At 38.0% G+C, this 217347-nt stretch carries 171 protein-coding genes and 1 tRNA gene; 72 read left to right on the top strand and 100 right to left on the bottom strand.

Annotated features, from left to right (window positions below; translation table 11 throughout):
• Positions 1-69: 69 nt before the first annotated feature.
• The gene (locus tag FNN09_RS11545; protein ID WP_143302511.1) at positions 70-1404 is read right to left on the bottom strand and encodes a sensor histidine kinase KdpD; all 1335 of its coding nucleotides are present in this window, start codon (positions 1402-1404) and stop codon (positions 70-72) included.
• A gap of 189 nt (positions 1405-1593) precedes the next feature.
• Here FNN09_RS11545 and FNN09_RS11540 point away from each other — a divergent pair, with 189 nt between their 5' ends.
• A complete protein-coding gene (locus tag FNN09_RS11540; protein ID WP_143302510.1) occupies positions 1594-2928 on the top strand; it encodes a DEAD/DEAH box helicase in 1335 nt (444 codons plus the stop codon).
• Between the two features lie 209 nt (positions 2929-3137).
• Positions 3138-4121 carry a diacylglycerol kinase family protein gene (locus FNN09_RS11535; RefSeq protein ID WP_143302509.1) on the top strand — a complete coding sequence of 328 codons (984 nt, stop codon included), beginning with the start codon at positions 3138-3140 and terminating at the stop codon, positions 4119-4121.
• 348 nt (positions 4122-4469) lie between these two features.
• Here the strand turns inward: FNN09_RS11535 and yidC are convergent, their stop codons facing one another.
• Together yidC and FNN09_RS11525 are read right to left on the bottom strand one after the other, a co-directional pair.
• A complete protein-coding gene (yidC, locus tag FNN09_RS11530) occupies positions 4470-6314 on the bottom strand; it encodes a membrane protein insertase YidC (RefSeq protein WP_143302508.1) in 1845 nt (614 codons plus the stop codon).
• A 21-nt stretch (positions 6315-6335) separates the two neighbouring features.
• Positions 6336-7937, bottom strand: coding sequence for a CTP synthase (locus tag FNN09_RS11525; protein ID WP_143302507.1), 1602 nt, complete (start codon positions 7935-7937; stop codon positions 6336-6338).
• Between the two features lie 302 nt (positions 7938-8239).
• Here FNN09_RS11525 and FNN09_RS11520 point away from each other — a divergent pair, with 302 nt between their 5' ends.
• Positions 8240-10807, top strand: coding sequence for a phosphoenolpyruvate carboxylase (locus tag FNN09_RS11520; RefSeq protein WP_143302506.1), 2568 nt, complete (start codon positions 8240-8242; stop codon positions 10805-10807).
• Positions 10808-10933: 126 nt separating this feature from the next.
• Here the strand turns inward: FNN09_RS11520 and FNN09_RS11515 are convergent, their stop codons facing one another.
• Positions 10934-12571 (bottom strand): ABC-F family ATP-binding cassette domain-containing protein, encoded by a 1638-nt coding sequence (locus FNN09_RS11515; RefSeq protein ID WP_143302505.1) that lies wholly within the window; start codon positions 12569-12571, stop codon positions 10934-10936.
• A 139-nt stretch (positions 12572-12710) separates the two neighbouring features.
• On the opposite strand from FNN09_RS11515, the gene ligA reads away from it, so the two are divergent.
• From ligA to FNN09_RS11490, 5 genes are all read left to right on the top strand, one after another.
• Positions 12711-14714: an NAD-dependent DNA ligase LigA gene (gene ligA / locus FNN09_RS11510; protein ID WP_143302504.1), complete on the top strand. Its 2004-nt coding sequence runs from the start codon at positions 12711-12713 to the stop codon at positions 14712-14714.
• Between the two features lie 30 nt (positions 14715-14744).
• On the top strand, positions 14745-15293 hold the full coding sequence (locus tag FNN09_RS11505; protein WP_143302503.1) for a hypothetical protein: 549 nt from the start codon (positions 14745-14747) through the stop codon (positions 15291-15293).
• A 9-nt stretch (positions 15294-15302) separates the two neighbouring features.
• On the top strand, positions 15303-16187 hold the full coding sequence (gene dapA / locus FNN09_RS11500; protein ID WP_221932484.1) for a 4-hydroxy-tetrahydrodipicolinate synthase: 885 nt from the start codon (positions 15303-15305) through the stop codon (positions 16185-16187).
• A gap of 78 nt (positions 16188-16265) precedes the next feature.
• Positions 16266-16859, top strand: coding sequence for a penicillin-binding protein activator LpoB (locus tag FNN09_RS11495; RefSeq protein ID WP_143302502.1), 594 nt, complete (start codon positions 16266-16268; stop codon positions 16857-16859).
• Between the two features lie 75 nt (positions 16860-16934).
• Positions 16935-18314 (top strand): COG3014 family protein, encoded by a 1380-nt coding sequence (locus FNN09_RS11490; RefSeq protein WP_143302501.1) that lies wholly within the window; start codon positions 16935-16937, stop codon positions 18312-18314.
• Between the two features lie 107 nt (positions 18315-18421).
• Here the strand turns inward: FNN09_RS11490 and FNN09_RS11485 are convergent, their stop codons facing one another.
• The 3 genes from FNN09_RS11485 to moeB all read right to left on the bottom strand — a co-directional run bounded on the left by FNN09_RS11485 (position 18422) and on the right by moeB (position 21361).
• Positions 18422-18955: a hypothetical protein gene (locus FNN09_RS11485; RefSeq protein ID WP_143302500.1), complete on the bottom strand. Its 534-nt coding sequence runs from the start codon at positions 18953-18955 to the stop codon at positions 18422-18424.
• Between the two features lie 56 nt (positions 18956-19011).
• Positions 19012-19941 (bottom strand): NAD(P)-dependent oxidoreductase, encoded by a 930-nt coding sequence (locus tag FNN09_RS11480; protein ID WP_143302499.1) that lies wholly within the window; start codon positions 19939-19941, stop codon positions 19012-19014.
• A 310-nt stretch (positions 19942-20251) separates the two neighbouring features.
• Positions 20252-21361 carry a molybdopterin-synthase adenylyltransferase MoeB gene (gene moeB, locus FNN09_RS11475; RefSeq protein ID WP_143302498.1) on the bottom strand — a complete coding sequence of 370 codons (1110 nt, stop codon included), beginning with the start codon at positions 21359-21361 and terminating at the stop codon, positions 20252-20254.
• A gap of 280 nt (positions 21362-21641) precedes the next feature.
• On the opposite strand from moeB, the gene FNN09_RS11470 reads away from it, so the two are divergent.
• From FNN09_RS11470 to FNN09_RS11445, 6 genes are all read left to right on the top strand, one after another.
• Positions 21642-24053 carry a TonB-dependent receptor domain-containing protein gene (locus tag FNN09_RS11470; protein WP_143302497.1) on the top strand — a complete coding sequence of 804 codons (2412 nt, stop codon included), beginning with the start codon at positions 21642-21644 and terminating at the stop codon, positions 24051-24053.
• A gap of 944 nt (positions 24054-24997) precedes the next feature.
• A complete protein-coding gene (locus FNN09_RS11465; protein WP_143302496.1) occupies positions 24998-25801 on the top strand; it encodes an AraC family transcriptional regulator in 804 nt (267 codons plus the stop codon).
• Between the two features lie 101 nt (positions 25802-25902).
• A complete protein-coding gene (locus FNN09_RS11460) occupies positions 25903-28506 on the top strand; it encodes an outer membrane beta-barrel family protein (RefSeq protein WP_143302495.1) in 2604 nt (867 codons plus the stop codon).
• Between the two features lie 1537 nt (positions 28507-30043).
• The gene (locus FNN09_RS11455) at positions 30044-30493 is read left to right on the top strand and encodes a helix-turn-helix transcriptional regulator (protein ID WP_143302494.1); all 450 of its coding nucleotides are present in this window, start codon (positions 30044-30046) and stop codon (positions 30491-30493) included.
• 452 nt (positions 30494-30945) lie between these two features.
• On the top strand, positions 30946-31716 hold the full coding sequence (locus tag FNN09_RS11450) for a dihydroorotate dehydrogenase electron transfer subunit (protein WP_143302493.1): 771 nt from the start codon (positions 30946-30948) through the stop codon (positions 31714-31716).
• The gene (locus FNN09_RS11445; protein WP_143302492.1) at positions 31710-32621 is read left to right on the top strand and encodes a dihydroorotate dehydrogenase; all 912 of its coding nucleotides are present in this window, start codon (positions 31710-31712) and stop codon (positions 32619-32621) included. The genes FNN09_RS11450 and FNN09_RS11445 overlap by 7 nt, the downstream gene beginning before the upstream one ends.
• A 370-nt stretch (positions 32622-32991) precedes the next feature.
• Here FNN09_RS11445 and FNN09_RS11440 read toward each other — a convergent pair.
• A tRNA-Lys gene (locus FNN09_RS11440) sits at positions 32992-33064 on the bottom strand.
• A 106-nt stretch (positions 33065-33170) separates the two neighbouring features.
• Positions 33171-34328: a hypothetical protein gene (locus FNN09_RS11435; protein WP_143302491.1), complete on the bottom strand. Its 1158-nt coding sequence runs from the start codon at positions 34326-34328 to the stop codon at positions 33171-33173.
• Positions 34329-34534: 206 nt separating this feature from the next.
• On the opposite strand from FNN09_RS11435, the gene FNN09_RS11430 reads away from it, so the two are divergent.
• A complete protein-coding gene (locus FNN09_RS11430) occupies positions 34535-34825 on the top strand; it encodes a hypothetical protein (protein WP_143302490.1) in 291 nt (96 codons plus the stop codon).
• A gap of 52 nt (positions 34826-34877) precedes the next feature.
• Here the strand turns inward: FNN09_RS11430 and FNN09_RS11425 are convergent, their stop codons facing one another.
• A complete protein-coding gene (locus FNN09_RS11425) occupies positions 34878-35990 on the bottom strand; it encodes a substrate-binding domain-containing protein (protein ID WP_255434092.1) in 1113 nt (370 codons plus the stop codon).
• A 113-nt stretch (positions 35991-36103) separates the two neighbouring features.
• Here FNN09_RS11425 and mtnA point away from each other — a divergent pair, with 113 nt between their 5' ends.
• The 7 genes from mtnA (at position 36104) to FNN09_RS11390 (ending at position 45630) form a co-directional block, all read left to right on the top strand.
• Complete coding sequence (mtnA, locus tag FNN09_RS11420) at positions 36104-37141, top strand: S-methyl-5-thioribose-1-phosphate isomerase (protein WP_143302489.1); 1038 nt, start codon at positions 36104-36106, stop codon at positions 37139-37141.
• A gap of 295 nt (positions 37142-37436) precedes the next feature.
• Entirely contained in the window at positions 37437-39857 is a 2421-nt protein-coding gene (thrA, locus tag FNN09_RS11415; RefSeq protein WP_143302488.1) for a bifunctional aspartate kinase/homoserine dehydrogenase I, read from the top strand.
• 12 nt (positions 39858-39869) lie between these two features.
• The gene (locus FNN09_RS11410) at positions 39870-41099 is read left to right on the top strand and encodes a cofactor-independent phosphoglycerate mutase (protein WP_143302487.1); all 1230 of its coding nucleotides are present in this window, start codon (positions 39870-39872) and stop codon (positions 41097-41099) included.
• On the top strand, positions 41086-42393 hold the full coding sequence (gene thrC / locus FNN09_RS11405) for a threonine synthase (protein ID WP_143302486.1): 1308 nt from the start codon (positions 41086-41088) through the stop codon (positions 42391-42393). The genes FNN09_RS11410 and thrC overlap by 14 nt, the downstream gene beginning before the upstream one ends.
• 108 nt (positions 42394-42501) lie before the next feature.
• Complete coding sequence (locus tag FNN09_RS11400) at positions 42502-43140, top strand: tol-pal system YbgF family protein (protein WP_143302485.1); 639 nt, start codon at positions 42502-42504, stop codon at positions 43138-43140.
• A gap of 240 nt (positions 43141-43380) precedes the next feature.
• Complete coding sequence (locus FNN09_RS11395) at positions 43381-44262, top strand: lipopolysaccharide assembly protein LapB (RefSeq protein ID WP_185968969.1); 882 nt, start codon at positions 43381-43383, stop codon at positions 44260-44262.
• Positions 44263-45156: 894 nt separating this feature from the next.
• Positions 45157-45630, top strand: coding sequence for a DUF4199 domain-containing protein (locus FNN09_RS11390; protein WP_143302483.1), 474 nt, complete (start codon positions 45157-45159; stop codon positions 45628-45630).
• A 75-nt stretch (positions 45631-45705) separates the two neighbouring features.
• Here FNN09_RS11390 and FNN09_RS11385 read toward each other — a convergent pair whose 3' ends face one another.
• Entirely contained in the window at positions 45706-46659 is a 954-nt protein-coding gene (locus FNN09_RS11385) for a metallophosphoesterase (protein WP_143302482.1), read from the bottom strand.
• Between the two features lie 2144 nt (positions 46660-48803).
• Here FNN09_RS11385 and FNN09_RS11380 point away from each other — a divergent pair.
• Positions 48804-49796, top strand: coding sequence for a Gfo/Idh/MocA family protein (locus tag FNN09_RS11380; protein WP_143302481.1), 993 nt, complete (start codon positions 48804-48806; stop codon positions 49794-49796).
• A gap of 87 nt (positions 49797-49883) precedes the next feature.
• Positions 49884-50519 carry a flavodoxin family protein gene (locus tag FNN09_RS11375; protein ID WP_143302480.1) on the top strand — a complete coding sequence of 212 codons (636 nt, stop codon included), beginning with the start codon at positions 49884-49886 and terminating at the stop codon, positions 50517-50519.
• A gap of 2340 nt (positions 50520-52859) precedes the next feature.
• On the opposite strand, the gene FNN09_RS11370 is transcribed toward FNN09_RS11375, so the two are convergent.
• The 10 genes from FNN09_RS11370 to FNN09_RS11325 all read right to left on the bottom strand — a co-directional run bounded on the left by FNN09_RS11370 (position 52860) and on the right by FNN09_RS11325 (position 65203).
• Positions 52860-53939 (bottom strand): BamA/TamA family outer membrane protein, encoded by a 1080-nt coding sequence (locus tag FNN09_RS11370; protein WP_143302479.1) that lies wholly within the window; start codon positions 53937-53939, stop codon positions 52860-52862.
• A gap of 488 nt (positions 53940-54427) precedes the next feature.
• Positions 54428-55630, bottom strand: a complete 1203-nt coding sequence (gene wecC / locus FNN09_RS11365; RefSeq protein WP_143302478.1) for a UDP-N-acetyl-D-mannosamine dehydrogenase — start codon at positions 55628-55630, stop codon at positions 54428-54430.
• Positions 55631-55722: 92 nt separating this feature from the next.
• Positions 55723-56118: an endonuclease domain-containing protein gene (locus FNN09_RS11360; RefSeq protein ID WP_143302477.1), complete on the bottom strand. Its 396-nt coding sequence runs from the start codon at positions 56116-56118 to the stop codon at positions 55723-55725.
• 229 nt (positions 56119-56347) lie between these two features.
• A complete protein-coding gene (gene wecB, locus FNN09_RS11355; protein WP_143302476.1) occupies positions 56348-57496 on the bottom strand; it encodes a non-hydrolyzing UDP-N-acetylglucosamine 2-epimerase in 1149 nt (382 codons plus the stop codon).
• A gap of 2452 nt (positions 57497-59948) precedes the next feature.
• Positions 59949-61130, bottom strand: coding sequence for a hypothetical protein (locus FNN09_RS11350; RefSeq protein WP_143302475.1), 1182 nt, complete (start codon positions 61128-61130; stop codon positions 59949-59951).
• A gap of 433 nt (positions 61131-61563) precedes the next feature.
• Positions 61564-62010 carry a DUF5675 family protein gene (locus FNN09_RS11345; protein ID WP_143302474.1) on the bottom strand — a complete coding sequence of 149 codons (447 nt, stop codon included), beginning with the start codon at positions 62008-62010 and terminating at the stop codon, positions 61564-61566.
• A 118-nt stretch (positions 62011-62128) separates the two neighbouring features.
• On the bottom strand, positions 62129-62764 hold the full coding sequence (locus tag FNN09_RS11340) for a DUF6266 family protein (protein ID WP_143302473.1): 636 nt from the start codon (positions 62762-62764) through the stop codon (positions 62129-62131).
• 181 nt (positions 62765-62945) lie between these two features.
• A complete protein-coding gene (locus FNN09_RS11335) occupies positions 62946-63269 on the bottom strand; it encodes a hypothetical protein (protein ID WP_143302472.1) in 324 nt (107 codons plus the stop codon).
• 1366 nt (positions 63270-64635) lie between these two features.
• A complete protein-coding gene (locus FNN09_RS11330) occupies positions 64636-64983 on the bottom strand; it encodes a type II toxin-antitoxin system PemK/MazF family toxin (protein WP_143302471.1) in 348 nt (115 codons plus the stop codon).
• Positions 64973-65203, bottom strand: coding sequence for a hypothetical protein (locus FNN09_RS11325; RefSeq protein WP_143302470.1), 231 nt, complete (start codon positions 65201-65203; stop codon positions 64973-64975). The genes FNN09_RS11330 and FNN09_RS11325 overlap by 11 nt, the downstream gene beginning before the upstream one ends.
• A 1120-nt stretch (positions 65204-66323) precedes the next feature.
• Between FNN09_RS11325 and FNN09_RS11320 the strand changes: the two genes are divergently transcribed.
• Positions 66324-67562 carry a glycosyltransferase family 4 protein gene (locus tag FNN09_RS11320; protein WP_143302469.1) on the top strand — a complete coding sequence of 413 codons (1239 nt, stop codon included), beginning with the start codon at positions 66324-66326 and terminating at the stop codon, positions 67560-67562.
• A 98-nt stretch (positions 67563-67660) separates the two neighbouring features.
• Here FNN09_RS11320 and asnB read toward each other — a convergent pair whose 3' ends face one another.
• From asnB to FNN09_RS11180, 28 genes are all read right to left on the bottom strand, one after another.
• The gene (gene asnB, locus FNN09_RS11315) at positions 67661-69517 is read right to left on the bottom strand and encodes an asparagine synthase (glutamine-hydrolyzing) (protein ID WP_143302468.1); all 1857 of its coding nucleotides are present in this window, start codon (positions 69515-69517) and stop codon (positions 67661-67663) included.
• 451 nt (positions 69518-69968) lie between these two features.
• Positions 69969-71000 carry a glycosyltransferase family 4 protein gene (locus tag FNN09_RS11310; protein ID WP_143302467.1) on the bottom strand — a complete coding sequence of 344 codons (1032 nt, stop codon included), beginning with the start codon at positions 70998-71000 and terminating at the stop codon, positions 69969-69971.
• Positions 71001-71178: 178 nt separating this feature from the next.
• The gene (locus FNN09_RS11305) at positions 71179-71532 is read right to left on the bottom strand and encodes a four helix bundle protein (protein WP_143302466.1); all 354 of its coding nucleotides are present in this window, start codon (positions 71530-71532) and stop codon (positions 71179-71181) included.
• A gap of 349 nt (positions 71533-71881) precedes the next feature.
• Positions 71882-73267, bottom strand: coding sequence for an O-antigen ligase family protein (locus tag FNN09_RS11300; protein ID WP_143302465.1), 1386 nt, complete (start codon positions 73265-73267; stop codon positions 71882-71884).
• Positions 73257-74219, bottom strand: coding sequence for a glycosyltransferase family 2 protein (locus tag FNN09_RS11295; RefSeq protein ID WP_143302464.1), 963 nt, complete (start codon positions 74217-74219; stop codon positions 73257-73259). Before FNN09_RS11295 ends, FNN09_RS11300 begins: the two co-directional genes overlap by 11 nt.
• Positions 74220-75347, bottom strand: a complete 1128-nt coding sequence (locus FNN09_RS11290) for a glycosyltransferase family 1 protein (RefSeq protein ID WP_143302463.1) — start codon at positions 75345-75347, stop codon at positions 74220-74222.
• Between the two features lie 4 nt (positions 75348-75351).
• Entirely contained in the window at positions 75352-76689 is a 1338-nt protein-coding gene (locus FNN09_RS11285) for a glycosyltransferase (RefSeq protein WP_143302462.1), read from the bottom strand.
• Positions 76690-76695: 6 nt separating this feature from the next.
• Positions 76696-77898 (bottom strand): UDP-N-acetyl-D-mannosamine dehydrogenase, encoded by a 1203-nt coding sequence (gene wecC, locus FNN09_RS11280; protein WP_143302461.1) that lies wholly within the window; start codon positions 77896-77898, stop codon positions 76696-76698.
• An 88-nt stretch (positions 77899-77986) separates the two neighbouring features.
• Positions 77987-78385: an endonuclease domain-containing protein gene (locus FNN09_RS11275; protein ID WP_143302460.1), complete on the bottom strand. Its 399-nt coding sequence runs from the start codon at positions 78383-78385 to the stop codon at positions 77987-77989.
• A 229-nt stretch (positions 78386-78614) separates the two neighbouring features.
• The gene (wecB, locus tag FNN09_RS11270) at positions 78615-79763 is read right to left on the bottom strand and encodes a non-hydrolyzing UDP-N-acetylglucosamine 2-epimerase (protein ID WP_255434090.1); all 1149 of its coding nucleotides are present in this window, start codon (positions 79761-79763) and stop codon (positions 78615-78617) included.
• 6 nt (positions 79764-79769) lie between these two features.
• A complete protein-coding gene (locus FNN09_RS11265) occupies positions 79770-80957 on the bottom strand; it encodes a glycosyltransferase (protein ID WP_255434093.1) in 1188 nt (395 codons plus the stop codon).
• Between the two features lie 2 nt (positions 80958-80959).
• A complete protein-coding gene (locus tag FNN09_RS11260) occupies positions 80960-81775 on the bottom strand; it encodes a glycosyltransferase family 2 protein (RefSeq protein ID WP_143302458.1) in 816 nt (271 codons plus the stop codon).
• The gene (locus tag FNN09_RS11255; protein ID WP_143302457.1) at positions 81766-82431 is read right to left on the bottom strand and encodes an acyltransferase; all 666 of its coding nucleotides are present in this window, start codon (positions 82429-82431) and stop codon (positions 81766-81768) included. The genes FNN09_RS11260 and FNN09_RS11255 overlap by 10 nt, the downstream gene beginning before the upstream one ends.
• Positions 82432-83781, bottom strand: a complete 1350-nt coding sequence (locus tag FNN09_RS11250; protein WP_143302456.1) for a hypothetical protein — start codon at positions 83779-83781, stop codon at positions 82432-82434.
• A 16-nt stretch (positions 83782-83797) separates the two neighbouring features.
• A complete protein-coding gene (locus FNN09_RS11245) occupies positions 83798-84496 on the bottom strand; it encodes a cytidylyltransferase domain-containing protein (RefSeq protein WP_143302455.1) in 699 nt (232 codons plus the stop codon).
• Positions 84497-84529: 33 nt separating this feature from the next.
• Positions 84530-85573, bottom strand: coding sequence for a nucleotidyltransferase family protein (locus FNN09_RS11240; RefSeq protein WP_143302454.1), 1044 nt, complete (start codon positions 85571-85573; stop codon positions 84530-84532).
• A gap of 23 nt (positions 85574-85596) precedes the next feature.
• Positions 85597-86721 carry a UDP-N-acetylglucosamine 2-epimerase gene (gene neuC, locus FNN09_RS11235; protein WP_143302453.1) on the bottom strand — a complete coding sequence of 375 codons (1125 nt, stop codon included), beginning with the start codon at positions 86719-86721 and terminating at the stop codon, positions 85597-85599.
• 95 nt (positions 86722-86816) lie between these two features.
• The gene (neuB, locus tag FNN09_RS11230) at positions 86817-87830 is read right to left on the bottom strand and encodes an N-acetylneuraminate synthase (RefSeq protein WP_143302452.1); all 1014 of its coding nucleotides are present in this window, start codon (positions 87828-87830) and stop codon (positions 86817-86819) included.
• A 28-nt stretch (positions 87831-87858) separates the two neighbouring features.
• Positions 87859-88476, bottom strand: a complete 618-nt coding sequence (locus FNN09_RS11225) for a NeuD/PglB/VioB family sugar acetyltransferase (protein WP_143302451.1) — start codon at positions 88474-88476, stop codon at positions 87859-87861.
• Positions 88477-88553: 77 nt separating this feature from the next.
• Positions 88554-89702 (bottom strand): LegC family aminotransferase, encoded by a 1149-nt coding sequence (locus tag FNN09_RS11220; protein WP_143302450.1) that lies wholly within the window; start codon positions 89700-89702, stop codon positions 88554-88556.
• Positions 89702-90889, bottom strand: a complete 1188-nt coding sequence (locus FNN09_RS11215; protein WP_143302449.1) for a UDP-N-acetylglucosamine 4,6-dehydratase — start codon at positions 90887-90889, stop codon at positions 89702-89704. Before FNN09_RS11215 ends, FNN09_RS11220 begins: the two co-directional genes overlap by 1 nt.
• A 24-nt stretch (positions 90890-90913) precedes the next feature.
• Positions 90914-92680 carry an ABC transporter ATP-binding protein gene (locus tag FNN09_RS11210; RefSeq protein ID WP_143302448.1) on the bottom strand — a complete coding sequence of 589 codons (1767 nt, stop codon included), beginning with the start codon at positions 92678-92680 and terminating at the stop codon, positions 90914-90916.
• 1597 nt (positions 92681-94277) lie between these two features.
• Positions 94278-94586 (bottom strand): HigA family addiction module antitoxin, encoded by a 309-nt coding sequence (locus FNN09_RS11205; protein WP_143302447.1) that lies wholly within the window; start codon positions 94584-94586, stop codon positions 94278-94280.
• Between the two features lie 12 nt (positions 94587-94598).
• Positions 94599-94880, bottom strand: coding sequence for a type II toxin-antitoxin system RelE/ParE family toxin (locus FNN09_RS11200; protein WP_143302446.1), 282 nt, complete (start codon positions 94878-94880; stop codon positions 94599-94601).
• A gap of 205 nt (positions 94881-95085) precedes the next feature.
• Positions 95086-95325 carry a tRNA pseudouridine synthase A gene (locus tag FNN09_RS11195; protein WP_143302445.1) on the bottom strand — a complete coding sequence of 80 codons (240 nt, stop codon included), beginning with the start codon at positions 95323-95325 and terminating at the stop codon, positions 95086-95088.
• Between the two features lie 473 nt (positions 95326-95798).
• Positions 95799-96407, bottom strand: coding sequence for a Uma2 family endonuclease (locus FNN09_RS11190; protein ID WP_143302444.1), 609 nt, complete (start codon positions 96405-96407; stop codon positions 95799-95801).
• A 196-nt stretch (positions 96408-96603) separates the two neighbouring features.
• Positions 96604-96852 carry a hypothetical protein gene (locus tag FNN09_RS11185; RefSeq protein ID WP_143302443.1) on the bottom strand — a complete coding sequence of 83 codons (249 nt, stop codon included), beginning with the start codon at positions 96850-96852 and terminating at the stop codon, positions 96604-96606.
• Between the two features lie 969 nt (positions 96853-97821).
• Entirely contained in the window at positions 97822-99105 is a 1284-nt protein-coding gene (locus FNN09_RS11180) for a nucleotide sugar dehydrogenase (protein WP_143302442.1), read from the bottom strand.
• A gap of 3023 nt (positions 99106-102128) precedes the next feature.
• On the opposite strand from FNN09_RS11180, the gene FNN09_RS11175 reads away from it, so the two are divergent.
• The 12 genes from FNN09_RS11175 to FNN09_RS11125 all read left to right on the top strand — a co-directional run bounded on the left by FNN09_RS11175 (position 102129) and on the right by FNN09_RS11125 (position 108078).
• Positions 102129-102707, top strand: a complete 579-nt coding sequence (locus tag FNN09_RS11175) for a hypothetical protein (RefSeq protein ID WP_143302441.1) — start codon at positions 102129-102131, stop codon at positions 102705-102707.
• Positions 102708-102796: 89 nt separating this feature from the next.
• Entirely contained in the window at positions 102797-103921 is a 1125-nt protein-coding gene (locus FNN09_RS11170) for a hypothetical protein (RefSeq protein ID WP_143302440.1), read from the top strand.
• Positions 103918-104220: a hypothetical protein gene (locus tag FNN09_RS11165; protein WP_143302439.1), complete on the top strand. Its 303-nt coding sequence runs from the start codon at positions 103918-103920 to the stop codon at positions 104218-104220. The genes FNN09_RS11170 and FNN09_RS11165 overlap by 4 nt, the downstream gene beginning before the upstream one ends.
• Positions 104221-104281: 61 nt before the next feature.
• On the top strand, positions 104282-104488 hold the full coding sequence (locus FNN09_RS11160; RefSeq protein ID WP_143302438.1) for a hypothetical protein: 207 nt from the start codon (positions 104282-104284) through the stop codon (positions 104486-104488).
• Between the two features lie 103 nt (positions 104489-104591).
• Positions 104592-105281: a hypothetical protein gene (locus FNN09_RS11155; RefSeq protein WP_143302437.1), complete on the top strand. Its 690-nt coding sequence runs from the start codon at positions 104592-104594 to the stop codon at positions 105279-105281.
• Positions 105282-105293: 12 nt separating this feature from the next.
• Entirely contained in the window at positions 105294-105878 is a 585-nt protein-coding gene (locus FNN09_RS11150; protein ID WP_143302436.1) for a hypothetical protein, read from the top strand.
• 2 nt (positions 105879-105880) lie between these two features.
• Positions 105881-106270, top strand: a complete 390-nt coding sequence (locus tag FNN09_RS11145; protein WP_143302435.1) for a hypothetical protein — start codon at positions 105881-105883, stop codon at positions 106268-106270.
• A gap of 6 nt (positions 106271-106276) precedes the next feature.
• Positions 106277-106423 (top strand): hypothetical protein, encoded by a 147-nt coding sequence (locus FNN09_RS21145; protein ID WP_185968968.1) that lies wholly within the window; start codon positions 106277-106279, stop codon positions 106421-106423.
• Positions 106413-106934, top strand: a complete 522-nt coding sequence (locus FNN09_RS11140) for a hypothetical protein (protein ID WP_143302434.1) — start codon at positions 106413-106415, stop codon at positions 106932-106934. The genes FNN09_RS21145 and FNN09_RS11140 overlap by 11 nt, the downstream gene beginning before the upstream one ends.
• Complete coding sequence (locus tag FNN09_RS11135; RefSeq protein ID WP_143302433.1) at positions 106919-107317, top strand: hypothetical protein; 399 nt, start codon at positions 106919-106921, stop codon at positions 107315-107317. The genes FNN09_RS11140 and FNN09_RS11135 overlap by 16 nt, the downstream gene beginning before the upstream one ends.
• 85 nt (positions 107318-107402) lie before the next feature.
• Positions 107403-107597 carry a hypothetical protein gene (locus FNN09_RS11130; RefSeq protein WP_143302432.1) on the top strand — a complete coding sequence of 65 codons (195 nt, stop codon included), beginning with the start codon at positions 107403-107405 and terminating at the stop codon, positions 107595-107597.
• A 13-nt stretch (positions 107598-107610) separates the two neighbouring features.
• Positions 107611-108078 (top strand): hypothetical protein, encoded by a 468-nt coding sequence (locus FNN09_RS11125; protein WP_143302431.1) that lies wholly within the window; start codon positions 107611-107613, stop codon positions 108076-108078.
• A gap of 157 nt (positions 108079-108235) precedes the next feature.
• On the opposite strand, the gene FNN09_RS11120 is transcribed toward FNN09_RS11125, so the two are convergent.
• The 4 genes from FNN09_RS11120 to gyrA all read right to left on the bottom strand — a co-directional run bounded on the left by FNN09_RS11120 (position 108236) and on the right by gyrA (position 113083).
• Positions 108236-108586 (bottom strand): hypothetical protein, encoded by a 351-nt coding sequence (locus FNN09_RS11120; RefSeq protein ID WP_143302430.1) that lies wholly within the window; start codon positions 108584-108586, stop codon positions 108236-108238.
• 12 nt (positions 108587-108598) lie between these two features.
• On the bottom strand, positions 108599-109150 hold the full coding sequence (locus tag FNN09_RS11115; RefSeq protein ID WP_143302429.1) for a hypothetical protein: 552 nt from the start codon (positions 109148-109150) through the stop codon (positions 108599-108601).
• Between the two features lie 195 nt (positions 109151-109345).
• Complete coding sequence (locus FNN09_RS11110; RefSeq protein WP_143302428.1) at positions 109346-110503, bottom strand: tetratricopeptide repeat protein; 1158 nt, start codon at positions 110501-110503, stop codon at positions 109346-109348.
• A 48-nt stretch (positions 110504-110551) separates the two neighbouring features.
• Positions 110552-113083 (bottom strand): DNA gyrase subunit A, encoded by a 2532-nt coding sequence (gene gyrA / locus FNN09_RS11105; protein ID WP_143302427.1) that lies wholly within the window; start codon positions 113081-113083, stop codon positions 110552-110554.
• A 615-nt stretch (positions 113084-113698) separates the two neighbouring features.
• Here gyrA and FNN09_RS11100 point away from each other — a divergent pair.
• On the top strand, positions 113699-116218 hold the full coding sequence (locus tag FNN09_RS11100; protein ID WP_143302426.1) for an ATP-dependent Clp protease ATP-binding subunit: 2520 nt from the start codon (positions 113699-113701) through the stop codon (positions 116216-116218).
• 563 nt (positions 116219-116781) lie between these two features.
• Here the strand turns inward: FNN09_RS11100 and FNN09_RS11095 are convergent.
• From FNN09_RS11095 to FNN09_RS11080, 4 genes are all read right to left on the bottom strand, one after another.
• Positions 116782-119010 carry an NADP-dependent isocitrate dehydrogenase gene (locus FNN09_RS11095; protein ID WP_143302425.1) on the bottom strand — a complete coding sequence of 743 codons (2229 nt, stop codon included), beginning with the start codon at positions 119008-119010 and terminating at the stop codon, positions 116782-116784.
• Between the two features lie 214 nt (positions 119011-119224).
• Entirely contained in the window at positions 119225-119461 is a 237-nt protein-coding gene (locus FNN09_RS11090; protein ID WP_143302424.1) for a hypothetical protein, read from the bottom strand.
• A gap of 383 nt (positions 119462-119844) precedes the next feature.
• Positions 119845-120948 carry a DNA polymerase III subunit gamma/tau gene (locus FNN09_RS11085; RefSeq protein ID WP_143302423.1) on the bottom strand — a complete coding sequence of 368 codons (1104 nt, stop codon included), beginning with the start codon at positions 120946-120948 and terminating at the stop codon, positions 119845-119847.
• A gap of 204 nt (positions 120949-121152) precedes the next feature.
• On the bottom strand, positions 121153-121692 hold the full coding sequence (locus FNN09_RS11080) for a hypothetical protein (protein WP_143302422.1): 540 nt from the start codon (positions 121690-121692) through the stop codon (positions 121153-121155).
• Positions 121693-121777: 85 nt separating this feature from the next.
• On the opposite strand from FNN09_RS11080, the gene FNN09_RS11075 reads away from it, so the two are divergent.
• Complete coding sequence (locus FNN09_RS11075) at positions 121778-122224, top strand: META domain-containing protein (RefSeq protein WP_143302421.1); 447 nt, start codon at positions 121778-121780, stop codon at positions 122222-122224.
• A gap of 184 nt (positions 122225-122408) precedes the next feature.
• On the opposite strand, the gene FNN09_RS11070 is transcribed toward FNN09_RS11075, so the two are convergent.
• From FNN09_RS11070 to FNN09_RS11045, 6 genes are all read right to left on the bottom strand, one after another.
• On the bottom strand, positions 122409-123230 hold the full coding sequence (locus FNN09_RS11070) for a DUF4843 domain-containing protein (protein ID WP_143302420.1): 822 nt from the start codon (positions 123228-123230) through the stop codon (positions 122409-122411).
• Between the two features lie 50 nt (positions 123231-123280).
• Complete coding sequence (locus FNN09_RS11065) at positions 123281-124780, bottom strand: RagB/SusD family nutrient uptake outer membrane protein (RefSeq protein ID WP_143302419.1); 1500 nt, start codon at positions 124778-124780, stop codon at positions 123281-123283.
• A gap of 19 nt (positions 124781-124799) precedes the next feature.
• Positions 124800-128165: a TonB-dependent receptor gene (locus FNN09_RS11060; RefSeq protein WP_185968967.1), complete on the bottom strand. Its 3366-nt coding sequence runs from the start codon at positions 128163-128165 to the stop codon at positions 124800-124802.
• 170 nt (positions 128166-128335) lie between these two features.
• Positions 128336-129313 (bottom strand): FecR family protein, encoded by a 978-nt coding sequence (locus tag FNN09_RS11055; RefSeq protein WP_143302417.1) that lies wholly within the window; start codon positions 129311-129313, stop codon positions 128336-128338.
• Between the two features lie 73 nt (positions 129314-129386).
• Entirely contained in the window at positions 129387-129917 is a 531-nt protein-coding gene (locus FNN09_RS11050) for an RNA polymerase sigma factor (protein WP_143302416.1), read from the bottom strand.
• 8 nt (positions 129918-129925) lie between these two features.
• Positions 129926-131701, bottom strand: coding sequence for a sodium:alanine symporter family protein (locus FNN09_RS11045; protein WP_143302415.1), 1776 nt, complete (start codon positions 131699-131701; stop codon positions 129926-129928).
• Positions 131702-131895: 194 nt separating this feature from the next.
• Between FNN09_RS11045 and FNN09_RS11040 the strand changes: the two genes are divergently transcribed.
• The gene (locus FNN09_RS11040; RefSeq protein ID WP_143302414.1) at positions 131896-133353 is read left to right on the top strand and encodes a sensor histidine kinase KdpD; all 1458 of its coding nucleotides are present in this window, start codon (positions 131896-131898) and stop codon (positions 133351-133353) included.
• An 80-nt stretch (positions 133354-133433) separates the two neighbouring features.
• On the opposite strand, the gene lpdA is transcribed toward FNN09_RS11040, so the two are convergent.
• The 6 genes from lpdA to FNN09_RS11010 all read right to left on the bottom strand — a co-directional run bounded on the left by lpdA (position 133434) and on the right by FNN09_RS11010 (position 140859).
• Entirely contained in the window at positions 133434-134825 is a 1392-nt protein-coding gene (lpdA, locus tag FNN09_RS11035; RefSeq protein WP_143302413.1) for a dihydrolipoyl dehydrogenase, read from the bottom strand.
• A gap of 193 nt (positions 134826-135018) precedes the next feature.
• Positions 135019-136116 carry a TlpA disulfide reductase family protein gene (locus FNN09_RS11030; RefSeq protein ID WP_143302412.1) on the bottom strand — a complete coding sequence of 366 codons (1098 nt, stop codon included), beginning with the start codon at positions 136114-136116 and terminating at the stop codon, positions 135019-135021.
• A 158-nt stretch (positions 136117-136274) separates the two neighbouring features.
• Positions 136275-137375: a TlpA disulfide reductase family protein gene (locus tag FNN09_RS11025; RefSeq protein WP_143302411.1), complete on the bottom strand. Its 1101-nt coding sequence runs from the start codon at positions 137373-137375 to the stop codon at positions 136275-136277.
• Between the two features lie 130 nt (positions 137376-137505).
• A complete protein-coding gene (gene meaB / locus FNN09_RS11020) occupies positions 137506-138621 on the bottom strand; it encodes a methylmalonyl Co-A mutase-associated GTPase MeaB (RefSeq protein WP_143302410.1) in 1116 nt (371 codons plus the stop codon).
• A 72-nt stretch (positions 138622-138693) separates the two neighbouring features.
• Positions 138694-139779: a DUF1573 domain-containing protein gene (locus FNN09_RS11015; RefSeq protein ID WP_143302409.1), complete on the bottom strand. Its 1086-nt coding sequence runs from the start codon at positions 139777-139779 to the stop codon at positions 138694-138696.
• Between the two features lie 165 nt (positions 139780-139944).
• Positions 139945-140859, bottom strand: a complete 915-nt coding sequence (locus FNN09_RS11010; RefSeq protein ID WP_143302408.1) for a cation diffusion facilitator family transporter — start codon at positions 140857-140859, stop codon at positions 139945-139947.
• Between the two features lie 258 nt (positions 140860-141117).
• Here FNN09_RS11010 and FNN09_RS11005 point away from each other — a divergent pair, with 258 nt between their 5' ends.
• From FNN09_RS11005 to FNN09_RS10995, 3 genes are all read left to right on the top strand, one after another.
• A complete protein-coding gene (locus FNN09_RS11005; RefSeq protein WP_143302407.1) occupies positions 141118-143445 on the top strand; it encodes a family 20 glycosylhydrolase in 2328 nt (775 codons plus the stop codon).
• Positions 143446-143562: 117 nt separating this feature from the next.
• Positions 143563-144747 (top strand): M20 family metallopeptidase, encoded by a 1185-nt coding sequence (locus FNN09_RS11000; RefSeq protein ID WP_255434087.1) that lies wholly within the window; start codon positions 143563-143565, stop codon positions 144745-144747.
• Between the two features lie 176 nt (positions 144748-144923).
• A complete protein-coding gene (locus FNN09_RS10995; protein ID WP_143302405.1) occupies positions 144924-145091 on the top strand; it encodes a DUF362 domain-containing protein in 168 nt (55 codons plus the stop codon).
• Positions 145092-145824: 733 nt separating this feature from the next.
• Here FNN09_RS10995 and FNN09_RS10990 read toward each other — a convergent pair.
• The 3 genes from FNN09_RS10990 to FNN09_RS10980 all read right to left on the bottom strand — a co-directional run bounded on the left by FNN09_RS10990 (position 145825) and on the right by FNN09_RS10980 (position 148985).
• Entirely contained in the window at positions 145825-146532 is a 708-nt protein-coding gene (locus tag FNN09_RS10990; RefSeq protein WP_143302404.1) for a Crp/Fnr family transcriptional regulator, read from the bottom strand.
• A gap of 96 nt (positions 146533-146628) precedes the next feature.
• Positions 146629-148278 carry an NAD+ synthase gene (locus FNN09_RS10985; protein WP_143302403.1) on the bottom strand — a complete coding sequence of 550 codons (1650 nt, stop codon included), beginning with the start codon at positions 148276-148278 and terminating at the stop codon, positions 146629-146631.
• Positions 148279-148325: 47 nt separating this feature from the next.
• On the bottom strand, positions 148326-148985 hold the full coding sequence (locus tag FNN09_RS10980; RefSeq protein ID WP_143302402.1) for an outer membrane beta-barrel protein: 660 nt from the start codon (positions 148983-148985) through the stop codon (positions 148326-148328).
• 127 nt (positions 148986-149112) lie between these two features.
• On the opposite strand from FNN09_RS10980, the gene FNN09_RS10975 reads away from it, so the two are divergent.
• The 3 genes from FNN09_RS10975 to FNN09_RS10965 are packed head-to-tail and all read left to right on the top strand — an operon-like array spanning position 149113 to position 151489.
• Entirely contained in the window at positions 149113-150117 is a 1005-nt protein-coding gene (locus FNN09_RS10975) for a gliding motility protein GldB (RefSeq protein WP_143302401.1), read from the top strand.
• Positions 150118-150162: 45 nt separating this feature from the next.
• Positions 150163-150951: a nitrilase-related carbon-nitrogen hydrolase gene (locus FNN09_RS10970; protein ID WP_143302400.1), complete on the top strand. Its 789-nt coding sequence runs from the start codon at positions 150163-150165 to the stop codon at positions 150949-150951.
• A gap of 1 nt (position 150952) precedes the next feature.
• Positions 150953-151489 carry a 5-formyltetrahydrofolate cyclo-ligase gene (locus tag FNN09_RS10965; protein WP_143302399.1) on the top strand — a complete coding sequence of 179 codons (537 nt, stop codon included), beginning with the start codon at positions 150953-150955 and terminating at the stop codon, positions 151487-151489.
• Between the two features lie 1489 nt (positions 151490-152978).
• On the opposite strand, the gene FNN09_RS10960 is transcribed toward FNN09_RS10965, so the two are convergent.
• From FNN09_RS10960 to FNN09_RS10950, 3 genes are read right to left on the bottom strand one after another with little or no spacing between them, the layout of a single operon-like run.
• Positions 152979-153617, bottom strand: a complete 639-nt coding sequence (locus tag FNN09_RS10960) for a phosphatidylcholine/phosphatidylserine synthase (RefSeq protein ID WP_143302398.1) — start codon at positions 153615-153617, stop codon at positions 152979-152981.
• Positions 153610-154710: a histidinol-phosphate transaminase gene (locus FNN09_RS10955; protein ID WP_221932483.1), complete on the bottom strand. Its 1101-nt coding sequence runs from the start codon at positions 154708-154710 to the stop codon at positions 153610-153612. Before FNN09_RS10955 ends, FNN09_RS10960 begins: the two co-directional genes overlap by 8 nt.
• 18 nt (positions 154711-154728) lie before the next feature.
• The gene (locus tag FNN09_RS10950; RefSeq protein ID WP_143302397.1) at positions 154729-155526 is read right to left on the bottom strand and encodes a sugar phosphate nucleotidyltransferase; all 798 of its coding nucleotides are present in this window, start codon (positions 155524-155526) and stop codon (positions 154729-154731) included.
• Positions 155527-156658: 1132 nt separating this feature from the next.
• Between FNN09_RS10950 and FNN09_RS10945 the strand changes: the two genes are divergently transcribed.
• From FNN09_RS10945 to FNN09_RS10910, 8 genes are all read left to right on the top strand, one after another.
• Positions 156659-157369, top strand: coding sequence for a hypothetical protein (locus tag FNN09_RS10945; RefSeq protein WP_143302396.1), 711 nt, complete (start codon positions 156659-156661; stop codon positions 157367-157369).
• Positions 157370-157909: 540 nt separating this feature from the next.
• The gene (locus FNN09_RS10940) at positions 157910-159835 is read left to right on the top strand and encodes a hypothetical protein (RefSeq protein ID WP_143302395.1); all 1926 of its coding nucleotides are present in this window, start codon (positions 157910-157912) and stop codon (positions 159833-159835) included.
• 43 nt (positions 159836-159878) lie between these two features.
• The gene (locus FNN09_RS10935; protein ID WP_143302394.1) at positions 159879-160601 is read left to right on the top strand and encodes a DNA alkylation repair protein; all 723 of its coding nucleotides are present in this window, start codon (positions 159879-159881) and stop codon (positions 160599-160601) included.
• Positions 160602-160985: 384 nt separating this feature from the next.
• Positions 160986-161834 (top strand): sugar phosphate isomerase/epimerase, encoded by an 849-nt coding sequence (locus FNN09_RS10930; protein ID WP_185968966.1) that lies wholly within the window; start codon positions 160986-160988, stop codon positions 161832-161834.
• 137 nt (positions 161835-161971) lie between these two features.
• The gene (locus FNN09_RS10925; protein ID WP_143302392.1) at positions 161972-162538 is read left to right on the top strand and encodes a YdeI family protein; all 567 of its coding nucleotides are present in this window, start codon (positions 161972-161974) and stop codon (positions 162536-162538) included.
• 56 nt (positions 162539-162594) lie between these two features.
• Positions 162595-163173 (top strand): hypothetical protein, encoded by a 579-nt coding sequence (locus FNN09_RS10920; RefSeq protein WP_143302391.1) that lies wholly within the window; start codon positions 162595-162597, stop codon positions 163171-163173.
• Positions 163174-163761: 588 nt separating this feature from the next.
• Entirely contained in the window at positions 163762-164976 is a 1215-nt protein-coding gene (locus tag FNN09_RS10915; RefSeq protein ID WP_143302390.1) for an NAD/NADP octopine/nopaline dehydrogenase family protein, read from the top strand.
• Between the two features lie 569 nt (positions 164977-165545).
• A complete protein-coding gene (locus tag FNN09_RS10910) occupies positions 165546-166415 on the top strand; it encodes an NAD(P)H-binding protein (RefSeq protein ID WP_255434086.1) in 870 nt (289 codons plus the stop codon).
• 117 nt (positions 166416-166532) lie between these two features.
• On the opposite strand, the gene rimO is transcribed toward FNN09_RS10910, so the two are convergent.
• The 10 genes from rimO to FNN09_RS10860 form a co-directional block, all read right to left on the bottom strand.
• On the bottom strand, positions 166533-167843 hold the full coding sequence (gene rimO / locus FNN09_RS10905; RefSeq protein WP_143302389.1) for a 30S ribosomal protein S12 methylthiotransferase RimO: 1311 nt from the start codon (positions 167841-167843) through the stop codon (positions 166533-166535).
• 76 nt (positions 167844-167919) lie between these two features.
• On the bottom strand, positions 167920-168870 hold the full coding sequence (ftsY, locus tag FNN09_RS10900; protein WP_143302388.1) for a signal recognition particle-docking protein FtsY: 951 nt from the start codon (positions 168868-168870) through the stop codon (positions 167920-167922).
• 188 nt (positions 168871-169058) lie between these two features.
• Positions 169059-169211: a DUF4295 domain-containing protein gene (locus FNN09_RS10895; protein WP_143302387.1), complete on the bottom strand. Its 153-nt coding sequence runs from the start codon at positions 169209-169211 to the stop codon at positions 169059-169061.
• A 12-nt stretch (positions 169212-169223) separates the two neighbouring features.
• Complete coding sequence (rpmG, locus tag FNN09_RS10890) at positions 169224-169412, bottom strand: 50S ribosomal protein L33 (protein WP_143302386.1); 189 nt, start codon at positions 169410-169412, stop codon at positions 169224-169226.
• A gap of 12 nt (positions 169413-169424) precedes the next feature.
• Positions 169425-169667, bottom strand: a complete 243-nt coding sequence (rpmB, locus tag FNN09_RS10885) for a 50S ribosomal protein L28 (protein WP_143302385.1) — start codon at positions 169665-169667, stop codon at positions 169425-169427.
• 172 nt (positions 169668-169839) lie between these two features.
• Positions 169840-171078: a competence/damage-inducible protein A gene (locus FNN09_RS10880; protein WP_143302383.1), complete on the bottom strand. Its 1239-nt coding sequence runs from the start codon at positions 171076-171078 to the stop codon at positions 169840-169842.
• A gap of 12 nt (positions 171079-171090) precedes the next feature.
• Positions 171091-172326, bottom strand: a complete 1236-nt coding sequence (locus tag FNN09_RS10875) for a M48 family metallopeptidase (protein ID WP_143302381.1) — start codon at positions 172324-172326, stop codon at positions 171091-171093.
• Between the two features lie 5 nt (positions 172327-172331).
• Positions 172332-172697: a hypothetical protein gene (locus FNN09_RS10870; protein WP_143302379.1), complete on the bottom strand. Its 366-nt coding sequence runs from the start codon at positions 172695-172697 to the stop codon at positions 172332-172334.
• 52 nt (positions 172698-172749) lie between these two features.
• Positions 172750-173457, bottom strand: a complete 708-nt coding sequence (locus FNN09_RS10865) for an N-formylglutamate amidohydrolase (RefSeq protein ID WP_143302377.1) — start codon at positions 173455-173457, stop codon at positions 172750-172752.
• A gap of 1 nt (position 173458) precedes the next feature.
• Complete coding sequence (locus FNN09_RS10860) at positions 173459-174124, bottom strand: Crp/Fnr family transcriptional regulator (RefSeq protein WP_143302375.1); 666 nt, start codon at positions 174122-174124, stop codon at positions 173459-173461.
• Between the two features lie 119 nt (positions 174125-174243).
• Between FNN09_RS10860 and FNN09_RS10855 the strand changes: the two genes are divergently transcribed.
• The 5 genes from FNN09_RS10855 to FNN09_RS10835 all read left to right on the top strand — a co-directional run bounded on the left by FNN09_RS10855 (position 174244) and on the right by FNN09_RS10835 (position 180639).
• Positions 174244-175128: an ATP-binding protein gene (locus FNN09_RS10855; RefSeq protein WP_143302373.1), complete on the top strand. Its 885-nt coding sequence runs from the start codon at positions 174244-174246 to the stop codon at positions 175126-175128.
• A gap of 209 nt (positions 175129-175337) precedes the next feature.
• On the top strand, positions 175338-176969 hold the full coding sequence (gene hcp / locus FNN09_RS10850; RefSeq protein ID WP_143302371.1) for a hydroxylamine reductase: 1632 nt from the start codon (positions 175338-175340) through the stop codon (positions 176967-176969).
• A gap of 192 nt (positions 176970-177161) precedes the next feature.
• On the top strand, positions 177162-177746 hold the full coding sequence (nrfH, locus tag FNN09_RS10845; protein ID WP_143302369.1) for a cytochrome c nitrite reductase small subunit: 585 nt from the start codon (positions 177162-177164) through the stop codon (positions 177744-177746).
• 18 nt (positions 177747-177764) lie between these two features.
• On the top strand, positions 177765-179279 hold the full coding sequence (gene nrfA / locus FNN09_RS10840) for an ammonia-forming cytochrome c nitrite reductase (RefSeq protein WP_143302367.1): 1515 nt from the start codon (positions 177765-177767) through the stop codon (positions 179277-179279).
• Between the two features lie 79 nt (positions 179280-179358).
• A complete protein-coding gene (locus FNN09_RS10835) occupies positions 179359-180639 on the top strand; it encodes an alginate export family protein (RefSeq protein WP_143302365.1) in 1281 nt (426 codons plus the stop codon).
• A 946-nt stretch (positions 180640-181585) separates the two neighbouring features.
• Here FNN09_RS10835 and FNN09_RS10830 read toward each other — a convergent pair.
• The 3 genes from FNN09_RS10830 to FNN09_RS10820 form a co-directional block, all read right to left on the bottom strand.
• Positions 181586-186058, bottom strand: a complete 4473-nt coding sequence (locus tag FNN09_RS10830; protein ID WP_143302363.1) for a hypothetical protein — start codon at positions 186056-186058, stop codon at positions 181586-181588.
• A 41-nt stretch (positions 186059-186099) separates the two neighbouring features.
• The gene (gene prmA / locus FNN09_RS10825) at positions 186100-186939 is read right to left on the bottom strand and encodes a 50S ribosomal protein L11 methyltransferase (RefSeq protein WP_143302361.1); all 840 of its coding nucleotides are present in this window, start codon (positions 186937-186939) and stop codon (positions 186100-186102) included.
• Between the two features lie 100 nt (positions 186940-187039).
• The gene (locus tag FNN09_RS10820; RefSeq protein ID WP_143302359.1) at positions 187040-187726 is read right to left on the bottom strand and encodes a hypothetical protein; all 687 of its coding nucleotides are present in this window, start codon (positions 187724-187726) and stop codon (positions 187040-187042) included.
• A 432-nt stretch (positions 187727-188158) separates the two neighbouring features.
• Here FNN09_RS10820 and FNN09_RS10815 point away from each other — a divergent pair, with 432 nt between their 5' ends.
• The 3 genes from FNN09_RS10815 to FNN09_RS10805 are packed head-to-tail and all read left to right on the top strand — an operon-like array spanning position 188159 to position 192491.
• A complete protein-coding gene (locus FNN09_RS10815; protein WP_143302357.1) occupies positions 188159-190426 on the top strand; it encodes a PAS domain-containing protein in 2268 nt (755 codons plus the stop codon).
• Positions 190427-190465: 39 nt separating this feature from the next.
• Positions 190466-191161: a 16S rRNA (uracil(1498)-N(3))-methyltransferase gene (locus FNN09_RS10810; RefSeq protein ID WP_143302355.1), complete on the top strand. Its 696-nt coding sequence runs from the start codon at positions 190466-190468 to the stop codon at positions 191159-191161.
• Complete coding sequence (locus FNN09_RS10805; protein ID WP_143302353.1) at positions 191154-192491, top strand: zinc-dependent peptidase; 1338 nt, start codon at positions 191154-191156, stop codon at positions 192489-192491. Before FNN09_RS10810 ends, FNN09_RS10805 begins: the two co-directional genes overlap by 8 nt.
• On the opposite strand, the gene FNN09_RS10800 is transcribed toward FNN09_RS10805, so the two are convergent.
• A complete protein-coding gene (locus tag FNN09_RS10800; protein WP_143302351.1) occupies positions 192488-192886 on the bottom strand; it encodes an Rrf2 family transcriptional regulator in 399 nt (132 codons plus the stop codon). The two genes, FNN09_RS10805 and FNN09_RS10800, sit on opposite strands and share 4 nt — an antisense overlap.
• 101 nt (positions 192887-192987) lie before the next feature.
• On the bottom strand, positions 192988-194634 hold the full coding sequence (locus tag FNN09_RS10795) for a diphosphate--fructose-6-phosphate 1-phosphotransferase (RefSeq protein ID WP_255434085.1): 1647 nt from the start codon (positions 194632-194634) through the stop codon (positions 192988-192990).
• Between the two features lie 326 nt (positions 194635-194960).
• Between FNN09_RS10795 and FNN09_RS10790 the strand changes: the two genes are divergently transcribed.
• Both FNN09_RS10790 and FNN09_RS10785 read left to right on the top strand, forming a co-directional pair.
• Entirely contained in the window at positions 194961-196178 is a 1218-nt protein-coding gene (locus FNN09_RS10790) for a 6-phosphofructokinase (RefSeq protein ID WP_143302349.1), read from the top strand.
• Positions 196179-196273: 95 nt separating this feature from the next.
• Positions 196274-197269: a glycosyltransferase family 2 protein gene (locus FNN09_RS10785; protein ID WP_143302347.1), complete on the top strand. Its 996-nt coding sequence runs from the start codon at positions 196274-196276 to the stop codon at positions 197267-197269.
• On the opposite strand, the gene FNN09_RS10780 is transcribed toward FNN09_RS10785, so the two are convergent.
• Complete coding sequence (locus FNN09_RS10780) at positions 197266-197469, bottom strand: hypothetical protein (protein WP_143302345.1); 204 nt, start codon at positions 197467-197469, stop codon at positions 197266-197268. The genes FNN09_RS10785 and FNN09_RS10780 overlap by 4 nt on opposite strands.
• Positions 197470-197530: 61 nt before the next feature.
• A complete protein-coding gene (locus FNN09_RS10775) occupies positions 197531-198124 on the bottom strand; it encodes an RNA polymerase sigma factor (protein ID WP_143302342.1) in 594 nt (197 codons plus the stop codon).
• 208 nt (positions 198125-198332) lie between these two features.
• On the opposite strand from FNN09_RS10775, the gene uvrA reads away from it, so the two are divergent.
• Entirely contained in the window at positions 198333-201128 is a 2796-nt protein-coding gene (gene uvrA, locus FNN09_RS10770) for an excinuclease ABC subunit UvrA (RefSeq protein WP_143302340.1), read from the top strand.
• A 10-nt stretch (positions 201129-201138) separates the two neighbouring features.
• On the opposite strand, the gene FNN09_RS10765 is transcribed toward uvrA, so the two are convergent.
• The 5 genes from FNN09_RS10765 to FNN09_RS10745 all read right to left on the bottom strand — a co-directional run bounded on the left by FNN09_RS10765 (position 201139) and on the right by FNN09_RS10745 (position 204388).
• Positions 201139-201525 (bottom strand): DUF423 domain-containing protein, encoded by a 387-nt coding sequence (locus FNN09_RS10765; protein ID WP_143302339.1) that lies wholly within the window; start codon positions 201523-201525, stop codon positions 201139-201141.
• Positions 201526-201614: 89 nt separating this feature from the next.
• Positions 201615-201872: a hypothetical protein gene (locus FNN09_RS10760; protein WP_143302337.1), complete on the bottom strand. Its 258-nt coding sequence runs from the start codon at positions 201870-201872 to the stop codon at positions 201615-201617.
• A 48-nt stretch (positions 201873-201920) separates the two neighbouring features.
• Positions 201921-202562: a YiiX/YebB-like N1pC/P60 family cysteine hydrolase gene (locus FNN09_RS10755; protein WP_143302335.1), complete on the bottom strand. Its 642-nt coding sequence runs from the start codon at positions 202560-202562 to the stop codon at positions 201921-201923.
• Positions 202553-202813, bottom strand: a complete 261-nt coding sequence (locus FNN09_RS10750; RefSeq protein WP_143302333.1) for a hypothetical protein — start codon at positions 202811-202813, stop codon at positions 202553-202555. The genes FNN09_RS10755 and FNN09_RS10750 overlap by 10 nt, the downstream gene beginning before the upstream one ends.
• 54 nt (positions 202814-202867) lie before the next feature.
• On the bottom strand, positions 202868-204388 hold the full coding sequence (locus FNN09_RS10745) for a hypothetical protein (protein ID WP_143302331.1): 1521 nt from the start codon (positions 204386-204388) through the stop codon (positions 202868-202870).
• 175 nt (positions 204389-204563) lie between these two features.
• On the opposite strand from FNN09_RS10745, the gene FNN09_RS10740 reads away from it, so the two are divergent.
• The 5 genes from FNN09_RS10740 (at position 204564) to FNN09_RS10720 (ending at position 212277) form a co-directional block, all read left to right on the top strand.
• Positions 204564-206135, top strand: coding sequence for a DUF2339 domain-containing protein (locus FNN09_RS10740; protein ID WP_185968965.1), 1572 nt, complete (start codon positions 204564-204566; stop codon positions 206133-206135).
• A 180-nt stretch (positions 206136-206315) separates the two neighbouring features.
• On the top strand, positions 206316-207554 hold the full coding sequence (locus FNN09_RS10735; RefSeq protein ID WP_143302327.1) for an MFS transporter: 1239 nt from the start codon (positions 206316-206318) through the stop codon (positions 207552-207554).
• A gap of 136 nt (positions 207555-207690) precedes the next feature.
• Positions 207691-210369 carry an AMP-binding protein gene (locus FNN09_RS10730; protein WP_143302325.1) on the top strand — a complete coding sequence of 893 codons (2679 nt, stop codon included), beginning with the start codon at positions 207691-207693 and terminating at the stop codon, positions 210367-210369.
• Between the two features lie 46 nt (positions 210370-210415).
• Positions 210416-211393, top strand: coding sequence for an oxidoreductase family protein (locus FNN09_RS10725; RefSeq protein WP_143302323.1), 978 nt, complete (start codon positions 210416-210418; stop codon positions 211391-211393).
• An 8-nt stretch (positions 211394-211401) separates the two neighbouring features.
• Positions 211402-212277 carry a 3'(2'),5'-bisphosphate nucleotidase CysQ gene (locus tag FNN09_RS10720; protein ID WP_143302321.1) on the top strand — a complete coding sequence of 292 codons (876 nt, stop codon included), beginning with the start codon at positions 211402-211404 and terminating at the stop codon, positions 212275-212277.
• On the opposite strand, the gene FNN09_RS10715 is transcribed toward FNN09_RS10720, so the two are convergent.
• A complete protein-coding gene (locus FNN09_RS10715) occupies positions 212255-213604 on the bottom strand; it encodes a DUF5723 family protein (RefSeq protein WP_143302319.1) in 1350 nt (449 codons plus the stop codon). The genes FNN09_RS10720 and FNN09_RS10715 overlap by 23 nt on opposite strands.
• 89 nt (positions 213605-213693) lie before the next feature.
• Between FNN09_RS10715 and arfB the strand changes: the two genes are divergently transcribed.
• Both arfB and FNN09_RS10705 read left to right on the top strand, forming a co-directional pair.
• Positions 213694-214110: an alternative ribosome rescue aminoacyl-tRNA hydrolase ArfB gene (gene arfB, locus FNN09_RS10710; RefSeq protein ID WP_143302317.1), complete on the top strand. Its 417-nt coding sequence runs from the start codon at positions 213694-213696 to the stop codon at positions 214108-214110.
• Positions 214111-214377: 267 nt separating this feature from the next.
• Positions 214378-214851, top strand: coding sequence for a hypothetical protein (locus FNN09_RS10705; RefSeq protein ID WP_143302315.1), 474 nt, complete (start codon positions 214378-214380; stop codon positions 214849-214851).
• Here the strand turns inward: FNN09_RS10705 and FNN09_RS10700 are convergent, their stop codons facing one another.
• Both FNN09_RS10700 and gnd read right to left on the bottom strand, forming a co-directional pair.
• A complete protein-coding gene (locus FNN09_RS10700; RefSeq protein ID WP_185968964.1) occupies positions 214852-215439 on the bottom strand; it encodes an RNA polymerase sigma-70 factor in 588 nt (195 codons plus the stop codon).
• A gap of 220 nt (positions 215440-215659) precedes the next feature.
• Positions 215660-217114, bottom strand: coding sequence for a decarboxylating NADP(+)-dependent phosphogluconate dehydrogenase (gene gnd, locus FNN09_RS10695; protein ID WP_143302311.1), 1455 nt, complete (start codon positions 217112-217114; stop codon positions 215660-215662).
• Positions 217115-217347: the final 233 nt, after the last annotated feature.

Here is a 217347-nt window from a genome sequence, read left to right as displayed (position 1 = left end):
ACGGGCTTCAATTTAAAGAAAATGCTCAATAGAATTAAAGAGCAGATTCTTTTTACCCTTTTTCAAATGTTAAATGATTGGGAAGTACTTCTTTTGAAAATTGTAGCTCATCAAAATACAAGGGTTTTTAAGGTTTGACTCAATAATACTCTTTGAAATAGCCAATCCTAGTCCAGTACCATCTTTAATCTGATCTTCTACTTCAATTTTAACGAAACGATCAAATATGTGATCGAGATCGTTAGAATCAATACCAATACCCGTATCCTTAATTTGAAATAGAATTTGCTGATTAATTAATTGGTAATCTACTTCGATTACACCTTCATCTGTGTATTTAATGGCATTATTAATCAGATTGATAAGCACTTGTTTTAGCCGTGTTTCATCAGTTAAGATAATGAGTGATTCATCAATCGATTCCGAGGAATTAAAGACAATGCTAACCTTGTCTTTGTTTGTGATCTTATAAACCTGTTTTAGTTCATCCATTAAGGGCAATACACCTACTTGGCTAATTTTATATTTAAACTGACCCGATTCAATCATTGAAATATCCAGTACATTCTCTATGATATTAAGTAAGTAATGGCCATTTTGATTGATCGTTTCTAATAGGTGGTTCCTTTCTACCTTATTGCGATACATATCAGCTTGCACAATTTCTGAAAAACCCATAATAACATTAAGAGGTGTTCTTACCTCATGGCTCATGTTGGCCAGAAATTTGGTTTTTAACTCATTGGCTTTTTCCGACTCAATTTTAGCATTGTTTAGCTGAGTTATTTTATCACTAAGCTCTAATTCTAGTATTTGATGCCGTAATATATAATCAGAAAGAGCTTTCAAAATAACGGATAGTGGTAAGGATGTAACAGAACTAATTGCTATGGCATTAATAGCTAATGTAATCCAATCCATTGTTGTGTATTGGGTTATAAGCCAATCATTAAAAAGATTAAAATGTAAACCCAAAGCAATAAAAGTGGAGTATAAGGTATGAATAATCAATCCCCAAATAGCTCCTTTTAAACCTAGCAAAATAGACGTTAGAATTACAAAACCAATGTAGTAATTAAAACCTGCTCCTTTGGGACCTAGAATAATTATTAAGGTACTGCCTACCATCAGTGGTACAGCCAGAAGTAAATAGATTTTTATTTTCAGTTTAAAAGGATCGGCTAGCCACAAATAAACAAGCATACCATAAACAAAGGTGTCAATTATTGCCACAGAATACACCTCGTGAGTAAATGCCATATACATGCCAATGAGGTAACATGGTAAGCCAAGAACAGAAATAATTGTTACAATATTCCTATAAACTTTTTCTCGCCAATACTCAATACCATCTTGAAGTTGAAACTCACGAGCTTCAAAACTTTTCACAATCCAATTCTTCATCCCATTGCCAATACGATGAGCTTAATAAAAGGTTGCTTTGAAGTACATGTTTATTGGCATGAAGTTCCTTTTATTGAGTTTGTTAAGCAAATAAGCAGGAAGCTTTAACAAGGATATGCAAATAAAACTAAGAATAATCGTATTAATCTTAGAAACGCATTATTTTTGTAGAAATTTAAATGATCTATTTTGGACTTTTCGGACTTAAATATAAATACGGTTCTTCTTAACGCAATTGAAGACCTTGGTTTTATTGAAACTACGCCAATACAAGAGAAGGCATTCCCAGTCATCATGTCAGGGAAAGATGTTGTTGGTATTGCACAAACTGGTACTGGTAAAACATTGGCCTATGTACTTCCTATTTTGCGTCAACTCAAATTTTCGGAACAGCGTCACCCAAGAATATTAGTTCTAGTACCCACACGTGAGTTGGTGGAGCAGGTTGCAGGTGAGTTTAGAAAACTAACCGAATACATGAGCGTGAGAATTGGTGGTGTTTATGGCGGTACTAATATCAATACTCAGAAAGAACTGGTTTATGCTGGCTTAGATGTGTTAGTGGCAACCCCAGGTAGACTTATCGACCTTTGTTTAACCGGTGTTTTACGACTTAAAAATATTCAGAAGTTAGTTATTGATGAAGTTGATGAAATGCTTAACTTAGGTTTCAGAGCGCAATTGGAACAAATACAAGAGCTCTTGCCCGATAAGCGACAAAATCTGATGTTTTCAGCAACGGTAACCGAAGATGTTGAGAAATTAATCAACCAGTGGTTTTATAATCCAATTAGGGTAGAGGTAGCCGCAACAGGTACACCTTTGGAGAAGATATTTCAAACGGGATACATTGTTCCAAACTTTTACACGAAACGTAATTTACTGACTCACATGTTACAAAATGATGAGTCAATGAATAAAGTGCTGGTATTTGTTCAAAGTAAAAGTTTAGCTGACATTTTATTCGAAGAGTTAAATAAAGACTTTCCTGAGCAGATTGGGGCTATTCACTCCAATAAATCTCAGAACTTTCGTTTTCGAATGGTTGAAGAGTTTTTAGAAGGAAAAACAAAGGTGCTAATTGCCACAGACCTTATTGCCCGAGGTATGGATATTAGTAAAGTAAGTCATGTTATTAACTTTGACATGCCAGAAACAGCTGAATCGTATATTCATAGAATTGGTCGTACTGGTCGAGCTGATGCCGATGGTATGGCAATTGCTTTTGTTGGTGAGGCCGATGAAGATATATGGTCATCGATACAACGCTTGATGAAAAAAGATGTTGCACTGGAGCCAATGCCTGATGATATTCAAGTAAGCGAACGTTTATTGGAGTCTGAAAAGGAAGTGTTGGCTGGGATGAAGGTAATAAAAACACCAAAAATTAAAGTTGAAAAAGGTGCTGCTTTCCATGAGAAAAAAGATAAAAACAAGAAAAAGAATCAAGGTGGATCATACCGACGTACTTTAGCGGCTAAATACAAAAAACCAAAAACTAGGGGTCAGAAGAAAAGAAAGTAGCACTTAACTATTTATATAATAGTTTACTATAATGAAACTAGCTGTAAAAATTGCTTCACACACAGGAGTAAGATTAATTTTGGCGAGTTTCATCTGACAAATAGAAATTAATTTAAGCAGATGAAACGAGCCATGAGAACAGTTTCTCACACAGGAGCATGATTAATTTCGGCGAGTTCCATGTGGCAATAAAAAACAAAATATAACACATGAAAAACCACCTACTATTCTTGATTAACCCCTTTTCGGGCATTGGGAAACAACGCACTGTTGAAAAAGCCATCGAAGAGGTAATTGATCATGAAAAATACGTGGTTGAAATTGCATATACCGAGTATGCTGGTCATGCCCGTGAATTAGCGAAAGATGCTATTGGTAAATTTGATGTAGTTGTGGCTGTAGGGGGTGATGGTACCGTTAATGAAGTAGGTTCTTCGTTAGTAAATACCACAACTGCTTTGGCAATTATTCCAACAGGATCTGGCAACGGACTGGCTCGTTATCTAGATATTCCATTGAGAATTAATCGTGCTCTGCAGGTTATTAATCATATGGAAGTGAAAGACATTGATACCTTAAAAGTAAACGAGAATGTTTCTTTAAACGTTGCTGGTATAGGTTTTGATGGACACATCAGTCATAAATTTGCGAAGCTTAAAAATAGGGGACCAGCAGGTTATATGAAGCTGATTACAAAAGAGTATGCCAAATATAAATCATCTGTTTATCGCATTTCAATTGATGGTAAAACGTATGAGCTTCCTGCATTTATGATTACTTTTGCTAACTCCTCACAATGGGGTAATAATATTCACATTGCTCCCCAGGCTAAAATTGATGATGGTCTTATTGATGTCTGTATTATTAAAGAATTTCCTATTTATGATGGACCATCGTTGCTAATAAGTATTTTAGATCAAAGTATAGATCAACGGCGATATGATGTGGTTACGCAGGCCAAAAATATTCATATTCAGAGTGATTTGAAACTAGTAGCCCATCTTGATGGCGAGCCTTGTGAGTTGGGGCAAGAAGCCGAAATACAAATTCTACCTTTATCACTACGTGTGCTTGTTCCACCCAAGGATTTTCGTAAAAACCTGTTAGAGCCGCTGATGGAGTTGAAGGAGCTATTTCCTCCATTGCCCAAAGTTCCTGGTATTCCTAAAATTATTGGAGGAGAGAAACAGTAACCCGCATAGCAGATTATAGTCCCGTCGTTAACTTAATGCTTCATCTTGTATAAGTAATCATTCCCGTCGCAAAGGTGGGTTTTCCCGTTGGCATAACTGCTTCGCCCCATCATCATTAATTATACTCCCGTCGCTAAATTAGTTTTTCCCGTCGCCAAAGTAGTGCTTCCCGTCGCAAAGGTGCGTTTTCCCGTTGGTATAACTGCTTCGTCCAATAGTTATTAATTATGTTCCCGTCGCTATATCAGTTTTTCCCGTCAGAAAATAGCTCTTTCCTGTCGGAAAAGTAGCCAAATAAAAAGCCGTTCTGCAAATGCAAAACGGCTTTTATATATCAAATAACCTCGGTTATTTTTTCTTTCCTTTTTTACCTGCACCTGCTTGCTGACGTTGCATGTCTTCAAGACGTTGTTGGAATTTAGATTTTTTTGTTGGCTTCTTTTTATTAGCATTCAATTTAGCTAATAAGGATTCTTCATCTACAAAACGACGGATTAATAAGGTCTGTCCAATTGTGATAAGGGTTGAGATAAAGTAATAATAACTCAAACCAGAAGCATAGTTATTAAAGAAGAATAGGAACATAACTGGCATCATATACATCATGCCTTTCATACCTGGCATCTGCTGGGTACTTTGTGTCATATCCTGATTAATCTTTGTATATACAATGTTTGTAATAGCCATTAATAAACAGAACAAACTTACATGGTCGCCATAGAAAGGTATTTCAAATGGCAATTGGAAGATTGAATCATATGCTGATAAATCATCGGCCCATAAGAACGCCTCACCACGCAATTCAATAGAAGCTGGGAAGAATTGGAACATGGCAAACAATATTGGCATCTGCAACAACATTGGTAAGCAGCCACCCATAGGGTTTACACCAGCTTTGCGGTATAAAGCCATGGTTGCCTGTTGGCGTTCCATTGCTTTGTCCTTCGGTATTTTATTGTTAATCTCTTCAATCTGTGGCTTTAACACCTTCATCTTAGCGGTAGAAACATAAGACTTGTAGGTAAGAGGGAAGAGTAATAATTTAATAAGAATGGTAAGTAATAAAATTATTAAACCATAATTACTAATAAAACCTTCGAAGAAATGGAATACTTCAATTACACCTAAGTTAATGTAACGTAAAAATCCCCAACCTAAATAAACAAGCTCTCTTAATTGGTAAGCCTCATCGTATGGTTTTAGAGCTTTGAAATCATTAGGTCCGAAGTAGAAATGAAAGCCATGGTTATCATCACCAGTAAACGGAATGTTAACCTGTGCTTTGGCATTCATTATTAAACGTTCTGATTTTTCTTCTGGAGCTTCTGTAGAAACCTCACCGCTTAAGAAGTTATCTTTGGCGATGAATACCGATGAAAAGAACTGATCTTTAAATGCAACCCACTGAACTTTCGTATTTAAAATTTCAGAATCAGATTTCATTGCATCAATCTGATCCACATCTTCCTGAGCAAATTTGAAATACACACCTGCTCTCTGACGCTCAAAGTCTGGAGCCTTTTCTTTAGCATCCATGCGCATTTCCCATTCTAACGGCAAAGAACCTGTGTTAGTTGAGATAATGCTACCCATATTGCGGGTTATGATGTTAAAGTCAGCCATGAAGCTGTCATCGGGTAATGCATACGAGAATGTCATTTTACCCTCAGCAGCATTAATTACAAAATCGGCTTTATTTGATGAAGTAGAGGCTACATCAAAAAATAAATCATTTGTATGAAAATTGCGATTGTTATGACTAAAATAAAATCCAAACTTATTCTGGTCACCATCTTGTAATAATAATGGTTGACCATCATGTGTTTTGTAATCTTTCAGTTCAACAGAAAAGATGCGAGCACCTTTTGTTGAAATTTTCATCTTAATGACATTATTCTCAAGGGTTACAAAAGATTGTTCGCCCTCAGCTGCGTTGGCAAACAAACCATAACGATTTGTTTTTTCAAGCGCAATGGTAGCCGAATCTTTGGTAGCTTCTGTTTCAAGTGTATTCTGAGCTTGCACGGCCGCTGCCTTAGCCTCGGCCTCAATACGTATTTGTTCAACCATGGCGATTGAATCTCTACGATGCTGTTGTTGTGCTAACTGCTCTTCCGATGGTTTGTTAATCCACCAAAAGAAACCCAGGATAACTGTAATGAGTATAATTCCGGTTATCGAATTTTTATCCATTTTATTACTTTGTGTGTTAAGTTACTCGTTAATTGCGGCTTTTATAAAAGCCATAAAAATAGGATGTGGCTTTAATACCGTACTACTGTATTCTGGATGAAACTGTACACCAACAAACCATTTGTGTGCTGGAATTTCCATAATTTCTACCAGACCCGTTTCTGGATTGCATCCTGCTGCTTGCATACCTGCTTTAGCATAAGCATCAATGTATTCGTTATTGAATTCGTAACGGTGGCGATGACGCTCTTTTACATCAGGCTTGCCATAGGCATCAAATGACTTGGTTCCCTTCTTAAGGTTGCAGTCGTAAGCACCTAAACGCATGGTACCACCCATATCTGTCACATTTTTCTGATCTTCCATTAAATCAATAACAGCATCAGAAGTACGCTCATTCATTTCCCGTGAATTGGCCTCTTTTAAGTTCAATACATTGCGAGCGTATTCAATAACAGCGCATTGCATACCTAAACAAATACCTAAAAACGGAATATTGTTTTCTCTTACGTATTTTACAGCTGTTAGCTTGCCTTCAATGCCTCTGTGACCAAAACCTGGGGCAACCAAAACACCATTAAGGCCTTTTAGCTTATCGGCAATATTTTTATCCGTTAATTCTTCAGAATGAATTAACTCAATTTTTACTTTTCTGTCGTTATAAGTACCAGCGTGGTGTAAGGCTTCAATAATTGACTTGTAAGCATCAGCCAATTCTACATATTTACCAACCAAACCAATTTTCACTGTTTCTTTGGCACTGTGTAGTTTATTTAAGAATCCTTTCCAATCCTTTAAAGCTGGCTTTTCATCAATTGGTAAATCAACTTTTTTCAGTACGATTTCATCCAAACCTTCTTCCTGCATCTTAACAGGTACTTCATAGATAGTTTTTACATCAATTGATTGAATTACAGCTTTGCTATCTACATTACAGAAAAGAGCTACTTTTCTACGGATATCCTGCGACAACTCATGCTCTGTACGTAGCACCAAAACATCAGGTTGGATACCATTTTCCAATAGTTGTTTTACCGAGTGTTGAGTTGGTTTAGTTTTTAACTCACCTGAAGCGTTAAGGTAAGGCACTAAAGTTAAGTGAACTACTGCAGCGTGATTTCCTAACTCCCATTTTAACTGACGAACAGCTTCCACATAAGGCAGTGATTCAATATCACCAACAGTACCGCCAATCTCAGTAATCACAAAATCGTATTTGTGTTTACTACCTAATAACTTAATATTACGTTTTATTTCGTCGGTAATATGAGGGATAATCTGAACCGTTTTCCCCAAGTAGTCACCTTTACGCTCTTTGTTAATCACATTTTGGTAAATACGACCGGTTGTAACATTATTAGCTTGCGAAGTAGGTACATTTAGGAAACGTTCGTAGTGTCCTAAATCCAAATCTGTTTCAGCACCATCCTCTGTCACATAACATTCACCGTGTTCATAAGGGTTTAACGTTCCTGGGTCAACATTTAAATATGGATCGAGTTTTTGAATGGTAACTTTATATCCTCTTGCTTGTAATAATTTTGCTAATGAGGCAGATATAATTCCTTTTCCTAACGAGGAGGCAACACCTCCGGTTACAAATACATATCTTGTTTCCGGCACAACAATCTTTTTATAGGTTTTCAATTACTCTATTACGAGCGAAAATTACAAGCTACAAAGGTAGAAAAATACCTAAAATATCACTTATCTTCTATTTAAATTATAGGACGATCTTGTTAATTGTAATGAACGATTATTTTAGAATGTGAAAATTCCCTAAAACATCAATTAATCTCTTAGGGTGATAGTATTGCTATTGCAAAACATCTTACCTTTGTATTTGTTATTATTAATACTGATTTTGCTTTGAATCGTAAGATTTAGAGCAGGATGTTATTATTATTCAGATATAAATAGAAAGAATGAATCACATTGAGAAGTCTTTTCGTGAGCTGGTTGAATTAAAATATCAACTGTATAATAGCTTATTTCTCACTTTGCCGCTTCATGCGGTTCAACAAACAGGTTTATTATTGCCTTTGTTAAACGAGGCCTGTGTTAAAGGTTTGGATAATGGACAATCACCATCAACCATTATCAATAATTTCTTTAAGGAACACAAACCTGACTTAAGCGAAAGAGAACGTATATCTTTCCTTTTTAAAATCATTCAATACGTTGAACGTCAGATTGTATTGATTGATGCCTTGGAAGAGGCAGCTTATCCAAAAATACACCGTATTAACGATTCTGACTCTTGGGGTAGGATAAAGCAAAAGGTTGAAAATAAGGGGATAGAGGCTCAAATGGATGAGTTACTGGATACTTTTGGAATACGAGTTGTTTTAACAGCTCACCCAACACAATTTTATCCTGGTCGCGTTTTAGCTATTTCAACGGATTTAACCGAAGCCATTACAAATGACGAAGTGGGTAACGCTCGTGATTTGCTGCAGCAGTTGGGAAAAACTCCTTTCTACAGAAAGCAAAAGCCATCGGCGTACGATGAAGCAATGGCCCTAACATGGTATTTAGGAAACATATTTTATCCGGCTGTAGGAGATTTACTTGATCGTATTGACGAATTTTTCCCTGGTAAAATAAATCACAATAAGGAGTTGATAACAATGGGTTTCTGGCCAGGTGGCGACAGAGATGGTAATCCATTTGTAAAAGTTGATACAACCCTAAAAGTTGCACGTAAATTACGTTTTACCCTATCCACTTGTTATCATGCCGAGCTGAAAGCAATTAAACGTCGAATGAGTTTCGAAGGCGTTTATGACATCTTGAATGAATTGGATGAAATGTTTTCGGAGGAGCTAACCAATTCAAGCGGCTCAAAAAATGTGGATTTAAATTACTTGCTCACCCAACTAGATAAGGTTGAGAAGTTGCTTAAAGATGAACACCAAAGTTTGTTTATTGATAAAGTTAAATCATTCAAGCGCAAGATAAAGCAATTTGGGTTTTTCTTTGCCAGCATTGATATCAGACAAGATAGCCGAGTTATTGGACGTGCCTTTGATGAAGTAATGAAGGTTAATCCAGGTTTATTTCCTGAAAATCTGTGGTCTTTACCCGAAGAAGAGCAATTGAATATACTACTTAGGGTTAAAGGACGCATTGACACCAGTGTATTTGACGATGATTTGGTTCGTGACACACTGGAATCAATGAAAGCCATCAGAAGCATTCAGCAATTGAATGGCACCAGAGCGGCTCATCGTTATATAATAAGTAACTGTAGGGGTACCATTGATATTGCTAAAGTAGTTGCCTTAGCACGTCTTTGCAGTTGGGGCGATGAAGCTTTATCTTTAGATGTTGTTCCTCTGTTTGAAACAGTTGACGACCTAAAAGGAGCAGGGCAATCAATGAAGACGCTTTATGATCACCCAAAATACAAAACGCACTTAGCCAATCGTAATAATCGTCAGACGGTAATGTTAGGTTTCTCCGATGGAACTAAAGATGGTGGTTACCTTATGGCCAACTGGGGAATTTATCGTGCCAAAGAAGATATTTCGCTTATTTCTCGTGAGAGCGATGTGGAAGTGGTATTTTTTGATGGACGTGGTGGACCACCAGCTCGTGGAGGTGGTAATACACACTTGTTTTATTCCGCCTTGGGAAAAACCATTGATAGTCACCAGATACAATTGACCATTCAAGGCCAAACAATTAGTTCGCATTACGGAATTCAGGAAGCTGCCAAACATAATTTGGGTCATTTGTTAACGGCTGGATTTGAGAATAACTTATTTAACCGTACAGCATCAGATTTAAGTGATCATAACCGCGACTTGATTGAGCAAATGTCAGTGAGTGGATACGACAAATATGCTGCCCTAAAAGCGCATCCATTATTTATACCATTCCTGGAGGAAAGAAGTACCTTAAAGTATTATGGTCTGGCTAATATCGGTAGTCGTCCGTCGAAACGCGGGGCGAGTGAGAAACTAAAGCTGGATGATTTACGAGCGATACCATTTGTTGGTGCCTGGAGCCAGTTAAAACAAAATGTACCTGGTTTTTATGGACTTGGAACTGCCTTGAAAGAGCAGGAGGAAGCTGGCAAATTAGAGGATTGTAAAGAACTGTATAATAGTTCCATTTTCTTCAAGGCACTTATATCCAACAGTATGCAAAGTATGAGTAAGACGAATTTTGCCCTTACTAAATACATGGAGGATGATGAGAAATTTGGAGACTTCTGGAAGATAATTTACAACGAGTACTTATTGACCAAGGAAATGGTACTAAAAGTTTCGGGCGATAAGGAGTTGTTACAAGATAATGCACGAAGTAAAAATAGTATTCGATTAAGAGAAGGTGTTGTATTGCCACTTTTGGCCATCCAGCAATACGCTTTAATTGAAATACAAAAGTTACAGGATAAACCTAATGATGAGCACTTAGCCTTATATGAGCGAATGGTCATGCGTTCGCTATTTGGCAATATTAATGCAAGTCGTAATTCTGTTTGATAAAACAAATTATTTTAAAAAAAAAGCAGCGTATGATTGTTTGATGACATCATACGCTGCTTTTTCTTTTTTATAGTTGCCCTTGTGTTTCGTAGTGAGTTTTAACGAAACATTGAGATGACGATATTAGTTTTTCTTCTCTAATTCATTTAAATGTTCCATTTTCTTCATGGATAAGAAGCTTTGAATGCCTCCTAAGTGCTCTTTCACACGTTTATTACCAAATTCGTAAACCTTATCAACTAAGCCATCTAAGAAATCACGATCGTGTGAAACCAAAATTAAGGTGCCGTCAAATGCTTTTAAGGCATCTTTCAATACATCCTTAGTTTTCATGTCCAGGTGGTTAGTTGGCTCATCTAAAATAAGCAGGTTAACTGGCTCAAGCAATAGTTTAATCATCGCTAAACGTGTTTTTTCACCGCCCGATAGTACTTTTACTTTCTTATCAATATCCTCTCCACCAAACATAAAGGCTCCTAGCATGTCTTTTATCTTGGTTCTGATGTCTCCAACTGCTACATCATCAATGGTCTGAAATACGGTTAATTCCTCTTCCAGTAATGATGCTTGATTTTGAGCAAAATACCCAATCATGGTGTTGTGCCCCAGTTGAAGTTCGCCTTTATAGTCAATCTCGCTCATAATGGCTTTTACCAATGTTGACTTTCCCTCTCCATTGCGGCCGACAAAAGCAATTTTCTCACCGCGTTCTATCGTTAATGATGCATCGGCAAATACCAAATGCTCATCGTAGTATTTTGTTACCTCAGTAGCAATTAAAGGGTAAGAGCCTGAGCGTGGTGCAGGTGGAAATTTTAAACGTAAGGATGAACGATCTTCTTCATCAACTTCTACACGATCAAGCTTTTCCAACATTTTAACGCGGCTTTGTACCTGTAATGTTTTAGAGTATGTTCCTTTAAAGCGTTCAATAAAGGCCTCGTTATCAGTAATCATTTTTTGCTGTTCTTCAAAGGCTTTTAGTTGGTGCTCGCGTCGTTCCTGGCGCAGTACCAAATATTTTGAATAATTAACCTTGTAATCGTAAATGCGCCCCATGGTAACTTCAACGGTACGCGTAGTAATACTATCTACAAATGCTCTGTCGTGGGAGATAACAATTACGGCCTTACCACAATTGCTTAAGAATTCTTCCAACCACTGTATTGATTCAATATCCAAGTGATTGGTTGGCTCATCCAGTAGAATCAGATCAGGTTTTTGTAATAGTATTTTAGCTAATTCAATGCGCATGCGCCATCCACCTGAGAATTCACTGGTTGGTCGGTGCAAATCATCACGTAAAAAACCAAGCCCCAATAGAATTTTTTCTACTTCGGCATCAAAATTAGTTTCTTCAATGGAATAGAACTTTTCACTTAACGATGATACCTTTTCAATCAATTCGTAATACTCAGAAGACTCATAGTCAGTCCGTATTTCCAATTGCTTATTGATTTCGGCAATTTCTTGTTCCATGGCAAAGATATGCGCAAAAGCTTGCGATGCCTCCTCAAAAACAGTGCGTTTATCTTCTGTCATTAGGTGCTGGGGCAAATAAGCCACTGCTTTATCTTTGGGTACCGATACATGGCCTTTGTTGGCTTCGCGCACGCCGGCAAGTATTTTTAAAAGCGTTGATTTTCCCGCGCCGTTTTTCCCCATGAGGGCAATACGGTCTTTTTCGTTAATAACAAACGAAATATTCTTAAACAAGGTCGTAGCTCCAAACTCTACCGTTAATCCATCTACCGAAATCATAATAAAAAATTTAGCGCCGCAAAGATAAAAAGATCACTCGAAGCCTAAAGCAAAATGCTGTAAGATTAAGCTACTCTCATCATATCCGAATAAAATATTATTGTATTTTTGTTTGTTAACCTTACAAAAGTGCAGAGCAATGCCGAATATCGGGAAAGAGATAGAACAATTACGAGAGCAACTTCATCACCATAATCATCAGTATTACGTACTGAATGAACCACTTATATCAGATTTTGATTTTGACCAGTTGATGCACCAATTAACTGAATTGGAGAAGCAATATCCAGAGTTTAACGATTCTAACAGTCCTACTCAGCGTGTAGGCAGTGATTTAAACAAAGATTTTGAACAGGTCAAACATGTTAATCCGATGCTTTCGTTGGGTAATACCTATAACGAAGAGGAAATAAGCGATTTTTATGCCAGGGTAAGTAAGCAATTGATGGAAGCTCCATTTGAAATTGTTTGTGAGCTGAAGTATGATGGAACGGCCATTGGTCTTACCTATGAAAATGGAAAACTAGTTCGTGGCGTTACACGTGGCGATGGTGTTCAAGGAGATGATGTGACAGCTAATGTGAAAACAATTAAAAGCATTCCATTACAACTCAAAGGAGATTACCCCGAAAAATTTGAAATACGGGGTGAAATATTCTTACCACATAAAGGTTTTAATCGCCTGAACGAAACAAGGGTGGAATCAGGAGAAGCGCCTTTTGCCAATCCGCGTAATGCTGCTTCAGGTTCCCTTAAAATGCAAAACAGTGCTCAAGTGGCAAAACGACCTTTGGATTGCTTTCTGTACTATATGTTGGGTGAAAACCTACCTAGCAATCTGCATTCAGAAAACTTGGAGCTAGCGCGTCAATGGGGTTTTAAAATTCCATCACACATCAAAGACTGTAAGAGCATTGCTGAAGTTATTGAGTTTATTCAATATTGGGATGAGGAACGACATAATTTACCCTACGACATTGATGGTATTGTACTTAAAGTAAATAGCCTTGACCAACAACGTAGCCTTGGTTTTACAGCCAAATCGCCACGTTGGGCCATCTCATATAAGTTTAAGGCCGAGCAGGGCTATACAAAACTAAAATCGGTTACTTTTCAGGTAGGTCGAACAGGGGCGGTTACCCCAGTAGCCAATTTGGAGCCTGTTTTTTTGGCAGGTACAACTGTTCAGCGAGCGTCATTACACAATGCCGATATTATTGGCTCGCTTGACTTGCACGAGAATGATATGGTGTATGTTGAAAAAGGAGGTGAAATAATTCCTAAGATTGTTGGGGTCGATGATAGTGTCAGAGACAGTTCTGCCGCAAAGATTGAATTTATTGAAAGCTGTCCAGAATGTGATACGGCCTTGATTCGTATTGAGGGAGAGGCAGCGCATTATTGCCCCAACACCGACGCATGCCCACCTCAGGTTAAAGGACGTATTGAGCATTTTATTGCTCGTAAAGCCATGAACATTGATGGACTTGGGATAGAAACCATTGATCTTTTATATAAGAGTGGATTTGTGAAAAATGTTGCTGATTTATATGAGTTACATCCAATGCAACTGACAAGCTTAGAGCGCATGGGTGAGAAATCAGCAAACAATATTTTAAGCGGTTTAGAAGAATCGAAACAAGTTGTGTTTGCACGTGTCCTATTCGCATTGGGCATCCGTTATGTGGGCGAAACGGTAGCTAAAAAGCTATGTTCCGCCTTTAAAAACATAGATGCATTAATGGGAGCGAGCTTGGAGCAGCTAATAGATGTTGATGAAATAGGACCCCAGATTGCACAAAGTGTTCTGGAATATTTTAGCAATGATCAAAATCGACTATTACTTAATCGATTAAAAGATTTAGGTTTACAGTTTGAATTGTCTGAAGAGGAACAATCACAACATTCGAATAAGCTTGAGGGTTTATCTTTTGTTGTCAGTGGTAGTTTTGCCAGTTTTTCAAGGGATGAGCTGAAAGGTTTAATCGAAAAGAATGGTGGCAAAAACCTGAGCGGAGTTTCATCTAAAACCAATTACTTGGTTGCAGGTGATAAAATTGGCCCTAGTAAATTGGCCAAGGCTGAAAAGTTAAAGGTAGCCATAATATCTGAAGACGATTTTAAACAAATGATTGATAATTAATTCAATAACGCAATTTGATAGTTATATTAAATGAGCAACTTCATTGATAGTATTAGAGAAAGAATAGCCACTTATAAACTGAATAAGCAGCTTAAAAATTCGCCTCGCACAAAATATTTGCATAACCTTAATACTGCTAAAACTGCTGGTATATTATACGATGCCACAATAGAGGAGAACCATTTGCTTGTAAAAGATTTGATTAAGGAATTAAAAACTGAATCGATTAGTTCAAAGGCACTCGGTTTTATCGATGTACGAAAGCGAGAAGACAATTACATTGGCGATAAAACCTACAGTTTTGCTTGTCGAAAAGACTTCAGCTTTTTCTATGCCATAAATAAGGAGTCGATCCAAGCTTTTGTAAACAAGCCGTTTAGTATATTAATTGTGTTGGTTAATGAGCAACCTTTTGCCATTGATTATTTAGGTCAATTATCTCAGGCTGAGTTTAAAGTAGGTAAAGCTGGGCTTGATAACGATTTGTATGACTTGATGATTGAACTGAAAGAAAAGGATGGCATTAAAGAGCTAAAAAAACAGATCATGCATTACCTTAGGCTTTTAAATAACAATTAAACGATAACCATGATATCTCCCCAGCAAATAAGCGGAACAGGTGTGGCATTGGTAACACCATTTAGTGAGCATAACGAAGTTGACCGTGAGGCACTGGTTAATCTGGTTAATTTTGTTATCGATGGTGAAGTTGATTTTTTAGTTGTGCTTGGTACAACCGCTGAAACAGCAACTTTAAGTGACAAGGAAAAGCTAATTGTTTTACATACGGTAAAAGAAGCCAATAAAGGTCGCCTACCTATTATTTTAGGAATGGGCAGTAATGATACCTTGCAACTAGTTGATACCATCAACAAAACTGATTTTGATGGTGTCAATGGTTTGTTATCGGTAACGCCTTTTTACAACAAACCAACGCAAGAGGGTTTATACCAACATTATAAAGCAATAGCTGAGGTGTCGCCTGTGCCCATTATTTTGTACAATGTGCCTTCGCGAACAGGTTGTAATTTAGCCGCTAATACCACCTTACGCTTGGCTCGTGATTATGAAAATATAGTAGCAGTAAAAGAGGCATCGGGTAATTTTGAGCAGATAATGGACATTATCAAAAATAAACCCTCTGAGTTTATGGTATTATCAGGCGATGATGCGACAACTCTACCCATTATATCCATTGGCGGGAGTGGGGTTATTTCTGTTATTGCCAATGCTTTTCCAAGGGAGTTTAGCTCAATGGTTAAAGCTGCAAGTGTCAATGATTATGAAAATGCACGACAATGGCATTACCAATTAACTGATATTACCAAATCGATTTTTAAAGAGGGGAACCCTGGTGGCATTAAGGCACTATTACACATGCGTCATCTTATTGACAATCAATTGCGATTGCCTTTATTACCAGTATCGAATGTTTTATATGATGAATTAAAGTCCCAGTTTAATAGTATCTAAAGGTATTTTTGGAATGCTTTTTGATAAATGAAACCGAGGATTACAATAAGAATATCCATTAATCTAAACTTATTACTTATGAAACGAAATTTTATATTCGTCTTAGCATTGAGCTTAACTTTAGGCTTACTCTCAGGATGTGCAACACGTAAAGTAGAGCGCGTTGATACAACAGAATCAATAGATTTGAGTGGTCGTTGGAATGATACTGATTCACGCTTGGTAGCCGAAGAGATGGTTAATCAGGTGCTAGGAGGTGCTTGGATCGATAACCACCAGAAAGAAAGCGACGGTAAAAAACCAGTTGTAGTCGTTGGCTTAGTATATAATAAGTCGCATGAACATATTAATGCTGAGACATTTGTAAAAGATGTGGAACGTGCATTTATCAATAGTGGCCGCGTGCGTTTAGTACAGGCAGGCGATAAGCGTGAGGAATTACGTCGTGAAAGAGCATCACAGCAAGAACTTGCAAGTATGGAAACAGCTAAATCATGGGGTAAAGAGCTTGGAGCTGACTTTATGTTGAACGGAGATATCAACTCAATTGTAGACACTTACAAAAAAGAGCGTGTTAATTTCTACAAAATTAATATGGAGTTATCGAATCTTGAATCCAATGAAATTGTTTGGATTGGAGATAAAGAAATTAAGAAATACATCAATAAATAAGACTTAATTAAGCAGCGATATCGAGTATCGCTGCTTATTATTTTAATGATTTTCGTGCCTTAGCCCCTTATACCTATGAAACTTAAAATATTCGCTCTTTTTTTTACCATATTGTTAGTGGGATGTGCAACCTACTACGAAAAGACTATTAAACTCCAAAGTTTAATTGCCTCTGGTCAGTTTGAAGCTGCTGAGAAAGAACTAGCAAAGGATACCAAAGGAGAAGAGGGCAAAAATCGTTATTTATATTTCTGTAATCGCGGAGTTGTAAGTTTTATGAACGGACAATACGAAATGAGTAACGAGTATTTTAACAAGGCAGACTATTACGTTGAGGACTTTAGTAAATCATTGGGCAACGAGGCCTTGGCTTTAGTTACTAACCCCATGGTAAAGCCCTACCGACCAGAGGATTTTGAGGCTGTTCTAGTCCACTTTTATAAGGCTTTAAATTATATTTATCTAAAAGATTACGAGGGTGCTTTGGTAGAGTGCAGGCGCGTTAATATCGTTCTGCAGAAACTAAACGAGCGTTACAAAAAGAATAAAAACAAGTATACCCGTGATGCCTTTGCCCACTGTATGATGGGTTTAGTATACGAAGCTGCTGGTAATACCAACGATGCATTTATTGCTTATCGAAATGCTTTAGAAATATACGAAGAAGACTACAAAGAACTTTTCGGATTGGATGTGCCAGATCAACTTAAACAAGATTTATTACGAACGGCTCACTCTTTAGGTTTTGGATCGGAATTAGAGTTTTTTGAGAATAAATTTGGCTTGAATTACGAGCCCGAAGAAGCTGATAAGGGACATTTGGTTTTTTTCTGGTTAAATGGTTTTGGTCCAGTTAAGGATGAGTGGAGCATTAATTTTACCAATACTGGTTATAATGATGGATGGGTTACCCTGGCAAATGATGAACATGGTTTAAGCTTTCCAATTTATATAGGTAACAAATCGCGAAATGATCAGGCAGCTTTTAAAAATTTATCCTTTTTAAGAGTAGCATTTCCAAAGTATCGCGAGCGGAAACCAATATTTAGTCAGGCAGCTATTTCGGCCAACGGACAAGAGTTTCCATTGCAGTTGGGAGAGGATATTAATGCGGTGGCTTACCAGTGTTTAAATGATCGTATGTTGCGCGAAATGGCCTCAGGAATTGCCCGTTTAGCTACTAAAAAAGCTTTGGAGGAAGTAGCTCGTAACGAAAATGAAAACCTGGGAGCAATTGTTAGCATTGTTAATGCCATGACTGAAAAAGCCGATACGCGTAACTGGCAATCACTACCTTATAGTATCTCATATTGCAGGGTACCACTAGATGAGGGCATGAATAGTGTTCAGCTGAAAACAAGTGGTAAAATGAATAATTCGGTTCCTTTTAATTTTAATATTAAAAAGAATCAAACCACCTTTTTTGCCTTTCACAACCTGGAAAGTTACGAGTAATACCGTTTACGAATCAAAATGCGTCTTTGGGCATTTCATTTCAAAAATTATGTTGATTAGGCAATGGCATTATACTATTGCATGATAATTTGTAATTGCTTAAAAGCTTAGATATAAAGTGCTATAACAGCAATGATTAAACCGATGGCCGTTAGCACTAATCCTCGTATAAATTTTTTCGATTTAGGCTTATACATCCAAAGCGATGAAATGGCCAGGAAGAATAACAAAACACCGTAAATAACAGCTAGCCAATGCGCTCCAAAACGGCTTTTGGTCTTGTGAAAACCATTGATTAGCCATACTACATCGGGGTATGTGTTTATGGTGTAAACAGCTTCTCCACTTGACTTACAGTAATTTCCGTAATTAAAATAAATTGTATCAGCCGTTTCTTCCAATACCCTTAAACGACGTAGCTTTAATGCACTGCCTAATTCATGCGCAGCCATATTGGGCTTAATGTTTTCAATGTATTGCTCATCAATGGTAAATGTATCGGTATCTCTGTAAACAAGTACAATACCGCTTATGCAATAGATAATGGTTAAACCAATCATTAAAAAACCTATATCGCGGTGCAAGGCACGCATAATTTTAGTGGTTGATCGTACTTTTTTGTGCTGATTATCCTTACTCATTATTCGTTTTTTTAAATCGGGCACAAATATAGTATTGTTCGATTAACCTAGGCTTATTAATTCATATTTCTGTGTGCCATACACTCTAACTCTCCAAAGTAAGCCTGCACATTATCCATTACTTTTTGGGACAATCGTTCTTTGGCTTCTTTTGTCCAACCCGATGTGGCATTCGTGTAAATAAGCTTGTTGTGCTTCATCAGTTCTTGTTGGTATTGGCCAAATCCGCAGATGTCAAATATGGAAAAATTACCTTCTTTCTTAAGCCATTTCTCAAAGGGTTCTATATCAAATGGTAAACCCAAAGAAGTATTTATAATGATGGCATCATTATTTAATAATTCAAAGTGATGATGTTGAAGTACCTTGGTGTTACGAGGTAGATGAAATGAGATTATTTCACAGTTCTCAAGAAGTTGATCAAGAGGTAGGTATTGTATGTTATTGGCTTTGGCTTCTGCTTTAAGAGTACGGCTATAGTAAAATACATCGGCACCAAAAGCCTGTATACGTTGGGCGGTCATTAGTCCGGTAGCACCCATGCCAATGATACCAACTTTACGCTTGCTCAGCTCAATGGGCTCATTTTTCCATTGATGCTTTCCCAGGCCTTTCAAAAGTTGAATTAGTTCCGATACAATAAACTCAGCCACACCTTCATCGCCATAATCGCGCACTCCTTTTACAATTATGCCTTGCTCTTTTGCATAACGCACGTCTACATTGGCCGATTCCTCATCTATTAAACTACAGCACATACCAATGTACTTTAGCTTAGTACACTGACTAATTACGGATGAATTAATAGGCGTGTTCCAGGATACAAAAACACAATCGGCATTAAAAATGCGCTTAATTATTTCCTCATCGTTTAGTGGAACATTGTTGTAAGAGCGTATAGTTTGATTGGAAAGCGTCTGCAAGTGTTCAAGAGCGAAGTTCTGAAGCCCTGTATCGTCGAGTATTACTATTTGTTCAAATTTCATCTATTCAATTTAGTTTTCGTGGATGCTAGTTTTAACAAAACTCAGTTCTACCACTGTTCTGTCGCGAAAATAATGCAAATTTTATAACTCCCTTAATATGTTCTACAAATGATTGTCGGTGGCATAAGTCTTTGTTAACAAATAAAATACAGAAGCTTCATGTTCACTTAACATTTAATTTGCGATATCAAGGTCTGAAGTTATTAAATTAGCAGCGCTAAATTTTTTAGCCAAAGCTAAATACAATAGTACATGGAGAGTCTCATTCTATTTCCATCTTATTTTCGCAAAAAGAGACTTTCCATGTTTTCTAATTAATAGCTTCCCAGGCATCAAAACCACCGCTTAAATTGCTTAACAAAGTATAGCCTTCATCTTTTAAAAACTGGATAACATAGGCGCTTCGCATACCCAAGTGGCAATAGACCACCATGGCTTTATCACGTGGTAATTCGTTCATGCGTGCTGGAATTTCATTCATGGGAATATGAATAGAACCATTAATTTGCCCTTGTAACAACTCTTCTGTTTCTCTTACATCTATAATTACAGGAGCCGAACTTTGTTGCAGCAATTCCTTTAGTTCTTTGGCTGATATTTCGTTACCCAAATCAATTGTTGTATTGCTGTTACAAAAAGCCTCGTAATCAATTAACTCCGTTATACTTGGCTGTTTGCCACAACAAGGACACTCAGGATCTTTAGCAAATTTAATTTCATTAAACTGCATTTCAAGTGCATCGTAATTAAGCAGGCGACCAATTAAGGGCTTACCAATACCGGTTATTTGTTTGATAACTTCACTTGCTTGCAAGGTGCCAATAACCCCAGGTAAAACACCAAGCACGCCAGCTTCAGCACATGAAGGGACTGTACCTGGCTCAGGTGGTTCAGGAAATAAACATCTATAGCAAGGGCCATCGCTAGCGCCAAATACACTCACTTGACCTTCAAACTGCCTTATGGAACCAAAAACATTAATTTTATTATTGAGGACACAAGCATCATTAACCAAATAGCGGGTTGCAAAATTATCGGTGCCATCGCACACAATATCAAACTGTTTGATAATGGCATGGGCATTGGCTGATGTGAGCGCTTCGTTAAATAATGAGACTTTTACGTGGGGGTTAATCTCTTGAATACTGTTTTTGGCCGATCGTGTTTTTTCAATTCCTACTTGGCTGGTTTTATGAATAATCTGACGCTGAAGATTGGATGCATCCACGACATCAAAGTCAACCAAGCCAATATGACCAACACCCGATGCAGCCAAATACATGGCGATTGGCGAACCTAATCCACCTGTTCCCACAATAAGTACGGAGGCTTGTTTTAACTGCTCCTGACCTTTAATACCAAGCTCGGGCAATATGGTATGACGCTTGTAGCGTTCGAGTTCTTCTGTTGTTAATGACATGTTAATCTTTCTCTAATTGGGCATGAAGATAATTACTTTAGCCCACACAATAATGCAAGAAGCAAATTCGTTTGAAACCCTTGAATAACCTAGGGAAATCATAGGATAAATAATCATCATTAACTTAATTTCATAAGTAATTCATCTACTGTTGCTTTGGTACATGAATATGTTGTGTTAATCTTTTTTATGATTTTGTTGTTCTTCTTTTGCGCAGGCAAAAAAAGTTTATGTCGTCTGATAGAACGTAAGCTGATAATTAATTTAAAAAATACATAAAGTGAAGTTTTTAACCCTCTTATTAGGAATGCTGATATCTGTATCTTTAATGGCTAATACGCCAGAAAAAGAAGGGATTGTCAAAGGAAAGGTTTACGACGGAAAATCGAAAAAACCGGTTGAATACGCAACTGTTGCTATCTACAATGCCGTTGATAATAGCGTTATTACAGGAACCATTAGCGACGAGAATGGTAATTTTAAAATCAAAGGATTAAAAGAAGGTAGTTTTTATGTTGTTGTTTCCTTTCTAGGATACGACAATAAAAGGTACGATAATATTACCGTTGATGGCGGCCGTGATATGATTGATTTGGGAAGCATTACCCTAGGTTCGGCCAATCAGTCTTTGGAAGAAGTGGAAGTGATTGCAGAAAGACAGTCAGTAGAGTTTCACATCGACAAGAAAGTAGTATCAGTGGGGAAACAAATGACTTCTGCATCTTTATCAGCTGTTGAAGTATTAGAAAATGTGCCATCTGTACGCGTTGATATTGAAGGGAATGTGTCCTTAAGAGGTAGTACAGGATTTACCGTATTAGTTGATGGTAAGCCTACTGTCTTGGAACCTAGCGATGTATTGCGACAAACACCTGCTTCTACTATCGAAAATATTGAAATCATCACCAACCCATCGGCTAAATACCAACCAGATGGAACAGGTGGAATTATTAACATTATCACCAAAAAGAATAGGACGCAAGGCGTGCAGGGCTTGATTAATGCGAAGGGTGGAACCTTTGGTATGTATGGCGGTGATTTTTTATTAAACTGGCGTAAGAAAAAGGTTAATTTTAATATTGGTGCCGATTACAACAACAGACCGTTTCCAGGTGAGACATATACCAGACGTGAAACCTACCAAGGTAATGAGTCAACTATAATTGAAGCTGCAGGTGATAACGAAAGAGCTTATTACGGCGGTGGCGCACGAGGAGGTATCGATTGGGATATTACCGAGCGCGATAATTTAAGTTTTAGTGCACGTATAGGAAAGTTTAATATGGGGAGCGATTCGGAGTTGGATTACCTGGAGACCAGAACGATTGACAACAGTATTGCAGAGTATAATAGTTATAATGAATCAAACCGTTCAGGAACCTATTACTCCTTAACCACCAACTATGCTCATAAATTTGCACAAAAAGGTCACGAGCTATCTGCTCAATTGAATTATAGAGGACATGATGGAGATGAGTTTTCTGAGAATTTTCGATCACAAAATGAGGTAATAAGTGACGGTACACGAACCACAGAAATAGGACCTAATAAACGTTGGGAGCTGCGTTTAGACTATGTTAAACCTGTGGGTGAAAACGACATGTTCGAAGCAGGTTTTCAGGGTAGAGCAGGTATGGGCGATGATGAAACAAAGCTTTATCGTTGGGATGTAGATCAGAATGATTTTATTGAAGATTTACAGAATCGGAATACCACAACGATGGATCGTAATATTTATGCACTTTACTCGGTTTATAAAGGTAAAGTAAGTCAACTTGGATATCAACTTGGTTTACGCGGTGAATATACCGATCGCTTAATTAGTTCGAGTGGGGTGAATGAAACCTATGTGATTGATCGAGTTGATTTCTTTCCGACACTACATTTATCGTATCAATTGCCAAAGGATAACCAGTTGATGGCTAGTTATTCTCGTCGTATTGATCGCCCACGTGGTTATTATTTGGAACCATTTGTTACATGGGTAGATCAGTATAATGTACGAAGTGGTAACCCTAATTTAGCACCCGAGTACATTGATGCTTTAGAACTTGGTTATTTAAAAGAGTGGGATAAAATGCAGTTGTCTCTCGAAGGATACTATCGCATCACACATGATAAAATAGAGGGCATCATCATGCCTTACGAAGATAGTCCAGAAGTCTTTTTAAGGACTTATGATAATATTGGAACAGATTATTCGCTTGGTGCTGAAGCCATGTTAAATATCCCTGTTGCCAAGTGGTGGGAAATGAATGTGATGGGCAATTTATACGATTATCGAATTGATAGTAATTACGAAGGCGTTGAAGATCGCTCATCATTTAACTGGAGCTCGCGCGTTAATAATTCATTTGTACTCAGAAAGAATATAAAACTGCAAATAGATGGTAACTACGATAGTCCTACTGTTACGGCACAAGGTGAAACAGAAGGGAATTATTATATGAATGCCGCAGTAAGAATGGACTTTTTAGATAGAAAGTTATCAGCTGTGGTGCAAGCACGCGATGTTTTGGCTACTTCGCAAAGGGTATCAATAACTGAAGATCCTAACTTTTATAGTTACCAAAAACGTACACGTAAAGCCCCAATGATTTCGTTTACCTTGAGTTATCGATTGAATAATTTTATTCAGAAACGAGGACGAGGTGGTGCTGATTCCGGAGGTGGAATGGAAGGAGAATTCTAAAAAAAAGAATAGATTAATAGTTTAAAAGGAGGTTGATACAGACCTCCTTTTTTATTTTGTGGCACTAGCAAGGTGACGCTGTGTACAAACTAAATTGTTAATTGCAGCAATGAAGGCCGTGATCATATAGTCACGCCACTTCTTTATTTTTATCTTTTGACTAAATAGTCATGGTACCTTTCTCTCTTGAAAATAGCCTTAACTAAATAGTCACGCCTTGTTTTGCTACTGAAACAAGATTTAACTATTTAGTCAAAGCCAATTTCTCTTGTTCTTTGGGCCATGATTATTTAGTTAAAGCATGTTTCTCTGCTGATTTTAGTAATAACTATTTAGTCAAGGCTTGTTTCACTCCTTCCAAGGTGATGTCGGCCTATCATGAGAAATTATAAATGGGATTGTGTGTTAAATTGAGTAGTAAATAGAAAAAATGAATACAGGAGTATTTAAAGCTATTAGCTGAACCTTATATTTGCTATACAAAATCATAGTGTAGAAACATGTATGAAAACAATCGAGTCATAAATTATTTTTTTTTGGATATAAAATAAACTAATTAATAATAAGTCGTTTATGTGCAGTTCTTCAAAGCTAGGGCTCTTTAAAGCGTTGTCCATTGTGGCCTCTTTTTAAAATAGCTTACGCTTTATCAAAAGCTTTAGAAAGACCAGGAAGCTGATCCCGATTACTCGGGAGAAGATCGCCTGGCCGCACTTAAGTTTGAGATAAATTGAAGCGGAGCGGAAATCATGAATACCTTTGAAAGATAGACACAACATGAACTAATAAGAAAGATATTTTAAAAGTAGCCTTGATCTTTTTTCCTTAGTTTTTGTGATCAAGAACATCGGAACGATTAAGAATTGAGTATTCTTAATTGTTTCAGCATAATGATTAGTTTGGGCGGATAGCCCAATTGATAGAATTAGTTAGGACAACATTGTATGAAAAATATTAGCAGTAAAAACAAGATAGAGAACGAACAGCTCTTCAAAATCAGTCGCATGAAGGAGGTGATTAAACCCACCAAACCTCATAAACATGCGGGCTATCATGAGCTAATAATTTTGCATGAAGGAGCTGGTATTCATACAATTGATGAAACAGATTACGAAGTTAATCCGCCAAGTTTATTTTACCTTAAAGGAGGACAGGTTCATTGTTGGGAATTTACTCAAATACCCAAAGGCTATGTTATGATTTTTAAGGAGGCTTTTTTAGATGAGTTCAATGATGCGGCACAGCTGTTAAGTTTATTTCCAAGCTATTTGCGTTTAGGTAAAAATGACAAAAATATTTTGCAAGACTTTGCACTGATGATGAGCGAATTTGAGTCAGCGAATCCCAATCAGCAAGTACTAAAAAGCTATTTGAACGTTATCATTTACAAAGTGAATGAACTGGCAAAAACTTTAAGTATCAGCAAAGTGGAGGATAAAACCGTTGTTGCATTTAAAGCATTGGTAGATCAGTGGTATAAAGAGGAAAAGGAAATTACTTTCTATGCAGGTCATTTAAACATTACCAAGCGAAAATTAAGTACATTATGTAGCAAGGAGCTGGGACGACCAGCTAGTTCAATCATAGCTGAGCGTTTGGTAATGGAAAGTAAACGATTGCTTCGCTATACCAATAACACTATTTCAGAAGTGGCTTATGAACTTGAGTATAGCGATTCTTCGCATTTTGTCAAGTTCTTCAAAAGCAAAACCAATCTAACACCAACTGAATATCGTATGAAATTTTGAGCAATTTGAACGATACCTACAATAAATAGGTTAAAATGTACCATAATACAATTGAAAATGTACTTAGTTTTGCTACTCAATAACTAACGATTAATTTCACAATGAATTACAAACAGATGATTGCTATTGTTGGCTTTATTTTTTTATCGCTAGCAACATATGCACAAACAGGAATTATTAAGGGGAAAGTGGTTGATGCCAATAGTAATGAGGAAATTCCTTTTGCTAATATTGCGTTGATGCAAAATGGCTCAATTATTACTGGTTCGGTTACCAAAGATGATGGTAGCTTTAAGTTGACAGAACTGAAGCAAGGGAACTACGATATCGCTATTTCATTTTTAGGATATGAGTCACGAGAACTTAAAAATATCACTATTAGCAACGATGAGCGTCTGGTAAACTTAAAAGCAATTCAGCTTTCGGTATCCGATGTTAAAATTGAAGGTGTAGAGGTTAAAGCAATGGCGCAAACGGTCAGGACAAAAATTGATCGTAAAACCTATCGTGCACAAGACTTTGCAACAGCTAGCGGTGGTACGGCGGTTGATATACTAGACAAGTTGCCTGCTGTATCGGTGGATGGTGAAGGAACAGTATCGGTGCGAGGTACCAGCGATTTTTTAGTTTACATTAATGGTAAACCTACACAAACCAATGCTTCCGATATGTTAAGCCAAATTCCGGCTGAACAGATTAAAGATGTCGAAATTATTACAGTACCAGGTGCGCGTTACGATGCTCAAGGTAAAGGTGGGATTATTAATATCACCACACAAAAAGGTGCTGCTGATGGTTTATCAGTTGTGGCCAATGGAATGATTGGCGGTACGCCTTGGACCAATAAGGACGACGTGTATAGTCATCAAAAACTGGATAACAACCGGTATAATGCCAGCGTCAACCTGATGTATAATAAAGATAAATTGTCGCTTAGTGGTGCTTTGTCAATGCAATCGCGCAATAATAAAGGTAGAGGTATTATCGATCCTTATATTTACCAGGATCCGGAAGAATCGGTGAGTGGATTCCCTGGTAGTTATTATGTACTTGATGGTGAGGGCTCTCGTCCTAAATGGTATACAAACATGATGGCCAATATGGGAGTGAACTATCAGTTAAGTGAAAATGCCGAATTGGCAGCCAATTATCAGTATTCGAAACGTACCAGTGGACGTACAGCCAATTATGTTTACGATGCTTATTTTGCCGATGCACCTGATGGAGATCCTTATGCAGGCACACTTCAAGAGATCTATAATCCAAATGATATTCATCGCGATGGATGGTTTAGCAACTTAAGTGTGGATTATACTCAAAAAATAGGTGATGACTCTAAATTACGTACATCCTTTATTTACGAAACATCCAATTTGGATCAAACCATCGATAATAAGGAGTTTCCTTATGATGGCGAACGATATTATTACGATGACACACCCGATTTTCATTCTTTTCAAAGCGATGAAACACCGATTGAAGCTTACCGTTTTGAAATTGATTACCAACATACATACGATAACGGAAACTCGCTAAATGTGGGAGCTCAACCGCAATGGGTTCGATTGGATGGTTCATTTGCTTACGATACAATTATTGGTAATGGCTATTGGGGCGATCCAAGTATTGAAAGCTACGATAATAGCATTGACCTTAAGCGAGATATCTACTCGGCATACATTGATTATAACGGAAAGAGTGGTAAGTTGAGTTATATATTGGGTTTACGCGCTGAGTACATGGACCAACTGATGACGGTAAGTAGCACCGAGTATTTTGAATACGTTTATGGTTACTTTAGTGATGTGGGCGATGGACGTGATTTTGATCAAACGGATTTTGAACATCGTAAGTTTGATTTATTCCCTACACTTCATGCTCAATACGATTTAAATAAAGTGAATAGTTTGTCGTTGGCGGCAAGTCGTCGTATTAATCGCCCTCCAGCTAAGGATATGGCACCGTACTTATACCGTCGTCATCAGGAGATTTACGAAATGGGTGATCCTTTGTTGGAACCTGAATATATTTTAAATGCAGAACTAAATTACACACGTAAGTTCGGCAAAAACAATATGACACTAACGGGTTTCTACCGAGGTGTTGATAATGCTATTTATCGCGTTAATCGTGTGGCATACGACATGGGTAATCCTGGTGGTGTGTTGTTACGAAGTTATACCAATGCAGGTAATCAAACTTCGGTAGGAGCGGAATTGGGTGTGAATGTAGATTTACTAAGTAAGGTTAAGTTATTTGTTGGTGGCTCTCTCTATGATTTCAATGTTATTGCAGATGATGAGCTGCTTGGCGAAAGTCGCGATAGCCGCAGTACTAACTGGAATATTAAAACAAATGCCTCGTGGATGATGACGGACCCACTTAAATTAACGGTCGATTACTCCATTAAGTCCGGATCAGTTACGCCACAGGGTGAGAGCTTGCAGTTTCAAGCTTTGAATGCTGCCATCAATTATAAACCTCAAAGACTGAGTGGCTGGACTTTCTCAGCAAAGGTATTGGATATATTAGGCACTAATCAAGCAGGTGGTTATACAGCAGCTTACGAAGGCGATCAAGTGTTGTTACGTCGCGATTATGTATATGATTACGAGGGACAAATAGTAGAGATTGGAATCAGCTATTCGTTCAACAGTAAAAAACAAAAAGCTCAGAAGAAGCACATTGGTGATGATTATTTCTAGATCATGATATATTGATTAGATCTAATCAATCAAAAAATAAAACAAAGGGCTTGTTTCTAACGCTAGAAACAAGCCCTTTTGCTTTATATAAGAATGTAAGCTAGTTAAGCTACTCGCAAAGCAAATATTGAATTTTACAAAACATTGTTGATTCAAAGAATGATACAACCAAAGTGTCTTAGGGATTTATGAACTAATATCTAATCAGCTTACCAATTCTATATGCGCATTAGGCTTTACATTCCAAATACAATTTCCTCGGGATAAATACGATGTTCATGCTTTATGGATAACTCAAAACTTACCTGGATGAACTAATTTTCATTATTGCAATGTGCTTCATTGTTAATTCACCCACCTAATTCAATTTCTCTTGGAATATATTTCCAACACGGCACAAATAAACATTTCAATGGCAACAGTGAATGACTATTCAGTCAAAAACCTTGGCTTGTTTAATCAATAGTAAAATGCAACTAAAAAAACCGTGTGGCAAAAAGAGACTTCCATAAATAACTCAAGTATGATAATACTGGGAGCGAGCAAGTGTACATACTCTTGTTTTAAGTTAGCTAAAAAATAAAGGCATTTAATTAAAAGGCCATTTAATACTTAACAATAATTAAAGGCGGGAGCTTGACGTATTTACTTTGTCATAAATACTTGTTCGCAATTTAGAAAAAGCTGTTTTAGATGAGAATTGGGTAATTTATGATGAGTACCTGCATGTGACAATTAAAAGATCCTTGCAATAAAAAGGGCAGTTGAAAATTACAGTAGATTACACTTGTCATTAGTAAATAGATAAATAGAGTAGGGTAGAGTTGGTGTTTACAAAAGTAATATACAAGATCATTGCACACTTGTAATTAATTAGACATGATATATGTTTATAGATGTATTTTTGTTTAAGGCGATCTATTGTTCTCATCCTTCCAGTTACAGTCATGTACCAGACATATACACCTTCCTATATATTATCATTAACTAACTGTAATCCAATATTTAATACAGTCTTAATAAAGTACTACTTTAATCACCGATGGATGAGTATGTATATTTATACAAAATGCGTATCATATATGCTTTATGTAGCTTTTTATGCGCTGGTAACCAGTATAATACAGCATACATATAAACTACTACTTAAGCACATAATACAATGACTGACTATTAGTGCTTTACGCAATTACTGTGTGTTATAAAAGTATCTTAGCGCAAGTAAACCCCAATTGGCCCCCGTAATTATCCTTATTCTTAATAGTGCTAATACAGTGTTGTTTATGAGCCTTAATTAAGGTATTAATTATGTATGTGTTTTGTTATTTGGCTATGGCAGATGAAGAAAGGTGTTTAAGCTGTGTTTATTATGAATTAATAGTACTATTTAAAGCTGTAGTATTTGTTTTCATTGTTTGTAGTGATTACATTTGTCACAGGTAAATACAATTGATCATTACAAATATATACAACGCGTATTGATTACACTTGTCATTAGTTAGTCAGCCATCAATACACCATGTTAAAGTTGTCAATTATGAAAGAACGCATTGAAGCAATTATACAGCACGAACATATAACACCATCTCAATTTGCTGATGCGATCGGGGTACAACGATCTGGTATTTCTCATATTTTATCAGGGCGTAATAAACCGAGCCTTGACTTCCTAAATAAACTTTTGCAGCGCTACCCCCATATTAGTGGCGACTGGTTAATAACCGGTAAGGGCAATATGCTTAATGGCCAAATAGAAGCACTTAAGCCAACGGAACAATTAAGCTTCCCTATGGCTGATAAAAAGCCAAGAACTAGCTTTAAAGTGCCCAAAAAGGAGCTTAAAGAGGAGGAAGTGGCTGAATACGTAGCTCCTAAACCAACTCCAGTTACTAAGGTGCCAATTTTACCCGCTCCTGAAGGTAAAACGATAGAGCGGATTGTGGTTTTCTATAATGATAAATCATTTTCGGAGTATAAACCTGAGTAGCTGTTTAAGCCTGTAACATATCAGCATTAAATCGTATATCTACACTATAGTTAAACAACTTTATAGCTGAGGTAATATATAACAGGGCATGTTCTTGATTATTTCTTACTAAACTTTGATATAAGTGGTCTGTATGGCTCTTTATGTCTCAGTCGCTTCGAATTCAACTGCTTTAAGCACTTTTATACAAGGCATATACTCTAATAAACTTGCACTTAACACCATTCTCTATAAATCTAGCCAATAGTCGATCATCTTTACTATCTTCTCTTGATAATAGGTGTTTGTATGCTATATGGGCCATGAATTAAAGTTGTTTAGTACAGTTTCCTTAGCAACTAGTGGCTTAATCTCTCATAATTCAATTGTTTTTGGTATCTTTGTCCAATTTTAAGGTGTTTACAAATGTAAAGCACTATTTAGTGATGAACTATTAATTGTTTATAAGATACATGAAGAAGTACATCGACGATTTTAAGGTCATTAAAAATGAACGCTTAAATTACGAGTATGTCATCTTGACCCTCCAACATCCGGGACAAATGCCAGAGATGATGCCAGGACAGTTTGTTGAAGTGCGGGTAGATAATGGACCCAATACCTTTCTTAGACGCCCTATTTCCATCCACGATGTTGATATGGAGGCAAATACGATGAAACTATTGGTTCAGGAAATTGGCGATGGCACGCGTTTAATGGGACAATTAAAGGAAGGTGACAACTGTAACTTGGTTTATCCCTTAGGTAACTCATTTTCGCTTCCTGAAAAGAAACGGGTTTTGTTAGTAGGTGGTGGCTGCGGTATTGCTCCGCTATTGTATATGGGGCGTCACTTGGTGGCCAATGGTATTGAGCCTCAGTTTTTGTTAGGAGCACGCACGCAGGAAGGTTTAATTGCCATGGATGCCTTTAGTGAACTTGGACAATTATACACCACAACAGAGGATGGATCTCACGGTACAAAAGGCTTTGTAATTCATCATCCGGTGATGCGAACGCAAAGTCCGGAAATAGATCAAATCTATACTTGTGGTCCCGAGGCTATGATGAAAGTCGTGGCTAAATACGCTAAAAACCATGGTATTAAATGCGAAGTATCCCTAGAAAACCATATGGCTTGTGGTTTTGGCGCTTGTTTGTGCTGTGTAGCCGATACCTTAGATGGCCATAAGTGTACCTGTACAGATGGTCCTGTTTTTGACTCAACATATTTAAAATGGTAGATTTAAAGATCGATTTAAACGGATTGGAGCTTAAGAATCCGGTAATGACAGCTTCTGGAACTTTTGGCTATGGCGAAGAGTTTATGGATTTCTTTGATATTAGTCGCCTGGGTGGTGTTATGGTCAAAGGAACAACATTGGAACACCGCGAAGGGAATGCTTACCCAAGGATGGCTGAAACACCTCAGGGTATGTTAAATGCTGTTGGGCTTCAAAACAAAGGGGTTCATTACTTTGCCGAACATATCTACCCACGTATTAAGGATTATGGTACACATATGTTTGTGAATGTATCTGGTTCTAAAATTGAGGATTACATTAAAACGGCTGAAGTTGTTAATGACCTGGAACATATTCCTGGAATTGAGCTTAATATTTCATGTCCTAATGTAAAAGAAGGTGGTATGGCCTTTGGAACCAGTTGTCCATCGGCCGTTGCGGTTGTAGAGGCTGTGCGTAAGGTGTATAAAAAGCATTTAATGGTAAAGTTATCACCTAATGTGACCAATATAGCGGAAATAGGCGCTGCTGTGGAAGGTGCTGGTGCTGATTCAATATCGCTTATCAATACCTTATTGGGGATGGCCATTGATGCCAAAACCCGTAAACCAATTTTATCTACCATTACAGGTGGCTTATCTGGTCCTGCTGTTAAACCAATTGCTTTGCGCATGGTTTGGCAAGTGGCACAAGCCGTTAAAGTACCTATTGTGGGGATGGGAGGTATCATGAATACGACAGATGCCATCGAATTTATGTTGGCTGGTGCTTCTGCAATACAAGTGGGAACGGCCAATTTTATTGATCCTTGTGTGACTGACAAGATTGTAGTTGGCCTGGAGCAGTACTGTCAGGAGAATGGTTTCAGTAAGGTAAGTGACCTAATTGGCGCTATGGAAGTATAAATAAAACAAACCTTGAAAGTGAATAAAAAGCTCGTTGTATGACGGGCTTTTTGCATATTACAAATGTAATTAATGTAAAATTCATCCTTATTACAAGTGTAATGTCAAATAAATTATGACACTACTTCTCTGATAAATACGCTATTTTTAATTCAACGCCCTTATACCATTTATATTTCATAATCCGCTAGTATATTGCCTTAATACAATCAACGTGTCTTAAGAAATGGAATGCACTAAAGGCCCATTTTGATTCGTAAACGGTATTACATTAGAACCCTAATAAACCATTATTATCTTTAGTAGTGGAAGAAGATCGAAACATATGGATACAAAAAAAGCCCCGATATAATCGGAGCTTTAATTTGGGTGACTCAGCAGGGATTCGAACCCTGGACCCACGCCTTAAAAGGGCGTTGCTCTACCAGCTGAGCTACTGAGTCTTCCTTTTTTGCTTTTGCGATTGCAAATATAGAGCATCTCTATTATATAGCCAAATTTATTTATGCATTGTTGTGTTATATATGCAGGTAATAGTAGGCAATTATTTTAGCTACTGGCTCTTAAGAATTGATTTTTTTTTGCGCTTAAATTAATTATCGGCTTAAAATACGATCTTATCGTTGACCAGCGCTCAGGATATTGCTCAAATAAATTAAGAATGCGTGTTTTATTTTTACGCAAAGCATCACTAATTGCGGGAGCACTTATTGCTTTAGGCATATTGGCACCTACATCGGAGCTGGTGATACTATGTCCTTGTTGCTGTAACCTGATAGCCGATTCTTCCAGACGATCGAGCAAAAGAATGGTTTTACTTTGGCGATTAATTGGCTCCGTTGCTGGTACTGATGTTTCTTGCTGTTCTATTCGTGGAATAACCAATAATGATTCTTTGATAATAACATCATCTCCTGGTTGAACGTTGTAAAGATTACAAATGTAAATAACTGCATTGTCGATTATTTCTTGAGTTACACTATAGCTCAAGTCTAAATTAATCAACTTAAATGCTGCTTCTTGTGATATAACATAATTAACGCCATCTCTTTTGCTTGCTTCCAACAAGTATGTACTCATCCATTGATTTTTCCATGAAGCAAAGCTTTCTTTCGACTCAGTATCCTCTAAGTACTTGTGTTCTAGTAGTTTTTGTGTTTGTAGTTTAAATTGATTGTTTTGCTCAATGGTTGTTTGGTAGTTATTAATTGTCATTTGTGCAAACCTACTGGCCATTTTACCAATAATTGCCTTGTGGCTTGTATCTAATGTTGTATGACTATCACTCATGCCAAAATTACTGCAGTCATTTCTGAAAAATAAATACGACAGAATAGATCTTGAGTTAATCGTACACGGAACAAGTAAGACTAAATAGTTATTTTCTGAAAAAAGGTCTAATTGACTTAAGCTTAATTTAGACGCTTGAACAAATGGTAATAACTCGGGACTGGTCCACTGTTGCGTATTTTTTTCCTTGGTAATTTGTGTGAGCTTAAGCATCGTATCATTGGATAGTTGAATGGGTGTGCTTAATTGTTGTTGTGTTTGCTGGTTCCATTCTAAGCCCTCAAATAGTGCTTTGTTATCCAATTGATAAAACAACATTACCCGGTCTAATCCACTCATAAACATTTGCCACTGCTGCAATAGGTGTATTGCAGGGTGCACATGCTGTTGGTAAGATGTAAAATTTGGGTTATGCATGAATGCTTAATTGTTAAGCGAAATTACAAAAAATTAAGCAATTAATTAAGTAAAAACTTAAGCACTTAATAGAGTTAAGTAAATTTTTTAAACAATAAAAACTACTTAATAAATTGCTATAATGCTGTAAATGAGAAGATATTTGCATTGTTGATTCACTAATCTCATCAGAGAATTTAAAAAATTAATAAGTAAAAAATTAAGTTATGGCTGAACGGTATAGTACATTGCTTGAAATGCTGGCAGAATGGTTTATGAACTTATTTTTTGATCCGATGTATCATTATTCCGGATCTGCTAAAAAAGGCTTGAGTGCAAAAGTTGAGCGCATTGGACAGGCCATACGCCAACTAAAGGAAAGTCGTCTGAAAAAACCGTTCTTCTGGGATAAAAAGTTTATTTCCAAAAGTATAAAAGCAACCTCTTTTACCTTTGAATACTTATACAAACATTTTAGGCAAAAGCATACCGGATCGGGAGTTGTACACCTGGAATAGGAATTGATGGTGCTAAAAAAAGCCACTTACATGGTGTAAATGGCTTTCACTTCTATTTGAATATATCCTGCTCTCCTATATAGCCTTCTTGTATAACGGTCATTTTAATGTTTTGTCGGTTAACAATGGTTGCCTGCAGTAGTATAGCCGGGACAAGTCGTTTGCCATTATTAACAGTGATATTCATATTCGATGGAGCTTCTCCGTCAGATATTTTAATGGCGGCATTGGCTGCTGCATAAGCCAATGATTCAATGGGTTTATAAATAGTCATGGTTTGATTGCCTGCTACAATGTTTCGAACGGCTTGTATATCGGCATCCTGACCAGCCAATAAAACCCTGCCGTCTTTATTGTGTTCTTTTAATGCAGCCAATGCTCCTGAAGCTAAAGCGTCATTGCCACATATAATGGCATCTACATTATTTTTGTCTGCCAGGTATTGACTTAATATTCGATACGCTTCATCGGGTAACCAATAGTTACTAAACTCATCAAGCACAACTGTTAAATCACCTTTTTCAATTAAGGGCTGTAACACATTCATCCAACCTAAATGAAGTAGATAGGCATTATAATCGGTGGTTGGTCCACTAATAAGAACATAATTTCCTTTGGGAGCTATTTTTGTAAGATAGTTGGCCTGAAGCTCTCCAATATTGATATTATCGGTTGAGATATAGTAATCCAGGTTACAGTTTTTTATTAATCGGTCGTAAGAAATTACGGGCACATAATGTTCATGAGCATACTTAACTATTTCACTTGCCTTTTCCAAATCCACTGGAACAACGACCAGTACATCCACACCTTCTTCTATAAGTTTTTTAGCTTGTTCCAATTGTTTATCGGCATCCGAACCTGCAACTTCAACATATGGGATTCCACCCAATTCATTCACCTTTTCTTCAAACAAAGCCTTGTCTTTACTCCAGCGTTCTACCTCCAGGCTATCAATCAAAAAACCCACTTTGGGTTTCATATCACAAGCCGAAAGCGCAAAAAGAAGCATGAGGCAGAATAAAGGAATAAACCTTAAGTAGTTCGTTTTAAAGGAATTTATGTAGTTAGATTTATTGCTGATTACTTTTTCAGCAAGCTGCTGATCACCTTTTCTTAATATCTGAGGACAATGGTGCGTGGGGAAATAGTTGATTCTTTTCATGCCGGATTTTTTTTAAGGTGGATAAATTTGTATTTAATTTACAAAAATTGAGTAGTAAAGTAAAGCATCATGTTTATTAATGATGATGTGTTAACAGGATAAATATTGACATAATGATAATAGAGCAGCAACATTACCGCACTGTGTGGTATAATAAGGATACGAATACCGTATCAATGATTAACCAAATAAAATTGCCTTTTGAATTGGAAATTGTACACTTTAATACGTACCAGGATACGGCTGAAGCCATTAGAAACATGACAGTAAGAGGTGCTGGTGCTATTGGAGCCACGGCAGGTTTTGCCATGGCACAGGCTTTTGTATCTCATAAAGAGGAAAAGGAATGGACGCAAGCCCGTTTATTTATTGAAGCAACACGCCCAACGGCTGTTAATTTGTTTTATGCAAGCGAAAAGGTGTATAATGCCGGATTGGAAAGTGTGGCAAAGGCTTTAGAAATGGCTCAGGCCATTGCCGATGAGGATGCAGAGGCTTGTCGTGCAATTGGTCAGCATGGAAATACCGTGATAAATGATAAATGCCGTATACTAACACATTGTAATGCTGGCTGGTTGGCTTTTGTGGACTATGGTTCTGCTTTGTCGCCGGTGTATGCCGCAAAGGATGCAGGAAAAGAACCATTTGTGTATATTGATGAGACAAGACCCCGGGGCCAGGGTGCCCGATTAACGGCTTTTGAATTACATCATAATGCGGTGGAGCATCGCATCATTGCAGATAATGCTGCAGCTCACTATATGTCAAAGGGACAAATTAATATGGTGATTACGGGGGCGGATAGGATTACAGCCACTGGCGATGTGGCCAATAAAATTGGGACCCTGGAAAAAGCAATTCTAGCCAGGGCCTTTGATATTCCTTTTTACGTGGCGGCGCCCTTTAGCACCATCGATTTTAATACCGAACATGGCGAGCAAATTATAATTGAAGAACGCGATGAAGAAGAATTGCTCTATCATGAAGGACCGAATGAAGAGGGGATAATGCAGTCTATTCGAATGGCCTCACCCGGATCACATGGTCTTAACCCAGCTTTCGATATTACGCCCAATCATTATATTACGGCATTTATTACCGAAAAGGGGATTATTAAACCCAATGAATTAAAGTCGTTTAAACAAAAGTAGTACGATGACGTGACCGATGTCATGTTATAATTTATATATATTATAGGGGTTATAATTTTGATTTAAATTATATATCCCTATTTTTGTAATGGATTCACTCATTCGTGACCGAAAAGACAATGATGTATACAACTACAAATATTACAATTATTACCATTACCCCTTGGGGGGTATAGTCTTTTCATATCATCAGGTCATATTATATTATTGTATTTTTTCAAGTTTATTAAAGGCTTTAATCCAGAGGGTTAGGGTTTAATAGATCTCATCTTTTGAATCTACAAAAGTGCACATTATGAAGGTTTTAAAATTTGGCGGTACTTCCATGGGAAGTGCAGATGCCATGCGTCAGGTAAAGCAGATAGTTGAAAGCCAAAAGGTATCTGTGGTGGTTGTGGTGTCAGCCGTTTCGGGGGTGACCGATCAATTGATCAAGGCTTCAGAAGAAGCTCAGGATGGCATTGGCTATCAAAATACACTGGATGACATTGTTTCTTTACATAACACCATCATTCAGCAATTATTTAGTAAGGAAGCTCTTGAGCAAGTTATCAAACAACAAGAACCCGTTTGGACAGAATTGCATCAAATATTAAAGGGAGTTAGCCTGACCAAAGAGTTAAGCACGAAAAGTTACGATAGCATTGTGGGTAGTGGAGAGCGTTTATCATCCATTATTTTAAGTCATTTATTAACAGATGCTAAGTTGTATGATAGCCGGCAATTTATTAAAACAGAACTCAATGGCCATGGACACCATGTGCTGAATAATCCTACAATGCAAGCCATAGGCGAATTAAAGTTCAGTATTGGCTCAAGGAGTGTTTTTCCAGGTTTTATAGCGTCCAATGCAGCAGGTGATAACACCACCTTGGGGCGTGGAGGTTCTGACTACTCGGCTGCTTTGCTAGCGGCAGGTTTAGATGCTGAAATATTAGAAATATGGACAGATGTGGATGGTTTTATGTCGGCCGATCCGCGTGTTATACGTCGTGCCTATTGCATAGAACACCTGAGCTTTTCTGAGGCAATGGAATTATCTCATTTTGGAGCGAAAGTGATTTATCCACCAACCATAATACCGGTCTTACAAAAACAGATTCCGGTGAAGGTTAAAAATACCTTTAACCCTGAGGCACCCGGAACACTGATTGATCATCAGAAAGATGAAAAGCAAGATGTGAAAGGTTTGTCATCCATTCGCGAAGTGGCGCTTTTAACGCTTCAGGGTAATGGTATGATAGGCATATCGGGTATTTCCATGCGTATGTTTGGCGCCCTGGCCAAGGAAGCGATAAACATTGTTTTGATATCCCAGGCATCCAGTGAAAGCAGTATCAGTGTGGTGTTGGCTGCCAAGGATGCTGAGAGGGCCCGTTTAGCCTTGCTTCGTGAGTTTGATAAGGAGATAAGCCGTCAAGAGATTAATGGCATCACTCTGGAAAAAGACATGGCGGTGGTAGCCATTGTTGGTGAGGGCATGAAACATACTTCCGGTGTATCAGGACAGTTATTTAATGCTGTTGGCCGTAATGGTATTAATATTTACGCTATTGCACAGGGGGCATCGGAACTGAATATCTCATTTGTGATTCATGAGAATGATTTGCGTAAGACCTTAAACGTGGTACATGAGACATTCTTTTTGAGTAAGTTTCAGGCAATTCACCTTTACCAGGTGGGCGTAGGTACGGTGGGTAAAAATCTCTTGCAGAAAATCGAACGACAGTCTGAACGACTATTAAAAACCGAACACTTGAGCATTCGTTTGGCGGGTTTGGCCAATTCGTGCCAAATGATTTTCAATGACAGGGGGCTGGAACTAGACTCTGCTGTTGAAGTGTTGCAACATGCCAGCAAGGGCGATATCGATCAGTTTGTAGAACAGATTATTGCCAATAACCACTCCAATAGTGTGTTTGTTGATTGTACAGCCAGTGCTGTCGTTGCTGAGAAGTACCAACGCTTACTGGAAAATAATATTTCGGTGGTGACAGCCAATAAAATTGCTGGCTCATCGGCCTATGATCGCTACGAAACCTTAAAGAAAACGGCGCGACAAAAAGGGGTGAAGTACCTGTTTGAAACCAATGTGGGGGCTGGATTGCCAATTATAAACACCATTAGTAACATGGTAAATAGTGGCGATCGTATTTTACAATTGGAGGCAGTTTTATCGGGCACACTCAATTACATTGTTAACAATGTGAGTGCCGAAAAACCCTTGTCGGCCGTGGTGATTGAAGCCAAAGAGAAGGGCTACAGTGAGCCTGATCCAAGAATTGATTTGAAAGGCACAGATGTATTACGTAAACTACTCATCTTAGCGCGTGAGAGTGATTATGCTTTGGAGCAGGAACATGTGGAGATTAGTCCGTTTTTACCTGATGAATTTTTTAAGGATGAATCGGTGGCTGATTTTATTGAACGTGTGAAATCCTACGATGCCACCTTTGAAGCCTGGCGCAATGAGGCCGAGTCAAAGGGTAAAGTGCTTCGTTATGCTGCCTCTCTCAAAGCTGGCCATGCCAAGGTGGGCTTTATCGAGGTCGATGCAGAACATCCATTTTATAATTTGGCCGACAGTAACAATAAGGTCATCTTACGCTCGGATTATTATTATGATCATCCCATGGAGATAAAAGGTTATGGAGCCGGAGCAGACGTAACTGCTGCAGGTGTTTTTGCCGATATCATTAAAGTTGTTAACCTATAAACCCTTATTATAATGAAGTATTTAGTTATTCTGGCCGATGGTTTTGCCGATGAGCCCATTCAGTCTTTGGGTGGAAAAACGCCCATGATGGCGGCTAACACTCCACACATTGATGAGTTGTGCCGTTTATCACGCTCTGGTTATTTAAAAACAGTGCCTGATTCCTTACACCCAGGCAGTGAGGTGGCCAACATGACCATTATGGGCTATGATGCGGAAAAATACTACCAGGGGCGAGGTGTTCTGGAGGCAGCTGCTCTGGGCGTAAAGCTGGAGCCTGGCGATATGGCCTTTCGTTGTAACCTGGTGACAGTTGAGCAAGCCAAGTTATTGAATCATTCAGCCGGCCACATCAGTACCGAAGAGGCTAACCAGTTGATTGTTGCTTTAAACGAATATTTGGGAAGCGAAAAGGTACAGTTTCACACTGGTGTAAGTTATCGCCATGTACTGGTGGTGAAAGGTGGTAATGAGGGCTTGGATTGTACGCCGCCCCACGATGTACCGGGAGAATTTGTTGAAACAGTGCTACCCAAGCCCATGGAAAGCAACGATACAGTCAAACTTTTACGCCAGTTGATGTTTGCGTCCAATGAGTTACTGAGTAACCACCCCGTTAATATCAAACGACAGGCCCGTGGCTTACCTGTGGCTAATATGATATGGCCTTGGTCTCCAGGTTTTAAACCCAATATGCCAAGCCTTAAAGAGCTCTATGGCATTGGCAATGGCGTGGTTATTTCGGCAGTGGATTTAATACACGGTTTGGGACAATTGGGCGGACTGAAATCGGTTTTTGTGGAGGGAGCCACTGGTTTGTACACCACAAATTATGAAGGAAAAGCAAATGCGGCCTTTGAGGCCCTTAGTAATGGCAGTGAGTATGTGTTTCTGCACATCGAAGCGCCCGATGAAGCTGGTCATGAGGGAGATGTGGATTTAAAGATTCGAACGTTGGAGGATATTGACCAAAAGGTAGTCAAACCTGCATTGGCCTATCTGCAAAAACACAAAGAGGAGCTGAGTGTGGCTTTTCTACCGGATCATCCAACGCCTTGTGAAATACGCACACATACGCGTACCCCTGTGCCTTTTATGATCTACCGACCAGGTACTAAAGCCGATCAGGTGGAGGTATACGACGAAATATCGGTGCAGGAGGGTGCTCATGGCTTTGTTGACCAAACTGAATTTATGCAATTACTGTTATCCGGAAAAAAAATAAATGATGCAATATTATAGTACAAATAATAGCTCACTTAAGAGTGATTTAAAAAATGCCGTTATCAATGGTTTGGCCGATGACAAGGGCTTGTTTATGCCGGAGGAAATACCTGCTTTACCGGATGATTTCTGGGAGCGACTGCCGGCCATGAGCCTGGGTGAGATTGGTTTTGAGACACTGAAGCATTTCTTTTGTCCAATTATTCCAGAGCAGGACTTTAGGCAATTGACCGACGACGCTTTCAATTTCCCGATACCACTGGTACCGGTATCTGAAAATATTTCAGCACTGGAACTTTTCCATGGTCCTACCTTAGCATTTAAAGATATTGGAGCGCGCTTTTTAGCCCGCGTTATGGCACGTTTTACCAAAGATTATGGTCGCGATATTAATGTGTTGGTGGCCACTTCGGGCGATACGGGCAGTGCGGTAGCCAATGGTTTCCTGGGGATCGATGGTGTTAATGTTTTCGTCTTGTATCCTAAAGGTCTAGTTTCCGATGTTCAGGAAAAGCAATTCACTACTTTGGGGCAAAACATTACGGCCATTGAAGTAGATGGTAGTTTTGATGACTGCCAGAGCCTGGTCAAAACCGCTTTTATGGATCAGCAATTGAAAGAAGCGATAAGCATTACTTCGGCTAATTCAATTAACCTGGCACGTTTTTTACCACAGATGGTGTATTATTTCTATGCCTATGCCCAGGCTGTTCAATACGGACATACTGATTTGGCTGTTTGTGTGCCAAGTGGAAATTTTGGTAACCTCACAGCTGGCCTTATCGCACAGCGCATGGGTTTACCTATTAAGCGCTTTATTGCCGCCACCAATCTCAACGATGTGGTGCCGCAATACCTGCAAACGGGTCATTATCAAAGCATGGCAAGTATTGCTACTCCTGCCAATGCCATGGATGTGGGTGATCCCAGTAATTTTATCCGCATACAGGAGTTGTTTGGGCATGAGCTGGAATTGATAAAACAAGTAATTGAAGGTATTTCAATCAACAATCAAGAGTTGTTTGAAACAATTGATAATGTGTACAATAAATACCAATACATACTCGATCCACATGGTGCAATTGGTTTCAAAGCATTGCAAAAAAAGCTGATGAATAATGAGCATGGCATATTTCTTGCTACTGCTCATCCGGCTAAGTTTCCCGAAGTGGTTGAGCCAATTATTAAAAAAACCATTGATCAGCCAGAGCGTTTAAAGGCATTTCTCAAAGGAGAAAAACAAGTAAAAAGTCTTACTAACAGCTATGAGGAATTAGCCAAGTTACTGTTGAGCCAGACACGGAATGTGTAGTTTTTTTAAAAAAGGAAGTTAAATTTTAAGATATTTTTAAAAAAAAACTATTTTTACCATCCGTTGAAGTGAAATGAATCAATAAAATAAGATTAAAAGAGTAGTATTATGAAGTATTTAGCAACTTTATCCCTCGTGTTTTTAATGTCTTTAGGAGCAGTAGCTCAAGAAGAAAGTGCAGTAGAGCTTAAAAATCAGGGAAATGAAGCATTAAGAGCAAAAAATTACAAAGGTGCATTGGAATTGTTTGAGAAAGCAATTGCTGCTTGGGGAGAAGAAGAAATGGATGCCGCTATGGTGTATAATACGGCAACGAGTGCACGTAAAATTAAAGATTACGAAAAAGCACAAAAATATTACAATGAGTCAAAGAATTTAGCTTATAAAGCTGATGTTTCTACTTATTACGTAGCTTCTTCATTGAAGAGCATGGGTAAGAACGAAGAGATGGAGAAAGTTCTTTTAGCTGGTATTGAAGAGTATGGTGCTAGCAAGTATGTTGGTCACATGAAAAAAATGTTGGCTGGTTACTATGTAAAAGAAAGTAATGCTTTGTATACCAAAGGTCAGGAGATCTTAAATTCTCGTGTTGATGGTAACCGCGATCAGTGGGACTCAATCAAAGCTAAAGCAAAAGTAGTATTGGACGAATCAAGTGCTTTTGCCAAAAAAGCCTTAGAGTATGATGCAGCTAATAAAAATGCTCAGGCTATCCTAACTGGTATCGATACTTTTCTAAAAAGCTAGTAAGTAATTGGTGCCTTTTAAAGGACACTCAAAAATATTTAAACCTGTGAAGCGTGCTTCACAGGTTTTTTTGTGTCAAATGGTAGGTTATTAAAGGTTCTGGATTATTTTTGCACTTAACCCCAAAAACAAGTTTAACATGAAACGACCATGTAAATTTGATTATCCAAATTGAACACAGGCGGATGATGAAATTTACTTGAGAGTTCCATCTGACAAAAAGAAAATTAAATGAAACAGATGAAACAATTATTTGTATTGATGATGTTCACTCTGGTGGGCATCGGAACGGCATTGGCTCAAAATGCTGATGTACTTAAGAGTGATGCCATTATTCAAGAGAGCAGGATGCAATACCTGGCAGCTGCCGAATTGTATGAGCAAGCGGCTGCCATTTATGAAGCAAATGGATCTGCTGACGCATTTTCCTATTTTAAGGCAGGCCATAACTATGCTAAAGCAAAAAAGTATTCCAAGGCAGTGGATTTGCTAACTAAGGCCAGAAATAATGCTTACGACGAAGCTGATCTGTATCTGGCTTTTGGCGATGCTTACGCAGGAGTTAAGAATTTTAGCGATGCCGAAAAGGAATTATTGGCTGGCAAGGAAAAGTACGCGGAAAGAAATGCTGAGTTCACCAAAAAACTGGGATACCTGTATTTTAATTCAGCACAGTACGAAAAGGCGGTTAGCTGTTTGTCAACGGCCATTGCCAACGAACCAGGTAACTATAATTACCATTACCTCTTGGGATCATCGTACGAGCGTATGAAAAAATATACAGAGGCAACTGCTGAGTTGGAGAAAGTATTGACTTTGCGCACCAATCACAAGAACAGTATCAAAAAGCTGGGTGTGATTTACTTTAAACAAACGGATTACTTGTATAGCAAGGAAACCAAGCGTTACGAAGCTATGAAAAACCCTACTCGCGTAGACTATCATAACTCCACAAAAAAAATGGAGGAGATAGCGAAAGGATACCATAAAGCATTGCCGTACCTTGAAAAGGCGCACGCCATGTCACCCAAGGATAAGGCTATTATCAATTGCCTGAGTGTTTCTTACCGACGTCTTAAAATGGAGGAAAAAGCGGCACAGATGGCGGCTTTACTTAAATAACATATAAGCGGGTATCTTAAAATTGTGATAGACATCAAACAGGTGTTTTCGTAATTTTAGGATACCCACTTTTTTCTGCCACTTTAACTACCCATCTGCCTCTGATCCCAAGCGCATTTATTCGGATCCAAGTAAAATGCACTTGACATCCATTTACTTTTAAAGCCTCTTTGATTTTGTATCGGTAATATACAATCCATTCAAAATATGATAGGTACAAACGTTACTCTTCGTTGACAGCATCTTTCTGTTAGATTTTGTTGCTTTCTACTCAAGGATTCTAAATACTGAATAAACTTGTTTATTTATCTATCAAAAGAGAGCTGTTCTCTCTAAACTCTGGTTTGGCATTTGAACAAGCGCCATGTTCATGTGTTTTAAAAATTAGTTTGATAAAAAAATAGTAAGCTGAATTAACAAGCATGTTTTATTCGATGGACTGTTATTGTAGTATAATTGAATTCAACGATACTTTAGAGCCTCAGTAAAAATGCTAAACACACGCAACAAGCTATGAGAGCTGTTTCTCACACAGGAGCATGGTTAATTTTGGTGAGTTCCATCCCGATAAATCGGGACAAGTAGTGACAATAAAAACAAAATTTAAACACATGAAACGACCATGTAAATTTGAGTATCCAAATTTTCACACAGTGGGATGATAAAATTTACTTGAGAGTTCCATATGGCAAATGAAAGTAAATTATAATCATATGAAACGAGCCATGAGAATAAGTTCTCACACAAGAGCATGATTGATTTTGGCGAGTTCCATGTAGCAATAAAAAACAAAATTTAAACACATGAAACGAGCCATGAGTACAGTTTCTCACACAAGAACATGGTTAATTTTGGTGAGTTCCATGTGGCAATAAATAACAAAATTACGAACACATGAAAAAAATTGCAATTGAATTAAAATGGGGGATCATCTTTTTTGCCGCCATATTACTATGGACAGTCTTTGAAAAATCAATTGGTTTACACGACGAACGCATTGACAGACACCATATACTCACCAACTTTTTTGCCATTCCAGCCATCATTATTTATGTATTGGCCTTGTTGGATAAGCGAAAATGGCAGGGTGGAGTCATGAGTTGGACCGAGGGTTTCTTGGCTGGTTTGGTCATTGCTGTTATTGTTTCTCTACTAAGTCCTGTTGGGCAATACCTGACTCATGTTTACCTATCACCCGATTATTTTACGAACATTATTGCTTACACTGTTGAGCAGGAAACCATGACTCAAGAAGCTGCAGAACAATTCTTTAACCTCAATTCATATATTAAGCAAAGTATGATTGGTGCGATTAGGATGGGAGCGGTAACCGCTGCTGTAGTAGCCTTTTTTACCAAGAAACAATAAATACACATCATTATTGCTGGCTGAGGCCGAGGTAGAACAAAATGGATAGCATATGCAACTAAACTATTTTTGCCGTTATAGTTTTGATACAAAAATAAAATTTGCCGCTGTTAATACCTCTTCACCCTCATAGCGGTAGGCTGCCAAACGGCCTGCTGTTGTTATGCAAGCATCTACACAGCCAATATTGTTCGAAGCCAGCATAGGGCCTTTGCCCATGCAATAATGGCCTATAAACACAATGGGTTCCGTGTGCTCATAAACCTTATAATCACTGATAATTTCATTGGGAATGGTATAATCGGGTAATTCAAATTTGTTGCCATAGCTTAAGTTGCGAAAGGTCTGCCCATGAGGCTTTACCCACCATTTAACTCTGAAATTATCTCGCTTAACCTGATCCGAATCTTTAATCACCAAATCGTTGGGCATTTGTAGTTCGATACCTTTCAAAGTCTCCCAGAACGCTATTTGTAAGTCATTGTCTTCTTCCAAAAGGGTCTTAAGTCGGCTTTTCCTGAGTCTCCCTTTCTTATACAAACTTTGTAACTTAATAAGATGATGGCGATTCCAATACGCATGAACAACCCGGATACCATCCAGCTCTAAATGCAAGGGTAAGCTTCGCAACCACTTGATATCATCCAAAAGGGTTTCTTGCTGGCCATTGTATTCGTGCATTAACTTGGTCATTAGACGCAAGTTATTACTGCCGGGCACCCTCAATGCCTGACCGTCTTTATCCTTTGAAAAATACAATATCGCATTCATTTCATGATTCCCCAATATGGCCATAGCTGTACCTGCGCTTACCATTTCCCGAATCAGCTTAATAACACCCTTACTATTCGGTCCCCGATTGATGAAATCACCAACAAATATGGCTTTTCGAGTGGCATGAGTCCACACACCATTGATCATGGTATAAGACATCTTTAACAACAGCTTTTGCAGTTCCAGGTGATGACCATGAACATCTCCTATAATGTCGTAATGGCAATTTTTGCTGCTGTCCGTAGATGCGATCATCGTTCAATTCAGTTTAGGCAATAAAAATAAAACTTTTGATCGTGTGAACAATCGAATGGGATTAAAAAAACCAAGTAGCATATCAACTCTCCTCCTGACTTTTTTAGGAGGAGTACCACAACGAAGGAGCAGGGAGGTGGTATAAACCGTTCCTTGAAGTGGATAAAGCCACACTAGGAAAGGAAGAATATGGTTCTTATTTAACTGCATATTACGCTGATTTATTCCTGCGGAATATTATATTTACCGCTGAGCAAAAGGAGTTGAGTGGTGAGTTTTGAGAAAAGGGTTGTAGGACACGGTGCTTATTTAACCGCAAATAAAAGGAACACAGAGACTCACAAGCTGCCAATCAAAGGCCAAAGGCCTAAAACATTAATAGCCTGGGGGGCACCCCCAGGTATCCGGTACGCCAATAAAAACGGTGCAATTACAGTCCGTATTATCCTTACAGCATTACCATGCACCGGATTAGGTTATTATCCACTACGTATCGCTCCGTCAGAGCTAATTTATAGTATGGTGTTGGGTAGGCCTGCGACCTACCTTAATACATATCGGCCTTACAGGCCTTTAGAATACTAGCTACAATAGATAATAATGTTAGTAAGTTAATGCAAATTACACCAAGCTGCCAATCAACTCTCATCCTCGATTTTAGGAGGAATACTGCGACGAAGAAGCAGGGAGGTGGTATAAGCAAGCTGCACTTAGCTGGCCAGCGGCCTGCCACATCAATAGCCCGGGGTAAGGGCAACGCCACCCCGGGTTACGTTACGGGCATAAAATCGGTGCAAATACACAATTTAATACCTATGCAATAGAACCATGCACCGAAAAAACAGGAAAAGTTTACCGCATAACAAAGGAGAACACAGAGCCTCACAATCTGCCAATCAAAGGCCAAAGGCCTAAAACATTAATAGCCTGGGGGGCACCCCCAGGTATCCGGTACGCCAATAAAAACGGTGCAAATACAAGCCATATTATCCATACTGCAATACCATGCACCGGAATAGGTGATAATCCATCACGTGCCACTCTTTCAGAGCTAATTTATAGTATGGTGTGGGGTAGGCCTGCGACCTACCTTAATACATATCGGCCTTACAGGCCTTTGGAATACAAGCTACAATAGATAATAATGTTAGTAAGTTAATGCAAATTGCACCAAGCTGTCAATCAACTCTCATCCTCGATTTTAGGAGGAGTACTGCGACGAAGAAGCAGGGAGGTGGTATAATTGAAAATTAACACCTCAGAAACCATACAAATATTACATATCGTACAAACTGTCCGCGGAAGAGGATGAAGCCAAACTAGAAAAGGAAGAACGTGGTGCTTATTAAACCACAGATTGCGCTGATTAATACTGATTTATTCCTGCGGAATATTGTATTTACCGCAAAGCAAAAAGAGGTGAGAGGTGAGTAAGGAGTAGTGAGGCAAGCTGCTAAGCAAATCTACTAGGTATAAAACGTAGCGAGACGCTACGCTTAAAAGAGTACTGCGACGAAGGAGTGGGGAGGTGGTATAAGCAAGCTGCACTTAGCTGGCCAGCGGCCTGCCACATCAATAGCCTGCGACCTACCTTAATACATATCGGCCTTACAGGCCTTTGGAATACAAGCTACAATAGATAATAATGTTAGTAAGTTAATGCAAATTGCACCAAGCTGCCAATCAACTCTCATCCTCGATTTTAGGAGGAATACTGCGACGAAGAAGCAGGGAGGTGGTATAAGCAAGCTGTAACTAGCTGGCCAGCGGCCTGCCACATCAATAGCCCAGGGTAAGGCAAGGCCACCCCGGGTTACGTTAACGGCATAAAATCGGTGCAAACACACAATTTAATACCTATGCAATAGAACCATGCACCGAAAAAACAGGAAAAGTTTACCGCATAACAAAGGAGAACACAGATACTCATAAGCTGCCAATCAAAGGCCAAAGGCCTTTAGGGGTGTAATCCCCGGATAAACATAAACCATGCTCTAATATCGTTCCTTAAACAATTTTGTTTGCACCCTTTATGAATAATTCAGTACATTAGTTAGGTGAGAAGTTTCACGGTTCTGGATCAACAGACCGATTCATTAAGTAGAAGAATCCATTGTCATTCATTAAAAATTAATATTAAAACTATGTTAAAACGCATCAAGTGGGGCATCATTGGTTGCGGTAATGTGACCGAAGTGAAGAGCGGGCCAGCTTTTAATAAAGTAGAGGGCAGTAGTTTGCACATGGCCATGCGAAGAGATGGAGAAAAAGCTAAATCATATGCCAATCGCCATAAAATTCCGCACTGGAGCAATCAAGCAGAAGATGTTATTAACAATCCGGATATCAATGCCATATACATAGCCACGCCACCTGGCTCACATGCCGAGTATGCCATTCGATGCATGGAAGCAGGCAAACCTGTCTACGTTGAGAAACCCATGGCTGCCAATGCCGCACAGGCAGAACAAATGTTAGCTGTTAGTCGATCAACTAGAGTACCATTATTCATCGCCTATTACAGGCGTACTTTACCAGGCTTTTTAAAAGTCAAGGAATTAATCGACACTGGAGTAATAGGGCAGACATTATACGTTAATATGCGCCTTATACGACCCGCGAAGTCATATGAAAAAGATGCTTTACACAATATTTGGCGCTTGCAGGCCGAGCTATCCGGTGGAGGTATCTTTTTTGATTTGGCCTCCCATCAACTGGATTTTTTGGATTATGTATTTGGTCCGGTAAAAAATGCTTTTGGGGTGGCTGCCAACAGGGGTGGTTACTACGACGTTGAAGATACGGTCAGTGCCTCTATGCAGTTTGAGAGTGGCGTGGTGGGCAATGGCATCTGGTCTTTTGTCAGCAATGAACACACCGAGGAGGATACTATTGAGGTAGTTGGTACTAAAGGGCGAATTGTTTTTTCAGCATTTGCTCATACACCTATTTCTTTGCATACCGATGCGGGGCACCTTGAATTTCCTTATCTCAATCCCGAGAATATTCAATACAACCTGATTAAGCAGGTCGTTGAATCACTTCAGGGTATTGGATCATGTGTTAGCACCGGCGAAACAGCGATTCGTACTAATAGAGTGATGCAAAAGATTGTACAGGATTTTTATCAAAAATAAGGAATTGAAAACGAGCATAAACACCATGGAATCGATCATAATATAATTTGAACTTGTATTCAGGTAACTAATTAAAATAATAAACTCATGAATGTAATTGCCATCAACGGAAGTCCTCATAAAAAAGGTAATAGCTATTTAGCACTCTCCATCATCTGCGAGCAGCTCAATAAAGCAGGTATTGACACTGAAATCGTGAGCATTGGGCATAAAAAGATACAGGGGTGCACAGCCTGTAATGCCTGCGTCAAAAATCGTGATGAGCGGTGTATTATCGTTGATGATGATGTGAATCCTTTGATTCAAAAAATGAAACAGGCCGATGGCCTACTCTTTGGCGCCCCTGTGCATTATGCTGATATTGGAGGTACCATGAAAGCGTTTTTAGACCGTGCCTTTTATGTGGCGGGAGCCAATGGTGGATTGTTTCGCCATAAGGTGGGAGCCGGCATTGTTGCTGTTCGCCGAACGGGTGGTATGCCAGCCATTAATACCATTTATAACTACCTGCAATACAGTGAACTATTTTTACCGTCGGCCAACTATTGGAATGTGGTACATGGCACTAAGCCGGGAGATGTGCAGCTCGATGAGGAAGGCGTACAGATAGCCCGTGTATTGGGTAACAACATGGCCTGGTTGCTCAAGGCAGTGAACAGCTTTAAAAAAGAAGAAGCTTTACCGGCTATGGAAAAGAAAGCCTGGACAAATTTCATACGTTAGGTCTTTCATGAGAACTTAACTGTTTATGTACGCCTTTGGCTCTGGTAGAGAGTGCGTTTTTTCAATATGAGAGCACAGAGACTTTAAAGCTGCCAATCAAATGTCAAAGGCCTGTAATACCGTTTACTAATCAAAATATGCCTTTAGTGCATTTTATTTCTAAAGCCACGTTGATTATGTAACGGCATCATACCTGGACATTATGAAATACAAATGGTATAACGTTAATAGCCTGGGGGGCACCCATGTTATACATCATACCCATAAAAAAGGTGCAAATACAGTTGGGCGTATCTAAACGGCCCTACCATGCACCGGAACAGGTGATAATCCACCACGTGCCGCTCCTTCAGAGCTAATTTATGGTATGGTGTAGGGTAGGCCTGCGACCTACCTTAATACATTTCGGCCTTACAGGCCTAAGTCAAACTACCAATAGAAAAGAATAAGATTATGATTTAATACGGATTGCACCAAGCTGCCAATCAACTCTCCTCCTGGATTTTAGGAGGAGTACCACAACAAAGGAGTGGGGAGGTGGTATAACAAATTACCGCAGAGCAAAAGGAGAACACAGAGCTCACAAGCTGCCAATCAATCTCCTCCTGAATTTTAGGAGGAGTACTGCGACGAAGAAGCAGGGAGGTGGTATATTTGATTTTGTGATAATAAGTAAGCCTAGGTTTAAAAGTATCTCTATTCTGCCCTTGTGCCGGGCTGGCACTTTCTTTTAAAAAGAAGGCAAACCTTATTGAAAGAGGTGATTACTATGCACCAGAGATGGATTTATTGTTTCAGGCTTACCTTTTCCAAGGTCGCCATTGATTCAGATGTGTAAGTTTTTATAGGTCTTCACGATTTCCACTTCGTTCCAATTGCATAACATTGATTCCTATCACTGACTTTCAATAGTTCGAAACCCTGTTTCGAGTGGTGCTTGTTATTAATACCGTTTACTCATCAAAATGCGCCTTTAGTGCATTCCATTTCTAAAGACACGTTGATGATGTTACGGCATTATACCAGCGCATTATGAAATACAAATGGTATAAAAGGGCGCAGAGGGTAAGGGTGAAATACTACCTATAAATAAGCAAGCTGCAACTAGCTGGCCAGCGGCCTGCCACATCAATAGCCCGGGGGTAAGGGCAACGCCACCCCGGGATACGGTGCGGGCATAAAATCGGTGCAAACAGACAATTTAATACCTATGCAATAGAACCATGCACCGAAAAAATAGGAAAAGTTTAACCACAGAGCAAAAATAGAACACTTAAGAAAAAGAGGAGAGTAGTGAGAATAAAGAGGTTAGATGAAGCACATGATTTGGAATTACCTCAGAACTAAGAAGAACACAGAGAACTAGAAGCTGCCAATCAAAGGCCAAAGGCCTGTAAAACCGTTTACTAATCAAAATATGCCTTTAGTGCATTTTATTTCTAAAGCCACGTTGATTATGTAACGGCATTATACCTGGACATTATGAAATACAAATGGTATAACGTTAATAGCCTGGGGTGCAACCTCAGGTTATACATCATACCCATAAAACCGGTGCAAATACAGACCTAACCACCATTACTGCATTACCATGCACCGAAATAGGTGATTAACCATTACGTGCCGCTCCTTCAGAGCTAATTTATGGTATGGTGTAGGGTAGGCCTGCGACCTACCTTAATACATATCGGCCTTACAGGCCTAAGTCAAACTAGCAATAAGAGATAATATGCCTTGCAGGTTAGTATGGACTACACCGTGCTGTTAATCAACTCTCCTCCTGAACCTTAGGAGAAGTACCACTACAAAGGAGTGGGGAGGTGGTATAAGCAAGCTGCACTTAGCTGGCCAGCGGCCTGCCACATCAATAGCCCGGGGTAAGGGCAACGCCACCCCGGGTTACGTTACGGGCATAAAATCGGTGCAAATACACATTTTAATACCTATGCAATAGAACCTGCACCGAAAAAACAGGAAAAGTTTAACCACAGAGCAAAGGAGAACGGATGACATCTATGTAAGCAATAGGTGAATAACCATTACGTGCCGCACTTTCAGAGCTAATTTATGGTATGGTGTAGGGTAGGCCTGCGACCTACCTTAATACATATCGGCCTTACAGGCCTATGGTAAACTACCAATAGAAAAGAATAAGATTATGATTTAATTCGGATTGCACCAAGCTGCCAATCAACTCTCCTCCTGAGTTTTAGAAGGAGTACCACGACAAAGGAGTGGGGAGGTGGTATACTTGGAAATTAACACCCTTGAAACCATTTAAATAAAACACCTGGTATAAACAGTTCTTAAAAGACAAGAATAGGAACTGAGAAGAAAAACTTAAAAGGACTCCGACATTTTTAAGTACACATTGGCGCTACCATCTCTTCCCACAGCAACGTCAAAGCCCAGGTTTATTTTAAATTCAGGGAAGATGCGATAGCGTATACCTGCACCAATGGAGGGGAGCGTAATACCATCTCGGGCAGTACGTGGTTCATCAAATAACCATCCATAACCCATAAAACCAACACAGCCCCATTTTTCGGAGTACATCCACCTCAACTCGGTTTGCACGGTCACCATTGACGAGTTCAGGTAGTTACCGGTGATATAACCCCTTAGTACTGGTGAGGCACCTGGAGAAGCCATCTCGTGCAAAGGAAGTAAACCCATTCCTAATTGGCTGAATAGGCGCGAGGCAATTAACATATCGCGCTTCTGACTGATACCTTGATAATTGGCTAGCCCAAAAGTAACTTTATCGAAATTGAAATTATTGGCAGGGTTATGGATCATTGTTTCATAAGTCAGGGTATTGAACCAACCTGACTCCGGGTAAAAGAGGTTATCACGACTATCAAATGCTAGCTTAACACCTGGCACATGGTACCAATAATACTCTTCACTAACTCTTAAGGGATTATAGCGGTCGGGCAATTCCTCCCGCAGGTAGTTATTGCTCATCATGGGACCAATAAAAAAATTATTCTTCACCTTAAAAGCAAAGGACATACTAGAGATGAAACCATCAAACTGTACTTCTTCCTGATCTTCTCCATTATTGTAAAAATGCTTAAAATTCATGGATGAGTAGCCAGCATAAACATCTAACCAATATTTGTTACGGTTAAAATATAAGGTTTGCTTAGCACCCACTAAAAAGTTCCCTGCCAAATTAAAAAACAAAATACCCTGGGAGGTGGAAGGGTTGGTTTCGGGATGCACACCTTTCAAACGATAGACATATACTGGTAGTACGGCAATACCTGTTCCCATTGTAGGATTAAACATGGGAGCCGGAATAATACCACCTTCGGAACTTAATGATTCGGTCACCAATGAATCAATGCTATGCAGGGTTTTCACAAATACATTGGTGCTATCTTGCGACTGGGCAGTTAAGCTTATAGCAAGCATAAAAATGCTGATGCAGCAAGGGCGAATGAGCCAACGATATGTGAGTAAAAGTAAATGCACAACTATCAATACAATATTATTATTTTATCATGAAAAAACATACTCTTTATATAACTCTTATTCACCTGATTTGTTGAAAACAAGTAAATAGTGCTTGCTCGAAAAGTCCAATTTAATCATGCTTTGTTATGCTTTTAGAAGTATTCGTGATTTATAATTCTTCGTTACGCCCTTTTTGAAAACAGTCATTTACAATAGTAAACTCTTTGATTTTCAAAAAGGCCAAGCCTTGAAATTTAACTTTTCCATTCAAGCGCTTGAGAAAAACATGAGTTTTCTTGCAGAGACTAAATACTGTAAAAAAAACGGATGACATCTATATTGGCGTCCTGCTTCAATAGATGTCATCCGTAATAAATATAATAAGTTTTTTTCAAGTGGCTCTATACATGGAGAATGGAGAAAATCTGCTAATTTACTATAAGAGCTTACTTTCTGACACCGCAAAAATCTAATTCAAGCTTACCTGTTTTATTATCAAGAAAATCAGTATGACGTACCAGCCAAACGATGATATCAGCCTTTTCAATGGCATCCTCTTGAGCAGTTAAGCTAAAACTAGCATGTTCATGAATATGTGGTTCAACCACTAGTACTTCGCCACGTGCTTCTGCTACAATTTTAGAAGCAATGTATTTAGCTGGCGACTCTCGTAAATCGTCAATATTTGGTTTAAAAGCTAATCCCATACAAGCAATTACTGGCTGACGGCCATGTTTCACTTCAAATACCAAAGCCGTTTTTAAGGTTTTCTCCACACACCAGTCGGCTTTGTAATCGTTAATCTCTCGTGCCTGACGAATTACATGTGCTTGCTCGGGGTAGTCGCTTACGATAAACCAGGGGTCAACGGCAATACAGTGACCACCAACACCACATCCGGGTTGCAAAATGTTAACTCGTGGGTGCTTATTGGCCAATTCAATCAATTCCCACACATTAATACTGGCTTTATCACATATAATGGATAACTCATTGGCAAAGGCAATCTGCACATCACGTGAGGAATTTTCCACCAGCTTACACATTTCAGCTGTACGGGCATTGGTTCGGTGTAATTCTCCATTTACAAACAAACTGTAAAATTCACAAGCCTTTTGAGTGGCTTTATCATCAACACCACCTATGGCTCTATCATTTACCACCATTTCTTCCAGTGCTTTACCGGGCAATACCCGTTCAGGACAATAGGCTATGTGTATTTTGCCTACTAATTCAGGTCTTTCACTAGCAATGAGTTGCCCCATTTTCTCAGTAGTCATCACGGGTGAAGTGGATTCAATGATATATAAATCACCTTCCTTTAATAAAGGAAGAACATTGCGTGTGGCAGCTTCCACAAACGATATATCTGGTTCATTATTGCCTTTAAATGGGGTGGGCACCACTATCAGGTATACATCTGCCTCTTGTAATTGGCTGCTGGCCTTTAAAAAGCCCTCTTTAACACCTTTCTTAACCATCTCTTGTAAACCTGGTTCAATTATGTGTATTTCTCCCTTATTGATGATTTCTATCACATGAGGGTTAATGTCATAACCATTAACTTCAATTTGTTTATTGGCTATTAATGCGGCTGTTGGCAGGCCAATATAGCCCATGCCTATGATTGATACTTTTGGTGTTTGCATTTTTATTATTCAATTCCCCTATCGGGTACATATTTATAATTGCTATTTAAATACCCCCTTTCTCCAAAGGGGAAAAGTACTGTGCATTATTATTATTCAAAGTTATTACTATTTGGGGCAATTATATTCTCACGTTCCTCAACAATTGTTTCAATAACTCGAATAACATTGTTCAGGTCTTTTTTTATATCATATTCATCAATTCGTAGGACTTGATATCCTAGTTGCTTTAAATTATTATCTCTAAGCTTATCTTTTCCTGTCTTAAACTGATGTGAATAACCATCAACCTCGATGATAAGTCTCAATTTTCGACAAACAAAATCAACTATGTAGTTATCAATTGCAAACTGTCGATTAAACTGGTAGCCATACATTTTACTAGCTCTAAGTGCCTCTTTCCATAAAATAATTTCACCATTGGTCGAATCATTACGCAGTGCCCTCGCAAAGTCCTTTAGCTTGTTGTTGTAATGCGAATCTTTCATTTTTCAATCCCCCAAATACTTATGTATTATTTAAATATTTTTTTGACACCCCCTTCTCCACGTGTCCCGACACTTCGGGAAGGGGGAAAGCACTTACTTCCTCCAGAAACTATTAGTATTATATATCAAAATCAATATACTGGACTAGAATAAAGTAAAATATCCCCCTTAGAAAAGGGGGTAGGTTATTTATTTTTGAATAGATTATTTTATGTCGGGGGATTGAAAACTACAACCTCTCCTTCAAAAACTTAATTATCCGTTCACAGGCCTCGCCATCGCCATAAGGGTTATGTGCCTTTGACATTTGATCGTATACCTCTTGCTTATTTAAGAGCGCTAATGCTTCTTTAATAATCAGATCCTTATTGGTGCCTACCAACTTCACTGTGCCGGCTTCCACAGCCTCTGGGCGTTCGGTGGTATCGCGCATGACGAGTACGGGTTTGCCCAAGCCTGGTGCTTCCTCTTGAATACCACCGCTATCGGTCAATACAAAATGAGATTGACTCATTAAATAGATAAATGGCAAATATTCTAAAGGTGGAATTAAATGCACATTATCAATATCACCCAGTATTTCATTAACCGGCTTTTGTACATTGGGATTTAAGTGTACCGGATAGATAATGAGTGATTTTGATTGCTGAGTCGCAATTTCTTTGATGGCCTCACACATGTGTACAAAACCTTCTCCAAAATTCTCACGACGATGCCCGGTTATTAGAACTAACTTTTTGCTACCTAGCTCACTTTCAATATTTGGTATATAGCGCTCTAACAAGGACAGAATATCTTGCTTGAACTGTGCCGAGTGTTCTATCTTATCTAAAGCCAACTGAAGGGCATCAATAACAGTATTGCCCGTAACACAAATACTATCTTCATGTATATTTTCTTTTAAGAGGTTTTCTTTTGACCAGGGAGTAGGTGCAAAATGAAAAGTAGTTAATCGTCCTGTTAACTGACGATTCATCTCCTCAGGCCAGGGAGAATAGATATCGTTGGTTCGCAAGCCTGCCTCTATGTGGCCAACCGGTATCTGCTTGTAAAAGGCAGCCAAGGCAGCGGCGGTGCTGGTGCCTGTGTCACCATGTACCAAAACCACATCAGGTTTAAAGTTATCTAAGACACTACGTAAGCCTAATAGAACACGAGACGTAATATCGTATAAATCCTGACCAGCTTTCATCAGGTTTAAGTCATAATCAGGTTCAATATCAAATATAGATAATACCTGATCCAACATTTCGCGGTGCTGAGCAGTAACACAGACTTTTGACTTAAAACTACTTTCAGCTTCTAAGGCTTTAACCAATGGAGCCATTTTTATGGCTTCGGGGCGTGTACCAAATATGAGTAATATACTTTTTTGCATTTTTGTTATTAAGAGTCAACTTACTGATTATTCTACTTCCAAAATCCTTATATTAAAGACACCTTTTTCAAATAAGTGTATATCATGGAAAAATAACAATTTATCTTTAAACCTTTCATTATAATTTAGACAAAAAACATTATGACTTTTAGCATCAGTATATGCCAACACCTTTTTTTCTGCACAATGCGAATACTGACGTCAACCGTAATGACAAATAATAAATTTAACTTCAGAACTAAAGTGGACACTGAGGCAACTTTAATGACAATATAAATTTCAATTTCACCAAGCTACCAATCAGCTCTCCTCCTGATTTTTAGGAGGAGTACCACGACGAAGGAGCGGCGAGGTAGTGTAAATACCGTTATCACCCCTAAGGCACTCTAAGAAAGGAAAATCACGGCGCTTATTTAACCGCAGAGCAAAAGAAGAACACAGAGTTTTGCAACCTGAGAACACAGTGAGGCACAAGCTGTCAATCAAAGGTCAAAGGCCTGTAACATCAATAGCCCGGGGTGAAACCCCGGGTATACATCATACCCATAAAAACGGTACAGATACAGGTGGCGTTTCTATACCGCCATACCATGCACCGGAATAGGTATTTAACCATCATGTGCCGCTCCTTCAAAGCTTAATTATGGTATGGAGTTGGGTAGGCCTACGACCTACCTTAGTACATATCGACCTTACAGGCCTAGGGTAAACTACCAATATTAGATAATAGGGCTTACAGGTTAACGCAAATTTCACCAAGCTGCCAATCAACTCTCCTCCTGAATCTTAGGAGGAGTACCACGACAAAGGAGCGGGGAGGTGGTATAAGCAAGCTGTAACTAGCTGGCCAGCGGCCTGCCACATCAATAGCCCGGGGTAAGGGTAACGCCACCCCGGGTTAGGTTACGGACATAAAAACGGTGCAAATACACAATTTAATACCTATGCAATAGAACCATGCACCGAAAAAACAGGAAAAGTTTAACCGCAGAGCAAAGGAAAACACAGAGAACGTAGGCCTGCGACCTACCTTATTACTTATCGGCCTTACAGGCCTTAGTCAAAACACTAATAGAGATAATGAAAATACAAATTACAGATTAATGTGGACTACACCAAGCTGTCAATCAGCTCTCCTCCTGAATTTTAGGAGGAGTACCACGACAAAGGAGTGAGGAGGTGGTATAAGCAAGCTGTAACTAGCTGGCCAACGGCCTGCCACATCAATAGCCCGGGGTAAGGGCAACGCCACCCTGGGTTACGTTATGTGAATTAAATCGGTGCAAATACAGACCGTATTATCCATACAGCATTGCCATGCACCGGAACAGGTGATAATCCACCACGTGCCGCTCCTTCAGAGCTAATTTATGGTATTCCATCGGGTAGGCCTGTGACCTACCTTAATACATATCGGCCTTACAGGCCTTAATTAGTCTACCAACAGAAAAGAGTAAGGCTCTTGCAAGTTATTTTGAATTACACCAAGCAGCCAATCAGCTCTCCTCCTGAATTTTAGGAAGAGTACTGCGACGAAGAAGTGGGGAGGTGGTATAAGCAAGCTGTAACTAGCTGGCCAACGGCCTGCCACATCAATAGCCTGGGGTAAGGGCAACGCCACCCCGGGTTACGTTACGGGCATAAAATCGGTGCAAATACACAATTTAATACCTATGCAATAGAACCATGCACCGAAAAAACAGGAAAAGTTTTACCGCAGAGTAAAAGGAGAACACAGAGAACTACATGCTACTAATCAAAGGCCAAAGTTCTTTAACATCAGTAGCCTGGGGTGAAACCCCAGGTATGCATCATGTTAATAAAAACTGTGCAATTACAGGCCGTATTTACCATGCACCGGAATAGGTGATTGACCATCACGTGCCGCTCCTTCAGAGCTAATTTATTGTATGCCGTGCGGTAGGCCTACGACCTACCTTAGTACATATCGGCCTTACAGGCCTAAGTCAAGCTACAATAGGAAAGAATGAGATTATAAATAATGCGAATTGCACCAAGCTGCAAATCAGCTCTCCTATAGAATATTAGGAGGAGAGCCGCAACAAAGGAGTGGGGAGGTGGTATATACTTGTTAACACCCCTAAGGCACACAAATCAAACTTCTGGCACAAACTGTCCCCTGTAGGAAATACGAACATTAGGAAAGGAAGTACAAGGTGCTTTTATAACCGCAGATTAGGCAGGTTAACACTGATTTATTCCTACGGAATTGAATTTACCGCAGAGCAAAAGAAGGTGAGAGGTGAGTAAGGAGTGGTGAGGCAAGCTGCTAAGCAAATCTACTAGGTGAAAAACGTAGCGAGACGCTACGATTAACAGAGTACCATGACGAAGGAGTGGGGAGGTGGTATAACAAGGCCTGGCATTCCAATGAACAACATACCTTTTGTACTTCCCAATAATTTTTTTGTTATAAATGTAAGTTTCTGCACTACAGATCGCCTGTCCGTGCTTTTTTAAAATAGGTCTGTAAGGTCGATAGGGTGGTAAAACCTTTATTGTCAACTCTGCGAACTTTTATAAACTGACTGAGGTATTGTACAATAGGGGCTCTATCGTTGCAACTATTCAGTTGAAACAATCCATCGCTAATGAGGTTGCCCATTGCGTGTACATATTGGTGGGGATGACCAGTCCATTCCAGTAGGCGCGATGGATCGGGAACTAAAGGCTGCTCTTGCGCCAGGTACGACAATTGAGTAATTACATGGTTAAAAACGCTGCGGTTGGGAAATGTGGGACCATAGAACTTACTGCGCCTTCGCTTGCGTTCTTTTAGTGCTTGCTTCCAATGGGCCAGTTCCTCCTGGCAGTTCATGCTTTGCTGGGCATTGTGGTACTTGAGTATACCTTGATAATTCTCAAATGTAAAGCTGAGGTCGTGGCGCGAGTGCATGATGCTGATGACCAGTTGGCGGTGATCGAGCCACTGATCGTGCAGGTGAATAAGCTCCAGACAGTGCTTAACTTGTTTGATGATGCGCAGGCTCTGCTGCTCCTCTAAACGAGTAGCCGGCCGTTGCAGCTCAGCACATAACCAACGGTTGATCAACGCAACAAGCGGGGAATCTTCCGGCATGCTTGACTTCAGCTCGTCCAAGGATTGCAGTAGTTGTTCCATCTCATCGGGCAAGGGGTTGAGTAAGTCATCCAGCCAATGAAAATCGGCCCTATAGGGAGCTATTATAGTTTGTAGCTGTTTATTACTCATGCGTAGGTAAGGCCGTAACAGGCTATTGGAAGGATGCTCATGACAACGGCAGTAACCAACAAAATAATGCCTGGCATTATCGAGTAGCTGTGTAAGAATCAGGTAAAAAAGCAGATCGTGGGTAAAGCACACCATGGTGGTCTGATCATTTTCTTTGGGAACGCGCCATATATTTTGGTCCAAACGTGATTTTATACCACAAAGGTTTTTCAAGCGAAGGGCTACCGTTGACCAGGATTCTCGCTCAAGCTCTAATTGGTTGAGCCAATCAAGCAAGGTCTCCTGTGCGTTGTGGTATAGCTCCTGTAGGTTGATGATGCCATTAAAAGAACGGCAGTCGCTCCATTTATTATTTTTTCGCAGACAGATACCCTGCGCAATAAGGTGTAGATCTGATAACATGGGTTTGATCGGTTCTGGGTTAAGCCATACCAGACTCTGACTGGCCAATGCCTCCCTTAAGTTACTTACCAAGCTGAAGTAACAACTTGCTTTTGCGGCTTTTAAAAGGCATCGATCCAAATTCTCAGAATCATTCGGGCATAATGAAGATAACTAAGATACTGATATTAACAGGCCATCTATTTTATGTTGTGAAACAGGTGATGTCCATACAGGGTTGTTCACTTTATCATTTTAGATCGTTGGGCGATAATACCAATACTACATTAAAATGAGCCTTATTCTTACGCTCTTTTTTCCTTATACTTCGTTGAAAAATATCGCCGTAGATACGGCTATGCCTCAACTTTTCGCCTCGTCGAAGTTAAAATAATTCAAAACAATTTAAGGCTCACTTTAAAATAGAATTGGTATAAGTACCTGTACCACGACTTTATTCATCAACCCCGATCCACACTTCTTCGCCACGTTCCATGGCCTGTGTTATGACGGAGTAAATACGCTGGTAAGCCAGACTACTTTTCATCAGTCGCCCTGGTTCTTCAATATTGGTACTAACTACATCACCAACTAATATACAGCCCGCTGTATCATCTTCGTCATTGCCTATGTGAATATATATCCACTCAAAACCGGGCACATCTTGTAAATGTAACATGCCTTGGTGCATTTTTGGAAAACGTTTTTTGTAGCGCTCGTGTAAGCGCCCTTCTGTGCGTAGCTTAATCTGGTACGTTCCTTCAGGGATACGAGTTTCACCACTAAGCTTTTTAATACGATTCTCATCTTCCAGAGTAAAGGCCCAAAAAAGATCATCAATAAATAAAAGACCAAGAGTGTCGTGTTCACTCTCGTTGAAGCGTTGTAAATAGATAAACATGGTTAATAGATTTTTAGATTTAAATAATTAAGTGTTAGGTGCGATGCACCGGATGGAGTGTTTTTCTAAGATTTAAGTAAAGGAAGCAGCATGGCCACTTCCTCTACAAAATTCACTGTTATGGTAACACAATACTTCCCACATACACGTCATTGCTCACTTCTGAGCCTTCGGCCTGGGCAAAAGCCAGGTAGCAATGGGCTGTGGAGCCTGAGGGTCCATGGGGCAAAGCCAATACGCCCCCTTTGTTGTCGCGCCTGAACTCGGTCAAAGAATAGCTGGGGTAGAGCTCTTCACCCGTGGCCAGAAGCACGGCATAGTTATCACCATGTTCCTTTAGGTTCAGGGCACTGTCGTCCCAGGTGAATTCAATCTCATCACCTACAAGCTGTACCTGCGGACTGTTTGCCACCTGCAAGGTACCCTTGGCAATGCGTAACTTTTCATAGTCGGTTCGGTAAGCCGGATACTCACCACTCAGGGCATCGGCCATAAAAATGGACATGGCTGCATTCTGGGGTGATTGTTTCTTGGTCTGGGTGCGGTAACCCACCTTCAGCACTGGCCCCAGGGGCTGTAAAAACTGACTGGCATAGGCAAACCTTGCACGCACAATCATCTGTTTCTCACTGGGTGTTTTATTACTTGCTTCTGACAAGGAACGCATGTAAGTGATGCCTTTCCAGGTACTACCAATAATGTTTCCTACTTTACCGGAGAATCCGCCTAATATTCCTTTTTTAAATTGTCCCATTTTCTTAATGTTTTACGGGTTAATAAATTATTCCGATTGTTCAATGAAATGAGCCTTACCTCAAACTGCGTTTGACTAAGTCTCTTCATTGATATCCCGCCGAAAGAGCGGGACAGACTATCGGCATTTACCATTGTAATTTCAAAGCTTCGCTTAGGCTCACTTTGAAAAACAATTGGTATTAGCGCTCTTTGTGGCGCCTGTTCGTTTTTGCTCCTTTGGCTTTTTTCGTGCCAGTACGCTGCCGGCGCTTGCCAGACCTTGAGGAGTCACTGCCACCGTGCTGGTACGATGGCTTTCTTCTGATGAAGCGACTGAGCAAAGAGGTGAGTGCACCTGCCAGCAATGATACCACTGCTTTAATGGCCATGCTCTCGGGGTCGCTATTGGCTTCCAGTAGCACCTCACTGTTGCTGATCTCCATCAGTCCCAGTGCACCTGCTGAGCCCAGTACAAAATTTCTAATCTGATTCATAAGCTTTGATTTAATCCGGCCGGGATTCACAACAAACATAAGGCTTGCCAGGGGGGAGATGCAATTACTGTAATATTACAGTTATATGTAATAGCCAGTAGATTAAACACATAGAAAGCTAGTGTGCAGTCTCAATGAACAGCATTATGACCTAAGCGTTAGTAGAAAAGCTGTTTTGGAGCTGAAAATGGCGTTTTTGTGCCTTTTTTCTCATAAAAATCTTCTTTTTTGGCTGTTTATTGCTTGTCAGATGGGGCTTTATCGTATCGGCAAGGGGTCTGCATCGTATCTGCATCGGGTACATGGATACGATGCGGACACGAAGCACTTACGAAGCAGCTACGATGGAGAGTCATAGCCCAAGCGATGGAAAGTGCAAGGGCACCCAAAGGAGTTTTGTGATGGAGTGCGATGAATAAGTGAGGTGATACTGTTTGAGTGCTTAACACCCCTGAAAGGATTCTAATCAACTACCTGGTACTAATTGTCTCCTGGAGGAAATACGAACATTAAAATTGGAAGAACATGGTGCATGTTGAACCGCAGATGACGAAGATTAATTCTGATTTATTCCTGCGGAATTGGATTTACGCTGATGGAAAAAGAGGTGAGTAAGGAGTGGTGAGGCAAGCTGCTAAACAAATCTGCTAGGTGAAAAACGTAGCGAGACGCTACGCTTAACAGAGTACCACGACATAGGAATGGGGAGGTGGTATTAGCAAGCTGCACTTAGCTGGCCAGCGGCCTGCCACATCAATAGCCCGGGGTAAGGGCAACGCCACCCCGGGTTACGTTACGGGCATAAAATCGGTGCAAATATAGGCCGTATCATCTATACTGCAATGCCATGCACCGGAACAGGTGATAATCCATTACGTGCCGCTCCTTCAGAGCTAATTTATGGTATGATGTGGGGTAGGCCTACGACCTACCTTTATACATATCGGCCTTACAGGCCTTAATTAGTCTACAAACAGAAGATATTATGATTTTTAATTACAAATTAATGCAAATTACACCAAGCTGTCAATCAAAGGCCAAAGGCCTGAAACGTAAATAGCCTGGGGTGTAGCCCCAGGTTAAACACCACGCCAATCAAACTGGTGCAAATACTGGTGGGCGTACCTATACCATAATGCCATGCACCTGAACAGGTGACTAACCACCACATGCCGCTCCTTCAGAGCTAATTTATTGTATGGTGTGGGGTAGGCCTGCGACCTACCCTTATATATATCGGCCTTACAGGCCTTAATTAGTCTACAAACAGAAGATAATATGATTTTCTATTTCAAATTAATACGAATTACACCAAGCTGCAAATCAGCTCTCCTCCTGAATTTTAGGAGGATTACTGCGACGAAGGAGCAGGGAGGTGGTATTTGTCACATAGGTATTACTCAAGGTCGAGCACTATTTTAATATTTTCCTGAACCAATTCAATCAATTCGTCAGATAAAATACCTACCCTTTTAGTCAACCTTTTATTGTCTATAGCCCTCATTTGTTCAATCATTACATCGCAATCCTGATACAAATTAGCTGTCCCTTTAGTTAAGTGAACTCTTAATATGTCAGATTCTGTTTTAATGTTGGTTGTAAGCGGACATATAATTGTAGAAGGGTGGGGAACTTTATTGAGCAAATTTGTTTGAATGACCAATACGGGTCTGGTTTTACCCGGTTCAGTTCCTAACTGTGGATTTAAGTCGGCAATCCAAATCTCAAATTGTTTAATCGCCATAATCCATCTCCTCAAAATCATTAAGTACGTACATCGACTCTGCTTTAACTAAAGCTGATTCCTTCTTCAGTTTTTTTTCAAGAATTTGTTGGCGTTGAATTTTATTATAGTACTCAAGTGCTTCATTAATGTACCTGTTTCTTGGTTTTTTAATCCGGGCAAGTATCTTCTCCGTCTCGCCAAAAATTGAATCGTCTATTTTAAGTGATACAGTTTTCATAATATATAGTTTACATCACAAAGATATGCTATTATAGTATATTAATCAAGTATACACTTTTGTTATACCAAATAAGCGTAACAAAGGAGTGGGGAGGTGGTATAAGCAAGCTGCACTTAGCTGGCCAGCGGCCTGCCACATCAATAGCCCGGGGTAAGGGTAACGCCACCCCGGGTTACGTTACGGGCATTAAAAAAAGGTGCAAATATAGGCCGTATCATCTATACTGCAATGCCATGCACCGGAACAGGTGATAATCCATTACGTGCCGCTCCTTCAGAGCTAATTTATTGTATGGTGTGGGGTAGGCCTACGACCTACCCTCATATATATCGGCCTTACAGGCCTAAGTCAAGCTACCAATAGGAAAGAATGAGATTATAAATTAATTTAGACTACACCAAGCTGCCAATCAGCTCTCCTCCTTATTTTTAGGAGGAGTACCACGACAAAGAAGTGGGGAGGTGGTATATACTTGTTAACACCCCTGAAACTGCACAAATCAAATATCTGGTACAAACTGTCCCCTGAAGGGGATAAAGCCACACTAAGAAAGTAAGAACATGGTGAACTGCAGATTACGCAGATTAACACTGATTTATTCCTATGGAATTGGATTTACGTTGAGGGAAAAAGAGGTGAGTAAGGAGTGGGGAGGTGGTGTAAGCAAGCTGTAACTAGCTGGCCAGCGGCCTGCCACATCAATAGCCCGGGGTAAGGGCAACGCCACCCCGGGTTACGTTACGGGCATAAAATCGGTGCAAATACACAATTTAATACCTATACAATAGAACCATGCACCGAAAAAAAGGCAAAGAAAGGGTTAGGCACAGAGTTAAAGGAGAACACGTAGGTATAACTTCCTTAGCATCTCGAAGATGCTTAGGAAGTAAAAAAACTGCGCCTCAGCGTCTCTGTGTTAAACTGTTTTATATCCGTTTCTTTTATTACTTTCGCACAAACACTCAACACCATGCAAAAACAAAAGATCCTCATACCGATTAGTAAATGAACTAATAGTTAAGTTCGTTTTCAACTCCTTAACTATTGTTATTTATCTATCGGCATTGTAACATTAAAAGTAAGCATAAAGTAATATTGTAGTTCGTTAAATATCAAGATGCAAAAAACTAGAATACTAATATTTATCGATTGGTTTTTACCAGGTTATAAAGCCGGGGGGCCGGTGCGCTCCATGGCCAATATGGTGGAGTATCTAAAGGAGGAGTATGAGTTTTATATTGTGACACGGAATACCGATTACACCGAGACGACACCTTACGATACGGTAAAAAGTAACTGTTGGGAAGAGTACGTGGAGGGAGTAAAAGTGTTTTATTCTGATGTGGCCCATCAAAACAAGCACTCTTTTAAGCAGCTAATTAGTGAGGTCGCTCCTGAGGTGATCTATATCAACGGTGTGTACTCGTGGAAATTCTCCATACTGCCATTGATGATTGCTAAAGCATTGAAGAATCAAAAAGTGATTGTGGCAAGCAGGGGCATGCTGGCTCCCAGTGCCATTGATGTAAAAGGAGGGAAGAAACGTCTGTTTCTAAAGTTGGCGAAGCTGGCCGGACTGTATAAAAAGGTGGTGTTTCATGCCACTAACACAAAAGAAGAGAATGATATCAAAGAGGTCTTAGGTGCTAGATCAAATGTATCAATAGCGGATAACCTGCCGAAAAGGAACTTACCGTCAACTAAAACAATAGAAAAGGAGCCAGGTCAATTAAAGCTGGTGAGCCTGGCACGTATAGCGCCGGAGAAGAATACCTTGTTTGCTTTGGAGCGATTGGCGGAGTTAGAAGCCTTTAAGGGTACAATTAGCTTTGACCTGTACGGACAAATCTATAACGAAGAATACTGGCAGCAATGTAAGGCTGTTATGGATCAATTACCTGAGAATATTAGGGTAGAGCACAAAGGAACAGTGGAGGCTGACCTGGTGGGTACGACCATACAAGATTACCATGCTTTATACATGCCTACACGTGGGGAGAATTTTGGGCATGTGATACTGGAAAGCCTGAGTGCGGGACGACCGGTATTGATTAGTGATCAAACGCCGTGGAGAGAGTTGGAGAAAGATAAGTGTGGGTGGGATATTTCTTTGGAGTCCATTGCTCGAAGTCCGAAGTCCAATGATGAACATGGTGAGAGGAGAGAAGAGAGTAGTATGTCCGAAGCTCGAAGCTCGAAGTCCGGGGGTAGTGCCTGGTGTCAGGTGCTAAGTGCCCTTGTGGAGATGGAGCAGCCAGAGTTTAATGAGTGGTGCAAGGGAGCTCGAAAGCGTGCAGAGGGCTTTGTGAATAATAGTAAGTTAAAAGAGCAGTATCGGAGACTATTAGGTCGGTAGCATAGGCCTTAGGGCGGTAGGAGATAGGTTTTAGGTTAATAGAACCATAGGCCAATAGTAAATTTGATATGAACTATTGACCTATTTATCTAATTACTTTATGATATCCGATTGGTTTCCATCCAGTGGTTCAAGACTACAAGAGGCCATATGCGTGAGTAGGTAAGCGATGGGTCGCCGCTGTTGAATTTGGCCCATAAGTTTGTAACTGCTGCCGCATTGAAATAAGGGCGCAATGCCAACTGTTTAATATGGTGATCAGCTAATTCAAAGAGATCCTTTTTCAGCCATTCACTCCATGGGAATACAAAACCCATCTTGGGTCTATTAACTATGTAATCAGGTAAGAGGTCAGACAAGGAGTCTACCAACAGCTTTTTAGGTGTATGCGGGTACTTCATGGCATCAGGCACTGACAGCAACAACTCTACCAGCTCATGATCAAGAAAGGGAACACGTACTTCCAAGGCATGGGCCATACTCATCTGGTCGCTATCGCGCAGAAGTACATTTTGCATGTAAGTGCTTATCTCGGAGATGGATACTTTAGTGAGTAAAGACTTGTCACCAAGGTTAAACTGGTTTAATAAAGTCACAGGAAGGTGGTGACCTGAAATGTCTGATGATAACAGTTCACCCACTCTGTTATCCAACAAAACCTGACGTGAAATAGCGTATTGCGACGTAAAATCATAGTTGGTCTGACTCAGTATAGCCTTAACCTTATCAGAAGCAACACCTGGTTTTACCTTTTGCAGTCCAGCACCCATTAATTGTCGCAGACTCTTGGGTAGTTTCCAAAGACTTTGGTTCTTATCCAGCTTTGCCATGCGGTTAAAAATAGCGTAACCTGCAAACAGCTCATCACCACCTAAGCCTGATAAAGCCATGGTGACACCTGCTTCACGTGTTACCTTTGATACCATCCAGGTGTTGGGACCATCGCCTGATGGGTGGTCAATGGCATTGAGTGCATTGGGCAGCTCATTCAGAAAATCATTGGGACTTAAATTTATCTCGGTATGATCCGTCTGGTGAATTTGAGCAATATGAGCTGCATACTTAGCTTCGCTAAATTCTTTTTCGGCAAATGAAATATTAAAAGTCTTCACCTGTCTGTTGGAGCTGTGTGCCATGGCACCCACCACAGCACTGGAATCAATACCTCCTGATAGGAACGCTCCAAAAGGTACATCGGCTACTAAGCGGCGTTGCACCGACTGATAAAAACGATGGCGCACCTCTTCTTTTAAGTCTTCGTAGCTATCCGGCACCTCTGTTTGACAGTGATCAATGTGCCACCATCTGTCTTTTTTAAGTTCAGTATTACCTTGTGAAATGATCATGTACGAACCAGGTTCAAGCATCCATACATCTTTTAAGATGGTATTGGGAGCCTGCACGGTTTGGTAACGCAAGTAATCATTGAGGCCTTCCGTATCAATCTGACGGTCAATCAACTCACTGGCTAACAAAGACCTGATCTCGGACGAGAAAACCAATTGTTGACCGTCGTAGTGATAATACAAAGGCTTGATACCCAAACGGTCTCTTACAACTGTTAATTCATTTTTTGTGTGATCCCAAACGGCAAAGGCAAACATGCCATTAAACCTATCTAAACATTTAATACCCCATTGCTGCCAGGCAGCCAATATAACTTCGGTATCACTATGTGATTGAAAAGGATAGTTCAGCTCTTTCCTAATCTCGGCAAAATTATATATCTCACCATTGAAGACAATCGTTAGCTGCGCATCGGCTGAATGCATCGGTTGATGGCCAGCATCTGATAAATCAATAATTGAAAGGCGCTGATGCCCTAAGGTGATATGGTCGGCGCTGTGTATCCCATGATCATCGGGGCCACGATGCTCCATGGCCTTGTTCATCAATTCTACTTGAGGTATGTAGGTTTGTTTATTATGAGAAAATATTCCGTTTATTCCACACATGATTTTTTAGTTTGTAGGGGTTGGGATTGGGTCGTTAGGTCAATGGGTCTTAGGTTGTAGGGTTGATCATTGGTAAAACATTTTACATGCCGGCAATCAGCTCTCCTCCTTTCTAAGGAGGAGTACCTCGTCTTTGGCGAGGGGAGGTGGTTTTAATATAGTAATACCACCCCGCCTAAATTTAGGGAGGGGAATGATTGACAATTCGTATTTAAGCTCCCCACTATATTGCAATGGCTGATGAACCGAACAGCACGGCATTCATATAGATAGGTTTTCATGTGTTTATATTTTGTTTTTAATTGCCACATGGAACTCGCCAAAATTAATCATGCTCCTGTGTGAGAAACTGTTCTCATGGCTCGTTTCTTATGAGTAAAACCTATTTTAAAAACACAGTATGTTTAACTTATAACGACTACTCATTTACGCTGCCATTAAACTAATGACCTTAAATCCCAATTACTGTCTCCGCCCATTTTTCAGGTGTATGTTGCAGTCCTAATTGGTGTGAAGCACTACTCATTTGTTGGAGTTGCTTCTGATCCAGTTCCATTATTTTGCGTAGTGCCTGCTTAAGGCTTTCTTTACTTTCATTTTCAAAAATATAACCGTTCTTACCATCTTTCAGAAAGTCGCTTACCGATCCAATAGCAGAAGAGCATATCATGGGAAAGCCAGCCACGGCCATCTCATGCACCACCACCCCCCAAGGCTCAAAGCGGCTGGGCAAAACAAAAACACCGGTCTCATTCAATAATGAGTTCATTTGAGCTGGTTGCACAAAACCATGGTGTTTTATTTGAGGATGAAGTGGGCGCTGGTCGTAAAGTTCACCTGCTCCCAAGCACCACAATTCCCATTCACTAACTTGTTCATTCTGAATCTCAATAAAGGCATCAAACAGTAAGTCTAAGCCTTTTGCAGGGATATAACGACCCACATATATAAAGCGTTTGGGTAAGTCAGTGCTGCGTTGTTTTGTTGCAAATATATCTTTGAAATGATTGGTGTCCGCACTATAAAAACCAGTATGTATATTATTACCAAAACCAAGTTTACGTGCATAAACAGCCTGTGGCTCACCCGGTACCCAGGCATGCGAAAAGTGACGTTTGATATAAAAAGGCGCTAATAAACGCATAAGCTGCTGTTTGGTATTACCAAACCAGTGGTTGTCAAGCGTTAATACCGTTGGTATCTTACCTTTAAATTGACGGCATACTTTTAAATAGCCCTTATCAATCCAGCCACTCGTGATGATCTTATCTGGGTTAATTTCTTTAACCAATTCAAGCAAGCCATCATTTGTATAGTTTGTTCTGTCATAAATAGTCACACCCTCGGGTATATCAAACTCAAAGGGTGCTTCTTTATTGACCGGCCAGCGTACAACATGGACTTCTACATTTTTAGCAGCTAAGGCACCAAAGCAACTCATGACGTAGCCAGCTAATTCAGTGTATAGGAATAATATTTTCATGGTAAAAAAACGGTTTGCGGTTTGACGGATGAATGGTATGTGGGTTTGGGGTATGATGGTATGTCGGTGTGATTGTAAATCGGTTTGTGGTGTGACGGTTTGTCGGTGTGGGGTTTGACGGTATTATGGTTTGACGGTTTTTTACCGCATACCGATTAGCCGTAAACTACATACCGTACTAACTACTTCTTGCATTAATTAGTTTTCTAAGCATGGCTGATATCTTTTGGCATTTATCAGAAAGGGTATCTAGTACTTCTTTTCCAATATAGTCAATTTCATAGGCGATGATTAACTGTGTTTCTAATTCTGCACAAGATCCTTTAGCAATATAAAAATGACGTACTGCTTGTTTGTTGGTATCCAACTCATCACCTTCTGCAATATTTGACGGTACAGAAACAGCAGATCTTTGCATTTGATCTTTTAAACCATAGTCAGCAGCTAATTTACCATCACTTGTTAATCGATAGACTGAAACAGAAAGGTCTTTTGCCTCTTGCCAAACTTTTAATTCTTTGAAATTTCCCATAGTAATCGGTTTGTAGTGTACCGTTATTCGGTTTAAGGTGTTTCAGAAAAACATTGGTGTGATGGTATATCGTTTTTTTTTGGTTTGAGGTAATCAGTAATCGGTGTTGCAATATGACGGTTTGATGGTGTTTCGGTTTGCCGGTGTACCGGTATAATTCCTTAGTACCATCATATCCGAATACCAACATACCGTGTTCCCGTCATACCGGTTTCTTTCATACCGATTTCCCGTCATACCGGTTTCTTTCATACCGCTTCCCGCATACCGGTTTCCTCATAAAACTCCCGACAACTCAATAGACTCAAGATAATGACCATCTGAATAGTGAACGTTTATACAGATAAAATTAGGCTCCATTTTTTGATTGTGATACTATAATTACGTTATATGCTGCCATGGAAAGTCCAAGGAATAGGAATATTTGATAAAGACCATTATTACCAATATGTGTAAGAAAGCCAACAATACCGCCTATGAGATAACTATTAAGGATGATATTATTATAAAATTTATTGTCGTTTTTAAGTTTATTGATATAATTATAAATTGAAAAGAAAAATAAAAATCCCAAAAGACCTAAATCCATTAATATGACCACCCAACCAGAATCTATAGGCTCTACACCACGGCCATGCTTAGGTAGTGGTAAGTGATAATTATACATACCTAATCCAAAACCTGTGAGTAAAAACTCTGGTGCTACGTTATACATATAATCAAGAGCAACTGACTCATAGCGCTCTTCACTTTCTTTTTCAACCCTACCAAAGGAGCGTTCATATAAAACATCCATCATACTTAAACTTTCTTTATTCTCAATACTTGTTGTCTTAGAATGTGCAGTAAATGAATCGCCAGATTGCATGAATACATACCCCACAATACTAATGATTACAGTATATTGCAAAATCTTTGAGCCAAAACGATGCCGAAATAAATATGGTATAATTATTAGACCAATGCCAGCTGAAATTAGGATGGCTGATGAAAAGGTATAAACCATTACTATGAAGGAAACAACTAATGCAGTTATATGAAATATCCTTCCTTTGTTATAATTTCCTTCGATATAGTTGTAGAAACTAATAAAAATGTATGGTAAAATAAATGTAGCTAGTGTCTTGGGTTCACCAGATAGACCATATATGCGATTAACCACCGTACCTTGTAGACCAAAAGCAGCAAACTCACTAGCCTCTCCACCCGGGCGAAGTATTGGTAAAAATGGTAATCCAAGGAGAATGAAAACAAAGTGAATGAGGCCGACAGCAATAATAAACTCACTTAAAAAAAAATAAGCTTTAAGGCTCCAACTTAATCTATGCTCTGAATTAATAACAGATGTAATAAATGGCACCATTAAGGCCATTGTTACATATGTATAAGCTTGGACAACTGGGCGCATCATTGGCCCCTGTAAAAAGGTAACTCCAGGGACATTAGGTGTTGCAATCCATGCCACCGTAGAGGAAAGTACTATTAATAAATAATATGGTTTAAGGATGGTGGATTTGTTATACTTATTACTATACTTAAATGCGAAAAGGCTTGTTGCAAACATGACCACTTTGTATGGGAACCAAAGTGTACCAGCTAAAGCGGTAAAAGCATTTAAGCCAAATGAAATAAGTAATAATACAAATAAAGAGTAGAACTTATTCTTCTGGTAAAAATAGAAACCCAAGAATAAAAACACCCAAAGACCTAGTTTAGATATTTGTTCAAATGGCATATTCCAAGAGTATCTTGTAATTATAAGCTTCAGGCAATAAGTGCTTTTGTTGATAATTAAGTTTACCTATTGCCATGAAAAAACCTTTAACACTTCTACTAATTGCTTTAGGTATAACTATTGGGTGTTGCCTATTTGCTTTATTCCATATTTGGCGCAAGAAAAGTACTCCAAGATGGTAATGTAAGTCATACCATTTAATAGTATGATGCTTAAACAGTCCCCTAAGTATAAAATACCACTCACCAAAAACATGATGAATAGGGTGAATGCCTTCGTTCTTGCCCCAATTGCGACACCCTCCGGCAGCTGCACCTAAGTGAATTACACCTGCTTGGGAATCAAAAATAAGTGAACCATATTTTTTAGTTAAACGCAAACAAAAATCACTTTCTTCCCGGTGAGCGCCTTTCCCAAAATTATAATCCATTCCGCCAACAGCGAATGCAAAAGAGCGACGAACAGATAGATTACAGGATGTTCCATTAATAACTTTACATTTAGTATTAAAGTTGGGTGGAAAAAAAAGCCAACCCACCCGGGGGTGGTAACTTTTTTTATGCCGTGATGTGCGTAATGCTATGCCAGGATCTTTAATCTGACCATAAACACCTGGTAATGCATTGTCATCGTAATTTTTAAGGTGACTTTCTAGAAAGTCCTGGCTTTCAATTATCAAATCATCATCCAAAAAAAGAACAATCTCACCTTTTGCCTCCAATAGCCCAATATTGCGTGCTAAACTGGCATTGGGCGCTTTAGAATAAAAAACTCTTAAGTTTATTTGATGTTGAGTAGCAATTGTTTTTAATCGATCTAAATCAGTATCAGATTGAGCAATCAATAAACACTCCCAGATATGATGATCCAAATTTTGCTTGCCCAAATCGAATAAGGTATTATAAACTTCTTCTTTTCGACCTAGTGTCGGTATAATGACGGATAATTGCATTTATTGTGTGCTAAGTTGATCTATAAGTTTAGAAAGCTGTTGCGCTGCGTTTTGATAGGTAAATTGTGAAGCATACTTTTTTACCAGTTCCTCGTATTCTTTAGATATTTCGAATTGGCTCATTTTTAAAAGGCCCGTTTTTATCGATTTAACATCTAAGGAATCAACAGGTATACCATATTCAGATGCAACCTCAGGCATGGATGTACAGTTACCATATAATACCGGGCGGCCTTGTGAATAGGTTTCAATGATTGGTAAACCAAAGCCTTCGTATAAGGAGGGAAACAGCAAGCCTTTACTATTACGTACCAACTCTTTTAGACTTAAAGCCTCTTGAAAAGGAACCAGTTCAACACACGTACTATTGTTAATTTGATCTTTTACGGGAAGTTGGTTAGCTGCTATTTCACCAATTAATAGCAGTTGGGGTAGTGGATGATTTTCAGTTTTAAGTTCTGAGTAGGCTTCTAGCAAGCGTCCCAAATTTTTCCGGTTACTGCCAAAACCCCACCATACCCAATAGTTTTGGGTTTTATAATTATTTGTCAGCTCATTAGTTTCATATTTATCATCGAACCAGAAATCTTCAATTCCATTATGTAAGCTAAAAAATAGCTCTTTCTGTGCAGGGTATTTCTCAATTAACTCATCTCTGGTAAAGTTTGATATAGCACCTATCATCGAATTGCTCTTCATACACCATTTGAGAGTATTTTTGAAGATACGATTACCATGCCATTTTAGACTACTTGTTTCTGGAGCATTAATGCTTGATAAATCTGCAACAGTAGAAATACTGGGTTGTTGTTTTTTGTTAAAGTATTCTGGCATTCCTGGGCTCAAATAAAAATCAAATCCTTTGGGCCAAGATTGATAGTTTTTGATTCCAAATAGCTTTTTGATATTAATATTTCTTTGTGAACTCAAATTACTCACAATATTAACATTATTAATATTTCTTAGCGAATTCCAATAATCTGAAAGCTGTAATGCTTCCGCATCCATACTTACAAAAACAGTGAATTTATCATCACTGCGTAATAAACACAATGCTTTTATTAGCCCCCGTTGTGGAGTGCCAGAAGTAAACGCTTTTAATGAATTTCCGTTTATAAATATATTCATCCAACTAGTGATACCTTTTATTACAGCTTTTTATTATTTGAGCTAGCTGCTGAGTTTGTTTCTTTCTTTCGAACTGTTTAGCAAATTTCTTATTTAAAATAAATTCAGTATTCTGATTAAAAACTTGTTCTAGTTTTTTAGATGATTCAATGTGGTCGTCAGGATCTAATAATAGACTATTACCTAATTGTTCAAGAAGATCCTTCTGTGCACTATTAGTAACAAACCCGAGAACTGGTTTAAGAAGTTTTAAATATTCAAAAGTTTTACCTGCGATAGAGTAATCTTTTCCATTAATTACTTTTGAAGACGTTAATAACAAAAAGTCACATTTCTTCTGAAATTCAACACTTTGCTGTTTATCTAACCAACCAACATGATTAACTATGTCGCTTAAACCAAAATCATCAACCATTTGTAGTAACCAGTTTTCTTTTTTACCAGCAAACGATATTTTTATTCGGTTTTTAAAATCTGGATTATTTTTAATAATCTGCTTAATTGTTTTTAGAAAGAAATACGGACTTCTATACAACCAATCTTCTTTGCGCGGTGTATATTGTAATTTCTTAAGCAAAGTTTTCTTTTTTGTTTCTTTGAACATCATGTCTCTAGACTCAGGATCATAATAGAAACTACCAACATACCCAATATTTATTTCATACTTAGTATTAAATACTATTTTTTCATTTTCTAAAATTTGATTATCAAAGCCATTGGGTATATAATTGAATTTGCTCTTACGTATTGAAGGATGATGTTTAATTAAATCTGATTGTGTTACAAGTGATGTTGTAATAATTGATTCAGCAGCTTGTAACACCCTCTTTTCTGAGTTTTTTACTAATAAATAATGAAGGTAACTTTTATATGGTGTTGTCATCCATAAAGACCAATGATCTCTTAGATCTACTATTAATGGTACATCAAATTTTTTTGAGGTTTTTTTTGCCAACTTAAGTATGCTAAAGGGAGGCGCCGTAACAAAAATTGCATCATATTTCTTTTTACTAACTAAGATTGAAATTTTTTTGTAGAAATCTTTGCGCCAGTAATATGCTTCATTAAAAAATTCAGGAAACCTTGATATAAAACGATTACTTCTTTTTCTGATAAGATTGTCTGATTTCACTTGACAAATATGAGTATCGTCAGAAAGTTCTTTCAATTGATTATTGTCTCTATTTACCTTTGTATATACTACCGAATAATCTCTCTGATCTAGTGTAATAATAGTAGGAGTGATTCCGTATTCTGGTAAATATTTAGCAAACATTAAAGGTCTATGACTTCCGCCAACATTTAGAGGGGGAAACTGATATGCAATAAAAAGAATATTCATTTGCAGTTATCTATATATTCCACAAAAATCCAATTCAAGCTTATCTGTAGTTGTATCAAGAAAATCAGTATGACGTACCAACCAAACGATCATATCTGCCTGTACTAGAGCATCTTTTTGCTCTGTCAAACTAAAGCTGGCATGTTCATGAATATGTGGTTCTACAACTAGTACTTCGCCACGTGCCTCAGCTACAATTTTCGAAGTAATGTATTTAGCTGGCGACTCTCGTAAATCGTCAATATCTGGTTTAAAAGCCAATCCCATACAGGCAATAACTGGCTGACGGCCATGTTTCACTTCAAACTCCAATGCTGTTTTTAAGGTTTTCTCCACACACCAATCGGCTTTGTAATCGTTAATCTCTCGTGCCTGGCGAATCACATGTGCCTGCTCGGGGTAGTCGCTTACGATAAACCAGGGATCAACAGCAATGCAGTGACCACCAACACCACATCCGGGTTGTAGAATGTTAACACGTGGGTGCTTATTGGCTAATTCTATTAATTCCCACACATTAATACCGGCTTTATCACATATAATGGACAACTCATTGGCAAAGGCAATCTGTACATCACGCGAGGAGTTTTCCACCAGCTTACACATCTCAGCCGTACGGGCATTGGTTCGGTGTAATGCACCATTTACAAACAAACTGTAAAATTCACATGCCTTTTGAGTGGATTTTTCATCAACACCGCCAATGGCTCTATCATTCACCACCATTTCTTCCAATGCTTTGCCTGGCAGCACACGTTCGGGACAATAGGCAATGTGTATTTTATCACTTAATTCAGGTCTTTCACTAACAATGAGTTGTCCCATTTTCTCCGTGGTCAACACTGGTGAAGTGGATTCAATGATAAATAAATCACCTTCCTTTAATAAGGGAAGTACATTGCGTGTGGCAGCTTCCACAAAGGAAATATCAGGTTCATTATTGCCTTTAAATGGGGTGGGCACCACTATCAAGTATACATCTGCCTCTTGTAATTGGCTGCTAGCCTTTAAAAAGCCGTCTTTAACACCTTCTTGAACCATCTCTTGCAGACCAGGTTCAATAATGTGTATTTCTCCCTTGTTGATGGTTTCTACCACATGTGGGTTAATGTCATAACCATTAACTTCAATTTGTTTATTGGCTATTAATGCGGCTGTTGGCAGGCCAATATAGCCCATGCCTATGATTGATACTTTTGGTGTTTGCATGTTGTATTATTCAATTCCCCAATCGGGTATAAATTATCAATTGCTTTTATAAGAGCCCCTTTCTCCAAAGGGGAAAAACCTATTTTAATTATCGTTCAAGATTATTACTACTGAGATTATATTTCTCCTCAAGTTCAGCAACAATTGTTTCAATAAACCTAATAACATTATTCAGGTCTTTTTTAATATCATATTCATCAATTCGTAGGACTTGATATCCTAGTTGCTCTAACTTATTATCTCTAAGCTTATCTTTTTCTGTCTTAAACTGATGTGAATAACCATCAACCTCGATGATAAGTCTCAATTTACGACATACAAAATCAACTATGTAGTTATCAATTGCAAACTGGCGATTAAACTGGTAGCCATACATTTTACGAGCTCTAAGTGCCTCTTTCCATAAAATAATTTCACCATCGGTTGAATCATTACGTAGTTCACTCGCAAAATTCTTTAGCTTATTGTTGTAATGTGAATCTTTTATTTTTCAATCCCCCAAATACTTATGTATTATTTGAATGATTTTTTGACACCCCCTTCTCCACGTGTCCCGACACTTCGGGAAGGGGGAAAGCACTTACTTCCTCCAGAAACTATTAGTATTATATATCAAAATCAATATACTGGACTAGAATAAAGTTAAATATCCCCCTTAGAAAAGGGGGTAGGTTATTTAGTTTTGAAAAGATTATTTTATGTCGGGGGATTGAAAACTACAACCTCTCTTTCAAAAACTTAATTATCCGTTCACAGGCCTCACCATCGCCATAAGGGTTATGTGCCTTTGACATTTGATTATAGACCTCTTGCTTATTTAAAAGCGCTAATGATTCTTTGATGATCAGATCCTTATTGGTACCTACCAATTTCACTGTGCCGGCTTCCACAGCTTCAGGGCGTTCGGTGGTATCGCGCATCACCAGTACGGGCTTGCCTAGGCCTGGTGCTTCCTCTTGTATGCCGCCGCTATCGGTTAATACAAAGTGTGACCGGCTCATTAAATAGATAAAAGGCAGATATTCTAATGGCGGAATTAAATGCACATTGTCAATATCACCCAGTATTTCATTAACCGGCTTTTGCACATTGGGATTCAAATGTACTGGGTAAATAATGAGTGATTCGGGTTGCTGTGTTGCAATTTCTTTAATGGCCTCACACATGTGTACAAAGCCATCCCCAAAATTCTCACGACGATGCCCGGTTATTAATACCAACTTTTTGCTCCTCAGCTTGCTTTCGATATTTGGTACATAACCCTCCAATAAAGACAAAATATCGTGTTTTAACTGTGCGGAGTGCTCTATCTTATCTAAAGCCAAATTAAGTGCATCAATAACGGTATTGCCGGTTACACAAATACCATTATCATGTATATTTTCTTTTAAGAGGTTTTCTTTTGACCAGGGAGTCGGTGCAAAATGAAAGGTACTTAAACGCCCGGTTAACTGACGATTCATTTCCTCAGGCCAGGGAGAATAGATATCGTTGGTTCGCAAGCCTGCCTCTATGTGGCCAACCGGTATCTGCTTGTAAAAGGCAGCCAAGGCAGCGGCGGTGCTGGTGCCTGTATCGCCATGTACTAAAACCAAATCAGGTTTAAAGTCATTTAATACTTCGCGTAGGCTTAATAGAACACGAGACGTAATATCGTATAAATCCTGACCAGCTTTCATCAGGTTTAAGTCATAATCAGGTTCAATATCAAAGATATTTAATACCTGATCCAACATTTCGCGGTGCTGAGCAGTAACACAGACTTTTGAATTGAAAGTGTTGTCTGTTTCAAAAGCTTTAACTAAAGGTGCCATTTTAATGGCTTCAGGGCGTGTGCCGAATATTAAAAGAATTTTAGCTTGCAATGCTTTTTATTTTATGAGGTTATTATTAGCAACTTGATAAAGCAACTCTTTTATTTCCTTAATTCGTTTTTTAGGCTCACATAATTGCAAAATATGGTTTCTACCTGCCTTACCCATTTTTTCTGCAATATCAGGATTTTCTATGAGGAGTATTATTTTTTCAGCCATTGCTTCATAATCATATTCTTTAACCAAAAGACCAGTTTTACCATCTATAACGTTTTCTGGAATTCCATTATGGTAGGTAGATACAACTGGTAATTCATGAAGTGCCGCTTCAGCCAGGCTAATAGCAAACCCTTCAGTGTCACCATTGACAGAGGTAACGCTATGTTGTGCATAAATCCAATGTTTGTTTAAGATTGGAAAACTAAATTCGCGTGATAATACTCCTTTAAGGGCCACAGATTCTTCTAAACTTAATTGAGTAATTAGCTGTTTAACTTCCTTCTCTAATGGACCTCCGCCAATCATGGTTAGCGTTGCATTTGGAATTTTGTTTTTTACAATACGAAACGCATATAGTAGTGCCATTGGGTGCTTTTTCTCTGTGAACCTGCCAAGATAAACTATGGATGGATTTTGCAGTTTACGAGTATCCCAATTTAATGGTACTATCCCTTTACTTGAAACCCCCAACCTTATTACTTTTATTTTGTTTTCATCACAACCTAAAAGTATAAGGCGTCTTTTCATATAATGACTTGCGGCGATAAAGCCCTGAGCTAAAGCAAACAGTCGTTTTAATTCTTTGACATAGGCCTTGTCATTTAAACAAGTTGTTATATCGTACCCATGCACATGTACAACAAAAGGAATTTGTTGCAGTTGCAGATAATCCATCACCAAAACGCCCGAAGTAGCATATTCCACATAAGCCACATCAAAATTGGGTAACATAGTGTTTTTTAGTTGACGTAATGCCACTCTTTGGATAAAACGCATTTGCCATTCATCACCTTTGGCGCCTTTTATTTGGCCAAGTTTATGAAGTCGCAATGCAGTAACTTGGTATTTATCAGAATAGCCTGTTGTATATTTATTAATTTTTAGATTAGTATGTAACACTTCTCTTTTGCCCGATACATAATTAACACTAACATCAGTACACAGGCTTAATCCTTCAACCAAATCATATATAAATGTTTCGGAAGGGGAAATATTTGAATGGGAAAAGAAAGCTAGATTCAACATCACTAGAAATTATTTTTTCGAATTTTTTTATAAAACTTATGTAACTGAATTTTTTTAATTAGTTGAATAATTTTACTACTCCTATAAAAAAACAATTCCGCTAAATTTTTTCTGTAAGTAATTATATCATCAAACTGATCAGGAAAGTGTTTTTGCAAAATATATCTCTTTTCACTCTCTTTTAAAGATACATTATTTAGACTTATTCCCCCGGTATCGAAACATGAAAAAAACAGAGAAACGTGCCTATATGTTGCATTATTTTTAACTATCGCCGTAATAAAAAAATTATAGTCGGAAGTAATCTTTAGATTCTCGTTGTACAAACCATTTTTTTCGAACAAGTCTCTTTTGTGAAATGTAGCAGGGTGCCCTATACAGTTATTAATAAAGTAAAAGAATGATAAAGAATTAGGGTAAGTCCATCTTTCGTTTTTATCAGTTAATATGTCTGCATAAACAATATCTTCGCCATTACTATTCTCAAACATTTTGAATATGGCATCCTTTTTCAACAGCCAATCTCCGCTATTCAGAAAGAGACAGTACTCACCTTTAGCTTTTCGAATCCCTTTATTCATCGCATTAAAAATTCCTTTATCTGTCTCACTTACCCAATACAATCCATTCTCAATGCCATTAAAGCGTTTCTTGTATTTTTTAATTACATCAATGCTGCCGTCTGAGCTTCCTCCATCTATTATTAGATGTTCATAATTGGCAAAAGTTTGCCTTGCAACGCTGTCTAGTGTTTTTCTAAGTCCATTGACATTATTTAGATTTACCGTAATAACTGAAAGTTTTATTTTTAATTCCAATGTATATTTCTTTTAATGATTATTGCAGGATGTCCTCCAATCAAACAGTTTTTTTCATCGAATTGTCCTTTTATAATAGAGTATGCAGCAATTACGCAGTTGTCAGGAATTATACTTCCTGAAAGAATTTTCACCCCAGAACCAATCCAAACATTATTACCAATTACTATAGAATTGTTTTTGTTTCTTTTTCCCTCATAACTTATTGTATGAAAATCTTCATCTAAAAATTGGCACTCCCAAGAAATAATGCAATTATCCCCTATCTGTAATCCATTATTAATAATGATTTTGGAAAAAGGATTTATATACCCACCAGATCCTATCTGTACAATAGCATTAGGTGCAATATCAAACCTGCATCCAATACCTATTGTGTAAAAGCCTTTTAAATTTAGTGTCCCATTTATATTTAATAAGGTAACATCTTTATTATGTGTAAAACCAACATAGTTCATGCCTATTTCAAGTCCTTTGGGGCTAATGATATTTTGGACACCAAAGATCTTTGTATTAGGGTGTTGTAGTATGTTTTTTTTGTAGAATAACTTATTTCGAATAAAAAAGTACGCAGTAGCAATCATACTGCATCTGGCTTTTTTACATTTTTTTTGAATGTAAAGTAGTTTATTTATACGCTTAATAATTGATTTCATTTAATAATTATTGTAAATACTATTAAAAGTTAATGAAGCATCTTCAATTGTAAGGATTGATTTTACTAGAGGATTTGTTTTAATATGTTGCTCATATAACATACTCCCTTCATTTGAGATAAGCCATGACGGGACTTTCAAATTTATTGCATCCTCTACAGTACTTGAAAAAGCAGTGATATTAAGTATTGCATTTGATAAAGAATCATATATCATCGCATTGTTATCCCAAACAAATTTTATCTTCAGTTTTTCTAATATTTCTTCAAATCCTACTTTAACATACTGATGGCTTGGATGTAGTCTAAGGATGATTTCCATTTCTGGAAATTTTTCATTTATGTATTTGAAAAAAAGATAAATAAAATGATCCTGTGGAAAAATAACATTTTGTAGTGTAAGCAATATTGAAGTCTTTGTTCCTAATTTACTTTCATTATTTTTCCAATTAGTAAGTGCAAAATTTTCAATCAGCTCAATTGTAACCTTTCCTTTTGTGTTATTTTTTAAGATTTCTCTTGCTTCAGCTGAATAAACATAAATTTTAGATGGTACCAACTTTAAGATGTTGTCATTTAAAACTCTATACTTGTAATCAATACCATTTTTAGAAATGACACCATGTTGAAATTCAATAGTTTCAATATTTAATTTGTGTGCAGCAGCATTTAAAGCATAAGTGTCAGGCGTACCATTTCCAGTATAATAAATCCTTTTTAAGGTTGTAAATTTAGAAAAGAAATATATGTAAAAATTATACCAATTGACAAAATAGCTATAACAAACAAGCAAGTTAAAAATCTGAATACTAGGATAGTTATTAGACACTCTTTCTATCTTAACTTCTTTAAGAACTTTCGAAAAAGATAATGTATTCTTTATTATAAATAACAAGTTGAAGAAATTATAACTTGATTCATAGTTTAAAATACGGCTATTACTTTTCACATGTACATTACTATAAAACAGAGGATTATCACCACTTCTTTCAATCATCAATGATTTTGACGATGACATTTCATTAAAAAATGGATCTGTGAATTTATTATAACCATTAACCCGTCTACCAATGCTAGAGACCCACAATTCATCGGTTTCCTTAAATATATTGTTAGGAGGAAGCTGTTTATTGCTTTTATAAAAGGAAGTTACGGCTCTTTTAAAGTTTCCTACGATCCTCCATATCATAGGCCTGTATTTTAGTTTCTTATAATCCTTAAAGTAAGATTTATAAACTTCAATTTTTAAAAGAGGCCATATATTACCATATTTTGTGTTTAAAAGATTTAAATTTTCTTTAGTTTCAAAAGCGTCTAATGCTTTATATATTTTAAAAAAATCATTATTCATTGTAGGTATTTTATATTTAGGATGTTAATCCTCTTGTAAAGCTAATTGCATTCTCCCAATCGCACTTCGTATCTATATCGATTGAATCCTCGGAACTCATTACATACTTTTTGATTTTTTCAGAATCCCATGGCTTATTAAGGTTGAGACTGAGGCTTAGGTTGAGGATGTAGATGGCGCCGTTTACCTCGTAAATAGCCGGGCAATCTTGCCGGCGCGTAAAATTAGCTTTTTTTGATTGATGGATAAAACCTTTATTGTCTTCTTCAAACAAGTTAAAGTAGGGGTTGCATTTGGTTTCTTTAACCGATACCAGCATTTCGGTTTTTTCATCCATTAAGTTGTAGGCTTCGCCAATGTGTTTGGCCCTGCGAAAAGGGGAAGTCGGCTGCAACAAAATCACTGTCTCAAAAGTTTTTCCCTTTTCTTTGTACCAATTAACGGCATGCTGCACCACTTGCCAGGTATTGGCCGTATCGGTGGCCAGGTCAGCCGGTCGGATAAACGGCACTTTTATGCCAGTTTGTTCGGACACACGAATAATCTCCTGATCATCTGTTGTCACACAAATGTTTTCCTTTTTGGTTAGCTCAAGGGCTGCTTCAATGGAATAGTGTATAAGCGGCTTGCCATTGAGCAGCTTGGTGTTTTTGCCGGGCAGTCCCTTGGAGCCTCCGCGAGCAGGTATGATAAAGAGGGTGTTTGTTATTAGCATGGTTTGAGATTGAGGGTAAAATTAAGGTGGAGGTTAAGGTTTGAGGTGTTTCATTATTTCTTTGGCCTTGTTGTATTCATCATGGCGCCCAATATCAATCCAATAACCTGTAATAGGATTATCAATAACCTTACCTTTTCTTTTAATGGTATCTTCAATCAAATCAGTGGCATTATAAAAAGTATCCTTAGGAATATTATTAATTAGTTTATTATTAATTAAATATATACCTGCATTGGCATAGTGCGTATTACTGGGTTTTTCCTTTAATCCAGTAATTTGACCGTTTTCGCGAACCATAATACCAAAAGGAATATTGACCGTATAGGGGATAGAAGCCACCGATAGTTCGGCACCTTTCTCCTGATGATTAAGGTATAAATCCTCAAAATCAACATCGGTAAATAAGTCGGAGTTCATAACCAATACATGGGGGTTTTTAAAATGCTTCACCATGCTCAGGGCTCCAATGGTACCCAAAAACTGGTCTTCGCGGAGGTACTGAATATTAATACTCTTGGATGAGCCATCGCCAAAATAGGCTTCAATTTGTTCGGCCAGGTAATTAACAGATATATAAATATTCTGCACACCATAGGTGATCAGGCGGTCGATATTGTGCTCAATAATGGGCTTACCACCCAATGGCAACATGGGTTTGGGGGTGTTATTGGTTAGTGGCCGTAAGCGTTCACCTTTACCACCGGCCATAATCACCGCGTCCATTGGTAGTATCGTCTTTGTTTTTTTCAAGTCAATAAGCCTGGTGATGCAGCCCTTGTCATCTAAGCAAGGTAGCAGGTGGATACCCCGTTTTTTCATGTCGTTGATTGCTTGGGGTGTGGTTTGCTCACCAATTGATATAAAGCTGGTGTGTATAAAGTCCTTTACTTGATCGTTGGTGGTTTTACCGGCTAAAAAGGCACGTCGTATGTCACCATCGGTCAAGGTTCCTACCATTTGTTGTGCTTCATTCACTGCAAATAACGTCAGTGTTTCGGGCACATGGTTTAAGAGTTCAAAGGCTTTTAATATACTTTCGTTTTGGTGTATGATATGTTGTTGGAAGTTATGCATGGTGGTTGAGATTAAGACAGAGGTTAAGGTTGAGATTTGAGGGTTAAGATGATTGATTCGACTGCTCCTCCCCGGTCGTAGGGGTTAGTACTTCTGTATACCTTCAACTCTTCAATTGTGTTGACCGCCTTTGTGGTGGCTGTTTCATCAATGGGAGTATGCATTACGTTATCGCCACAGGCACGTCCTTTTTGGCGATTACCCAGGTTAATGACCCGCTTATTAAAGCTGGCGGCTTCAATAATACCACTGGATGTGTTACCTATTAACATGCTACAATGTTTCATACATGAGAAGTAGCCTAATGTACCAAAGTTTTCAACGCATATTACTCTATCGGGATGTTGTTTTTCAAGCTTCAAGAAGGAGGTGCGAATTACAGTACCTTCCGTATCAGCGTTAGGTAGTGTAATTACTATTTGATACCTCTCTGATATCTCACTAAAGCTTCGGGATATAATTTCAGCATACTCTTTATTCATTTCAGGATTAACAGTTTCAGGGTGAAACGTACTTAGTATGGTTGGTTTAGACAGGTCAATAGTAAACCTCTCTTTAAAGTCTTCTATCGAAAGCAGTTTCATGTTTTTAAGATTATCCAGACTTAAGGCCCCAACCACCTTAACCTTATTCTCAGCCTCATTTTTATCTTCAATCAATTCCTTAACTCTTGCCCCAAATTCGGCAGTAGCCACAAAGTGTAATGAACTAGCCAGGGTAATACTATGGCGAAAGATGTTATCGATAGCGCCAAGCGTGCGCTCCCCTCCATGCAAATGAGCAAATTTAATTCCATAGGGTATGCCAGCCATTACGGCTGCAAACATCTCATAACGATCACCAAGGCAAAGAACCCAATCAAAGGTCTGCCTATGGTCTTTCCAAAACTCAGCAAACTTCAATGATGTGAGGCTCATGGCAGTTGCCACCGCATTGGCAGAATCACCTGCTAACATGGACTCTACACGGTAATTAACTTCAAAACCATCCTTTTTAATCTGGTCAAGGGTATGGCCATGAAAAGGAGAGAGGTGGGTACCAAAAGCAATGATATGGAGGTGTATGCTCTCATCTGCCTGTAATGCCTTTAACAAGGGCAGATAAATGCCATAGTCGGCTCTTGAACTGGTTAATACGGCTATATTCATACGTTTTTTCAGAAAGGTTGAGATTTAGGATAAGATTGAGGTTAAGGTCTAGTTTTAGAATAAGGTTGAGATTTTGATTAGGTTTACCTGTTCGTTTATACGAGATCCTCCCATTTAAGCATGCTACCGGCTTTTAATTCCCTGCAAGCTGTTTTACCTAGCACTTCATTCATTTTCATGGGTGAAATGCCATCACCCGGTCGTTTCATTTCCAGATCATCGGCTGTTAATATATGTCCTTCACGTAAATTACCTTGCAAGTGTATGGATTTTCTGGCAATGGATTTGTTTTTTAGTTCTGAAAGCGTAGGGGCTTTAATCCCTGTACCTAGCGCCCTTTCAATATTGCGAACACCCTTGACCATGTCCTTGAATTCCATCGGCTCCAATGATGCTTTATGATCTGGTCCCGGTAAACTATTATCCAAGGTAAAATGCTTTTCAATAACGGTAGCTCCCAATGCTACAGCCGCAATGGGCACTTCAATACCTTTGGTATGGTCACTGTATCCCACCCGACATGCAAAGCTTTTTTCAAGGTCGTGCATGGCTTTCAGGTTCACTTCTCCCATAGGGGTAGGGTACTCGGTGGTACAATGTAAAACAGTAATTTCTTCTTTGCTTTTACCCTTGCTGCACAACACTTCTATCGCATCGGCTATTTCTTGCTTGCTGGCCATACCGGTAGATAAAATTAGCGGCTGAGCTTGAGATGCCATATATTCAAGATAGGGTAAGTTCGTTAACTCTCCAGATGGAATTTTCCACAACTCCATTCCTATGCTTTCTAGAAAAAGAAGACTCTCCTGATCAAAGCCGGTAGACAGAAATTTTATACCGTGCTTTTTACAATGTTCCATCAAGATCTGATGATCTGTAGCTGACAGCTCCAATTTTTTGAGCATGTCGTACTGGCTTTCAACCATCCCAGTATTTTGTTTTTGATATTCAGCCTGCTCAGCTGTTTTGGAGACTAAGTTTTCTGCTTTAAAGGTTTGAAACTTCACATAGTCGGCTCCACAGTCCGCAGCAACTTCAACCAGTTGCTTAGCCAGTTCAATATCACCGTTATGATTGACGCCTGCTTCGGCTATTATAAGTGTCTGCATAGTAGTATGTCAAAGGTTGGGATGATATTTATCGTCGGATATATATACCCGCTTTATTAATATTTTTATATACGTTGGTACCTGCTGGTACAATCACATTACTTACAATAGACACATTATTGGCAATGGTAGAACCACTACCGATAAAACACTCATCAGCCACCTTTACCTGTCCGTTTAGTTGACAGGCCGTGGAGATATGATTATGCTTGCCAATTGTTGATTCATGCTCTATCAGCGCTTTACTATTGATGATATTATTCTGTCCAACGTGGGCCTCCGTATTTACCAGAGCATGATGCATCACAATGCTTCCTTCTTCAATATGGGCTGAAGAGCTCACATAGGCGAGGGGCGATATAATGACTGGTAGCTGAAAACCTATGGTCTTTAGCTTTTCAAATAGCAGTATTCGCACTTTGGCTGAACGTATCTGACCAACCGTGATAATGGCTTGTTTATAGGTATTGAATAACTCTGGTAAATCATCATCACAGCCAATAATCGTATAGCCGAGTATCTTTTGCCCGACTTTCTCCTTTTGGTCGACAATACCGGCAATTTCATATTTGCCTTCCTGCTCAATAACATCAATACAAGCCTTGCAATGGCCACCGCCACCAATTAGGATTATGGGTTGTTTCATGATTATGATTAAGGTTTAGGTTGAGACAAAGTTTAAGATTGAGGTTGAGGGTACTTAAACTTAGTTTTAACCTTAAACTATATTATCACACTACTAGGTATGTTAACAATACGATCTTCGAGGCATTGTGAATTTATCTGTTCATCTCGGTAACAATGGGCATACATCGGCATTTTGAATAACAGTGTCCATATTGGGCGACACATCACACCTTGTTTATTCATAAATTCCAAGACCCCATTACGTTGCTCTCTGTTTACGAGACATAAGGCATTCAACCAGTAATTGGATTCGGTGCCTTGTGGTTCGGTAATAAAGTCAATATCATTCTCAAGGCAAAAGCCACTTAAGCTCTTAGCCCATGCTCTTTTATTATCCACAAATTCCTCTAGTTTTTCCAACTGAGCACAGGCCATGGCAGCATTCAAATTAGGCATCCTAAAGTTAAAGCCCACCATATCATGTGTATATTCATAGGGGTGTGGCACCTTGGCTGTGGTAGTCATGTGTTTGGCTTTTTCGGCCAGAGCCATATCGTTGGTGACGATGGCACCACCACCACCACACGTAACTGTTTTATTTCCATTAAAACTGAATGCCCCCAATACGCCAAATGTACCAGTGTGCTGTTTTTTATAATAGCTTCCTAAAGATTCGGCTGCATCTTCAACTACAGGTATATTATACTCTTTGGCTATGGTAATAATGCTATCTATATCAACCGGATGACCAAAAGTATGCATGGGTACAATGGCTGCTAATTTTTTCCCTGTTTTAGTATTATAACAAACACCATCTTTGAGCTGTGCATAATCCTCCAAAAAGCTTTTTAAAGCAGCAGGGGAGAGTCCCATTGTTGTTTTATCAACATCCAAAAAAACAGCTTGAGCACCACAATAGCTAATGGCATTGGCTGTAGCAATAAAAGAAAGTCCTTGGGTAATTACTTCATCACCAGACTCAACGCCAGCCAATAATAAGGCTACTTGCAAAGCTGAGGTGCCGTTGACAGTAGCTACTGCATATTTAGCACCAGTAATCTCACACATTATCTCTTCAAAGCGATTCACATATTCCCCAACGGAAGAAACAAAGGTAGAGTCGATGGCATCATTCACATAGGTCTTTTCATTACCTATAAACCGAGGCTCATGCAAGGGGATAAATCCTTCAGGTGCAGAGTAAGCTTCGCGTATGAAGCTGCATAATTTCTTAAATTTCTCCATTACATTTTACTGTCAAGGTACTTTCCGGTTTCTTTATGTCCAAAACTAGGTATCATTTCATGAAATAATTGCACAATATCCTGCTTTGTCCAACGTTTATTCACTTTTAATTGATGAATGGTATCAGTGAAATGAGTTAACTTATCATCATCAGTTTTTAATTCATTTTTTATGATGCCAAGGTTGGCAAAGCGCTCCATATCCAAGACTTCATTATCGGTGTAGAACTCTTCAAAATCCTTTTCACCTGTGGTGTCACTTGTTGTGAATAAACATGGCCATTGTCCCTGCTGAGGCAAGGTAGTTGCTAGTTGGCGTGCTTCTTCTTCACTGTCGCATAAATAAGGTTCGTACCCAATATCTTTTAAATATTTAATGGCGATGTCGGCAAAAGTAATCAAATGTAAGTTTTTACTCAGCTTAGGAAAATATACATCTCTGTTCTCTCCAAAGATACAAGACATCAGGCATAATTCACCCGATTCCTGTGGTATTACAAAGTAACGCTTGATATCTTTAGGAGCAACAATGGGCTGCCTTTTCTGTATGCGTTGGTTAAAGCCATGCAATAGAGATCCGTCTGAAAAAGCGACGTTGGCAAATCGGGCAGTTGAAATAGTTATTTGCTTGCTTCTGCGCATTAAAAATAGCTCCATGATTCGCTTGGAAGCGCCCATCATATTAACTGGGTTCGCTGCCTTATCAGTAGACACGCAAAAATATTTCTTACTCCCATTTTCAATTGATTGCTGAATGGTTTTTTCCGTATTAAACACATTCACATTAATCATACGCATCAAAGTAAAGGGATCCTTCTCACTTCGCACATGTTTCAATGCTGAGAGGTTTAGTACGTAATCATATTGTCCATCTTCTTCAATAAAGGCATCGTACTCAACAGAACCTATATCTAAAGCAAAGGTTTGGAAATCGCCCTTGATGTACCCAAATGAGCTCCGTATATCGCGCACCAGCTCCACCATGTTGTTTTCGCTGATGTCGACAACGTGTAGTTTAAGTGGATTGCGTTTAAAAATTTCTTTAGTAACTGCTTGTCCAATGGATCCGGCACCACCAATCACCAAAAAAGTAGAAGAGGCAACAATGCGCTTCAGCTCCTCCTGTTTGTTTTCTATATCTTGGGTAAAGAGCTGCTTTTCTCTTCCTATGAGTTTGAGTATGTCCATTCCTAATAATATAAAATCTATCCCTTAATTAATCTCACGTTTAATAAGATCCTGATATTTCATTTCCGCTTTTATTTGCCCCTCATCAACTTCAATAATGCGGTTGGAGTATTTAAGTGTACTGATGCGGTGAGCAATCACAACAATGGTCAGGTCGCCATCAGTCAGGTTACGTATCGATTCGGTAATATCTTTTTCTGTTTGCGTGTCTAGTGCCGATGTGGCTTCATCAAAGAATAAGATGGAAGCACCAGAATACAGGGCTCGTGCTATACCAACACGCTGTCGTTGACCACCGGAAAGCTTTGTTCCTCGTTCACCAATCATGGTGTTGGATTTATCGGGTAGTTCCTGGGTAAATTCCCATAAACTAGCCTGCTTAAGTACTTTTTCAAGCTTATCAGTATCTATCTGTTTATGCTCCAAACCAAAGGCCACATTTTCAGCCAAGGTACCATCCAACAGGTATACCTCTTGCTGCACATAGCCGATATGGTCGCGCCACGATGGGAGGGTGTTTTCATTTATTAATGTTTCATCAACCTTCAGTTGTCCCCTTGTAGGCGACCAAAAACCCAACATTAGGTTCATCAGTGTTGTTTTACCGGCGCCTGATGGGCCAATGAAGCCAATGGACTCACCTTTATTAATTGTTAGATTGATTTCATTCAAAAGAGTTTCTTTGGCATCTGGGAATTTAAAGTAAATATCCCTTAAAGTAAGGTTGTAATTGAACTTTATTTGTGAATGTTCCTTAAGTTCTGTCTTGTAATCTTTTACCTGTAAGATTGTGTCAAAAGTATATTGATACCCTTTAATGCTGATAAGGGCAATCATAATCCGATTAACGGATGGGAGTATGCGATAGGCTGCCAAGGCAAAGAGTCCTAATAAGGCAGCCAAGCCAGCTCGGTCGGGTAAAAAATAGAGTCCGTAGGCTGTAATGGCAAAAATAGTAATAACCATGCCTGCTTCAATTACCTTGGTAGGCGATTGTTGATATAAGGTTCGTTTAATACTGATAGTAACAAGCTTGTTAATGTAATAAGCTATTTTATTGCGAAAGCGATCTTGGGTATTTGTCACCTCTACATCAATAAAACCGAATATGCTTTGAAATATGCTTTTTCCAAGTAATGGGTGAACTTCATTTGCTTCCTTTTCAATTTTTGAGGTTCTTTTCTTAACCCAGCCGTAAAAAAGTAAAAAGATAGGTAAGATGGTAAAAGTTAACATTACAATTGCTTTCCAATCATAAATAATAAGGCTGGTAAGGATAAAGGATAGCACGAATAGTTCATTTAAGAAAGTGAAAATAGCTAATACTATTTGGTTTGAAAACCATTGAGGAATTTGGTTGACATCACGCATGATTTCATTGCTATTCTTATTTTTGAAAAAAGGAAATCCCTTACTATAATAGAGCTTGTGTATTCTGATAGCAAAATATTGGTAGAGTGAGAGCGAAAAGGTAGCTTGTGATTTAAGGATGAATAGACTCATCACATTCTTAAAAATAATGGCAAACACTATAAAACCGGCTAAAAACAGGATAAACTGGTTTTCGCTTGCAAAGCCTCCCATATTATATACTTCACTAATGATAGGATGTGTTTGTATGACACCGTCCTGCAATATTACAGAGAAGAGCGGTAGGAAGGCTGCCAAGCCAAGCATTTCCATAATCGAGTTGAGAAAAAGCAGAAGCATCATTTTGGCACTTTTCTTTTTATACCCGGGAGGGAGTACTTGTAGTATGCGTTTTATTGTTGAGAATATGAGGTTGTTCATTTGGATATATGATGGTTGAATGATGATTTATGATGTTTATTTACAGCTTCTCGAGGTATCGGGACTCGTTCTTTTCTTGTTCGCAGATTGCACGGATTTAAAAGGATTATTGATTGGCAGCTTGGTTAAAAATTAGTATCAAGATGTTAGTATCAAGTATCAAGACGATTTACAGCTTCTATAATTTAAAGGATTCATTGCTGTGCAATTTATGCACTCATCTCTCACCGCTCACTTCTCTTCTCTTTTTCTCTTATTTCAAAGCAACTTGTTGCGGTCTCTTATCTATCAGCGTAGCGTCTCTTATCTCTTTCTGCTCAAGCCGCAGGGGCTTATACTCTTCTTGTCTTGCTACAAGAAAGTATACAAAGAAGAGCAAGACTGCAGCACTCGATGACCTTTCTAAATTTTATTCGCTGAATGAAAAGAACTCTCCCGAAAAATCGGGCTCAAACAACTTTTCCTTCCACGCTCATTTCAATTGAAAGGTACCCATCTGCGTTGCTGAGGTCAGGACTTACTAACTTATCTTACACTTCTCTTATTTTGTCCGCAGATTGCGCAGATTAAAATGGATTAACGATGTGCATGGTGCTAATAGATATACACGGATTCATTGCTGTGCAATTTGTTTGTTTAGTTCTCAGCACTCACCGCTCACTTCTCATCTCTTTTTTCTCTTCTCTCAAAGCAACTTGTTGCGATCTCATATCTATCAGCGTAGCGATCTATTATCTCATAGCGTAGCGCTCTCTTCTCACTTATATAAACGCCTTCGGCGCGGTAAGTCACATTGTGCTTCCCGTTATTGTTGTTCAATACGGCGCAAAAGTACTTATGTTGCGTGAAAGAATAAATTAGTTTGCGAATTATTCTAATGTGTCCGAATTGGGCGAATTGATTGCTTTAAAAAGTATCAAGATGTTAGTATCAAGTATCAAGACGATTTACAGGGTGATTAAATGTATTACTACGAATTAGTCTAATTGTTTGCGAATTGAACGAATTGATTGGCTTGGTGGTTAAAATAGGAACCGCAGATTAAAAAGGATTACTGATTGGCAGCTTGCTTAAATAAGTCCGAAGTGCTATGTCCGTAGTCCAGTGTTTTTTTGTCTAAAAGCGAAGCTGTCTAGCATCTAAAAGCATAGCGTTCTCATCCCTCACTTCTCTTCTCTTTTTTTTGTCCGCAGGACTTGTTCCGTTATGCGGAATTACGCAGATTTAAAAGGATTACTGATTAGCAGCTTCCCGAAGGGTCGGGACAAGTAAAATGATTTAAAGGATTGATTGCTGCGCAATTTGTTTGTTCAATTCTTTCCTCAACCTCAAGGGGGAGGTGCCGCAGGCGGAGGGGGTGTAACTCACCGCTCACTTCTTTTTTCTCCGTACTTCGAACTTAGTACTTCGGACTATTTTTAAGTATCAAGACATAAGATTATTTGCATGGTGGTTAAATATTGTCCGCAGAGAATGATGGGCACTGGGGGTGTATGATGTAGGGACGTTTGATAGATGATATTTTATTTATTATTGGTGTTCATGATTTTCGTTGCACTCCAATTCTTTGTGCTAATCTATGCGTCTCTCCGAATAACTAAATACGCTGTTGCTTAGCGTCTTTAATTTTACTAATTCGTATGAATAGTTCGCTATTAATAGATTTTTCTTCTTCAATATCGTAATCATCCTGAAGCCCCAACCAGAATTTTGCTGAATTACCAAAATAGGAAGATAGGCGCAAAGCTGTATCAGCTGTAATTCTTCTTTTTCCTTTAAGAATTTGTGAAATTCTTGTTTGCGGAATACCTATATCTTTTGATAAACGATAAGCCGATAAATCCATAGGAATTAGAAACTCTTCTTTCAATATTTCACCGGGATGTATGTTATTAAGTTTTTCCATGTTAAGTGTCAATTAATGATAATCAACGATTTCTACTTCGTAAGAGTGATTGTTAATCCATTGAAAAACTATTCTCCACTGGTTATTGATTCTAATACTATAGTAATCTTTAGCTTTTCCACTCAGCTTTTCTAGCCTATTGGAGGGCGGTATAAGTAAATCCTGAATATTTTGTGAGTTACTTAGCATTCTTAATTTTCTTCTTCCGATCTGTTGAATTTCGAGAGGAATGTTTTTTACTCGTTTTCCATTCCAGATTTTTTCCGTCCTCTTTGATCCAAATGATACTATCATACTAACCTTTTAAATTAGTAACGCCAAAGGTAAGTATATTAATTTAATTATTAAAATTCAATTAATTCTAATAATTTAAATCATTAGTTTGAAAAACCAATTCTTTACCATCTTTTTTTACTAATTGTAGCCATTTTATTGAGTCGTATAACTGATGTTCGTTTAAGTCCATTTGTATAAGATGGTTCAAGTATAAATACTTTCTTTAAAGATGACCTTCATGCTTCTTTAATTTCTTCTCCAATCTATCATCTAACTCATCTAAGGTGTAATATTCGGCTTTTCCTTCATTTATTTCATCTAGCTCTGCTTGCAGTTCAGCCTTAATTTTCAGGTATGAGCTATCCTCTGTTATCACTTCAATTTCATCTTTACTAAACTTACTTAATAACCAAATAAAATGCTTATAGGCTTTATCGTGTATTTTAATTTTGATAGTATGCATACAGTTTCTTCCTTTTATCTACATCTTAAAATACCTAAATTACATAATTTACCAATGCTATGCATAATGATATTTGTTATTGATTTGCTGCGCAATAGTTTGCTCATCTCTCACATCTCACCTCTTTTCTCTAATCTATTAGCAACTTGTTGCGATCTCTTATCTATTAGCGGAGCGTTCTCTTATCACTTTCTGCTCAAGCCGCAGTGGCTTCTACTTTTTCCTGCAGTCGCAAAAGTAGACAAAAGGTCCGCTGACTGCAGCACTCGATGACCTTTCTAAATTTTATTCGCTGAATGAAAAGAACTCTCCCGAAAAAATCGGGCTCAAACAGCTTTTCCTTCCACGCTCATTTCAATTGAAAGGTACCCATCTGCGTTGCTAAGGTCAGGGCTTACGAACTTATCTTACACCGCTCACTTCTTTTTTCTCCGTACTTCGGACTACTTTTTTAATATCAAGATGAACTATAATTAAATTCTCCTGTACTCTTCATCAGGCTCTTCCACGCGAGCTGGGAAAATATCATTTAAGTTTAATTTAAAGCCGGGCAGAATAGTACTTTGGACAATATCACCTTCTGTCATGGGTTTACTTGTTACATAGCTTCCCTTCGACAATACAAATACGCTTAATGTTCGTTCAAAGGGATGGATTATCCAATATTCATGTATGCCTGAACGTTCGTATAAGTCATATTTCTCGTGTAAATCTTTTTTAGCTGTTGAAGGAGAGATGATTTCCACCACCAAATCTGGTGCTCCATTGCAGCCTTTATCATCAATCTTTGACATATCACATACAACAGAAAGGTCGGGTTGCACGACTGTATGTACTGTTCCTTTGTCAATATCAAGTCGAACATCAAAAGGAGCGGGGAATACTTTACAGTTCTTAGCTTTCAAAAATTGGTGCAATTCCGCATTTAAAGCACTAAGCACTTCCTGATGCCTAGGAGAAGGAGCCGGCGACATTTTATATATACGTCCTTTAATTAACTCCACTCTGGTTTTAAATTGCCAGCTAAGGTAGTCTTTAAAGGTATATAGTTTGTTAATGTCGAGTTGGTTAATGTTGTTCATGTTTTTGAAATTAGTATCAAGTAGCAAGGTGAATTGCTAGGTATTTTAAGTTTCTATATCATTAAGTATTTTCCTCCACCTCAAGGGGGAGGGAGGTGTAAGGCTTAATAAGTCCCCACACGATCGGAGTCGTGCGGTAGCATGGGTATTGGCAAAATCTTTCTCAGCCATTGACGACCAAACGACAGTATAACTTTTAGTCATTGTTATACTTTGTTCTGTACCTGCTCAATACATCTTCGTTTGCTGTAAATTCACCATTATTTAACTCATCTATTGCTTTGTAAATACCTTTTTTCTGGATCTCACTAAGCTCATCCCACTGTTCGCTATTCACATGCTGTTTTGTATAATTACTGATTAGGCCGTATACCTCTTCAAGCATTGTACTGTCAAGCTTATCGATGTGCCTGAATAGTTTGAGTTTTAATTCTGCTGTATTCATAATTGCAAATTGATATAGAGATTATTATAGATGATGTAAAGATGTTCCCAATTCACATTGATTCACTGCGGGAAACTTTTTGTCCGCAGGACTTGTTCCGTTATGCGGAATTACGCAGATTTATAAGGATTACTGATTAGCAGCTTGCTTAAATAAGTCCGAAGTGCTATGTCCGTGGTCTAGTGTTTTTTGTCTAAAAGTGAAGCGGTCTAGCATCTAAAAGCATAGCGTTCTCATCTTTCACTTCTCTTATCTAAAAGCAACTTGTTGCGGTCACTTATCTATTCTGTTATCACTTTCTGCTCAAGCCGCAGTGGCTTCTACTTTTTCCTGCAGTCGCAAAAGTAGACAAAAGGTCCGCTGACTGCAGCACTCGATGACCTTTCTAAATTTTATTCGCTGAATGAAAAGAACTCTCCCGATAAAATAGGGCTCAAACAACTTTTCCTTCCACGCTCATTTCAATTGAAAGGTACCCATCTGCGTTACTGAGGTCAGGGCTTACGAACTTATCTTACACTTCTCTTTTTTTGTCCGCAGATTACACGGATTAAAAAGGATTACTGATAGGCAGCTTGCTAAAATAAGTCCGAAGTGCTATGTCCGTAGTCCAGTGTTTTTTTGTCTAAAAGCAACTTGTTGCGGTCTCATATCTATAAGCGTAGCGATCTCTTATCTATTCTTTTTTGTATACCACCCCGCCTTCGGCACCCCTCCTAAAATTCAGGTGGGGAATGATTGGCAGCTTGCTTAAATAAGTCCGAAGTGCTATGTCCGTAGTCCGGTGTTTTTTGTCTAAAAGCGAAGCGGTCTAGCATCTAAAAGCATAGCGTTCTAATCTCATTTTTCTCTTATCTAGAAGCGCAGCGATCTATTTTCTCACATCTCACCGCTCATCTCTTTTTCTCTTATCTACAAGCGTAGCGGTCTAGCATCTAGTAGCAGCTTGCTGCGTTCTTATGTCTCTACTTACAATCGTCCATCAACTAAATCCTCATCCCATACCGCTTTAATGTCGTAGACTACCGTGTTATCACCTTTTTTTAGTGAGGCTACATCGAGTGTTTTAAATTCGTTGTGTGCCACATTGAGCACAATGGCATCGTAGGCTTGGATGGAGTAGGAGTTGATTAATTCTAGTCCGTACTCGTGCTTTACTTCGGCTTTATCGGCCCATGGGTCATAGACATCAACAGTGCAACCATAGTCTGCCAGTTCGTTGATGACATCAATGGCCTTGGTATTCCGTATGTCAGGACAGTTCTCTTTAAAAGTCACACCCAAGCATAGGATGCTGCTCTGACTCACCGTTTGTCCCTTTTTAATCATGAGCTTAACAATTTGGGAGGCTACCCAGGCGCCCATGCCGTCGTTCATGCGTCGTCCGGCCAGTATAATCTCAGGGTTATAGCCGGCCTCCTGTGCTTTCTGTGCCAGGTAGTACGGGTCTACACCAATGCAGTGACCACCCACCAGTCCTGGTTTAAATGGCAGGAAGTTCCATTTGGTGCCGGCTGCCTCCAGTACGGCTTGTGTATCGATGTCGAGGTGCTCAAATATTTTGGCCAGCTCATTGACAAAGGCGATGTTAATGTCGCGCTGGCTGTTCTCAATCACTTTGGCTGCCTCGGCCACCTTGATAGATGGTGCTTTGTGAGTACCTGCCACGATCACCGATTGATAGAGCTGGTCCACCTTGTCGGCCACTTCTGGTGTTGAGCCTGAGGTCACTTTTAATATTTTCGTTAGCGTATGTTCCTTATCACCTGGATTAATACGTTCAGGAGAGTAACCGACAAAGAAATCACTGTTGTACTTTAGTCCTGATACTTGCTCAAGTACGGGTACGCATTCTTCTTCCGTTAGGCCGGGGTAAACCGTTGACTCATATATAACGATGTCGCCCTTTTTTAATAGTTTACCAATGGTCTCACTGGCTTTGATCAGTGGGGTAAGCACTGGGTGATTATTTTTATCGGTAGGAGTGGGCACTGTTACGATAAAGTAATTACAGTCGGCCATGGCCGCTGCCTGTGTGCTAAAAGAGATGCCGGCCTGTTTGGTGGAACTCTTAATCACTTCTTGTAAGTAATCATCCGTCACCTCCAGGGTACGGTCATGCCCCTTGGATAGTTCATCCACACGCTCCTGGTCGATATCGAAACCTACAGTAGGGTATAGCTTACCAAATTCTACGGCAAGGGGTAAGCCTACATAACCGAGGCCTATAATGGCTATTTTAGTGTTTTGCATGTTGCTTGCGAATTATTCTAATGAGTGCGAATTAGTCGTAATAAAAAGTATCAAGATGCTAGTATCAAGCCATAAGATTACTTGCATGGTGGTTAAATATTGTCCACAGATTGATTGGCAGCTTGGTTAAATAAGTCCGAAGTGCTAAGTCCGTAGTCCAGTGTTTTTTGTCTAAAAGTGAAGCGGTCTCATCTCTTTTTTTGTCCGCAGATAGCGCAGATTTAATATATTATACCACCCCGCCTTCGGCACCCCTCCTAAAATTCAGGTGGGGAATGATTGACAGCTTGTTTAAAATAGGTCCGAAGTGCTATGTCCGTAGTCCTGTGTTTTTTGTCTAAAAGTGAAGCGGTCTAGCATCTAAAAACATAGTGTTCTCATCTCTCATCGCTCACTTCTCATCTCTTTTTTCTCTTATCTATAAGCAACTTGTTGCCATCTCTTATCTATCAGCGTAGCGATCTCTTATCACTTTCTGCTCTAGCCGCAGGGGCTCATACTTTCTCCTACAGTTGAGAAAGTATGCAAAGAATCCGCTGACTGCAGCACTCGATGACCTTTCTAATTTTATTCGCTGAATGAAAAGAACTCTCCCGACAAAATCGGGCTCAAACAACTTTTCCTTCCACGCTCATTTCAATTGAAAGGTGCCCATCTGCGTTGCTGAGGTCAGGACTTACTAACTTATCATCAATTTTGATGACCTTTTTCCACAGCTTCGCCTCCTCAGTCACATGGTGCGAGATAATATGCGTGTAAATTATGGCCTATAGGTGCTTGTTGGCATCTTATTAAACCTAACTTTGCTGTATACTTTATAAAAGGGGATAGGGTTACTTCAATTTCCAAGCCATGAAGCCTAAGCTTGTATTAACACTTGTTAATGAGAACACTAAGATTTTGTACCCAATCACTTATTTACAATATGATAAATAAATAATCCGGTCGATTCCTGTACTCTGATTAAACCTTGATCATTAAAGAAAATACCTGTCCAATACCTTTCATCAAAAGCACAGCAAATTTACTAAAAAAAAGAGTTCCTAAACGTTAGTGCTAGTAGAATTCAAGCTTAGCTTGTGTAATTAAGTGAAGAATGAAATACATAATAATTCAATAAAGCTAAAGCCAATGGATTTTATTATTATTTATTTTAATAATAATGTGTGAGTTAGGAATTGATTAACAGTTTGTAGACGATCAATAAGCGCATTTAATATTTGCTTTAAAATGGTTTTATAAATTATGGAGGAATTACCTAAAATTAAATCATCTGTATGGAAGAAACTACATTAAAGTAACACAAGTAATTTGCGGCTATTTTTGCATTGACATGATTTATCTTACCAGATGGGTTTTCCTTTTTTCATCGCAAAAAAGGAAAAATAAAAAGCTAGTCCCATTTATGCTTCCATGCGCTCTTAGGGTTAATGAGTTTCATAAACAAAGTAGGGCAAGCCCCTTGTGTTATCCCTAGTGCCGGGCTGGCACATCCTTTTCAAAAAAGGATGCAAAACCTGATTGAAAGAGGTGATTGCTACACACCAGAGATGGATTTATTGTTTCATGCTTAAGGCTATCGCCTTGCAATTGATTCAGATGAGTAAGTTTTTATAGGTCTTCACGATTTCCACTTCGTTCCAATTGCGCAACATCCACTCTTATCACTGGCTTTCAATCGTTCGAAACCTTGTTTCGATTGGAGCGGGTAGCTCAGCATAATGAATAAGCTCTGCTGGCTTATTATACCAAATGAATAAAAAAATGATTGATAAAGCATTCTGTTTCGGCATTATTTAATGGATTAATTAGTTTGTTACCCTTCATTTTTGGCTATCCACCTTGCCCCACTCGAAATGCAATTTCGACAGTGCGGTGGCCTGTTCCATTGGCGGGCATGCGAAGGCGTGAATAATGATTAATTTAATTGAACATCAAAGGGGCTTGACCTACTTTGATTGTAAAATTGATTAATCATTAAAGCGGGAGGTAGCATCAATGGGACTAGCATTTTGTTTCTTTTTGGGCGATGCAAAAGAAAGGAAAACCATCTTACAAAACAGGGTATTTCGTTGCTTCCTTTCGTTACAAATTATTATTAATCCACAGAAATATCCTATGATCCATTATGGTAAGCAAATATACAAGACTTGACAAGATAATTAACATAAGCTAAGGGATCAGAATTCCAACAATCCATTATTTGATATTCTGTACGGGTACGTTATAAATATGCGATTCTAAGGACCTTAAGGTTTTATCGATTTATTTTCAATAATGCCCTGGTATAATACCGTAATATCATCATCGTGACATTAGAAATGGAATGCACTAAAGGCGCTATTTTTTTGAGTAAACGGTATTAATCAATATCAATGTTGTTCTAAATAACGTGAGTTCGATGTAAGGAACAGGCTAACTCTTCTTAAAACTCCAATAATTCAGGCCCGAAAGGTCGACACATGTTAATTGTACTTGATATTATTTGAATGTGTCGGGCTTACAGCAGGGCAATTGCATTTAAAAATATTTTACGCGAAACTCGTCTCTTAAAGAGAAAAGAACTTGATTTTGCTCGAGCCGCAAGGGCTTTTACTTTCTTCCTTCAGCCGAAGAAAGTAAACAAAGAAGCCCGCCGACTGCACCACTCGCTTACCCACTAGTTTCTTTGTTTTGAGACAGAAAGAACTCCCTACGGTCATACAGCTTTCTGTCTATTCAAAATCAAAGAAAAGTGGGCCCCAAGCTACGTTGCTGATGTCGGATGCGTAACATGAAACCTTTGATTCTGAACTCACTAATCACAAAAGTTCAAGACTGCTTTTGCAATTAATTCGTAGTAATAGATTTGGCATATATATAATGTCATAAAAATATAACCCTCTGTATCAATACATTATCGAGTCCTATATTTGATATTATGTTATTTTTATATATTCTTGCAAAATAGATAGTGGATTTCTCAGTACAAGTTCTGAACGATTGTAACCAGTCGAAAATATCCACTACTCGACGTTTGCAGAATGAAAAAAATTGAGCTTAAATACTATTCTAAAACTGACGATATATATACCGTCAGGCTTGGTAATGGTCTTGAATTTGAGTTCAAACAAGAAAAACAAGCACAGGCATTTTTAAGGAAAACATCTAAGAATCTTACAGAACAATTGACTTTTATAAATCATGTTTATTCTCAGATGTTCTTGACTTACAGACAAAACTACTTGCTATTTGCGCCTAACTCAGGAAAACGCCAAGCAAACATATTTCAAGCAGAAAGAAATATAAACGATTATTTTACAGGCGTTGCCAGTTCGCTAAACAAATCAGTTTGGATGAGTAACACGAAAAATGGTAACTATATCGTGTTTAGTGCTTTCTATTATTGCATTTATGCATTTAGAAACGTTTGTGCTGAATTAAATTTACTTGTTGAACGTCAGAAACTTACAACCCTAAAGTATCAACTAATTAACTACCACAATGAAATTAACCTGATTGAAAGAAACCTTAACGAATACGAACAAATAAAAGCTGTACGCATGTCTAATCGTGCTCGGTACGATGATATAAACTCAGTAACAATGGCAAGGGTGGTTTAAAGACTACCTTTTTTTATGAAAAATTACGGGGTTAAGCTCCCCTATTCATAGGCTTGTCAATACGCCCACAACTTCAAAAACGTCATTCAATGAACTTAGAACCAACAATATTAGATAACGGACTTATAAAAATGCCTTGTTTGTCTGTCTCTCCTACCGCTATTACTGCCTATACACGTCTAATGGATTTCAACGGTAATTTTAAAACTTGGAATACTGGTATTAAACCACCCTGTGAGAATCGTGAGAAAGGTTTTATTTCGAAGAAAGGACAAAAATCCCTTGAGCGTGCAATTTATTGGTTTTTATATTCAGTTGATCCAAACATTGTTAACACTGGAAAGGGTAAGGAAAAAATTACATTCCTTACACTAACATTACCCAGTAAACAAGTTCACGGTGATAAGGAAATTAAGGATAAATGTTTAAAGCAGTTCCTTACCGAAATACGTTCAGATTATAAGGTAACCAAGTTCATTTGGAAAGCTGAGAAACAAGCACAAGGACAATTACACTTTCACATATTACTAGATAAGTTTCTGCCAGTTAAAGAGGTAAAGCAAAAATGGAATAGGATTTTAAATAAGCTTGGCTATGTGTACGAATATCACAAAAAGATGAGCCGTTTGGAATGGTCAGAATATAGAGAGTTAAGGTTGAAAGAAGTTAAAAGCAAACCAAGTGACAAGCAAAAAAATGCAATTCGTCAAGCGTTTAAAAATGGTGTTGCTTGTAACTGGATGAATCCCAATAGTGTTGATATTGAAAACTTGCGTAAAGTTGGGAACATTGCTGCATACTGTGCAAAGTATATGAGTAAAGAACATAAAGGTGTAGCAAAGGAAGTATTAAAAGTTGAGGGTCGTATATGGTTTTCAAGCCAGGCAGTTTCTAAAATGAAAAATTTACTACTGGTGTCTGCAGATGACCAAACTTACATTGAAGAATTTGCACAAATGTTAAAAGCTTATCAAACTACAAGTAAGGTTTATGAAGCTGAACATGCTTTAATGTTGGGTGTTCCTGTTGACCAGTTGCGTTATAAGGGTTTTAAAACTATTCCATACGAGTTTGACGAACATTGCAATGAAATATTTAATAGAGAAAGAAATATAAAACTATTTGAACAGCAAAAAACTATAAGCGTTCAGACTGTTGCTCCTGCTCCTGTTGAACTAGTTTCCACTATTGAACAATTAACACTAGGATTATGAAAGAAATTAGATTAGCAAAAGAGGATTTAACAGCACAGTTTTATAAAATGAACGGTTTACAGTTTAGTAATGTTTTTGGTGTTGTCCTCTCCTATTACAAAGATTCAAGGAATAGAGATAAGTTTAAACTGGAATGGTATGGAGTATTGAAAAATGAAATGTTTATACAAATGAATCAATTAAGCGTTAAAAGTGTGAATATCACTGACAAAACAATTGAGTTGGTTGTTTTTACAAACCTGTATAAATATTTGAAAGATGCTTCCGAAGTGATGAATTATATTAAAACATTACCATAATCAACTAATACGTAAGTTATTTGTGCTTTGCCAAATAACGATACAAATAAACTCTAATACTATGGAATTAACTAACAAGGATATTCAAGCGTTTTACGGATGTTGTAAGAGTACTGCGGTCGCTCGGATAAGAGAAATAAAAAACGGTTTGAAACTGCCATCTGATAAAAAACGTATTTTAATGATTCATTTAGCCAAATATGAGGGGTTAACAGTTGACGAATGTAAACAGGTCATAAAGCTAATGACAACACCAAAAAGAGCCTAAAAAGGACTAAAATAGATTACAAATGTATATAAACGAATAAGCGCCCCCTGTGGGTGCTTTTTTTTTGCTTTCGATTTAAAAATAACAATCAAAAGTAATTAAGATGAAAATTAAAACTATTACAGGCGTTAGCGAGTTTGATGGGCTTACAGTTAACAAACCAGTTGTTGGAATTATTGTAAAAGCAAATGTTGCTTTAGCTAATGAAACAATTGAAATTAAGCGCATTAATCAACACACTGGTGATAATGAAAGTATTTGCGCGCGTACTAAAATTACCGACTTAGCAGAAATTGCTGCACAAAAGAAAGGTTTCTATGTATCGAATGCTGCGGATTCATTAGTAATCATTGCCATTGCTAACGGTGGTTTGCGATTAGATACTGATAAGTATCTAGAATTAGAGTTCGGCTCTTTGAATGATACTAAAACGTATGAAATCTTTGGACTTGAAGACAACAATCTAGTTGAAAAAGGTTTTGCTTATCAGCGTTTTACTATTGGTAATGGTGAGGATTTGAAAAAGTATGTTATTGGTGATAACGAACTTTTAGCCATTCCTGTTACTGGTCTTGTTGGTTTAAAGGCTTGGGCGATGGATGGTGTTACTATGGAGTACACTCCTACCGAGTTAAAAGCGATTATGAACCTTGAAAATGATGTTGTAAAAACTGGCGGTGCCACTGTTCACGGATACGACAAATATTTTTTAGTGTCAATTGAGGACATTCGAGAGATAGAAATCGAAACAGATGGTAATACTTACCAGTTCTTCATGATTGATAAAAAGTAAGGGGGTTGTAATATGGGACTATTTAAAAAAGGTGGCTTCTTTGATAAGATTACAAGAGGCATAGATAAAGCAACAGGCGGTATTGCAAACCGTGTATTTAAAGCAGTTAAAAAACCTGCGATTGGTTTAGTAGGTGCTGCGCTTGCTCCTGTAACTGGTGGTGCATCCGTTGCGCTTGCTGCTGGTGCTATTTCCGTTATGGATAAAATTGGGGAAACTGGTGTTGGTAAAATTGCGGGTGCTGCTATCCGTGATGGCATTGTAAAATCCGATAAGATTGCAGAAACGGCTGCTAAAAATGGCGTTCGTGTTACCAAAAACGAAGTTCATGCAATCGCTAATGCTGTTAGTCAGGCAGCACAAGAGGAAACTGGGCGTGCGGTAAATGTTCAAAGTTTGTCTACTTCTGCCCCTAGCCGTGACGCATTGCGACCAATGAACGGTTTTGAGTTGTTCATGCAAAAAGTTAAGGCATATTTCAATCGTGCAAAGCGTTTTGTAGTTGACAATTGGGTTTGGTTCGCTGTGCCTTTGGCGTTAGTGGCATTAGTTTATTTATTCATCCGACTTACGGGTCGTAAAAAGTGGAGGGTTTAAAAATGGCTCAAAGATTTTATAATATGCCTACTGGTTATTTGCCACAAGGCTATCAACAGCATTACAATCCAAATCAAAGGTTTGTACAACAGCCAAAAAGTAAACGCTCAGGCGCTAAACTTGGCACAGATAAGAAAAGTAGACCTGTTGTTACTGCTTGGAATAAAAGCAAAAGCCGCGGTTTCATTAAAATGGTAGCGATACCTTGTAATAAAACCAAGACTAAAAGCCCTAATTCTGATAAGTGGGTAGCGACTGTAACTTTTCCTGATGGGAAAAAAACGTTTACAGCTTTCTGGAATGTGAACACAAAAAAGCTAACTATTCCCGATTTGGAAATGGTTGCTAATCCATCCAAAAATTACTTTGGAACATTTGTAAAACGTAGATAATTAAATATGAAGTTCATTAACGCAATTATGAACGGTATAAGCAAAGCGGAAACTGCATTCCGCTTTGTTCGTTCTATGGAAAAAGGACTAAAAGCCTTTAAAGCAGAATTTGAGGGAAACAAACCAATTGAAATTGTAAACGATGAGAATTAAGTGGTACATATGGGTTTTAATTGCACTAGGTGTAATATTATTACCATTTGGGGGGTTCTTGTTGTTTCCATTAATTAAAATGAAGTTGAGTAAAAAGCCAGTTCAAACTGGTTCGGATGCTGTAAGGGGGCAAAGAAATAAAAACCCTTTTAACCTCCGTGTTAGTCTGAACGCTTGGCGTGGTAAGATTACAGAAAACAAACAAGACGAAGAATTTGAGGAGTTTGAGAATTATCTGTATGGTTTACGTGCTGGACTTATTAACATTAGAACACACATAGGCAGAGGAAAAAACACGCTTACTTTATTAATGAATACGCTTTCCCCTAAACATGAAAATCCAACTAATAACTTTATCCAGTTTATATGTGATTCGTCAGGACTTGGAGCAAATGAAGTGTTTGTATTTGATAAAGAAACAGCCTTTAAAATTGCCGTTCCAATTGTCAAGTTTGAAAGTGATTACAAGCTAACGCAATCAGAATTTAAAGAAGTATGGGAACTATTGTAAAGCTGCTTAAAAAATGGTGGTGGGTTCTTCTTCTTCCATTTGTTTTGCTTTTGAAGCCTTGGGACTGGTTGTCTAGCCGTGTTAATCGTAGCTTTTACGAAAAAGTAGCGAATGCCTGTTATGAAGCAATGACTATTTATGGCACTAAAGAAGATGTGTTACTAAACCAGTTAAGCGAATTGAGTAAAAGCGAATTGATAGGCGTTTATGATGCGTTCGGTGCAAGGTATTACAGTAACCATTTAGGTATTGGTGTTCCAAATACTGATTTATTAGGTTCTGCGCTTGACTTGTTCGGATGGTTTTCACACGAACTGGAAAGAAAAGAAAAAAGCCAAATGCGTGATATTTGGCTTAAAAGTGGCTTAAAACTAACGTTTTGATTTTCCTTTTTTAAAACCTAGATGGTAAACAAAAGCTAATAAGGCTATTATGAAAAGAAATGATGTAATGTAAAAGCTAGTCATGATGAAAAATTTTATAAATAAAACATTTGTTTTTACTGCTGAACTCTTTAGCGGTGGAACAATATTAACAATTTTCAACGATGAAACAATTTTCGAAATTATCAGCGAACTTAAAAACATTGGTGTTCTTATCGCTGTGCACCTTATTTCTAACGGTTTCCGTTGGATGTACAAAAGAATTAGTAAAACCAAGTAAAATTGAAAAAGAGATGAATAAGGACTTAGAAATAGACATAGCTAGTCTTAGTAAAGGGCAGTTTCAAGAATTAGCAAAAGACTTGTTAGCATCTGACCGTGTTCGGGTTGAACCGTTTACAAAGTTTAGTGAAAAGTTTTGGACGGTTGGCACTGGTGCAAGTAATCACAAGGATATACTTATGCCTGTTGATAATCAGATTTGGTATGTGCAAAAAATATGGGTTCGAGGTGGTTATTATATAGATAATGGATATCAGGAAAAGTATGAAAATGTAACAGTATCAGCTACTTTAAACGGTACAATAACAGCACAAGACCAACATTTATATGTTAATGGCGTTGGTTTAAGTGAGGGGTTTATTGCTAATTATTTACGATTGTTTGGAGATGATGGTGATGTAGCCAATTTAGAAGAATCGGACATGGTTGGTTCTAAAGGTTCGTATGCTATAATAGGGTGGAAAGCTACGCTGTATTAAACTGATTTATTATAAAATCTATAAAGACCTATTCTAAATAAGAGTAGGTCTTCATGGGTTTTGATGATTTGGAAAAATTAGGTGGTACGCACTTAATGTTCTAAGGCTTTAAAGCTTATCCTTATTAAAAAAGAAACCCGCTTAGGCGGGTTTTTATTTATTCTAAATCTAAAATTTCATTAAAGAAATCTAGATTCTTTTTCTCTATATTATTGAAAATAGAATTATATAATGTTTGTAATAAACTGAAAAAAGATTCATTTGACTCAGTGTCAATATCTATAACAACCTCATTATCATGCTTTAGTATCTTGAAGTAATAAGTTTCTTCCTCCCATGGGCCATCTGTAACAGCCTGAATGATAGTTGTAAATTTAGTGTTTGTCTTATTAATACTACTCCAGATATATGTAGTGGGATTAGTTTTTCTCCAACCTATTTTGCCTTCATTTGTGTGTTTAATTAATACCTCTATATTATCTAAGTATTTTTCATATATATTATTCATAGCTATTTAGTTTTAAAGTTTATCAATCGCTCTTTGCTCAAGAAGTCCTATTAGTTCTGCAAGTTTACCGTTTAAATCCGAAAAATGACCTTCGGTAGCATTAAAAATTATAAACGCAGGTGTTTCATCTTGACTGGTCTTTGTTGGTCTAACACCATTTAATGACTTTCTTGTATTGTCTAAAACAGCCAAGATAGATTTAATTAAATCAGAATACTCTTGATCTGACTTATATACTGAAACAACTCTTCTAATTCTTCTGTTCAATTCATTATAAATATCACGAACGGATTGATAGCTATAGCCTGAATTTATGTTATCAAGCTTCTGTGTCAGCTCGGTTAATTCAATAGTAATACTCTGTGTTTTAACCGTTTTACCTGCTTCATTTGCAGCATTCTTTGCTTTTTTAGCCTCCAAATAGGCCATAATTGAGAAACCTATACTAACTAATCCAACTACTAAAGCAATATAGAAATCACCAGTTTCCCAATAGGGTGTATCTATTGTTGCAATATTTTCTCCTAGTTGATTAATCCATATTTTGCATGAATCTGTTTCCATTAATTAATAATTTGCGTTAGCACTCAATAAAAAAAGGGAAATTTTATCAATCCCCCAATATACATTCCAATTCGTACACAAAATTTAACGTTGATTATCAGTTACATATAAATTAGATGTGTCAAATTTTTGATATTATGTTATTTTTGTAGATATAAAAATAGCCGGCGAACCGGCTACTTTTGTATTTTACGATTAAAGGGCTTCTAACTTTGCCTTTACCTCGTTGTACTTATCCATTCTTTCGAAACGGTAATACAATCCTTTCAGCGTTTCAAGTACTGCTGCCTCTTCAGGTTGTACTTCATGTGCTTTTTCCATGTATGGTAATGACTTTTCCCAGAATCCGTTAGCTACGTCCATAGCAGCATTAAATTCTTTCGTTGTGGTTTTGTCATTGGCTACATTTTGCTGCTCAACACCTTTGTTATAGTATATCACACCAATATTGTACAAAGCATTAAAAAAGCTATCATCAATTTCTAAACATTTCTCATAATTTACAATGGCCTGATCCTTGTCTAATGTTTCGTACAAAACACCACGTGCATAGTAAAATGATGGATTCTCAGGATCCTTTTCAATAGCTGTATTTAAATATTCCAAAGCAGCATCGTTCTGCTGAGCATCCAGATAGTACTGAATAAGCGTTGTTAAAATACGCTCATCCTCAGGATATTTCACAAAACCACGCTTTAGGTTATCCGCTACCTTTAAGCTGTCGCCCGAAGCATCAAACACCTGGTCCAATAATAATACAGCATCACCACCACCGTAACCTAAGTCAATCGACTGGTTGAAGTACTGCTCAGCCTTACTCCACTCCTTGGCGTTGTAAGCTGCTAAAGCACAGTTATAAACGATGGCTGTATCAATACCTGGCTCCTCTTCCTGAAACATTGGTAAAGCATTAAGGTACAATACATTTTCGAAAGCAAATAAAGCCTGGTTAAAGTCTTCAGTGTTAAAACCTTCGATACCTGAGTTGGTCAAATCGGGTTTAAAGAATGTTAACTGTAGCTTAATTTCTTTGGCATATTTACCAATACCTTTTCCTTTGGCGTCGCCTTTTTGATCTAGCTCAATGGCTTTCTTGTAAAAGTCCACTGCTTTTTTGATGCCTTCAGCATCTTCGCCTGACTTAGACAATTCGGTATATACCTTAGCGGCAACGATATAGGTTTTTGGCCAGTTAATTGTTTTTTCATGCTCCAAAGCCAGGTCGATCGACTTTTTAGCGGCTTCCAAATCACTTGTAGACAAGTAACCGTCTGCTGCCGACACCTTACCCTTTTGAGCATATACAGCTGATATGCTGAAAATTAAAATTGCAAATAGCGCTACTCTTTTCATTTCAAAAAGTTTTAGATTGATTTTGAGAGGCAAATATACTATTTATCCTCATTCGTTAGTTTGTTCTGTTGTATTTTCACTAATCGCATCGTCCTTGCCTTCTTCCTGTTCAAAAGCTTCTTCTTCAAGCAATGCTTCTGAAGCCACCTTGGCCACGGATGCAATCTCATCTTGTTTCTTAGATAAGTTGATTAAACGAACACCCTGAGTAGCTCGTCCCATCACACGCATCTCACTCACCGAAAGGCGAATAGCAATACCTGAGCGATTAATAATCATTAAGTCATTGTCGTCGGTCACATTTTTAATGGTGATCAACTCCCCTGTTTTATCACTGATATTCATGGTTTTAACACCCTTACCACCCCTGTTGGTTACGCGGTAATCTTCTGTTTTAGAGCGTTTTCCGTATCCTTTTTCCGATACCACCAAAATATCTTCTGCTTCCGTATCTTTAACACAAACCATGCCAACTACCTCGTCGGCTTCTGATGCCAGCGTGATGCCTCGTACACCAGCCCCTGTACGGCCAATGCAACGTGCTTGTGTTTCGTTAAAGCGGATGGCACGTCCTGAGCGTGTTGCCATCAATATTTCAGACTCACCATTGGTCAGTCGTGCTTGCAATAACTCATCATTCTCTTTAATGGTAATGGCATTAACACCATTCACACGTGGGCGAGAATAATCTTTTAACAAGGATTTTTTCACTACACCCTTTTTCGTACCCATCATGATGTAGTGCGAATTGATGTAATCCTCGTCATTCAGTTTCTTCACTTTGATAAAGGCTTTTACCGTATCATCAGGATCGATGTTCAATAGATTTTGAATAGCACGTCCCTTTGAGTTCTTAGTTCCCTCAGGTATCTCGTATACTTTCAGCCAGAAACAGCGTCCTTTTTTAGTGAAGAACAACATGGTGTTGTGCATCGATGCCGGATAGATGTGCTCTATAAAGTCTTCATCACGCGTTGTTGACCCTTTGGAACCAACACCACCTCTGTTTTGTGTTTTAAACTCAGCCAGTGGGGTACGTTTCATATAGCCCAGGTGTGAAATGGTAATAATCATCTCATCATCGGCATAGAAATCCTCCGGGTTAAATTCTTCTGAGCTATAAACAATATCTGTGCGTCGCTCATCTCCATATTTGGCTTTAATCTCTTGCAGCTCATCGGTGATGATGCTCATACGTATTTCCACGTTGGCCAGAATTTCCTTCAAACGAGCAATCTCCTTCATCAACTCATCGTACTCGGCACGTAACTTATCCTGCTCCAGTCCGGTTAACTGGCGTAAGCGCATCTCAACAATGGCGCGGGCTTGTAACTCAGATAATTCGAAACGTTTAATCAAATTCTCACGAGCCTCATCCGGCGTTTGTGCGGCACGAATGATCTTAATCACTTCATCGATATTATCGCTGGCAATGATTAAACCTTCCAATATGTGTGCGCGTTTTTCGGCTTGCTCCAACTCAAATTGTGTGCGTCGTGTTACCACGTCGTGGCGGTGCTCCACAAAGCACTCAATCATGCTTTTTAGGTTAAGCAATTGTGGGCGTCCTTTTACCAGAGCGATGTTATTAACACCAAAAGATGTTTGCAGCGCCGTATACTTATATAGGTGGTTCAGCACCACATTGGCAATAGCATCTCTCTTCAGGTCAATAACGATACGCATACCATTACGGTCCGATTCGTCGTTCACATTGGAGATACCCTCTATCTTTTTGTCATTTACGAGGTCGGCTATCTTCATGATAAGCTCGGCCTTGTTCACCATATACGGTATTTCGTTGATGATGATTTTCTCACGACCATTGGCTTCCGTCTCAATATCAGACTTGGCGCGTATCACAACGCGTCCCTTTCCAGTATTGTAAGCATCTTTCACTCCCTGGTAACCATAGATAGTGCCACCTGTTGGAAAATCTGGTGCCTTCACAATGTCTACCAACTCATCAATCTCAATCTCATTATTATTAATGTAGGCAATGGTTGCATCAATGGTATCGCTCAGGTTATGTGGCGGCATATTAGTAGCCATACCCACTGCAATACCCGAAGCACCATTCACTAATAAATTAGGAATACGTGTTGGCATCACTGTTGGCTCCTGAATCGTATCATCAAAGTTCAATTGAAAATCCACCGTGCGCTTCTCAATGTCTACCAACATTTCTTCGGCCAGCTTATTTAAGCGTGCCTCGGTATAACGCATGGCTGCCGGACTATCACCATCAACAGACCCAAAGTTACCTTGTCCATCAACCATTGGGTAGCGTAAAGACCACTCCTGAGCCATACGAACCATGGCAAAATAAACCGATGAATCGCCGTGTGGGTGAAACTTACCCAGCACCTCTCCTACTATTCTGGCCGATTTCTTATATGGTTTGCTGGCAGCTAATCCCAACTCACTCATTCCGTATAAAACACGGCGGTGAACCGGTTTCAATCCATCACGAACATCAGGTAAGGCACGCGAAACAATTACCGACATCGAATAATCGATGTAAGCTGACTTCATCTCTTCCTCAATGTTGATTTTAATTATTTTTTCTCCGTCAGTCATTTATGAGTCTATTTTATAATATTCTAACACAATAAAAAATGGCTTTTACGGGCCATTTTTTGAACACGCTAATTTAAGTATTTTCGATAACATGAAGAAACGTTCATTAACAGATTTTATTAACAAGCTGAGTTCGTTTTAAATTTAAAAATTCAGATTAAAATAAAGAGCTGATATACAAGGAATAACTTTGTCGTAATAGTGAACTGTTGCTATAAAATTTGACGTCGTAGATCAGTTTTTTATTCAATGCTTGATGATTTCATTGACAAAAAGCAATTTTCTTCGTGTAATCATCTCAAAACAGCCCGCTATTCTTTCGTCGATATACACTTGAAACTTACTATTCTTAAGCGTTCTGGGTTCAGAATTTTACGTCGAACGCAGATTAACCAGTAAAATATATTGTCAATCAGGAATGTTATCAACAATTTTTGATAATTGACGAGAGAATATTTAATTTCATGCGATGACAAAAATCGGCAGTATTGTCACTTTTTAGTCCTTTGGATACGAAAAATGAACACTAGCACGATTGTTGATGACATTAAAATGATTGTTGGAGTAAACAAGAGCCCCAACGAGTTGTTATGTATTATAAGATTTTAACGATATATGGATTTAAACTTTTCGCCACGTATTAAAGACGTGATATCATACAGCAAGGAAGAAGCAGAACGATTGGGCAATCAATTTATATCGCCCGAACACCTCATGCTTGGCATTTTGCGCGATGGAGAGGGATTAGCCATGGAGATATTGCAACGTTCAAATGCCGATCAAGAACGCATTAAACAAGCTTTGGAGAACCACCTTAAAGAAAGAGAAGCCATCCAAAGCGATAACTTACCATTGCTACAATCTTCTGAGCGCGTACTCAAATTAGTGCATTTAGAAGCTAAAGCCTTAAAGAGTGATCACATTAATACAGGCCATCTACTAATCGCCCTTCTGAAAGAGAAGAGCAGTATAATATGGGAAATTATGGCAGAAGAAAATATTAATTACCGCCAGGTAAAAGACATGCTTGAAAACGAAAAACCATCAGCCAAAGCGGATTATCCGGAGGATGATGACCAGGATAGTCCATTTTCCGGTTCCGGATCGGGCGGTGGTGCCTCAGAGGGCAGTAAGTCGAGTGCTAAAACAGGTTCTGACACTCCAGTTTTGGATAACTTTGGCATTGACATAACCAAGGCTGCTGAAGAAAATCGTCTTGATCCTATTGTGGGGCGTGAGAAAGAAATTGAGCGTCTGGCCCAAATCTTAAGTCGACGCAAAAAGAATAACCCCATATTAATTGGGGAGCCTGGTGTGGGTAAATCGGCGATTGCCGAGGGACTGGCCTTGCGCATCATCGAGAAAAAGGTATCACGTGTGTTGTTTGATAAACGTGTGGTAACACTGGATCTGGCCTCCATAGTGGCCGGAACCAAGTATCGCGGTCAGTTTGAAGAGCGCATGAAAGCCATACTGAATGAACTGGGGCGTAACCCAAGCATTATATTATTTATTGATGAAATACACACCATTGTGGGTGCTGGTGGCGCTACCGGTTCGCTGGATGCTGCCAACATGCTAAAACCAGCTCTGGCACGTGGTGAGATACAATGTATTGGCGCCACTACTCTGGACGAATACCGCCAGCACATTGAAAAAGATGGTGCTTTGGAACGTCGTTTTCAAAAGATAATGGTGGAACCTACTTCCATTGAAGAGACAGTGGAGATATTAAATAACATCAGAGAGAAATACGAGGATCACCACAATGTGAATTACTCACCTGAGGCGGTGGAAGCCTGTGTTAAGCTAACCGAACGTTATATTTCAGATCGTCACCTACCTGATAAGGCCATTGATGCATTGGATGAGGCTGGTTCGCGTGTTCACATCTCGAACATAGTGGTGCCTGAAACCATTCTAAAGATTGAGAACGAGATTGATGACATTAAGGAAAACAAGATAAAGGCAGTTAAAGCGCAGAATTTTGAGCTGGCCGCCAGCTTCCGCGATAAGGAGAAAAACCTGATTGAAGAGCTGGATTCAGCCAAAGGTAAGTGGGAAGAAGAGTTGCTACAGCACAGGGAAAGTGTTGATGCTGAAAAAGTGGCAGAGGTAGTGGCCATGATGACAGGCATTCCTGTTCAGCGTGTTGCTCAGGCCGAAGGTTTTCGCCTTTTGAAAATGGGAAAAGAGCTTAACGGCACCGTAATTGGCCAGAACAAAGCCATTGAAAAGATTGTAAAGGCCATACAACGCAACAGAGCCGGTCTTAAAGATCCAAACCGCCCGATTGGTTCCTTTGTCTTCCTTGGACCTACAGGTGTGGGTAAAACACACTTGGCCAAAGTGCTGGCCAAGTACTTATTTGACACCACCGATGCACTTATTCGCATTGACATGAGTGAATACATGGAGAAGTTTTCTGTTTCACGATTGGTGGGAGCTCCTCCGGGATACGTTGGTTACGAAGAGGGTGGTCAATTAACAGAAAAGGTACGTCGTCGCCCTTATGCAGTGGTACTTTTAGATGAAATAGAGAAAGCGCATCCTGATGTATTTAACTTGCTTCTTCAAGTAATGGATGAAGGTCGTTTGACCGACAGCCTAGGTCGAAAAGTGGACTTTAAAAACACCATCATCATCATGACTTCCAATATTGGAACACGTGAATTGAAAGACTTTGGTCGCGGTGTTGGTTTTACGCCCAAAAGCAGTATTTCTGATCAGGAGCACTCAAAAGGTGTGATTGAAAAAGCTCTTAAGAAAGCTTTTGCACCTGAATTCATCAACCGTATTGACGATGTCATTATTTTTAACAACCTGGAGAAAGAGAATATTCACCAGATTATTGACATTGAACTGAAAGGTTTATACGACCGTGTGGAGGGACTTGGTTATAAACTGGAGCTTTCTGATGCAGCCAAAGACTTTATTGCCACCAAAGGTTACGATGTGCAATATGGCGCGCGACCACTGAAACGTGCTATTCAAAAATACCTGGAAGATGAGATGGCAGAGGTAATTATACAGGCTTCCGTTTCTGAAGGAGACATTATTAAGGTAGATTTTGATAGTAAAGAAGAGAAGATTACGACGGCTATTATTGAATTATCGCAAGAAAGAGATAATTAAGACCTTAGTGAAGATATAATTTTAAAAAAGCTGCCTCGTGCAGCTTTTTTTTGTTTAGGATGGTGCATATTGGTGTCCAAGGCTAAGTATTAAGGAGGTGGTACAGATGTCATCTTTCGTGAAAATGCCTATTTAACGTGAGTTCGATGTAAGAAATACAATTATCAACAAAGCAAAATCTTGTATTTATATCCATTTCAAACCAGAAATTGCAATAAATACCGCCACAAATGCCCTGAAAGGGCAATGCATAGTAGTACAGGCCAAAGGCCTGTGGGAAAATCCAAACATGATAATGAGGGCTGTAAGCCTGACGCGTACATATAAAGCACATTTATCATGTGTCGACCTTTCAGGGCTTAAAAGAACCGTATATTTAAAAATAGGCCTGCGGCCTATCCTGATACATGACGGCCTTTCGGGCCTAATTTATGGAATTATAAGAAGAGTTAATCTGTTCCTTACATCGAGCTCACATTATTTAAGATGACATCTGAAGATCAAAAAAGAAAAGCGACACCAACAAAAGTTAGTGTCGCTTATAATATTTAAAGAACGGTATCTTACAATTTTTCAAGAATTGCATTGAACGTAGCACTTGGACGCATGGCTTTTGAAGCCAGTTCAAATACAGGAGCATAATAACCTCCCACATCGACCGCTTGTCCTTGAGCTGCATTTAACTCTTCTACAATCTTGGCCTCATTATTAGCCAATTCCTGAGCAATGGATGTAAAGCTATTCTTCAGCTCAGCATCAGTATCCTGCTCAGCTAATGCTTGCGCCCAATACATAGCAAGGTAGAAATGACTACCGCGGTTATCAAGCTCATTTACTTTGCGCGATGGCGACTTACGATTCTCCAACAAAATACTGGTTGCATCATCCAATGTTTCACCCAATACCTTTGCCTTAGTATTATCACCATTCTGACTCAAATGCTCAAGCGATACAGCTAAGGCTAAAAACTCACCCAATGAATCCCAGCGCAAATGCCCTTCATACTCAAATTGCTGCACATGCTTTGGTGCAGAACCTCCAGCACCCGTTTCAAATAAGCCACCACCATTCATCAATGGAACAATAGAAAGCATTTTAGCACTTGTGCCCACTTCCAATATTGGAAATAAATCAGTCAGGTAATCACGCAATACATTACCAGTAACAGAAATGGTATCCTCACCTTTAATGATACGCTTCAATGAAAAACGCGTAGCCTCTACTGGCGATAAAATATGTACTTCAATACCGCTAACATCATGGTTAGGAAGGTATTTATTAAGCTTTGAAATTAATTGATTATCATGAGCCCTCTCTTCGTTTAACCAGAATACCGCCGGAACACCAGTTGCCTTTGCTCGTTTAACAGCCAGCTTCACCCAATCCTGGATTGGTGCATCTTTTACCTGGCACATGCGCCATATATCACCTTCTCCCACACTATGTTCAAACACCACAACATCATCCTGATCAATTACCCGGACAGTTCCGCTGCTAGTCATTTGAAATGTTTTATCGTGCGAACCGTATTCCTCTGCCTTTTGCGCCATTAGGCCAACATTTGATACACTACCCATGGTGGTTGGGTCGAAAGCACCATTTTGCTTACAGAAATCCATCGTCTCCTGATAGATGCCAGCATAAGAGCGATCAGGGATTGTATATAAAGTATCTTTTAGTTGTCCATCAGGTCCCCACATTTGCCCCGATGTACGGATGGCAGCCGGCATGGATGCATCAATGATCACATCACTTGGCACGTGTAAGTTGGTAATACCCTTATCGGAGTTAACCATGGCTAAATCAGGACCACTCTCATAGCAAGCTTCGATAGCCGCTTCTATTTCCTCCTTCTGAGACTGTGGTAATTTAGATAACTTAGCATGCAAATCGCCCAAACCATTGTTGGCTGAGATACCCAGCTCCTGAAATACGTCACCATATTTCTCAAACACATCTTTGAAAAACATCTCTACCACCTGACCAAAAATAATAGGATCAGAAACCTTCATCATGGTAGCCTTCAGGTGCACTGAGAATAAAATATTTTCTTTTTTTGCTTTCTCAATGGCTTCTTCTAAAAAGCTACGAAGAGCATCTTTACGCAACACAGAGGCGTCAATTATCTCACCTTCCTGAAGCTCCACTTTTTCTTTCAACACAGTAAGCTCGCCGTTGGAAGCCACATGCTCGATACGCACATATCCGGCCTTTTGAACGGTTGTTGATTTTTCATTACCAAAAAAATCACCATCAGGCATGCTTACCACATTGGATTTTGATGAAGCAGACCATACTCCCATTGAATGAGGGTTTTTCTGAGCATAGTTTTTAACAGCTTTCGGCGCGCGCCTGTCGGAATTACCCTCACGCAACACTGGATTAACCGCACTACCCTTTATCTTATCATAGCGCGATTTTATCTCTTCTTCTTTCTCAGACTGAGGCTCTTCGGGATAATTCGGTAAGGCATATCCTTTTTCCTGAAGCTCTTTAATAGCTGCTTGCATCTGAGGAATGGAAGCACTAATATTTGGTAGTTTAATAATGTTGGCCTCGGGTGTTTTTGCCAGATCACCTAGCTCAGACAAAGCATCGGCGATGCGTTGATCTTCTTTCAGAAAATCAGGAAAGTTAGCTATGATACGACCAGCTAATGAAATATCTCTTGTCTCAACCTTTACTCCTGCTGACTTTGTATAGGCCTCAACAATTGGCAGAAGTGAATAAGTTGCCAAAGCAGGCGCTTCGTCCGTTTGGGTGTAAATAATTTTAGGGGTCTGTGTTCTCATCTCTTAATAGTTCTTAAATGTATTCGATTAAATAGTAACAGTTTATTATCCTTAGTGTTTACACATCCACGAATAAAAACTAGTACTACCTCTTTAAAGGTTTATTGTCAATACAAATCTACAGCAATTAATAGACTAGCACCTGACATATCTCATAATTAGATATTTTTTTCTTTAATTAAACATGCTATTCAAAAGAAAAGAGCTATCACTACTACTCAATATCAAGGTTAAACTCTTTCCTGAACTTAGCCAATGCCGGATTCTTTTCAGTCATCACCTTGTATTTATCGGCTACTGTAAAAGCCTTACGCGTACCACTTTCCTCTTCCACACTTATTTCAAAATCCAAACTTATGTTGGCATTTCTTAAGCTACGGCGTAAAAATGACAAGATATTTGAACGTTCTTTGTGAAGTTCATATTCCTGCGTTTTATTTCGCAAGACCATGAGCAGGGCAACATCCTTATTGATTTTTGGTACGTAGTTTTTGTAGATAGTATGAATACGTGGTCGTGTTTCATGCTGTCGTGTAAACTGTCGCCAAACATCATTTAGCTGTTCTTGATTAAAGGCATCGTTCCATGACCTGTCAATGGGCTCTTCTGGCTTTTTCTCTTCTTTCTTTGGTTGTGGCGTATCACTTGGCTGCTGAACTTTTTGTGCCAGATTTTTTAATGAGATGGATTTTAAACCACCAATACTGACTTTCTTAACAGGAGCTGCTTGCTGTGCTACACTTTTGTTACTTACATTTTGCTGGGGAGCTTTTGCTGCTGGGGCTTGCGGCTTAACTTTACCAACTGTGATAATTGGTATTTGATCAGACGGTTTTAGTTTTTTTTTTCTGTAACAATACGAGCCAGGCGTATCAAGGCAAACTCAATGTGTAAACGCTTGTTTTTGGCTGCACGGTATTGCTGCTCGCTATCGTTAATCACTTTTAATGCCTCATATAGAAAATCAACCGAACATTGGGCTGCTTGCTGCTGATACTTTTCTTTGGTGTTTTGACCAACTTCTAAAAGCAAAGCCGTTGAAGCATCTCTACACATTAACAAATCGCGCATATGACTATTCAAACCCGCCATAAAATGCTGCGCATCAAAACCTTTTAATAAGATTTCGTTAAAAGTAATGAGTCCCTGTTTATAGTCTTCTGCTAAAAAAGCATCGGTTAGCTTAAAATAGTAATCGTAATCCAGCACATTGAGGTTCTCAATTACTTGCTGGTAGCTGATTTCTTTACCCGAAAACGCAACAATCTGATCAAATATAGACAAAGCATCACGCATGGCACCATCTGCCTTTTGGGCCACAATGGCTAAACCTTCTTCATCCACCTTCACACTCTCGCTTTCGGCTACATATTTCAGGTGCCCCACTGCATCGCTAATCGTAATGCGGTTGAAATCAAAAATCTGACAACGCGAAAGTATAGTTGGTAAAATCTTGTGTTTCTCGGTGGTTGCAAGGATAAATATAGCATGACGCGGCGGCTCTTCCAAAGTCTTCAAAAAGGCATTAAAAGCAGCTTGTGATAACATGTGAACCTCGTCAATGATGTAAACAGAGTAAGTACCCAGTTGAGGCGGGACTCTTACCTTATCAATCAGACTACGAATATCATCAACCGAGTTGTTACTGGCGGCATCCAGTTCATGAATGTTGTATGACCTATTATCGTTAAACGACAAGCATGACTCGCAAGTATTACACGCTTCAAAGTCATCGGAAATACTGGAACAGTTAATTGTTTTTGCAAAAATACGCGCACAGGTGGTTTTACCCACACCACGCGAACCACAAAACAGGTAGGCATGCGCTAGTTGATTGCTCTTAATGGCATTCTTTAGCGTCGTGGTAATATTACCCTGCCCTACAACTGACTTAAAAGTCGATGGTCTGTATTTTCTTGCTGAAACGATGTATTCCATTTGCTCGATATATGCGATGACAAATATACAATTTCTATTGGCTCAGAAAAGCGCATACTATTGGAAGTTATTAACAGTGGAGAATAAAATATACATTTAGCGTGCCTTTGTCGGATGCAGGTATTCGTCATTACTCAGATAATAAGAAACTCATCTAGCGAAAGTTGCCAGATGAGTTTATTATCTCTGATTTCTCTTCTTCATTTATTTCTTGCCACTCCCCTTAAAGTAATCTTCTTTCTCGGAAAAAAGCACATTAAATGTAGTTAAGCTACCATATGCTCGTGTGATGTACTGTTGAATATGAACTTTTTCTTCCTCGTTCAGAGAGGCTGACGAATTAATGTTTTGTTCCAGAACACGCAAACGGTCGCGCACCATAATTATTTTCTTGAAGAAAACATCCATGGGTATTTCCTTGGCTTGTAAAGATTCATCTGCTGGCTGAAGCAATACTTTACCTCCTATCCACTTCTGCCCTATCTCCACCTCCACTGGTAATGTTCCATATTCATCCAATACCGATGCTATGGCCTGACGTAAATCGCGTGCCGTTACGGCCTCACCTTTTCCTTCTTCAGGGCTCTCTATAATACTTAAATTGGTGCTGGTTTTCGGAATTTCCATTTTACCACCATCCTCAAAGAAAACAATGTAAGCGCCGAGGTTAATTTTTGCGATTATACCTTCGCCGTAACGGGGGTGCTCAACGCGCGTTCCTACCTTTACATCTATTGTGTCCATACGACTATTTATTTAACTTGTATTTTATAATTACTGGCATGATTATTATTGCCAATTTAGCCAAACAAAATAAAAACTGAATAATATGAAGAATATTTTTCTTGTGATAATGGTTGCCGGGGTGCTATTTAGCTGTAAAACTGCCAAGAGCTCAAGTAGAATGGTTGAAAAGGAAACTGTAGTTGCCCAAGAGTTATTTAAAGAAGGTAATACCTGGGAGCTGATCAGTTACAATGGGCAGGCACCTGGCGATGTGGGCTTTATTGAGCGCCTACCTACCCTAATCATTAATAAAGCAGAAGGACGTGTTGGTGGTTACAGTGGTTGTAATTCGTTTGGAGGCGCTATAACATTTGATGATAATAAACTGCACATCGATAAGGTTATGTCCACAAAAAGGTATTGTGATGGGGTACCTGAGCATGAGTTTTTTATGATGCTACAACAACCTTTAATGTATAAAATTGAAGATAGCGTTTTAAAATTATTTAAAGAGGATGCTTTAGTTCTTAGCTTTCAATTAAAGCAATAGTACATAGAATTCAAATTGTGTAATATGTTATTTTTCTATCTACAATTGCTATACGTGACACTGTAACTTGTTTTGTTAGAATTGAATATGACTGAATTAGAGAATGATACACATAATAATATAAAAGAGACGGATCCATCGAAATGGATCCGCTCAATAAATAATCCAAAATCACACTACTTATCTAGTTTTGCACCAATTGACAGGTTTCTTCACACCAAGGAAATGATCCCGTTGAACCATCTTCGCAGATATAATCGAATTGAATAAAATCGATTAAACGGTTCTCGGTATCAAAAACACCAATTAAGTCATTATCCAACAACCAGGCTCCTCTATCATCCCAGCCATTATCAAGTTTAGTACCAGCTGGCACAACAAACTTAATACTTGATGCATCGGTTTCTACAACCTTACCTACCATCTCCAAACCATTACCCCAAAAGTTATACATAATCATATCCTCACCATTTGAAAGGGCAGTCATTGAAGCTTCTCGCGACCATCCATCTGCAAGAAATGTATAAGCACCCGACCAATACTCCAAGTTTAATAAACGTGGCTTAATGGTAATCGTAGTTGAGGCAGAGCTATTTCGAACATCTCCCTGAATAGATGAAATATTCAGCACTATATCCAATGGCTCAGTACTTGTAATTGCCTCTGGGTCATATTCTATTGGCACCTGAATAAAAGCAGCACCTGCTTCTAGAGACAACTGCTTTTGGCCAATGGTAAAATGCAGCCCTTCGGTTGCGGTTGTTTTAGTTTCGTCAACATCGTATTGAATGGTAATATCCTCTGTAGCAGAACGACCGAATAGCTGTAAGTTTACCGTTGGGATATCAACAACTGAGCCCTCTTTAATAATTTTAACGGTGCTTTGGTCTTTTTCCCAAATTACCACTGATTTATCTTGTTCTAACTCTAATAAACCGTCTACATCACATGAAATAAATAGCGGCAGAATGAATAGCAGATATATAGATTTTTTAAAAGTCTTCATTGTTTAAATTTTAATGGGGCCAAAATCTACGACCCCAAATGAATGATTTTTTATAATGCTCCATTAGAATTTGTTTCCACTTCAGGAATAGGAAAATAAGCATGTGAATCAAGGTTGAAATTTTCGGCACCAGGCTTTCCACTATTTCTCATTTTATCTTCTAATATTGTATTACCCCAACGACGTAAGTCAAAGAAGCGATGACCTTCGAAAGCTAATTCTACAGCCCTTTCATGCATAATGCGATTACGCATCTCTTCTTTAGATAAGCCAGCTGGTAAAGCAGGCATATCAGCACGTTCTCTTACTTCATCAATAAAAGGCTTGGCAGCATCTGCTGAACTGGATTCATTTAAGGCCTCTGCATACATCAGCAATACATCGGCATAACGCATTACAGGGATATTCTGAGATGAATACCAAGCTGTATTATCGCTTTCCGGTATGTCGCTTAATGTATATTTACGATAGATAGCCCTCTCTGAACCAGCACCAAAAACTTCCTCAAAACTTTGCCCAAACACATCTACATCAGCATCATTAAAAAATAAAGTTGAATATAATCGGGTATCAAATTTACCTGTAGTTGCAATATTACCTTCTGACTTAAACTCTGCAACCATAGTTGGCGTGGCTTCGATATTTCCCCAACCACCAATCTCTGGTGCGGAGGTAAACTTACCTGAAACATGTCCGATGTGTCGGCCATTTGAACGAACGGAAGAATATTGTATTTCAAATACCGATTCCTTGTTGTTTTCGTTAGAACCATCAAAGTTACTCATGTAGTTATTTACAAGTTCGTAGCTACCAACACCATCAACAACCAACTTCTTTAATTCAACAGCGGCATCTCCAAATTTACCTTGGAAAAGCAAAGCTTTACCCAAGTATCCAATTGCAGCACCTTTGGTTGCTCGTCCTACGGAAGAATTATCATAGCTATTAGGTAAAACAAGTGCAGCATCTTTAAAATCTTGTTCAACTAGTGTCCAAACCGCATCACGTTCGCTCAATGGTTTAGCTAGGTCTTCATCTGTTTTTGGCGCAGCGTCTTGTAAAATTACTTTGTCCCAATTGTTTAATAAACGAAAATGTAAATATCCTCGTAGAAATTTTGCTTCTGCAACAATTTGTTCACGCTCTTCTGGCTTAATTTTATCATCAGTCATCTCACCAACTTTCTCAATCACCTGGTTAGCATGATTTAAGCCTCGGTAGGCATCCCACCAATATGTTGTAGCACGCGAGTTACCTGCTGTATTTGTAAATGTTGAGATAGCCGTCCAATCAGGATAACGGTCTGGACCAGGCATGCACATATCAGAACGGAAATGTTCAACAACAAAATTAACTTCGGTAACATTCCAACGATCCCCTGCGCCAATTTGTGCATAGACAGTTGCTAATGCAGCTTCAGCATCTGTTACATTTCTATAAAATGCCTCCACAGTAAGCTGATCATCAGGTGTTGTTGTCAGAAAATCATCTTCACAACCCCATGTGAATGGCAAAATTGCTAATAAGCTATATATTAAATATTTCTTCATTGTTTTAAACTTTTGGAGGTTAGAAACTCATTTGAACACCTACGATGTACATCTTCGAAATAGGATATAAGGCCGTATCCAGCCCTGGACTCCAAACATCACTTCTTCCGATTTCAGGATCTTGTCCCGAATACTTTGTGAAGGTGAATAAGTTTTGTCCGCTCACATAAACTCTTGCTTTATTAATTTTTATTCGCTGAGTTAGATTCTGTGGTAAAGTATATCCCAATTGAATATTTTTAATCCTCATGAAATCGCCATCTTCTAGAAAACGTGTTGATTCACGACTATTCTGACTAGGATCACCAATAACAGCTCTAGGTATATCAGTATTGGTATTATCAGGTGTCCAAGCATTTATTGTTGACGCAAACATGTTACGGTTTGTTCTCATAGACTCGTAATAGTAACGATTACCATTATAGATTTTATGTCCTCCAGCACCGTGCATCAATATGGATAAATCAAACGATTTATAAGATGCATCAATACTAAAGCTAAAATTATACCTGGGTATACCTACTCCACTAAAAACCTTATCATCAGGCGTAAGTGCACCATCATCATCAATATCCTTAAAACGAATATCACCAGGCTTAGCCTCTGGTTGTATTACATCACCCTCGCTATTTGTGTGTGCTAAAACTTCTTGTTCGTTTTGGAAGATACCATCCATTTGATATAACCAATATGATCCAAGTGCATAACCAACTTTTGTTTGGTGTGCATAATGTTCTGAGTAATTTAATGCCGCGCCAGGAATGCTTTCATCTTCATTACCCATTTTAGTTACTTCGTTTTTAGTTGTACTAAGCGCACCAAAAACAGAATAATTAAAGTCGCCAATGTTATTTTGGTATGTTAATTCCAATTCAACACCACTATTAACCATTTCACCAAAGTTAACAGTAGGAGTTTTCAAACCAGCTGATGGTGGTATTGGCTTATTCACTAACATATCAGATGTTGTATTGTCATAATAGTTAACACCACCAGATAGTTTATTATTGAAAAACCCAAAGTCTACACCAATATTCATCGTGGCAGTTTTTTCCCAGCGGTATTCACGGTTTTCTAAATCACGCGAAATTGTACCTGTCCAAACAGTTTCACCACGACCTTGGGAGTAGGCTCCAAACTCATGCGTATAACTACTCATCAACGGTAAGTATCTGTATAAACCTAAGCTTCCTTCATTACCTAATATACCGTAACTAGCTCTTAACTTAAGGTTGCTCAATACTTCAATATTTTGCATAAAACCCTCTTCAGACATCCTCCATCCTAATGCAACAGATGGAAAAGTACCATAACGAGAGTCTGGACCAAATTTCGACGAACCATCTCTACGCACGGTTGCCTGGATTAGGTAACGATCGTTATAAGAATAGTTTAATCGGCCTACAATAGATGCCCTGGTATATGTGGTACGTGTTCCACCAACATCTTTTGTTCCATCCATTCCTGCGTTTAATGTATTAAACATTTCATCAAGAAATCCGGTTGGCACTTCATCAGTGATAAGCACTGCATCACCATCATCATTTAATTCAGCACTATACTCATTTTTAAATCCAGTAATACTAGCATCAACATAATCGGTGGTTGACTTTTTGGTAATATAACCAGCCATTAACCCAATTTTATGCTTACCAAATGTTTTGTCGTAAGTCAGGATGTTGTTGATATTAATTTCGCGCCAGTTGTATCTCTGTTCCCATACCGATGGGTAAAACACTTCCTCTTTATCATTAATATTATAAGACGGATTGTGTGAGAAAGAATGTCTGTTGCTGTTGTTTAAACCTGCCTCAAATCGGAAGTTTAAGCCTTTTGTTATGTCAAAAGTTAAATAACCGTTAGCAGTCAGGTATTCATCACGATATTGACTATCTACAAAGTGCTCACGTCCTACTGGGTTGTTGTTAGCAGGCATCCCTAACTCATCTGTATTGGGGTAGCCAAAGCCATCTTCTCTTGAGTCGTCATAAATAGGAACCAGTGGTAGTATTTCATAGCTCTCTTTGATACTTAATGAACGATTATCCTGATCTGTTTCGTTGTAGCTGATATTAATACCACCCGCTAACCAATCTCCTGAAAAGTCGATTTTAGACCTTAAATTAGCTTTCTGAAAATCGGTTCCTATAATCGTACCTTCCTGATCTAACCAACCTGCCGACACATAATACTGTGCATGCTCTGTACCGCCTTTGAAATTCACATTATACTCTTGCATTGGTGCTTTACGAAATACAGCGCCTAACCAGTCTGTATCATAATAATGCGGAACTGTTAGATATTTAGGTTTGCTTTCATTCGGATTATTGTCATACATAGCATTGGCAATTTGCATGTACTGCTCTGTATTAGCCATATTAAGTTCTGAGGTTTGTTGTTGGCTTGCCCATTTAGCCGAAAAATCAACACTCAGCTTACCTTCTTTACCCTTTTTTGTAGTAATTAATATAACACCGTTGGCAGCTTCTGTACCATATATTGCTGCAGCTGCACCATCTTTTAATACTTCAACAGACTCAATGTCAGCAGGATTAAGCATGTACATGCTACCTGGTACGTTATCAATAATAACCAAAGGATCATTATCATTTAAAGTACTGGCACCTCTAATTTTAATATCCATACCTGCTCCTGGAGCACCTCCAATAGCAGTAATGCTAACACCAGCCATTCGACCTTGTAAAGCTTCAGCAGGGTTTGAAACGGCTACTTTATTTAATTTATCACTTTTAATACTGGCCACTGCACCTGTAAGGTCACTTTTCTTCTGAACACCGTAACCTACGGCTACAATTTCATCAAGCCCAATTGACTCTTCCACTAAGGTGATGTCAATTTGAGTGCGTCCGCTAAGAGCAATGGTTTGTGTTTGAAAACCAATAAATGAGAAAACAATGTTTTGATCATTACCACTTACTGTAATTTCATATTCTCCATCGATGTTAGTAATAGTACCATTGGTGCTTCCTTCGATAAAAACATTAACACCTGGTAAGGATTCACCATCAACCCCAATAACTTTGCCTCTAATTACTTTCTGAACATCTTGCTGAGAAGCTGCTGTTGGGGTTTCTTCAAGAATAATGATCAGTTTATCATTAATCTTATACGTCAATCCAGTTCCTTCAAGAGCCTTGTCAAGCACTTCAGACAAATCTCCGTTTAATTCCTGATTAACCTCTTTTTGCAGATTAACCAAGTCATCTTGATAAAAAATAGTAAATGTAGATTGTTTTTCAATTTCGTTAAATACATGTTGCAATGTATTTTGACCTCGCTTTAGGTTGAGTTTTACATTCTGCGAATAACTTGTTGCAGAAACCTGAACCATTCCGAAAATCATTAAAACTATTGTCAGTTTCATAATCTTCCAAAATTTTGGGTTTAGACATGACACGATATGTCTCATGCCATTCAATTTTTTTTTCATACTTTTGAATGATTTACTTTTAAACTTGTTTTAAATTTATCAGACCGGATTGATGTTGCCGCATCGTCCGGTCGCTTTGTATAAGGACCTTACCTCATAGGCATTTATTTTGTTAGAGTAATGTATATTTTCTCGTTTTCAGACTTATACCGGATGGCTGTGGTTATTTGAATTGCATCTAACACCTGCCATATAGTTTCGTTATTTCGGAACTTACCCGTAAATGTAATATCCTTAAAATCCTCGGTTTTATATTCAATATCAACAGCATACCAACGCTCCAGTCGCATTACCAACTCACTAAAAGGTGTGCTTTTAAAGTAAAAACTATTTTTTGTCCAATTGGTTTCGAGTGGAATATCTGCACGCTCGAGAGAAAGTTTGCCATTGCTATAAGTGGCTTTCTGACCTGGTTTTAAAACCATTGGCTTTGTGTTAGCCCCAATTCTATTTAAAGCAACCTTACCATCAATCAAGGTGGTTTCAATGCGATTGTATTCAGGATATGCCATCACATTAAACTCGGTACCTAATACCCTTACTTCAATTTCTCCTGCCGATACAACAAAGGGATGCTCTGGATTGTGTGTTACTTCAAAATAACCTTCTCCAAATAACTGAACTTGTCTTGTGTCACCATTAAAACTATTGGGGTATATTAATTTTGACCCTGCATTTAGTTTTACCTTCGTCCCATCGTTAAGGTAAATTGTCGATTGAGATCCATTGGGTACTTCAACGGTGGTATTATTGCTATACAGTTCAGTTTCTGTAGGAATATTAAACACTAGATAACTGAGCAATACTGCAACAATAGCTACTGCCGCTATTTTCAGGAACTCTACAGTCCATTTAGGTATATGCCTCTGAGTTATTCTGTTATTAACTCTTCCCCATGCCTGTTTGGCTGAAGAATCGGTATATGTGCGACTGGCATCCCACATATCTTTCATTTTAAAATAGTGTTGCCTGTTTACTTCAGAAGCCTCCATCCAATTTTTAAGAGTCGCTAAATCAGCAAGGCTTGCCGTTTGGTCGAGGCTTTGTATAATGATTAATTCTATATCCTTCAGTTCTTCCATTTATCGCTTTTGTAATTACACGACAAGTGAGAAGTAAAAACTACGTCAGAATTAGATGCTTTTTTTAATAAAATTATACACTTTTTTCGAAAAGATATTTTAATTTACTGATACAGCGATAAATACGAGTTTCTATTGTGCGCACAGGCACAGCTAATTTTTCAGCAATTTCTTTGTTTTTAAAACCTTGCAGTCGGCTTAGATCAATTACTTCATAACACCCTTTGGGCAATTCTTTAAGCATTTTCCTTAGGCTTGTTATTCTTTCCTCCTGTAACAAACTTTTTTCTTCTTTGTAATAGTCCATTTCCATCTCCAATAATTCGGTATGAATAGAAGCATGATGTTGTGCGTGGTTTTTTAGTTGTGCTAAATAATTCAGAGAAAGATTATAAACCATTTTAAACAAATACGCCTTAAGTGAAACCGTTGCTAAAATATGTTTTTTATTCTCCCACAGCTTTATAAAAGCTTCTTGAACTATATCCGAAGCTACATCCTTACTTTTAACAAACTTCAAGGCATAAGACAGCACTTCATGGTGGTGTACCATGAAGAACTGCTCAAACTCTTTTTTATTGGTTATTTTTTGAACTTCAGACATTCAAGGAATTATCTTTTTGGCACGTTCTTCTCATTAGGGAAACGTACTTTATACTCTTTCCAAAAAGACTTAACATCTTCTTTCATCTCTTTATGCAAGAATAATAAGCCAAATAAATTCGGTATGGTCATCAGTGCAATGGTAATCCCAGAAAGTGTCCAAATAATTGTTGTATCAATGAATGAAGCGGTAAAAAACGCGATTACATAAACCATGTGATACCATATAACATATTTGGAACCCCATAAATATGTTACGGCTCTATCGCCGTAGTACGACCATGATATAGCTGTAGAAAAAGCAAATAGCAATAACCCAATGGATACGATGTATTGCCCCCATACACCAAACCAACTTTTTGTAAATGCTACAGCCGTTAATGGCGCACTGTGTATTAAGGATTTTCCTTGAATGGTAATTTTATTCGTACTCGAATTGGTAAACTGTTCTTTTAACTTTTGTATCAGACCAATTTCTTCGTCGTTAATTACCACGTTACCATTTTGCACATCTAAAGTTCCATTAAATGATTGAGAACCTCTTTTTACAATAACATTCTCAGCCAATGAACGGGCATGTATTAAAGTAACCGGGGAGGTTATTTTACCATCCTCAATACTTAACTGACCATCAAATAATGGTAAAGCAGTCTCTCCACTAATATGTTGGCCTAATTTTATTCTGCCATCGTTGGTTTGGTCAGTAACTTCGGTGGTATTTAACACCTGTAAATCAGACAGCTGAAATCTATTATCCAGTTTTTCGCTCCATACACCAGATGATAACAAAACAAAACCGGTAAGGGTACAAATTAGGATGGTATCAATAAAAGGCTCTAGGAGTGCTACTAAACCCTCTGATACAGGCTCGTGAGCTTTTGCCGCGGCGTGGGCAATTGGCGCAGAACCTTGTCCTGCCTCATTCGAGAATAAACCTCGGTTAACACCTCTGTTAAATGCAAAAGCAATGGAAGCTCCCAAGAAACCACCAACTGCAGATGAACCTGTGAAAATATCACCTACAACAGCCTGGATAGAAGGCCATATATTTTCGTAATTGTATAATATTACGGCCATGGCACCAATGAAATATATCAGAGCCATAGCAGGCACTAATTTTGATGTTACTTTGGCAATTCGTTTGATACCTCCAATAATTACAAAACCTAATAAAATGGCCAGTACCAAGCCTGAAACCATATGCGGCACTCCGAACGTTGAAAATAATGAGTTGGCAATGCTATTAATTTGAGGTAAACTTCCAGTACCGAAAGATGATAAGATGGTAGCCAAGGCGAATATACCAGCTATCCAATATCCTGTTTTAATGGTTTTACCTGTGGAAGTTTTAATATTTAAACGCTTACGCATAAAATACATAGGACCACCAGCAATGGATCCATCCTGAGCTTTCTCACGGTACTTGTGCGACAAGGTAACTTCAACAAACTTGGTTGTCATACCAAACATGGCCGTTACTAGCATCCAAAATAAGGCAGCCGGACCACCTAAATGAACGGCAAAAGCAACACCCGCAATATTTCCCGTACCTACGGTGCCTGATAAGGCAGTTGTGAGCGCTTGAAAGTGCGAAGTATCTCCTACATCATCATCCTTATCAAACTTACCCTGCACAATGCGAATAGCATATTTTAAAAATCGTATTTGAGGAAAACGAAGATAAAAGGTAAAGAAAATACCTGTTCCCAATAATAATAAGACGAACCAGGTATGGCTACCGATATAAGAATCAATTAATAGTAAAAAATCGTTTAATGCTTGCATAGGTTTTGTTTCAGTTAAACTAAGTGGCAGTGTAGATTTCGATGGACAAATATTGTTTTTGAAGATGATAAAAACAAATTTAAACATTTATAATTTAACAATTAACTACGGAATGGGTGTAATGAAATAATATGCATACACTCCGCGTTGTAGGTGTTAATAATTACATTATTTTTGTTATTCAACTTTAACCGATGAAAAAACCTATCAGCATAAAATCCGAGGATCTTTTTAAAGAAGATGCCGTATGGGGTGAGCATGAAGTTATTAAGTTCAGGTGGGTACTGATTGCTGTCATTCTACTCTTTATTGGCTATATATATTATACCGGCGAAACAGACAGAGCCCTCACTTCCCTATTGCTTGCTACTGTTTATATTTTTTACAATGCGGTTATTAATATCTTGTTGAGGAAATTTGGGAGTGCTACCTGGATACGCTTTCTATCTACTACCATTGATATCAGTATTTTATCCTTACATATATTTAACTACTCGCTGCTATTTAAACCAATTGCTGTTACAACAGCCGCTTCAACGTTTTTATATCCTGTTTTAATACTATTATCAGTTTTAAGATATGATAAACGCTTAGTTATCTTCTCTGCACTATTCTCGGTTTTCTGCTTTAACTTGATTTATGTTTTGCGGTACCCATTCATCGAAGCAGAGCTTTTGGATAAGGTTGCTTCGGCTGATTGGGCGGGTCAAATATACAAGAGTGCCTATTTATTAGTGATGGGCTATTTTCTATATAGCATCCCGAAAATGATCAGTCGTTTGAACCAAAAGCATCTGATCACCATAAATCTGCGCAAGAGTTCGGAGTTAAACCTGGCTTTGGAAAAGCAGAAAAAAGACCTGGCAATATTACAACTCAGAAAAGAAAAACGCTTAAACAAACGGCTTGCCGATCAAAAGGCTCTTATTCTTCAGCAAAAAGAAGAATTACTTCAGGCTAATGCGACTAAGGATAAGCTATTTAGTATCATTGGTCATGATTTAAAATCACCATTTGCAGCCCAAACATCAATCATTGAATTAATACTTGCTGATTACCCACAATATGACAAGCAAAATATAAAAGAGATACTTAAAACCATACAACATTCGGCTCATCAAGGGCTTGACTTATTAGGAAACCTACTGGACTGGTCGAAACAGCAAAGCAACTTAATAAAACACCAAGTGACCCCCGTGCGCCTGGCTACAATAGTTTATGAAGCACAAGCGCTGTTGTCTCATAATATTGCACATAAAAAAATCAACCTGGTTAATGAGGTTGATGTTAAAGCAACGGTATGTGCAGATAGCAACATGATTAAAACGACTTTAAGGAATATTCTTTCCAATGCTATTAAATATACCAGTGACGATGGTACGATAACTATTACCACTGCTAAGGAAGAGAAGTTTGACCTCTTAAAAATAACGGACACAGGCATTGGCATGACTGAAGAGCAAATAAGCCGCTTATTTAAGATCGACAATAACATATCCACACCCGGAACCAACAATGAACCAGGCACAGGCTTGGGCTTGCTTTTATGCAAAGAGCTTTTGGATAAAAACAAGGCAGAAATTAGAGTTGAGAGTGTTGTTGGACAAGGAAGTGTTTTTACAATCGCTTTCCCTCATCTTGAAGAGGAATAAGGATGCAAAAATAGAATCTATTACACACAAAAATGGCTACCCTATTAAAGTAGCCATTTTTTGTATGTTATATCCAATAATTAAATGTGGATGACTTCATCGTATGCTGCGGCTGCCGCTTCCATAATCGCTTCCGACATAGTTGGATGCGGATGAACAGCTTTAATCAATTCATGACCAGTTGTTTCGAGCTTACGAGCCGTTACTAATTCGGCAATCATTTCAGTAACATTAGCACCAATTAAATGCGCACCAAGTAATTCACCATATTTGGCATCAAAAATTAACTTTACAAAACCATCTTTGTGACCAGCAGCACTGGCTTTACCAGATGCAGAGAATGGAAATTTACCTACTTTAAGCTCATAACCAGCCTCTTTAGCCGCTTTTTCAGTCATACCAACTGATGCTACTTCTGGAGAGGTATAGGTACAGCCAGGGATATTACCATAGTCTAGTGCCTCTGGATTTTCTCCGGCAATTTTCTCTACACAAATAATCCCTTCAGCTGAGGCAACGTGTGCTAAGGCTTGGCCCGGTACTATATCACCAATGGCATAAACCCCCGCTACGCTAGTTTGGTAAAACTCATCAACTTTAACACGACCATTTTCTACTTCAACTCCTACTTCTTCTAAACCTAGATTCTCAAGATTAGGCGCAATACCAACAGCTGATAATACAATATCTGCTTCGTGATTTTCTTCACCTTTCTTCGTTTTGATCACGACCTTCACCTTATCGCCTGAAGTATCAACTTGCGTTACTTCAGCCTTTGTCATAACCTTGATGCCCGCTTTCTTAAACGAACGACCTAATTGCTTCGATACATCTTCATCTTCAACGGGTACAATATTTGGCATATACTCAACCAAGGTTACCTTTGTGCCGATTGCATTGTAGAAATAAGCAAACTCACTACCGATCGCACCAGACCCAACAACAATCATTGATTCAGGCTGCTTATCAAGAGTTAATGCTTTACGATAACCAATTACTTTTTCACCGTCCTGAGGTAGGTTTGGCAACTGTCTGCTTCGTGCTCCGGTAGCTAAAAGAATACTTTCTGCACTATAGCTAGCCTTCTCTCCTGCTTCGTTGGTTACTTCTACCTGCTTATTGCCTAATAGCTTTCCAGTTCCCTGAATAACCTCAATTTTATTCTTTTTAAATAGGTATTGAATTCCTTTACTCATGCCTTCGGCAACGCCTCTACTACGCTTAACCATTGCATCAAAGTCAGCACTGGCTTCACCATTGATTGTAATACCATAATCAGCTGCGTGCTTTAAGTATTCAAATACGTTGGCACTTTTTAAAAGTGATTTAGTTGGAATACATCCCCAGTTAAGGCATATTCCACCTAATTCAGAACGTTCTACCACTGCTACTTTTAATCCAAGTTGTGATGCTCTGATTGCTGCAACGTAACCTCCGGGGCCACTACCAATAACTATTAAATCGTAATTCATTTTATTATGTTTTTTCTTTATTTAGACTTGTTTCAAATAGCAAAAGTATAAAATCTTTTTCTTAAAAATGAAAACTCATTTACCTAAACAAAAATAAGGCCCGAGAGTTTGCAATAAAACGACAAATATCAAGTATTAATATGAAAAAAGGAGGCTTTTGGCCTCCTTTGGATTATATTATGTGTACTAAGTGTTAGTTTAACAACTCGGCAACTTTAGCATGCAACTCATCACCTCTTAGGTTTTTAGCGATGATCTTGCCCTCTTTATCTAATAAAACTGTGTGAGGAATGCTTGATACAGCATATAATTTAGCAGCTGAGTTAGCCCATCCCTGTAAATCAGAAACATGGCTCCATGTCAATTGATCATCATCAATAGCTTTTAACCAAGCGTCTTGTTTTTGATCCAATGAAACGCCTAAAATTTCAAAACCTTTAGCATTAAACTCCTGGTATAATTTCACCACATGTGGATTCTCGCGACGGCATGGTCCACACCAGCTAGCCCAAAAATCAATTAATAAGTATTTACCTTTAAATGAAGATAAGCTAATTGGCTTACCCTCCTGGTCATTCATTGTAAAATCAGGAGCCATTTGACCAACAGCTACTGCTTCAAGCTTTACAATTTTTTCACTCAGACTTTGGTAGTAAGTAGAAGTTGATAAGCTAGCATCAAGTAATGCTAAACCTTCCTTCATTTCAGAAATAGCGCCATTACGATAAACATTTGATACAATAAAAGCAGAAGCTGGAGACATTGGGTTAGCTTTAACCACGTCTAATTGAATCTCTTCTAATTTAGTTTGATTCGCTTCATACTCTTCGTAAATCATTCGTTGCTTAGCCGTATCACCAGCCTGACCAGCTTCACCGTATGCTTTTTTCAAGTCATTACTTTTCATATTGATCTCTTTGGCAGCATCGCTAACCGTTTTATACACATTAAAAGCAGCACCACCAGTTACTGCAGCTTCTGCAATATTCTCAAGTGAACCATTAATTGTATAATTTACATTTTCAGCAAAAAAGTTAACGGTTGATCGCGTACCGGCTTCACCAAGCATAACAAATACAGGCTCAGCTAGATCACTTGTGTAGTCAACAACACCATCGGTAATAGTTAATGTATCTAATACATTAACGCCATTTTTGTCATAAATACTAATTACAACTGTTTTATCTGTTGTTCCTTCAAGCTTACCTGTTAATTTAAAGGTTTCAGCTTGAGGCTGACACGATACCATCACAAGCAAAGCAGCAATAGCAACTAAAAAGAGATTCTTCATTTATTGAAAGTTTGTAGATCAAACCATTGAATTGTTTGATCTGAGTTGTTTAACATGAGGTTTTAAAGATAATTGCACCAATGTAGATATCAAAATATGTGCATAAAAAAAAGCCACCCCATAAAGGTGACTTTTTACATATCTAATTGTATGCTTTATTAGTTAAGCAATTCAGCTAATTTAGCTTCCAAAGCTTCTCCTCTAAGATTTTTAGCGATGATTTTACCTTCTTTATCTAATAAGAAAGTGCTTGGAATGCTTTGAATAGCATAAACTTTTGCAACACCAGATGCTTCGTCAGCAATTACCTGAGTCCATGTTAATCCATCTTCTTCAATGGCTTTTTTCCACGCTGCCTGATCGCGATCAACTGACACACTCAAAACTTCAAAACCTTTGGCATTGTAAGCTTCGTATGCTTTAACCACATTCGGGTTTTCCTGACGACAAGGCTGACACCAGCTAGCCCAGAAATCAACCAATACATATTTTCCTTTAAAGCTATTTAATGAAACATCTGAACCATCAACACCAGGAAGTGTGAAGTCAGGAGCCATTGCACCTTCAGCTGTAGCAGCTTGTGCTGTTTCATACTCCTCTAAAGGAGCTAAGAAATCTTTCATCTCCTGAAAATAAACATGCTCAGGGTAGTTCGTTTCAAATTTAGCAATAAGCTCACGTAACTGCTCTAAATCCATAGATTGAGCCATGTTCATAGCTAAAAACAAACCACATTCGTTGTTAGCGTTATCATCAACAAACTTTTTGAAGTAAGCGCGCTGATCTTCCATAATCGACTGCATCTCTTCCTCAACTAACTTTTGCTTGTCTTTATCCTGGCTCATATAAGCCATTTGATACTCTTGCTGTAGTTGCTGACTGCGCTCTTGTCCTGGAACACCATCGTTAAAAGACGTTAGAATATCTGTTAATTCAGATCCTGTTACTTCTACGTCCGACAATTTTTCTACATCACCAGTAATAGCAATCTTGCTATTAGAAGCAAAAAATACGGCAGGCTGAGGTTTACCATCAACGCTTACAAAGAATAATTCAGGAGCATCAACGCTACCAGTAAAAGTAAATATACCGTTTACCATTTCTGTGGTATCGATATCTACAGGCTGTCCTTTTCTAATTTTCTTTAGAATAACTCTTTCAGATGTAGCACCTTCGAGTGTTCCTGTAATTTCATAAGATTTTGGCTGACAAGCAACCAACATTGCAACACCAAAGATGGCTAACAAAACTTTTTTCATGTGTTTCTATTTTTTTTATTATTGTCACATGGAACTCGCCAAAATCAATCATACTCCTGTGTGAGAAGCTATTCTCATGGCTTGTTTCATGTGTCTAAAATTAAATGCCCGGTGGGCAAGTGTATTATTACTATTTAATATTCTCAAAATAATTATCAAGCAGGTCCTTAGCAGCCATAAATGAACTTTTTTCATCATTCAAAACCTGTTGCTCATTAACGGTTAGAGCTTCCTTAACTAACGGATGATGATAGAAATTATTTTTCAACTGCTCGTTTATACTTTCATACATCCAGTATTTGGCCTGAGAACGACGGTTATCGTTATAATATCCGTTCTCCTTGGTTAGTTTAACGTAGTTTAAAACCATGTCCCAAATCTTATCCACATCCTGATGATACAACGATGAACATGTTTTCACTTCTGGCTTCCAACCTGATTTAGTAGGTGGAAACAGATGCAAGGCACTACGATACTCTGCTTGGGCCAGCTTAGCTCTTTGCACATTTTCTCCATCGGCTTTATTAATCGTTATGGCATCAGCCATTTCCATTATGCCCCGTTTGATTCCCTGTAATTCGTCGCCAGCACCTGCCAACATTAATAATAGGAAAAAATCAACCATGGAATGAACGGCTGTTTCCGATTGCCCCACTCCTACTGTTTCAATAAAAATGGTATCAAAACCAGCAGCTTCGCATAATATAATGGTTTCGCGTGTTTTGCGTGCCACACCACCCAATGAGCCGGCTGATGGCGAAGGTCGAATATACGCATTATTCTCACCCGACAGCTTTTCCATGCGAGTTTTATCCCCTAGTATACTTCCTTTTGAACGCTCACTGGACGGATCAATGGCCAGAACAGCCAGTTTACCACCATTTTTAATAATGTGCATTCCCATTGACTCAATAAAGGTACTTTTACCAGCTCCAGGAACGCCTGTAATACCCAAACGTATGCTTTTTCCCGAATGCGGCAGGCAGCGCTCTATAATCTGTTGCGCTATATCCTGATGCTCTGGCTTGGCACTCTCCACCATAGTAACGGCGCGACTCAAAATGGTAATATTGCCATTTAATATACCGTTCACATAATCATCTACCGAAAGCTGTTTCTTACGCTTAATGATTCGTTGACTGGCGTTGGGGTTAATCGATGGAGCACTCTCCACTCCTTTGTTAACTTTTAATCCTTTATAGTTTGGATCATTTTCAATGTGATGATGATCATCATTCGTGGCCATGCTACTTCCTTAAATATATAGAAAAGGAGAGTAAGCAATGCCAACTCTCCGGTTTCCCTAGCTAATAATATCTTAGTTAATTGTTACATTACCCGTAATCATAAGGGTATGCGTTGTTGTTTTCGGATCGTTAGTAACAATCCTAACGGTCTTAGTTTGGCGTCCAGCTTTGCCTTTTGAATTAAACTCTGCAGCCACCAATGTTGTTTCACCCGGTGCTAACACTGTTTTGTTAGGTCTAATAGCTGTACAACCACACGAAGCTTTCACTTTACGGATAATCAATTGACTTTTGCCTGTGTTTTTTACTTTAAACTCATGCTTAACAACATCACCCTGCTTTATCTCACCAAAGTTCCAGTTTTTTTCTTCGATGGTTGTAACAGGTGCATTTTTTAGTTTCTCTTCATCCCAAGATGCAAAATCCTCCTGAATGGATGCACTCACAGTTAAACGATTGCTGTAGTTACGTACATCATCAAAAATAACAAAAATGTTATCGGTCACAAATCCCCAGTCATTTTTCACTTTTGCATCATAAGTTGCCGTTATAATGCCCGCTTTACCAGGTTGTACAAGTTCTGGAATACATTTAATGGTGATGTGTTTTGGCACATTTAAAAAGCTTAACTTAACTGCTTTGTCTGATGTGCTTATGAATTTAATACTTTCCTCTTTCTTTTTATTAGGTGTCATACTGGTAAAGGCCAAGTGAGATGTCTCTAACCTGATGGACCCCATGTTGCGAGGGTAAATATCTTCCATGGTCATTTCACGGGGCAATACCTTACCATTAATACGCAAAATAATGGTGGCATTTTGTGCATTGGATGAAACAGTGATGGTCTTATTAAAGTTACCTGGTCGGTTGCGAGGGTCAAAAATAGCTCTTACATATCCTGAACCACCTGGAGGAATTGGTTGGCGTGTCCATTGCGGTGTAGTACAACCACACGAAGCCTTTACATTATGAACAACTAAAGGCTGGCCGCCATTATTTTTGAATTTGAACTCGTAGGTTTTAGTTCCGCCATCTTCCTTTACCTCACCAAAATTGTGTATTACTTTTTCAAAAGACAGATTGGGTTTAGCATGCTGTGCCTGCATTGCAAAACCAGCAATACAAAAACACATCGATAAAAATATTAACCTCTTCATTACTAAGTTAAGTTTAATTGATATACGAATTGACTTCTAAAACCTTATACTATACTTACGTATGTAACACGATTAGTTACAAGATTTTTTAATTAAGCCTCACAAATTTATAAATAATTATAATGATACAGGACTATGCCATCACCTTTTAACAAGTAAATATGATTATGGATTGTTTGTTGCATTCACAATCAAGCCTTTATTATCATCCACTTTATACTCGGGTTGCAATGTTGTATGACTTATTCCAAACTCTGTTTTAAGCAGTTTATTAATGATCTTAATTAACTCATTCGCTTCTTCAACACTCATATTCGTACTTACATCAATATGAGCTTCGAGGTGCAACTCATCATCGTTTAATTGCCAAACATGAACGTGATGAATATTATCAACACCCTTAATAACTGCCACCTTTTCAGCAAGATCAACAATATCAACTGAGGCAGGTGTAAATTGCATTAGCACCCTTAATGTTTTAATAACCAGCTTCCAACTGGCACTTATTAAATAAATAGCAATCAATACCGACAGTATGGCATCTATCCAATTGAGTTGGTAGTAGTACATAAGTAAACCTCCTATCATTACTGCTATGGAAGACAGCATATCAGAAAACAGATGAAGGTAGGCCGAACGCATATTCATGTTATTATGTGCATGTTTTTTTACCACCAAAACACTAACGCCATTGGCTAAAATGCTAAATACAGCCAAATAGGTTACCATGAGCCCATTAATTGCTTGATCCTGTTGAGTCATCAGTCGCTCAAGGGCTTCGTAAATAAGATAGGCTGAAATTAGCAATAAGGTGGTAGCATTAAAAAATGCAGCTAGTATCTCTGCTCTTTTGTAACCGAATGATTTTTCTGGCGAATAATCTCTTTTTGACAGTTTGTTGGCTATATAACTAATGACCAAAGCCATAACATCAGAGAAGTTGTGCAAAGCATCGGTTAACAGAGATAAGCTATTGCTGATAAAAGCACCAACAAGCTGCACAATTGTGATGGCAATATTAAGTAAAATTGTGATGATCAGGCTTCTGCCTTTTAGGTCGTGATGATGATGATCCCCCATTATTAATCTTTAAATAAAAATACTCCGTTGATTATATAATTTGCCTCTTTTATAGAAAGACTTTTAATAGCGAATTGTTTTATTCCGTTTCGGTTTTCTTTTTCTAGCTTATGAAGTAAAAAAAAGTATTTTTGTTTCGCACATATTTACTTTCTAAAGGTCAATTATATGAGTTTTTATTGAATTAGGATAAGCCCCTGCTTATGTTTTACCAATAATTGCTTAATAAATAACTTAAATGCCAGATAAAAAGTTGCAATGAATAAATCCAAATTATTACTCTTGTTTCTTTGCTCGATTATAATGTATGGTTGTGATGATACAGAAGTCATTCATCATCCAGATTTAAACATTATTCCGGAGCCCTTATCAATTCAAATGAGCGATGGTAAATTTCATCTAAACACCAACACTCAGCTAATTTATAAGGGGCTTGACAAGGAAGTATTGACTACCATTGAAAATTTTAATAATTATCTAAGCCCAATCTTGGGCGATGCACTACAAGTAAACGATAAAACTCCCCCAGACAACTATATTTTATTTCAAGTTTCTCCAAAAATACCCCATAAAGAAGCTTACCAATTGCAGGTTAGTGAAAGTCATGTTCATATAAAGGCAAACAGCTGTACAGGACTTTTTTATGCCATTCAATCTTTACGACAATTGTTACCTGTTGATGTCGATAACCAAAAAATAACACAGATAAATAATTTGCTAATTCCTGCATTGGAAATAAAAGATTCTCCGCAATTTGAGTACCGAGGATTTAATTTAGATGTAGCTCGGCATTTTTATCCTGTTGACTTCATAAAAAAACAACTGGATATACTGGCCTTGTACAAAATCAATGTTTTTCATTGGCATTTAAGCGATGATCAGGGTTGGCGATTAGAAATAAAAAAATACCCTCGTTTAACAAGTATTGGCTCAAAACGCGCCAAAACATTAATAGGCCATGGAGCCAACCCTCCTTTTCAGTATGATAATAAGGTACATTCTGGTTTTTATACTCAGGAAGATGTTCGCGACATCATTGCCTATGCCAAAGCTCGGCACATAACTGTGATCCCTGAAATTGAACTTCCTGCTCATTCCCTAGCAGCCTTGGCTGCCTACCCGCAATTGGGGTGCACCGGAGGACCCTATGAAGTAGCGACTAACTGGGGTGGTTTCGATGATGTAATATGTCCAGGTAAAGAAAGTACTTACCGTATCATAGAAGACATTCTTGGGGAAGTAGCTAATTTATTCCCAAGTGAATACATCCACATTGGAGGTGATGAATGCTCTAAAATTCGTTGGCGCGAATGCAAGCATTGTCAACAACGCATTCAATCGGAAAACCTGAAGAATGAACAGCAACTGGAACTTTACTTTATAAAACGTGTGCAAACCATCGCAGAGAAGTTTGGGAAGCGCATGGCAGGTTGGGATGAAATAATGCACAATACAAGCTTAAAGAATGCTTGTGTGGTTGTTTGGAATGATGATGCCCGTATTCATGAATCAATTGCGAACAATAATAAAATTGTAAAAGCATCAAATAACCACTTGTACTTCGACCACTATCAGGCTGATCCTCAAAACCATCCTTTGGCCATTGGTGGCTACACACCAATGAGGGATGTATATGCTTATAACCCATTAGCTGATGTATTTTCGCCTGACGAGAAGGCTTCAGTAATTGGCATGCAAGCCAATTGCTGGACAGAATATATGCCCAATGAGGCACATGTAGAGATGATGATATATCCTCGATTAATTGCCTTTGCAGAAAACAGTTGGTCGTCTATTGATAAGAAGGATTGGGCTTGCTTCAATCGCAAATTAGAATCGCATTTGGCGCGCTTGGATTTGTTGGGAGCCAATTATTTTTACGAAACACCTAAGCCCGTGGTTAAAAACGAACAGCTAAACTTTATTACGCCAACAAACTTAAGCTTTGTTAATATCTCCAATAAATATGATACACGTTATACCACAGATGGCTCGGAACCTACACTAACTTCCGAATTATACACTAGCCCAATTTCTGTGAATAAGCCTGGTACCATCAAGGCCATTACTATCGATAAGGCAACGGGAGACATAAGCAAAACCACCATTGTAGCTTTGAATAAACTTGAGTACGCAAAACCTCTAAATAATGAAGCGAAAACACATGGCTTAGACTATTTGCTGTATAAAGGACGCTTTAAAACAGTGAAAGAAATTCAAAATTCCAGTGCACAAAACCAGGGAACTCTGCAGAATCTCTTCATTCCAGACACCATTCATCGCGAAAGTTTTGGGCTGGCATTCAATGGCTATTTCGAAGCTAAGCAAAAGGGAATTTATGAATTTGCCTTGAGTTCAGATGATGGCAGTGCCATGTATTTAAATGAGCAACTGGTTGTGAATAATGATGGCATCCACGGTAAAAAGACGGAATTTGGTGCGATTGCCCTAAAAAAGGGCTTGTATCCATTTGATTTGCTGTATTTTCAAACAACAGGGCACAGTCAATTAAATATCACTGTAAAACAACCTGATGGCACCACCCTAACATTGTTTCCTAAAGACTTTGTTTTAGAGTTAGAATAAAAGTATTTGATTACTGTTTTATTTATGCGAGCAATAAAGAAGTGTTATCTTTGTAACGATAGTTTAAAAAATTAACAAATGTCGTGTAATTTTAAATTACACCTAAGATACTTTAGCATGAAAGCGCGCATTAAGGAACTGACTCAAAACTACCTGCAACAAATAATAGATATTCGAAGACATCTGCATCAAAATCCAGAATTGTCGTTTGAAGAGCATCAAACATCAGCTTATATTCAAAAGCAATTGGACTCTATGGGTATTCCGTATCAGGCTGGCTATGTTAAAACAGGCATAATGGCTTATTTAAAGGGTAAGAACCCTGATAAGAGAACCATTGTACTGCGTGCCGACATGGATGCTTTACCAATTAAGGAGGCTAGCGAACTTGAATTTACATCACGCAACGAGGGTGTGATGCATGCCTGCGGACATGATGCGCACACTGCGGCTTTATTGGGTGCAGCCATGGTGCTTACTGAGATTAAAGAAGAATGGGAAGGTACAATTCTATTATTATTCCAACCAGCTGAGGAGGTTTTTCCAGGTGGCGCAAAGCTGATGATGGAAGAAGACTGTTTTAAAGGCTATGAACCTGAAGTAATTCTTGGGCAGCATGTATTGCCTAGTATGGCAACAGGGCATGTTGGGTTTAAAAGTGGTATGTACATGGCGTCGGGCGATGAAGTATACATTACAGTTAAAGGAAAAGGAGGACATGCTGCCATGCCACACGCCTTAACCGACAACGTACTGATTGCCTCTCATATTATTGTAGCTCTGCAACAGGTGGTAAGTCGCATTGTACCTGCTCAAATACCTACTGTTTTATCATTTGGTAAAGTTATAGCTAACGGTGCTACTAACATTATTCCTGAAGTGGTGGAAATAGCAGGCACCTTACGTACCATGAATGAAGAATGGCGCGCTATTATTAAAGATAAGATTAGAGAAATAGCAAACAATACTGCCAAGGCCATGGGTGCCGAGTGTGAAATTGACATTAAAGATGGTTACCCCGTAGTACATAACAACGAAGTAGTAACCGACAAAGCCATCCGTTTTTCAAATGAATTTATTGGTGCTGAACAAACCGAAATAATGGATATTAGAATGACAGCAGAAGATTTTGGCTATTATTCACAGAAGTATCCTTGTAGCTTCTATCGCTTTGGTGTAGCACAAGAAAAAGGCGAAACAGGCAGTTTACATACGCCACAATTCAACCTAAACGAGGATTCTTTAGAGACAGCAGCGGGTGTATTGGCCTATCTGGCGTTTAAATTTATGACTTGTGATTAATACAAACACCCCTGCACACCTTTAAAAACGGCTGTTTTACAGATGATTGAATAATAAAAGACCTTATTGCCTTATTTATAACCTTTCAAAATAAAATACTTTCCAATAGAATACTTTTTTTTAATTAAAAAAGCAGATAATTTTACATCGTAATAATAACCAATAAAGAAAAAAAAATGGCTTACGTAATTAATGAAGACTGCATCGCATGTGGTACTTGCCCTGATGAATGTCCAGTTGATGCTATCTCTGAAGGAGATATCTATAAAATTGATGCTGAAGCATGTACTGATTGTGGTACTTGTGCAGATGTTTGCCCAACTGAAGCAATTCACCCGGCATAAGTAATGCTTTCGTGAAAAAATAACTAAGCCCCTTTATGGGGCTTTTTTTGTATCAAATTGTTGGGTGTGATTGGGCATAACCAGTATCAGATACAAGTTCAAAGTCTAGGCTTCAATTTAACACAATCAGTAAAGAAAGAAATTGACATCTGTTACCCCTCTATATTGACGTCTAAGTTACTTGATGATGCTCGTTCGTGCTAAAAAAAATTTTACATCGGTACAACCTCCTAAACAGCGTAGTTGAAGCACGAATAAGCTTCAACCGTATGAATTCGAAAGTTCTGGGAAGTTTTTTATGATGAAAATTACTGCTTAGTAGATTTGCATAAAGTTGAGTAAAGATTAATATAAGTTGTTTGGCCTTATATAAGGTATACTCCAAGTTTTCTTCGGTACTTCTTCGATGCTTCGTCGTCTCTCCATCGGGTCTTCTTCGTACCCGCATCGTACCTGCATCGGTACAACTACGCTCCCAGCGAGGTTGTGCCGTAGTAGACCACTAGATGGTACAGAGCAGTTAGCATGTAAAGGCGAACAGAGTATGTTGTGGACTATTGCTAAAAGTAGCATAATACCAATTGTAATAAAATAGACTACACTGAAGAAAGCGTACATTATACATCAATGTGATTGCTAACATGGAAATACTTACCTAACATCAATGCATTCGCCTAGTACTAATGTCCTATAATTGACGATCAATAAACAAGCTAAATTTGCTTATGAAGTATTAGCCTAACCTTGAAATACGTTGTAGAATATCGGGATCTAGAATTTTAATGACACGCCCATTAACTGCCAATACCTTTTCATTAACAAAAGAGCTGAGCGTTCGAATTGCATTGGAAGTAGTCATGTTCGAGAAGTTAGCTAAATCTTCTCGCGACAAATACACCGCTAGAGTTTGTTCATCCTCTTCAAAACCATAGATGTCTTTAAGCACACATAAGCTCTCGGCTAAACGACCACGAATATGTTTTTGCGTTAATGTAACAGTTCTATAACGGGCAAAACCCAACTCACTGGCGAAGGATTTGATAAAAGCCATGGATAAAGACGGGTTGGTCTTCATTAGATTATAAATCACTTTTTTTGGTACCTGAAAGATCGTACACGGTTCAATTACTTCAGAACTGGCGATGTGCATCTCCTCAGCAAATAAGGCTCTGTAGCCAATAAAATCAGGTGCCGAAGCCATGCGAACAATCTGCTCCCTCCTACTAACACCTTCTTTATATATTTTCACTTTCCCTTTGCCCAAACACAAGAGTGCAGTTGGCTTTTCGCCTTCCTGATAGATAATATCACCTTTCTTGTAAAAAACTGTTGAATGATTATCTATGAGATATGCTTTTTCTTCATCGCTTAGGATGTTATAAAGCTTTGGAATATCTTTAATCGTTGGCTCAACAAGTGTGTTATTTTTCTTTCCCGACATTGTAAAAGTGCTATATAACTATGTTGTATAACATACAAATTTATAAAAAAAGCTGACTTATTACTTCTATTTCCTTTAAAATCAATGCTGCCTGCATCAATACTTGGCAACTAAAGGCATGCGTCGTCCAATACCAAAAGCTTTGCTTGAAATACGCAAGGTTGGTGCTGTTTGAAAACGCTTATACTCGTTCATATTCACCAAACGCACAGCCTTATTAACGGTGGCCTCTTCAAAACCATCATTCATAATTTCTTCTGGCGACATATTCTTCTCAATGTAGCGGAAAAGGATACCATCCAGCACATCGTAATCTGGCAATGAGTCAGAGTCTTTTTGGTCGGGCCTTAACTCGGCCGATGGTGGCTTTACAATGGTATTTTCAGGTATAACTTCTTGCTGACGGTTGATATAACGCGCCAGTTTAAACACATCTGTTTTGTACACATCGCCCAATACCGAAATACCGCCGTTCATATCGCCATACAATGTACCATAACCCACGGCAGCCTCACTTTTGTTGGATGTATTTAAAAGTATGTGACCAAACTTATTAGATAGCGCCATTAATAAGGTACCTCTAATGCGCGCTTGCATGTTTTCCTCTGTTACATCCGATTCTGTCCCCTCAAATATCGGGCTCATCAGAAAGTTGTAGGAGTTGAATATTTCTTTAATTGGTACAATGTTGTATTCGATACCCAGGTTATTGGCCAGATCCACAGCATCATTTATGGAGTGATCAGAAGAATACTGCGATGGCAAAAGCAATACACGCACATTTTCTTTCCCCAGTGCTTCGGCAGCAATGGCAACCGTTACAGCAGAGTCAATACCTCCCGATAGCCCCAGAGTTGTCTTGGTAAAGCCCATTTTGGCAAAATAATCGCGCACACCAACAACCAAAGCATCGTAAATTAATTGAATAGGTGTCGTTACCTCTGGCGCCACTGTGTTCTTCACTTCCAATTCCGCCATATCCACCACAACATGATCCTCTTGAAAAGCATTGCTTTGATGGGTTATATCACCGCGACTATTAACGGCCATGCTGTTACCATCAAAAATTAATTCAGTATTAGCCCCCACCTGGTTCACATAAATGAATGGTATTTTGTATTGACGAGCTTTATTGCGCACTATATCACGACGTATATCTACCTGGGTATATGAGAATGGCGATGCTGCAATGTTAATGGCCAAGTCAGGCTCTTGCTGCATCAGCTTATCCATTGGCGATAGAGTATACAGCTTGTCACGCGCAAAGGCGTTTGCTACAGGCTGATCATCCCAAATATCTTCGCATATGGTTAAAGCAATTTTTTTACCCTTGATAGTAATCAATTCAAATTCACTGTTGGGCTGAAAATAACGGTACTCATCAAACACATCGTAATTGGGCAATAATGTTTTTCGAATGGTTTGCTTTATTTGTCCATCTTCCAACAAGTAAGCAGCATTAAACAGGTTTTTACCCTGCGGCTCTGGATTTATCTCAGGGCCACCTACAATAGCAGCTATCCCCTTACATTCCTTTGCTATGTCCTGTATGGCATCGCTACATTGTTGTATAAACTCCTTACGTTCTAAAAAGTCATACGGTGGATACCCACAAACAGCCAGTTCTGAGAACACCACCAAATCGGCGCCCTCCCCTTTTGCCTGGTTAATACTTTTAATCATTTTATTGGCATTTGAAGTAAAGTTGCCAATATGGAAGTTGAGTTGTGCCAATACAATTTTCATCGCTGCCGTTCTATTTACTCAATTAGTATAATGAGTTTTGATTACTGCTAAAAGATTATTCCAACCTGAAAAGTTAAGCGGTTGAGAGTTGTTTTGTCGTCCACTACCTGATCTGTCACATCAACTACTTCGCTGGTTACATCAATAAAACCACCACCATATAGCAGACCTAACATTAAATAAGTATCACCACCTAGTGAATATTCCATGCCACCTCCCAAAAGGATGCCCATGTCGTAAAAATTCACTTCGTTACTCATACTATTACCATTACCATCATCTGTTTTAATATTAAACTGTGAGTACAAACCAAACTGCCCATAGTAGCGTGATCGGTGGAACTCATTGGTAACCAATTTCAATGTAAGAGGTACTTCAACATATTTTAAACGATAGGTAACATCACTTAGCTCCTGCTCGATGCCACCAATGTTCATTCTTACAGCTGGATCGTAGCTTAGCTTACCGCCCGTTGTATTAATGGTTAAGCCTGTTGAAAAGGCATAGTTTTTATCGAAAAAACGATCTAAAACAAGACCAAAGTTATAACCAAATAAATTGCCATTGTTATCAACCGAACTATAATCAGAATTTAACCAGGATAATTGTGGGCTAAAGACGAACGCCAAACGAGTGCGCTTACCCTCCTGAGCATGAGACATGATAACCAAAGACAAAAATAATACGAGTAAGGATACTTGCTTCATTGTTATAAATTGAGGTTGATTTTGACTACAAACATAATTAAAACATGGATTTCAACCACTTTTTTTTGGCATGAACTGCATATTTTCGAAGCTTTCGTATTTTTACAAAAAAAATAGCCATTACAAGATGAAGAAAACACTGATTTATCTATGCGTTTTATGTGTAAGTGTAGTAGCCTGTAACAAACGATCATCAGGGCCCGATGTGAGCGATATAAAAATTGAAGTGCAAGTGCAGCCTTTTTTTATCGATGTGTTTGAGATGGATGAAAAAAGTATTGTTGAATCAATAGACCAGCTGAAATTAAACTACCCAAGCTATTTAGAGCCTTACAGTCAACAAATCATAAAAGTGGGCAGCACTCATCATCCCGAATACCCTCAGCGACTATTAAGTTTTTTGAACTATGAAGATAATCGTGATGTTTACAAAGCATGTAAAGAACTATTTGGTAATACTCAGGAACTAAATCAAGAACTAACCGAAGCCTTTCGTCATTATAAATATTACTTTCCACAAGCCCCCATACCACAAGTTTATCTGCATACATCGTACTTTAACGAGTCCATCGCTATGGATTCCAGCTGGGTATCGGTAAGCGTGGAAAAATACCTGGGTGCCGACTGTGAGTTTTACGAGTGGCTGTCCACGCCCAAATACCTGCGTCGTAAAATGGTGCCGCAAAAGCTAGTGCCCGATGTAATGAAAGCCATGGCCATGGGCAATTTCACATTTCAGACGAAGAACGAAGATGTGATTAGTAAAATGATTGCTCAAGGTAAAATTCAATACTTTATCAAATCGATGATTCCCAGCATTGAGGATACCTTGTTATTTGATTATAGCCCAGCACAAATGAAATGGTGCGAGGGGCACGAAGCCGACGTTTGGGCTAGTATGGTGGAGCAAAAACACTTGTATAATACCGAGCGCATGGTAATGCAAAAGTATGTGGGCGATAGTCCGTTTACCTATTATTTAGGACAGGATTCACCAGGCAGAGCAGCTGTATATGTGGCTTATAAAATTATTGAGTCATACATGAAAAATAATCCCTCTGTTGAGCTCATGGATTTGATCAATAATGCTGATGCCCACCTGATATTGCGTGAGGCTCGTTACAGACCATAAGCGCAGTATTACCCTAAAAAGAATAATGCACTAAAAAACGAAGCCATGCGAATAAGTCTTGTGCAATATGCCCCAAAGCTAAACGATCCTCAGGCAAATATAGATGCTACCAGCGCATTAATACAATCCAACAATAGCGATTTGTATGTGTTGCCCGAACTGTCCAATTCGGGGTATAATTTTAATGGCTTTGAAGAGGCCTACAGGGCATCGGAAGAATTGGATAATAGCAATTTTATAAAAGCATTGCTGGCTCTCGCCAAAGCTAAAAACACCTTGATTGTAAGCGGATTTTGCGAGCGCGAGAACAGACGCCTTTACAATTCATCAGTTTTGCTTGGGCCCAATGGTATAATAGGACTGTACCGCAAGCTGCACTTATTTTTAAATGAAAAGGATATTTTCACACCTGGTAATAAAGAACTACCAGTATTTGATACGCCATGGGGAAAAATTGGTATGCTGGTTTGTTTCGACTGGATGTTTCCAGAGGCATGGCGAAAACTGGCTCTGCAAGGGGCTCAACTAATTGCTCATCCTTCGAATTTAGTACTGCCCTACTGCCAAAGTGTTGTTCCTTCGTACGCCCTTGTTAACCGTTGTTTTATTGCCACAGCCAATCGTATTGGCACCGAGGATCAACTGACTTTTACAGGACAATCGATACTTGCCAACCCAAATGGCGAAGTACTTTTAAGAGCCGACACCGACAAAAGTCAGGTCTTAAGCACCGAAATAGATCTACATTTGGCCAAGGATAAATTCATCACTCAAAAGAACGATGCGTTTAAAGACAGGAGAACGGATGTTTACGGTAATTTAGACCCAAAGTAAGATGAAAGATAAGCAAGCTCTACGCAAGCAGATACGCGCTATAAAACTTAAGGTAAGCGAGCAGGATAAACAGCAACAAGGAGCTGCTGTGCATGCCTTACTTGAAAAAAGCGAGGTATTTAAAAATGCCAAAGCCATATTAATGTATTGGGCCATGCCCGATGAGCTGCCCACGCAAAGCTTCGTTAATAAATGGTATACCACTAAGGAAATTTATTTGCCAGTGATTAATGGCGATGACTTAAAGATTGTACGATACATGGGCGAAGAATCCTTGGTGCCAGGCGACAAATATGGCATACTGGAGCCCGCCGGAGAGCCTATTGACAATGAACAGCGCATTGATATGGTGGTAGTGCCAGGCGTGGCTTTTGATACCGACAACAACCGTATGGGACGTGGTGCTGGTTACTACGACCGTATTCTTAAGCGCATTCCTTCGGCTAAGAAAATTGCTTTGGCCTTTGATTTTCAAATGGTGGAACACGTGCCTGTTGAAGCGCATGACATTAAAATGGATATGGTCTTGTCGGTTTAAGTATTTTTTATCAAGACAATCCTTAAAAGCTGAATCCATTCAGGATTCAATACTTACAGACTAATACGCACAGATTGCATCTGCGCTTATTTAAGTTAGACCTCCTCTGTGATGTTACCCAAACCTGGAATCAAACAAGCCAAAAAATCCTGAAAGGATGATACAAGAATAGCCTTGTGCAAAGTGCAAAGTATTGATTGTGGATTATGGTCTGTATGTGCAAAGTGCTTAAATTTTAAATAAATTTTGCTCCTCGTTATTTCTAAATAATGAGAAACCAGCTCAGCACAAGGGCAATGAAAATTTTATTTTATCTCTGCTCTAGCCGCAGCGGCTCTTATCTTTTCCTTGATGAAAAGTAAGCAAAAATCATTGACTGCAGCACTCGATGACCCACTATTGATTCTAATCTTAAAATGACAGAACTCCCTGCGGTCAAACAGCTGTCATTAAAAAAAGATTTATCATCAAGTGGGTACCCCATCTGCGTTGCTGAGGTCAGGAAACTAACAACTCAAAGCAGGCGAACTTTTCCCCACACGAAACTAGGTTTCGATCTAATGATGGTAATTGATAGGTATGGCTATTGACGGATGACATCTATATTGGCGTGATGCTTATATAGATGTCATCCGTTTTCAAGAGGCCGATATGGAACAGGATGTGTAATGGATCATAGGACATTTCTGTGGATTAATAATAATTTGTAACGAAAGGAAGCAACGAAATACCCTGTTTTGTAAGATGGTTTTCCTTTCTTTTGCATCGCTCAAAAGAAACAAAACGCTAGTCCCATTGATACTACCACCCGCTCTAATGATTAATCAATTTCACAATTAAAGTAGGTCAAGCCCCTTTGATGTTCAATTAAATTAATCATTATTCACGCCTTCGCATGCCCGCCAATGGAACAGGCCACCGCACTTTCGAAATTGCATTTCGAGTGGGGCAAGGTGGATAGCCCAAAGTGAAGGGTAACAAACTAATTAATCGATTAAATAATGAGCCAGCAGAGCTTATTCATCATGCTGAGCTACCTGCCCCAATCGAAACAAGGTTTCGGACGATTGAAAGCTAGTGATAAGAGTGGATGTTGCGGAATTGCAAGGCGATAGCCTTTAGCATGAAGCAATAAATCCATCTCTGGTGCGTAGCAATCACCTCTTTCAATCAGGTTTTGCATCCTTTTTGAAAAGGATGTGCTAGCCCGGCACTAGGGCAGTGAATGATTTACGCTTACTGTACTAATTATTTCTCTATACTTTCTGTTGTATCACCCCAAAGAAAGAATCACGATAATTGTCCTTTTTGTAAAACAATTGATTAGATAGTACACTGTTTATTTCTTTGTCCACAAGAATATCTAGTGATCCTGTGTAATTCCATCTATATTTCATAGTGTCCTGGTATATATGCCTGCACATAAATAACGTGGCTTAAAAAAAAGGAATACACTAAAGGCATGTTCATTAGTTAACGGTATAACATATCAAATTCTATTATACAATATCCAACTAAAAAACAAGGTCAAGGTCACAACGTATATTATCAATGCATAAACCCATTTTCCTGCAAATTTCGGGGTTGGTATCGAGGATAAATTTAAAGCCGATAATACCATTAGGGCTAAATAAATTATAAGGGCAAATGTTGAATGTTCAAATAAGCTTTCGAACAAAAAGATAAAAGCAAGAATAAGTACATTATTGTCGAGCGGGAATCCTTTGTATGTTTTGCTGTCGATAAGTCCATATACATTAAAGTAGGTCAATCGAATAGCACTAGATGCAATAATGATAAATGCACCCGGTAAAAACCAAATATTATAACTCCCATAACTTAAAAGTATGATGGCAGGTAAGATACCAAAGCTTACAATATCAATCATTGAATCAAGCTGAGCACCAAATTCTCCTTGAATCTTGGTTCGTCCTTTCAGTTTTCGAGCAATAATACCGTCATACCAATCGAACAGCACAGCCCACAAAACTCCAATAATTGCTGCCGGAAAATTCCCTTGTATGGCAAAATAGATTCCTATTACTGCACTTAATAGACCTAAAAGCGAACAAATATTTGGCAAATCTTTAACAAAGTTAAAAACACTTTTTTGTTTGATACTATTCATACATAACCTCCTTTAGTGCAGCAATAAGTTTATTGTTTTCTTCTTGTGTTCTGCTGGCAATACGAATATACCGCTCGGCATCGGGTTGAGTTTTTCCCCCGCTATCCTTTATGTAAATATTGTATTTTATAAAAAGGCGCTTGGTTACTTCTGGTCCACTCAAAGCTGCATCAGGTAGGCGACAGAAAATATAGTTTGCATCGGGCTTATAAACCGTCATCCCTTCAATGGCACACAGATTTTTATAGAATATATCCCGGTCTTTTTTAACAATTTCACAGCTAGCTTTAAACTCACTCAAATACTGAGGTAGTATGCGTAAAAACTCTTCTGCAAATCCATTAATATTCCAAATATGAATTTCATTTCGAACCGCTTTGGCAAATTCCAGATTAGCCGTAAGCATGTATCCTATTCGGATTCCGCAAATCCCAAAGGCTTTGCTCATGCTTTTGAGTATGGCCATATTTGGATATTTGTGAATTTCTTGTTCCAGGCTTATCTGTTCTTTATTGTCGGTAAAATCAAGAAATGATTCATCAACAATAAGCATGCAATTCTGTTTTTCAAGCTTTTGTGCCAACCGTATTAAATCTGCTTTAGGCACTACCAGCGATGTAGGATTGTTAGGCGTTACAACAACTGCCATATCTGCTCCCTCTTTTAAAGCCTCTGCTGAAAACTTATCTACATCGAGCTGAAAAGATGGAAATTCGAGTGGAAACTCTACTGCCCTACCCTTAGGTGCGGCATTAACATATTCATTGAATGAAGGTACAGGAACAATTATTTTTTTAGCTAAATGCCCGGATAGTATCTTAATAATTTCTGCAGCACCATTACCAACAACAATTCTTTCTGTTGCTTGATCGGTAATTTTTGATACCAGACTGGCAAGTGCATCTTGCGCCATAGGATAGTTCAAAACCAAATCTTCAATATTCTCCTTTAGGTGTTTAAATACTGCCTTTGGCGGAAAATAAAGATTGTATAAATAAGCATGGTCAGTAAAATCATGACGATAATAGCCACCATGTTGCTTTGAGATGTATTCGTATTTTTCTTCTGGAGTATTATATTTATCGCCCATCATATTTTTGTTGATTGATACCTATGCAATAACTGTTGCGTAATTTTCTTTTTCATGCTTAACTATTGGAAAGAGTTTTTCAGCTTCAGCTAAATCGTCAATAGTATCAATTTCGTACCATGGCTTGTGGTCGAATGATACAGATTCAAGTGATAAACTTTTATCTTCAATCATTTCGGCAAAAACAGACTCATAATAACAATTCACATTCCCTTCGGAAATATATTGATTTAGTTTACGGACAATGGCTTGCCACGATGTAAGAGAAAAACTGTAGATATTAACTGTTTTATATCGGGTATCAGAATAGGCTTCTGTTGTTCCTTTTTGAAATTGAATGATTTCATTCTTTTTGTTCAGTGTTACCGTTGTACCATTGAGCCACGGTTGCATCTTAGCAACAGCCATTCTATCAGGATAAACCATTTCATTGAGCAAGGATGTATTTAAAACTAAATCACTTTCAAATAATACAAATGGTTCATTAATGATTTCACGAGCCATCCAAAGCGAATAAATGTTATTTGTAGTTCTGTAGAGTGGACTATGTATATATTCAATGGATAGATTACCAGATCTTCTTCCCAGAAAATCCATGATACACTCCTTTTCATGACCCGTAACAATGATAAGCTTTTTAAACCCTTGTTTCTTGAGATTGCTTACAAGCCGTTCTAAGATTGACTTTTCATTGACTAGTGTTAGGCACTTTGGGGATTTTTTTGTTAGTGGAAATAGACGACTACCGGTTCCAGCTGCAAGAAGTAGCGCAGTAGAAATACGATTGTCACCATAATAATTTTCTGAATTACTATTCATACATTATTAAAATTGGTGTCATCAAAAAGAAACATAACCGCTCTTTTAAAAGCACTTAGGCGCACTAATTTTTAGTACTTTGATGCTTGGACTGGTTACTGATAACTCAACTATCTAAGTATGAAGTCTGCCAATGTGATGATAGATTGCTTTAGAAGCTCATCAACAAAAATGATAGTAAATGATTGATATCAAAAGATATGTAATCCGTTTGCAAAGGTACTCTAATAATTTGCATTATCTAATTAATGGCTTACTATTGCTACTTCACTAATGCTTTGAGGTTAGCCATATACCCTTATTGGTTAAGTATTTTGTCCTTATGATTCAATGCACGAAAACCTAACAAAAAATACAAATAATACAGGCAAATTGGGTATTGTAAAGTATCCTACCAACGTAATGTGTCGTTCAAGCAATTTATAATCCACCTCCATGTAAAGGCCTTAAGAAAATCATTGACAAAGCGTAAAAAAAGAAAAGTTGAATCCAATCAGGATTCAATAGTCATTGACTAGGATGCACAGATTGCATCTGCGCTTATTCAAATTACATTACCTCCTTGCTATACTCACAAGCAGGTATCAAACAATGCCAAAAAACCTGAAAGGATGGTACAAGAATAGCCTTGTACAAAGTGCAAAGTATTGATTGTGAACTATGGTCTGTAAGTGCAAAGTGCTTATACTTTAAATGGCTTTTTGTACCTCGTTTTTATGAGTATGCCAGCACGATATGGCTTTTTACGGATGGCATCTATGTACCCGTTATGCAAATATAGATGTCATCCGTTTTTGGATGCTATGGTAAAAACTCACCAAATCATGACAAAAGTCCTATTATCCCAATCCAATTATTTTATTTAATAGGAAAGAAAGACTTACACTTCCTAATACATTCATCTAAAAGAATCGTCACTTAACCTGAAGAATTATTCTACTAAGCATAAACATTTATTCACTCGTCAAAATTTCATTCAAAAATAAAATCTGACTATCTGTATCTGAGTAACAGTTGCTAGTTTTAAATTGACAAAAAAACAGGTAACCAGGCCTCTTGTTGTAAGCAACTTTGGCGAGACGCATGCAAAAGAGACTGGTACCTGCTAGTAACAACTCAAAATTAATAAATTATGCCACATTTGGACGATTACACCCAAAAACTGGAAGAGGCGAAAGCATTAGCCAACGATCAAGTATTGTATCCTTACATGCCCATTAGCGTGTATTGTCAGGAAGCAGAAGATTTGGCTGTTTGGGCCACGCATGACTTAGCCCAATTAGCTGCTGCCGGATTATCCGAAACAATAATTACCGACCTTAACATATGGTCGGGCGCCACACACCATGCCCAATCCTTATGGATGAAGGAAAAGAAAAGCCAGAAGGAGGCTGAGGAGGAATGGGCCACCAAGAGCCCCCTTGCCTACGATTTCCGAAACCAATTACTGCATGGCTTACGATACGCCTTTCGCAAGCATCCTAACTTACTGGCTCTATTGGCCGAAATAGACGAAGGCAACTCTGATGCCGACATGGTGCAAGACCTGAGTGACTTATCGGTGCTGGGGATAGACAATCCGGAGCTGATTCAAAAGGCAGGTATAAGTATTGAGGATATGAATAAGGCGGCCACCATGTCGGATGACATGGGACTACTGCGAGCACGCTCCAATGGTGAAAAACATAGTGGTAATGAGTATTTAGACATTCGTAACCGCATGTATACCCAATTAAAAACCCTGGTAGACGAAGTACGTGCCTGTGGTAAGTTTGTATTTTGGCGCGACAGCAAGCGTGTTAAAGGTTATGCCAGCCAGTATAACAGGCAAAACAGAGGATAAAAAATAAACTTTAAAAGGGGTATTCTGCCACTAAGAATGCTTAGGCATGCCCCTTTTACATTTGGCAACACGCAGACTAACCCTAATTTGGCGCTGAAAGAACAATTCCTCCACAGGGTGCACTCAAATAGCCGCAGGACAAGTAAATACTGGCGCAGGTCAAAGCCTAATGAGCGCTGGACTATTAGTAGACGGCGCAGGGCCACTAAAAAGCACCGCAGGGGACTATCACCCCTGTGCAGCTCACACAAAAGTAGCGCAGGACAATCCAATGGCATTTATACCTACTTATGTTTGTTGAACAAAAAAGGTGTTTTTATCAACATAATGATGTTTAATATACCAAAATAGCTATTTTAGTAACTGCTAAACCGAAATAAGTCACCTCTCCCCTTTTAACATGGTTCTTAAGGGATTTGCATAATGAGCAATAAGGTATCGCTACGTTTTGTAAAAGACATAGTATAACAATTGGGAATTGAGGTGGAGAGATGAATTAGTTAGGGCTAATTAAGCACAGACCACCAACACAACATTGACATGAAAGATAAAAAGATATATTTTCTGTTTTCAAAAATGTCATCCAATCAAAGTGATAGAGTTATCTACGGTTTGATTGTTGACTTTTTCCTGACGAATAAAAATGGACATTCCTCTTTAATGGAAATATCAAAACTTCTGATAGAAAAACAGAATTTGAATTTCAATCCTGAATCAATTCAAACAGCTTTGAATCTTTCAAATTATGCAGATGTATTTGATGAATATGATGTCGAAGGGGATTACAATAAAGCCTTCAGAATTAAACCTAAAGTATATGAGACTTTAAACAATTACAATGACTATCTGACTCTCTTAGACAAATATGTTGTGAAATTTCTTGGCTCAAAAGGTTATCCTAAAAAGAGGTCTGATAATATCATAGAAATTCTACTTGAGGTTATTTTTTCAAGAAATATCGAATTTCTTAAGAAAATCCTAACCGTAAAAGACGAAATTGACCTAAAAGACGAATTAAAATTTAATGGTAAACACGAGAAACTATCGAGAAAGGATTGTCAATACTATAACGAACTAATTCTTGAGTCAGATGATGAGTTTGATGAAATATTAAAGGTTATCATACTGAAAATGTTTGACTTTCTGTCGTTGTATTACAATCCTAAACATAAAGAAACATTAGACAAAGCATTCAATGGAAAAGTATATTATTTAGACAGCTCATTTATTCTTAGACTCCTTGGTTTTGATAACGAATTCCGTGAACAAAGAGCCATTCATTTGATAAATATTCTAAAACAAATTGACGGTATTCAGTTTTGTGTCCATTCGGAAACTCTAAATGAAGCTCAGTTTAGGATAAAAGAAATAATTGGACACTCAACCAATATTATTAATAGGACTGAAAAAATAATAAAATCTATAACCAAATATATCCCTGCGAAAGAATCAGATACAGTTCAGCTATTTTATAGGTTAAAGGCTCAAGGAGTTGTGAATAATGCAAAAGACTTTCTACTTTATTATAGTAATATTAATGGGTTGCTAAGGCGGATTTTCTCATCAACCAATTATATTAAAATAGAAGACAAAATAAAGGTTGATAGAACAAAGTCTAGTCAACTTTTTGAAAAGTTTCAAGTTACAGATAAATCGAAGTCTCGTATCAAACATATAATTAGAATTATTTGTCATATTGAGCATCTAAGAGGTGGTAATAACTACAATCCTTTCGAAATAAATCATTGGCTAATTACAACTGATGCTAAAACCTTAAATATAGACCATGATATTGCCGAGAATGGAGATTCTCCGATTAAGAGTGTTTGTATTTTACCTACAGAATTAATTCGAACTATAGATGGCGTAGGGGAAGTTACTGACGAGCACATTAAAGTATTCAAAAAGTTTATTTTAAAGTCAAAAGTATTTAAAGAATCTTATAGCGAAGAGGATATTCAGACCATTGAAAAGATTGCTGCAATGGTTGAATCTACAGATACTGCGAATCATGATACTGACACTTTAATTTCAAACCTACTTGAACAAACAAGTTTTGAAGACATTCAAAAAAGACTTAGAAGTATTAGTGATGAAAAGGAGAAAAACGCAGCTTTAATTGAAATGTTTAACGATGCAAATGAAGCTGTTATTGAGACAAAATATTCTGGAATTGTTTCTAATATAATTAAAAAGTCAAATAGAGATGCAGGTATCATTTTTTCACTTTTTATATTTGCTTTACCTGTATTATCATTAACATATCTGATTTTTCTTATATTAAATCCTGCAATGGAGATTCTTAATCCCTTGACATATATGGACGAGGAAAACTGGGGAAAAATTGAAGGGGTTTTATTTTTATTTGAACTTTTGATTTGGGGCGGTTTTGTTTGGATTTATAAATTGAATAAGGAGAAATTTGTTAATTGGTATTCATCAAGAATAGTAAAGAAGTACAAATAACTTGCCCTAATAATAAACTATCTAACCGGAAAACAAAAATGCCATGACAGATACTAAAACCAAAGCTATAAGGGACTTCTGTAAAGCAAACTCCGACCCTGAGATTATAAAAAAATACCAGAAATATTTTAAGGAAGGTTACGATGGTTACGGCATAGATGATAAAGCATTTAAAGGTCAAATTGAGATTTGGTTGGAACAATGGAAAGACGAAATGACCATTGAAAGCTACCTTGATTTAGGCGATGAACTAATGAAAAATGGGCGCTTTGAGGAAAAGCATGTTGCTATTAGTATTATAACAGCAAGTAGAAGCGATTTCTCAAAGCATACATTTGACAGGGTGAGCAATTGGTTTGCTTATGGCATTAATAATTGGGCAACAACAGATGTGCTATGCATGCTGGTTTTATCAGGTATGTTACACGATAAAGTGATAGGGTTTGAAGACTTAAAAGCATGGATTGATTCTGGCTCTGAATGGCAGCGAAGAGCGATTCCTGTCGCCCTTGTTGAGTTAGATAAATTAACAAAATGCCTAAACCCTATTGATTCACTTGAATTAATAGAGCCTTTAATGCTCGATAAATCAGAATATGTTCAAAAAGGCATTGGAACATTATTACGTGGCCTTTGGAAAAAACACCCTGCAGATATTGAGGATTTTCTATTGAAAAGGAAAGACCAGTGTGCACGCTTAATCGTGCAATATTCCACCGAAAAAATGGATAAGGAGTATCGAAAGAAATTTAGGAAAAGGAAGTAAAGTACAAGGGTACAATAGTATAGATACTCAAAAACATTTTCCGCGTGTGATCAAACGTTTGTCCATATTAAAACCTCACCAAAACTACTTGTACTCTCACTTATACCTATATAGCTTCCTAGTTACATAAGGTTTTAGGAGCCAATTTAAGCCTCTACAATGATGACGAACAGAAGCGGTTGATTTAGTCTTTATTATCAATGATAACTAGACCAAGACCTTATTATTACTTATTTTTGTTTGTAGGCTATAAAAAGAAAGCCAACTTAAGCGTATCATACTACTACCGATCGCTAATGTTGAAACCATTTGAAATCCCAGTGTATGAAAGTAAATAATAGATTGAAGAACAACATCTTTAGACTAGCTACAATACTAGTTCTTATGGGATTCGTTTGTACTTGTACTCACAAAGAGAACAAGGCTCTTTTCTCTATTGATGAAGTATCACCCTGGTGTATAATCGGCTTTGATTCTTTAAACAGGACTCCAGAACAGCGGATTGACATGTTAAAGCAAATGGGTTTTACAAAATATGGATTTGAAAAAGGAAAGGGAGATTTGAGTTTTATGAAGGATGAATTCAAGCTCGCTAAAGAAAATAATATTGAAATCATCTCCATCTTTTTGCGGTTAAATACTAAAAGAGATAGCATTGGCAAATTGAGTCCAATGAATCAGGAATTGCTGAGCAACTTAGCCGAAATAGATAATAAGCCGACTATATGGTTAAGTTTTAGCAATAATTTTTTTGAAGATCTTAATCAAGAGCAGTCAATTGAATTATCAATTAAAATGATTGACTTTATCAAATCCAAAGCGGATGAAGTAGGATGTAAACTTGCCCTTTACAATCATCGTGGTTGGTTTGGTAATCCGTTTAATCAGGTCGAAATTTTGGAAAAACTAAACCACGACTCCATCTCAATCGTATACAATTTTCATCATGCTCATGAGTACATCGATGAGTTTCCTGCAATTGTAAAAAAGATTAAACCCTATTTATCCCATGTCAATTTAAATGGGGTAAAAAAGGAAGGCCCTGAAATTTTACCAATCGGTCAGGGCGATTCTGAATTTGAAATGATCAATCAGCTCCTGCAGCAAGGATATAATGGCCCCTGGGGCATTCTAGGTCATCTTAAAAACGAAGATGTACAAATTGTACTAAATCGAAATATTGATGGATTAAATCTAATGAACAGCAAATTGAAAGAGCCCAAAGCAAAATAAACAAAGCCTATCAAGTTTTCGCAAACTGGCTAGTTTAAGGGCGAATGAACTGAATATAAACCGTAGTAATTTACTACGTTTGTCCGCCAAAATACCAACTCTAATTTGAACCTTATCCTTACGAATAATTCACAAGAATGAATGCAATTAACACCCTGTATTTTACAAAGCGAAACGAATGGAGAAAATGGCTTGAAACTAATTTTGAGGCCGAAGATGATATTTGGCTGGAATATCCATTAAAGAAAACGGGTAAAAAACGTCTGTTGTATAACGATGCTGTTGAAGAAGCCCTTTGTTTTGGTTGGATCGATAGCACCGTTAAATCGTTAAATGAAGAGACATCCATTCAACGTTTTTGCAGAAGAAGAGCAAAGTCAACTTACTCACAGCCGAATATAGAACGATTAAAGTGGCTCTTTGAGAACCAACTCATCCATGCGTCCATTAGTAATGAAGTTCAAGAAATAATACAACAAGAATTCATTTTTCCGGATGACATAATAGATCGCTTAAAGCGGGAAGAAACTGTTTGGAGGAACTTCGAACACTTTTCAGAGCCCTATAAACGAATACGAATTGCCTACATAAATAGTGCAAGAAAAAGGCCTGATGAATTTGAAAAGCGATTAAAAAACTTCATTGATAAAACAAAAGCAAATAAACAGATTAAAGGCTTTGGAGGCATTGACAAGTACTATTAAAAGATTAAAACAGCATAAGTATTTGTACCTTGCTGCCAAAGTGACGAGACAGCAAAATGAAATTAATAAGTAATAAAGAAGATGCCATAATCGCCAGTGCAATTTTAGCAGAAGCCTATGCCGATGCTCCTAATCTTAACTGGATGTTTGCTCTCAACCATAAGAATTTCAGTTGTTTTTTTCGGGTATTGGTTGAAGATGCTATAAATAAAAATGGTGCTTACCTTACTTCCAACAATAATGGTGTATTACTCCTATACAACTTAAAGGCACACAGCTTTACGTTAATCAATCTTTTTAGAAAAATCTATCTCATTCTATTTGTCATCGGTTTAAAAAAAAGCGTACAGCTTATAAAGCTAAATAAGATCAAGCGCCAGCACCGACCTCAAACAGGTTTATACGGTGCTGTATTAGGGCTAAAAAAGGGCCAATATACCTGGCAAACCAGACATGAACTTAAAAGCGACTTTCTAAAACTTGTTGAGCGTGCCAACATGCCTGTGTACATTGAAACCACCAATCCCAGAATTTATTTGCTATACAAAAGTCTTAGTTTTACAGAGTACCATCAAATGAAACATCCCTATGCCGACCTTAGCATCTATTTTATGAAGTTAACTGTTAGCAAGTAACATAAACGGATAAAATTATTACTCGTATGATATAACGCAAAGATCTACAATACTTCATGTATCATGCCAAGCACTCTTCTTTTTATACTAGGAGAATTACGAGGTAGTGACTTAACCACCGCGCCTGCGGGACCCCTCCTAAAATTCAGGAGGGAAATGATGAGCAGCTTGCTGAAATTAAGCATAGCTTCATGGGTATTAACAAGTACAATACTAGATAACTATAAACGGATGACATCTATGTTAGCATCTTGAAAATAATAGATGTCATCCATTCTTTTACAGCAGATAAATAAATGCTTTCCAGAAGAAAAGCTGATTACAGCTTGGTGCGAGTTTATAGCATAGTCTGTATTATTTTAAGTACATTGTACTCGTGCTAATGCTAAGCACGCTCAAAACGCAATATAGCATTGCAAGGTTTACTAATTTTGGTTGTGAAGATTCCTGCACTTATTGTTTGCCTTTTCGGTCAAACATAACCCATCGCAAATCTAAAATGCCTCAGATAGCCAAAGGTGAACAATTCTTTTTAAACGTATTCACACATTCATTTTAAGGTATAAATCTTACCAATAAATCAGAGGCATGACTAATCAAGAAAAAAAAGTAGTAACCATTGTAGGCGGTGGCAGCAGTGCTCATATTCTAATTCCCTTTCTCTCTGGCGCTGGCTTTACAGTCAATATATTAACGCGAAGACCCGAGGAGTGGTCGTCTAAAATTGATCTCCAATTGCAGTCCATTGATGGAGAATTGCAAGAGGTGTTCAGCGGTAACCTAAGCTCAATAAGCAACGATCCCGCTGATGTTATTCCGCAGGCAAACTTTGTTATATTATGCATGCCAGTGAATAAATATCGGGTTGCATTAGATGCTTTAGCTCCGCATTTAGATAAGAATAATGAGGTGTTTGTAGGTACCATATATGGTCAGGCAGGTTTCAACTGGATGGTTGATGAAATTACCCTAAAATACAATTTGAATAACATCACTTGTTTTGCCATTGGATTGATTCCTTGGATATGCCGTATTATTGAATATGGTAAAGTAGGTGTTACATACGGATGTAAGGAAGTTAATGTGGTAGCCGTTTCACCACCCAACCGTTTTCCTGTGCTCAACCAATTATTATTGAGCAATATTTGTGAGCGTTGGTTGAAAAAAGGACAATTTCAACAAGCTGATAATTTCTTATCCTTAACACTATCTGTCGACAACCAAATCATCCATCCATCGCGCTGCTATGGCTTGTTTCTTAAGGATGGCGGTCAGTGGACTAACAAAGAAGATATCCCCTATTTTTACCGCGATTATGACCAAAAGTCAGCCGACCTTCTTCAGGCCTTGGATGATGACTACTCTAAAATAAGAGAAGCTATCAAAAGCAAGTATCCTGACCACAAGTTCCAATTTATGCTTGATTACCTTAGTCTTGAGCGTCTTTCGTATCAATCGGCTAATACCGATATACGTGAATCTTTCACCAGCTCCAGCACTTTGGGTGCTATAAAGCCTCCAACCGTTCAATTGGAGAGCGGAGAATGGGTAATTGATAAGGATCATCGTTTTTTCACTGACGATATTCATTATGGCTTGTGTATTGCCAAATGGATTGCCGACCAACTGGATTTGGAAGTACGCACCATTGATGACATCATCAACTGGGCTCAACAATTGCGTAATGAAAAAATTATTGACGGAGATAAATTACTCTTGAACAGCGAAAGCCTGACAACAAAGTTCATGTCTGGCATTCCTCCTGTGTATGGCATTAATACAATAGAGGACATACTGGGATAAAAAACATTCCAATTAATTGATAAGCTACCTGGGCTTGTTTAGCGTTTACACAATGGCTGAACAAGCCCATTTACTTTTCATCATGCTTGTTGTGTATAAAATTCAAGAGGCTTTTTACGAGGTTTCCTACAATTTTTAACCTTATAGTTGGCATTGCTATACCTTCAAGTGCCAAATGAATGTGACTTACATTGGTACAACACTTGTTTTATCCTACCAAAGCTATTGCATCTTATATAAATATCTCAGTTATTGATGCATAAAATATTTGTAATATGAAACGAGCCATGAGATTAGTTTCTCACACAGGAGCATGATTAATTTTGGCGAGTTCCATGTGGCAATAAAAAACAAAATTTAAACACATGAAACGACCATGTAAATTTGATTATCCAAATTTTCACACAGGGGGATGATAAAATTTACTTGAGAGTTCCATATGGCAAATGAAAGCAAATTATAATCATATGAAACGACCATGTAAATTTGATTATCCAAATTTTCACACAGGAGGATGATAAAATTTACTTGAGAGTTCCATATGGCAAATGAAAGCAAATTATAATCATATGAAACGAGCCATGAAAATAGCGGTCACGTCAGCCAGCGGGAATCTTGGATCTGCAGTCATCAATCAATTAAAGCAAGAATTGGATGCAAGGGATATTATAGGTATTGCTCGCACAGCCGAAAATGCTAAACATCTTGGCGTAGAAGTACGAAAGGGCGACTACAATGTTCAAGCCGATTTTAATCTGGCCTTAAAAGATGTTGATGCCGTGCTTTTAGTCTCAGGCATGGATCATCCTGACAAACGCATTGAGCAACACCGTAATGTTATTGAGGCTGCTAAAAATACTGCTGTGAAAAAAATTGTTTATACCAGTATTATTGGTGCTGAAAAAGGCAATGCTTTTAGTGCTATTGTTGCCAGTAACAGGCAAACCGAAGAGGATATTCGACAGTCGGGTTTGCAATGGGCCATTGGACGAAATGGCATTTACATTGAACCAGATTTGGAATACATTGAGATTTACAAACAAGAAGGTGCTATAATAAACTGTGCGGCTGATGGTAAGTGTGCATATACATCACGACAGGAATTAGCCTTTGCTTATACCCGTTTACTCATGAATGATGAACTACAGGGTAAAACATACAATTTATGCGGTGTACCAATAACCCAACAAGAGTTGGCGGATGCCATTAATCTTGGCTTTAACACCAAATTGACATTCAAAAACATTCCTGTTGATGCCTATATACTGCAAAGGCAAACTGCATTAGGCGAATTTTTAGGAACCATTATTGGGGGAATTTATGAAGGCATTAGAAATGGTGCAAACGATGTGGCATCGGACTTTTTAACAATTAGCAAGCGCCCTCATAAATCAGTGAATGAAATGATTAAGGAGTTTAAACTTAGTAATCAATCTTAATTTTAAGGTTATAAGCCACATCAAAATCATTTTTAAGGATTACAAGGCAGCTTAATAAATAAAAGCCCGCACTAAATTCTTAATGCAGGCTTCGAATATTGTAAAACTAAAATTCTTTTACTTGGCTATTCCAAATAAATCATAGTCTTCAGAATCTGTTATTTCAACCTGGTAAAAATCCCCAATGGTCAGCTCTTTGTTATCATCTTTGTGCATCAACACTTCCTGATCCACTTCTGGAGAATCGTACTCTGTACGGCCAATAAAATAATCCCCCTCTTCCCGGTCAACAACTACTTTTAAGGTCTTGCCTACTTTCTCGGCATTTTGCTCCTTGGCAATACCATTTTGAATTTCCATGATGCGATCTGCACGCTCCTGCTTCACTTCCTCAGGTATGTCATCCTGGTATTTTTTATGGGCATAGGTATCATCCTCATGAGAATAAGGGAAAACACCTAAGCGTTCGAAACGGGCATCTTTCACAAATTGCTCCATCTCTGCAAAATCTTTTTCTGTCTCTCCAGGATGACCTGTTATAAAAGTGGTGCGCAAGTGAATATCTGGCACCTGCGTCCGCATTTCCTCAATCAAACGATACGTTTGGTTTTTACGTACGTTGCGTCGCATAATTTCCAACATCGGATCACTAATGTGCTGCAAAGCAATATCCAGGTAATTACAAACTTTAGGATTATCGTGCATCACTTTTAATACATCCAGAGGAAAACCAGCTGGATAGGCGTAATGCAAACGGATCCATTCCAAACCATCTATCTTAGCGAGTTCATCCACTAAGTGAGGTAGTTTATACGACTTGTATAAGTCATAACCATAAAAGGATAAATCCTGGGCAATAACTTGTAGTTCTTTAACTCCCGAATCGCGCAGGCGCTTTGCTTCATCCAGTAAATCATCCATTGGACGACTCACATGCTTACCAGTAATAAGCGGAATAGCACAATAACTACAAGTTCGGTTACAGCCTTCCGATATTTTTAAATAAGCATAATGATTAGGCGTGGTTAACGAGCGCTCATTCATTAAATCGCGACGATAAGTAGCTCCTATCTCACTCACAATATCTTTCCAGTCGAATTTACCATAGAACTTATCTACTTCAGGTAGTTCTTTTTTAAGCTGACCTGGGTAACGCTCCGACAAGCAGCCCATGACATACAACTTTTTAATATCACCCCGCTTCTTAGCTTCGGTAAAATCTAATATCGTATCAATAGACTCTTCCTTTGCATCGGCAATAAAACCACAGGTATTAATAATGGCTACCTCGCCATCGGGTGATTCTGAATCATGTGCTACCTCAATCCCATTGGCTTTAAACTGACGAATAAGAAACTCACTATCCACCAAATTCTTAGAACAACCAAGAGTTACAACATCTACTTTCTTTCCTTTTGGCACAGACATATTATTAATTTAAGTACTTTAATGTTTTAATATCGCTCAAAAAAAGCTGTCCTACAAAAACAGCTTAATTTTAATTTTATCTAAATAAAGAGTCAACAAATTCATCGCGGTTAAACACCTGCAAATCATCAACTCCTTCACCAATACCAATGTATTTAACAGGGATACTAAATTGATCAGAAACACCAATTACAACACCACCTTTGGCTGTTCCGTCCAACTTAGTAATGGCCAATGACGAAACCTCGGTTGCTAGGGTAAATTGCTTAGCCTGCTCAAAAGCATTCTGACCAGTAGATCCGTCTAACACTAACAATACCTCATTAGGTGCATTAGGCACAATCTTTTGCATCACGCGCTTTACCTTAGTCAGCTCGTTCATCAAGTTTACCTTGTTATGTAAACGACCAGCCGTATCAATAATAACAACATCAGCATTCTGATTCCTGGCAGATTCTAGTGTATCAAAGGCCACTGAAGCAGGATCTGATCCCATGCTTTGCTTCACAATTGGAACATCAACGCGCTCAGACCAAACAACTAATTGGTCAATAGCGGCAGCACGAAAGGTATCAGCGGCTCCTAACACAACCTTCTTACCCGCTTGTTTGAATTTGTTAGCCAATTTACCAATGGTAGTTGTTTTACCAACACCATTAACACCAACAACCATTATTACATATGGAAGATCGCTTTTGGGTAATTCAAACTGACTCTCATCGCCCGATTTGTTTTCTGCTAGTAATTTGGCAATTTCCTGACGCAGAATATCGTTCAGCTCTGAAGTACTCAGAAATTTATCTTGAGAAACGCGCTCTTCTATGCGCTCAATAATCTTCAAAGTAGTATCAACACCCACATCGGATGTGATCAATACTTCTTCCAATTCATCAAGCACGTCATCGTCAACCTTTGTTTTACCAACAACGGCACGCGTTAACTTTTTTAATACGCTCTCTTTTGTTTTGGCCAGTCCTTTATCCAGACTTTCTTTCTTCGCTTTTGTAAAGCTGCCGAATAAACCCATGTATATTAATTTTTAAGGGCTTAAAGATATAAAAAAGATACAAGACTCTGTATAAAAGCAAACAGTAAGGAAGCGAATTAGCAACAAACTTTCACTGGTATACAAAAGAGTCTTATAAGCTACTGTATAACAACAAAAAAGCTCCCTTAAAAATAAGGAAGCTTCTTAGTTATCTTGAATTTCAAAAATTACTTCTTGAAATAATCTTTTGCCATTTCGTTTGGAACGATTTCTTCACGGAAAGTGTAAGCTCCACTTTTAGGAGACTTAACCATTTTAATCACTTTAGTGTGACCTTTACCTTCACCTTTTTGCAATGATGCTACTGCTTTCTTTGCCATCGTTAATCAGTTTTATTTGATTTCGCGGTGTAAAGTAACACGCTTCAAAATCGGATTATACTTCTTTAACTCCATACGATCAGGAGTATTTTTTCTGTTTTTGATGGTAATATATCGGCTTGTTCCTGGTTGTCCGCTTTCTTTGTGCTCAGTGCACTCCAAAATAACCTGAACGCGATTACCTTTTGCTTTCTTTGCCATTTCTACTCCTTATTAATAGTTAGCAATAAATCCTTTTTCCTTAGCACCTTTTAAGGCTGCTGCAAGACCAACTTTGTTGATCATACGCAAACCTGCTGCAGATACTCTAATATTTACCCAACGATCTTCCTCAGGTAAGAAAAATTTCTTCTTGAAAAGATTGATATCGAATCTTCTCTTGGTTCTTCTCTTTGAGTGAGAAACATTGTTTCCCACCATGAATGATTTACCAGTTATTTGACATACTCTTGACATCGCTCAACAGTTTTTTTTCGGATACATTTTTCAAACAGAGCGCAAAATAAGGCATTTTTCTCGGATAATACAAATACTTGCTTCTATAATTCAGTTGATTTTTCATTTTTTTCAACTTTAATAGCAATTTACCTCAAATTAGCCCTTTTTATAGCTAATTCCTTTAGGTATTTTAATGCTTTAATTGCTGTAAAAGCATAATTAATGCACTGTCGGCTGATCGCTGAATATTACGCCCTCTTATCTGCCCAAAATTATACTTTTTACTGATGACACCAAAATCGCCAGCTATGGCAATCCAAACTGTTCCAACAGGCTTTTCGTCGCTTCCTCCAGTTGGTCCTGCAATACCCGATGTAGCAATGGCATAATTCGTTTGCATCAGCTTTTTAACTCCCAAAGCCATTGCCTCAACCACCTCTTGGCTAACGGCGCCATGTTCTTCTAGTTTTTGAGATGGCACACCCAATACAGCTTTTTTAATTTCATTCTCGTAAGCCACCACTGCGCCTCTGAAATAGGCCGAACTACCAGGCACACTGGTAAGTAAATGGCTAATTAGGCCACCTGTACAACTTTCTGCTGTAGCTAGGGTTTTACCTGATAACTTGAACACTTCACTAATTAATACATGGGTTGGCTGATCCTCTTCGGCAAAAATATGGGCACCAATCAATTCATGTAATTGAAGAGTTAAACGCTCAAACGCCTGCATTGCCAACTGTTTATCGTTTGTTTTAGCTGATAAACGTAAGCGTATTTTACCTGGTCCTGGCAAATAAGCTAAAGATATAAAAGCAGGTATGCTACTCTCCCATTCTTCAAGCTGTTCGGCCAATACCGCTTCAGGAATGTTAAAAACCTGAATTGTTTTATGTAAAATATGACCAGTTACAAACTTATCCTGTAAACGTGGAATAATGGAATCTTTCATGGCAGTTTTCATCTCTCCAGGAACGCCAGGCATCGAAACGATTATTTTTCCATTTTGATTAAACCACATAACGGGAGCTGTACCAACTGGATTATTAATAAGCTCGCAACATGCTGGAATGTACGCCTGTCCACGATTTAATTTATTAATTGATTTTACGCGCCCTTTAATAAAGTTTGCCATGTTATCGTAAGCCTCCTGATTAAAAACCAACTCACTGTCAAATAGCTTTGCAAGTGTTTCTTTGGTAATATCATCTTTGGTTGGCCCCAATCCTCCTGTTAATAGAATAATATCAGCCCGCAACATAGCCTCATTCAATGTCGATGATATTTCACTGGCAGTATCCTGAATTGAAGTTATACGAGACACATCAAAGCCAGCTTTATTTAATTCCTGCCCCATCCAGGCCGAATTGGTATCGATGACCTGACCAATGAGCAGTTCATTACCAATTGTTATAATTTCAACATTCATTACCTACAACTTTTAGTTTTGATTAATAGCCCTTATCCTCTGCAATAAAGGAGGATGTGAATAATGAAAGAAAACATACAAACGATGAGGAGTTAAATTGCTTAAGGCATTCGATGATATGGTTTTTAAACCACTAATAAGCGCTTCTCCTAGGCCAAAACTATTTGCATAGGCATCAGCTGCATATTCGTTTTTACGCGATAAAATAGTCATGAAAATACCTGTAACGAAAGAAATTGGAGAGTAAAGCATACCAAATACCAAAATTCCAATATGAAAATTAGGCTCTTCAACACCCAAGGCATTTGAAAGCAATGGAGAGTTAACTACTAAACCAAAAATAAATAGCACAAAGCCCATTTGCAACACGCCTGTTATGGTACCCCACAAGGTGTGCTTTAATTTATAGTGACCAATTTCATGGGCCAAAACAGCTACAATTTCATCGGTGTTTAAATCGTTAATTAAGGTATCGTATAAAACAATGCGTTTGCGACTTCCTAAACCACTAAAGAAAGCATTGGCCTTAGTACTTCTTTTTGAGCCATCCATTACAAAAACATTGTCGAGCTTAAAACCAGCTTTCACGGAGAATGCTTCAATGGCACTTCTTAAGTCCCCCTCCTCAAGCGGCGTTTGCTTGTTAAAAAGTGGTAAAATTAGCGAAGTGTAAAACATGGTCATCAATACAGTAAAACTACTAATAAGCAACCAGGCATACAGCCAAAAATACTCCCCCGCAATACCATAAATCCAAATGACCAAGGCCATTAGCGGCCCGCCAATTAAAACCGATAATAGCATTGATTTTAATAAATCCAATGCAAATATTTTAGGTGTTGTTTTATTAAACCCAAACCGTTGTTCAATAACAAAGGTTCCATAAATACTAAAGGGCAGGCTCATGATGGAAGAAGCGAACCCTATGATAACAAAAAATATTAAGGCTTGAATAATGCTGTTGCTACTTACTGCAGCACTTAACTCATTTACAAATGCAAACCCACCTAAAAACAAGACTAATACAATGGCAATAAAGCTTACACATTCGCTTAATACACCAAAGCTGTAATTAGCTTTTTTATATTCTTGTTGCTTTTTATATTTTTCTTCATCATAAACACCTTTTAATTCCGATGGTATGTTACTCTTAACGGTTTTATGATTCAAGTAATCGAGCCATTGATCGAAAATAAACTGCGCTGTTAAAATGCCGATAATGGTATGAAAAATCTGTTCTGCGTTCATTGTAACTATTTAGTTTCTTTAATTTGTTCTGATAGTTGTTTGACTTCTAATTTCAAGTCCTGAATATTCGTTAGCAACTCTCTCATTACAGGGTTTGATGTCGATGCATTCCTCATTTCCTCTTCCCTTAAACCCAATACTGTATCAATGCGTCCAAGCACCAACTGAAGCACAATAAAAAGCATAAATAATAGTGGGATAGAATATAATAAATTATCGAAAATCAAAGCTCCCCAATTGGTCTCTTCAAATGATTGAAGAAAGACAAAGCCAATCATTAAAAATTGAATATAACCAATATACATCCTTGCTCTATCGATGTATATTTTCCAGCGTATGAGAGATTTCTTGTTTAATTTAATCTTAGCCATCATTATTAGTTTTCATGGAAACCGAAATGCAAAGATAATCATGCATCAATAACTATGACTCAGTCATCCAAACTTCCACTGCCCGATTAAAGGATCTTGCTATTTTCTGCAGCAATACTTGGTCGTGTGCATATTTTTGATTCATCTCAAATTCAATGCCCAGGTATTTCTCCTGCTCCCTATCCCTAAAATAACGAACATGACCATCGGGTTTTCCTCGAAAGGGGTAATTGAATCGCACCCGATAGTCTGGAAGTATTTCATTTATTTTGTCTTTCCACAGTTTGGCAAAGTGCTTCTCCTCTTTTCTCTCAGGGTTATATAAAATGCCAAAATCAGTCTGTCGAATTTTATTATTGAGCATTGGGGTAAACGAATGAACAGAAAGATGCAAAACTGTTTTATTCTGACTCCAAAGCTTTTGTATTTTCAAATCAAAAGGCTTGCGAAAAGCGTAATAGTAGTTCTCCAATATCAGCTTCTTTTCCTCTTTTGCTAAGTTCTTTGTAAACTCTGAAAACAAGGTGCGACGATGTAGCGAACGATTTATGTCCACAAGCAAACGACTAGTCGTAGCACACTGTCTATGTGCTATGTAGGCAAAATTCATCAAATCAAACAACTCCTTGGCTCCAATATCGTATCCACGATGAGAATTTAAAGCTGAAACAGCATTTTTAAACAAATTCCGGTACTTTTCTGGCACCTCATTGCCCCCATGCTCGCAGCTCAATACCACCATCTTTGTTCGATGACTCATATTACTTTTTTAATTGCTTAACGAGTAATTCACGATTAATTATTTTCACACTTTTACCCTTTGCTTCAATAATATTTTCATTGTGTAAGTCACGCAATGCTCTTCCTAAAGATGGCCGAGTGACGCCAAACATATTAGCTAATTCCTCCTGACTTTTTGTTAAAATCATTTCACCATTAACAGGCCCAGTCAATTGTAATAAGTAATGTGCAATCTTCCCTCTGATTGTTTGAAAAGAAAGAAAACGTATTTTATCCGATAAGAACTGTGTCTTGCTCGAAATGATGTTCATGATATTTTTAAGCACATGTGAACTCATCTGCATTAATTCTATCACTGACTTTTTGGGTAAATGCAGTATCTCAACAGAATTATTGGCAACTATATTAACAGGGCAAGAATTGTTTTCGCCAAACAAAAAGGCAATGGCTAAAGGTTTTGGTGGTTCAATATCTTCAATTTTAATGGCTTTGCCCGAATAATCCATCATCTCCCCCTTTACACTTCCTTTTAACATGATCATCAATGAACGGCACTCCTCACCACTTTGCGCTATCATGTGCCCTTTTTCATATTTTTTTATCTGATAGGGTATCTCATTTAACAATTGACTTATACCCTCATTATCAATACCTTTAAATAATGGGCATTTTGCTAGTACTTCCATGTATTAAGTAATTTTGTACCAAATTATAAATTATTTCTGATTTTGTAACATATGTTACAGCGTCAATTGCAAAGTCGATATACATTTGCCAATGTAAAAAAGATTAAAACAAGAAAGCAATGATAAGAGACGTAGTTAAAATAGACGAAGATAAATGTAATGGATGTGGAGTATGTATTCCTTCTTGCCACGAAGGTGCCCTGCAAATTATTGATGGTAAAGCTCGTTTAATTAGTGATCTTATGTGCGACGGATTAGGCGCCTGTTTAAATCATTGCCCACAAGATGCCATGGAGATAGAGAAACGTGAAGCAGAACCATACGACGAAATTAAAGTGATGGAAATTATGGTTGACAAAGGTATCAATACTGTGGTGGCTCACTTAAAACATTTAAAGGAACATAACGAAGTTACATTTTTGAAACAAGCAGTTAATTGGCTTAAGGAAAATGAAAGCCAACTTAACTTTAAAGTAGATGATGTTATTCGTCAAGTACATAAACCTAAAGTATCAGTTATGCAACAAGGACATGTGGGTGGTGGATGCCCAGGCTCGGCCGCTCGATCAATTGAACGCCCAACATCAACACCAGAAGTTTCAAATAACAATGGCGATGCTGCTTCAGAACTGAGGCAATGGCCAGTGCAGATGCATTTGGTAAACCCAATGGCTCCTTATTTCAGAGATTCAGATATGGTGCTGGCTGCCGACTGTGTAGCTTTTGCAATGGGTAATTTCCATAGCAAGTTTTTAAAAGGTCGTAGCGTTGGCATTGCGTGTCCTAAATTAGACAGTAATCAAGAGGTGTACGTTGACAAATTGGTTCAAATGATTGATCAGGCCAAAATCAACACGATGACAGTGGCTATTATGCAAGTACCTTGCTGTGGTGGTTTATTACAACAAGCAAAAATGGCCGTTGAAAAAGCCAGTAGAAAAATACCTTTAAAATTGGCAATGATTTCAATTGAAGGTGAAATACTTAAAGAGGAATGGGTGTAGATTGGGTAAAGGGAAAATAAGGCAGAAAAACTTAGGTTCTTCTGCCTTAACCTAAAGCTTCGTTTATACCATTAAAATATTGGGTTAGGTAGCGAAGTGGGGAATGTCTCAACCGTCCAATTACCTGGGGTACTTACCTCATAAGACATTTCTCACTTCTTTAAATTAACTCTTCACAAATTAAATCAATAACTAAAAGACCGATAATCATGAGTATGTTTTGTTACCAATGTCAGGAAGCAGCCAAAGGAACAGGTTGTGAAATTAAAGGAGTTTGTGGAAAAACTTCAGATGTGGCTAATTTGCAAGATCTTTTATTATACACAGCAAAAGGAGTAGCGGTGTTAAGCCAGTTAGCTGACGAAAAAGGAATTGAGCAAGCTCAAGCTAATAAATACATCATCGATTCGATGTTTATTACCATTACTAATGCCAACTTCGATCGCAATAAAATTGCCGCAAAAATCAAAGAAGGTTATGCTATCCAAGATGAAATTAAGTCTCAGCTGGGAACAAGTGCTGATCTTCACGACTGCGCCACATACAGAGCAGCTGATGAAAATGCAATGGAATCAAAGGCTTTATTGATAGGTATTTTATCTATTGAAAACGAAGATATTCGTTCGTTAAAAGAGCTATTAACATATGGATTAAAAGGTATGGCTGCTTATGGTGAGCACGCCTGGAACCTTGGATATGAAAATGAAGAAATCTATAGCTTTGCTAAAAAAGCTTTAGTTGCTACAATTTCAGAAACAATTTCTGCCGATGAACTAGTCGGTTTAGTTTTAGAGTGTGGTAAATTTGGGGTTGATGTAATGGCACTATTGGATAAAGCCAATACAGAATCATTTGGTAATCCTGAAATTACATCAGTTAACATCGGTGTAAAAAACAACCCTGCCATCTTAATTAGTGGACACGACTTAAAGGATTTAGAAGAACTGTTGGACCAAACACAAGGAACTGGTGTTGATGTATATACTCACAGTGAAATGTTACCAGCTCATTATTATCCTAAATTTAAGAAATACGAAAACTTTGTAGGAAACTACGGTAGTGCCTGGTGGAAACAAACAACTGAATTTGAATCTTTCAACGGCCCTATATTATTTACAACTAACTGTATTGTTCCTCCAAAAGCATCTTACAAAGAACGTGTATACACTACAGGAGCATCAGGATTTGATGGATGCACACACTTCCCAGATCGCGTTAACGGTCAGCCAAAAGATTTCTCAGCTATTATTGAGCATGCAAAAAAATGCGCTGCACCAACTGAAATAGAAACTGGCGAAATTGTGGGTGGTTTTGCACACAATCAGGTATTGCAGTTAGCAGACAAAGTAGTTGAGGCTGTTAAAGGTGGTGCCATTAAGAAATTTGTTGTGATGGCAGGTTGTGATGGTCGTATGAATGACCGTAACTACTATACAGACTTTGCCAATGAACTTCCAAAGGATACAGTAATCCTAACTGCAGGATGTGCAAAATACCGTTACAACAAATTGCCATTGGGCGATATTGGTGGTATTCCTCGCGTATTGGATGCAGGACAATGTAATGACTCATACAGCTTAGCCGTTACTGCTCTTAAACTAAAAGAAGTATTTGAGCTAGATGATATTAATGACTTACCAATTGTATATAACATCGCATGGTATGAGCAAAAGGCTGTTATTGTGTTATTAGCATTACTTCACTTAGGTGTTAAAAACATCAACTTAGGACCTACATTACCTGCATTTTTATCTCCAAATGTGGCTAATATTTTAGTCAATACCTTTGGTATTGGTAGCATTAGCACACCAAAAGAAGATATCGCAAAGTGGATTAATTAGAACTTGTTAAGCTTATAAAATATAATATTAAAATCCTGCATCTCTCTTATGAGGTGCAGGCTTTTATGCATCACAAGACCTTATCTGTTAGCTATTTAGAATAAGTATTAATAAGTATTTAAATGCCTGAATATTTGTTAAAAAACAGCGAAAACAATTATCTTTCTATCACTAATCTAAATTAAATCTTGTATGAGTAAAAAACTAATTGATTTCCTCAAGCCTCCTGAGCATTGGAAAGTTCCAGTTTTATTGGCTGCTGGTGTGTTTGTGGGTTTAGGCTTTTACGTATTTTACGTTTCAAGGGCACATTCCTATTTGTCCGATGACCCAAAAACATGCGTTAACTGTCACATTATGGGACCGCAGTATGCCACTTGGAACCACAGTGCCCATAGGGAAGCAGCTACGTGTAATGATTGTCATGTACCGCACGACAATGTTTTTAACACCTACTACTTTAAGGCTAAGGATGGTATGCGCCATGCAACCATGTTTACATTAAGAGCCGAGCCACAAGTAATATTTATTAAAGAAGAGGGACAACATGTTGTTCAGCAAAACTGTGTACGTTGTCACACGCAATTAATTACCAATGATAAAGTGTTAGCGCAAGTTCCTGATGTACATCAAAATATTGATGATCGTTTTTGTTGGGAATGTCATCGAGAAACACCTCATGGTCGTGTTAACAGTTTATCAAGTGTGCCTGACGCGCGCATACCAGTACCAGAGAGTCCTCTGCCCGACTGGATTAAAGATTTAAATAGTAAATAACCTAAATCAAAGAATAATATGAAACCTATTCGTGAACAAATAAAAGACAAACCCTTATTAGGCTGGGGAATTTTCTTGGTAACAATAGTTGCTGTTTTTTTACTGGGACTATTAGCATCTTCAGTTATGGAGAGAAGAGCTGAAGCAGTATTTGCCTATACGCCAAAAGTGAAACACGCTCCAACGGAGCCTCGCAACGAAGTTTGGGGACAGAACTTTCCGAAACAATACCAGTCATACATGAACACCAAAGATACTGCGTTTGCTAGTAAATACAATGGTAGTGCCATGATTGATATGTTGGAGGTAGACCCTCGATTGGTTGTACTTTGGGCTGGTTATGGCTTTGCAAAGGATTACAACCAAGGACGTGGTCATATGTATGCAATTGAAGATATTCAAAAAACATTACGTACTGGTGCACCAACGGAAGAAGAACACAGTCCGATGCCAAATACATGTTGGACTTGTAAAAGTCCTGATGTACCTCGCTTAATGAAAGAAATGGGACCAGCAGAGTTTTACAAAGGTAAATGGGACGAAAAGGGACATGAAGTTATGAACAACATTGGTTGTGCTGACTGTCACGATTCAGAAACAATGAACCTGAAAATTACACGCCCTGCTTTGGTTGAAGCTTTCGAAAGAATGGGTAAAGACATTAACGATGCTTCTCATCAGGAAATGCGTTCATTAGTATGTGCTCAGTGCCATGTTGAGTATTATTTCGATAAAAAATCTAATCCTGGTTCTCCATATCTAACATTCCCTTGGGATAAAGGTATGTCAGTTGAAGATATGGAAGAATACTACGATGAAATTGGTTTTGCAGACTGGACACATAAGTTAAGTCGTGCGCCAATGCTTAAGGCGCAACACCCAGGTTACGAAGTATACCTTACAGGTGTACATGCTAAACGCGGTGTTTCTTGTGCCGATTGTCACATGCCTTATAAGAGCGAAGGCGGAACAAAATTCACCGATCACCACATTCAAAGTCCACTTAACAACGTAGCTAATTCATGTCAGGTTTGTCACCGCGAAGAAACGGCTAGTTTGATTGAAGACGTATATGAGCGTCAGGACAGAATTATTGAAAACCGTGATAAGCTTGAAGAGTTAGTTGTTCGTGCACACGTTGAAGCCAAATTAGCTTGGGATCTTGGTGCTACAGAAAAACAAATGGAGGATATTTTAATGGATATTCGTCATGCACAGTGGCGCTGGGATTATGCAGCAGCTAGTCATGGTGGATCATTCCACTCGCCTGTTGAAACTGGTCGAGTTATTTCAACAGGTATTACTGTTGCTCAGGAAGGACGTTTAAAATTAAGTCGTTTATTGGCCGATCTGGGTCATAACGAAGAAGTTCCTTATCCGGATATTTCTACAAAAGCAAAAGCTCAGGAATACATTGGATTACCAGTTGAAAAACTTCAAGCTGAAAAAGATGAATTCTTAAAAACACTTCTTCCAAAATGGAAAGAAGAAGCTAAGCAGCGTGAAGCTGGTTATACTACTTCAATGAAATAATATCAGTATATAAAGCTCTAGCCAGTGCAATACTCCTAATAATTACTGGCTAGGGCTTTTTTATTCTAAATCAAAAATTATGAAGATTAAAAACATATTACTCCTTGCAGTACTACTACTGGCAAGCAGTTCCTTGTATGCTCAGGTAAAAATATCTGCAGAAGTACGTCCCCGTACAGAGTACAGTCACGGTGTTAAAACACCTGCTACAGATGCTACAGACGGCTCATTAATCACAAGTCAGCGTACGCGTTTAAATTTCGATTTCAAAAACGAAGCTTTTGCCATTGGTGTTGTAATGCAAGATGTACGTAATTGGGGAGCCGAACCACAACTAGTAACTGGTACTTTAAATAAATATGATCTTGAGAAATCGAACGGCAGCAATTTCACTTACCTTCATCAAGCATGGGCTGAATGGTTTATGAGTCAAAAGTTCTCATTAAAAGCAGGGCGGCAACAGTTAGTTTATGATGATCACAGAATGCTTGGTAGTGTTGGCTGGGCTCAGCAAGCACGCTCTCACGATGTAGCCGTTTTTAAGTACACAGGTAACTTTAATGTACATTTGGGTTTGGCATATAACAACTCATACACAAATAGCAATATTTATGTAGGCGATGATTATTACAAACGCATGCAGTACCTGTGGTTAAATCGTAAAGGCGATTCCTACTCAGCAAGTTTCTTGTTTATGAGTGTTGGTCGTCCTTATTGGGAGAATGTTGAGATGACAGAACAGGGCGTTCGTTGTACGCGCACAGCAGGTACACACATCAAAACAAAATTAGCAGGCATTAATTTGGCAGGTAATTTCTATTACCAATTTGGTGAAGACGTGGCTGGAAAAGATGTTTCGGCGATGAATATTTCTGTTGATGCTATGGCTCCTCTTGGTGATAAATTCAATGTTGGTGGTGGCTATGAATTATTATCCGGTACTGATCAGTCAGAACTAAATGACAACAACTCATTCAACCCATTTTTTGGTACTAACCATAAATTCAATGGTTTAATGGATTATTTCTTTGTTGGAAACCATATTGACAATGTAGGTTTGCATGATATTTATGTAAAAGCCAATGCGAAGCCGGGTAAAGTAAAGTTTAATGCAGCACTTCATTTTTTTAGTGCCCATGGCGAAGTTGCAACTGGCAATCAAGGCTTGGGTACCGAGCTTGACTTATTCTGTGGATACTCACACAAGGGAAAAGTTCAATTAGACTTTGGGTACTCGCACATGTTTGCAGGCGACGGTCTTTATGATGTTAAGAATGTTGCAAATAACGATGCCGCAAACAACTGGGCGTGGGTAATGCTAACATTCAAACCAACCATATTTGAATCAAAAAATAACTAATTAGAATAGTTACAATAGAGTTGTGTTATAGTATTTTTTGTACATATCACTTTTTGAAAAAAACAGACCTTACTTAAGTAAGCAATAGCCATTTTTTACAGAAAACACGCTTTGCTTAGATGAGTAAAGTCTGTTTTTTGCGTCGAACACCGTTTGCTTATCTAAGCAAACGGCCTTTATTACAACCAACAAGCTTTGCTTCAGTCAGCAATACTTATTCTTTGCACCTGATAGTCTTCGCTTAACTAAGCAAATGGTATTTTCTCTGTCGCTTAGAGTTCAAACACAAAAGTAAAAGTCATTAATATAACAAGAGCCGCTTTCAAATAACACCGAATCAAAACGATTGATAAAAGATCAATCTGTGATTCTGTTTCGGCATCCATGATATAAGCAAAATGCTTTATCAATCATTTTGTTATTCATTTGGTATAACAAAGCCTCTGGCCTATTGCACTGGATCGCATCTTGATGTGCGTCTTTACTTCAAGATGCGATCCAGATATGATTTGGAATATTTTATTAATTCAAGTGGCAAGTATACAATTGATCCCTTACAAGTACGTATTTCTGACTATCAGGTAGGCCTTGCTGTCTTTCAAGTAGGCTCTGTTCCCTTTCAAGTGCACATTGCTGCCTATGCTGTACACAAATCTCCCTATGCGCTACACTTTGTCGTCTTTTAAGTGCATTTCGCCAGCCTTCAAGTACATTTTGCCAACCTTCAAGTGCACTTTGCAAAAAATATTTACCACTTGAAACAGTTATACCGATTAGTTAATGACCTTAGCGTTAAACTTGCTTTGCGTATAACACTGTCATTAATCGATCGGCATTATACCGAGTGTTAATTTCATAATCGAAATGGTATTATTCCAAATGAAACAACAAAGCAGCGTATGATGTCATCAAACAATCATACGCTGCTTTTTTTATAATATATAACCTATTGAGCAGCTTCTGAAGCAACCGCATCAACAGCTTTTTCTGCCTCCTTAGCCTCTTTTGCCTTTTTAAATTTGGCTACAAACTTCTTCTTTTTGCTTTCAGGAGACATGATAAATGTATATCCTTTCTCACCTAAACTAACTTTTTGCTTGCGCTCTTCTGGTTTAAGCTCCTGCACAATACTATTGTAGTTTTTATTGGATGAAAAGGTTTGCATCATACTATTCTTGTATACGAAATACACCCAGGTATCAGCGTCAAACTCCAAATACATCTCTATTGAATTCCCGCTGCGTTTACGTGTAATTTCAGCTAAAACTTCCACCTCTCTATTCACCACAAATTGCTTTATATAGGCTAAATCTGCCGTTCCTTCTGCAACAAATGCACGTTTTTTAGTATCCCATTCAAAATCTATATTACTAAACAAAAACATTTGCTGTAATTCAAGAGGAATCCCTTGTCCTTCTCCTGTTTTACCACGCTCAGCTTCTGCTTTAGTTGCTTTAGCTTTGCTACCAAGCCATTCAGCCAATCGAGTTTCAAATGTTTCCTTACTTAGTTTTGATGTTTTAGCTGATGACTGAATAATAGAACTGTATAGCACATCTTGCGCTTCATTTACAAAGAAGAAATCGATACCCATCATGCTTGATAAAAGTATTTTTTTCTTATCCCTGTCATCAATGATGGAACCACTTAACTTGGTTTTTACCTGATCGAGTCCTACACCCAAATCAATATTTCCATGTCCTTGAATATTACAGGCCGCTTCTGAGAATCGCATTAGATTTCCTATTGAATCCGGATTAGCTAACTTACTTTCCGAAGCAATATCAAATGACTTTTCTTCATCGTTATATACCAGATAACCATGGGCATTAATCATTGGTATATCGCTATAATCGTTTCTATCCTCTACAAAAGACGAGTATACATGCGTGCTGTCTTTAGTGATAAAGAAATCTTTATAAATATTCTCATACTTATGATTTTGCAACTCTTCTCCTATCGGTATTTTTACATTGGATGGATCTATAGGTGCCTCAAAATGAATATATGTTTGCGGCCCCCTTGAGCAACGGTGTAGCATTTGAACACCACCATCAAAGGATAACAATTGCTCTTTGGCACTAAGCTTGGCCTTACCCTGATAAGCAAAATGAGAATCAAAAGTAAACATGTCCTTTGGTACTATTTTACTTTCGGCAATGGTCATCTCATCTTTACCATACTCAATATTGTGCATGTTAAGGGTTAGTAATTTACCATCTCCATTATAGTAATCATATTTACCATAACCTTTATAGGCGTATTTACCCGTTACATTTACACGGGCATCGTATAAGCTATGCTTTACCAATGAATCTTTATCCAATACAATTCGAACACTATCCAAAGGATCTAAAGCGGCATCTTCACGAATAGTTACGAAACCATCGTTTAGTAGTAAATTGGCATCACCCACTTCTATGTTTTTAACTTCCTCAGCAAATATTGTTTGCGTTTCAACATCATACATTGCCATTGGCACATAAAACGATAAGGAATCTTGTCGGCGATGGGTAGATATAAAACGGTTACCTTTTGAACCTCTCGCTCCCATATAGATATCATTCTTATCCATATCCCATGAGAACTCACTAATGAAAGAAATGTACCTATTTTCGGTAAAGTCAACCCTACTACCACCACTACGTGACTGGAATGTTCCTTGACGCGTTTCAAAATCAATACTAGATATTAAGTTGGTTGTAGAGAAGCTTACCCCTTCAACTTCAGCACCAGTCAAGTTAAAATCTGACGAATCGGCCAATACTGTGTGGTCGCCAAAATCAATGTCTTTCGATACGATATTTGCTCTACTCATGTAAAAAGTACCACCTCCTGTCATACCATAAGGTGTTATTTTTAACTTACCTTGTAATTGAGCTTCCTTATTGTACATTGTAAAGTTTTCTTCCTGGCTAGTGGCATGAAATTGCTCTTGCTGAGGCAAGTACTCCACATAAATATATTGCGATGTTACATCTGGATATTGCGGACTATCAACTTGTTTGCCTACCGTAAAGTCATGCACCTGCCCTTTCACCATATTTGGTAAAAAAGTAAAATCTTCTGAGTGCGATACACTAGTTTGATATTCAAGCTTTCCGTTACCTTTTAAGCCAGCATTACTCATATCAATAGTATTAGTAAAGTTGGCTTTTCCGCCGTATACCGGATATCCATTTTCGGGCGTTTGACGTTTAAAACCTAAGGAAAAATCAGGTCGTATGGTCAGGTTCTGACGGAATGTTGGGAAAATATTGGACTCAAACTCTCCACTAAAGTCAAAGTTATTTCGCTTCAGGGTGTTTATACTGTCCATTTCAAATGGGTCAAGCGTAAAAAAGAATTCATCCTTATGGTAGGCTCCTCCTTGAATGGCTTTATTGTCAAAATACACATACGAAGCAATTTTACTATTAATTACCGGATATTGCGGATTGCTTCTCGCACCAGATTTATTATCTGGTTCATCAATTTGTAAGTAGCCCGATAATTGTGAAATAGTATTTCCCACATCGGTAAGAACAGGCATTCCAAAATAATCATTTTCACCTGATTGTACCTTCATCTTAAGTGAGTCGATGTTACTCATATCAATTCTGAAATCATCGTACAAAAACTTAAAACCATCACCAGAGAGTGTTAACATACCAGCATTAATGGTTCCATTAAATACAAAATTACGGTTCTCTTTCAGGATGATTTTTTTATTTCGAGGGAAGAAAACGACATTCTGATGATCACATATAGATATGGTTTCCACGCCATTTAAATCCAAATCAAAATTCAGGAGGTCGATACGGGCGTTGGCTGTTTCACTTTCTGTTAATGAAGTAAAGCGAATTACATCAAAGTCCTTTTTTCCAAGTCTAAAATCAAGATAATCTCTTAAGCGCTGTCGGATGGTTATCTCGTCGGTATTAACATTATACCCTATAAAGCCATAAAACGACAACTGAATAATCTGCTGACGAACAGGACTTAAAGGAAAACCCATGTATTTGGCATATTCGACAGCCGTAAAAGGTAGCCCTTCGTAATATTTACTGCAGTTTCTTAAACCTTGAAGCGGATGAATAGCATCCATCCCTTGCAAGCGGTTATAAAACTCTTCGCGAAAATAACTTAATGACTCAAAAAAGGCCTGATTTTGCGCCGCACCTGTTAGCATGCGTAAATCAATAAATTGATCTCCCAATTTCCACCTGATTAATTCCACATCCATGCTAATGTTATGAAACGTATTAAAGTACGGACTTAGAGCTAAGCCCTCGCCATTACGTATTAAATGAATTTCCTCCAAGTCAGCCATGTACTTAAAAATAAGGCCTGGGTGATAAATAAACCCTCTATTCATCACAATGGAAACCTCGGTATCGTTACTAAGAATTTGATCTTTACGCAAGGCAAAATATAAGGATTTGGCAGTAATAAAAGTGGTGTCGTTACGAGAAATTGTGATTGTGGCTGGGTTTTCATGAGTTCCAGCTCCCAAAAATTTGGCACCATTTTGAGCAAAACCACCCTCATAATCAATATTAGGGTGAATTTTATCAATTTTAAAGCGCTGCTCACTCGTAACAAATTTGGGATAAATGGTTGAGCCAGCTGATGTTATTTGCATTACCTTATGACTTAAAGTTCCTTTTAAAGGGTAGTCGAAATAATGACGATTATAAAAATCAACACTATCAAGCTCAAAACTTGACTTATCCATTTGCAATTGATACTTACCAAATGTAGCATACACCATTGAACTCTCAAAACCAGATCGTTCCCAGGTTACTTTTCCTTTTGTACCCTCCCACTTTTTTTCTAATGGATACAAGACTCCTGAAGTATTATAAACAACGATACTGTCGTTTTTTGATACACAAACTAAATCACCTTGGCCAACATTAACACTCAAAACCTTATCTGTGTATTCGTAACTTAAATTACTATTGTGTGCAAACCAACTATGAGCAGGCGTAGTATATATGGCCTTACTATCGACCATATTTTTACTAATGACTAAAAAAGACTTAAGGTGTCGTAAGGCATAACGTGGCTTTACCAACAAATCGCTGACAGCATTGTGCCAATTCTTAAAACTGGCTTGCGGATGCTCACTATTTACGAAAGACTGAATGGTAGTAATATAGGTGTGATAATCGGGATATGGGCGTGCTTTTTTACGTGCCATTTGAATACACGTCTCCATCATTACATCCTTTAATTCATCATTTTGCAAGAGCCAAAACTCCTCCAACTGAGTAATAAACTCTTTAGCTGCCTTCTTATCGGTGCCACCCTTAAACACCTCCTCCATTTCATTAACAAATAACTCAGGCTGGCCACTAAACTTGCTTTGTGCATTAATACATTCAATACCAATACAGCATATTAGTAATAAAAAAGCCGGTAATCTTTTTAGCATATAATTCAGGTTAATCTATTGCGTTGAGTCTTTTATTTATCTTACTCGGCCTTTATATACGCAACAGCCGCCCAATTGTTATCTGTTTTTTGAGATAAAAACGTTAAACCTTGCTTCTTTGCTTCCTGATCAATAATTGAAATGTCTTCGGTATAAAATCCACTAAATACAATTGTGCCGCCTTTCCTGAGAACATGCACATATTTGACCATATCGTTCAGCAAAATATTACGGTTAATATTGGCTAATACCAAATCAAAACTCATCGCACTTAATAATTCAGCACCGCCCAGTAACACATCCATGGTTGATACATTATTAAGCTTAATATTTTCCAAAGCATTGTTATAGGCCCATTCGTCAATATCAACACCTGTAACATGCTTAGCTTCTTTCATGGCGCATAGCATACCAAGAATAGCTGTACCACAGCCCATATCCAACACTTTCTTATCACGCATTTCGTTATCAAGAATATGCTGAACAATTAAACCTGTTGTTTCGTGATGACCAGATCCAAAAGCCATACGCGGGTTAATAACTATGTCGTATTGATACTTTTTATCTACCTGATGGTTTGAACTATGTATTACACAAGCATTTCCTATAGTAATTGGCTGAAAGAAATTATCTTCCCATACCTGATTCCAATTTTCGTCGGGTATAATTTGCGTTTTGTAGCTTAGCTCAATACCCTCTATAGGACAAACTATATCATCTAAATTAACGGCAATAAATTCTTTACTAGGAATATAGGCATTAAAACCCGTCTCTACATCTTCAAAACTATCGAAACCAAGTTCGCCCATTTGAGCAATCACCAATTCATTAACAACCTGATTAGGAGGCATTACCTGAACTTCTACCTTTGTGTATTCCATGTATTTTTTTTACAAAAGTATTCAAAAAGCTGATAGTTTAAATAAAAAAATTGGATGCATCTTTCAACACATCCGATCAATAATCAGTTCATAGGGCTAATTAGGGCTTTGTAAACTTAGTTAACTCACTATATCCCATCAGCTTGCCTTTCTTATACGTTTCGGTACGCACAGCACCAACACCTTCGGCATACCACTCAACCGTATTAATTGTCATATTAATAATGGATTTTGTATTAACCTCCTGAGAGATTTTAACACATTTAAAAGTACCAGCAGGTGTTGTAAGCTCTTCCTCAGCTTCAACCAAACGATTAACCACGTTAACAGTAAAAGACATAGGAATTGGCGACCCTGTAATATCCGCCTTAACATATCCATCTTTTAAATTTTGCCCCACTTGGTAGCTTGCAGGTATATCAATTTCTTTCATCGACACCTTAACTTCCATGCCTTCATAGGCATTCATTTGTTGCTGATCCAAATAGCCACTCATATCCATATAAAAAACCCCATCAACACACTTAAATGTCAAATTAGCTTCCATTGGCTCGTTTTTACCTTTTGCATCTTCAATAACCTGATGCATTGTATACGAGGAAGTATTGCCGTTGTGCACAACATCAATTAGCTCTTGCCGCACAGTACCAAGCTCTTTCCCTTTCTTGTCATAGTTTGTTAATTCTGTTGTAGTACCTTTCTCATAAGGGATAAATGCTTTACACTCCTGGGCTCGCGTTATGCTTGCCAACAGGATGAAAGCAAAACTCAATAATACAATTTTCATAGTTATGCTATTTAAATTTGGTTATAGTCAACTAAGTTATAATATATTTAAGAATTTCTAAACGATTATCCCTTGTTACTATTAACCCGAGTTCGACATAAAATTAATAGCTCAGACCGCTTGTAAATATTTGGTTTCAAGGAATCTTTTCGAAGGCATGGCGGGCTATGGTAAGTAAATATGACGAAGAAAACAGTTGTTTACAAGTGGAAAGTCAGGCTTTTTATTCAATAACTGATCTACTTCTCTAAATTTCATCACCATAGCTCGCTATGCTTCAAAAATTTATATTGTATATCAGTCATTTAATAAAATCTGTGCTGTTTAATTTTAATCGAACCCGGGTTATTACACTATTAGTGTGAAGATGAACAAAGGATTAGTGTATTAAAATTGTTTCTTTATCTTTATGATACAATAGTTGCCAAATCCATGAATTCAAAATACACCTTACTTTTATACATCAGCTCGGTTATTGCCTTGCATTTATTTAGCTGTACTGCAAAAGCCCATGAGTTAAAAGATATTCTTATTCTAAACTCATACCACCATGGTTTTAAATGGACATCAGATATCAACAATACCATTGTTCAACATTTTGAGGATGAAGAAACTACGCGCATTTTCAGCGAATTCATGGATAGTAAACGGTTTCATTCTGACGCTTATTTTGACAATCTTAAAAAGCAATACGTTTTAAAATACAAGCATCACCCAATTGATGGTATTATATGCTCAGACAACAGGGCCTTTGACTTTTTTTTAGAACACGGTAGCGAAATATGGGGAGATATTCCAGCCGTTTTTTGCGGGGTAAACAATATCGATGAACAACTACATCTGCTTGATGTTAAAAAACACGCCATTGTGTATGAACAAATTGATATTGATGGCACACTGGAACTTATATACGAATTGCAACCAATGTTGGAAGAAGTGGTTGTTGTTTCTGATGAAACACTATCAGGTAATATTTTTTTAAACCAGTTTATTACTGCTTTCGATCGAAAGCAACGCCCATATTCGTACCAGATAATTAACAATACACAACCCGAAAAACTTAAAGCAGCCCTCAATAAAATAGATACTAAAAACAAAGCAATCTATTTAATGAGTCTGTATACCAATTACAATGGCATACCCAATGAAATGATTGCTGAGAGTCGATATTTTTTTGATGGCATTAAAATTCCGATTTATAGTAACTGGGATTTTCTAATGCCGAAGCTATTGACTGGTGGTAAAATTCTAAAAGCTAGTGACCAAGGTCTCATGTCTGCCCAACTAATACAGAAGTTAATATCTAAAGAAGATAACAACTTTCATAATCATCCTCCCCAACATACTATTATCGATTTTGAATTGCTAAACGCCAATTTATTAACTGCAGAAAATATTAGCGGGAATTTTTTATTCATCAACAAACAAGGCAGTTTTATTGAAAGGCATAAGAAAGAGTTAATTATCATTTTAATCATCTTAATCGTTTTCATATTTATCATTTTGCTTCTAGTAAGTGATATTATTAAGAGAAAAAGTGTTGAAATTAATTTTATAAATAGCGAAAAACGGCTTGAATTAGCGATTAACGGAGCCAACGAGGGATTGTGGGATGTTAATTTAGACCAAAATAACATATACGTTAACAAGCAATTTGCCAACCTTTTATCTTATAATAGTAGTAATGAACTTAATTTAAAACTTAACAATTGGCAGAAATACATTCTACCTCAGGATATTGAGCAAGTTAAAGAAGCCTACAATCTGCATATGACCGGTAAAACTAATGCTTTCCAATGTGAAGCCCGTTTACTAAAAAAGGACAAAACACCAGTTTGGTTTTCTATTCATGGTAAAATTACAGAACGTTTTAACCAAGAACCTACTCGCATAACAGGTATTATACTTGATATACATAACCAAAAGGCTTTTGAAAACGAGCTTCAAAAAGCAAAGGAAAAAGCTGAAGAAAGCGATCGTTTAAAGTCTTCTTTTTTAGCAAATATGTCGCATGAGATTCGCACCCCAATGAATGCTATTTTGGGTTTTACCGACTTATTAATTTTTGGCAACCTAAAGAATACAGAACAGGAAGATTACTTAAACATGATTAAGCGTAGTGGAGAAAACCTACTCTCACTTATTAATGACATTATTGATATTAGTAAAATTGAATCAGGCGAACTAAAGATATCGGAAGAAAAGATAATATTAAATGAGCTATTTGATGAAATTCATCAGGTTGCCAATAGTCTATGCAATAGCCTTGGTAAAAACATAGACTTAAAGTTTACCGACTCAACAAACAAAAATCAAATAATATACTCCGATCCCCTACGTATTTATCAAATATTGATCAACTTATTATCGAATGCTATTAAGTTTACTGATAAGGGATTTGTTGAAGTAAGCTACCAAGTTACACCAGATGAAAAACTGGAGCTTTGCGTTAAAGATACGGGGCCTGGTATATCGCCAAAAGATCGCGAATTAATATTCGATCGCTTTCGACAAGTTGATGAATCGACAATTAAGAAACATGGTGGAACAGGCTTGGGATTATCCATCACCAAAAGTCTTGTTGGCCTTATGAATGGTCACATTACCTTACTTTCGAAACCTAAAAGTGGCTCTACATTTACAGTACAGGTGCCCATTAAAACCAACTCAAACACATTAACACCTGTGGCATCATCTTAAAAAGGCGACCTTTATTATCTTTGTGGCAAAATATTGAATATGGAGTTATTTTTCGATCCTGGCTTTAACGGGAATGGTATCTTAAGTGAGAATGAGAGTAAACATTGCGTGAACGTATTACGACATAAAACCGGAGATACAATAACCGTTAGCGATGGTAAAGGCTATTATTACACCTGCACAATTATCAACGCTCACCATAAACGTTGCGAATTAAAACTTGTAGAAAAAAAACACTTTAAAGCGCCTGATTTTAAATTACACCTAGCTGTTGTCCCTACCAAAAGCATTGACCGTTTTGAATGGTTGATTGAAAAGGCAATGGAATTAGGTATTACTGAATTAACTCCCTTATTAAGCCATCATTCAGAGAGAAAAAAAATTAGAACAGACCGCATTGAACGCGTGGTAGTAGCAGCCATGAAGCAATCGTTAAAAGCCTACATGCCAATTATTAATGAACTAACCCCATTTGACCGATTTCTTAAACAAAATAAATGTGACGATAATTTTATTGCACATTGCTATGATACAGATAAAAAGCCACTCAAAATAGCTTACCAAGCAGGACAAGATTGCACCTTATGCATAGGGCCAGAAGGCGATTTCTCTGAAAAAGAAGTTTATGATGCTATACAGTTGGGTTATCACCCTGTTTCATTAGGAACAAGTCGTTTAAGAACCGAAACCGCAGGTGTTGTTGCTTGCCATACTATCCACTTGCTGAATGAGTAAGGAACATATTTATATTATTGGGATATTTCTGTTTGGTATGTTAATAGCACTCATTGCTATTGCCAGAGCTTATATACAATTTATTCAATCAAAGCACCTCAAACTTAGTATAGCCAAACACCTGCCCGAATGGAAAAAGATGAACAGCATCTTATCCGAAGAATTCAACTATTATAAAAATTTACCTGAGAACTTAAAAACTGAATTCAGCCTTCGCACCATCCAGTTTATGCGCACATGTAAATGGCTATCTCCAGTGCAGTCTGAAATTACGCTTCGACAAAAGACTTTGGTATCAGCCTCTGCCATTCAATTAACATTTGGCTTGCAAAACTTTGGTTTTGGTCGCTTTAAAACCATTCTTTTATACGATGATGCATATTACAATAAAAGCACAAAACAATACCACCGAGGCGAAGTGAATCATGCCGGACTTATTGTTTTATCGTGGAAGTACTTTGAACAAGGATACGCCATTGATAACGACAAAATTAACCTGGGCTTACATGAAATGGCACATGCTTTAGACCTTGTAGTGCAATTATCGCAAGGACGCCATTATAATATGCAACGGATAAGGGAAAAGTTTCAACACTCAGCACTTGAAGAAATGCTCGCCATGAGACAAAATTCGAATCGCTTCTTTCGTTCATACGGAGCCTCCAATCAGCACGAATTTTTCTCTGTTGCGGTAGAGCATTTTTTTGAAGCATCATGCGAGTTTAGTCAAAAGCTGCCTGAACTATATCTTGAGATGTGCCAACTCTTAAACCAAGATCCATGTAATAAACTATACAAAAGCTATAAAAACCCACATAACAACCAATACAATAATAATTTCACTACTAGACAGCTAGATTTTAGCAAACCTCAGATTGTGCTAAACCCCAATAACCACATTGCTATTCCATTTATCCTATTTTCAGTAATCTACTTCACTACTCTTCCAATACTTAAAATACTTTTCCATTCCTGGTCTATCGTACATTTATCGATTTGGATTTTCATATACCTAATATATTTAGCTCTGATCTACAATAAAAAGGCTAAAGCAATCTGTATAACTACCAAGCATTTATTGTCGTGGAATTTCTTGCTTAGGAATAGGCGTTTTACAGTCCACCTTAATAACATTGTTAATATTGAGTTCACTTACATGCTCACGTATTACAAAACAAACATTAGCTATTTTGAACAGGAAAGTATCAAACAAAAGCAACTCTCGCTTTATATTTCACCTACAAGCATAAAAAAGCTGGAGCGTTTATTACTCCAGCAAGGTCTTAAGATTAAGCACAATAACAAATGGCTTAAAAAAGAAAGTCTTTAGATGTATTCATTTAAAAAGTGACTTTCCATATATTCTTTAAATTCTTTCGTCATATTACGCGATAAATCACCTAACATACAAGCGCCAATAATACACGAACGCTTATCTCCAGGGCAAGATTGAATAGCCACACGACCTTCAATGGCTTCATAAATCATCAACAGTGAAATTTCACTTGCCTCCTGTTTCAAAACAAAACCGCCGCTAGGTCCTCTATTAGATGATACAAAATCTTCTTTTGCTAATCGCTGCATAACTTTAGCCACATGATGCTTAGAGCTCTCAATGGCTTCAGATATTTGATTAACATTTAGTTTTGTTTCACTGCGTGCGATTAATACCATTGAATGCAATGCTATAGATGCAGCTTCGGAAAGTGTGACGATTTTAGACATATTCGATATAAATAGGAAATTGAATACTCAAATAACAGTTTGAGCAAAAATATAAAAAAAAGCCCGCAACGCAAGTTACGGACTTTACTATCACAATTTTATTACGCTTTTTCGTACTTTATTGTCTTTGTAGTGATGTCGCACACCTCTGATGGTCCGAAATACTGAATTGGACCTGGATATACGTAGTTAGTGTTAATTGCCCACTCTTCGCGATTTTCAACTAACTTTTGGAAAGGTGCACCATTTAATAGTACAAGTGCCTTTTGAATCACTGGCTTCATTTCACCATGACGCTTTTCCATATTCATCATCATTGTAACTGGTACACCACCAGCAATCCACTCATTAGATGGAGCTGTTAGGTTACGAACAGAGGCCATATAACCCGTTTTACCTTCACCAATTAACATTGATGCAGTGTTTCCTAAAGAATAGCAATAATCTGCATCAAAGTTTGATGGAGCAGCACAACGACCTTCATATCCGAAGAAGTGAGGCTGTCCTTTGAACTTACCTTTAAATTCACCGGCCTTTTTCATCTTCTTCAATTTAGCTTTCACCATGTCAATCAACATCTTCTCAGTTTCGATTAAAGAAACCTGAACATTACCATGAGGATCACGATCTAACATCAATTGGTTGGCAATTGAATTTGGTAAAGAAACAAACACTTCACGTGACTCGGCAGATATACGACCTGCTACAAACTCACGCTTCTCTTTATTTCCTTCCAGAGCATTAACTGCATCTTCGTTATGTGCTAAAAAGTCGTTAAGCTCAGCAATTAGTTTTTTCATTGCTGGAATGAACTCAACTAAACCTTCAGGTATCAATACAGTACCAAAGTTATCGCCATTATCTGCACGCTTGGCAACAATAGAAGCAATATAAGTCACAACATCATCCAATGTTTGTTGCTTTGCTTCTACTTCTTCCGATACGATAGTAACATTTGCTTGTGTTTGCAATGCACACTCTAAGGCAATGTGAGAAGCTGAGCGCCCCATTAACTTAATAAAGTGCCAGTATTTTTTTGCCGAGTTAGCATCACGTTGAATATTTCCAATCAACTCACTATAAACCTTACAAGCTGTATCAAAACCAAATGAAGTTTCAATCATCTCATTTTTAAGGTCACCATCAATGGTTTTTGGCACCCCAATTACCTGAACTCCAGCATTATTATTCTTATAATATTCAGCTAATACACAAGCGTTGGTATTTGAGTCATCTCCACCAATAATTACCAATGATGTAATGTTAAGCTCCTTACAGTTAACCAATGCTTTCTCGTACTGCGCTTCTTCTTCCAATTTAGTACGACCAGAACCAATAATATCAAAACCACCAGTATTTCTATAGTGATCAACAATATCAGCTGTTAGTTCAATGTACTGATTGTCAACCAAACCACCAGGTCCACCTAGGAAACCAAATAGTTTATTATCAGCATTTAGTTTTTTCAATCCGTCATAAAGTCCTGAAATAACATTATGACCACCTGGTGCCTGACCACCAGATAAAATAACACCTACATTTTGTACTTCGTAAGTCTTTTCTTCACCAGCTTCAAAATTTAAAACAGGCATTCCATAAGTATGAGGGAAAATGCGTTTAATATCATCCTGATCGGCTACCGACTCAGTTACATTTCCTTCAACAATTTTAACGCCTCCTTTTAATGAAGATGGCATTTTTGGCACATAATTCTCGCGTGCAATCTGAAGTGGACTCTTAATCATCATACTGTCTTGTATTGTTTTTTTATTCGGATATTCTTCTAAATATGTTTTACAACACCTTTTTACAAAAGGTATGCAAATTTGCTCATATTTTTTCAAATCAGGAAGACACCCCATTAACAATTTACAATCTTTAACTTATTTAGAGTGATTTTTTTTAATGTATGCAGTTTTCTGCCATAAACATTTACATTTCAACAGTCACCAATTCTATTAAGCTGTAATATGATATTTTTACAAACTTTTAATACTTAAGGTTGATTTGCAGCTTTTTAGATAATAACTTGTATCAGGTCTAAATATTCAGCTTACACTTTGATACGAAAATTATGACAATTAAGAAACATACACCTAAGACCATTGCAATTCTAACAGGTGGTGGTGATGTCCCAGGTTTAAATCCTGCAATTCGAGCCATAACCATTCGTGCTAGTCGCGAGGGTTACAATATAATTGGTATTAAAAACGGTTGGAAAGGTGTAATTTCAATAAATCCATCTCTTCCAATAGAAGAACAGGATTATTGTATGGTATTAAACGATCATACCGTAAATCGATTAGGAAGAACAGGCGGAACATTCTTACACTCAAGCCGTACCAAAGCCGACAAAGTACCTTTGAAAGATATTCCAACGCATTTAAAAGATATTTATAAGAACGAATTTAATGACTTAACACCTGAAGCAGTTAAAAACCTCAAACATCTAGGGATTGATTATTTAATTCCTATTGGCGGTGATGATACTTTAAGTTACGCGGTTAGATTGCACCACGAGGGCGTTAGAACCATTGGTATACCCAAAACTATGGATGGCGATGTTCCAGGCACCGAATATTGCATAGGATTTAGCACCTGCATCACTCGAACCATAGAATTGACACATGCATTACGCACATGTGCAGGCTCCCATGAGCGTTTTTTAGTTTTAGAAGTGTTTGGGCGAAATGCTGGCTTTTCAGCATTACTACCAACTGTGGGTGGTGCCGCCGACAGATGCGTTATTCCCGAACATCCAATTAACATAGAACAATTAACAGCATTAATGGTAGAAGATAGACAAAACAACCCAAGTAAATACTCTGTTGTGTTAGTTTCTGAAGGAGCTAGTTATGAAGGTGGTAACATCCAATATTCGAGCCACGAAACCGATGCATTTGGGCATAAGAAATTAGGTGGGATTGGTGAAGATATAGGACAGCAACTTAAACGTCTTTCACCCAAATTCAATAATGGCAAAGCAATAAATATCATTAACCAAAAACTAGGCTATTTAGTACGATCAGGCGAACCTGACGCACTGGACTCAATTGTACCTACAGCTTATGCTAATTTAGCAATGGATTTAATTATCCAAGGTATATCAGGTCAGATGGTTTGTATTAAAGATGGAAAATATGATCACATATCCATTGAAGCAGTTAAAAAAGATGAAAATGGCGAAAGCTCAAAAAAAGTAAACGTCCATAAGTTTTATGATACCAATCGTTACCGCCCTATTTATTCCAATATTATCGGAGACCCAATGTTAATTCTTACACGCGAATAAGAAAATGTTTCATGCAAAACAATCGTGTCTTTAACTTTCTATAAGCTTTTAGAACACTAATAATTCCTATATTTGGATTCAATAAATGAACCTGCATGCATTTTTCTGTTATTATTCCAATTTATAACCGTCCCGATGAGATTATAGAGCTACTTGAGTCTCTAACTTTACAATCGGCACAATCTGTTTTTGAAGTGATCATTATTGAAGATGGCTCCAACATGTCATGCAAGGACGTCATTGAACCTTACTTCAATCAAATAGATCTTCATTATTATACCCAAGACAATACAGGTCCTGGGCCAGCACGTAATCATGGTGCTAAAAAAGCAAAAGGTGATTATCTTATCTTTTTTGACAGCGACTGCATTATTCCATCCAATTATTTTAATCATGTTTTAGAACACTTGGATATTCAACCACTTGACTGTTTTGGCGGTCCTGATGAAGCTCATCCGTTTTTCACCCCGATACAAAAAGCAATAAGTTACTCTATGACATCCCCTATTACAACTGGAGGTATAAGAGGTGGCGGTAAAAAAATGGATAAATTCTATCCTCGTAGTTTTAACCTTGGAATTAAAAAAGGTGTATTCGAAGCCCTGAATGGCTTTTCCGACATGCGATTTGGGGAAGACCTCGATTTGAGCATGCGAACTATGAAAAGCAACTATTCTGTAGGCTTAATTAAAGAAGCTAACGTTTACCATAAGCGTCGCACACACTTCAGAGCATTTTTTAAGCAAGTGTTCAATTCAGGAATTGCACGAATTGATCTATCAATGTTGCATGCTGGAACATTAAAACCAGTTCACTTACTTCCATCGCTCTTCACAATAGCATATCCAATATTATTGATTCTAGGCCTGTTCTTTTCAAAATGGTTTCTAGCTCTATTTATGCTTTTTCCACTAGTCATATTCTTAGATGCCCTAAAACGCACAAAAAGCTTTTACGTGTCTTTGTTAAGCACCTGGGCATCGCTAATACAACTAATCGGTTATGGCACAGGATTTATTAGCGCCTTTTGGGTAAGAATAATCAAAAGAAAAGGTGCTTTCCACAGCTTTGCCAAATCTTTTTACGATTAATTGATTATTACCCCATCGCAACAAATGCTATCGATAGGATGATAAGCACGAGCAAATGCCTTTATATTTGAAACAACAAAGGCATGCGCTTTTATATCACTTCTAGTAAAAGTGGTATCTGGCAAGCTATCAAACACTGACAGCCAATAACTCGACTCTTCTTCGCGAGCATTTAAATCAAAAGTAGTAATGTTATTCATAGGCACTTTTATTAGATTATACTCTAAGCTAAACGAAATGCCTACAAAAATATTGTACTACTTATGATAATGTTAAGGAAATATTACGCTCTTCAGCTAATCGACGTAGATTCATCAAAGCATAACGCATTCTACCTAACGCTGTATTAATACTTACGTTGGTTTCTTCTGCTATTTCTTTAAAGCTCAAATCACGATAATGACGCATTTCAACTACCTCACGCTGATTATCGGGTAATAATTTCACCAACATACCCACATCACTCAACACCTGATCCTTAACCATTTGATCTTCTATAGATCGATCGGAAAACTGACTTGAGTTAAACAAATCGTATTCATAGTTATCGTTTGAAATTACCGATTGATTCTTCTGCTTTCGGTAATGGTCAATAATCAAATTATGAGCAATTCGCATTACCCATGATGAAAACTTACCATTATCAGCATATCGTCCTCGTTTAAGCGTTCTGACAACACGGATAAAAGATTCTTGGAATATATCTTGCGCTAATTCTTGTTGCTTAACGCACATTAAAATATAAGATAGGATTTTTGCCTGATGACGCTCAATCAATTTATCGATCGAGTTGTTATTACCAGCAATAAAGTCTTTTACAAGTTGCTCGTCAGAAAGCACTATTTGCTTTTCCATACTATTAAATTTTAAACATCTAGTAAAAGTCTTCTATAGGCAATTTCTTTTTTATGGAGTGTAAACTAAAATTGTTTTCGTATGCAAAAAAAGTAAAAAATTGTTTAAAAACAAAATATCACAACTTAGCTTACGATAAGATGACGCTTTTGTTTCAAAACTTATCCTCTATATTTATCTTTGATGCCAATCATATATTTCAAATTGCATGCAGGATAAAGTAATTAAAGTCAAAGGGGCACGTGTACATAACCTAAAAAATATTGACATTGAAATACCACGTAATCAATTTATTGTAATTACAGGTGTTTCAGGCAGCGGCAAGTCATCGTTAGCTTTTGATACTTTGTACGCCGAGGGACAGCGCAGGTATGTAGAGAGCCTTAGTTCCTATGCCAGACAATTTTTAGGGCGATTGGATAAGCCTGATGTAGACTTTATTAAAGGAATACCGCCTGCCATAGCCATTGAGCAAAAAGTTAATACACGTAACCCACGCTCAACAGTTGGCACAAGTACAGAAATATATGATTACATTAAATTACTTTATGCACGAATAGGCAGAACCATATCACCTATTAGTGGTAATGAAGTTAAAAGACATTACACCAGTGATGTTGTTGAAGTGGTTAAAAACATGGCGACGGGAACCAAACTAGCCATCCTATCCCCCATTTCTATTTCAGATGATCGCACGTGTAAAGAACATTTACAAGTATTACTAAAGCAAGGGTTTAGTCGTGTTGAAGTTGATAATTCATTCCTACGCATTGACGAACTTTTAGATGACACATCAGAAATAGCTAAAACCTGCACCGAAATATTTTTAGTAATCGACCGCCTATCGGCCGCTGATGATGAAGATACACTCAGTCGTTTAGCTGATTCGGTACAAACGGCCTTTTACGAGGGTAAAGGTGAGTGTTTGTTAAAAATATACGAAGGCGATACTCCCCAGATTCAAACTTTCTCGAATAAATTTGAGTTGGATGATATTGAATTTGAGGTTCCAAGCGAACACATGTTTACTTTTAATAACCCCGTTGGAGCCTGCCCTCAATGCGAAGGGTTTGGCAATGTGATTGGCATTGACGAAGACTTGGTTATACCCAACAAAAGCTTATCTATTTTTGAAGAAGCTGTGGTATGTTGGAAGGGCGACAAAATGAAAGCATGGAAAGAACAATTAATTCATAATGCCCATCATTTTAATTTTCCAGTTCACAAACCTTATTTTGAATTATCAGAAGCTGAGAGAAGCTTGTTGTGGAGCGGTAATAAACACTTTAAAGGTTTAAACCAATTCTTTAAGCACCTCGAAGAAAAGCAATACAAAATCCAATTTCGTGTGATGCTCTCGCGATATCGTGGTAAAACGGTTTGCCCATCGTGTAATGGCACGCGCCTTAAAAAAGAAGCCAGTTGGGTTAAAGTAAGTGATAAAAGCATTCACGAATTAGTTGTAATGCCCATAGATAAGCTGCAAACTTTGTTTACCAACATTAAGTTAAACGAACATGAAATAGAGGTTTCAAAACGCATATTACACGAAATACAAACACGTTTAAGTTTCTTGTGTAATGTAGGATTGGGATATTTAACACTCAATCGTTTATCCTCAACTCTTTCTGGCGGAGAAAGTCAACGCATTAACCTTGCAACAAGCCTTGGCAGTAGCCTTGTTGGTTCGTTATACATACTTGATGAACCGAGTATTGGTCTGCACTCCAAAGACACTGAATTGTTAATAAACGTTCTTAAAAACCTGCAAAAAGTTGGTAATACGGTTATTGTTGTTGAGCACGATGAAGACATTATTCGATCGGGCGACACCATCATTGACATTGGTCCGCATGCGGGGCGTTTAGGAGGAGAATTGGTATTCCAAGGGGATTTTAGAGAGTTGGAAGCATCAGACAAAAGCCTTACAACCAAATACCTGAGCGGCGAACTAAGCATACCAGTTTCGGCATCCAGAAGACCTCATAATGATTACATTGAAATAACAGGAGCCTGCGAAAACAACCTAAAAAACATATCAACCAAGTTCCCTCTCAATGTTATGACCGTTGTTACAGGTGTTTCTGGTAGCGGAAAGTCATCACTCATAAAAAGCATTCTTTACCCTGCCATTAAAAAACATTTGGGAGGTTATGCCGACAAAACTGGGTCCTTTGATTTAATGCAAGGCTCACTCAATAAAATTACTGAGGTGGAGTTTGTTGATCAAAATCCAATAGGTAAAAGTTCTCGCTCAAATCCAGCTACCTACCTAAAGGCTTATGATGAAATAAGAAAACTAATGGCCGACCAACAATCGGCTAAGAACAATGGTTTTAAACCATCTCATTTCTCCTTTAATATTGATGGAGGAAGATGTGAGGAATGCCAGGGAGAAGGGGTTATAAAAGTAGAGATGCAATTTATGGCTGACATTGTTCTGCAATGTGAAAACTGTAAAGGCCAGCGCTTTAAGGACGATATATTAGAAGTTAAATACCAAGGTAAAAATGTTTACGACATACTTGAATTAACGGTTAACGAAGCAATTGATTTTTTCAGTCAAGAGGATAAAGGCACTCCCAAACGCATTGTTAAAAAATTAAAGCCTTTGCAAGATGTTGGGCTTGGTTACATTAAGTTAGGCCAATCGTCAAGCACCTTAAGTGGTGGCGAAAGCCAGCGCGTTAAGCTTGCATTTTTTCTTGCTAACGAAAGAAGCCAGCCTACGCTGTTTATCTTTGACGAACCAACCACAGGGCTACATTTTCACGATATTAATAAGCTACTTGATGCTTTTTCGGCATTAATTAAAAAAGGCCACTCGCTAATTATTGTAGAGCATAATATGGACATTATAAAATCAGCCGATTGGATTATAGACCTTGGCCCTGAAGGCGGCAATGAGGGCGGACATATTATATTTGAAGGCACCCCCGAGCAGCTTGTAAAATGCAAAAAGTCTTACACAGGAAAGTATTTAAAACCTTATTTAAGTAAATAAGAAGCTGTGTTTAGTGGCTGTTTTTTATCACATGAACCAACAACAGACACCAGCCAACAATCAAAAGCAAACCACCTAAAGGTGTAATTGGGCCTAAAAACCTAAGACTAAGGCCTAAAAGCGATTGAGTGGACAAAAGGTAGATACTCAAGGAAAACAAGAGCGTACCAATAATATAACTCCACCCCATTATGGTTTGAAGGCGTGTATCAAAGGTCAGGAAAAAGCCTAGTACTAATAATACAATGGCGTGATACATTTGATATTTCACACCCACCTCAAAACTCTGTAATTGTGCTTCTGTAAGTACTTTTTTAAGGGCATGTGCACCCATTGCTCCTAAAATAACTGAAAGGCCGCCATAAATGGAGGCCATTATCAAAACCAATTGCTTCATAAGAATCAAGATATAAAGTAAGAATCAATGCTGCTTGACAAAACAAGCAATTCATCTCTCCAGAACAAACATGTTTAAACACAAATAGTTTAACCCTTTACATTAATTAGGTCTTTTATCTCGAATTGAAACTTTTGGGAGAAATCAATTTTCAATGAATCAAATTCCTCATCCATAACAAACTTATAACCTTCAACGGTTTCGCTTGGCTGTGGTGTTTTTCCTTTATACTTTTTACGGTAGGCTTTTACTTGCTTACACACTTCACGATCAATGGCCACCAAACATTCTAAACTTTGGTTCTCATATATTTCATGTTCACTCTTAATATTTCGTAGAATACCCATTCTTTATTAATTTTTATATCGATTACATTTTTTCATTACTCGGAGGACTTACTCATTTAGCAACCTCAAGAACTCCAGTCGTTTATTGGCTGCCATTCCATTGGGATTACATCCTGGTTGTCCTTCTGGAATGCTTATACCCAAATCATTATAATGCTTAATCCATCCGTCATGAAAATCTCCAACTACTGGGTCAATAAAAGTCATTGGATTCAATTGAAAAACAGAATCACCCTTATAAATTTCATACAGATATTCAGAACAGTAATAGCCTGAATCCTCCATGATGTATGAATAGTTATACGGCTCTCCCATCTTTTCATTCGCTAGTAATAGAGCTTTTTCAACAGTTGTTTGATTAATTTCTTTAATACGAAAATGTCCTACAACAAGCATCGAATCTTCGGCTTCGTAAAGCTCAGAGAGTAACTCCTTACAAACGCCTTTACCAGGCGCAGCATGCAACACCCAAACAGTATCATTTACCACTTCAACTACTCCCATGTGCGTATAATGGTGCTTCTCATCCGTTTGTGTTACCGCATCAATAGCCTTTGAAAGAGAACTATCCAAACGCCCTCTAAACAAGATATCTCCCGTTTGAAAATCAGTTTTATGCTCGTCACTATTACAAGCCATAAGTATTAAGATTAAAATAATGGGTGCAAATACAATTCGTTTTATTTCCATGAAATAGATATTTCAATTGGTTTGGTGCTAAAATCATTCATCATAAACCGAAGCCCCTTCACTCCCTTTTGTTTTATGCACGGCAGATATTTCTCCAAAGGTTTACCTTTTGCATTACCCTGCTCATCAATCACTTCTAACAAAACATCTTTACATTGTTTACGAGAAACTTTTAGCTCAATGAGCTTTACTTTTTGATCTATCTCAAGCTCTTCAGTCCTGTTTTGTGCGGTAAGTTTAACAGTTATCATGCTTTTTGGTTTGATGCAAAAGTAAAATAATCTAAGCGACAATTTACAAGCTCATTATAGTATTTTATCTTCGATGGATATCAAATTGAGCAAAACGGAATAAGCGTCATCTTTCACAATTTTTGCTTTCATCCATGCATAAAAAACGCTGGCATGCAAATCTTCCTGTTCAATGGGTATCCAATTAAATGCCTTCTCCACCTGGTCGTCAAACTGCTTAGTTGATGCAATGGATGGATCGTCTACTATTTGATTAACTAAGTGTAGAAAAATCTTTACCCGTTGCAATTGTGGCGATTGTTCAAATACCTCACGTTGACGAAGTAATGCCCTAATTTTGTTGGACGCAATATCCAATTTATGCAACTCAAATTGAATAAACACATCAAGTAAATCCTTTTTAAGCACCCACTCAATACCTGCAATTTTAGCGCACCACTTATTACTATGCTCAATGGATAACAACTCACTTAGAGCCACTTTATAATCCTCATTGTAAAAGTGGTAAATAGCTTTATTTAATTTAAGATTAAGTACTTCTTCGGGCTTTAGGCGAAGCTTTTGCATAAAGGTTGCATCCACCATGCGAATTGCTTCGTTAATATGGCCAGTAAAGAAGCGAATGGCACAGTATAACTGGGTTAGACGAGGCAAAAAACGCGCCTGCTCTGTTTTTGAAATAATCCTTATCTGCTCGCGCAAACGCTGAGCATATTCCAAAGCCTGAGAGAATTTTTTATTGCGAAATAAAGTATGTGCCAGCATGTATTGCAAGTGTGCCACATAAACTTTATCACGCTCATTGGCATCAGATTCAATTTGCATAGAATTATAAAACTGTATTAAGAGCGGCTCAAATCGATAATAATCCTTTACCGATTTAGCCTCACTACGAGCTATAGACATTAAGCGATAGATTACTGATGGCCTTTTGGATACAGTATGTGTGAGTTCGTAAGTTTCAAGGATTGTTTCAATCAATTGCTGTAAACTGGCTCCACCTATGTTTGTTTTTGCTTTTTGCAAGTGCTGCTTGATTATTTTGTAAGCCGTATCCACCTTATCATCTTCAATAGCCAATTCAAGGTATTTTTTCTTAACCGTCAAAATCGCATCCATATCTTGCTTTAACTCAAGCAGTGGCATATCCAATTGCAAACGTGTAATTTGATTAGCCATGGCATATTGTTCGTTATAAACTGCCAGTTGTTCAGCTTTTTTCAAATACCGCCAAGACAAGAGTATCATATCGTACTCTTTGAAATACCGAGCCAACGCAACATATGCCGACACTTGTGTTTCGGCAGTATCATCATGGTGCAATTGCTTGAAATATATAAAATCGCTTAAATGCTTCAGTAGTTTTTTGCGTAATGCATGGTAAGCCACCTTGTTATTATCAGGATACAAACGCTTTATAATTGCCTCTGATCCCAAATCACTGTTCTTATACAAAAGCGTAAATAACTCTAAATCCTTACGCTTGTTTTTTTGCTTTATCCGATTGATGAAAGCAGAAAACTCAGAAGCTTCGCTCTTTGAAAAAGTACTTATAATCTTTGAAAGCGCATCCATATCATATTTCTAAAAGTCAGTTCATAAGCACTAAAAGTACTATTAAATGACATTTTATCAAATATAAAGTCAATTTCAAAAGTCCGTTTTTTGCATTTTTTGGTTTGATTTACCTCGTCTTTCAGTCGTAGTTTTACATCATCAATAACAAAAGTATAACCCAAAATTGATGATCATGATTGATTTAATTAAAAAGCACTGGATAACAACCTTGGGTATCCTATTCTTGTTTTCATCATTCACTTATTTTTTAAAAATAGTGTTTGATAACAACTGGTTCCCAATTGAGTTAAGGGTACTCTCTGGCTTTGCCATTGGAACAACTCTACTTTTTGCGGGCTACAATTATTACCGTAAAAACAGATTAACAAGCTGTCAGTTTTTAGCAGGAACTGGTATGAGCGTAATCTACGCTACCTTTTCGTATGTGGCATTTAGCAACACCTTGCATTGGCCCTATAACGTCACTTTTATTTCAGTTTTAAGCCTCACTGGCTTAACCACTTTTTTAAGTTATCGTTACAATTTAAGAGGTTTAATATTTATCAGCATCCTAGGCGGTTTGATGTCTCCATTATTTATGAAAGCCGAACCACACCACGATCTGTTATTGTTTGCCTATGTATTTATATTAAATATAGGCGCATTGTATGTTAGTATATCAAAGCGTTGGGCCGAATTAAGAGCCATGACATTTACTATTACAGTTCTTATCTACACCTCGTATTTCATCTATTTCGATCCTATTTCATGGGGACGACCATTCTTTTATGCAGCAGCATTATTCATAAGCTATATGGCTGGAATCATTTTCGCATCGCACAAAGAAAAAGATCGCTTTACTGGTTGGAACCTTTACCTTAGTTTAATCAATGCCATGTTGTTTATTTTCTGGTCTATTTATATACTTGGTAGTTTTAATATATCATTTACCGTTCCATTATTAGTTGTTGGTGCCACATTTATGGTCGCTTCTGTGTTCATCTATTTTGTTTCTGAACAGCAAAATTTCCCATCAATTATCTATATCTGCTTTGGCCTGTTACTTTTTGCTATTTCAGCTGCCAATATTCAGCCAATGCTATTCCCTGGTTTAGAGTATGTGGTTACCACCATGCTGTGGCTTTTAATAGTGATTAGCATTTATGGTATTGGCCGTTTTACCAAAACATTTGAACTCATTTATGGTAGTTATGCAGCCTGGCTTTTACTAATTATCTATTGGGTAACTGTGGCTTGGGATGTTGAATGGATAGAAATACTTGGCATTAAATACTTACCATTTCTTAATGCAGGTGGATTAACATGGATGGCTATGGCTGCTTTTGGATTTTACCTTGCAAAAAAGGAACAGCATAGTAACACTGGCTTGTCAAATATATTAGCACTTACAGCCAATATAATTGTTGGAGGTTTAATAACCATACAAATAAAAAACGTTTGGATGGCCTACAATATTGAATTTATGAGTCGCGATTTGGCAATTTCAATATCCTATTTGGTTTATGCTTTACTCATCTTTTTATGGGGAGCCCATACCAAAGGCATATTTTTCAGAATTATAGGATCTGTAGTTCTTGTCCTCACGTCAATAAAGGTGTTCTTCTGGGATATTTCAGGAGATGCCAGCCTTAGCAAAATGGTATTTTTAATGATTATTGGCTTACTAACACTAAGCATTGCTTTCATTAATAAAAAATGGATGGAAAAAGAAGAAGAAACAAAAACACCAATACAAGAGGGTTAAACTTAGTTCAGTAGCTAAGTGTTACTTATTGGATTACCTTATATTTGCATGAAAGGTGGCCAAAAGCATTAAAGAGAATTGGCATTGAGCGAAGTCGAAAGAGGCAAATTAGTCTCTTCTCGATTACGCTCAATCATCACTCTTTAATCTCGTACATCTTTAATAAATAAAACATTAACCATGAGCAAATCTACAAAAGCCAATTGGCTACCTCTTTTTATCACTAATTTTCTGGGTGTATTAAACGACAATTACTTAAAGTACCTTGTATTTTTTATTTCAACCACCTGGATGATGAAAGACAAGGAGTCTATCGTTATCATGCTGGCTTCTGCCCTTTTTGTTGTTCCATACATTGCTTTTTCGCCCATAGCAGGTAAGTTAGCTCGCGATCATGCCAAAGCAAAAATAATTCAACGAGCCAAGTTATTTGAGATCCCTATCATGCTAATAGCATCAATCGGCTTTATTCTTCAAAGCATTAGTATTACCATGTTTGCTATTTTTCTCATGGGCTTGCAAAGTTGTTTGTTTTCTCCAGCCAAATACGGTATCATCCGAGATATTGGAGGAAAAGAGGGCATTCCATTTGGTACTGGAGCCATGGAAATGTTAACATTTATGGGCGTGCTTATTGGAACATATGTTGCTGGTGTAACATCCGACATCAGTTTAATTGACTCCTTAGCTCCATATCGCACTATTATTATTTGTGTTGCATTGGTTTTATTTGCTATTCTGGGTTGGCTATTGAGTTTAAAAATAGCGCCAAAAGAAACAGTGCCAGACGATGAGGATGAAACAACTCTCAATCCCATTACCTTTTTAATCAACTCCTACAAATGGAGCCGTCAAATAAGAGGATTAAATAGTGTAATTATAGGTTTGGGTACGTTTTGGGCCATTGGCTCACTACTTCAAATGAATATTACCGTTCATTGTCGGAACATGCTCAACCTTTCGGACACAGCCACAAGTACCATTATGGCGATGGTTGCCATTGGTATTGGTGCTGGCTGTTATATAACGGGAGTCATCTCTAACAAACAACTAAAAATGTACCTGGTACCGATAGGTGGTTTGGGAATGCTCATTTGTGTTAGCTTAATTTTCATCCTGAACCCGCCAGCTACTTTATTTGCCATTTTAATTGTCGCAACTGCCTTTTTTGCTGGTATTTTTAAAATACCCCTCAATGCATTTATCCAGTCACGTGTTGAAGGAAGAAAATTAGGTTTAATTCTAGCATACAATAACCTCATGCTGTTTTCATTCATCCTTGTATCAGCAGGTGTTTTTGGTGTTGTGGAAACAATGGCCAACTCCTTAATGGTTTTTGGCGCAGTGGCCATTATAACACTCATTATTACAATAGTGGCCTGGCTACGTATTCCTGGCGCTGGAAAAATTAAAGCTTAAGCATATTATACCGCTAACTCATCAAAAAGAGCCTTTAATGCATTCCATTTCTAAAGACACATTGATGATGTTACGGCATAACACCGGTGCTTTATGAGAAAATATTGTATTACTTCCTCACATTAAAGTCGTAATTATGAAACAACATCACCCCATAATAATTGGTTTAGCCAAAATTATTTTCGCAATCGTGCGATTTGTATTGAGTGCTCGATACCGTGTTACGGTTAAAGGCACAGACCTACTCAAAAACAATGAGACAAAGCTATTTTTGCCCAACCATCAGGCATTGATGGATCCTATCCTTTTATTCGCACATTTACACAAATACACCACAGCAGTGCCAGTTATTTTGTCATCGTACTACGACATGCCTGTGGTTAAGCACCTTTTTAAGGCTTGGGGAGCCGTTAGAGTGAGTGATTTGGAGGCAGGAAGCCGCAACACCAATGTGCTTGAACAAATAGTAACATCAGTAGATAGAGGCCTTGAAATGAATAACAACGTAGTGTTATACCCAAGTGGTCAAATAGCAGCGCAAGGATACGAACGAATTATTAATAAGCAAAGTGCCCAGAAAGTGGTTCAAAATATGCCTGCTACCTGCAAGGTTCTGGCCATACGCATTTCTGGTTTTTGGGGCAGCCGATGGTCAAAAGCATGGATTGGCAAATCTCCGGCATTTGTTCCTACGCTGATAAAAACGTTGGGGATAGTACTTAGTAACTTATTGTTTTTTATGCCACGTCGCAAGCTAACTATTGAGGTGGTTGATATTACTCAAGAGGCAAAGGATAAAAGCCAGATTGGCAAAAGCGAATTTAATCGATTCCTTGAAAAAGTTTACAATGTTAATGGAGAAGAACAAGTTAGTTTTATTAAATACCACTTTTTATCTCCTCAATTAAAAAGAAGCTTACCTAACAATATTGCAGGTTCAGATGATGCTTTAAAAAATCAGACGGTCAACACGCACCAAACAATTCCTGTTGAAGTATTAAGTCAAGTGAAAACTTGCATTGCCAGTATTTTAGAGGTCGACATAACCTCTATTTTACCCAGCAGCTATTTACAGTTGGATTTGGGTGCTGACTCCTTAAATATTGTAGAAATTATTTCAGAGGTTGAAAATAAATTCACAACGTTCTCTGCCCCACAGATTAACGAAATTAAAACGGTGCAAGACCTTTGTCTTGTTGCAATGGGAAAATTTCAGAGTGATAACGATCTTAAACCGTCTACTTTAAGTAAGCCTTTAAGTGACATTAAACCCTTAAGTGTAAATAGAGATAAGACAATACTACAACAGCTAGTCAATTCATTTAGCCAAAACCAACAAGATCCTTTTTCTTACGATGCCATGTTGGGATCCAGCTCGCGTAAGGAATTCTTTCTAAAGGCTTGTGTGGTAGCTGAATTGCTGAAAAAAGAAGTAAAAACAGAAAATGTAGGCATCATGTTACCTGCACTCCAAAGCACCACAATGCTTATTGCAGCTTGTTATATTGCAGGCAAAGTGCCTGTTATGCTTAACTGGACCGTTGGAAAAAAAGTGTTGCTTCATTGTATTGAAACAGCAGGTGTGCAATCCATTCTTTCAGCTGGCGCTTTTATAGACAAGATAAAGGAACAATTACCAGATGAGATAAACGATCAATTGATTCTGCTTGAGAAAAAAGTGCCCAATCTTTCGATATTAACAAAAATAAAGGGTGCCTTAAAATCGAAGTTCCCTAAACTACTCATTTCTACTGCTAATAAGCCTTCTACCGCAGCTATCTTATTTACATCAGGTAGCGAGGCGCTGCCCAAAGCGGTGCCACTAACACACCAAAACATTGTGAATAACATGGCCGCCACCTTTGAAAAAATTAACATTGATAATAACCACACTTTCTTATCATTTTTACCACCTTTTCACAGCTTTGGGTTTACCGTACTCAACATTATGCCCTTATTAACGGCAGTTAAAGTGGGTTACACACCTAATCCAACTGATTCGCGCGAAGTATTGCGCATCCTAAAACACATACAGGCCAATATTCTAGTTGGAACACCTGGCTTTTTAAAACTACTACTAGCAGAAGGGTCAACTGCGGCATACGCTTTTAAATCAGTTAAATATGCTATCTCGGGTGCCGAGGCAATGCCCGATACACTTAAACACCAGTTTGAATCTGTTACCGATAATGGTTTAATTTTAGAAGGTTATGGTATTACAGAATGTGCGCCTGTTTTAACCATTAATCCACAACACGTACAGAAAAAGAACAGTGTTGGCCAATTTCTACCAGGTATTACAGCAAAAATCATTGACTTAGAAAGCAATCAAACTTGTTCAGCTGGTCAAGCTGGCATGATTTACGTTAATGGTCCTAATATTTTTGGAGGATACTTAAACCAACCTGAACTGATACCTTTTGAAGTAATTGAAGGCGATAAATATTACAAAACTGGAGACTTAGGATATTTAGATAAGGATGGCTATTTGTTTATAACAGGGCGACTTAAGCGTTTTATAAAAATCGCAGGCGAGATGATTAGTTTACCATTTATTGAGCAAATACTATTAAAAAAATACGGTAGTGTTGAAGAGCAAGTATTAGCGGTTGAAGGAACAGATAAGAGCAACCCTCCTCGCATAGCCCTTTTCACTAAACAAACCATCGATTTAAAAGAGGCCAACGAATACCTAATCAAAAATGGTGTTGCGCCAATTTCTAAGCTTCGCGAAGTGATACCAGTTGATGAAATTCCTGTTTTAGGGACAGGTAAAACTGATTACAAAGTATTGAAAGCACAGTTAGAAGCGTAAACTCCAATTGTTATTATCTTTGCATCCTCGTTAACAGAAAGCAAAAATGAATCAGCAATTCAAAGACATTATATTGGAGGCTACAAAGGCCAGTGATTTAGAAGAGAAGGAAGTTATTCAAAACCTTTGGAGTGGCTATGGTAAAATCATTCGGGTATCACTCAAAGGAAGCGATATCAGTAGCGTGGTTGTAAAACATGTGAAACTACCCGACACCAATAATCATCCACGGGGTTGGAACACTGATTTTTCACACCTGCGCAAATTAAAATCGTATCAAGTAGAAACTGCCTGGTATGAGTTTTACAATCAACAATGCGACAATACATGCAGAACGCCACATTGCCTGGCGCTTAAACACATTGGCGACGAAGTATTGATGGTGATGGAAGATCTGGATGCTTCTGGATTTCCCGAACGATTAGCTTCGGTTGGCTGGACCGAGATTAAAACATGCTTAAACTGGTTAGCCAACTTTCATGCAACATTCATGAATGCTTCGAGGGAAAAACTGTGGGATGTTGGTACCTACTGGCACCTAGATACGCGCCCCGATGAGTTAAAGATTATGGATGATATGGCTTTAAAAAATGCGGCTCCCATTATTGATCAACAGTTAAGACAAAGCCCTTTTCAAACCTTGGTACATGGCGATGCTAAACTGGCTAACTTTTGCTTTTCGCCCAATGGCGACCAGGTAGCTGCTGTTGACTTCCAATACATTGGTGGTGGTTGTGGCATGAAGGATGTTGCCTATTTTGTTGGTAGTTGTTTATACGAAGATGATTGTGAAGCCATGGAAAAGCAGATACTTGATTATTACTTCAAGGCATTGCGAGAAGTCGTTTCGGTAAAGAAACCAGAAATTAACATGGATGAACTGGAGCAAGATTGGAGACGTCTCTACCCGCTTGCCTGGACCGATTTTCATCGTTTTTTGAAAGGATGGAGTCCCGACCATTGGAAAATCAACAGTTATAGTGAGCGATTAACTCGTGAAGTGCTGGCACAATTACCTAAATAAGCTTAGCTATGCAATTAAACCCTTCACAGCTCAATGAACTAGCTACAATAGCAATTAAAGCAGCTTCTGAAGCAGGCATTTACATTGCCAAGCAGAGCAAAAAACAGTTTGCAGTTCACAAAAAACAGAGTGGCGAAAATCTGGCATCGCAAGTATTGACCGAAATTGATTTGGCAAGTGAAAAAATAATCCTCCAACACATAAAGCCAAGCTTACATAAATACGATTTGGCATTATTAAGCGAGGAAACAGTTGATAATAAGAGTCGCTTTGAGAAAGATTATTTCTGGTGCATCGACCCATTGGATGGTACCTTGCCATTTATTGAACAAACAGATGGATACTCTGTTTCTATTGCTCTGGTAGATAAAAGTGGAAAACCACACATTGGTGTTATTTACAATCCTGTTGACGACACCCTCTACCATGCTATTATTAAACAAGGAGCATATAAAAACAGACAAAAATGGCGCTTAAAAACATCGGATAAGAAGCATACGTTAGTGTGCGACCGCAGCCTGATCAATCATGCCTTGTACAATCAGATTATAAGCCTGATTAAAAATCAATCTTCAAATAATTACCAGCTAATTAGTCATGGTGGTGCTGCAATGAACGCCATGTGGGTACTGGAAAATGCCCCTGCCATTTACTTAAAACCTCCTAAGGCATCAAATGGTGGTGGTAGCTTATGGGATTATGCAGCATCAGCATGTATTTTTAAGGAATTAGGTGCATTTGCGCAGAGCTTTAATGGCGAGGAGTTAGATTTAAATCGCGCTGAATCTACTTTTATGAACCACAAAGGTATCTTATATGCCTCTTATCAGCATTTGGCAAATTCAATGCGTGAATACTTAATCACTGGTTTGGCAAAGGACTAATTGGAATTGAAATACCGAAGTATAAAAGTCCATGTCCAGTTCCTCTTTCCATCAAATTCGATAATATAGTTGATGAGCCAATAAAAAAGTTTCTATACCGACCTGATATACCCATACTCCAGCCTAAAATAGAAGAGAAGCTTATTGGTAAATATACCCCCATCTTTCGTGTTTCGTATCGTCCAGTTAAGTTCACTTTCCAAAAATCATTTTTCAGCATATCAACCCTATCTCTATAATATTTTGCTTTATACACAAGGGTTGAATTAATGAACCAATTAGGTCTAATGCAATAGTCAATGTTACCAGCAACAGAAATAGGAAGTTTGGTTTTAAAACTTCCGTTCTCATTTTTTACAAAATCTACTGATTTTTCAATAGAATCCTTTAAAGCTTGAAGCGTACTAATACCTTCAAACCTACTATAAGGAACATCATTCATCGTTACATCATACGATGCTTGATTCTGGGTTTTGTTATGAGTAATATTTCCAATATCTGAAACAACAAAACCATACTTTACTTTATAAGGAACTCCTTTAACCCCAATCAAGTGATCTGGCAAGTGAGAATAACTCAAACCTAAATCTAATCCAATACCCACATCCCCAGAAGGTTCAATAATATCACCACCATCAATGGTTTTGCCCAAACTTTCGTTAAAACCATAGCTAAATTTCATATTAAAATGTTCAATATATTCATCATTATACTTAATATCAATCCCATCCATCTCTAAATAGCCTGATCCGGATCCATTAAGCACTTTAATAACTACCCCCCCAGTTAACCAATGGTTATCCGATTTTAATAAAGTGGATGACCAAATAACACCATATTCAACCCAGCTATTAACCAAAGAGTTAAAGTGTTCATCCTTTAAATCATCTGTTGTGCTACCACCACTAAATAATTTTAACAAATCATCATTTGACGAATTGTAAATTCCCTCAGCTCTTACTCCCACAGTAACACCAAAACTATGTTTATCATTGAGCTTATATGTAATTGATGGTGCCATTATGCGACCATTTAAATAAACCAATGATTCCTCCGATCCTAATAAGTACTTTAAGTCGTTATAACCAAACTTCGCCATAGCATCCAAAAAATTGGAAGACACAAAACTTTGATTATTTAAAAATGTAGCATTTATGGCGAGCATATTTATGTTCCACTTCGCATTATCGCGTGTTAATTCTGCCGGCTGATTACTTACTCCAACAAAGGGTAAATATGGACTAGAATGAACTCCCGTAAACTCCTGCCCTTGAACTCCAGTGAATGATAACAAAACATATATAAACGCGAATAGTATTCTTTTCATTAGCTAATATTAATGGTGCAAAATAAATGAAAATACTTCTTACTCAAGCCTTAATTAAATAACTTTATGCAAACTTTTACTCATGCTTAATGACAAAGGAAGAATTAGTACGACGCAACATTATATCAGAAGCTGATTTCAGCACTTCAAAAAGCAGTGGGCCTGGCGGGCAACATGTAAATAAAGTCAGTTCTAAAGTCACACTAAGGATTGATATTTACAATTCACAACTTTTTAGTGCCCTCGAGAAAAGTTTAATAACTAAAAAACTGGCAAGCAAGATTAGTGACAAGGGCGAATTAATTTTAAGCTGTCAGGAGAATCGTTCTCAAATGCGCAACAAAACCATTGTAATAGAACGTTTTTACACTCTAATATCAATGGCCTTAAAACGTGAGAAAAAACGTGTACCTACCAAACGTACCAGATCATCCATCGAAAAACGCCTAACACAGAAAAAGCAACACGCCACAAAAAAAGCCAACAGGCGCTATTATACTGATTAACAAATCGCTATTTTTGCAGATCATAACGGATAAGGTAAAAAAACATCCACACAAAAACATAAGTAAACAAACTTATAGTATATGAAGCTACCAAGTAAACTTAACATCTAGATTTTCAGACAGAAAGATGATAAATTTACTAGAGAGTTCCATATGGCAAATGATTAGAAATTATAAACAAATGAAACAAGCCATGAGAATTACTTCACAAATAGAATGATTGATTTTGGCAAGTTCCATGTGGCAATAAAAACAAAACTTAAACACATGAAAGACATCACCTTAGGACAAGGATTAGGTAAAATTATTTTTGGTTTAAATAGAGACGAAATAAGTCAATTGATAGGTGAGCCTAGTGAAATTGAGAAAATGGATGGCGACAAGGATTCTGGAGCAATGGAAGCTTGGCACTACGATGATCAGCATCTTTCTTTATCATTTGAAGAAGATTGCAATTGGAAGTTAACATCGATTACATCCGCATCTCCTGAATTACTTTTTGAAGGCATTGACTTAATTGGTTTAAGCCAGGGCGAAGTAATGGAGCAAATGGAGGTTTTTAACCTTGGTGAGTTTGATATGGAAGATTTATCGTCGGAGATTCTTCTTGAACAATCATTAGCTGCCAATTCCGATTTTAGCCTCAATTTGTTTTTTGACCATGATATATTAACTGAGATTCAGTGGGGGCCATTCTGGGATGATGAAGCTGAAATGCCTATGTGGCCAGAAAAACAATAATTAGTGCAAGATAGAGTATAAAAACACGCTAATGGGTAAGAACTCTTGGAGCTCAGCACGTGCTACTTTAAGAGCTTTACCCATTTGGTTTTCAACTGTTTTTTCAGCTATCCCAAGTTCGTTTGCAATTTCTTTATATGTCTTTCCTTCAAATCGGCTCATCGTAAATATGCGCTTACCTTGAGGAGTCATCTTATCTACAGCTACTTGCAAACGGTCCATTATTTCAGCTTCTAAAAGGCGCTCTGCACTTTTGTCTTTTAAAGCCTCATAATTCAGTTGCAAAGCCTGCTGTCTATCTTCATATTTACCTGTTACCTTAAGATGACGCAAATAATTTAAGCACAAATTACGAACTGCTTTGTACATGTATGCTTTCAAATACGTCCCTTCTCTTAAACTCTTCCTATTTTCCCACAACTTTAAAAATGCCTCCTGAACAATACTACAAGACATATCCAGATCATTGATATATTCTGTAGCATAAACGACTAATCCCGGTTGAAGTTCCTCAAAAATATCACGATACAATTGCTCATCTCCTTTCAAAAGACTGCGCTGCATGCTTTTATCAACAATTAATTGCATCATTTCAATTTCCCCAATAGAATTTAGATTACAAGTATAAGAAAAAATAAGGTTACGAAAGCGTGTTTTTAAGGATCAATTAACTAGCGCATATTTTGGTATTATAAGAGAAAAGCACAACCAAACATTCGGCTTTAAAAAAATACGGTAATGAATTTTATACATGAAAAAAGCTCAGCATTTACAAGCTGAGCTTTCATAATATTATCACTTTAATTACTTATACATTGTAGGTTGTACTTGCTGTAACTCCACCTCGTCCTGTCCAATTGGTATGAAAAAATTCTCCTCGGGGTTTATCAATGCGTTCATATGTATGTGCACCAAAATAGTCACGCTGAGCCTGTAACAAATTAGCAGGTAAATTTTCTGAGCGATAACCGTCGTAATAGCTTAGTGCTGTTGCAAAAGCAGGTGTTGGAATACCATTTATAACTCCTGCGGCCACTACTTGACGCCAACCATTCTGAGCTTTCTCTACAGCCTCTTTAAAATAAGGGTCTAATAATAAATTGCTAAGCTCTGACTCGTTATCAAAGGCCTCCTTAATTTTACCTAAAAAGGCAGAGCGAATAATGCATCCACCTCGCCACATTAACGCAATTCCACCATAGTTTAAGTGCCAGCCTTTCTCTTCTGCAGCAGCACGCATTAAAGCATACCCCTGAGCATAAGACACAATTTTTGAAGCAAATAATGCATCCTTAACTGCTTTTACAAACTGCACTTTATCTCCGTCGAATTGAGGTGTTGGCCCCGATAATATTTTCGATGCTTTAACTCTTTCGTCTTTAATAGCCGAAAGGCATCGCGAAAAAACAGCTTCTCCAATCAATGTCAAAGGCGTGCCTAAATCCAAAGCTGTAATGCCGGTCCATTTACCGGTTCCCTTTTGCCCCGCTTTGTCCAATATTTTTTCAACAAGCGGTTCGCCATCTTCATCTTTAAATGCTAATATATCGCGCGTAATTTCAATCAAGTAAGAATCAAGTTCTTCTTCATTCCATTGTTTAAAAACCTCATGCATTTCATCGGCAGATAAACCCACATAGTCTTTTAATAAATGATAAGCCTCACTTATCAATTGCATATCTCCATACTCAATACCGTTATGAACCATCTTAACAAAATGTCCGGCTCCACTTTCTCCGACCCAATCGCAACATGGAGAACCATCCTCTACCTTTGCAGCGATTGATTGGAAGATTGGTTTAACCAAAGGCCAAGCTACTTGTGAGCCGCCTGGCATAATAGAAGGCCCTAATAAAGCACCTTCTTCTCCTCCAGAAACACCAGCCCCAATATAATGTATACCCTCTTTCTCAACATTCTGAACTCGACGCTCTGTATCAGGATAATGTGTATTTCCTCCATCAATAATTACATCGCCAGACTCTAACAAGGGTAACAAAGCTTCAATCGTAGCATCAACTGCTGCGCCTGCTTTTATCATCATCATCACTTTACGAGGGCGTTCCAAGGAATTTACCAATTCTTCCAAAGAGTATGTACCAACAATGTTCTTGTTCTTTCCACGCGCATTAACAAAATTATCTACTTTATCGGTTGATCGATTGTACACAGAGACCCTATACCCTTTACTTTCCATATTGAGTACCAGGTTTTCCCCCATAACAGCCAAACCTATTAATCCTATATCAGATAGCTTTTTCATGTGTTTAAATTTTGTTTTTATTAGCCACATGGAACTCGCCAAAATTAATCATGCTCCAGTTAGAGAAGCTATTTTCATGGCTCGTTTCATGTGTTTATAATTTTGTTATTCTCTGACATAGAGTTTGTTTCAAAATAAGTTGTAAACGCCAAGAAGTTAAATTTTCATGTTCATGCTCGAGGCAATAGTCCTGTGTGCTTAGCGTTTGAAGTCAGTTTCATATACGGGGTTTC

The organism is Carboxylicivirga sp. M1479 (genome assembly GCF_007097485.1).
Lineage (GTDB): Bacteria > Bacteroidota > Bacteroidia > Bacteroidales > Marinilabiliaceae > Carboxylicivirga.
Note: the sequence above shows the minus strand (reverse complement) of the source record. Positions and strands in the feature narration are given on the sequence as shown.

Coding starts and splice junctions, on each gene's coding strand:
- FNN09_RS11545 (WP_143302511.1), bottom strand. CDS start 1,404: ATGAAGAATTGGATTGTGAAAAGTTTTGAAGCTCGTGAGTTTCAACTT.
- FNN09_RS11535 (WP_143302509.1), top strand. CDS start 3,138: ATGAAAAACCACCTACTATTCTTGATTAACCCCTTTTCGGGCATTGGG.
- yidC (WP_143302508.1), bottom strand. CDS start 6,314: ATGGATAAAAATTCGATAACCGGAATTATACTCATTACAGTTATCCTG.
- FNN09_RS11520 (WP_143302506.1), top strand. CDS start 8,240: ATGAATCACATTGAGAAGTCTTTTCGTGAGCTGGTTGAATTAAAATAT.
- FNN09_RS11515 (WP_143302505.1), bottom strand. CDS start 12,571: ATGATTTCGGTAGATGGATTAACGGTAGAGTTTGGAGCTACGACCTTG.
- ligA (WP_143302504.1), top strand. CDS start 12,711: ATGCCGAATATCGGGAAAGAGATAGAACAATTACGAGAGCAACTTCAT.
- FNN09_RS11505 (WP_143302503.1), top strand. CDS start 14,745: ATGAGCAACTTCATTGATAGTATTAGAGAAAGAATAGCCACTTATAAA.
- dapA (WP_221932484.1), top strand. CDS start 15,303: ATGATATCTCCCCAGCAAATAAGCGGAACAGGTGTGGCATTGGTAACA.
- FNN09_RS11495 (WP_143302502.1), top strand. CDS start 16,266: ATGAAACGAAATTTTATATTCGTCTTAGCATTGAGCTTAACTTTAGGC.
- FNN09_RS11490 (WP_143302501.1), top strand. CDS start 16,935: ATGAAACTTAAAATATTCGCTCTTTTTTTTACCATATTGTTAGTGGGA.
- FNN09_RS11485 (WP_143302500.1), bottom strand. CDS start 18,955: ATGAGTAAGGATAATCAGCACAAAAAAGTACGATCAACCACTAAAATT.
- FNN09_RS11480 (WP_143302499.1), bottom strand. CDS start 19,941: ATGAAATTTGAACAAATAGTAATACTCGACGATACAGGGCTTCAGAAC.
- moeB (WP_143302498.1), bottom strand. CDS start 21,361: ATGTCATTAACAACAGAAGAACTCGAACGCTACAAGCGTCATACCATA.
- FNN09_RS11465 (WP_143302496.1), top strand. CDS start 24,998: ATGAAAAATATTAGCAGTAAAAACAAGATAGAGAACGAACAGCTCTTC.
- FNN09_RS11460 (WP_143302495.1), top strand. CDS start 25,903: ATGAATTACAAACAGATGATTGCTATTGTTGGCTTTATTTTTTTATCG.
- FNN09_RS11455 (WP_143302494.1), top strand. CDS start 30,044: ATGAAAGAACGCATTGAAGCAATTATACAGCACGAACATATAACACCA.
- FNN09_RS11450 (WP_143302493.1), top strand. CDS start 30,946: ATGAAGAAGTACATCGACGATTTTAAGGTCATTAAAAATGAACGCTTA.
- FNN09_RS11445 (WP_143302492.1), top strand. CDS start 31,710: ATGGTAGATTTAAAGATCGATTTAAACGGATTGGAGCTTAAGAATCCG.
- FNN09_RS11435 (WP_143302491.1), bottom strand. CDS start 34,328: ATGCATAACCCAAATTTTACATCTTACCAACAGCATGTGCACCCTGCA.
- FNN09_RS11430 (WP_143302490.1), top strand. CDS start 34,535: ATGGCTGAACGGTATAGTACATTGCTTGAAATGCTGGCAGAATGGTTT.
- FNN09_RS11425 (WP_255434092.1), bottom strand. CDS start 35,990: ATGAAAAGAATCAACTATTTCCCCACGCACCATTGTCCTCAGATATTA.
- mtnA (WP_143302489.1), top strand. CDS start 36,104: ATGATAATAGAGCAGCAACATTACCGCACTGTGTGGTATAATAAGGAT.
- thrA (WP_143302488.1), top strand. CDS start 37,437: ATGAAGGTTTTAAAATTTGGCGGTACTTCCATGGGAAGTGCAGATGCC.
- FNN09_RS11410 (WP_143302487.1), top strand. CDS start 39,870: ATGAAGTATTTAGTTATTCTGGCCGATGGTTTTGCCGATGAGCCCATT.
- thrC (WP_143302486.1), top strand. CDS start 41,086: ATGCAATATTATAGTACAAATAATAGCTCACTTAAGAGTGATTTAAAA.
- FNN09_RS11400 (WP_143302485.1), top strand. CDS start 42,502: ATGAAGTATTTAGCAACTTTATCCCTCGTGTTTTTAATGTCTTTAGGA.
- FNN09_RS11395 (WP_185968969.1), top strand. CDS start 43,381: ATGAAACAATTATTTGTATTGATGATGTTCACTCTGGTGGGCATCGGA.
- FNN09_RS11390 (WP_143302483.1), top strand. CDS start 45,157: ATGAAAAAAATTGCAATTGAATTAAAATGGGGGATCATCTTTTTTGCC.
- FNN09_RS11385 (WP_143302482.1), bottom strand. CDS start 46,659: ATGATCGCATCTACGGACAGCAGCAAAAATTGCCATTACGACATTATA.
- FNN09_RS11380 (WP_143302481.1), top strand. CDS start 48,804: ATGTTAAAACGCATCAAGTGGGGCATCATTGGTTGCGGTAATGTGACC.
- FNN09_RS11375 (WP_143302480.1), top strand. CDS start 49,884: ATGAATGTAATTGCCATCAACGGAAGTCCTCATAAAAAAGGTAATAGC.
- FNN09_RS11370 (WP_143302479.1), bottom strand. CDS start 53,939: ATGCTTGCTATAAGCTTAACTGCCCAGTCGCAAGATAGCACCAATGTA.
- wecC (WP_143302478.1), bottom strand. CDS start 55,630: ATGCAAACACCAAAAGTATCAATCATAGGCATGGGCTATATTGGCCTG.
- FNN09_RS11360 (WP_143302477.1), bottom strand. CDS start 56,118: ATGAAAGATTCGCATTACAACAACAAGCTAAAGGACTTTGCGAGGGCA.
- wecB (WP_143302476.1), bottom strand. CDS start 57,496: ATGCAAAAAAGTATATTACTCATATTTGGTACACGCCCCGAAGCCATA.
- FNN09_RS11350 (WP_143302475.1), bottom strand. CDS start 61,130: ATGTTATCAGATCTACACCTTATTGCGCAGGGTATCTGTCTGCGAAAA.
- FNN09_RS11345 (WP_143302474.1), bottom strand. CDS start 62,010: ATGTTTATCTATTTACAACGCTTCAACGAGAGTGAACACGACACTCTT.
- FNN09_RS11340 (WP_143302473.1), bottom strand. CDS start 62,764: ATGGGACAATTTAAAAAAGGAATATTAGGCGGATTCTCCGGTAAAGTA.
- FNN09_RS11330 (WP_143302471.1), bottom strand. CDS start 64,983: ATGGCGATTAAACAATTTGAGATTTGGATTGCCGACTTAAATCCACAG.
- FNN09_RS11325 (WP_143302470.1), bottom strand. CDS start 65,203: ATGAAAACTGTATCACTTAAAATAGACGATTCAATTTTTGGCGAGACG.
- FNN09_RS11320 (WP_143302469.1), top strand. CDS start 66,324: ATGCAAAAAACTAGAATACTAATATTTATCGATTGGTTTTTACCAGGT.
- asnB (WP_143302468.1), bottom strand. CDS start 69,517: ATGTGTGGAATAAACGGAATATTTTCTCATAATAAACAAACCTACATA.
- FNN09_RS11310 (WP_143302467.1), bottom strand. CDS start 71,000: ATGAAAATATTATTCCTATACACTGAATTAGCTGGCTACGTCATGAGT.
- FNN09_RS11305 (WP_143302466.1), bottom strand. CDS start 71,532: ATGGGAAATTTCAAAGAATTAAAAGTTTGGCAAGAGGCAAAAGACCTT.
- FNN09_RS11300 (WP_143302465.1), bottom strand. CDS start 73,267: ATGCCATTTGAACAAATATCTAAACTAGGTCTTTGGGTGTTTTTATTC.
- FNN09_RS11295 (WP_143302464.1), bottom strand. CDS start 74,219: ATGCAATTATCCGTCATTATACCGACACTAGGTCGAAAAGAAGAAGTT.
- FNN09_RS11290 (WP_143302463.1), bottom strand. CDS start 75,347: ATGAATATATTTATAAACGGAAATTCATTAAAAGCGTTTACTTCTGGC.
- FNN09_RS11285 (WP_143302462.1), bottom strand. CDS start 76,689: ATGAATATTCTTTTTATTGCATATCAGTTTCCCCCTCTAAATGTTGGC.
- wecC (WP_143302461.1), bottom strand. CDS start 77,898: ATGCAAACACCAAAAGTATCAATCATAGGCATGGGCTATATTGGCCTG.
- FNN09_RS11265 (WP_255434093.1), bottom strand. CDS start 80,957: ATGTTGAATCTAGCTTTCTTTTCCCATTCAAATATTTCCCCTTCCGAA.
- FNN09_RS11255 (WP_143302457.1), bottom strand. CDS start 82,431: ATGAAATCAATTATTAAGCGTATAAATAAACTACTTTACATTCAAAAA.
- FNN09_RS11250 (WP_143302456.1), bottom strand. CDS start 83,781: ATGAATAATGATTTTTTTAAAATATATAAAGCATTAGACGCTTTTGAA.
- FNN09_RS11245 (WP_143302455.1), bottom strand. CDS start 84,496: ATGCTAATAACAAACACCCTCTTTATCATACCTGCTCGCGGAGGCTCC.
- FNN09_RS11240 (WP_143302454.1), bottom strand. CDS start 85,573: ATGCATAACTTCCAACAACATATCATACACCAAAACGAAAGTATATTA.
- neuC (WP_143302453.1), bottom strand. CDS start 86,721: ATGAATATAGCCGTATTAACCAGTTCAAGAGCCGACTATGGCATTTAT.
- neuB (WP_143302452.1), bottom strand. CDS start 87,830: ATGCAGACACTTATAATAGCCGAAGCAGGCGTCAATCATAACGGTGAT.
- FNN09_RS11225 (WP_143302451.1), bottom strand. CDS start 88,476: ATGAAACAACCCATAATCCTAATTGGTGGCGGTGGCCATTGCAAGGCT.
- FNN09_RS11220 (WP_143302450.1), bottom strand. CDS start 89,702: ATGGAGAAATTTAAGAAATTATGCAGCTTCATACGCGAAGCTTACTCT.
- FNN09_RS11215 (WP_143302449.1), bottom strand. CDS start 90,889: ATGGACATACTCAAACTCATAGGAAGAGAAAAGCAGCTCTTTACCCAA.
- FNN09_RS11210 (WP_143302448.1), bottom strand. CDS start 92,680: ATGAACAACCTCATATTCTCAACAATAAAACGCATACTACAAGTACTC.
- FNN09_RS11205 (WP_143302447.1), bottom strand. CDS start 94,586: ATGGAAAAACTTAATAACATACATCCCGGTGAAATATTGAAAGAAGAG.
- FNN09_RS11200 (WP_143302446.1), bottom strand. CDS start 94,880: ATGATAGTATCATTTGGATCAAAGAGGACGGAAAAAATCTGGAATGGA.
- FNN09_RS11195 (WP_143302445.1), bottom strand. CDS start 95,325: ATGCATACTATCAAAATTAAAATACACGATAAAGCCTATAAGCATTTT.
- FNN09_RS11190 (WP_143302444.1), bottom strand. CDS start 96,407: ATGAACAACATTAACCAACTCGACATTAACAAACTATATACCTTTAAA.
- FNN09_RS11185 (WP_143302443.1), bottom strand. CDS start 96,852: ATGAATACAGCAGAATTAAAACTCAAACTATTCAGGCACATCGATAAG.
- FNN09_RS11180 (WP_143302442.1), bottom strand. CDS start 99,105: ATGCAAAACACTAAAATAGCCATTATAGGCCTCGGTTATGTAGGCTTA.
- FNN09_RS11175 (WP_143302441.1), top strand. CDS start 102,129: ATGAAAAAAATTGAGCTTAAATACTATTCTAAAACTGACGATATATAT.
- FNN09_RS11170 (WP_143302440.1), top strand. CDS start 102,797: ATGAACTTAGAACCAACAATATTAGATAACGGACTTATAAAAATGCCT.
- FNN09_RS11165 (WP_143302439.1), top strand. CDS start 103,918: ATGAAAGAAATTAGATTAGCAAAAGAGGATTTAACAGCACAGTTTTAT.
- FNN09_RS11160 (WP_143302438.1), top strand. CDS start 104,282: ATGGAATTAACTAACAAGGATATTCAAGCGTTTTACGGATGTTGTAAG.
- FNN09_RS11155 (WP_143302437.1), top strand. CDS start 104,592: ATGAAAATTAAAACTATTACAGGCGTTAGCGAGTTTGATGGGCTTACA.
- FNN09_RS11150 (WP_143302436.1), top strand. CDS start 105,294: ATGGGACTATTTAAAAAAGGTGGCTTCTTTGATAAGATTACAAGAGGC.
- FNN09_RS11145 (WP_143302435.1), top strand. CDS start 105,881: ATGGCTCAAAGATTTTATAATATGCCTACTGGTTATTTGCCACAAGGC.
- FNN09_RS21145 (WP_185968968.1), top strand. CDS start 106,277: ATGAAGTTCATTAACGCAATTATGAACGGTATAAGCAAAGCGGAAACT.
- FNN09_RS11140 (WP_143302434.1), top strand. CDS start 106,413: ATGAGAATTAAGTGGTACATATGGGTTTTAATTGCACTAGGTGTAATA.
- FNN09_RS11135 (WP_143302433.1), top strand. CDS start 106,919: ATGGGAACTATTGTAAAGCTGCTTAAAAAATGGTGGTGGGTTCTTCTT.
- FNN09_RS11130 (WP_143302432.1), top strand. CDS start 107,403: ATGAAAAATTTTATAAATAAAACATTTGTTTTTACTGCTGAACTCTTT.
- FNN09_RS11125 (WP_143302431.1), top strand. CDS start 107,611: ATGAATAAGGACTTAGAAATAGACATAGCTAGTCTTAGTAAAGGGCAG.
- FNN09_RS11120 (WP_143302430.1), bottom strand. CDS start 108,586: ATGAATAATATATATGAAAAATACTTAGATAATATAGAGGTATTAATT.
- FNN09_RS11115 (WP_143302429.1), bottom strand. CDS start 109,150: ATGGAAACAGATTCATGCAAAATATGGATTAATCAACTAGGAGAAAAT.
- FNN09_RS11110 (WP_143302428.1), bottom strand. CDS start 110,503: ATGAAAAGAGTAGCGCTATTTGCAATTTTAATTTTCAGCATATCAGCT.
- gyrA (WP_143302427.1), bottom strand. CDS start 113,083: ATGACTGACGGAGAAAAAATAATTAAAATCAACATTGAGGAAGAGATG.
- FNN09_RS11100 (WP_143302426.1), top strand. CDS start 113,699: ATGGATTTAAACTTTTCGCCACGTATTAAAGACGTGATATCATACAGC.
- FNN09_RS11095 (WP_143302425.1), bottom strand. CDS start 119,010: ATGAGAACACAGACCCCTAAAATTATTTACACCCAAACGGACGAAGCG.
- FNN09_RS11090 (WP_143302424.1), bottom strand. CDS start 119,461: ATGGTCTTGCGAAATAAAACGCAGGAATATGAACTTCACAAAGAACGT.
- FNN09_RS11085 (WP_143302423.1), bottom strand. CDS start 120,948: ATGGAATACATCGTTTCAGCAAGAAAATACAGACCATCGACTTTTAAG.
- FNN09_RS11080 (WP_143302422.1), bottom strand. CDS start 121,692: ATGGACACAATAGATGTAAAGGTAGGAACGCGCGTTGAGCACCCCCGT.
- FNN09_RS11075 (WP_143302421.1), top strand. CDS start 121,778: ATGAAGAATATTTTTCTTGTGATAATGGTTGCCGGGGTGCTATTTAGC.
- FNN09_RS11070 (WP_143302420.1), bottom strand. CDS start 123,230: ATGAAGACTTTTAAAAAATCTATATATCTGCTATTCATTCTGCCGCTA.
- FNN09_RS11065 (WP_143302419.1), bottom strand. CDS start 124,780: ATGAAGAAATATTTAATATATAGCTTATTAGCAATTTTGCCATTCACA.
- FNN09_RS11060 (WP_185968967.1), bottom strand. CDS start 128,165: ATGAAACTGACAATAGTTTTAATGATTTTCGGAATGGTTCAGGTTTCT.
- FNN09_RS11055 (WP_143302417.1), bottom strand. CDS start 129,313: ATGGAAGAACTGAAGGATATAGAATTAATCATTATACAAAGCCTCGAC.
- FNN09_RS11050 (WP_143302416.1), bottom strand. CDS start 129,917: ATGTCTGAAGTTCAAAAAATAACCAATAAAAAAGAGTTTGAGCAGTTC.
- FNN09_RS11045 (WP_143302415.1), bottom strand. CDS start 131,701: ATGCAAGCATTAAACGATTTTTTACTATTAATTGATTCTTATATCGGT.
- FNN09_RS11040 (WP_143302414.1), top strand. CDS start 131,896: ATGAAAAAACCTATCAGCATAAAATCCGAGGATCTTTTTAAAGAAGAT.
- lpdA (WP_143302413.1), bottom strand. CDS start 134,825: ATGAATTACGATTTAATAGTTATTGGTAGTGGCCCCGGAGGTTACGTT.
- FNN09_RS11030 (WP_143302412.1), bottom strand. CDS start 136,116: ATGAAGAATCTCTTTTTAGTTGCTATTGCTGCTTTGCTTGTGATGGTA.
- FNN09_RS11025 (WP_143302411.1), bottom strand. CDS start 137,375: ATGAAAAAAGTTTTGTTAGCCATCTTTGGTGTTGCAATGTTGGTTGCT.
- meaB (WP_143302410.1), bottom strand. CDS start 138,621: ATGGCCACGAATGATGATCATCATCACATTGAAAATGATCCAAACTAT.
- FNN09_RS11015 (WP_143302409.1), bottom strand. CDS start 139,779: ATGAAGAGGTTAATATTTTTATCGATGTGTTTTTGTATTGCTGGTTTT.
- FNN09_RS11010 (WP_143302408.1), bottom strand. CDS start 140,859: ATGGGGGATCATCATCATCACGACCTAAAAGGCAGAAGCCTGATCATC.
- FNN09_RS11005 (WP_143302407.1), top strand. CDS start 141,118: ATGAATAAATCCAAATTATTACTCTTGTTTCTTTGCTCGATTATAATG.
- FNN09_RS11000 (WP_255434087.1), top strand. CDS start 143,563: ATGAAAGCGCGCATTAAGGAACTGACTCAAAACTACCTGCAACAAATA.
- FNN09_RS10995 (WP_143302405.1), top strand. CDS start 144,924: ATGGCTTACGTAATTAATGAAGACTGCATCGCATGTGGTACTTGCCCT.
- FNN09_RS10990 (WP_143302404.1), bottom strand. CDS start 146,532: ATGTCGGGAAAGAAAAATAACACACTTGTTGAGCCAACGATTAAAGAT.
- FNN09_RS10985 (WP_143302403.1), bottom strand. CDS start 148,278: ATGAAAATTGTATTGGCACAACTCAACTTCCATATTGGCAACTTTACT.
- FNN09_RS10980 (WP_143302402.1), bottom strand. CDS start 148,985: ATGAAGCAAGTATCCTTACTCGTATTATTTTTGTCTTTGGTTATCATG.
- FNN09_RS10975 (WP_143302401.1), top strand. CDS start 149,113: ATGAAGAAAACACTGATTTATCTATGCGTTTTATGTGTAAGTGTAGTA.
- FNN09_RS10970 (WP_143302400.1), top strand. CDS start 150,163: ATGCGAATAAGTCTTGTGCAATATGCCCCAAAGCTAAACGATCCTCAG.
- FNN09_RS10965 (WP_143302399.1), top strand. CDS start 150,953: ATGAAAGATAAGCAAGCTCTACGCAAGCAGATACGCGCTATAAAACTT.
- FNN09_RS10960 (WP_143302398.1), bottom strand. CDS start 153,617: ATGAATAGTATCAAACAAAAAAGTGTTTTTAACTTTGTTAAAGATTTG.
- FNN09_RS10955 (WP_221932483.1), bottom strand. CDS start 154,710: ATGATGGGCGATAAATATAATACTCCAGAAGAAAAATACGAATACATC.
- FNN09_RS10950 (WP_143302397.1), bottom strand. CDS start 155,526: ATGAATAGTAATTCAGAAAATTATTATGGTGACAATCGTATTTCTACT.
- FNN09_RS10945 (WP_143302396.1), top strand. CDS start 156,659: ATGCCACATTTGGACGATTACACCCAAAAACTGGAAGAGGCGAAAGCA.
- FNN09_RS10940 (WP_143302395.1), top strand. CDS start 157,910: ATGAAAGATAAAAAGATATATTTTCTGTTTTCAAAAATGTCATCCAAT.
- FNN09_RS10935 (WP_143302394.1), top strand. CDS start 159,879: ATGACAGATACTAAAACCAAAGCTATAAGGGACTTCTGTAAAGCAAAC.
- FNN09_RS10930 (WP_185968966.1), top strand. CDS start 160,986: ATGGGATTCGTTTGTACTTGTACTCACAAAGAGAACAAGGCTCTTTTC.
- FNN09_RS10925 (WP_143302392.1), top strand. CDS start 161,972: ATGAATGCAATTAACACCCTGTATTTTACAAAGCGAAACGAATGGAGA.
- FNN09_RS10920 (WP_143302391.1), top strand. CDS start 162,595: ATGAAATTAATAAGTAATAAAGAAGATGCCATAATCGCCAGTGCAATT.
- FNN09_RS10915 (WP_143302390.1), top strand. CDS start 163,762: ATGACTAATCAAGAAAAAAAAGTAGTAACCATTGTAGGCGGTGGCAGC.
- FNN09_RS10910 (WP_255434086.1), top strand. CDS start 165,546: ATGAAACGAGCCATGAAAATAGCGGTCACGTCAGCCAGCGGGAATCTT.
- rimO (WP_143302389.1), bottom strand. CDS start 167,843: ATGTCTGTGCCAAAAGGAAAGAAAGTAGATGTTGTAACTCTTGGTTGT.
- ftsY (WP_143302388.1), bottom strand. CDS start 168,870: ATGGGTTTATTCGGCAGCTTTACAAAAGCGAAGAAAGAAAGTCTGGAT.
- FNN09_RS10895 (WP_143302387.1), bottom strand. CDS start 169,211: ATGGCAAAGAAAGCAGTAGCATCATTGCAAAAAGGTGAAGGTAAAGGT.
- rpmG (WP_143302386.1), bottom strand. CDS start 169,412: ATGGCAAAGAAAGCAAAAGGTAATCGCGTTCAGGTTATTTTGGAGTGC.
- rpmB (WP_143302385.1), bottom strand. CDS start 169,667: ATGTCAAGAGTATGTCAAATAACTGGTAAATCATTCATGGTGGGAAAC.
- FNN09_RS10880 (WP_143302383.1), bottom strand. CDS start 171,078: ATGAATGTTGAAATTATAACAATTGGTAATGAACTGCTCATTGGTCAG.
- FNN09_RS10875 (WP_143302381.1), bottom strand. CDS start 172,326: ATGAACGCAGAACAGATTTTTCATACCATTATCGGCATTTTAACAGCG.
- FNN09_RS10870 (WP_143302379.1), bottom strand. CDS start 172,697: ATGGCTAAGATTAAATTAAACAAGAAATCTCTCATACGCTGGAAAATA.
- FNN09_RS10865 (WP_143302377.1), bottom strand. CDS start 173,457: ATGAGTCATCGAACAAAGATGGTGGTATTGAGCTGCGAGCATGGGGGC.
- FNN09_RS10860 (WP_143302375.1), bottom strand. CDS start 174,124: ATGGAAGTACTAGCAAAATGCCCATTATTTAAAGGTATTGATAATGAG.
- FNN09_RS10855 (WP_143302373.1), top strand. CDS start 174,244: ATGATAAGAGACGTAGTTAAAATAGACGAAGATAAATGTAATGGATGT.
- hcp (WP_143302371.1), top strand. CDS start 175,338: ATGAGTATGTTTTGTTACCAATGTCAGGAAGCAGCCAAAGGAACAGGT.
- nrfH (WP_143302369.1), top strand. CDS start 177,162: ATGAGTAAAAAACTAATTGATTTCCTCAAGCCTCCTGAGCATTGGAAA.
- nrfA (WP_143302367.1), top strand. CDS start 177,765: ATGAAACCTATTCGTGAACAAATAAAAGACAAACCCTTATTAGGCTGG.
- FNN09_RS10835 (WP_143302365.1), top strand. CDS start 179,359: ATGAAGATTAAAAACATATTACTCCTTGCAGTACTACTACTGGCAAGC.
- FNN09_RS10830 (WP_143302363.1), bottom strand. CDS start 186,058: ATGCTAAAAAGATTACCGGCTTTTTTATTACTAATATGCTGTATTGGT.
- prmA (WP_143302361.1), bottom strand. CDS start 186,939: ATGGAATACACAAAGGTAGAAGTTCAGGTAATGCCTCCTAATCAGGTT.
- FNN09_RS10820 (WP_143302359.1), bottom strand. CDS start 187,726: ATGAAAATTGTATTATTGAGTTTTGCTTTCATCCTGTTGGCAAGCATA.
- FNN09_RS10815 (WP_143302357.1), top strand. CDS start 188,159: ATGAATTCAAAATACACCTTACTTTTATACATCAGCTCGGTTATTGCC.
- FNN09_RS10810 (WP_143302355.1), top strand. CDS start 190,466: ATGGAGTTATTTTTCGATCCTGGCTTTAACGGGAATGGTATCTTAAGT.
- FNN09_RS10805 (WP_143302353.1), top strand. CDS start 191,154: ATGAGTAAGGAACATATTTATATTATTGGGATATTTCTGTTTGGTATG.
- FNN09_RS10800 (WP_143302351.1), bottom strand. CDS start 192,886: ATGTCTAAAATCGTCACACTTTCCGAAGCTGCATCTATAGCATTGCAT.
- FNN09_RS10795 (WP_255434085.1), bottom strand. CDS start 194,634: ATGATGATTAAGAGTCCACTTCAGATTGCACGCGAGAATTATGTGCCA.
- FNN09_RS10790 (WP_143302349.1), top strand. CDS start 194,961: ATGACAATTAAGAAACATACACCTAAGACCATTGCAATTCTAACAGGT.
- FNN09_RS10785 (WP_143302347.1), top strand. CDS start 196,274: ATGCATTTTTCTGTTATTATTCCAATTTATAACCGTCCCGATGAGATT.
- FNN09_RS10780 (WP_143302345.1), bottom strand. CDS start 197,469: ATGAATAACATTACTACTTTTGATTTAAATGCTCGCGAAGAAGAGTCG.
- FNN09_RS10775 (WP_143302342.1), bottom strand. CDS start 198,124: ATGGAAAAGCAAATAGTGCTTTCTGACGAGCAACTTGTAAAAGACTTT.
- uvrA (WP_143302340.1), top strand. CDS start 198,333: ATGCAGGATAAAGTAATTAAAGTCAAAGGGGCACGTGTACATAACCTA.
- FNN09_RS10765 (WP_143302339.1), bottom strand. CDS start 201,525: ATGAAGCAATTGGTTTTGATAATGGCCTCCATTTATGGCGGCCTTTCA.
- FNN09_RS10760 (WP_143302337.1), bottom strand. CDS start 201,872: ATGGGTATTCTACGAAATATTAAGAGTGAACATGAAATATATGAGAAC.
- FNN09_RS10755 (WP_143302335.1), bottom strand. CDS start 202,562: ATGGAAATAAAACGAATTGTATTTGCACCCATTATTTTAATCTTAATA.
- FNN09_RS10750 (WP_143302333.1), bottom strand. CDS start 202,813: ATGATAACTGTTAAACTTACCGCACAAAACAGGACTGAAGAGCTTGAG.
- FNN09_RS10745 (WP_143302331.1), bottom strand. CDS start 204,388: ATGGATGCGCTTTCAAAGATTATAAGTACTTTTTCAAAGAGCGAAGCT.
- FNN09_RS10740 (WP_185968965.1), top strand. CDS start 204,564: ATGATTGATTTAATTAAAAAGCACTGGATAACAACCTTGGGTATCCTA.
- FNN09_RS10735 (WP_143302327.1), top strand. CDS start 206,316: ATGAGCAAATCTACAAAAGCCAATTGGCTACCTCTTTTTATCACTAAT.
- FNN09_RS10730 (WP_143302325.1), top strand. CDS start 207,691: ATGAAACAACATCACCCCATAATAATTGGTTTAGCCAAAATTATTTTC.
- FNN09_RS10725 (WP_143302323.1), top strand. CDS start 210,416: ATGAATCAGCAATTCAAAGACATTATATTGGAGGCTACAAAGGCCAGT.
- FNN09_RS10720 (WP_143302321.1), top strand. CDS start 211,402: ATGCAATTAAACCCTTCACAGCTCAATGAACTAGCTACAATAGCAATT.
- FNN09_RS10715 (WP_143302319.1), bottom strand. CDS start 213,604: ATGAAAAGAATACTATTCGCGTTTATATATGTTTTGTTATCATTCACT.
- arfB (WP_143302317.1), top strand. CDS start 213,694: ATGACAAAGGAAGAATTAGTACGACGCAACATTATATCAGAAGCTGAT.
- FNN09_RS10705 (WP_143302315.1), top strand. CDS start 214,378: ATGAAAGACATCACCTTAGGACAAGGATTAGGTAAAATTATTTTTGGT.
- FNN09_RS10700 (WP_185968964.1), bottom strand. CDS start 215,439: ATGCAATTAATTGTTGATAAAAGCATGCAGCGCAGTCTTTTGAAAGGA.
- gnd (WP_143302311.1), bottom strand. CDS start 217,114: ATGAAAAAGCTATCTGATATAGGATTAATAGGTTTGGCTGTTATGGGG.